Origin of the sequence: Thermotoga sp. Cell2 (assembly GCF_000789375.1) — a bacterium.
Lineage (GTDB): Bacteria > Thermotogota > Thermotogae > Thermotogales > Thermotogaceae > Thermotoga > Thermotoga petrophila.
In genome coordinates this window covers 1263143-1489698 of the sequence record NZ_CP003409.1, presented here as the reverse complement: position 1 = coordinate 1489698, position 226556 = coordinate 1263143, and the positions used below count along the sequence as shown (strand labels likewise).

Sequence of the window (226556 nt, the reverse complement as noted above, 5' to 3'; positions counted from 1 at the left end):
TTCGGCGCGGCCGTGATGAGAATAAAGAGAGACGGGGGGTACTCCCTCGTCACACACAGCAGGGCGGATCTGGCTCTTCAGGATACCTACTGGGGAACCTTCATAGCCGTGCTCGAGAGTGTGAGAAAGACGCTCAGCGTTGGTGCGGAACCCCTCGCTATAACGAACTGCGTGAACTACGGGGATCCCGATGTTGATCCGGTGGGACTTTCGGCCATGATGACCGCTCTCAAGAACGCTTGCGAATTCTCCGGTGTTCCCGTTGCATCGGGAAACGCTTCTCTCTACAACACGTACCAGGGAAAACCCATTCCACCCACCCTGGTTGTGGGAATGTTGGGGAAGGTGAACCCGCAGAAAGTGGCAAAACCGAAGCCTTCGAAGGTGTTCGCGGTGGGATGGAACGACTTCGAACTCGAAAGGGAAAAAGAACTCTGGAGAGCCATAAGAAAACTCTCAGAAGAAGGTGCTTTCATCCTCTCTTCGTCACAGCTTCTGACGAGAACTCACGTGGAGACTTTCAGAGAGTACGGCTTGAAGATCGAAGTGAAACTGCCAGAAGTGAGGCCGGCGCATCAGATGGTGCTCGTCTTCTCTGAGAGAACTCCCGTAGTCGATGTTCCTGTGAAGGAGATCGGAACGCTCTCGAGGTGATGATATGTGCGGAATCGCAGGAGTCTGGAATGTGAAAGATGCCTTTTCTGTCCTTCACGACGTGCTTCTCGGTCTTCAGCATAGAGGACAGGAAAGTGTGGGTGTTGTGGTAGACGGGTTCAAAACGATAAAAGGAAAAGGACTCGTAGACACCGTTCTCACCGAAGACAGGTGGGAAGACGCTGAAAAGGGTATTGGACACGTAAGGTACTCCACGGCAGGATCGCTCGAGGACATTCAGCCAATCGTGGCGTTCACGAGAAAGGGAAGGCTCGCGATCGCTCACAACGGAAACATACCCAACGGCGAAAAGTGGATAGAGATGCTCAAAGAAAAAGGAGCGGTTTTCCAGAGCTCGCTCGACTCGGAGGTCTTCCTTCATCTCATCTCGATGTCTGAAGGTGACCTGAAAGAGTCCATAGTGAAAGCGCTGAAGAAAGTCCCTCTTGCCTACTCACTTCTCATTCTACACGAAGAATTCCTCGCTGCGGCGAGAGACCCATACGGCGTCCGTCCCCTGTTCTATGGAAAATACGGTGATGGAATCGTTGTGGCATCGGAAGACGCAGCGCTGAAAGCGATAGGTGTGGAAGACATAGAAGAAGTTCCCTCTGGAACGGTCGTGTTCTTCTCGAACAAAGGCACAGAAACGGTGAGGTTCTCCAAAAAAGAAAAGCGGTTCTGCTCCTTCGAATTCATCTATTTCGCGAGGCCGGACAGTCACTTTCTCGATCAGAGTGTACACATAGCCCGTTACAGAATGGGTGAAGAACTCTACAGAGAAAACCCGATAGAAGCGGACGTGGTCGTTCCGGTGCTGGACTCCGGACTTTCCGGAGCGATGGGATTTTCTTCGGCTTCGGGTATACCTCTCGACATCGGTCTCATGAGGAACAGATATGTGGGAAGAAGTTTCATCATGCCGGTGGACAGGGAAAAGATCGTCAAGAAAAAACTCGTCCCCATAGAAGACGTTGTGAGTGGAAAGAGGGTTGTTGTAATCGATGATTCGATCGTCAGAGGAACAACCATGGGCATCATCGTGAAGATATTGAGAGAGGCGGGTGCGAAGGAAGTACACGTTGGCATACACTCTCCACCTGTACGTTTTCCCTGTTTCTACGGAATAGATACCGCCAGAAAGAAAGAGCTCGTCGCGGGAGAACGTGCCGTGGAAGAAGTGAAAAAAATAGTCAACGCAGACTCTCTCTTTTACCTTTCACTCGAAGGGTTGAAAAGAGCCATTGGGAGGAGTGAACTGTGTGTAGCGTGCTTCAGCGGGGAGTACCTCCACGAATAGTCGTTCTCGCTTCGGGAAACGGAAGCAATTTCGAAGCGATCGTGAACGCAGCGCGAAGCGGTGAATTGAGTGCGGAAATCCAGATGCTCCTTGTGGACAGAAACTGCTACGCAATAGAGCGAGCGAAAAGACTGCAGATCCCCTGGGAAAGGCTCGAGAAACCCTGGGCAGAGTCTCTGAAAAAAAGACTCGAAGAGTTGAATCCCGACCTCGTGGTCCTCGCCGGTTTCATGAGGATTCTTCCGGCGGAGATCGTCGAAAGGTGGAAGTGGAAGATCGTCAACATCCACCCTTCGCTTCTTCCCGCGTTCCCCGGGACCCACGCCATCGAGAAGGCCTACGAATACGGTGTGAAGGTCACAGGAATCACCATCCACTTCGTTGATGAGGGAGTCGACACCGGTCCCATCATCTTTCAGAAAGCAGTTGAAATAAAGAAAGACTGGTCTCTCGAAAGACTGGAAGAAGAGATCCATAAGATAGAACATCGGTATTATCCGCTCGTCATTCAAAAGGTACTGGAAGGAAAATGGAAGATCGAAGGAAGGAGGGTTATCCTTGAAGAGGATATTGGTTAGTCTCTACGAGAAAGAAAAATATCTGGATATTCTGAGAGAACTCCACGAAAAAGGCTGGGAGATCTGGGCGAGCTCCGGCACCGCCAAGTTTTTGAAATCAAACGGAATAGAAGCAAACGACGTGAGCACCATAACGGGTTTCGAGAATCTCCTCGGAGGGCTCGTGAAGACCCTCCACCCGGAGATATTCGCCGGCATCCTCGGACCGGAACCCAGATGGGATGTGGTCTTTGTGGACCTATATCCACCCCCAGACATCGACATAGGAGGAGTCGCTCTTCTTCGAGCAGCTGCCAAAAACTGGAAAAAGGTGAAACCCGCTTTCGACATGGAAACACTCAAACTCGCGATTGAGATAGACGACGAAGAGACGAGAAAGTACCTCGCTGGAATGACCTTTGCGTTCACCAGTGTGTACGATTCGATAAGGGCCAACCAGTTTGTCGAGGGTATTTCTCTCGCCTTCAAGAGGGAAGATCTTCAGCTGAGGTACGGAGAGAACCCTCACGAAAAAGCGTTTGTGTATGGAAAACCAGCTTTTGAGATTCTGCACGAAGGAAAGACAATCTCATTCAACAACATCTTAGACGCGGAAAACGCGTGGTTCATGGCGAAGAACCTGCCGAGGATGGGTGCGGTTGTGGTGAAACACCAATCTCCCTGTGGTGCTGCGATAGGAGAAGACAAAGTGGAAATCGTGAAGAAGGCCATCGAGGCGGACGACGAATCCAGTTTTGGAGGGATCCTGGCCGTGAACTTCGAAATGGACGAAGAAGTTGCGAAGTCATTGAAAAAGTACCTCGAGGTGATCGTGGCACCTTCCTTCACACAGGAAGCGATCGAGGTTCTCTCTAAGAAAAAAGTGCGTCTCTTGAAGCCTGGGGATTACGCTTCGTGGGCTGGAAAGATGGCATTCGGTTCTCTCGTCCTGAGTGAAAGAAAGTACCCCGAAGGGAATTTTGAACTGGTAGTTGGAGAGCCTCTCTCGGAAAAAGAGCTTGAGGATCTGGAATTCGCTTACCGTGTTGTGGAAGGAGCGAAATCCAACGCTGTTCTCATAGCAAAAGACGGTGTAACTGTGGGAATAGGGAGCGGGCAGCCTTCGAGAAAGAGAGCTGCCTGGATCGCCACCGTGATGGCAGGAGAAAAAGCGAAGGGAGCGGTTGCGGCTTCCGATGCGTTCTTCCCGTTCCCGGACTCGCTCGAAATACTCGCTCAGGCTGGTGTGAAAGCGGTGGTCGCTCCTCTCGGATCCATAAGAGACGAAGAAGTGATCGAAAAAGCCAGAGAACTTGGAATCACGTTCTACAAAGCTCCGAGCAGGGTTTTCAGGCACTGAGGGGTGAAAGCGGTGAGGGTACACATACTCGGTTCTGGAGGAAGGGAACACGCGATAGGATGGGCTTTCGCAAAGCAGGGGTACGAAGTCCACTTCTATCCGGGAAACGCCGGAACGAAGAGAGATGGAACGAACCATCCCTATGAAGGGGAAAAAACCTTGAAAGCCATTCCCGAAGAAGACATCGTGATACCGGGATCCGAGGAATTCCTGGTAGAAGGGGTCTCGAACTGGAGATCCAACGTCTTTGGCCCGGTGAAAGAGGTCGCAAGGCTCGAAGGATCCAAGGTCTATGCCAAAAGGTTCATGAAGAAGTACGGTATAAGAACCGCTCGTTTCGAAGTGGCAGAAACTCCAGAGGAATTGAGAGAGAAGATAAAAAAATTCTCTCCTCCTTACGTGATAAAGGCGGACGGGCTCGCTCGAGGAAAGGGTGTTCTGATCCTCGACTCTAAGGAAGAAACCATCGAAAAGGGATCGAAACTCATCATCGGAGAGCTCATAAAAGGTGTGAAAGGCCCTGTTGTGATAGATGAATTTCTCGCCGGGAACGAGCTTTCCGCCATGGCGGTTGTGAATGGAAGAAATTTCGTGATCCTTCCCTTCGTCAGAGATTACAAGAGACTGATGGACGGTGACAGGGGACCGAACACGGGAGGTATGGGCTCCTGGGGGCCTGTAGAAATCCCTTCCGATACGATCAAAAAGATCGAAGAGCTCTTCGATAAGACTCTGTGGGGAGTGGAGAAAGAAGGCTACGCGTACCGGGGGTTCCTCTACTTGGGTCTCATGCTCCACGATGGTGATCCCTACATACTCGAGTACAATGTGAGACTGGGCGATCCAGAAACAGAAGTGATAGTGACGTTGAATCCCGAAGGATTTGTCAACGCGGTTCTCGAGGGATACCGCGGTGGTAAAATGGAGCCGGTGGAACCGCGTGGATTCGCCGTGGACGTGGTTCTCGCAGCGAGGGGCTATCCCGACGCTCCCGAAAAGGGCAAAGAGATCACCCTTCCCGAAGAAGGTCTCATATTCTTCGCGGGAGTCGCGGAGAAAGATGGAAAACTTGTGACCAATGGCGGCCGTGTTCTTCACTGTATGGGAACAGGAGAAACGAAGGAAGAGGCACGAAGAAAGGCTTACGAACTCGCGGAAAAGGTCCACTTCGAAGGTAAGACCTACAGGAGGGATATCGCTTTATGAAATACACTTACAGAGAAGCAGGAGTCGATGTCGAGAGGGGAGAAAGCTTCGCAAAAACTATAAAAAGCGCTGTAAAACTTCCTGAATGGGTGATGAAAGAGCCCACGGGATACGCTTCCATACTCACGATCACAACTCCTCCCGTTGTTGTAACGGCCGATGGGATCGGCACCAAACTCATCCTTCACAGAAAGCATGGGACCTGGCGCTACGCGGCTGAGGACCTTGTGGGTATGAACTACAACGATCTGGTCTGCGTGGGAGCGAGGCCTGTGGCCTTTCTGGACTACCTTGGGGTCGAGAGAATCTCCGAAGAACACGAGTCGTTCATAAAAGAGCTCGTAAACGTCCTTGACAGCGTGGATGTGAAACTGGTGGGCGGTGAGACCGCTGAGATGCCCGATGTGTATCGTGGAGACTGGGACGCTGTGGGGTTCGCTGTCGGCGTTTTAGAAAAACGGATACCGGTTGATAAGATAAAAGAAGGGGATGTGATCGTTGGTATTCCGTCATCGGGGTTCCACTCGAACGGCTGGTCACTCATAAGAAGGATCATAAAGGAGGAATCCATAAAGATCGAGGAACTTCCCTTTGAACTCCTGAAAGGAACACGCATATACAGAGAAGTCATCGAGTTGTTCGACCTGGTGAAAGGGATCGCACACGTGACCGGCGGGGGAGTGGTGAGGGCGCTGAAGAGAGTCCTCGGAAAGCTTGGGGCGCACGTTTCTCTACCAAAGAGGGACTTCGTTGATTGGATATTGAAATATGTAGACTTCAACGAAGCGGTCAACACCTTCAACATGGGTGTTGGAATGTTTCTGATCGTGGAAAAACAAAAGGTGGACGAGGTTCTGGCCAGAGTGGATGGAACAGTCGTTGGGAAGGTATCCTCAGACTGGAGAATCGAGTACGGAGGTGAGGGGGGATAAGTGTGATCGAGAGTTTCGTTAAAGGATTCAGGGAGATAGTTCAAAATACAAAACTCGCTGTGATAAGCGTTATGGCTCTCGTTCTGGGGTTTGTGACGGAAGTGCTTTACATCTTTGCCGGAAAGTACGATTTTCTGAGCTTCGATTTCTTCGTCATAAAACTCTTTGAAGAGGTACTGCTCGCATTGTTGATGGGACTACTTCTGGTTCCAAGAAGAAGAGAAAATCTTCTCAGTCTTCTCGTGTTTTCAGCGTTTTACGGGTTGACTATAAGTGCTGGTTTTTCTTTGTTTGTCCTTCCCGGTTTTGTGGCCTTCATGTTTCTCTTCTTTGTTCCCCTGCTCTCCGCTAAAGACGAATCTCCTTCCAGCGTCCTGGAAAAGAACTACAGAATGGTGTTCAAAGGGGAAAAGACGGTGGACGTTTTCCTCGCTGCAGCCGTTGTGTTCATCGTCTGGTTCATACCGTACCTGGGTTCCATAATATCGAATCTCTTGAGAGTCGTTCTGGTCTACTCGATGTACCGGATAATGGAGGGATCCTATGAAAAGACTGAGAGTGACACTGGCTCAGCTTAATCCGACCCTTGGAGACTTCGAGGGAAATCTGAAGAAGGCAATAGAAGCCCTCAGAGTGGCGGAAGACCGGGGAAGTGATCTCCTTGTCTTCCCGGAGCTCTTTCTTCCCGGTTATCCTCCCGAAGACCTCATGCTCAGGCTCTCATTCCTCAGAGAGAACAGAAAATACCTCCAGAAGTTCGCTCAGCATACAAGAAATCTCGGTGTTACCGTCTTGATGGGCTTCATAGACAGCGACGAGGATGCGTACAACGCCGCCGCAGTTGTGAAAGACGGTGAGATCCTTGGAGTGTACAGGAAGATATCTCTGCCGAACTACGGGGTTTTCGATGAGAGAAGATACTTCAAACCCGGAGAGGAACTCCTCGTCGTGAAAATAGGCAACATCAAAGTGGGAGTTACCATCTGCGAAGACATTTGGAATCCAGTGGAACCGAGCGCCTCGCTTTCCTTGGGTGAGGGAGTTCATCTCATAGCGAATCTTTCGGCTTCTCCCTACCACGTGGGGAAACCTGTTCTGAGAAAGGACTATCTTTCCATGAAGGCTTACGACTATCACGTGGCCATGGCCTACTGCAACATGGTCGGGGGTCAGGACGAACTCGTCTTCGATGGAGGAAGCATGGTGGTTGACGCTTCAGGAGAGGTCATAAACTACGGAAAGCTCTTCGAAGAGGAGATCATCACGGTGGATCTGGATCTGGACGAGAACCTCAGAGTCTCACTGGTAGATCCTAGAAGAAGGTACATGAAGACTCAGAACTATCCGGTGAAAACCGTGGAAGCGGGAAATCTCCGGGAGAAATCCGGGCATTTTGAACCGGTGGTGAATCCTCTTCCTGTGAGAGAAGAAGAGATGTTCAGGGCTCTGATCACGGGTCTGAGAGACTACGTGAGGAAAAACGGTTTTGAAAAGGTCGTGATAGGGCTCAGTGGGGGAATGGACTCTTCCCTCGTCGCGGTCATAGCAACAGAAGCCCTGGGAAAAGAGAACGTGAAAGGTGTCCTCATGCCGTCCATGTACACCTCAAAAGAAAGTATCGAAGACGCGCAAACACTGGCAAAAAATCTGGGCATAGAGACTTTCATCATTCCCATCACGGATGTGTTTCACTCCTACCTCGAAACACTCAAAGGCGTTTTCGCTGGGCGAGAACCAGATATAACCGAAGAGAATCTTCAGGCGAGGATCAGAGGAAACTACCTCATGGCACTTTCCAACAAGTTCGGATGGCTCGTTCTCACAACGGGAAACAAAAGCGAGATGGCAACGGGATACGCGACTCTCTACGGAGACATGGCGGGAGGATTCGCCGTTATAAAGGATGTTTACAAGACAGACGTTTACAGAATAGGAAGATGGTACAACAGCTGGAGAGGAAAAGAGATCATTCCGGAAAACATCTTCGTGAAACCCCCAACGGCGGAGCTCAGGCCGGGCCAGACGGACCAGGAGAAACTACCACCGTACGAGGTGCTCGATGAAATACTGAGACTCTACATAGAAGAAGGGCTCGATCCAGAAGAAATCGCATCAAAAGGCTTCGACAGGAAGACCGTGCTCGACGTGACGGAAATGATACGAAAGAACGAATACAAGAGAAAACAGGCCGCTATCGGCGTGAAGATCTCCACGAGAGCTTTTGGGAAAGACTGGAGAATGCCGATCACGAACAGATTTAAAGAACCTCTTTGAGAACGTTCAGGATTTCCTCGGGTTTCACCAGAGCAACCGCACCCGCTTCAAGAAGCGCTTTACCGTCGTTCAAAGAGTGAACGACTCCATAGATTCTTTCTATGCCGGCGCTTTTTGCGGCTTCAACACCGCTCTTTGAGTCTTCGAAGACCACAACCTTCTCTGGGACCACATTCAACCTTTCCAGAACGAGAAGGTATATCTCTGGATCAGGCTTTCCGTTCTTCACCTGATCACCGAACACCATGACGTCGAAGTACTTTTCGAGATCGAGTCTTCTCAATCTCTCCAGCGCTTCTCGCTGTGGTGTGGAGGTTGCGAGCGCGAGTTTTATTCTTTTGCTCTTTACGAACTCGAGCGCCTCTCTTACACCCGGATTTTCCTTGAGAAGCTCAGAGAAAACGCGCTTTTTTTCTTCGTGGACCCTCTTTTTGAAGTTCTCCAGAGAATCTTTTATCTCCAGAGCTTCCATGAGGATGGGAAGACCTTCTCTTTCAGGAACTCCCATTATTCTCCTGTGGAGATCCTCCGTGTAAGGTTTTCCATAGCTTTCCGCGACTCTTCTGTAAGCTTCGAAGTAGAGAGGCTCTGTGTCCATGAGCACTCCATCCATGTCGAAAATCACCGCTTCCATTCCTTACTCCTCCTTTCTTTTAAAAGAATAACATGAGAAGTTTAACCTGTCTAAATCGGATCTTTGTGGTAGTATTAAATATGAAACCACGACCAGGGGGTTTCTAAATGGTATCCAGGAGAATATCAGAGATTCCCATATCGAAAACCATGGAACTCGACGCGAAGGCCAAAGCCCTCATAAAAAAGGGAGAAGACGTGATCAATCTAACGGCTGGTGAGCCGGATTTTCCCACACCGGAACCCGTCGTGGAAGAAGCGATGAGATTTCTCCAGAAAGGAGAAGTGAAATACACAGATCCTCGTGGTATCTACGAACTCAGAGAGGGTATAGCGAAAAGGATAGGCGAGAGATACAAAAAAGATATCTCACCGGATCAGGTCGTGGTGACGAATGGAGCGAAACAGGCTCTGTTCAATGCTTTCATGGCCCTTCTCGATCCCGGTGACGAAGTGATCGTGTTTTCTCCCGTCTGGGTCAGCTACATTCCTCAGATCATCCTTGCTGGTGGCACGGTGAACGTGGTTGAGACGTTCATGAGTAAAAATTTCCAGCCCAGTCTGGAAGAGGTGGAAGGGCTTCTTGTTGGGAAAACGAAAGCCGTTCTTATCAACTCGCCGAACAATCCCACTGGTGTGGTGTACAGAAGAGAGTTCCTTGAAGGACTTGTGAGACTTGCCAAGAAGAGGAATTTCTACATAATCAGCGACGAAGTCTACGATTCCCTTGTTTACACGGATGAATTCACATCGATACTCGATGTTTCTGAAGGATTCGACCGGATAGTTTACATAAACGGCTTCTCGAAGTCTCACTCCATGACCGGCTGGAGGGTGGGTTACCTGATATCGAGCGAAAAAGTAGCGACCGCTGTGTCGAAGATCCAGTCTCACACCACCTCCTGTATCAACACGGTAGCACAGTACGCCGCCTTGAAGGCTCTGGAAGTGGACAACTCTTACATGGTTCAGACCTTTAAAGAAAGAAAAAATTTCGTGGTGGAAAGATTGAAAAAGATGGGTGTTAAGTTCGTGGAACCAGAAGGTGCGTTCTACCTCTTTTTCAAAGTCCGGGGTGACGATGTGAAATTCTGTGAAAGGCTCCTCGAAGAAAAGAAGGTTGCACTCGTTCCAGGATCCGCTTTTCTGAAGCCTGGATTTGTGAGGCTTTCTTTTGCCACATCTATAGAAAGACTTACGGAGGCGCTGGATAGAATTGAAGACTTCCTCAATTCTCGTTGATTTCCTGAAGAGAAACTGGCACAAATACCTTCTCGGTGTTCTTTCACTCATCGCGGTGGACCTCCTTCAAGTCTACATTCCACGTGTCATCGGAAAGATCGTTGACATGCTGAACACAGAAACGATGAACTTCGATACACTCAAAATAATGTTGTTTTGGGTGATGGCCGCCGCGAGCGGGATGTTTATTGGAAGGTTCTTCTGGAGATTCTTCTTTGGTGGCACTGCAAGAAAGTTTTTCCTCGAGACATCGAACAAGATGTTCTCAAAGCTGCTCAGTCTCACTCCCGGTTTCTTCGATCGAATGAAAAGCGGTGAACTCATGGCAAGGTTCACCAACGATCTGAGCCTTCTGAGAAGAGTGCTCGGCCAGGGTGCGATACTCTTCTTCGATTCTTTCATCATGATCGTGATGGTCTTTTTCTTCATGATAGGTAACGTGGGTTGGAAGCTCTCCTGGATCAGCTTTGCGCCGCTTTTGCTTCTTGCCCCTGTTTCGATGAGCTTTGGACGACTCATACACAGAAAAGTATCGGAAGTTCAGAGATCCTTCTCGGAACTTTCCGGGTTCACCGAAGAAACGATTTCGAGTGTGCGCATTGTGAAGAGCTTCTCGGTGGAAGACGTCTCATTCAAGATATTTGAAAACAGGGCACTCAAAAACTACGAAGACACTCTCAGTGCAATCAAAGTCTCCAGCGTTTTCAGGCCCCTCATCAATCTTATCGCTTCGACCGCTTTTTTCCTCGCCCTTCTCTACGGTGGAAGAGCCGTTATAAACGGGAAGATCTCTCTCGGTGATTTCATAGCCTTCAATTCTTACCTTGGAATGCTCGTCTGGCCGATGATGGCCTACGGTTTCATGGTGGATCTGTTCCAGAGGGGAAGAGCGGCTATGAGACGTCTGGACACGATCTTCACCGCTCAACCCGAAGTTAAAGAACCCGAGAAGCCGATCAGGATAGATCACTTTGAAAGTTTTGAAGTGAGAAACCTGACCTACAGATACCCCGGAACAGAACGTGAAGTTCTGAAAAACGTCACCATGAAGATAAACAGGGGAGAAATGATAGGCATCGCCGGCAGTGTTGGAAGTGGAAAGTCCACGATAGCAAAGCTTCTCGTGAAGCTCTATCCGGTGGAAAGGGGAAAGATATTCATAAACGGTGTGGACATAAACGACGTTTCTTCGGAGAATATCAGATCCATCGTCACTCTGGTTCCGCAGGAAACGTTTCTGTTCTCAGACACGGTGAGAAACAACATAACGGTCGGTTTGGAAAACGTCGATGAGAAAAAGATCGAAGAAGTGACAAAACTTGCGGCCGTCTACGACGATATCATGAGCTTTCCAGAAAAATTCGACACGATCGTTGGGGAAAGAGGTGTGACGCTTTCGGGCGGTCAGAAACAGAGAATCACCATAGCCCGCGCTCTCATAAGAGATTTCGAAGTTTACATATTCGACGACTGTCTCTCGGCCGTTGACCCTGAAACCGAAGAGAGGATCATAGATTCGATCAGAAAAGGAATGAAAGGAAAAACGATCGTCGTCATAACACATCGATTGAAGGTGTTGAAAAACGCCGACAGGATATATGTCTTGCACGAGGGAAGAGTGATAGAAGAGGGCACTCACGAGGAATTGATGATCAGGGATGGCATGTACAGTAGAATGTACAGAAAACAGCTCATCGAGGAGGGATAGGTAAATGAGCGGAAGAAAGATAGGGGTTGTCACCGGTATATTCCAGTCCAGTCCGTACGAATTCTTCGTTCGAATGACCGCCGAAAAGCCAGGAGAAGCGTACAAGGTATTCGCTCAGATAGAGGATGTTGTGAAGGTTGAGTACCTCACGGGGTACGGCACCGTCGTCACGTACGGAATGATCGTTGATATACAGAACAGATGGGATGGAGATTTGAGAAACGGCTACGAAGAGGAAGTTGCACTCGAGAAGTTGAAACCTGCCTATCCGATATACATCGCGAAGGTGAAGGTGACAAGATCGTTTCTGAAAGAAGGAGACAAGCTCCTCGAAGACGCTCCGGAGATCCCTCCAAACATAGGCTCCCCCGTCTTTCTCGTCGGAGATGAGGAGATAGACATCGCCCTTGGATTCGATGAGTTGAAGAGAAAGAACGTTGCACTGCCAGTTGGCTTGCTGAAGAACGGAAGGCCGGCTTATCTCGATTTGAGATACATCCTGGGAGACAACGGAGCCCACATAAACGTCTCCGGACAGTCCGGTGTTGCGGCGAAAACGTCTTACACCACGTTCCTCGTCAAGTCGATGATAGAAACGTCCAGCAAAAACGATGGAGATTTGATGAGAGAGCTGAGAGAGGCGAGATACATCATCTTCAACGTGAAGGGAGAGAGTCTGCTGTTTCTCGATCGCATTTCGAAGGAGTGGTATTCAGAAAGGGAGAAATGGGATGAAATGTACAGGGTTCTCGGCATTGAACCAAAACCTTTTGAAAATGTCGCATTCTACGCTCCCAGCAGGGAGAAGGGAGCTTACATACCGGATGTCAACAAGAGATTGATCGGTGTGAACGTTTACGGCTGGGACGTGTTCGACATCGTCGAAATGAACCTTCTGGAACTCATGTTCGATCCAGATGAGATGACGAGAAACCAGAACTTTCAGCTCGCGGTCTGGTCCCTCCAGGAGCACCTTTCCCAGAGAATGGAAGAGATGTACCAGGAATTTCTGAAAGAGGGATACATCGTTGACAGAAAAAAACTGCCGTCAGAAGCACTGCGCGAAGTGGTGATGAAGAAAGGTGAAGTCGTGGATCTTCCACTTGATCTCGATAGTTTGATAAAAGATCTTGGAGAAGGTGGAAGGACAAGAGAGTATCTCCTGGGAGAACACGTCCAGAAGCAGACGATCGGGATGCTGATCAGGAGATTGAAAGCCGCTCAAAAGATGGACTTCGACAGACTCTGGGTGAAACCGCCTCTGAAAGTGGAACCGTGGCAGACCAACTATCGGATCGACTGGAACGTGCCGGGAAGGGTCACAGTCATCGACATTTCGAAGTTGAGAGAACGCGCACAGGCGTTCGTTGTAGGTGCGATTCTTTCCGAGGTAATGAGAGAAAAAGAAAGAAACAGCGGTTTCACCCAGCCCGTTTTCATTTTCCTGGACGAGCTGAACAAGTACGCACCAAGACACGGCGGAGGAGCCCTTGCGAACATCTTCAGAGATGTGGCGGAAAGAGGAAGATCTTTCAGAGTGATCCTCATTGGAGCCGAACAGACCGCTTCCGAAGTGGATTACAGGGTAATCACGCAAGCCGCTACGGTGGTTGTGGGCAGGCAGAAAGGAGCCGAACTCATAAAACCCGAATACTCGCATCTCACAGAGCACTACAAGAGAAAAGCAGCACTCTTGAGACAGGGAGAAGTGATCATAGATCAGCCGTTCTTGAACCTTCCTCTCACGGTGAAGTTTCCGCTTCCGGCCTGGTGCACGAGAGAAGGCGGGTGGCACAACCCGGAGGGGAAAACGTGGGAAGAAGAGGAGTTCATCATTTGAAGTGAACGATGAACTCTGATCCAACGAGCCACTGAGAGTTCACTTCCAGCCTGTAACCTATCGTGTCGCACAGGTGTTTCACTATGGAAAGTCCCAGGCCAGAACCGGGCGCCATCTTGAGTGCTTCTGAACCTCTGTAGAAGCGCTCGAATATCCTGCTCTTCTCCTCTTCTTTGATACCGATTCCCTGATCTTTCACACTCAGTCTTTCACCGGTGATAGAAATCTCCACCACAGAATCGGGATAAGAGTACTTCACGGCGTTTGAAACGAGGTTCTTCAAGATCGTGTGGAACACGAACCTGTCAGTTTCGATTGTTTCAACATCCACAAAAACGTTTACCTTGATCTTCTTTGACTCGATCTTTTCTCGAAGCTCTTCCAAGACCATGTGAACGACTTCTTCGACAGGAATGTGCTCCATCTTGAGTTCGTAAAGTCTCAGCTGTATCATGGTGAGCACCTTGAGCTGTCTGATGATCGTTTCCATTCTGTCCAAGGAGCGCTCAACTTTTCCGAGTATTTCGAGTTTTTCTGGATCGTTTTCTATGTCCTTCAGAAGAAAAACGTTTGCCTTTGACGCAGAAAGAGGTGTGAACAGCTCGTGGGAGACGGCCGTTACAAAATCGAGTTTTGCCTCGCTGAGAGTTCTCTCCTCGGTGAGATCGTTCACAAAGAGAAGACTCTTCTTCGGAAGGTAGCGGAGGGAGACGAACCTTTTCGAGTGGAGTTCAAAAAAATAGGCGTTTGTTTCAAGGGAGAAATTCTTTCTTTCTTGAACATCTCTGATGAATCTATCCATTTCCTTGCACGTGAAGATCGACATCAGATTCTTTCCCTTTTTGAAGCCGAGTTTCTCACCCGGTTTGTTCGCACCTTCCACTTCCAGGCCCTTCAGTATCACGATCGCTTCTCTGATATGATCGAGATCTTCAAGCTCTATCACCCTCATCACCCCGTGTTGAAAACTTGTATCCCAATCCCCTCACCGTTTTTATCCATCCCTTTCCTATCTTCGATCGAATGGCGCTGATGTGGACATCCACTACCCTGTCAGAGACGTAATCGTCTCCCCACACCCTGTTCAGGATCTCCTCTCTTGAAAAGACCTTGTTCGGGGTCGTGGCGAGGAGTTTCAAAAGCTCGAACTCTTTGGCTGTCATCTCAACGTTTTTTCCATCGTATCTGACTATGTAATCCTCTGGAAAGATCTCGAGTCTTCCAAATCTCAGTACCTTCTGTTCTTTCCCCATCCTTCTCAGAACCGCTTTCACACGTGCGAGAACTTCCCTTGGATTGAAAGGTTTTGTCACGTAATCATCCGCTCCGAGCTCTATTCCAAAGATGCGGTCCATGTCCCTGTCCCTTGCCGAGATGATGATGATGGCCATTTCCGGGTGAGAAACTTTCATCTCGGGAATTTCGTCCATCGCCACACCGTCGGGAAACATGAGATCGAGGAGAAGCACGTTGTACGTTCCTTCAGAGAGTTTTTTCTTGAGATCGAAAAGGGACTCTGCTTCGTCGCACTCGTATCCTTCGGTTTCCAGGTATCTCTTCAACACGCTCCTTATGTCTTCGTCGTCTTCAGCTATCAGCACCTTCACTCCCACTCTCAACACCCCTCAGGAATTCCTTCATGTTTTTTCCCGTTTCTATGTATATGACCTCCTCACAGAGGTTGTTGGCGTGATCTCCCACCCTCTCAAGGTCTCTTGCGATGAGTATGTAAACCAGCGCCAGCTCGGCCGAGATGTTTCCCTCCCTTATTCTTTCCACCACGATTCTTCTGATCTTCTTTTCCATCTCGTCTATCACATCGTCGAACTTCCAGAGCCTGAAAGCCAGATCCACATCTTCTTCAACGAAGGCCTTGAAAGCGTCCTGAACCACCTTCAGGGTGCTTCCGAACATGTCTTTGAGTTCCTTGAGCATTTCGAATTTGATCTTCTCTTCAGAGAGAAAGAGACACTTCTCAGCTATGTTGCAGGAGAGATCTCCTATCCTCTCCAGATCGTTTGAAAATTTCAAGATGGTGATGATGTACCTGAGCTGTTTCAGGATGGGGTTGTACCTCGCTATGATCTGGTAAGCTTTTTCTTCTATCTCCCTGTTCAGTTCGTCTATCATATCGTCCGACTCGAGGACCTTCCTGGCGAGCGTCTCATTCATCGTCTCGAGGCTCTCTATCGCGTCGTTCAAAGATTCAGAGACCAGAAAGAGCATCTTCGAGACATCAGACTTGAGAAGTGTGAGTTCCCTTTCGAAGTGAACGTGATCGACCATACTTTCCGCCTCCATCATCCGATTTTTCCTGTCAGGTACTCCTCGGTGAGCCTGTTCTTCGGTCTCTCCACGATCTCCCTCGTTGGTCCGTATTCGATGAGTTCTCCTCTGTACATGAACGCTATGTAGTCCGCTATTCTTATCGCCTGGCCGATGTTGTGTGTGACGATCACGATGGTGTAATTCTCAGAGAGTTCTTCCAGAAGCTTTTCTATCCTCTGAGTCGCTATGGGATCGAGGGCCGATGTCGGCTCATCGAGAAGAATCACCTCGGGTTCAACGGCGAGTGCTCTCGCTATGCAGAGCCTCTGCTGCTGACCGCCGGAGAGTCTCGTACCAGATTTGTTCAGTTCTGACTTCACCTCGTCCCATAGGGCTGCCTTTTTCAATGATTCCTCTACTATCCGGTCGAGAATGTGTTTGCTCTTCACCCCGTGTATCCTGGGGCCGAACGCGACGTTGTCGTAGATCGACATGGGAAAAGGTGTCGGTTTCTGGAAGACCATACCGACTCTCTTTCTGTACTCCGTCACGTCGAGCTGTGGATCGTAGATGTCCTGTCCCTTGAAGTATATCTTCCCTTCAACCCTGAATCCAGGCAGATGATCGTTCATCCTGTTGATGCTCCTCAGGAGAGTTGTTTTACCGCATCCGGAGGGACCTATTATGGCGGTTATCTGGTTTTTGAAGATCTTCATCGTCACGTTCTTGACGGCTATCTTCTCGCCGTAGTAAGCGCTGAAGTTTTCGATCTCAATGATGGGCTCCATTCTTTCTCCTCCTCAAAAAGAAAGCTGTTCCATATATCAAGGCAACCACTATCATCAGAAAAGCGGCCGTTCCCTTCGCCATCCACTGGGCCGACTCGCCGTACGCCGCTGTGATGTAGTATATGTGTGTTGGCAGGGTCATAACAGGAGAGAGAAGACTCTTCGGAAGCTGTGTTGAATAGAACACGGCTCCTGTGAGCAGAACAGGAGCGGTCTCTCCCAGAGCTCTTCCACCACCGACGAGAACCGCTGTTATGATTCCTTTCCTCGCAGCGGGGAGAAGAACTTTGAAGATCACCTCTTCTTTCGTCGCACCGAGTGCCAGCGCCGCTTCTCTTATCTCAACAGGTATGGCCTTCAGGGTTTCTCTCGTGGAAGAAGCGATAACGGGAAGTGTCATGAGAGAAAGAGTCAACGCGGCAGCGAGCATGGAAGTTCCAAACTGAAGGGCCACGCAGAAAAAGGCAAGTCCGAAGAGTCCGTAGACGACCGAAGGAATACCGCTCAGGGCGGTCAGAGAGATATCTATCCACTTCGCGATCACGTTGTTTCCGTACTCAGAGAGAAACACTCCGGTGAAGATCCCAAGAGGAATCGATATGAGAAACGTGAGCACCATGAGGTAGAAACTGCCAAGGATGGCGGGAAAGATCCCTCCCTCCGTCATACCGTTCTTCGGGTAATCCAGGAAAAAAGAAGGTGAAAAGTACTTCACCCCTCCAGCGAGAACCAGTACGAACATGATCACAACAACTGCGAAGGCAACGTAACTCACTGCTCTGAAAACGTACGAAGCGATCAGGTCTTTTCTCATCTTGTCTGCCTCCCCGATATGTACCTGGAGAGTCCTGTGAGAACAAGGGAGATCACAAGAAGTATAACCCCGGCCGCAAAGAGCACATGATAATGCATGCTTCCAACGGCCACCTCACCTATTTCGCTCGCAATCGCGGCTGTCAGAGGTTTCACCGGATCGAAGAAAGAACGCGGTATTATGGCGGCTCCTCCGCCAGCCATGAGGACGATCATCGTTTCACCGACAACTCTGTTCACGGTCAGGACGAAGGCGTTCAATATGCCGGGAAGCGCCGCTCTGGTGGTAACCTTGAAAACCGTGGTGAATCGAGTCGCTCCGAGTGCCAGGGCGCTCTCTTCAAGGGCCACATCGACAGAGTCGAGTGCTTCAAGGGAAAGAGAAACGGTGTAGGGAAGGGCCGTGAGAATGAGACCGATGGATGCGAGCAGAAAGTTCTCGGTGGACCACACATCGAAATTGAGCAGAATAGGAGCGATGTACAGAAGAACGAAGAGTCCTATGATTACAGAAGGTGTCCCGGCGAGGAATTCCACTGTGGTTCTTATGAGGTTTTTCTCGAAGTCTTTAGCGTAAGTGTGGAGGAAAAAGGCTATAAGGTAACCGAGGGGAAGTAACACGGCAGAAGAAAAAGCCGTTAGAAGCAGAGTTCCGGCTATCATAGCGAGCATACCGTATTCTGGGGGATCCGCCGTTGGATACCAGTAGATACTCGTGAAAAGCTCGCCCCCGATTTCCACGAGGGCGGGCCAGGCTTCCCTGATCAGAAAGAAAACCAGGAGAAAGAGGGCAAGAATGCCAGTACCCGAAAGAGCGACTATCACCAGTTTTCTGAGGAAATTCGCCAGGGTTCTGTTCAGCTTCGATCCCTCCTCACTGACCGTAAGCGGCTATGTAACCTGCCTTTTCAACCAGCTCCTGTCCTTTCTTCGAGAAGGCGAACATGATGTACTCGAAGACGAGGCTTCCCATCTCAGGAAATCCATTTGTCGCATCGACAAACATGAAGAGAGGTCTTGCTATCGGGTATTTTCCTTTCAGAATGTTTTCCTTCGTCGGGTAGATACCGTTCACCTTCAGGACTTTCACATCGTCTGTGACGTATCCCACACCAACATAAGCAATAGCGTACGGATTTTTGGAAACACTCTCTATCTCAAGCTGGGTACTTTCGACCATTCTCACGTAAGGAGCCATTCTCGCTCCACCGAGGACTTTGTTTTCAAACGTTTCGTAGGTACCAGAAGCGGTGTTTCTCGAGTAAACAACGATTCTCTGTTTCGGGAGATTTGGATTCACCTGTGACCAGTACTGGATCTCTCCTGTGTAGATCTTCTTCAAAGTTTCGATGGAGATGTCGTCGATGCCGAGGTCCTTGTTCACAATGATCGCTATTCCGTCGAAAGCGATGAGGAAAGGAATGAAGTATTTTCCTTCCTTGTTCATTCTCTCGATTTCAGAGGGTTTGAGCCATCTGCTCGAGTTGGCGATGTCGGTCGTTCCGTTGAAGAGCGCCGCGATTCCTGTGGAAGAGCCCGCACCTTCGAGAGTCACCTGAAGATCCGGGTGGAGCTTTTTGAACTCTTCGATCCAGAGCTGAGCGATGGGAAAGACTGTGTTGGAACCCTTGATGACGAGCGTTTCTGCCACAAGAAAAACCGAAACTAATGAAAGAAGAAGTACCACAAACCTTTTCATAAGAGACACCTCCACATCAGGATTTTACCACTTCTTAGTTTCCAGGTTTTCTTTGTGTGATTTCACATGGTTTGTTAAGAAATGTTAAGCCGACTCTTCGTTCTGAAAGAGAACGATTTTGTGAGACTATCGTTCTATAACAGAACGGAAAATAGAATTCTACGAAAAATCGTTCTTTTTGAGAACGTTTTGTGCTATAATTCGTTCCAGAGGAGGTGCATACTGTGTACGAGGAGATCATCGAAAAATTGGATCTCCAGATGAACAGAATGATCAGTTTTCTTTCAAAAAAGATGCGTCTCTTTTTCCAGGATCTGGAAAAGAGATTCACAAACAGGGCGATCCTTCTCTACGGACCACGAGGTGCGGGTAAGACCACTTTTCTCCTGTCGATGGCAAGAAAGCACGGTTTTCTTTATGTTTCAGGAGATGAAATTCTCCTTCTGGACGTTCCACTACACGATCTTTTTCAGGAGATAATGAAAAATTATCCGGGCATCATCATCGACGAAGTTCACCTTCTGAAAAACTGGAGTACCATCCTTAAGGTTCTTTACGATAGCTTTCCCGACAAGGTTATATGGACGAGTGACAGCAGTTCCGTTCTCCTGAGAAAGGGAATATCAGATCTTTCGAGAAGATTCGTTTTGATCAGAATGCCTCTGATGTCTTTTAGAGAATTCATCCACTTCGAAACTGGAAAAACTCTGAGGAAGCTGAGTTCTCCCTTTGAGGTCTCCATCGATTACGCCGCCGAGGCTTTAAAAGAAGTGGACCTGATGAGTCTCTTCAGAAAATATCGAGAGACTGGAACAAGACCGTTCTATGTGGAAGGTAACTTCAGAGAGAAGTTAATGAACATCCTGCAAAAGGCGATCTACTACGATGTACCACACTTTCTTGGTACAGTAACAGAAAATCACCTTGGGGTCATGAAGGCAATCGTCGGCCACCTCCTCCATTCAAAGATACCGACGATAAACGTTGAATCCATGTGCAGAGAATGGGGTGTTGGAAAACAAAAGTTTTATCAGTTACTACAAACAATGGAAGAAATAGAGCTTGTGAACATCGTGCGGAAAAAAAGGGTAGAAAAACCCTTTTCAAAAGGGGAAAAGATCTTCTTATCTGATCCTGCCATGTACTACGCTTTCGAGGGAGAAATTGGAAATTTCAGAGAGGCTTTCGTTGTCTTCGCATTGAAAGAGATCGGGAAAATATACGCTGTGAAAAACGAAGAAGAAGGAGATTACGTTTTCGAAGGAATAAAGATAGAAGTTGGTGGAAAGAGCAAGAAAAAGAAATCGAGTGACTTCGTGATAAGGGACGATGTCGATCTTCCCGTTAGAAATGTGATCCCGATGTGGATGCTGGGGATGTTGTGGTGACTCTCAGAAGGTGGTATAATATGAACAGAAAGTGAGAAAAATCACAAACCTCCTGAGGTGGAGGGGAAAATCCTGACACCGGGGGAGGGGATGGATGGAAGTATACCCCTCTCCCGGCACGTGGAGAGGGGGTTTTCGTTTTGGAGAAGAGATTCTACATACTCACTATCGTCGTGGAAGACAGAGAAAGGGCTTACAGGCATGTGAACGAGCTTCTTCACAACTTCTCTGAAGACATACTCCTCAGGGTTGGATACCCCGTCAAAGAAGAGAACATGGCGATCATATTCCTCGTTTTGAAGACAGACAACGACACGATGGGGGCCCTCTCCGGAAAACTCGGCCAGATTCCCGGGGTCCGTGTGAAGACGGTCCCACTGAAGAGGTGATGTGCATGTACGTGTTCACAAGAGAGCGTGTGGAGAGCAAATCCTTCATACCAGAAGAAAAGATCTTCGAACTTCTAGAAAAGACAAAAAAATCCCGATCCTGCAAGAGTCAGGGAGATCATCCAGAAATCACTGGATAAGAACAGACTAGAGCCAGAAGAGACCGCAACACTTTTGAACGTGGAAGATCCTCAACTTCTTCAGGAGATATTCGAGGCGGCCCGCACTCTGAAAGAGAGAATCTACGGAAACAGAATCGTTCTTTTTGCACCACTCTACATAGGAAACGATTGTATAAACGACTGTGTTTACTGCGGTTTCAGAGTTTCCAACAAAGTGGTGGAAAGAAGAACGCTCACAGAAGAGCAGTTGAAAGAAGAAGTCAAAGCGCTCGTTTCCCAGGGACACAAAAGGCTCATAGTGGTCTACGGAGAGCATCCAAAGTACTCTCCGGAGTTCATTGCAAGAACGATCGACATCGTGTACAACACGAAGTACGGCAACGGTGAGATCAGAAGGGTGAACGTCAACGCTGCACCCCAGACGATAGAGGGCTACAGGATCATAAAGTCCGTGGGAATCGGTACTTTCCAGATCTTTCAGGAAACGTACCACAGAGAAACTTACCTGAAGCTTCACCCAAGAGGCCCGAAATCGAACTACAACTGGAGGCTCTACGGTCTGGACAGGGCGATGATGGCGGGAATCGACGACGTTGGAATAGGAGCGCTCTTCGGCCTCTACGACTGGAAGTTCGAAGTGATGGGTCTCCTTTACCACACGATACACCTCGAAGAGAGATTCGGCGTAGGACCGCACACCATCTCCTTCCCGAGGATAAAACCCGCGATAAACACACCATATTCGCAGAAACCGGAACACGTCGTGAGCGATGAAGACTTCAAGAAGCTCGTCGCCATCATAAGGCTTTCTGTTCCGTACACGGGAATGATTCTCACCGCGAGAGAACCCGCAAAACTCAGAGACGAGGTGATAAAGCTTGGTGTCTCACAGATAGACGCCGGCTCCAGAATAGGAATCGGGGCTTACTCTCACAAGGAAGACGACGAAGACAGAAAGAGACAGTTCACGCTCGAAGACCCAAGGCCCCTCGATCAGGTGATGAGAAGCCTTCTGAAAGAAGGTTTTGTACCGTCATTCTGCACCGCGTGCTACAGGGCTGGTAGAACGGGAGAGCACTTCATGGAGTTTGCGATTCCCGGTTTCGTGAAGAACTTCTGCACACCGAACGCCCTGTTCACACTACAGGAGTACCTCTGCGACTACGCGACCGAGGAGACGAGAAAAGTGGGAGAAGAGGTCATCGAAAGAGAACTCCAGAAGATGAATCCAAAGATCAGAGAGAGAGTGAGAGAGGGACTCGAAAAGATAAAGTGCGGTGAGAGGGATGTCAGATTTTAAAAGAATCCTCGAAGAGATCGCGGAAAAATACGACTGCAAGATCTGGATCTCAGAGAAGATAGGAAAGAGATGGTCCTTTTACAGAGATCTCAAAGCGGGAAGGGAAAAGTTCCTTCCCGCCGAGCTTCTCGTCGAAAACGAAAGGTTCGGAGTCTTCGCAGAAGATTTCCCGAAGGACAAAAGAGACGAAGTGATCCCTCTTTTGAAGAAAATTCTGGATGAACTGGAGTGATGAGTCATGACCGGTAGAGAAGTTCTGGAAAAGCTCGAAAGAAGAGAATTCACAAGGGAAGTCCTGAAAGAGGCGCTTTCCATAAACGACAGGACGTTCAACGAGGCTCTCTTCAAACTCGCGGACGAAATCAGAAGAAAGTACGTGGGCGATGAGGTGCACATCAGGGCCATCATAGAGTTCTCGAACGTGTGCAGAAAGAACTGTCTCTACTGCGGTCTCAGACGCGACAACAAGAATTTGAAAAGATACCGAATGACTCCGGAAGAGATCGTCGAACGGGCAAGACTCGCCGTTCAGTTTGGTGCAAAAACGATCGTCCTTCAATCCGGTGAAGACCCCTATTACATGCCGGATGTGATATCGGATATCGTGAGGGAAATAAAGAAGATGGGAGTTGCCGTCACCCTGAGCCTTGGAGAGTGGCCAAGAGAGTACTATGAAAAGTGGAAAGAAGCGGGAGCGGACAGGTATCTTTTGAGGCATGAGACGGCGAATCCCGTTCTTCACAGAAAGCTCAGACCCGACACATCTTTCGAGAACAGACTGAATTGTCTTCTCACACTGAAAGAACTCGGCTATGAGACGGGAGCGGGCTCTATGGTGGGACTTCCTGGACAGACGATAGACGATCTGGTCGACGATCTTCTGTTTCTGAAGGAACACGATTTCGACATGGTGGGAATAGGCCCGTTCATTCCACATCCTGACACACCACTCGCAAACGAGAAAAAAGGAGACTTCACCCTCACGCTGAAGATGGTGGCACTCACCAGGATCCTTCTTCCAGACTCGAACATCCCGGCGACCACCGCCATGGGAACGATCGTACCGGGAGGAAGAGAGATCACTCTCAGATGCGGTGCGAACGTCATCATGCCCAACTGGACCCCATCCCCTTACAGACAGCTTTACCAGCTCTATCCCGGAAAGATCTGTGTCTTTGAGAAAGACACCGCGTGTATTCCGTGTGTGATGAAGATGATAGAGCATCTTGGCAGGAAACCCGGAAGAGACTGGGGAGGCAGAAAAAGGGTCTTTGAAACAGTCTGAACATAAGGTAAAATATGATGCGGTATACAATCACAACAGGAGGCCTACTCATGAACATAGACGACATTCTGTTCTCCTACGGAGAAGAGGACATTCCTCTGAAAGCACTGTCGTTTCCCATCTTCGAAACGACGAATTTCTACTTCGACAGTTTCGATGAGATGTCAAAAGCCCTCAGAAACGGAGACTACGAGTTCGTCTACAAAAGAGGAAGCAATCCCACAACAAGACTGGTGGAAAAGAAACTCGCAGCGTTGGAAGAATGCGAAGATGCCCGCCTCGTTGCTTCCGGAATGAGTGCCATTTCACTCTCTATCCTTCATTTCCTCAACTCGGGAGATCACGTTGTGTGTGTGGACGAGGCCTACTCCTGGGCGAAGAAGTTCTTCAACTATCTTTCAAGGAAGTTCGATATAAAAGTCAGCTACGTTCCACCCGACGCGGATAGAATAGTCGAAGCCATCACGAAGAAGACAAAGCTCATCTACCTTGAAAGTCCCACGAGCATGAGGATGAAGGTGATCGACATAAGAAAGGTCACAGAAGTGGCAAGAAAACTCAAAATAAAAACCGTCATAGACAACACCTGGGCATCACCAATCTTCCAGAAACCAAAGCTTCTGGGAGTGGATGTGGTGGTCCACTCCGCGACGAAGTACATCTCGGGGCACGGAGACGTGATGGCGGGAGTGATAGCTGGAGACAGTGAAGATATGAAGAACATCTTCGTGGATGAATACAAAAACATCGGTCCAGTTCTCTCGCCCATAGAAGCCTGGCTCATTTTGAGAGGACTTAGAACTCTGGAACTTCGCATGAAGAAGCACTATGAGAACGCACTCGTGGTGTCAGATTTCCTCATGAATCATCCGAAAGTCCTCGAAGTGAACTATCCGATGAATCCAAGGTCTCCGCAGTACGAACTCGCTTCTTCTCAGATGAGTGGTGGCTCAGGGCTGATGAGTTTCAGGCTGAGAACAGACGATGTGGGGAAAGTCAAAGAGTTCGTCGAAAGTTTGAGAGTTTTCAGAATGGCTGTAAGCTGGGGAAGCCACGAGAACCTTGTTGTTCCAAGGGTGGCCTATGGTGACTGCCCGAAAGAAGACGTGAACCTGATAAGAATCCACGTGGGACTTGGGAATCCAGAAAAGCTCGTGGAAGATCTGGATCAAGCGCTTAAAAAGATTTAAAGCCCCCGTCCGGGGGCTTTTTGTCTCTGGAGAGGAGATTACCACCAGAAGGCCTCGATGGTTTTCTTGATATTAACAACAGTTTTCTGATTCTGATCTTGAGATACACCATTTCCGTAAGTTTCTCTAAGGCTTCCTACTACAAGCTCAGCTATACTTTCGTCTTTTACATCATACCCAATTGTGATCTCAATTTGAGTTTCATTATTGGTGACACTAGTAGTAAGCGTTTTCAAGTTAGGATCTGTCAAAAGATCGTCATCAACAAAACCTTTTTTTCCAGCTTATCTTTCCAATAAGAAAGATCTTTTCCATCAACGTCACTTGTCGCTGGTAGTGTTGCCATAAGATATTGTTCCAGTCCTTGCTCCAAATTCCTCAACTGCACTGCTATTTTCGTCGCCCTCGCCTTCCTCATCGCACCCGTTGCGGTCGGAACGAGCACCGCCATCAAAGTTGCGATGATAGCCATGACGAACAAAAGCTCAATTAACGTGAAACCTGCCCTTCTCTTCATGAAACCCACCTCCCAGGTTAAAATTTGTCAAATATAGATTTTACCCTCATGAATTATACAACCTGTTATTGGTTTGTGTCAAGTGTTAAGAAAGTGTTCAAAAAGTTATTTAATTCTATAGAAATATGTTCATTTTTTGATTAGACAGAAAATTTATTCGTCCTTGTGAATAATTCTAACACGTCTCTGATATAATTCTCAAGAGGAGGTGATCGGTTTGGACTTCAGAAGGCTCACAATAGAAGACTCCTTGAAACTCCCTGACGAAGAAAGGGAAAATCTCCCCCGTCTTTCCTTAGAGGCGATAAAGAAGTTCGACCCCCACGTGAAGGCCTTCATCTCCGTCAAAGAAGACGTCTCCGTGGAAAAGAATGGAAAGTTCTGGGGAATTCCCATCGCCATCAAGGACAACATCCTGACCCTCGGAATGAGAACGACCTGCGCCTCTAAAATCCTCGAGAACTACGAATCCGTCTTCGACGCCACCGTGGTGAAAAAGCTTAAAGAAGCGGGCTTTGTCATCGTTGGAAAAGCGAACCTCGACGAGTTCGCGATGGGATCCAGTACCGAAAGATCCGCTTTCTTCCCCACGAGAAACCCCTGGGATCTCGAGCGGGTTCCCGGCGGAAGCAGTGGAGGTTCTGCCGCCGCGGTCGCTTCGGGGATGGTCGTTGCAGCACTCGGAAGCGACACGGGAGGCTCTGTGAGACAGCCCGCTTCCCTGTGCGGTGTTGTTGGGTACAAGCCCACCTACGGACTCGTCTCCAGATACGGCCTTGTGGCGTTCGCAAGTTCCCTCGACCAGATAGGTCCCATCACGAAGACGGTGAGAGATGCTGCCATTCTCATGGAAATCATCTCCGGAAAAGATGAAAACGACGCGACAACAATGGACAGAAAAGTGGATTTCCTTTCGGAGATCGAAAACGGCGTCGCAGGTATGAGATTCGCCGTTCCAAAGGAGATCTACGAACACAAGATAGAAGACGGTGTGGCAGAGAGATTCGAAGAGTCCCTCAAACTCCTCGAGAAACTCGGTGCGAAGGTGGAAAAGGTCAGCATCCCGCACATGAAATATTCCGTCGCCGTCTATTACGTCATCGCTCCCGCTGAAGCGAGTTCCAACCTCGCCAGGTTCGACGGTGTCAAGTACGGTCTCAGGGTAAAGGAAAAAGGCCTCAGAGAAATGTACATGAAGACCAGAAATGTCGGGTTCGGTGAGGAAGTCAGAAGAAGGATCATGATCGGAACCTTCACCCTCAGCGCTGCCTACTACGAAGCCTACTTCAACAAGGCCATGAAAGTGAGAAGAAAGATCTCCGATGAACTCAACGAGGTGCTCTCGCAGTACGACGCGATCCTCACCCCCACTTCCCCAGTGACGGCTTTCAAGATCGGAGAGATAAAGGATCCTCTCACCTACTACCTCATGGACATCTTCACGATACCCGCAAACCTCGCGGGACTTCCCGCGATCAGTGTGCCGTTTGGATTCTCAAACAACCTCCCCGTTGGTGTTCAGGTAATTGGCAGAAGGTTCGCGGACGGGAAAGTTTTCAGAATAGCGAGAGCCATAGAGAAGAACTCCCCCTACAACGAAAACGGCATGTTCCCGCTCCCGGAGGTGAAAGCATGAGATACAGACCCGTCATAGGTCTTGAGATACACGTTCAGCTTTCAACAAAGACCAAAGCGTTCTGCTCCTGCCCGGCGGATGTCTTCGAACTTCCGCCGAACACGGCGATCTGTCCCGTCTGCACCGGCCAGCCGGGAGCCCTTCCCGTTCCCAGCGAAGAAATGATCAGGTTCGCTGTGAAGACCGCACTCGCGCTGAACTGCAAGATTCACAAATACTCCAGATTCGACAGAAAGAACTACTTCTACCCGGACCTTCCCAAGGGATACCAGATCAGTCAGTACTTCTACCCGATCGCAACGGAGGGTTTCCTGGAGATAGACGGAGACGAAGGAAAAAAGAAAGTCAGAATCAGAAGGCTCCACCTCGAGGAAGACGCGGGAAAGCTCGTTCACGAAGGAGACTCCATCACCCGCGCGAGCTACTCTCTGGTCGACATGAACAGATGCGGTGTTCCCCTAATTGAGATCGTTACAGAGCCCGATATTTCTTCCCCAAGAGAGGCTCGTGTTTTCATGGAGAAGTTGAGATCCATCGTGAGGTACCTCGGCGTGAGCACAGGAGACATGGAAAAGGGAGCGCTCAGATGCGATGCGAACATCTCCGTCGTTGACACAGAAACGGGAAGACAGAGCAACAGAGTGGAAGTGAAGAACATGAACTCCTTCAGGTTCGTCGAGAAGGCTTTAGAGTACGAGTTCGAGCGAATCGTGAAGGCGATGGAGAGAGGAGAAGACGTGGAAAGAGAGACGAGAGGCTGGGACATGACCACGAAGACCACCGTTTCCATGAGAGGAAAAGAAGAAGAAAGCGACTACAGGTACTTCCCGGAACCGGACATACCGCCCGTTGTTCTCTCTGACGAGTATCTCGAAGAGGTGAAAAAGGAACTCCCAGAACTTCCAGACGAGAAGGCGAAGCGCTTCATGAGAGAGTACGATCTTCCGGAGTACGACGCAAAGGTGCTCACCTCGAGTAAAGAACTCGCCGAGTTCTTCGAAGAGTGTGTGAAGGTGGTGAACAGGCCGAAGGATCTCAGCAATTGGATCATGACAGAAGTTTTGAGAGAACTCAATGAAAGAAACATAGAAATCACAGAGTCAAAACTGACCCCTCAGCACTTCGCTGATCTCTTCAAATTGATGGACGAAGGAAAGATCTCCATAAAGATCGCAAAGGAGATATTCCCTGAGGTCTTCGAAACAGGAAAGATGCCCTCTCAGATCGTGGAGGAAAAAGGTTTAGTTCAGATCAGCGACGAAAAACTCATCGAGGAACTGGTGAAAAAGGCAATGGAACAGAACCCAAAGGCCGTTCAGGATTACAAATCAGGCAAAAAGAAAGCGGCAGGTTTCTTCGTGGGATACGTGATGAGAGAGACGAAAGGAAAAGCGAATCCGGAACTCACGAACAGGATCATTCAAAAACTCCTCGAGGGGGAGTGATATTTTGAAAAAGTTCCTTCCTCTTCTTTTTATTTTTGTGGTGGGCGTAGTCGTTCTTCCCGCCTCTTTCACCTGGACGTCCGATGGATACCGCGTCAAATTCGGTGACACACTCTTTTTTGAAGTCTTCAACGACGGATGGGGTGTGGGAGTGAGTCTCTCGAAGAGTGCGACGAACTACCAGAAACTCGGTTTTCTCAAGGTGAAAACCTCAGAAGTCACTTTGAAGACGGGTCTTTCTTTTGGGAACGGCTGGAACGTTTTCTTCTGCGTTGATCAGAAAGATGTGATTCCGTTTCCCGGAAGCCTCTATTATGAGTTCTTCATCGGAAGATCGGGTGGGTACGCTATCCTGGAACAGGACTACATCGTGAAGATCGGTGGGTACAGACTATCCCTCGACAACTTCGCCTATATGTCCAGGGACACCGTCATGTTCCACAGCGGTCAATTCTCCATGGGAGGCACCTCTTTTGCGTACAGAGCTTTGAACAACACGGTTCTCTTTGGCATCTCAGATCCAGACAACGTTCTCTTTTTGGGAGCCGGACTGCTCAACTGGAAACTCGCCGGAGGAGCAGGATTCAACTTCACACCCATAAACGGTGTGGATGTCAAGCTTCTTGTTTCAGCCGCCGTAGATGAGGTCTCTTTTGGATTCATGACACGTGCAAAGAAGGGAAATACCGATCTCACCTTTGTTCTGAACACGAACGAGTTCTACTTCAGTGTGAAATTTTAAGAATCCGCACGATATTCTTCAATAAACGGGGATATTTCTCGATATCCCCGTTTTTTTGTTCGAAACAGGGCTTGTAATTTTTTGTAAACTTGACTATAATTCTGGTCAGGGAGTGATGAAATGGATCTGAGCAGGGTTTCTTTTTACAGTCTTGCGGACGCGAAAGCGCGGTTCTCCCAGGTTGTCGAAGAAGCGAAAACGAAAGACGTGGTCGTGACAAAGAACGGTGTGCCCGCGGTTGCTGTCATTGACTACGAGAAATACAGAAAACTCATGGAATTCATGGATGAGATCCTCGATACTTATCTGCTGGACATCGGGAACGTGGAGAAGTATCTCGAGCTCAAAAAGTATTTTGAATTCAACGATTCACAGGAGGTGTGAGAATGGCTCAGGTTGTCCTTGAAAACGTCACCAAGGTCTACGAAAACAAAGTCGTCGCTGTGAAAAACGCGAATCTCGTCGTCGAAGACAAGGAGTTCGTGGTTCTCCTTGGACCATCCGGCTGTGGAAAAACGACCACTCTGAGAATGATCGCAGGACTGGAGGAGATCACAGATGGAAAGATCTACATCGACGGCAAAGTTGTGAACGACGTCGAACCAAAAGACAGGGACATCGCCATGGTGTTCCAAAATTATGCTCTGTACCCGCACATGACCGTCTACGAAAACATGGCCTTCGGTTTGAAGCTGAGAAAGTATCCAAAGGACGAAATCGACAGAAGAGTACGTGAAGCTGCGAAGATCCTCGGAATAGAAAACCTGCTCGACAGAAAACCGAGACAGCTCTCAGGTGGTCAGAGGCAGAGGGTTGCCGTTGGAAGAGCCATCGTGAGAAATCCGAAGGTTTTCCTCTTCGACGAACCGCTCTCCAACCTCGACGCGAAACTCAGGGTACAGATGAGAAGCGAACTCAAGAAGCTCCACCACAGACTCCAGGCAACGATCATCTACGTGACACACGACCAGGTGGAAGCGATGACGATGGCTGACAAGATCGTCGTCATGAAGGACGGAGAGATTCAGCAGATAGGAACCCCACACGAAATATACAACTCTCCAGCGAACGTCTTCGTTGCCGGATTCATTGGTAGTCCTCCAATGAACTTCATCAACGCGAGAGTCGTGAGAGGAGAAGGCGGTCTCTGGATCCAGGCATCTGGCTTCAAAGTGAAGGTGCCGAAGGAATTCGAAGACAAACTCGCAAACTACATCGACAAGGAGATCATCTTCGGTATCAGACCTGAAGACATCTACGACAAGCTCTTCGCACTGGCACCAACTCCAGAGAACACGATCACAGGTGTTGTGGATGTGGTCGAACCTCTCGGAAGTGAAACCATTCTCCACGTGAAAGTCGGAGATGACTTGATTGTGGCATCCGTCAACCCGAGGACTCAGGCAAAAGAAGAACAGAAAATCGATCTGGTACTCGACATGACGAGAATGCACGCCTTCGATAAAGAAACGGAGAAGGCTATTATCTGAGGGGGCCGGCCCCCTCACTTTTTTACTTTGAACTCGATCACGTCCCCATCCTCGAGCAGTTCAGTGAACATGGCTCTCCTTCCGTTTTTGAGAAGCTCGTAGTCCTTGAGCCCGTCCAGCTTCAAATCCTTGAGAAGGTCTATCACCATGGGTTTGAAGTCTTTCAGTTCCACTCTTTCTTCGTCTATCCTGTGGAGGATTTTCAAAGGGATTTTCTTCAATTCGCCGTTGAACGTGACGGTGATGTGGGGAACTTCAAGTGCTTCCTCCAGTGTTTTCCTTCCCTTTTCAACGAGGTCGATCTCTTCTCCGAGCGGAACTTCTTTATCGTCTTTCAAAGGAACTCCCCCTTTGAGAAGATCAAAATTCACGAGGGAGATCCATTTCTCTTCGCCGTTCACCACGATCCTTGTCTTTCCGTAGGAGATCTTTGACTTTATCTCGGAGACCTTTATCTTTTCCGGAAAGCTTATCACATCTCCTTCTTCTACGGCCGCATCGGGTGGTACTGGCGTTCCGTTCTTCACGATCTCCGGGAAGATCTCCTCCACTTCTCCATCGGGAAGTTTCACTTTCACAGGTTTCACAAGGTCCTTTATTCTCAGTGGAGTTTTCTCCTCTTCGGTTTGAATATCTATCCTGTCACCGTGCTTCACTCTGGAGGAGAGATTCGCCTCTTCGCCGTTCACGAGAATCTTCACGGAGGTTCTTCTCTTTGGCCTCAAGAGAGTTTTTCCGTTTAGTTCAAAGGAAATCATCTCTCCACCTACGAGCGAGGAGAACCTGTATCCCGCCTGTATGAGCACCTGCATGACCGAGTACCTGCCCACTCCTCCCATGAGCTTCACAGGAACCCCGTTCACGAAGACCTGAGAGAAAACGGATCCCCTGTTTCTCATGGCACTGTAAGCGATTCCCACAGGAGTAATGTACTCGCTTCCTTTGACCTTTCCGGTGAGATCCTCAACAAGACCGGTGCTTTCTACACTCTTCAGAGATACCCTGTCAAGAGGAAGATCCATCTTCCTGGCAAGACTTTCCACAAAACCCGGTACCTTCGCGCCGCCGCCGACCACCATCACAACAGAGGGGGCTCCACCGTTCAGCTCTGTCACGACCGTTGAGATCTCCGTTGTGATCTGATCCACCACAGGCTTTATCGCTTCGGAGACCTCCTGAGCGTTCAACTCGATTTCTCTGTCCAGTATATTCTTCACCTTCACTCTTTCTTCCGAAAAAACGGTTCTCTTCACGTGTTCCGCCGTCTGAAAGTCGAGCAGAAATTTCTTTCCTATGGCTTCCGTTATCTCGTCACCCGCCATGGGAATCATTCCGTAGGCCACCACCGTTCCTTCCTTCGAGATGGCTATGTCGCTCGTTCCCGCGCCCACATCGACGAGAGCTATGTTCAGATACCTGAGATCCTCCGGGACGGTCAGATCCATCGCCGCTATCGGCTCCAGCGTCACGTGAACCGGAGTGAGTCCCACAGTCTCCAGAACCCTCATCAGGGAATCCACAACGTGAACGGGAAGGAAAGCAGAGACCACCTTAACATAAGCCTTCCCGCCTCTGTGTCCCTCAAGCTTTTTCATCCACATTCCGTCGAGTCTGTACTCGACGACGGAGTATCCCACACAGAAGAAGTCCTCTTCCACACTTTCCTGCGCTTTAGTCACCGCTTCTATTTCAAGCTTCATAACGTCTTCGCGGGTGATGTGTCCGGTCTTGGAAAAATCCAGCTCCGCCTCACCTACTTGAGTTTTCAGGAACCTTCCCGCGAGGGCCACAGCCACCTCTTTCAGTTCGATTTCGTTCCTCGACTCGAGTCTTTCTTTCACCTCTTTCACCGTTTCCGCCACTCCGAGCACATCGTGAACCTGACCGTCGAACATCGTGCGTGTTTTGTGTTCTATCAGTTCAGAATCCACGATTCTGATCGTACCTTTCTCCTCGACGACGATCAAACCCGCTATCTTTCTGGTACCCACATCGAGAGCGAAGATCACACTTTCACCTCCACCACCGTGACACCCGTTCCCCCCTCAGAAGGTGTTCCGAATCTGAAAGAAACCACTCTTTTGTCCTTTCTCAGTATTTCCCATACTCCAGATGCGAGCTTTCCGGTGCCCTTTCCGTGTATTATGTATCCCTTGCTGATGCCGTTCATCATCAGGTCATCGATGAACTTCTTCACAACCGGCTCCGCTTCTTCAACCGTCATACCCCTTATGTCTATTTCCGTTCTGAAGCTCGAAGGCCTGTAAGAGACCGCTGAAGATTCTTCCTTCTCCTCCTTTTTAACCTTTTTCAGTTTCGAAACGGGCACCTTCAATCTGAGAAAGCCAAAGTCAACAAGGGCGGTGCCACTTTTCACCTCAACGACCTTCCCCACAGAGGTTCCACCTTCCATTTTCACGTGATCTCCGGGTTTTATTTCTTCTTCGGTCGCTTCTTCGATTCTCTTTTGCTCCAGATCTTTCTTCTCTTTCTCTATCGTCTTCACCGCTTCTCTCATCTCGTCAACGCTGCCAGTTTTTGCCACGTGTATCGCCTGATCGAGTTCCTTCTTGACCTTTCTGATGTAATCGTTGAGCTCCCTCAGCTCTTTGTCGAACTCTTCTATCTTCATCCTCCTCAGCTTTTTGTAATCTTCCTCGTACTTCTCCCTCAGTTTCATGTACTCTTCGCGTTCTTTCTGGAGTTTTCTCTTCTCCTCTTCAAGAAGCGAGATCTTCTCGTGGAGAGACCTTATGAGTCCCTCGAGTTCCATCTCCTCCCGAGAGAGTCTCGATCTGGCGTTTTCGATTATACGTTTGTCGAGTCCCAACTTTTCTGCTATCTGGAAAGCGTGAGAACCTCCTGGAACTCCAACCAGAACCCTGTAAGTTGGTGAGAGGGTTTCCGGATCGAACTCCATGGAGGCGTTCAAGAGCAGAGGATGGTTCATGGCGAAGACCTTCACAGGTGTGAGGTGTGTGGTTACAAAGATCGTTGCTCCTTTTTCCAGAAGATCCTCTATTATCGCGACGGCAAGGGCGGCTCCTTCCACCGGATCCGTCCCCGAGCCCAGCTCGTCGAGGATGACCAGTGAATCGCTGTCTGCATTCTTCACGATCTCCACGATCTTCTTCATGTGCGACGAGAAGGTGCTGAGGCTCTGTTCTATGCTCTGCTCCTCACCGATGTCCGCCATGATCTTTGGAAAGACCTTCAGCTCCGTTCCTTCATCACAGGGGAGAGGGAAGCCACTCATCATGAGGGCGGTAAAAAGACCAACGGTTTTCACAGTCACGGTCTTTCCGCCCATGTTTGGACCCGTTATGATGAAACCTCTTTTGTTGGGTGGAAGCTCAAGATTTATTGGAACGACTCTCTCCTTTGGTATCAACGGATGTCTTGCGTTGACAAGTCTTATCCGCGAAGAAGGTTTCACGACGGTTCTGTTGAACTCTCTTGCGAACTTCACCCTCGCGTAGAGGGAGTCGAAACGCGCTATGAGTTCCACGTTCCTCTCAAGGTCGTTGAGCCTGGAAAGGAGTATGTTCGTCAGCTGTCTCAGGATCCTGCTGATCTCCAGCCTTTCCTCCTCTTCTAAAAGACGCACTTTGTTGTTCAGTTCGACGAACTCGTCGGGCTCCAGAAAGACGGTGGCACCGGAAGAGGAGAGATGGTGAACGATTCCCCTCACTGCGTTCCTCATGGAAGCCTTCACGGGGAAGAGATACCTTCCATCCCTGTAAACGTACATCTGTTCCTGAAGGATCTGAGAGTGCGTCCTGACGAAATCATCGGCCTTTCTCTTTATCTCGCTGGAAAGACGCTTCTTTTCCGTTCTGATCTCCCTCAATCTGGGACTCGCACGGTCCGAGATCTCTCCATCCTGTTCTATGCACCTGTTCACCTCTTCCACGAAATCTCTGAAGGAGCTGAGTCTGGAGAAGGTCTCTTTGAGCCTGCTGTATTCACGCTTTTCGAAGTCCTTCTTCAGGATGTCACAGCCTTCGAGAAACACGGAAACGCGAAGAAGTTCCCATGGTTCCAAGGCTGAACCGGACTTCACCCTCTCCACTTCCTGAGAGATATCGTTCAATCCCTTTATGGGAGGCTCTCCCCACCTGGCAAAATAGTTCAGAAGCTCCTCCACGAGTTCGAGCTCGTCCCACGGATTCACCGTCGGTTTGAGAGTGTCCAGATGTTTTCTTCCCAGGTCAGAGAGCGCGTATTTCTTTACTATCTCCACAACTTTTGGAAAATCGAGTGATTCGAGATAATCCACTCTTCACCACCCCAGTCTCACGAACAGAGGAAATCTGATGCTCGAGTCCTTCAGCGTTATTGAATAACCAAATCCCCATTTTACTCCTTCATGCTTTTTCCAGAAAAAATTGACGACGGCAAGATAGGGTTTTAAAGAAAAGCCTACCCTTGTCTCAAGGGTAAACATGAAATCCCCCAGATCCAGATTCCTCACAGCACCGACGAAGAAACAGATGGAGGAAAAGCCCCAGAGTTCCACTCCCGCTGTGAACTCTCCAGTGTCCATGCCCACGGACGACACGGTTTCTCTTTCCGAAAAATCGTAGGAAAAGCTCACAAAGACGTCTCCCATCATCTGAACGGAGACGATCACAAGCAGAGCGAGAATGATTTTTTTCATGTTTTCCACCCCGAAACGATTATACTATGATGGGGAGGTGAAGAGATTGCTCTTTCTCGGAGTGGATGTGGGGGGAACGAAAACACAGGCCGTCCTCAGCGATGAACAGGGAAACGTTCTGGCTGTTCACAGAGGAAAAGGAGCGAACTATCAGGTCGTTGGAAAGGAAAGCGCTGTCAGGAATCTCAAAGATGTGATCGAAGGTATCCTGAACAAGGCAGGAAAGACCAGAGAAGAGATCGATTTTGCCTTCTTCGGATACGCGGGAGCGGACTTCGACTACGAGATGAAGATTGTGAGAGAAATACTGGAAAAGCTCGGTCTTGAAAAATTCGACTTCGACAACGACGGAAGGACCGCCCTGAGATCGGGGGTTTTCGACGACATTGGCATCATGGTGAGCTGCGGAACGGGCAGTATCTCGTACGCATCCGATGGAAAGAGGGTGAACAGAATAGGAGGGCTCTCTTTCTCCCTCGGTGAAAGACTTGGCTCTCACTACATCGCTTCCCTTGTGACATCCGCCGTTGTGAGGGCAAAAGACGGAAGGGACGACTGGACGGTTCTCGTTGACGAGGTTGAAAAAGAGATCGGGCCGGTCGAAACTCTTCTGAGGTACGATTACGAAGGTGGAGACACCAGCGAGATTGTTAAAAAGGTAAACCAGATCCTCTTCAGGTGTGCCGAAAGTGGAGATACTGTTTCTCTCAGAATATTCAACGACATCGTGACCGAAGTGAAAAAGATCGTCGACGCCCACAGAAAATCCCTCAACTTCACACCACCCATCAGGCTGATCCTGGAGGGAAGCTTCTTCAAGAACGCTCCTTCCCTTCTCATAAAGATGATAGAAAGTGCCGTCGGAAAGGAATACGAAGTCACAATCCCGGAGCACGATCCAGTGATCGGTGCGGTACTGTTTGCCATGGAGCGTTCTGGAATCGAGGTGACGGAAAAACTCTACAACAGGCTGGTGAAGAACTACCTGAAGGAGGTGAAGAGATGAGAATTGCGGTGATAGGTGGTGGAAGCAGTTACACCCCGGAGCTGGTGAAGGGACTTCTCGACATCTCCGAGGATGTTCGCATCGACGAGGTGATCTTCTACGACATCGACGAAGAAAAGCAGAAAATCGTCGTTGATTTTGTGAAAAGGCTCGTGAAGGACAGGTTCAGGGTACTGATCGCCGAGAGTTTCAAAGACGCGGTGATGGATGCAAAGTACGTGATCTTTCAATTCAGACCAGGAGGGTTGAAGGGAAGGGAAAAAGACGAGGGCATACCGCTGAAGTACGGCCTCATCGGACAGGAAACAACGGGGGGTGGGGGGATTTTCGGCGGCTTTGAGGGCGTTTCCCATAATAGAAGAGTACGTTGATACCGTGAGAAAAACATCGAACGCGACCATCGTAAACTTCACCAACCCATCCGGCCACATCACGGAGTTCGTGAGAAACTACCTCGAATACGAAAAATTCATAGGCCTTTGCAACGTTCCCATAAACTTCATCCGGGAGATCGCAGAGATCTTCTCAGCAGAGCTCGAAGACGTGTTCCTGAAGTACTACGGCCTCAACCATCTGAGCTTCATAGAGAAGGTCTTTGTAAAAGGTGAAGACGTGACGGAAAAGGTCTTCGAGAACCTGAAGCTGAGGCTCTCCAACATACCAGACGAAGATTTCCCGGCGTGGTTTTACGACTCGGTGAGGATCATCGTGAATCCTTACCTGAGATATTATTTGATGGAGAAAAAGATGTTCAAAAAGATCTCCTCGCACGAGCTCAGAGCAAGGGAAGTGATGAAGATAGAGAAAGAACTCTTCGAGAAGTACAGAACCGCTACCGAGATACCGGAAGAACTCACAAAGCGCGGTGGCAGCATGTATTCCACTGCGGCGGCTCACCTGATAAGAGACCTCGAAACCGATGAAGGGAAGATACACATAGTGAACACGAGGAACAACGGATCGATCGAAAATCTCCCCAACGATTATGTTCTCGAGATTCCATGCTACGTGAGGTCTGGCAGGGCACTTTCGATCTCTCAGGGAAAGGGAGATCTCTTTGCCCTCTCGTTCATCCATGCTGTGAAAATGTACGAGCGCCTTACGATAGAAGCGTATCTGAAGAGATCGAAAAAACTCGCCCTGAAGGCTTTGCTCTCCCATCCCCTCGGACCCGATGTGGAGGACGCAAAAGACCTTCTCGAAGAGATACTGGAGGCGAACAGAGAATACGTGAAACTGGAGTAAAAAAACAAAGGAGGGGGAAATTCCCCCTCCTGTTTTTGGTCGGCCAACGTATATTATACCACATGTTACTCCGATTTGTCAAGTAGGTATTTTCATCTTCTGTCCGTTCAAGTGTTATTATACTCCTTCCTCAACTTCTTTGCAAGGTCCACCATGTTTTTCAAAGAGGGTACGACCTCTTCCCAGTTTCTTGTTTTAAGGCCACAGTCGGGGTTCACCCATATCAGTTCCTTCGGAAGTATCCTGAGGACTCTTTCTATTATACTCTTCATTTCATCAACGGAGGGAACAGCGGGAGAGTGAATGTCCCAGACACCAACACCAATCTGTTTCTTCCAGCCCTTGAAGTTTTCAAAGGCTGAGATGATCTCTCCCTTGCTCCTTGAAGCCTCGATGCTTATCACATCGAACTCCAGCCTGTGGATGTACTCTATTATCTCGTTGAAATCAGAGTAACACATGTGGGCATGGATCTGCGTCTCAGCCTTTGCATTCGCAGCCAGATTGAAGGCGTTTATTGCCCACTCGAAGTACTCCGGCCATCTGCTCTTTTTGATGGGTGCCTTCTCTCTGAACGCAGGTTCATCGATCTGGATGATCTTTATTCCGGCTTTTTCCAGGTCTTTCACCTCCTCGTTTATTGCAAGGGCGATCTGGTAGGCGATCTCCTCTTCTGGAATGTCTTCCCTGTAGTAACTCCAGCCCATGATGGTGATGGGACCTGTGAGCATTCCCTTGACGGGTTTTTCTGTCAGAGACTGTGCGTAGGTGATTTCTTTCAACGTCATGGGCCCTGTCCTTGAAACCGTGCCGTATATGATGGGTGGGCGGTAGCATCTTGAACCGTAAGAAAGAACCCAGCCGTTCTGTGTGGTGGCGATTCCGTTCAGTCTCTCCGCGAAGAACTCCACCATATCGCTTCTTTCGAACTCACCGTGTACCAGAACATCGAGCCCTATCTCTTCCTGGATCCTTACTACCTTTTTTATCTGTTCTTTTATGAAGGACTCGTATTCTTCTTCCGAGATTTCTCCCCTTCTGTACCTTGCCCTCATCTTTCTCACATCGCTGGTCTGAGGGAAAGATCCGATTGTTGTGGTCGGAAAAAGAGGAAGTTTCAGTTCTTCTCTTTGAATCCTGTCACGCTCCTGATACTCCTTCTCCCTTCTGAAAGAGTCAGGTGTGAGCTGTTTTATCTTTTTAGAAACTGATTCATCGACGGCGAAGTCTTCGAAACTAACCTCTGGAAGATTTACTTTTTTCCCTTCAAAGAACTCTTTCAGTACTTTCAGCTCTTCAAGTTTTTCCTTTGCGAAGGCAAGTTTTTCCCTCAGACCATCAGGAAGGCTGTTTTCCCATTGCGCAGTTATGGGAAGGTGAAATAGCGGACAGGAGTTCGAGATGGCACTCGCACCGAGTTTGTCCACAAGTTCTGCCACTTTCTTGAGATTTGCTCTCCAGGGCTGACGGCCGTTTATGACACCGGCTATGAGAGTCTTGTCCGATGGAAAACCGTGTTTTTCGAAGTTTCTGAGATTTTCTGTGTTTGAAACAAAATCCAGGTGAAGGCCCTTCACAGGAAGGGACACATAAGACTCGTAGTCAGAGACGCTATCGTAATAGGTAAAAATCGTCAAAGGAAACCCTGAAAACTCGCTGTACACATCTTTTATCAAATTCCAGTGGTCTTTCTGAAGATCACACACGAAGACAGGCTCGTCCACGAGGATTTCTCCACAACCGTTTTCTACGAGTTCTTCAAAAACTTTCCTGTAAACAGGAACGAGCCTGGTGAAAAGTTTTTCCATTTCACCGGGTTCTCTGATCCACATCCCGTCTTTTTTGGAAAGATAGAGGAAGGTGAACGGTCCCAGTATTCTTGGTGCGGTTTCAATTCCCATCGACCTGAAAAAGAGAAAATCTTCAAGAGGTATATTTTCAAGGAGTTCAAAGTTTCCACTCTCTATCTCGGGAACAAGGTAGTGGTAGTTCGTGTTGAAGTACTTTGTCATCTCAAGGGCTTTTCTTCCACGTGCCATCTCAAAATAAGTCGAAAGGCCCTCATACTTTCCAAACCGCTCCGGAATTGCCCCCACCATTATGGCTGTGTCGAGAACGAAATCGTAGTAGGAAAGTTCGTTCGAAGGAACAACGTCCACGTTCGTTCTGTAGTTCTCCACCATGTACATCCTGAGTTCGCTCATCTCTTCTTTGAACTGGTTTTCTGTGATCTTCCCCTTCCAGAAATCTTCCAGTGCTTTCTTGAACTCTCTTTTCTCACCTATCTTTGGAAAGCCGAACGCGTACACCTTCAATTTCTTTCACCTCCATTTGTTGTATGATTTGGAATCATAATACCACATGTTGTGTGTAACGTGGTTAACGACAGGAAAATTTGAACCGACATTTCCGAGGGAAAGGCCAGGTCATCTCAGATCATGATGTGTGATATACTATCAGAAAAATCATTGAAGGAGGGAACAATATGGTTGTGAAATCTTCTGAACTCACCCCTGAAAAGATATCGAACATGCGCGGCGGAAAGGGTGAGGTGGAGATGACACACCTTCTTTCCAAAGAAACCATGAGGAACAGGGCAAGACTCTTCGCAAAAATGAAACTTCCACCGGGGTCTTCTGTGAGACTGCACAGGCACGATGGAGAGTTCGAGATATACTACATCCTCTCCGGAGAAGGCATCTTCCACGACAACGGAAAGGACGTTCCCATAAAGGCAGGAGACGTGTGTTTCACAGATTCTGGAGAGTCACATTCCATAGAGAACACAGGAGAGAAAGACCTTGAGTTTCTGGCGATAATCGTTTTGCTCTGATTAACTTTTTCGCCCCGCGATCACCACAAAAGCCCCTTCGCCGTATCCTTTTAAGACAGGCTCAACATCGGTGAGTTTTGAGGGATGGTTGAAGAGTGTCTGAACCACTTTGAAGTCCCCAAAACCCACCATTTTCATTAGGTGCACTATCTCTTCAGTGGAGAAGAATCTTGCACGTTTGTAGAAGAGGCTCTTTTCCTTCTTTTCTTCGTACTCTCTTCCCAGAAAACTTTCTCTGCCCACAATACCAACGATAATGTGTCCTCCTTTTCTGATCACTCTTTTTGCTTCCTGCAAAGCCCTCAGTGGATCATCCACAAAGCAAATCGTGGTGACCATCAGTGCAAAGTCGAAGCTTTCATCCTTCAGTGGCAGATTTTCCGCTGTTCCTTCTATCACCAGTATTCCCCTTCTTCTTGCTATCTTTCCCATGCGTTTTGAAGGTTCCACCCCGATCTTTATCTTCAAAGGAACAGCGAACCTTCCTGTACCAACTCCTATCTCCACTCCCCTTCCCTCTGGAAGAAGGGCCTTCACCGCTTTGAGTTCAGAAAGATAGGCGAATTTATGCTTTAAGAACCACTCCTCGTACTCGTTCACGAAGTGTTCAAAGACATCCCACATGCTTTTTCACCGTCCTTCCTGATAAAATAAAGTCCACGGGAGGTGACACCTTTGTTCGAAGAGTACACCTCTTTTGTTTTCAAAAACAGAAAGAAGATCTTCGCGGTGGTGCTGGTACTGAACATTTTAGCACTCTTTGGGCTTTTCAGACTTCACTTCACAACTGAGTTTTCCATTCTGATGCCTCAGAAATCCCGTCAGAAAGAGATATACGAGAAGATGAACGGCGTCTTCAAAACAGGAGAACAGCTTGTGGTGATGGTGAAGACGAACGTCGATCCCCTGAGCAGAGAGGGAATAGATGAGATCTTTGAAATAAAGGAAAAACTCTCCTCCGTTGAAGGTGTAAAGACTGTCATACCACCCATTCCGGAGAAGTTTCCCGCTGGCTTCAGACTGGTGGAGACAAAGAACATGTCCGAAGAGCAGTACAGAGACTTTCTGAGCTATGTTGAAAACATGAAAGACTTCCTCAACGTGAGGAAAATGGAAGATGGATACTACTCCCTATTCATGATACTTCCCAGAAACAGTGTAAATCCCAATGAAATCGAAAGTACTCTTTCAGGATATGAACATTACCTCTCTGGAACACAGTATCTGGAAGACCAGATATTTCGCTATCTTCTGTTCATGATATTCACACTTCCCCCACTCGCCGTTGTTCTTCTTCTGAACGTCTTCAGAGTACAACTTGGAAGGTTCAGATACGCCATTTTATCTTTGATACCGGCGGGATTCGCCGCCCTCTGGACGCTTGGCTACGTGATGGGATGGATGGGCCAGAACCTTTCCATCATCACGGTTCTGGTTCCCATATTCACCATCGTCATGGGAAGTGCCGATGGGCTTCACTTCGTTTCGCACTTTTTGGAACGAAAGAAAGATGGAGAGAGTACGTTCAACGCCATCAAAGATACTCTCGAGAGTGTTGGAAGGGCGATGATCCTCACCACACTCACCACGATGGCAGGATTTCTCTCTTTTCTCACTTTGAACTCTCAGTCCATGAAACAGATGGGAGTGCTCGCGTCGATCGGTATAGGGCTCGCCGGTGTCTCCACTTGGATCGTCCTCCCCGTGATCCTCTCGAGGGTAGAGAAGGTAGAACCGAAAAACAAAGAAAGCGGAGTGTTTCGCGTCTTTCAGAAACTTTCGAAACGCGCCTTGGTTGTCACAACCGTCTCTGTTCTCATCTTTCTTCCCGGTCTGTTTTTCCTGAAAGCCGATCTCAACATCCTGAAACTCTACAAGAGCTACACACGGGTGAGAAAGAATGTGAAGAAGATCGAGGAAGTCTTCGGGAGGGCGCTTCCTGTGTACGTTCTTTTCGAGTCGGAAAACCTGTTTGATCCTTCCTTCGCACAGAAGGTTCTGTCCATGGAGGAAGATCTGAAGAAAGAAGGTTTCGATGCCTTTTCGATGTACGACATCATCTCGAAGTTGAACGAACGCCTCTTCAAAGAAAAAGGATATCCGAAGATTCTCGCGAGAGCCCTGATACTGAAAAGACTCCTTCCAGACGAGTACACAGAAAATCTCGTCTCCGGAAACACGGGAAGGGCTTTTATCTTTCTGAACGACCTGGACAGAGAAATCTTGGTGAAGGTAGAAAACGTGGTAGAGAAACACGGTTTTCAGGTCACCGGCATTCCTTACATCATAAAGGAGATGAACGATTCGATAGTACCTCAGCAACTACTTTCTGTGTTTCTGGCTATCAGCATGGTTTTTCTCCTGCTCGTGCTGTTTCAAAGAAGTTTTCTTTATCCTGCGAAAGCGATCGTTCCCGTTGGTATCTCTCTTGTGTCGCTCTTTGGTTTCATGGGGCTTTCCGGGATCCCACTCAATCTGATCACCGCGAACATGGCTGGAATAGTGATAGGTGTGGGAATAGACTACGCTATACACGTGACGGAACTGTTCAGGTACTACGGTGACATGGAAAAGACTGTCAGGATAGCGTCCACTCCCGTTCTTGCCAACGCGTTCGGACTCTCTATAGGACTTTCCGCATTGATACTCTCTCCTTTCACCTTCCACACCTATCTTGTTGCGATCATGTGGGTGACCATGACGGTGAGTTCTTTCATGAGCCTTGTGATTCTTCCAAAACTCCTGGAGGCGAAAAAATGAGGAAAGATGAATACAGAGCCACACTTCTTGAGCCGAATGTGTGGCATATCGCAGATTACAGGGGAGACAGCATGTACCTTGTAGTGGGAGAAGAGAAAGCCCTCCTCATAGACACTGGTATGGGAGAAGGTGACCTGAAAGGTTTCATAAGATCCATTACAGAAAAACCTGTCGAAGTTGTCCTCACCCACGCCCACTGGGATCATATCATGCAGGCAAATCAATTTGAGAAGGTGTACCTCAACCACAGGGATTTCCAGATCATAGAACTGTTCAAAATAAACGTGAATTATGAAAACTTTCTGAACGTGAAAGAAGGTGACAGGTTCGATCTCGGTGGAAGAACGCTCGAGGTGATAGAAGTTCCGGGACACACGCCCGGCTCGATCGTTCTCCTCGATAGAGAAAACAGGCTGCTTTTCAGCGGGGATTCGGTGGGGGCAGGACACACCTGGATGCACCTTCCTGGGTGTCTCCCTTTAAGGGAATACCTGAAGAGTCTCAAGAAACTGAAAGAAACTGACAGCTTCGAAAAGATCTACCACGGGCATCTCACAGGAACTCAGCTGAAACCCTTCGGCCCGGATTATCTGGACGATCTGATAAAGGCCGTCGAAGGTGTGATAGATGGTTCTCTGAGAGGTGAACCCTACCTTTACGGGAATTTCAAGGGACTTTACGTAACGTGCGGTTCTGCAGTACTGGTGTACGATCCGGAGAACATCTGAACAATTCTCATTGATCTTTTTTTCTCTCCACCAGATATTCGATAAGTAATCCAACGCCAACTCCTATAAGGAATGCAGTAGCAAAGTAAAACACAGAGTATCTGAAAAGAATAAAACCAATTCCAAGGCCTATCAGGGTCGTTCCACCTGTTATACTATTTTTTTCATAAACATCCTCCTTTTTTAGTCAGTGTTCTTATTATACTCTCAAAATCCTCCGGCATCCACTCGACGTTTGATTCTTTTTTAGCGGCTTTCTTTGCCAGACTGTCAGCCTCGTCGTTGCAGAAGTTCCCGGAGTGGCTTTTTATCTTTTCGAATACCACCTTCAGTCCCATCTGACAGAATTTTCGATAGTAGTGTCTGTACACCTTCGTTACCAGCTTGTTTGTCCTGTACTCCTCCGTTGCCCACTTTTCCAGACCTTCAAGGTCGTACCTGAGAACGAGTTTTCTCGCTCCCTTTTTGAGAGCGTAATCCATCGCAAAGAGTGCCGCCATAATTTCACCGGTGATGTTTCTTGAGTCTTTGAACTCCTCGATGTTCGTCCAGAAGTAGTATTCTTCCTTTTTTCCTCTATAGCACAAAACAATTCCAGATCCGCACACCTCATCGTAACTTCCATCGACGTAGGCGATCATCGTCTCTGTGTCCAGTTCTGGACAGATGCACTCGTTCTTTCCTTCCATATAGGCTTTCGCGTCTTCCAGTCTTTCAAAACTTTTGTACTCGGCTCCCGGGAAACCTTTTACCTGTTCTTCCGCCTCTTTCCAGGTTTTGTAGATCCCGGGAACTCTTCCTTTTCTTACAGCGTAGTATTTTTTTGCCAACTTCATCACCTCTCAAACCCATTTATACCATGTCCATTTAAAATCGATACAATTTGGAGAAATTAAGGTCCTGGATGTATAATAGACCCAGTCGTTGAAGGGGGGATTTTCCGTGGAAAAAAGAGTTCTGGGGAAAACAGGTGAAAAGCTCTCTGTGGTCGGATTCGGCGGAATCGTTGTGATGAACGAGTCCGTGGAATCTGCAAAAAAGATAGTTGCCAGAGCGATCGAGAGGGGCATAAACTACTTCGACGTTGCTCCTTCCTACGGAGACGCCGAGGAAAAACTTGGCCCAGCGCTGAAGCCTTACAGAGACCAGGTGTTTCTGGCCTGTAAAACGATGGAGAGAACAAAAGAAGGTGCCTGGAAAGAATTGAACGAATCTCTGAAGAGACTCCAGACGGATCACTTTGACCTTTATCAGTTCCATGCTGTGACCACGCTCGATGAGGTGGAGGCCATCTTTTCACCGAATGGAGCTATAGAGGCCTTTTTGAAGGCAAAAGAAGAAGGACTGATAAGGTACATCGGTTTTTCTGCTCACAGTGAGGAAGCTGCACTTTCGATGCTGGAAAGGTTCGATTTCGATACGGTACTTTTTCCACTGAACTGGGCAAGCTGGCTGGGAAAAGGATTTGGCAAAAGACTTTACAGCAAAGCCCGGGAGAAAAACATGGGAATTCTGGCAATAAAGGCTCTGGCAAAAAGACGTCTGGAGGAAGGAGAAGAAAAACGCTGGGAAAAATGCTGGTATCATCCTGTGGATGATTTCGAAGAAGCATCCATGGCACTTCGCTTCACACTATCACTGCCCGTCACCGCAGCTGTGAGTCCAAGTCACCAGGAATTTCTCTGGTGGATGTGTCAAATCGTTGAAAATCAGGGAACAAAAATCAGCGAAGAAGAACTGCAGATACTGAAAGAAAAAGCACAGAAACTGACACCCGTTTTCCCACTCGATCACTCTTGAGTCATCCAGTGTAATATCCTCACCAGTCTTCTTCTTGCCCTGCCGTCCTCTTCACACCAGAAGGCAACAAACAGGGGCTGAACCTTGAGAGAGTGCCTCTTTGCAAACTCTCTCACCACATCCGGCTTCCTTAGCCTGATCCCAAACCTCACTCCATCGTACCTTCCGCAGTTCCTCAGAAATCTATCAAGGAATTTTCTGTCAGGCTCTTTCATCTCGATGTATTTCAAAGTGAATCTTTCTAGTTTCTTTCTTTTCATCTATTGCGCTATCTATTTCTGAGAGAGCCTCCTCATAAAGCTTTTCATGACGGTATTTCAGAAATCTTATGTAATGTTTCCAGGATGCATCATGGCATGTTTTGAAGCAGTATGTAACAAGTGGTCGTGAGAAAAGAAATCCATGCTGAAATGGTGCTTTCAAAAGTTGATGACTTTTCAATCCTTTCCCTCCAAAACTATTATTTTTACGCTATTTTATCACACTGCTGTGTAACGTTAGGAGTGAAATTGCACAAAACATGAAATCTCAATGAAAATCCTTTATCGCAGAACGCTTTAAAAAGGGCTTTTCAAAACCAGGAAGATTTGAAAGGTCACAAAAGATCTGTTCTAATGAGGAAGGGGGATGAAAATCGTGAGAAGGATCATTCTCACAATAGTTATTCTGCTCTCTCTCCTATACACGCTTGTGTTTCCCAGTCCTTCTGATGATTATCAAACGACAGTGAGGAAAAAAACTGTTGTTCACACCCTCCTGCTAGAGAAGTCACACTCGGAAGATTTAACGGCTGGAAATCAAATTTTACGGTTTAATAAAAGCCTCGCGAGGCTTCTAATATCGAATGAAAGGGGGGACAAAGGATGAATGTACTTAAGCGAATCGCGAACCATTCTATTCCTTTAGGTGGATGCACTAACAGAAGTCAAAGATGTGCAGTAGTAACTCCTTAGACTGAGGTTAGAAATTTTTAAAGAAGGCGGCCGCCTTCTCTATTAGGAATATCTAGGAATATTTGATTATTAAGTACTCTACAAAAATGGGGTGGTTGTATGTCAGGGTACAAATTCTCGGATTTTCTCATTAAAGTACAAGAAAAGAACCGGATCCTTCTTTATAACGTGTTGTTAAGAAGTTATGCGGAAACCAATGTGGATGAGCTGAGAAGATTACAAGCTGCACTCAACGGTGCTAATGAGGAGTTTCTCTTGTCAACTTTTGTAGATAGAGGTATTGTATTGGAGAATCATATTAATGAGTATGCATTGTTCAAGTATATTTCGAATAAAATCAAGTATGACCGCTCTGTTTTATCAATAACAGATGTCATAACATTGAACTGTAATTTAAACTGCATTTATTGTATGCAGCAAGGTATCAAACCACATAATAAAGAAAGAAATGGTTCACTTTCTCCTCAAGATAGAGTAAATTTATGGCTAGCCTTGATGGATCTGTTTGACACGAAGACCATTGCTGTGACATTTTTTGGTGGAGAGCCTTCTCTCTATCCTGAAAAGTTGAGTGAAATTATTAGAATTGCTGAAAAAGAGCAAGTGCCGATCAAGCAGTACAATATAATAACAAATGGTGTGAGTTTTTCTAATCATATGTTTGAAGTACTAAGTAATTCCAAATTCAGGTTTATTCAAATAACCATAGATGGGCCAAAAAACATTCATGATAAAAGAAGGATCTCGCAAAACTACGACGGGACTTGGGAAGTAATAATAGATAACATAAACAAATTACTTAATAAAACAAATTTAACAATAGTTATCCATACTGTTTTAGACAGAATGAATTCAGAGGAAAAATACGGTATGATGATAGATGAGCTCATAGACATCTTCGGTAAAAATACGATAAAAGAGAGATTTTTGTTCAACATTGGATTACTAAGTCATCCAAATAGTTCTTGTGCCTATACGATCGAGAATATACCTGATATTGCAGAGTATGCAAATATTTATGTAAATACTATAAAAGTTGCTCTAGAACGGGACATTTTCCTATTGGATTTTCTCAACATCTGGCCATGTACCTACCATAAGGAAACAGATCTAGTTGTTGCTCCTAACGGAGATTTGTACAATTGTATTTCGGGAGTGGGAAGAGAGGAGTTTAGGATATGTTCCTACAGTGAATTTCTTAATTCTCCAATAGACTTTTTGAGGCGTTACTCTCAATTCATGGAAAACGATAATACTGACAACGAGTGTAAGGACTGTATCTATTTACCTATATGTAATGGTGGCTGTAGGTTTAACGCCTACATTTTGAAAACAAAGAAAGATTGCTGGAAAGTTTTTCATCAAAATTCTTATCCAGAACTTTTGAGATTATTTTCAAAGTTCCGTGAAAGGGTGAAGTTGGTATGAGAAAAGTCGTAGAAGTGTCCGGTGTCAGGAAATCCTTCGGAGAACTTCGAGTTCTCGATAAAGTTGATTTTTACGCAGAAGAGGGAGACTTCAAGGTAATCGTCGGCGAGAACGGTTCGGGAAAAAGCACACTGCTGAAAATCATGATAGGTCTCTTGCTTCCTGACGATGGGGAAGTGAAGGTTCTCGGCGTTGATGTGAAAAAGCACTGGAAGAAACTATCTGCGAGAATAGGGGTGGTTCTTGCAAACGAGAGAAGTCTGTACTGGAAACTCACTGCCTGGGAAAACCTCGATATCTTTGGGGGTGTATACGGCGTACCGAAAAAAGTCAGAAGAGAACGAATGGAAGAGCTTCTCAAAAGATTCGGTCTGTTCGAATACAAAGACAAACCCGTCGAAGAGTTTTCAACGGGCATGAGGAAAAAGTTGATGATTTGTAAAGCGCTAATTCACGATCCAGAGGTACTGTTCATCGACGAGATACTCAACGGTCTGGATCCACCGTCGGTGCGTGAAATGGTCGGTTTTTTGGATGAACGGAACAGGAGGGGATTGACTATCGTAATGATAAGTCATGTACTTCACGTTCTTCCCGAGAATGCCTGCGTTGTTCTTCTTAGAAACGGTCGTGTACAGATGGAAGTGAGATACAAGGATATCCGCAGCGAAAGAAGCGAAGTATATGAGGTGTTCGAAAACCTCATCAGGGGGCGAAATATGGATGAGGAAGATACTCCATCTGGTTCTGAAGGAGATGAAGATAAGGCTTAAATACAGGTTCGTGTGGGTGAACATGGCTCTGACACCATTTTTCATCATAGGACCTTATGTGTTTTCTTCCAGAATCGCTGATGTGAACTCGCTTGCAGAGAACGTGTTGATAGGAGCCCTGCTCTGGTACTGGCTGAACCAGTACTTCTTTGGGGTGGGAGACGGATTCACAGAAGAAAGAGAAGAAGGTGCCCTCATCTCCGTGGTACTTGCTCCAATCAGTCTTTTGGCTTTTTTGTTCTCAAAAGCCGCTGACACATTCTTAATGAACCTGTACATAACATTCTTCACATTGCTTTTCTTCTACCTTTCCGGTATAAAGCTTGAGATCCATCTTTACTTTCTTCTTTTGCTGGCGGTGAGCGGTGTTTACATAACATTCTTTTCGATATTTTTCGCAGCGTTGTCGTTGTGGAAGAAGAGAATCAGAAGCATAAATTCCACTGCCCAATTCTTTTTTGGCGTCCTCTCAGGGATGGTCAATCCTGTTGAGAATTTCCCTTCTTACGTTCGACTCATCTCGTACATGATACCGCTCACCTACCTCATCTCCATAGGAAGAAGCATAATAAAAACGGAAACATGAGTGGCTTTGTTCCCCAACTCCTGATACTGACAGGTTTGAGTTTTGCCTATCTGATCCTCGGAGTATGGTTGCTTAAAAAGGCAGAAAACGAGATTCGAAAAAAAGGAGAATGGGAATCATGGTGAGAAGTCTGTATCTTGCAAAAGCCAGTTTCCTGAGTGCGAAAAGATACAGAATAGACTGGTATGGAGCTTTCCTCACACCCCTTCTGACGATAATGCCCGTTGTCCTGCTCTATTACTTTGGCACAGAATCAGGCCTTGTACGGTTTTTCTACGGTGCGACGAACACGAAGAACATCATCGGATACCTCCTGCTAGGGGCAGCTTACTGGAACTACGTTGAGGTACTCTGGGGATCTGTCTTTGCTTTGAGGTACTACATGAGAATAGGACAGCTGGAAGAACTGTTCATCATGCCCGTGAGTTCCATAGGGTACATCCTCTCGTGGTCGGTTTTTGGTCTTGTGAAAGTTACCGTGGAGTCTGTTCCGATAATCGTCCTGGCAGTGCTGCTGAATCTGATGACCTTCAACCTGGTTGAGTTTGCCCTTGCAGCGGGTGTTGTTATTCTTTCCATAATCGCTTCTTTCGGTCTTGTCTTTCTGTTTTTTGGCATCACGTTGAGATTCAAAGAAGGGGACGAACTGGTGAGTTTGCTTGGTAATGCCGCTCCTCTGATTGGTGGTATGTTTTTTCCTGTGAATGTTCTTCCAAAAGTGCTGGAATATCTTGCATATGCTTTTCCATTTACGTGGGGGTTGGACCTCACACGCTATTTTCTCATGAAAACAAACACATTGCTTGACTTGAAAAAAGAATTCATCATCTTGATTGTTTTATCTTTACTGTACTTAGCTTTTGGCACCATTTCTTTTAAGGTACTTCAAACCAAAGGAAGGAAAAATGGGTTGCAGGGTTTTTGATGATTCTTTCACGTCCCATTGCTATATTGTTCAACAGTGGATAAGTAGCAATCACCGTGGGAATTTATCAAATGAAAATAGGTCTCGTGCAAGCGGGTGGTTTGGTGGCAGTGTTGGTGGTCGCAATCTTTCTGGAAAAGAGTGCCAGAGGCTGCTACTTTGCAAAAATTTCTGCATTATCAGAATCCGCTGATATTGATTGAAGCGGGGGAATTAGATGGAAGCCGCCGTGGTTGTGGCTTATTCTTATTTTGTCTTGAAGTTGGAGTTTGCCATTTCGAATCCCGTGATGTTTGCCTGTTCGTTTCTGATACTGGTCCTTTCCTTCATTTCCACCTCTTTCGTTTTTGCAACGCTTTTGACACTCTCAAAGAACGCCTTTTCATGGATGTCAACGATCCAGTATCCGGTGTATTTCATCTCGGGAATGCTCTTTCCGATAGACATTCTTCCAAAATGGATTCGAGTGATTTCCAGTTTCCTTCCCATAAGCTGGTCAGTTACGCTGATGAGAGATTCCTTTGAAGTTGGCAGTGCTGGAAAGGATTTGATTTTCAACGCACTTTTACTCACGCTTTTTTACTTTCTTTTAGGACATGTTCTTTTCAAAAAGATAGAAAGAAAAAGCAGAGCGGAAGGGGAGCTGGTTTGAGAAGTGAGGCTGCTCAGACATTTTTGGATTTCGTACAAAGGGGTTTCCCTGTGGCTGAACTGGAAAGCCTATGCCGCTGAAAAGATCATCAATCCGATTTTTCGGCTGCTCTTTTACTCAACACTTCTTGCATATGGATATAAAACGCTGCACGATGCGAGAGCTTTCATAATAGCAAATATCATGGCTCTGTCTTCAATAAGCGTTTTTAAAGGGCTCGGTATAATATTTTTTCTCCGAGCGAGATCAGGGATCGTTGATTTTCTTCGTTGTTTCGCCTTCATCGAAATTCAAAGTAATGCTAAAAAAGATGCCTTTTCACATAATCGATGCACTGGCCACGGTGATTCTGGGACTGGCTGTTTCATTTTGCTTTTTAAAACTTGATCCCTCCATTACTGCGAGCCTTTTTGCCCATATGACGATAGGTGTACTGGCTCTGAGCAGTTTCGGAATGACGGTGGCAGCTCTTGGACTGCTGACGAGAGATATCAACATGCTTCTTGGTGTTGCAGAGATGATGGTTTTCATCTTAAGCGTGCAAGTTTTCCTGTAGAAAGACTGCCCGTGTTTTTCAGATGGCTTTCACAGCTTTTGCCGCTTTCGCGTTCGGTCGAAAGCATAATATACGCTCTGCAAGGATTTAAAATGAAGGCCTGGATTTCAAGTGCCTGGGAAGCATCAGTAGGTCTTGCATACCTCGTTTTGGCCTATTTCACACTGCGGCTGATTGAATTTGCAGCAAGAAAGTACGGAAACATCGATATGTATTAGCGAACATTGGTGCTGGGAAGGCCTTCCTGAAAAGTCTTCCAGAACATCAGGGAGGGAAAGTCATGAATCTCAGGAGTATCCAGAAAATTCTTCGCTTTTACTCTCTGATTCGAAAGCGTTTTCTGGTGCTCATAGTTATAGGTGGCTTTCTTGCAACGTCTTCGGTCGTGTTCGATTTCTTCATCCCTCTTCTTGTGAGAGATGTCATCGATGGGCTGGCCGGACTGGAACTGAGGTTAAACACGATCTACCTTCTTGGATTTCTCTATGCACTGTCTTTCGTTCTTACGTACGCTGGAGACCAGATCTACCTGAAAGCAAAGTACAGAGCCGTAGCAGATCTGTCCAGTCGCATTTTCAGCCAGTCGTTTTTCTTTCCCTGGCAAAAGCTAAAACAACAGGGCTCTGCCTACTATGCCACTCTGATAAACCATCAACTCAACGACGCATTTTTCCTGCTGGATTACGGATTTTTTCAGAACGTTCTGGTGATAATACGTAGTGTATTCATACTGGCAACCGTCTTCGTATGGAACAAAGCCTTTTTTGGCCTGTTTGTGGCAAACGCTGTGATAGTCGGTATTTATCTGAACATCATCGGCAGAGTAACCGAACGGCCGTACGCACAGATGTATGAAATTCTACGTCGTGTAACAGGTTTCATCACCGAGACGTTTGAAAACATCCACGAAGTACTTGCCGGAGAAGCTCAAAAGAAACGTCAGAAAGAGTGCGAGACGATGTATCAGCAGGTGGCAGACACCGTTTTGAAGGCAGAACTTCCCCGCTCAAGATTCGACAAACTGATGGTGAACCTGCCGGAGTATTTCACACGGCTCTTCATTCTCACCTACGGAGCATACCTTGTGATAGACGGAAAGATGACCGTGGGAACGATATGGGCACTGTGGACATACTTTTCTTTTGTGACGGCACCTCTGTACATGTTCAGAGAACTGGCACGTGTCATAACACGAGTGTCGGCGAACCTCGATGCTGTACTTGACTACTTCGATGAGGTAAAACGTGCTGAAGAGACCTTCAAAAAACGTGAAATAAAACCCGTTCCCGGAAGTCCTGTTTATGAACTGATAGACGTTACTTTTGGCTTCGAGCCAGGAAAACCCATTTTAAAGCAGGTCAGTTTCACGATTCAACCCCGTGAAATTGCTGCCATAGTGGGACTTTCCGGAGAAGGAAAGTCCACTCTGCTGAACATACTGCTTGGCCTGGAACAGAACTACGAAGGTGTGGTGAAACTCTTTGGAAACGATCTGAAGCAGGTAATGCCCTCGGCTGTTTTCGAACATGTTGCTTTTTATTCTCAGAACGTCGGTATATTCAACGACACTCTGGAAAACAACATAGTTCTTGGAAGAGAGTACGATGAGAAAAAACTCGAAAGAATCATAAAAGAACTTGGAATAGAACATCTGAGAGGAAGAAAACTTGGAGAAGGAGGAAGTTTCGTCTCAGGAGGAGAAAAACAGAGGATACAACTTGCCAGACTCTTCTATGCAGACAAACCAGTTGTTGTTCTGGATGAACCTCTCACAAACCTGGACACGATAACAGAAAAATTCTTACTGGAGAAATTGATTGAATTTTTGAAAGAAAAACAGCCATCATGATATCGCACAAACCGAATATCATAAGGGTTGCGAGTAAGATAATCTTCCTTGAAAACGGAAAAGTTTCGTCTGTCGGAGGGTTCGAAGAGTTGATGCAAAACAACACAACGTTCAGAAGGATAATAGAAACGTACGTGAATGAATCGAAAAGGATCGCTGATAAAGATGTCTGAAATCAATCTACAACAACCTTCCAATCCAGGGGGGATGGGGGTTGTTCAATGCTGATTCCATGGTACGCAACTACATCTTGTGAACCGGTACGGTTATGAAGTGTTTTCCTCTATAGGAGAGACGTACGTGACTCCCTCGTTGTCTGACAACCTCATATTCTAGATCTTCTAACTTATCAAACGATCCGCAGATACATCCCTCGGTAGTTTCATACCGCAATCGTCACATCCTTCACAAAGCGAGCATGTACGTACTTAGGAGCACCCTCATCGAAATGGCATTTGACCGCATCTTTTATCATCTCAAGGAGCTCTTCCCAGGTATCTCCCTGCGTGAATATCGAATACCTCTCAGTTTTTTCGATGTATCCTCCGTCCTCCGATTCCACGGCGATGAAGACTATCTCCTTTTGCGTCTCCATCTTCCCAATCTCCCTGAGGAGATCACAGATTCTCAAGTACTTTCTTGAATTCCTCCACTGATATACCCGCTTCACGGATGATTTTTCTTATTAAGTGACTTGGGCAAGTCTCTTGCATGAAATGGGATGGTCGTATACTTTCCATTGCTGTGCCTGTAGAACACATGACTTCCTTTTTGGCGAACACGTTGAAATCCAAGTTTCAGTAAAACCTTTTCCATAGTTTTTGGATCAACTATTGGAAGATAACTCAAGTTTCCACCTCTATCATCTCAAGAGCCACGAATTCCTGGAGATTTATTTCATCTCCTGCTTCCTCCAATACGAGTTCAAGCACCTCTTTTAAATTCCTTCTCACTTCTTCTAAGGAACTACCTACAGTATGTACACCTGGAACATCTGGAACCATTCCAACATATTGCTTTTTTTCAGGATCGTATTCAATGATAGCTGTGAAAATTTTACGCATGTTTTTCACCTCTCATTTTTCCACCATGACAAATGATATGGCAATTTCGATTAAATTATACAGGAGAAAGAGATCCTAAGACTGGAACTCCGGGTTCAATTTTGGAATGATGATATCAGCTCTTGGCCTCGTAACAAGAGACACCAACATGCTTCTTGGTATCGCTGAAATGCTCGTTTTCATGATGAGTGGTGCAAATTTTCCTGTAGAGAGACTACCAGTAATTTTCAGATGGGTATCACTAATTCTTCCACTTTCTCACTCGGTTAAAAGCATAAGGTATACTCTATCAGGATTTTACGCGAAAGCATGAATTGAAAGCAGTTGGGAAGCATTAATAGGCCTGGTTTATCTTGTTCTGGCTTATTTCACTTTGAGAGTGCTGGAATTTGTAGCAAGAAAACACGGAGGTGTCGATGTTTACTAAAACATCGTTCTGTGATAATTCTCTTTCACTGGATTCCAGCAAAAGTGAAAGTATTTTTCATGCTGTCGCGGTGTGATTAACCATCACTTGTAAAATTATAACCTATAGGTTATAATGACTGAAGGGGTGTACATGGGGAAAGGGCGGTGTTCATGAAAAAAGAGGTTGTAGCATCGAACGAGTTTCCCAAAGAATTTAAAGAATTAATAGAAAGATACGTACCAAAGCAAAGAAGAAGTAAATTGAAACTGAAATACGCGAATTTAATAAACATTTTGTCTAATGAAGGTGAAAGAGCAATAACACAACCTTACTTTGAGAAACTCAGAGGAACTGGTGATGTGGATTTATACTCTCTTAGGTTAGAGAAGAAAAATCCAAATATACGGATTATTTTTCTTTCTGGAAAAGTTATGTGATTCTTCTGTGCGCTTTTTTGGAAAAAGAGAAAGGCGATTACGATAAAGCAATAAACAGTGCGAAGAGAAGGTTCAAAAATATTGTGGAACATCTATAGGGAGGTGGGCAGAGGTGAAAAACTTCAAGAAATATTCTGATGTTTTTGAATTATTTGAAGAAATAGGCTTTCACTATTCTGAAGAAGAGAAAGTTTTTTGTCGAAGCCATGTCTCAAATAGGAGGACAGTTGATGGCCTATAGAAAGAAGTACAACCTAACGCAAAAGGAACTGGCAGAAAAACTTGGTATTTCACAGTCCATGGTTTCAAAAATTGAAACAGGAGAAAAAAACGTGTCTGTTAAAGTACTGGCGAAAATAGTTGCCGCTCTCGGTGGTAAACTCAAGATATCCCTGGGAATACTACCAGAAGAGGAAAATAAACCACCAAAATACAAATTCGGGATTTCTGAAGAAATGAGCATGCCTTTTGAAACGAAGAGGAGTGTTGCAGCGTGATGAAACAACAAAAGCGTATTTCTCCTTCAAAAAGTTTTTTCAGAATGGTGAATTATTTCATTGAAGAAGCAAAATTTCAACTGAAAGAAGTAGAGGGTGATCTCATAGATTATCAACTCGAACTCGAGCCAGAATTTGGAAAAATAGTTCATCAAAAAGATTATTTTTCTAGGAGCATCGTTTTAGGTGTTTACATAAGAGGAAGGCAAGGAAATGTACAGGTTCACGATATGTATGTAAGAATAAAAGGTAAATTCGAAGCCAATATTGAAGAAAGCAGCGAAGATTTGTTTGACAAACTTTGTAAATACAATGGTTTAATGAACCTACTCATTATAGTTCGATCTTTCGTAGCCACAACAACTGCTCAAATGGGGATTCATCCTGTGCTCATTCCTATGATAGACTTAACAAAGGTTGAGGTAAATTAGTTTTTGATTGACAGATCTTCAACTGTACAAGCCACTCTTCTTTAGAAGAATGGTAAGCGGTCAGTGGAGACAGGATTCACAGATTCCATAAAGAGTTAGGGCATCGTGTTCAATTTAGAAACATGTATTTCAAAATTCTTTCCAGTCTTCTTCTCACTCTTCCATCCTCTTCACACCAGAAGGCAGCAAACAGGGGTTGAACCTTGAGAGAGTACTTTTTTGCAAATTCTCTCACCATCTCCGGGCCTTTCAATCTCATTCCAAACCTCACACCATCGTACCTTCCGTAGTTCCTCAGAAATCTATCAAGGAGCTTTCTGTCTGACTCTTTCATCTCGATGTATCTCAGAACAAATCTTTCCAGTCTCTTTCTTTTCATCCTTGCAAGGGCTCTCTTCACTGCTTCTTTTCTTCCTTCAACGAAAGGATGAGCCTTCACCATTGAAACAACAAATTCCATGGTCCGGTGATCTTTTGCCATGAAATCAGCGAACGACTCAATATCTTCAAGGAGTGTATATGCCTTTTTGAGCTTTTCTTTCCTTGAAAGGAACTCTCTATCAAGAAGAGCCATGTAGGTGGTAAGAAAAAGGATTTGTCTCTGATGAAAGGGGAGCTCTTTAAGCTTTTCTGACGACTCCCTGTATTTTCTTTCAATCTCCATCTTTATCCACTCGTTCCAGACAGGAAAAGGTGCCCCTGTATCAACACCAGATGTCAACAGTTTTCTTATCGTATCTGCACGAATCATTTTTGTTTTCCCTTTCAATATATCTGAGATACCTTTGGAGCTGAGAGTTTTTCCTTTCCAAGCGACCTTTTCAACATATCTTCTCAACTGACTTGTGTTCGGATAAGTTGATCCTGTGTAGTCCAACACAAATTTCTTCGCTTTTTTGAGTAGAGACAGATAATCTTCTGGTACGGGAAGCGAAACGATGATATGTGCAGTGCTGTGGATAGACGGTGAATCCATGTCTTTTTCCACAACAAACAGAGTATCCAGGGCTCCAAAGAGATTTCCTGGTTCCTCTCTGTAGTATCCTAGCCAGAAAACGGCTCCTTGAGAAAGAGCATGGGCAAGTTTTGGATGTTTTTCCCTGATATCCCATGCAAGATCGTTCAGGGAGGAAACAATACAGGTTGGGTGAGGAACCTCCCTGGATAGTCTGTAGGCCTGTATGTAATCGTGTACCGCCTCAGAGAGTCTTCCAGAATCTGCTTCCCTTCTTGCCAGGGAAAGATATAAAAAGGAAAGTGTGGATTTTCTGTAATCGTTTTTCCACACCCTCACCTTCCGTAGTGGCTTTATTCCGCTTGCTTCAAAGTTTATTAAAGTAACGATCACAGTATCTCTTATTGATTTTGACATCTTGGGAAGGTTTCTTTTCAGGTACCTGTACAGATTCATATCTACTTTGCCTGTATATTTTAAAAATGCCAGTTTGTTCGCCAAAAGAAAATATTTCGCTGCTTCGGATTTGCAGCTTTTCAAAATTTTATCTGTTTTCTGAATCGCTTCTTTGAAGTTTCCTTTCCAAGCGAGTTTCAGTATACAGAGAACCTCTCTGCACTCTTTTGGAAGGTTTTCTTCGAGTAGCATGTAATTCACTGCTGGAAGAGAAAAAGCACCGTACTTGAATGTCTCTTTCAGGCCTTCTATACTTTTCATCTTTACTCCCTCTGTTATAGTTATACCTCAAAAAACCAAATTGTTTCAAAGCCCATGAAATCTGGTGCTGAAAATGTGCTTTTAAAGAGGATTTTGGAACAGCCAAAACTTGAAAACCATATAAGGTTTGATAAAGTGATGACAGGTGATCAGAATGCGAAGGGTTTTGATGATAATCTTTTTGATACTCGTTCTCCTGTCTACAATCATTTTCGCTGACAAAGTGAAGACAGATAACGAAACGCATTCCTGGAAAAGTGAGATTACGGAACAGGTTCAGGTTGCACCCAAAAGTGCAGCTACTTGTGAGGTTACTTTCAAAGGTTCAACTGCTGAAAATCAGAGTTTTTAACCCTTGTTCTGCTGTACGTAAAAAATCATTTTTATTTAAGTTCACAGAAATTTTGCGATCTAAAAAACAGCCCTGTAAGTTCTTTTCAAATCATTGAAGAATTTTCTTTAAAACTTGAAAACCATATAGGGTGTTTTAGCATCTGTGCGGGGGGTGAGAAATATTGGCACCGTGCAGATGTGGGAAAGTTCCTGAGTTGTTGAGGAGGATTTTGATTCTGATGGCAAGACAGACGCAGGGAACGAAATGCAAACTTTTTGAGAGAGTGTATATAATATCTTTTAATATACTTTTTAGGAGAAGCGAAAAAGACCGATGGCTCAAGTGAGAGGTAAAGGATGAAAATTTGTACAAAGGGCAAGAAATGGTTCATTTTGGGGGATGAAACATGAGAACTTCTCTTCTTTATAAGATCAAGGAAGAAGAAAGAATACTTCCTTCCAAAAATTTAAAAGGCAATGAAATCATCTTCATTCTGGCTTTTCCTGACATATACAAGTACGGTTTGCCGAATCTAGGAATCCAGACCCTGTATAAAGAGCTGTATCTTAGAGATGATGTTGCTGTTGATAGGTATTACACAGACGAAGATCAGCCTTTCTCTTTCGAATACGGTTTCAAACTAAAAGATAGTGATTTCATAGGTATTAGTTTTCAATACGAAGGAATCGTGTTAAATGCTTTCAAAATATTGAAAGCAGGTTCTATACCATTGATCAATCTTCTCAGAGAAGAGAACGATCCCATTATAATAGGTGGAGGACCTGTAGCTAATTATAATCCACTGCCGTTATCTCTAGTTTGTGATGTCATAGTCTTAGGAGAGGCAGAAGAGGCTATTCATAAAATCATAGATTCATACAAAGTTTATCGAAATGTAAAAAGAAAGCGTATGAAATTCCTGCAGGCTGTCTCTCAAATAGAAGGGATTTACGTGCCTTGTATTCACGGTTTTTTCCAAACGGGTATGGTGAAACAAACCAGTCCTGTTGATATAAACGAACATCCAGCACATAGTATATTCGTTACTAAAAATACCGTTTATGAGGAAAGAGTTTTTTCTATAGAAGTGAGACGAGGATGTACCCAAAGATGCAGATTTTGTTATATGGGGCATAGGTTAAAACCACCTAGAACTTTAAGATGGGAAACATTCAAGAAAATAGTTGATCTAGCAATTGATCAGTGCAATGTGGAAATAATTAAACTCTTCTATGAAGGACTAGAAACTAGGATTGTAGAGCATTATCTTGAATACATCATTAAAAAAGGAGGGAGAGTGAGGATCGGTTCTCAGAGATTAGAAAAATTGTCGAAGCGGATAATAGAGATTGCTGCAATTTCCGGCCAAAGAAAGATAACTGTAGCACCAGAAACGAGCGGAAGATTACGCAAAGTAATAGGTAAACACGAAATAAAGGATGAGGAAATATTGGAAGTGGTTAGGATCTCTTCCCTCTATGGCATACCAGATTTCGGTCTTTACTTTATCTTAGCCATACCTGGCGAGACATTTGAGGATTTAGATAAGATAGCAGATCTTATAATGAAGGTTCGGCATCAAATGAACAAACTAAAGAATACTGATGGGCGCTTGGAAATAGGTATAAATCCTTTATATCCTAAACCTTTCACTCCTTTCCAGTATGTGAAACTTCCGTCGCTTAAGAATATTGAGGACAGATTTCTTTACATTGTAGAGAAAGTTAAAAAAGAAGGATTTCCTGTGGTTATATCAAATGATGTTGTTGACGAAAAAGTGGAAAAAAGACAAAAAGATGAAAATGAAAATGAGTCGCTTGTAAAATTTGAAACAACGGTGTTTCATCCAATTTCTTTACTCCAACCAATGATTTCAAGGGGAGGATTAGAAATAGCTTTCTTGCTACACTATTTGCATAGCAAACGCTTCAATACTGTCAGTGATCTTGAGAATCTCCTGAATGAGTTTGGTATAAATGCAGCTTGGTACTTTGAGGAATATATTGATAAATACTGTCCTTGGAAGATCCAGAAAACTTTAATATCAGAAGATTATCTATTAAAAGAATATTTTAAGGCTTTGAACTTTATATCAACAGATGAGGAATGTAAGTTAAATTGTTCTCAATGCTTTAATCGATGTATTGATATATCGACGACCAACTATCAGGGGGGAATGTCGAATGCTTGAGATTGTGGCCTTCAGAGGGGATGAATATGGTCTTTCAGCCAGGATACTGGCTGATTTTCTCGATGAATTCAGAATCCATGAAATGTCCCCCGATAACTTCAACGGGAAAGAAGAGATAGAAAATGACTTCATAATCGTGTGCAATCCAAAACTGCTGACGGAAAATTTCCTGAGGCAGGCGTATGAATACTCCAGAGACAGGGGCATTTACTTTGGAGTCATATCTGCCCTCTCCATCGATCTGCTGAGAGAAAAACTCGCAAATTACCAGGAACAGATCTCACTTGATCCCCAGCAGTATCTTATAATCTTGAGGAAGGAAAACAAAAGTATAAAACACAGACTCAACGCGGAAGTTTTCACGCGGTACGAAAGCACGGTGGACAACTTCGACAGAGTGAAGCACAAAAAGCTCTGTTTGAGCATGGTGATAGATGGAAACAGAAGGCATCTGCATCTGAGTGACGGAAAGATCTGCGGAATCAACAGAGACATCCCTCTGGAAGAGATTTACAGATACTTCCCGGACTGTCAGAACTGCGAATATGAGAGGGTTTATGCTCAGGATGTTCAGGCTGAGTGTATCTTCATGGACTCGTGCTCAAGCACTCTCATTTCCACCTCAGAGAAGGGAGAGTACATAAACGTTGGAATGAACTTTTTGAAGAACGCAAAGGTCCTCATCAGCTCTTACAGGCCAAAACAAGGCTATAACAGTGAGGCTCTTCTTTTCCATCATCTCATCTCTCACGGATTCGAGGCAGGAGAAGTGCTCTACATTCTGAACACGAACTCCTACAACCACTGCTCGGACTACCTTCCGTACATACTCTACGGCTTTCCAAACGCAAAGGTGACCATTCCAGAAAAACTGGAAGTGGACAGGCTGAGAATGGGGAAAAGCGAGATCGTTTTAGAAATCGACAGAATTGCTGGGATGAGGCTTTTAGAGATTCATGCAGGAGAGGATATTCTCAATGAAGTATTGAAAAGGCAGTTCTATGTGTTTTCCAGCGACGAGATAAGGAAGGACGTGTTCTACTCGGTGATACCCTATCCGCTCAAAAACAGTATCAAACTCTTTTTGTATTCATGGGAAGAAGTGAATGGGCCGTTGAGAATTGTTTTCGGAGTGGGGAAAAGGCTAAGAGAAGATGTGTATTCAAAAAGATATTTCAACATGAGAAAACTGGAACTTCTGGGATTCAGGCACAAGAAGATTCAGAATCAGGTTCACGATTACTTCTCGAAGATAAACGAGCAAACGGAGGTTCTGGACGAAGCAAACAGAAACCTGAAAAACTTCGATTTGCACAGATTGAGTAAGAATCTGTCAGCAGTGGAGGAGAGAATCTACAACCTTCTGGCCGATCATCTTCTTTCACAGAATCCGAAGTTTTTCATAGAGGTGTACGGCGAAAACATGACGGTCAGATGTGCAGAAGAAGACCTTCACAAAACCATCAGGTGTCCGTACTGTGGTAATTACCTGTCAATAAAAGAGAGCGAAAACACTCTCGTACCCATGAAAAGATACTCTGGATTTTGCAGCAACTGTCACAACGTTTTCGACACCGAGAGCGTTCATCCCCCGAAGTATCCTGAGATAGTCCTTGTTCACGAGCAACCCGACAGAAAGATCTTCTACGTGAAAGTCTGGAATGAAAATGCCCACACCACGAACAACCTGGTGTGTTTCAACCTGTGGTGTGAGAACAGAAGTGAAATGGAAAACATTTATTTGAGCAGAGATTTTCAGGTCTTCACGCTTGAGCCTGGTGGGGAGGAAAAGTTCGAAGTCGAGGTGGCCCTGAAAAGGACAGATCAGAGAATCAACAAGACCTACTGTCTCTACGTATACTGGTTTGAAGACTTCAATCTCAGTGTCAGCACCTACACCTTCAGACTGAAGAACGTGTAGAGGAGGTGAAAGGAGTTGAACAGAAACCTCCTTCTTTTCGCCTCCGGTTCGTTCGTTTCGCTGATCGGCACCAGGATCTATCAAGTTGCACTGGCATGGTGGCTCTACTCGAAAACCGGCTCGAGCGAATACGTGGGCCTCTTCATGATATCCTCTTTTCTTCCCGCCATAATAGTGAGTCCCTTCGCTGGAACGGTGGTGGACAGGCACAGCAGAAGAAACATGATGGTTGTGATGGATATTCTCAGGGGAGTTCTGTTCATGTATCTGTTTCTCATGGAATATTTCTCAGAGTTAACGATGGCGCTTCTTCTGATCGTCACCGTTCTTGTCTCCGTGTTCGATTCTTTCTTCAATCCAGCAGTTGATTCCCTGCTTCCCGATCTGGTCAGAAAAGAAAACCTGGTCAGGGCGAATTCACTCTACAGGTTGCTGAAGAACCTCTCAAAAATACTTGGACCTGCCCTTGGAAGCCTCCTTCTGAAGGTAGTGGGACTTGCAGGAGTGATTCTCATAAATTCTCTGTCCTTTTTGATTTCAGGAATCTTTGAGATGTTCATAAAGGTTGAAGAAAAGCATCTGAAGAAAGTGTCGAAGGAAAGAAATATGTGGCAGGACATAAAATCTGCTCTTTTGTACATAAGATCGGTGAGGTTCATCCTGGTGACGATACTGGTCATTGCCATCATGAACTTCTTCACAGGTTCAATGCACGTTCTGCTACCTGAACACGTCTCGAAACTGGGAAAGAGCGAGTGGGTCTATGGAACGTTGATGAGTATGCTGTCGTTTGGGGGACTGATAGTCACATTTCTGATGGCAACGATAAGAACAAGAGCCAGCGTGAAAACCCTGGGTTTGAATCTGGTGGGGTACGGGCTGGCTGTTTTCGTGTTTGCCATGACGGGTAACCATTGGCTTATGTTTGCCATGTATTTCCTCATTGGAATCTTTCAAACCCTTTTCAACATAAACGTTATCACACTGCTTCAACTGGCAATACCGGAGGAAATGAGGGGAAAGATCTTTTCCCTGATCTCAGCCGTATCTTTCTCGCTACTGCCCGTTTCCTATGGTTTCTTTGGATTTCTCTCCAGTTACGTTGCAACGGCGCACATCTTCATAACCACTTCCATGGCGCTCATCGCAGGAGGCGTGCTGATTTCTCTTCAGAGGTTTGAGGGGTGAGCGGTTGAAATATCAAGAAGATCTGTTTACCAGCATCAATGAGTGTAATCAAAGGACCGTGATACCAAACACTCCTAATAATAAAATAACGAAAAGGAGCATTACTACTCCTTTTCTTTGGTTGTGAGTGATTTTGCTTTATCTTGTTTGACAAAGTAAATGCGTGTAGGAACTGAATAATATCTCGTCACTCTTTCAGTATCATCTCCCACCAAACTTCTTTGATTCAAAGGTAAGCCACAAAGGCTCACCTCACTGCCAACCAAGCTTCACAACCCAAAAATCAGCGCTTCCATGATTTCCAGTCACATCTCCATCGTTTGATTTGGTAAATCCAGCCACTATGTATCCTCCATCTGTTGTCTGCTGAACTGACCAAGCACTATCCGAACCAGATCCGCCCAGTGCTTTTTGCCACTGCATGTTCCCATTGCCGTCAAGCTTTACTACCCAAGCATCGAGTGATCCATGATTTCCTCGGATAACCCCATCGGTTGAATAGGTTCCTCCAGCCACTATGTAACCTCCATCGGTTGTTTGTTGAACTGAAGTGGCCCAGTCATTTCCGGATCCGCCAAGGGTTTTCTGCCATTCTATGTTTCCATCTTTGTCAAGCTTTACTATCCAAGCGTCAAGCGAGCCATGATTTCCACTAACATCTCCATCATTAGACCAGGTAAATCCAGCTACTATATACCCACCATCGGGTGTTTGTTGAACTGAAAAAGCCCAATCCCAATTGGATCCACCGAGAGTTTTCTGCCATTCTATGTTTCCATCTTTATCAAGCTTTACTATCCAAAAGTCACCGTTTTCATGATTCCCTTTGACATCTCCATCGTTTGACTCGGTATATCCAGCCACTATATACCCACCATCGGGTGTTTGTTGAATTGAAAAAGCATAATCATCACTGGATCCACCAAGAATTTTCTGCCAAATAATTTCTGGCGCAGTTTCAGCTATGCAAATTAAAGAAACAGTAACAAGCATTATACCAAAGAACACAGTGATAAACATCTTGCTCATAAAAACACCCCCCTTACACCATTTAAGTGAACTCTGTCGATTTCTCCAGGCTTTCTGAAAACCTCATTTACTATTTAATTGGTGGTATTGTATCACAAAGCCCCTGATATGCAAAATCTTCTCACTTCAAACCTTAAAGCAAAGAATTCTTTAAAAGCTTCTTTTCCCTTCTGCCTCAACAAAAAAATAATATTTCACCAGTACAGGATATGAGCTTTGCCCTTTTCTGATACACCCTGGCTATTATGACCTCACCTCCTTCCACTAGTTATAGTCCGTTTCTTTGTGTTTCAACTCTGGAACAATTTGGTGAGGACCCATAAAAACAAAAAGCCCGGCCATTTCGACCGGGCTTCCCTATTCATTCAACGTACAGCAAGATAGAACGGTCTATTCTTCTTCGTTCCACTAGTGGTAAAAAGAGACGAACAAGTTCTTCTTCTGTCTCACTGTCGATGGGAACACGGTTTACAACACGAAACGTCATAATCCAGGCTCTGAGGCCTTCTTCTCCGTCTTCTAAAATGCCGTAGAAAGGAGAGTCCGTTCCAGGTATGTGCCCTCTGATGGTCGTACCAAGCCCTGTAAGCTTTTCAAACGTTCCTTCTTTTGCCACAAAAGTGTACTCTCTGCCGTCTGTACCCTTCACAGTTTTTCTGATCACCACAATCACCTCCTCATTCGACCGTTCTGAGATCACTCTCGTTTTTTCCAATTCCAAAACTATGGTATCATTAAGAAAAAACAAACAACGGACGATGGGGGGGCGCCGCAAGAAGTGTCTTCAATGTGGTTTGCAGTTCTTTCATCGAATGAGGTGAGGAGAAAACCCGTTGGAGTTAGGCGACTCGGGAGAGACCTGGTGTTCTGGAGGGACAGCTTGGGAAAAGTCTACGCCCTGGAAGACTTCTGCGTGCACCGGAGGGCTAGGCTCTCAGCGGGGAAGGTTATAAACGATAGAATCCAGTGCCCCTTTCACGGGTTTGAGTACGACGGTAACGGCAGGGTGAGGCTTATACCGGCCCTCGGGAAGAACTACAAAGTTCCTGATAGATTTAGGGTTAATTCATACCCGGTTTACGAAAAAATAACATAATATGGCTCTGGTTCGGAGAAGGAGAGCCAGAGAAGGAGCCAAAGTTCTTCGATGATATAGATGAGGACTTCGCTTATGCGGAGTTCAGGGAGCTCTGGAACGTCCCGTTCCTGAGGGCGGTTGAGAACCAGCTCGACGTCATGCACCTACCTTTCGTCCACAGAACCACCATAGGCCGGGGAAACAGGACCCTGGTCCACGGCCCCGTCGTCAAGTGGATAGACGAAGACAGTTTCATTTTTTACGTGTTCAACGAGGTCGATAGGGGGCAGAGGGTCAAAAGACCCGAGGAACTCAGCGGGGAGGAGTCGAGGGTTTACCTTGAGTTCATATTTCCCAACCTCTGGCAGAACCACATAAGTGAAGGTACGAGAGTGGTAGCCTTTTTTGTTCCCGTGGACAGGCAGAAAACCATGATATACCTCCGCTTTTACGTGAAAATGACGGGATTGAAACCCGTTGATTCCATCATAGCCCGTTTAAGCATGCCCTTAAACAGGATAATCCTCCACCAGGATAGGAGAGTTGTGGAGACCCAGGAGAGGGACATAAGGAAAGATGTCCTCGTCCAGGGTGACCTGCCCATAATGGAGTTTCGCAAAAGGCTTTATAAGGAAAAGAAACTGATTGATTTCCTGTTTGGTGGAGGTCAGTGAGATGTCCGGAGTGAAAACCTATGACCCGACTTCATGGAGACCAAAGCACCTTGACCTCCTGCTTTCAGCTGTAATAGCCTTCTCTCTCCCTGCTGTGGCGGGATGGCTCTATGATCTGAGCGGGGTCCTCATTCCCATGCTTATCTACTACTCCCTCGCCTGGGGCCTTGTGAAGCTGAGAAGAGGCGTTGTAGGCTATGGAACACCCTTCCCGAAAAAGCCTCCCAAGTGGTTCTATGTGAACGTCCTTGTAATACTCACGGCCCTATTCTTTGCCTACCAGGCACGGATTAGAGTTGAGGAAGTTGACCGGTTTGGTGTTCTCCTTACGGCACTTTTGTGGGCTCCGGTGAATGCTTCGACCGAACAGATACTCTGGCTCTACCTGTTTGATTCATGGGACCTGTACCCTGAAAAACCCAGGCTCAGATATCGCCTTGCAGGCCTGGTGTTCTTCGCCGCCTTCGTGGGGCTAATACACACGATGTTCTGGACAAAGTTCCTCCATGTAGCAAGTCCCGAGGGATTCTTTGGGGTGGCGTTTGTGCTGATGACGACCATTTCAGGGTTCATCCACATAGTGGTATGGCGTCAGTCCGGAAACATGGTTTTCACGTTCATACCACACTTTCTTCTGAACCTCGGCCCGCTCTTCTGGACGGGCTATAGCATAGTACCATACCTGTGGAGGTGAGAACCTGCGTCTCTGGTCGCTCCACCCAAAATACCTTGACGCCAAAGGGCTCGTGGCACTCTGGAGGGAAAGTTTACTGGCTAAAAAAGTGCTCGAAGGAAAGACCAGGGGGTACAGAAACCACCCGCAGCTTGAACGTTTTAAAAACCATTCAGAGCCGTTAAAGGCCATAAACGCCTACCTCTTTGAGGTATGGAGGGAAGCGGAAAGGAGGGGCTACCGCTTTGACATCAGGAAGATAGAGGTAGTGGAACTCAAGGAAAAGATCCCGGTCACGAAGGGCCAACTTGAATATGAGTTTCACCACCTCCTCAAGAAACTTCAGAAAAGAGATCCAGAGCGATATGAAACATTGAAAAGCGAAAAGGATATCCACGCCAGTCCTGTGTTTCTGATCATCGAGGGAAAAGTAGAACACTGGGAAAAAGGAGTCTTCCCTTGAATGGATACGAACCTTTTCTGGTTTACCCCGTTCTCATGCCTTCGTTTTCTTTCACTGGATACAGTCATATCCTTTTCTATCCACGAACACTTAAGGCAAGAACCCATAAAAACAAAATAACCCGGCCAAAACGGCCGGGCTGTTCATATCGATCTGGTAGCGGGGGTGGGATTTGAACCCACGACCTTTGGGTTATGAGCCCAACGAGCTGCCAGACTGCTCCACCCCGCACCGTCTAATCCCGTTTTTATAATATAGCATCACCCCGTTAGGTTGTCAAGAGGGAGAAACTCTTGAAAGGTTTCCCCAATGTATGATAAAATAATCAACGAACGAGCGGGTGTAGCTCAGCTGGTAGAGCACCAGCTTCCCAAGCTGGGGGTCGCGGGTTCGAATCCCGTCGCCCGCTCCACAACCCGGCACATGCCGGGGTATGTTTTTGTGGTATAATCATCCTTGACCCCAGTCTGGGGAAGAACCTGGGCTGGCGGAGACTGATAAAATGGAGGTGTTCGGTGGTGTCTCTCGACCCTGAAAAGAAAACGAAATCATCAAGGAATTCCAGATCCACGAGAACGACACAGGATCCGTTGAGGTGCAGATCGCTCTTCTCACTGCGAGGATCAAACATTTGACAGAGCACCTGAGAAAGCATCCAAAGGATTTCCACTCCAGAAGAGGACTCATGAAGATGATCGGAAGAAGAAGAAAAATGTTGAAGTACCTGAGACACAAGAAACCGGAAGTTTATCGAGAACTCATCGCCAAGTTAGGAATCAGGAAATAAAATTCTAAGGAGGGGGAAGCGGGCTTGTTGCCCGCTTCCTGATTTAAATTGATTGGGTAGAGGTGATAGGAATATGAAGGAATGGCGACGTAACATCCTTGGAAGAGAACTCGTAGTTCAGTACGGAAAAGTAGCGAAACAATCGAGTGGTTCAGCCCTGGTGAGGTTTGGTGACACAGTTGTTCTGGCAACCGCAAACATTTCAGACAAAGCAGTGGAAGGAATCGACTTTGTACCTCTCACCGTTGAGTTCCAGGAAAGGTTCTACGCTGCCGGAAAGATCCCCGGTGGTTTCATAAAGAGGGAAGGCAGACCCAGCGAATCCGCTATTCTCTCAGCCCGCCTCATCGACAGACCGATAAGGCCTCTCTTTCCAAAAAAACTCAGAAACGAGGTCCAGGTTATCGTGACCGTGCTTTCGGTGGATCCGAACGTTCCACCGGACGTTGTGGGAATCTTTGCCGCGTCCCTCGCATTGAACGTTTCAAAGATACCGTTTGAAGGTATAGTGGCGGGTATTAGGGTTGGTTACAGAGACGGACAGTTCATAGCCTTACCCAGTGAGGAAGACATAGAAAAGGGTCTGATGGATATCACCGTTGCTGGAACAAAAGACGCTGTCACCATGGTCGAAGGTGAAGCAAAAGAAGTAACAGAAGAAGATATGGTGAAGGCCTTGAGATTCGCCCACTCCGTCATAAAAGAACTAGTCGATTTCCAGGAAGAGATTCTCTCAGAGTTCAACGTGGAGAAAATCCCCGTTGTCGAGCCCACACCACCTGAAGGCCTCGTTGAGGCTTTCAAAGATCTTCTAAACAAAGAAGAACTGGAAAGAAGAATCCTCGTAAAGGTGAAGAAGGAAAGAGAAGTGGCTCTCAAAGAGTACGAAGAACAGCTTCTGAATCAGATTGCAGAAAAATTGTCCGTAACCGATTTGAAAGGAATCAAACCCTTTGTCTCGGAACTCTATGAAGATGCCGTCAAAAAAACAATGAGGAGATTGATAGTGGAGAAGGGTATCAGAGCGGACGGGAGAAAACCGACCGAGATCAGACCCATCTCCTGCGAGGTTGGATTGTTCCCGAGAACACATGGCTCTGCTCTTTTCACCAGAGGGGAAACACAGAGTCTCGGTATCGTTACTCTCGGCGCTCCCATGGACGTTCAGATCATAGACACACTCCTCGAAGAAGGCGTTAAGAGGTTCATGCTGCACTACAACTTTCCTCCGTTCTGTACAGGAGAGGTGAAGCCGCTCAGAGGTCCCAGCAGAAGGGAAATCGGGCATGGACATCTGGCAGAAAGAGCTCTGAAGAACATGCTTCCACCCGAAGAAGAGTTCCCCTACACCATAAGAGTGGTTTCTGAGATCCTGGAGTCCAACGGTTCTTCCTCAATGGCCACGGTGTGTTCAGGATCCCTGGCGCTGATGGATGCTGGAGTTCCTATCAAGAAACACGTTGCAGGAATAGCGATGGGGCTCATTCTTGAAGAAGACGCCGAGATCATACTCACAGACATCATTGGAATGGAAGACCACTACGGTGATATGGACTTCAAAGTGGCTGGAACAAGAGACGGAATCACCGCCTTTCAGATGGACTGTAAGGTCTCAGGTGTCTCAGATGAACTCCTCATGAAAGCGCTCATGCAGGCAAGGGAAGCGAGAATGTACATTCTCGACAGGATGTATGAAACCATCTCTGCTCCAAGACCGCATCTGTCCAAGTATGCACCGATCATAAAGGTAACCAAGGTCGATCCAGAAAAAGTGGCGGATGTCATAGGACCTGGAGGCAGAGTGATAAAGAAGATCATAAAAGACTTCGATGTGAAGGTGGAGATCGACGACGAAACAGGCCTCGTCAAGGTCGTTGGAAGTTCTGAAGAAAACGTTGACAAGGCCATCGAACTCATAAGGGAAATAGCCAAAGAAATAGAAGTGGGAGAAGTTCTGGAAGGAAAGGTCACAAGGATAGAACCTTACGGACTGTTCATAGAGGTGAGACCAGGTAAGATAGGCCTCCTTCATCAGAGCAAAGTAGGAGAAGATATGAGGCAGTTCTTGAAAAAGGTGAAAGTCGGTGATACCATAAAGGTACAGGTGATCAACATAGATGACCTCGGAAGACTGCAGTTCAAACGTGTCACAGAGGGGGAAAACACTCAGCATGGAAAGACACACAATAAACGAAATTGAGATTTTCACCATACCTTTTGACAAGGCGCGGACGATCTCCTGCGCCTTTTTAATTAAAAAGGGATCCGCTCACGAGCCAGAAGAACTTGCGGGGATCTCCCATTTCATAGAACACATGGCTTTCAGGGGAACAAAAAGCTACGATCACTTTTCTCTCAAGTACACCGTAGAAGTGGTTGGAGGAACTCTCAATGCCTTCACCGATAAACTCGCCACCGCTTATTATGCAAAAGTTCCGGAGTTTCACTTCGGAAAAACGCTGAACGTGTTGAAAGAGATAACTTTTTATCCCATTTTCTCTCCCGAAGACACCGAGATAGAGAGAAAGATCATTCTTGAAGAGTACAAGATGTCCCAGGATGATCCAACCAGTAAACTCTTCGATACTCTGGTGGAAACTGTCTGGCCCGGGCCCTACGGAAGGCCCATCATTGGAAGGAAGGAAACTATTGAGAAGATCTCGTCGGAAGATCTCAGAGAGTATCACAGGAAAAACTACAATCTTCCGGATACCAAAATCATCCTCGCTGGAAAAGTAAACGATGACTACCTTTCTCTTCTGGAAAAAGAATTGAGCGAATTAGAAAGGAACAAGCCAGGAGATCCTCTTCCACCTCCACCTTCGTTCGAACACACGGAACCCAGATACATCGTGAGGAACGACCTGGAGCAGGTACACATTGCCATGGCAAGACCCATTTGTGGAAGAATCAGTGAAGATATATACCCGCTTTATGCTCTCAACACCGCACTGGGAAGTGGAATGAGCTCCATTCTGTTCCACGAAATAAGGGAGAAAGAGGGCTTCGTTTACGATGTGTTCTCCCAGATCTACGCGCTGAAGGAAACAGGAATCATCATCGTGTACGCGGCTCTTTCTCCTGAAAAGATAGATGAGTTCTTCTCAAAGATGAAAGACGTTCTCTCCAATGAATCTCTTTTCATGAAGAATTTCGAATACGGAAAGATGAGATACCTTGGAAAGCTCGATATGGTCACAGACAATCCAGCCGGCATGATGAGTTTCGTGATCGATGATCTCTCTAATGACTCTCTGGAGACCATAGAGGAAAGGGTCGAGAGAATAAAGAACGTTTCGAAAGAAGACTACAGAAGGGCCTACGAGAGATTTATTGCGGGTAACTGGAGCGTGTTCGGGATAGGACCCGAGTCCGGGAAGATTATTGAAAAACACGAGATGATCGTTTGAGGAGGGATTGGATGAAAGAAGCCCTGACCTTTGACGATGTGCTGCTTGTTCCACAGTACAGCGAAGTCCTTCCAAAAGACGTGAAAATAGACACCAGGCTCACAAGACAGATACGAATAAATATACCACTTGTGAGTGCCGCCATGGACACAGTGACCGAAGCGGCTCTGGCAAAGGCTCTCGCAAGGGAAGGCGGCATTGGAATCATTCACAAAAATCTCACTCCCGATGAACAGGCGCGCCAGGTATCGATCGTAAAGAAGACCGAAAACGGCATCATATACGATCCTATCACCGTAACCCCGGATATGACGGTGAAAGAAGCAATTGATCTCATGGCAGAGTACAAAATAGGTGGACTTCCCGTTGTGGACGAAGAGGGAAGGCTTGTTGGCCTGCTCACAAACAGAGATGTCAGGTTCGAAAAGAACCTTTCAAAGAAGATAAAAGATCTGATGACACCAAGAGAAAAGCTCATCGTGGCCCCTCCAGACATCTCCCTTGAAAAAGCAAAAGAAATTCTCCACCAGCACAGAATAGAGAAACTTCCCCTCGTCTCAAAAGACAACAAGCTCGTTGGATTGATCACCATCAAGGACATAATGAGTGTGATAGAACATCCCAACGCGGCGAGGGACGAAAAGGGAAGGCTTCTCGTGGGCGCAGCGGTTGGAACGAGTCCTGAAACCATGGAAAGGGTGGAAAAGCTCGTAAAAGCGGGTGTGGATGTGATCGTCATAGATACCGCTCACGGTCACTCCAGAAGAGTGATAGAGACCCTCGAGATGATAAAAGCGGACTACCCGGATCTACCAGTTGTAGCCGGGAATGTGGCGACCCCGGAAGGAACGGAGGCACTCATAAAGGCGGGAGCGGACGCTGTGAAAGTAGGTGTGGGTCCCGGATCGATCTGTACAACGAGAGTGGTAGCTGGTGTCGGCGTTCCTCAGCTCACGGCCGTTATGGAATGTTCTGAAGTTGCAAGAAAGTACGACGTTCCCATCATAGCAGACGGAGGAATCAGATACTCTGGAGACATTGTGAAAGCACTTGCAGCCGGTGCCGAGAGTGTCATGGTCGGAAGTATCTTTGCCGGTACCGAAGAGGCACCGGGAGAAACGATACTGTATCAGGGTAGAAAGTACAAGGCCTATAGAGGTATGGGAAGCCTTGGTGCCATGAGGTCTGGAAGTGCGGACAGATACGGTCAGGAAGGGGAAAACAAGTTCGTCCCCGAAGGAATAGAGGGTATGGTGCCGTACAAAGGAACCGTAAAAGACGTGGTGCATCAGCTTGTGGGCGGACTCAGATCCGGTATGGGATACGTTGGTGCCAGAACAATAAAAGAACTCCAGGAAAAGGCAGTCTTCGTGAAAATCACTCCAGCTGGAGTGAAAGAAAGCCATCCACACGACATCATCATAACGAAAGAATCTCCGAACTACTGGGTCCAGGCTTAAGAGAGTTTCTTTATGATTTCGTACTCTTTCATCGCTTCTTCGTGCATACCGATTTCTTCATAAAGACGGGCGAGCTTCAATCGGAGCTTCACATTTTCCGGCTGTTTCTGGAGCAGCTTCAAATAAATCGAAGCTGCTCTTTTTTTCATGCCGATTCTCCTGTAAAAAGACGCTCTGAATCGAGCAGAAAGAAACGGTAGAGCAAGAAAAACCAGGAAAAACGGGTAATATCTACCTCTTTTCTCTTCAGACACCTTCGACTTTTTTGAAACAGCGGCCAGTTTTTCTCTGAGCTTTTCCTTGGGAATGGTGAGCTGTTCGTACTCGTCGAGGATCTCCTCCACGTTCCCAGAGGCGTCCACCTTTGCAGAGATGGAAAAGTATTTCTTTATCTGTTCTTCGAGTTCGTCTGTTTCACTGTATCCCAAGTGGTGTGCCACTTCAAAAAGTCTCAGAATATAGGAGTAACTCTCCTCTTTCAGAGGTATCTCCTTTGCTTTTCTCACAAGATGGTAGGCTATTTCTTCGGCATTTTCCACTTTCGAGAGAGCCTCCACCACCTCAAATGAGAACACGAAAGGATCTTCAAGAAACCTGTTCACAAGATCTTCGGCGAACTTCTCGGGGTTTTCTATTTTCAAACTGATGCCGAGCTTCCAGAAAAATGGTGAAGAGAGAAATTCCTCCACGTCTTGCAGTTTCTCAGCAAAACTCTTCAGCTCTGGAAAGATTTCTTCCAGCAGGGGAACCTCTTCCTCGGAGAACATTTCTTCTGTGTCTCTTAGTTTTTCAAGGAGACCATGAAAGTCTTCTGAGATGATTTCCCGAGAGAGGGAGGGGTGTTTTTCAACGAGCTTTTTTTTGGCAAAGAGAAACTCTCCAACATTTTCTAATTCTGGATCAGAGGGGTGCTTTTTCATGTAGTCGAGAAAAAGATCTATGGCATTGTCCAGATTCGTCTTCGAAAGGCTTTTTATTTCCTCAAGGGATAGCGCCATCGTTAGAAGAGAAGGTATCAGTAGAAGAAGAATGAAGATAATTCTCAAAACTCTCACCCCGCCTCAAAAAGAGGCCTGAGAAATTTCCTCCAGAAGACTTTGAAAAACAGAGCAAGCGGCACTCCCACAAAAGACCCGAACAATCCGAAGAGTTTCCCAAAGAACAGGATGGACAAAATTATGTAAACAGGATTCAGCTTTTCGAGGCCTTTCATCAGCTGAATGAAGACAACGAAGGCAACGGCATGTATGAGGATCGCAAAGAGAGCTATGAGAAGAACACCTTTCACACCGAGAGTGAGAGAAAAAAGAAGTACAGGGATGTATTCCAGGACCACTCCAACGATTGGAATGAAGTTGGTCACAAAAGCCCAGAGGCTTATGATGGCGCTGTACTTCAAGTTGAAAGCTTCGAAAACAACCCAGTAAGAGAGTCCTATTATCACAGCATTTATGAAGATGACCCTTATGTACCTTCCCATACTCGCGTACACATCACGGAAAAACTCTCTCGCTTCCGCTCTTGCACTCTTTGGATAGATGAGGACAAAGAAGCTGGCTATTTCGCGAATATAGAACAGGGTGTAGCCGAGTCCGAAAAGCGTGAAAACAATTATCGTCGTAACAGAGACAAAATTCGTTGTCACGAGCGAAAAGACATAGTTCAGGAAATCTGTGAGCTTTGGTTCAAGAAAATTCATGATTTTATCGAACACCGGCATCAATTCAGGAGATTTTATGTAGTCTTTCCATATCTTGCTTTCAAAAACTTTTGCCATGAATTCGATGAAACTCCCAAACTCGTTGAAAACAGGAGGAATGATCATGTAAAGCGAATAAACCATCACGAAAAAGAAGAGAAGAAGTGCTGCTACCCTGGAGAAGTACTTTCCAAATTTCAGCTTCTCCAGGAAACGAATGACCGGATCCAAAAGGAGCGTGAAGAACACCATCAACACAATCACTGCAAAGACATCCGGGAAAATCTTGAATACGAGAAATGAAATCAATATGTACAGTGTCGTGAAGAAAAAAGCTTTGTCCTCTAAGATCTTCCTGAACTCCTTCAACTTATTTCCCTCCGAGTTTTTCGAGACTCCACTCGACTATCGTTTTGAAAAACTCTTTCTGGTGCTCTGGATCTTCAAAAAGTTCATGGTATCCTCCAGGAAAGCTCACCAGTTTTTTCTCTGTGTTCAGCGCTTCGAAAAACTTCTTGCTTCCTTCAAAAGACACCACCCTGTCATCAGTTCCGTGAAGAATGAGAACAGGAACCTTTATCCTTTCAGCGTCTTTGAGAACCTTTTTCATATGGGAGAGCATATCTGAAGCGAGCTTGAAAGAGTTCCTGTCGTGAACGAGGGGATCTCTTATGTACGCTTCCACCGCTTCTCTGTTCCTGGAAAGATCGCTCGGGTTTATCCCGTTGCTCATCGTGAGGAATGGAACAAAAAAGGACAGAAACCTCACCATGAATTCAAGGACCGGAGAATGGGTATCTGGAAGCAGGATAGCGGGGGCCGACACCACCAACCCTTTCTGGTTCTCTGGCTGAAAAATCTGAGTGAATCTGATAGCTATCAATCCACCGAGACTGTGACCAAAGAGCACGAACCTTTCCAGATCTTTCGTGATCTCGTTCAATATTTTAAAAACGTCATCAAAACGAAGGTGCCCTCTTTTTCCAGGAGACTTGCCGTGACCCGGTAAATCGAAAGTGATCACCTGAACACCCTCTGAAACGAATTCTCTCACAAGTCTCCTGTATCTCCCGGAGTGTTCACCGAGACCGTGTACGATCACAACTGTACCTTTCCAGTCTTCTCCGTGTTTCTGGATGTTCATTCTCATCCCCCCAGAGATCTTTCTATTCTTCTCAAAAAGATCTCCTTTCCAAGAAGAGGAATAATGTTGACGAGTTCAGGACCTTCTTCTCTACCAGTCAGAACTCTTCTCAACGTCATATAGAATTCTTTGGGCTTTACACCGTGTTGTTTCAGTACTTTCTTGAAGACAGGTGTGATTTCTTCCATGGTCCACCGAACGTTCTGGAGCTCTTCTTTGAGCTGTGAAAACACTCCTTTCATGTCTTCCGGTATTTCAACGGGTGCTGGATCTTCAAAGAAGAAGCGGGACTCTTCAGGAAATTCTGAAAGCACCTCCACTCTCTCTTTTGTGATCTCCAGTACCTTTTTAAAGTACTCCTCGTCGATTATTTTTATCCCGGCTTTCTCAAAGAACGGCTTTGCCAGTTCTGCGAGCTTCTCAATCGGCACGTTTCTCAAATAGTAACCGTTCATCCATTTCAACTTCTGTGGGTCGAAAATTGCAGGGTTCGGGCTGAGCCTGTCCAGAGAAAACGAAGAAATCAATTCTTCGAGAGTGAGGAGTTCTTTACCATCTGGGTGAGACCATCCAAGAAGTGCCAGATAGTTGACAAGCGCCTCCGGGAGATATCCCATGTCTCTGAACGCTTCCACAGAAGTGGCTCCATGTCTCTTGCTCAGTTTTTTTCCATCGGGTCCCAGTATGGTGGAAACGTGCGCAAAAACGGGGGGAGCCTTTTCAAACGATTCGTAGAGAGCGAGCTGTCTCAGTGTATTTGAGAGATGGTCGTCTCCACGGATAACATGTGTTATCTCCATGAGCATGTCATCCACCACGCAGGCAAAATTGTAGGTGGGAAGACCGTTGCTTCTCATTATCACAAAATCCCCAATTGCTCCCGTCTTGAACACAACTTCACCTTTCACCACATCGTTCAACACATAGTCTTTTCTGGGCATCTTGAAAAACACAGCCGGCCTCAAACCCTTTTCTTCGTATTCCCTTCTTCTCTCGGGAGTATCAAACTTTTCGAACATCTCCTGGGAGTAGTGTGGTGCCTTTCCTTCAGAGAGGAGTTTCTCCCTCATCTCTTCGATCTCTTCAGGGTAAGCGTAAACGTAATAGGCCTTCCCCTCCTTTACAAGCCTTTCAGCGTGTTCTCTGTATATCTCCACTCTCTCGCTCTGCCTGTATGGACCGTGGTCTCCTCCCACGTCCGGTCCTTCATCCCACAGAAGACCAAGCCACTTGAGAGATTCCATGAGCTTCTCTTCGTACTCCCTCTCAGATCTCTCCAAATCGGTGTCTTCTATTCTGAGGATGAACTTTCCTTTTTCTTTCCGTGCGAAAAGAAAGTTGAACAGAGCGGTTCGAGCTCCTCCAACGTGGAGAAAGCCAGTGGGGCTCGGTGCGAATCTCACCCTTACCAATTCGGAACACCTCCCAGTGTGTATTCGCTGTTAAGGATCTTCTTCAGTACTTCCTCGGGTGAATGTGGCACTCCAGATATGTCGATGTACCTTCTTCCTATATCAGAGGGAAAATGGGCGTCCGATGTCACTATCACCCTGAGATTCTTTTTCTGGGCATTTTCTTCTCCTTCTTTACTCACCACTTCAGCAACAGGAACCTCGAGATCTGGAAAGAAACCGAGCTGGTAGAGAACACCGAATCTCTTCTCAACATGCGCGTAAACCGGTATCCCTCCAAATGATCGAATCAGCTCTACAGCCTGAGACAGTGTGAGATCTGAAGGAAAACCGAGCGGAACGTCTTCGTAGCCCGTGTAATTCCCCTTTTCGTCTACAAAGAGCTGATAGCCCATTTTCTCATGATCGTGTTTCACCGATGGAAGATGTTCATAAACGATCTTCGTGACTTTCAATGCGCTTTCGATATCGGAAAAAAAGCCGAGCACGTGAACATCTTCCACTGTCTGTATCTCTATTCCAGGGACAACGAGTTTCTTCATTTTCAGAAAAGCAGGAACGTTTTTTTGCGCTGTTGTGATCAACTATGCCGAGAATCTGTACATCTCCCGATGCCCTCTCCACAACGGGCGGTATCATGAGCAGATCTGCGCACGGTGACAAACACGTGTGCACATGTAAATCCGCCTTCATCTCAACCCCAGCTCGTACACCTTCCCAGAAACTATGAAGGAGTTCTCCTGGGATTTGAGGAGCACCACTCCGTTCTCCTCTGCCTTCTTCACAGTGTCCTTTTCGTATTCGTGACCGTCACAGAGAACGATCCCCTTTATTCCGACAACCGTGGCAACCGCTATTATGTTGACGTGAGACTGAACTGTGATCCAAAGCGTTGAAGGCTGGGCTTTCCCCAGCACTTCACTCAAAAGGTCACAGGTGAAACCGTGTTCCACTTCCGTGTTCAGATCACCGCACACATGTTCAAGCCCCAGTTTTTCCACTATCTCCCCTATCCTCACCTCTATCCCTCCTGAAGAACACCATCTCAACGATTACACCCTTTCCCACTTCTGAGATGATGACCATTTTATCGGAGTACCTTTTCATGTTTGGAAGCCCCATCCCTGCACCAAAGCCGAGCTCTCTGATGTGGTCTGGAGCCGTTGAATAGCCTTCTCTCATCGCGAGTTCCAGATTTTCTATCCCTTTTCCTCTGTCTTCTACCCTCACCGTGATTTTCTCATTGTCGATGAAGCAGTATATGTACCCATCGGATTCGCTGTGGATGACAACGTTTGCTTCCGCTTCGTAAGTAGCTATTGCAATTCTTCTTGCCAGTTCTTCATCCACTCCTCGCTCTAAGAGAAACCTCTTCAATTTGGAAGCCCCTATCCCGATCATGTTCACATCGAAGTAATCTATGTGGAAAACAAAATCCGCTTTTCCTTTTTCCAGGACCTCTCCCGTGATCAGTGAGGTTCCTTTTTCCAAGACTTCTTCCATCCTTTTGTCGTGCAGATACATGATGCCGAGTTTTGCCAGAAGAAAATAGATGATGTCGTGCTTTGTCACGATCCCCACAAGTTTTCCCTCATCGTCGACAACGGGAAATCTCCCATAACCGTATTTCTCAAAGGTCTTGACGGCGTCCTGGAGGGTGTCTGTTTCTTTCAGACATACCACGTTCTTCGTCATGCGCTTTTCAACACTGTCTTTTATGTAACTTCCCTCGAGGGCCTTTATGATGTCTTCCAGACTGACGATTCCCACCACCCGTTTTTTGTCATCCACTACGGGCACACCTGAGATCCTCTTTATCCTCATAATCTCTTTCACGTGAAGAAGTGTCTTGTCCGGTGTTACGTATATAACGTCCGGATTCATGAATTCGGAAACTCTGACATCCTGGAAGATGGCTTGCAATCTGTCTATGATGGAAACGCTCATTCTATCGCTCTCCTGACGGGCTTCAAACCGTTCATGTAAAGTCTGCCACAAGTTTCGAACATGGAAAGATTCGTTGCAAGAACGGTGATGTTGCATTCTTTCGCAAAATTGACTATAGTCTCAGGAATATCTCTTTTTCTGACGAAGAGAACAGCGGGTATCCCCACCACCATGGCGGTTCGCACGGCCTGTGGAGAGTGAAGTCCTGTGATCAGAAGAACGTTCGGCTCAGCAAACGCGAGAACATCACTCATGAGATCTGTGGCAACGGCTCTTTCTATGTTCAGATCTTTGTTTCCACAAAGGATCTCTCCTTCTACGATTCTGGCGATCTCTTCTATTGTCACGCAAACACCTCCTAAGAGACCTTCCTGAGAATTCTAAGAGGTTTTCTGTCTTTTCTTCTGAAACGAAACAGAGAATAATAGGCGAAAACGCTTCCCAGCGCAAGTACGAAGGTTACCCAATCTTTCAGCCTAAAAAGGTATCCAGTTATCACAGTCACCGCGAATATCACAAGCGGAAGAAAATAAACGAGTGTTGATACCTTCAAAGGATCGTACTCGGGTATGTCTACCACAACCTCATCACCGGGCTTCAAATCTTCTCCACACCAGTCTATCTCGAGTTTTATCTCGTTGTCGGAAAGACAGATGTTCTTTGCCGGGCAACTCCCACAAGCGCTCGTTCTAGCTTTTGCCACCACCACTTTCCCGTCTTTCACTTCTCGAACATACATTTTTTCTACGATGGTATCACCCCTTCACAACACCAAGAGGAATCATCCTGGCTACTTTTCTCGAAATACCTATCTCATGAACGATCTGCACCACTCTGTCCACGTCTTTGTAAACTTCAGGAGCTTCTTCAACCAGAGTCTTTTTACTCTTGCTCATGACGACAATATTTTTTTCTGCCAGTTCATCGAGAACTTCCCTGTAATCCAGCTTCTTCAGGGCAGCGGACCTTCCAAGGACTCTCCCCGCTCCGTGTGCGGTGGAACCGAAGGTCTTTTCTTCGGCTTTCTTTGTTCCTACCAGAAGATAGGAAGCAGTCCCCATGTCACCCGGTATGATGACGGGCTGTCCCACTTCTCTGTAGATCGAAGGAACCTTTTCGCTTCCGGGACCAAGAGAACGTGTGGCACCCTTTCTGTGGACGACCAGTTTTCTTCTTTTTCCGTCAACTTCGTACTCTTCCACTTTTGCGATGTTGTGAGCAACGTCGTAGATGAGATCAACACGTGTGTCTCTCCCGAACACTTTCCAGAAAGCTTTTCTAACGAGATGCCCGAGGATCTCCCTGTTCGCGAACGCGTAGTTCGCTGCACAATTCATGGCAGAATAATAGGCCTGTCCAAGTGGATGTTCGAACGGAGCGTTTATAAGCTGTTTGTCGGGTAGATTTTTGTTGTGTTCCTTCAGATTATCCCTCATGAGCCTTATGTAGTCGGTTGCAACCTGATGTCCGAATCCTCTGCTTCCGGAGTGAATCATCACCGTGATGGTACCGATCTCCAGACCGAAAAATTCAGCGAGTTCTTCGTCGTATATTTCCTGAACCATTTGAACCTCCACGAAGTGGTTTCCCGCACCGAGAGTTCCGAGCTCGTCACTTCCTCTCTCGAACGCTTCCTCCGATACGTACGAGGGATCCGCTGGATGTATCTTTCCACCGTCTTCGATTCTTTCCAGATCTTCCTCAAGACCGTACCCTGACTTGACAGCCCACTCCGCACCTTCAACGAGAACTTTCCTGAGCCCCTTCTTGCCGAGAACGATGTCTCCCGTTGAACCAACACCCGCGGGAACGAATTCGTATATAGCTTCGACGAGAGGTCTTATTCTATCTTTCACATCTTCGTAGGTGAGATCTGTCTTCATCAGGCGCACTCCACAGTTTATATCGAAACCCACACCACCCGGCGAAATGATTCCTTCTTTCACATCGAAAGCGGCGACTCCTCCTATTGGAAAGCCGTAACCCCAGTGTATGTCCGGCATGGCGAGGGCGTATTTCACAATGCCGGGAAGCGTGGCCACGTTCATGAGCTGTTTCATCGCTTCTCTGAACTGAGGATCGTTCACACTCTCGGCGTCCGTGAATATGATCGCGTCAACCTTCATATCTCCCTCTTTTGGAATTTTCCAGATGTATTTATCGAGTCTTTCTATCTTCATAATTTATCCCTCCCACTTTTAGTTTATCATTAAATAGTGGAGGATAGATTATGAGTGAGGTTCGATTCGCTGTCGATGCCTCGCTGGTACCGCTTGCAAAAAAGTTGAGAACCCTCGGGGTGGATGTGAAGGTTTGCTACTCTGAAGAACCCGGGAAAGTCCTTCTGATATGCAGGAAAGAGGGTAGAATTCTTCTCACAAAGAAATGTTCTCTTATAAAATTTTTCGAAAAATATGGGCAGAAAGTCTTCTATATCAAAGATGAAAAAGATTTGAAAAGGGTGATAGAACATTTTAAACTGAAACCAGAACGTGCAAGGTGCCCGTACTGTAACAGAGAACTCTTGCCGACTCCACGTGAGGAAGTGATTGAAAAGGTGCCTCTGTACGTTTTTCTGAACGCAGAGAAATTCTCCAGATGTCCCAGCTGCGGAAGAATCTTTTGGAGAGGATCTCATTTAGACTGGGTGAAGGAAGTGATACCAGATGGTTCCGGAGAGACTGAAACAGATAAAGGGAATAAGGATTCTGGAAAGCGAGGATGAAATCCCTCAGGAAGGTTTCACCTGCAGATTTGGAAAGCATACAGTTGTGGCAAATGATGAAGAGTCTTTCGAAATCGTCAGACTCTACAAAAGGCTCACCGTTTATGAGCTGTTGCTCTCTCTTGTGGATTCAATATGTGTTCACCCGAAAGAGGAAGCTCTCAGGTTTTCCCTCAAAAAAGTCAGAGAATTTCTGGATGCGGAAGAAGTCTATCTGATAGAGGGCGATGCTTCTTATTCTTCGAAGGGAGAGAAACTCTCCATCGATGAGATAAAAAAGAAACATCCAGGGGCGAGTGTGAGAGAGTGGAGGAACAAACTGCATCTTGTTGTGGTTCGCGAAGGCGCATTCGATGAAGAAGAAGAGGTACTCTGTACGAAACTTTTAGAATTCATCGGAAACGTATCAGAAAAACTCTGGAGGCTTAAAGAAGAAGTCCAGAAATTGAAAAAGTCGTACGAAGAACAGCTGAAAGTTTCAGAGATACAGAAAGAACACATAAAGAAAATGAGAATAATTTATTACGTCAGCCAGGCCATGAGATCTGTTTATGATCCGAACAACCTTTACCGTGTGATTTTGCTCAGCCTTGTTTCAGAGAGAGGATTCAATTTCGACCGTGCTGTTCTTCTCAAAAAAGATGAAGGTACAGGCTCTCTGATGGTCGTTTCCGCGGTGGGTGGCGATACACTTCAGGAACACGAAGAACTCAAGAGATACCTCAGAAAAAGAACCTTGAGATACACAGATCTGGTACAGTTTTTAAGGGAGGAGGCGCTCACATTCTCGTTTGAAACGAAGTTCAATGAAAAAATAAGGGGAAAGAGATTTTACTACAGAGAACATCCGATATTCGAAAGGGTGGTTTTGAGAAAGAGTATAGTGAGGACTTCGAGAGAAACTCTCGAAAAAATCAGGTACGAAATAGAAGATGTTATAAGTATCCTTGAAAACGATGAGTTCATAGTCTTTCCACTTGTTGGGCGATGGGACACTCTCGGTGTTGTGGTGGTGGACAACAAATTCAGCAAAAAGGAAGTCACCGATCTGGATCTGGACGTGCTCAAACTTTTCTCTGAAAGTGCAGGTCTTGCTCTGGAGAACGCGTACAATTATGAAAGTTTGAGAGAGAAAACACTGGATCTTCAACGTCAAAACGAACTTGTGGAACACCTCAGGAACTTCAGTGAAAGCATTCTGGAGAGCTTAGAAACAGCCATCATAACGCTGAGCAAAGAAGGACGTGTAACCGAATGGAACAAAAAGGCCGAACAACTGTTTGGTCTGAAGAAAGAAAACGTACTCGGAAGAAGGCTCAAAGATCTCCCCGACTTTGAAGAGATCGGATCAGTCGCAGAAAGCGTTTTTGAAAACAAAGAACCCGTGTTTCTCAACTTCTACAAATTCGGAGAAAATTATTTCAACATAAGATTCTCCCCTTTCAGAAATGCCAAAACACAGTTGCTCGAGGGAGTCATCATCACGATCGACGATGTCACAGAACTGTACAAATACGAAGAGGAAAGAAAAAGAAGAGAAAGACTTTCCATACTGGGAGAGATGACTGCAAGAGTCGCTCACGAGATAAGGAATCCAATAACGATAATAGGCGGTTTCATAATGCGCATGAAGAAACATCTTGACGATCCAGAGACGCTGAAGAAATACATCAACATAATAACGAACGAACTATCCAGGCTTGAAACGATTGTCAAGGAAATCCTGGAATACAGCAAAGAACGGCAGGTGCTGGAATTCACCGAATTCAATCTGAACGAACTCATAAGAGAGGTCTACGTTCTATTCGAGGAAAAGATCAGAAAGATGAACATAGATTTTTGCTTTGAAACGGACAACGAAGACCTCAGAGTTGAAGCCGATAGAACGAGGATAAAACAGGTACTGATAAACCTTGTTCAAAATGCAATAGAAGCGACAGGGGAAAATGGTAAGATAAAGATAACGTCGGAAGATATGTACACCAAGGTGAGAGTGAGTGTCTGGAACTCGGGTCCCCCCCATACCGGAGGAGCTGAAAGAAAAGATATTCTCACCGTTCTTCACCACAAAGACTCAGGGAACAGGTTTAGGACTTTCAATCTGCAGAAAGATCATAGAGGATGAACACGGAGGAAAAATATGGACGGAAAACAGAGAAAACGGGGTTGTTTTCATCTTTGAAATTCCAAAGACACCAGAAAAGAGGTGAGAGAATGAAAAGGATACTGGTTGTCGATGATGAGCCGAACATAAGGGAACTTCTGAAAGAGGAACTTCAGGAAGAGGGTTACGAAATTGACACGGCAGAAAACGGGGAGGAAGCCTTGAAGAAATTCTTCTCTGGAAACTACGACCTGGTGATTCTCGACATAGAGATGCCCGGCATCAGTGGACTGGAGGTAGCCGGTGAGATCAGAAAGAAAAAGAAAGACGCAAAGATCATTCTGCTCACGGCCTATTCTCATTATAGAGCCGATCTTTCATCGTGGGCAGCGGATGAATACGTTGTGAAGTCGTTCAACTTCGACGAATTGAAAGAGAAAGTGAAGAAGCTACTTTCGTGACGCAGGAGGTGTAAAGAGTTGATGGACTACAAAAACACGCTGAACTTGCCAAAAACTTCATTTCCGATGAAGGCAAACTTGGTGAACAAAGAAAAAGTGTTTCTCGAAGAATGGGAAAAGATGGATCTTTACAACTACGTACTCGAACAGAGAAAAGGAAAACCCCTTTTTGTTCTGCACGATGGGCCTCCGTACGCAAACGGCCACATCCACATCGGAACGGCTCTGAACAAGATTCTGAAGGACATCGTCGTCAAATACAAAACGATGAGAGGATACAGGGCACCGTACGTTCCTGGCTGGGACACCCACGGTCTTCCCATAGAACACAGGGTGTCTCAGGAACTGGGTGAAAAGATAAAAGAAATGTCACCCGCGGAGATCAGAAAGAAGTGTGAGGAATTCGCTCTCAGATTCGTTGATATACAGAGAGAAGAATTTAAAAGACTCGGTGTTCGGGGAGACTGGGAAAATCCATACATCACGCTGAAGCCAGACTACGAGGTGAAAATACTGGATGTTTTCAAAACCCTTGTAGAGGAGGGAAACGTTTACAGATCGTTGAAACCCATCTACTGGTGTCCGAGATGCAGAACTGCCCTCGCGGAAGCGGAAATCGAATACCACGATCATAAATCTCCTTCCATATACGTGAAGTTCAGATCCAAAGAAGATCCGAATTTCTTCATCGTGATATGGACCACAACACCCTGGACACTACCGGCAAACGTTGGTATCGCTCTGCACCCGGATTACGAATACTCGGTGGTGAAGGTCGGAGAAGAGAAATGGGTCATCGCAACGGATCTTCTCGATGCTTTTTCGAAGGAGACTGGAATCGACTGTTCCAATGTCGTCGAGAAAATAAAAGGAAAAGATCTGGAAGGAAAAGAGTTCGTTCATCCCATCTTCGATGACAAAACCTCCAGAGTCATTCTTGCCGATTACGTATCTCTCGAAACAGGAACGGGCTGTGTCCACATAGCCCCCGGTCACGGTGAAGAAGACTACATCTACGGTCATGTGCAATACGGTCTTCCCATCGTCTCTCCCGTTGATGAGGAGGGACGTTTCACGGAAGAAGCGGGAAAATACAAGGGAATGTTCATAGAAGATGCCAACGAGGTGATCATAGAGGATCTAAAGAAAAAAGGAATCCTGGTTCACGCGTCAAGTATCACACACTCCTACCCACACTGCTGGCGCTGTAAGGGGCCTGTGATCTTCAGAGCAACCGAGCAGTGGTTCATTTCTGTGGATCACAACAACCTCAGGCAGAAAGTGCTGGAAGAAATAGACAAGGTGAAGTGGATACCGGAATGGGGCCGGAACAGAATCAGATCCATGGTGGAGGAAAGGCCCGACTGGTGTATCTCAAGACAGCGTGTCTGGGGAACTCCCATACCAGCGGTGAAATGTAAAGAATGCGGAGAAGTGGTACTCGATCCGAAGGTAATAGAACACTTCATGAAAATCGTTGAAAAAGAAGGTACAAACGCCTGGTTTGAAAAAGAGGTGGAAGAACTCATCCCCGAAGATTTCGTGTGTCCAAAATGCGGCAAGCGATCTTTCGAAAAAATGCTGGATACACTCGACGTATGGATAGATTCTGGTGCCTCCTTCGAATACATAACCACGAAGAGAGAAGATCACCCGTTCCCCCTCGACATGTACCTTGAAGGTAGCGATCAGCACAGGGGATGGTTCCATTCTTCCATCTTCCTTGCCGTCGCAAAGAGGGGGTCCGCACCTTACAAAGAAGTGCTAACACACGGATTCATAAAGGACGAACAAGGAAGAAAGATGAGCAAGTCCCTCGGAAACGTAGTGGATCCCATGGAAGTGGTGGAAAAATACGGTGCTGAGATTCTGAGACTGTGGCTTGCGAGCAGCGACTACTTCAACGACATAAAGATATCCATGAGGATCGTCGAACAACAAACGGAAGTTTACAGGAAGATAAGAAACACGTTCCGATTCCTCCTTGGAAATCTAGAGGGCTTTGATCCTGAACTTGACAGAGTTCCTCATGAAAAACTCTTAACGATCGACAGATGGGCTCTTGGACGACTGCAGGAGATCATAAAACGCGCCACCGAATATTACGACAGCTACGAATTCTCGAAGGTTTACAATCTCGTGGTGAAGTACTGCACAACAGAACTCAGCTCCCTCTACCTGGACGTCGTAAAGGACAGACTCTACGTGGAAGCGAAGGATTCAATATACAGAAGATCGGCGCAGACGGTGATGCACGAAATTCTCATTGCCCTGATGAAGATCCTGGCACCCATCATGACTTTCACGATGGAAGAGGTTTACTCCCACCTTCATGAAAAGGACAGAAAATACAAGACGGTTCAGGCGGAATACTGGCCAGAGTACAAAGAAGAGTTCATCGATAGAGAGCTCATGGAAGATTTCGAAAAACTCCTCTCCATAAGAGAAGACGTGTTGAAGGCCCTCGAGGAGAAGAGACAGCAAGATGTGATCGGTCACTCTCTCGACGCTGAGGTCGTACTTGTACCCAAAAATGACACCATCAAAGCGCTTCTGGAAAAATACAGAGACGTACTCGAAGAACTCTTCATAGTATCGAAGGTATCCCTTTCGGACGCTTCGGGAGAATTGAAAGGAGAACTGGTAGAAGTGACCGTCAAACGCGCAGAGGGTGAAAAATGTCAGAGGTGCTGGAAATACACAACGGAGATCTCTGCTTCTGAAGATTTTCCGGGGGTTTGTCCAAGGTGTCTGACAGTTTTGAAAGGAGAGAGGAAGTGACAGCGTGGAAGACATGAAAGTTTCTTTTCTGAAGATCATCACAGAAGCGTACGGTTTGAGGGCAACCGACGTGCACATTTCGGTGGGTTGCCCTCCTTATTACCGTATAGATGGGGACCTTGTACCTCAGGAAAAGTACGGAAAACTCACAAAAGAGACCATAATGAACGCCCTGAAAGATCTGTTCGCTGAGATCGGACAGCCGTTCCCACCTAAAACGAAAGAAGTGGATTTTTCCTTCACCGTGGCAGAAGCGATAAGGGTGAGGGGAAACCTCTATTACGAGAGAAAAAACCCCGCTCTCGCTTTCAGGTTGATACCAAAAAAGATCAGAACTTTCCAGGAACTGGGACTACCAGAGATCTTGAAAACATTCGTTGAGAGAAAGTACGGCTTGATATTGGTGGCTGGTCCCACAGGAAGCGGAAAATCCACCACACTCGCCGCCATGATAGATCACATCAACGAAAATTTCCCATACCACATAATAACGATAGAAGACCCGATAGAATACGTTTTCACAAACAAGAAATCCGTGATTCACCAGAGAGAACTCGGTTCAGACACGGACTCTTTCTACAACGGACTGAAGTACGCTCTGAGGCAGGACCCGGATGTGATCCTCGTGGGAGAAATGAGAGACCTTGAAACAATGGCTCTCGCTCTCACCGCGGCGGAAACAGGACATCTTGTCCTTGCCACGGTTCACACGAACTCTGCAGCTTCCGCACCCGAGAGAATCATAGATGTTTTCCCGGCACATCAGCAAAGACAGATCGCTCTTCAGCTTGCGAACACCTTGATCGCCGTGATTTATCAGAGGCTTGTCCCGAAGGCCAACGGAATAGGTTTTACTCCGATCCTGGAGATCATGGTGGGAACTCCTGCCGTGAGGAACCTGATAAGAGAGAACAAGATCCACCAGCTCGAATCTCTGATACAGGCTGGTGCAAGGCACGGAATGGTTCTCTTCGATGACGCACTCGTGAAAGCGGCACTCAAAGGTGATATATCCTTAGAATCCGCTCTGCAGTTTGCCAGGAACCATGAGGAGGTGGCTCGAAGATTAGGAATGAAGCCCTCGTAGAGAAGATCTCCTCGATAGTGAAAGAAAAGAAAAAAGAGATCGAAAAGCTCCTCGCCAGGCCAGATCTGACTCCCGAACAGATGAAGAACTACGGGATAGAATACGCAAAGATAGAAGAAATAGAGAACATCGCAAACAGAATAAAAGAAACTCAGGAGTTCATCGAACTCTTGAGAGAAGAAGGAGAAAATGAACTGGAGATAGAAAAGTACGAGAAAGAACTCGATCAGCTCTATCAAGAACTTCTCTTGCTTCTTTCTTCAGAAGTGGGTGATAAAGCAATCGTAGAAATCAGACCCGGCGCAGGTGGAGAAGAAGCCGCTCTCTTCGCACGGGATCTGTTCAGAATGTACACCAGGTACGCAGAAAGAAAAGGCTGGAACCTCGAAGTCGCTGAAATCCACGAAACAGATCTCGGTGGAATAAGGGAAGTGGTCTTCTTCGTAAAAGGAAAGAACGCTTACGGTATACTGAAGTACGAAAGCGGTGTTCATCGAGTACAGAGAATTCCTGTCACGGAGTCTGGAGGGAGGATCCATACGTCCACCGCTACCGTTGCCGTTCTTCCAGAGATTGAAGAAAAGGATATAGAAATCAGGCCGGAAGACTTGAAGATAGAAACTTTCAGGGCATCGGGACACGGTGGACAGTACGTCAACAAGACCGAATCCGCTGTAAGGATCACACATATTCCAACGGGAATAGTGGTGTCGTGTCAGAACGAAAGATCTCAGTATCAGAACAGGCAAACCGCTTTGAGGATCCTCAGGGCAAGACTCTATCAGTTACAGAAAGAACAAAAAGAAAGGGAAATCTCACAGAAGAGAAAATCGCAGATAGGAACCGGTGAGAGAAGTGAAAAAATCAGAACTTACAACTTCCCCCAGAACAGAGTTACGGATCACAGAATAAACTACACCTCTTACAGACTGCAGGAGATCCTCGATGGAGACCTGGACGAAATCATATCGAAGCTCATAGAACACGACATAGAAAACAACCTCGAGGAAGTTTTAGGAATCGGAGCCTCAGTCGAAGAAAAGTAATAGTGGAGGTGTGAAGATGTTCAACTCGAACTTCTACACGCTAAAACAGGCGATGGACGTTGCTCTTTTGAGACAGAACGTTCACTCACTGAACATAGCGAACGTGAGCACACCCGGTTACAAGAGAAAATACGTGGCATTCGAGGAACTCTTGAAGGAATCAGAAATGAAACTGAAGCTTTCGAAGACAAACGAAAAGCACCTCATCGGTTCAAAGAGTGTCGTAGAACCACGTGTTCTTGTGGACAACACAACCACCATGAGAAACGATGGAAACAACGTTGATATCGATTACGAGATGGTCCAGCTTGTGAAGAACGGACTCAGGTATCAGGTGCTCTCCAGGCTCATGCCGATGAACATAGATAGGTACAATGCCGTACTGAGGGGTGTCAGATGATGAGCGAATTCGAGATCATGAACATCAGCGCAACTGGAATGTCCGCTCAGAGACTCAGAGTCGAGATCGTCTCAACAAACATAGCGAACGCTGAAACCACCAGAACTGAAACAGGAGAACCTTACAGGAGGAAGGTACCTGTGTTCGCCGAGTATCTGAGAAGAACACCAAATGGTAAAATAGAAAGCGCTGGGGTGAAAGTTGTAAAAATAGAGGAAGACCCTTCACCGTTCAGACTCGTGTACGATCCCGCACACCCTGACGCGGATGAGAACGGATACGTGAGGATGCCCAACGTGAATATCGTTAGAGAAATGGTGGATCTAATAAACGCGCAGAGAGCATACGATGCGAACGTGGCGGCTTTCAATGTGACAAAGGCTATGGTGAACAGCGCCCTTCAGATAGGAAGGGGGTAATGAGCGATGGTTGACAGGATAGAGGGGCTCGGCCCTTTGAGCCAGAGTGGAAAGACTCAAAAGAAAAATGAAAACAACTTTTCAGAAGCGCTGAAAGAAGCCCTGGAAAAGGTAAACGACATACAGAAGAAAGCCGAGAAGGCAGCGGATGATTTCGCCCAGGGCAGGATAAGCAACATACACGAGGTTATAATAGAAGCCGAGAAGGCTTCCATAGCGTTGAGGCTCACCGTCGAAGTAAGAAACAGAATCGTGGAAGCTTACAGAGACATCATGAGGATGCAAATCTGACGGCGACCTTCTCGCCGTCTTTTATTTTTTTCAGATCTTCCAGCCCTTCCACGATCTTTCCTATCACGTTTACAGCGCTCGCTGGTCGAATTTTGTCATCGCTCATGGGAGTTTTCCCAAAGAACAGACACAGCGCTTTTCCCCGAGGCCAGTATCCAACGTCCCCTACCTCAACCACTTCCCTTGGGTTTTCCATCTTCTGAACGTTCACAGGAGTTGAGAAGTATATCTCCTCGCCCCAAGTGTTCACGACACTTTCGAATGGAATTTTTTCCTTCAACAATTTGACGACCTCGTATTCCTCATTGAGATCTATCACACATTTTCCACTTTCAAAGAGGAGTTCAACTCTCATGTTCGCTCCCTCCTCAAAGAAGAAGGGCACCTTTTTGGAGGTGCCCGGGTGGTGCCGGGGATCGGACTCGAACCGACACGGGGTTGTGAACCCCAGCGGATTTTAAGTCCGCTGCGTCTGCCAATTCCGCCACCCCGGCTCCTCTTTTTATTATACCACATCGTCAGAAAGATTATTTCAACCTTACAAAAATCAAAACTTATTCATAACAACCGCACGTGTGTTATAATCAATTAGGAAAACATAAGAGGAGGGAACGAAATGCTCAGAATTGTCGATCTGCACGCGAAGCTGAGAGACGAAGACAAGGAAATATTGAAGGGTGTGAATCTGGAGATAGAAAAGGGAGAAGTCCACGTTCTCATGGGTCCAAACGGTAGCGGAAAATCGACCCTCGCGAACGTCATCATGGGAAATCCCAGATACATTGTGACGGAAGGAGACATCGTTTTTGAAGGAAATTCCATAAAGGATCTGCCCCCAAATGAGAGAGCAAAACTCGGTATAATGATGACTTTTCAGAATCCATACGAAGTTGAGGGAGTGAAGCTTTCTCAGTTTCTCATCACAGCTCATAGGAGGATTCACGGAGAGGATAAAAACTATCTGGAGTTGAGGAAAGAACTCGAGGAAACCGCTGAAAAACTCGGTTTAGACAAGGATTTCCTAGAAAGGTACCTGAACGTCGGATTTTCCGGTGGAGAAAAGAAAAGGTCCGAGATCCTTCAGAGTCTCTTCCTTCGACCGAAACTGCTCATCCTCGATGAGATAGACTCGGGTCTCGATGTCGATGCGTTGAGATTGATCGCAAATCTGATAGCTAGACTGAACGAAGAGGGAGTGACACTTCTCATCATCACGCACTACAAAAGACTCCTCGATCACTTGAAGAGAATAGATAAGGTTCACGTTTACGTAGATGGACGTATAGTCACAAGCGGCGGTCCGGAACTGGCAGACGAAATAGAAGAGAAGGGCTACTCCCTGGAGGGTGTGAGATGATGGAAAGACTGATAATTGACGATTCACGATTCAATTTCGTGCCGAAGGTGAAGACCGCCTACAAAGCACCTCCCGGTCTTGACGAGAAGCTGATAATGGAAATATCACGCGCAAAAGATGAACCGGAGTGGATGTTAAAGCACAGGTTAGAATCACTGAAAGTGTTCAACGAGTGGCACAATCCCAGATTCGGTGTGGACATATCCGGCCTCGACCTCGGAAAGATAGTCTCCTACATAAAACCCGACGCGAAGAAGAGCACCTCCTGGGAAGAAGTTCCAGAAGAGGTGAAAGAGGCTTTCGATAAACTCGGGATACCGGAAGCGGAAAGAAAGTACCTCGCGGGTGTGGGAGCTCAGCTCGACTCGGAGATTGTCTATCAGAACATGAAGAAAGAGCTTGAAAAGATGGGCGTTATCTTCCTCGATATGGAAAGCGCTGTGAGGGAGTACCCCGATCTTGTGAAGAAATACTTCATGAAACTCGTCCCCATCACCGATCACAAGTTCGCTGCTCTTCATGGAGCCATATGGAGCGGTGGAACCTTCTTGTACGTCCCGGCGGGTGTGAAAATTCCCATGCCGCTTCAGGCGTATTTTCTGATGAGCAATCCCGGTATGGGGCAGTTCGAGCACACCATCATAGTCGCTGAAGAAGGCAGTGAAGTTACCTTCATAGAGGGTTGTTCTGCTCCAAGGTACAACATCATCAACCTTCACGCTGGAATGGTCGAAATATACGTCAAAAAAGGCGCAAAGGTCAAGTACCTCACCATTCAGAACTGGAGCAAGAACACGTACAACCTCAACACGAAGAGATCGATAGTCGACGAAGAAGGGTCGATGACCTGGGTTTCGGGCTCACTGGGAAGTCAGAAGACAATGTTGTATCCAATGACCATACTCAAGGGAAAAGGAGCAAGGGCAGAGAGCATGTCCATCACTTACGCGGGACCGGGACAGCACATGGACACCGGTTCCAAGGTTGTTCACCTCGCTCCATACACGAGTTCGATCGTCAGCGCAAAGAGCATTTCTCTCGGTGGAGGCTGGGCTTTCTACAGGGGCCTTTTGAAAATCACAAAGGAAGCCGTGAAGAGCAAGGCCTCCGTCGAATGTGCAGCTTTGATGCTCGACAACCGATCGAAGAGTGATACCGTTCCGATCATAGAAGTGGAAACAGACAGGGCAGACGTCGGGCACGAAGCGAGGATTGGAAGGATAGGGGAAGACCAGATTTTCTACCTCATGAGCAGGGGGCTCTCTGAACAGGAAGCAAAGGCGATGATAGTGAAAGGATTCGTTGAACCCGTGGTGAAAGAGCTTCCATTCGAATACGCTGTCGAGTTGAACAAGTTACTCGAACTGGAAATAGAGAAGAGCATAGGGTGAGGTGTTCATTATGGAAAAGACTCTGGTGATAGAACATGACGGTGAAAAAGCGGTCGTTTGGGAAACTCCTCAGATTTTTTCCGAAAACGATTACGACTACGAAGTGCTTGAAAAGGCCCTGGAGAACACCGGTGGCCCTCTGAAAGAGTGGAGAAAGAAGAAGTACCAGGAGTACAAAGAATGGGGATTTCCGAGATGGAAAAGGTGTAATCTCGATGGTATGTCTCTTCCAGAATTGTCTTTCAAGTGGATAGACCTCGATGTTGATATCTCGCTCCTTGAAAGGCTGGACTTCGAAGGTGCCCACAGAAAATTCGTCCTTCTTGGAGATACGTTCTTTACGGATTTCAGAGTATACGGCGATGGAAAACACGTGATGAGATTCGACGGAGACGGGATCGAAAACGTACTCGTGGTCGTCGAAAAAGAGGCGGAGATCTACAAACTCTCCAGCACGGATCGATTCAGAAATACGGTGATGAGGATCCTGGTGAAAAAGAACGCATCGCTGAAGTTCTTCAATCTGGACTTTTTTGGGAATTTTTCTTTCGACAACGTGTTCATCGTCCTCGAAGAAGGTGCGAGACTCGTGTTGAGGGATTTCAAAGCGTTCGGTTACAGAAAAACCGGGCATATCCTTGTGAAATTGAACAAATCGAGCAAAGCCGATATGAAATCGTTCTTCTACCAGAATGGATCAGGAATAACCGATTTGCTCTACCTCATGAGATTTGAGAGAGAAGACGCCGAAGGAAAGCTGAAGGGAAACGGTGTGGTGGATGGCGCTGGAAAGATCGTTTTCCGTGGAATCCTGGATGTGAAAAGAGGTTCTAAGAACATCGTTGCAGAAGAAACAGAACACACACTCATTCTCTCACCAAACGCTCGAATGGATGCCATTCCGAGTCTCTGGGTGGACGAGAACGATGTCACCGCTTCACACTCTGCGAGTTCTTCCTCTCTCGACGAGGACGAACTCTTCTATCTGATGACCAGAGGCGTTGACGAGATAGAAGCCAAGAAGCTGATCGTGCGAGGGGTGTTCAACGAACTGCTCGACGAACTGGACGAGTCGTTGAAAGGAGAGGTAGAAAATGTTGTCAACAGGATTGTATGAGGACTTTCCCACTTTGAAGATGAAGATTAACGGAAAAAGGATCGTTTATCTGGACAGCGCGGCCACCACACTGAAGCCAAAACAGGTTGTGAAAAAGCTGGAGGAATTCTACTACAACAGCTATGCGAACGTTCACAGAGCAGTTCATACTCTCGCCGTGCGTGCCACCACCGAACTCGAGGAAACCAGGGAGGAATTTGCAGAGTTCCTGGGTGTTTTTCCGCAGGAGATAATCTTCACTTCGGGCACCACCATGGCCATAAATCTCGTTGTGATGTCCCTTCTGAGGAGCGGCATATTGAAAAAGGACGATCTGGTTCTGGTTTCCCTTCTGGAACACCACGCGAACTTTGTACCCTGGCTAAGACTTTCGAAACTCCATGGGTACAGGATCGACTTCATCAAGCCCTCGGGAAGATTCGGAACACTCGAGATGGATGACCTGTTGAAACACAGAGACAAAAACCCGAAAGTCGTTGCCATAACAGGCCTTTCCAACGTGACCGGTCAAAGAATACCCGTTGAAGAGCTGAGAAACGTCTTTCCTAATTCCATCATTCTCCTGGATGGTGCTCAACTGATACCTCATGAACCGGTGAAACCGAAGGAGATAGGAGTAGATTTTCTTGCCTTTTCACTCCACAAGATGCTCGGTCCCACCGGTGTGGGTGTGCTTTACGGAAAGAGAGAGCTGATGGAACAGATGGAACCGTTTCTCTACGGCGGAGAGATGATCGACAGAGTGTCCCTCGAAGACGTCACATTCAACGAATTACCTTACAAGTTCGAAGCGGGAACTCCAAACATAGCGGATATAGTCGCATCCAGGGAAGCCCTGAGGTATTTGAAAGAAACGGGTTTCGATTCAGTTCATGAAAAGATAGAACAGCTCACTCAGATGGCCTTGAAAGAGATGATGAAAATCGGCGGAGTAGAAATCTACGGCCCACTCGACGAAAGACAGCACGGGATAGTCTCGTTCAACGTAAAGGGAATACACCCGCACGATGTGGCTCACATTCTCGATCAGGAGTTTGGAATAGCCGTAAGGAGTGGGCACCACTGCGCACAGCCTCTGATGAGTATTTTGAAAGAACAGTCGCAAATCGATTTTCCAAACTCCACCTGCAGAGCCAGTTTTTACATCTACAACACGGAAGAAGATGTTAAAATTCTCGTTGAAGGTGTGAAAAAAGTAAAGGAGTGGTTTTCAAGATGATGTACTCGGAAGCCATCCTGGACTACGCGAATTCCAAAAAATTCAGAGGAAAACTGGACGATGCCACCGTTATCGAAGAGGGAAAGAACATCTCTTGTGGCGACGAAATCACACTCTACTTGAAGGTGGAAGACGGTGTTGTGAAAGATGCCAAATTCGAGGGAATGGGATGTGTTATCAGTCAGGCTTCGGCTTCTCTGATGCTGGAGAGGATCGTCGGAGAAAGGGTAGAAGAAATATTCTCCCTCATCGAAGAGGCAGAAAAAATGAGCCGGGGTGAAAACTTCGATGAGGGAAAGTTGAAGAACGTAACACTCATGTCAGACATAAAGAACTACCCCGCAAGGGTGAAGTGTTTCATTCTTGCCTGGAAAACCCTGAAAGAGGCGCTCAAAAAGATTTCACGGCCTTGAGAAAATCTATGAGGTATCCCTTCAAGTACGATGATACCTTCCCTATGAGTTCAAGGGTGTAACGTTTCAAAAGAACGAGGTCTCCTCTCCGATCCGCCTCTCTGAATTCTTCAACAGAGACAACGGTGAAGCTTTCCAGATCACCCGTTCTTTCTTTCAGTTTTTCTCCAAAGACCTTCTTTATCTCTCTGTGGACTTTTGGAAAGTGCGATAAAGCGAGTTTTCTCACTTCCTGAACGAGGTGCCACTCGGACTTCAAAAATACAGGTGTAGCTTCTTCGATCGTTTTTATCGTTTCTTCATCTCCGGAATAGATGAGATACGCTAAATAATCATCGTACACGTAATGGGCGTTCATCAACATCTTCATGATGGATCTGTCGAAGAGTGCCTGAAAGATTTCTCCCACCTCACCAGGAGTGTTGTGATAGGGCTGTGATAGATCTTCGATGTAGTGAAGAGCCCTGGCGAGGAACCTGTAGCCCCAGTATCTGTCTCCCTTTCTAAAGGCTTCTTTTGCCATATCGTGGAAGTAGTAAAAACTCTTGTCCGCTTCGAAGAACTCGAGGCCAAGGATTCGATACTTCATGTGACGCACACCCTGACTGTTTCCTATGAGGAACTGATACGGTGACAGATCGAGGCCCTGGTCCATTCCCCAATCCGGCTCTGAAGAGTACACGGTCAGGATCTGCCAGGCAGGAACCTTTCCGTCTTCAGGAGGGGGATTTGGAGGTAAAATCGCTCCTTCCCAGGCAGATATCGTGTCTTGACCACACACATCTTCAAGAATGAGTTTTGAGAGATTGTAAACTCTGTTTTCCTGGTAGTTGTACGGTGTGATGGTGACCATCTCATCTGGTACAATATCTTTCACGATATAGTAGGTCAAACCTTCGTGACCGCTCCAGGAGAAAACAAGGGCGGAAACGACTATCAGAAAGACGATTGAAAGTTTTCTCAACCCGATCACCTCCAATCAAAGTCTAACACAAAGAGGTGCATAGAAGTATGAAACTCTATCTCATAAGACACGGCGAAACCATCTGGAACGAAAAGGGTCTGTGGCAGGGAATCACGGATGTTCCTCTCAACGAAAAAGGAAGAGAACAGGCAAAAAAGCTGGCAAACAGCCTGGAAAGAGTCGATGCCATTTACTCGAGTCCCCTCAAAAGAAGCCTCGAGACAGCAGAAGAGATCGCCAGACGCTTTGAAAAAGAAATCATCGTCGAAGAGGATCTGAGAGAATGCGAAATATCACTCTGGAACGGTCTCACAGTGGAAGAAGCCATCAGGGAGTATCCTGTGGAGTTCAAGAAGTGGTCATCGGATCCAAATTTTGGAATGGAAGGTTTAGAATCCATGAGAAATGTACAGGATCGCGTGGTGAAGGCTATCATGAAGATCGTCTCACAGGAGAAGTTGAACGGCTCGGAGATCGTGGTCATCGTATCACACTCTCTGTCTCTGAGGGCTTTCATCTGCTGGGTCCTTGGACTTCCTCTTTACCTTCACAGGAATTTCAAGCTGGACAACGCGTCCCTCAGTGTGGTGGAAATAGAGAGCAAACCGAGGCTTGTTTTGTTGAACGATACGTGTCACCTTAAGGAATCTTGAACACCCTCGCATATGTGGTATTATATTCTATGTGGATGGCGGCGTAGCCAAGCGGTCAAAGGCGGGGGTCTGCAAAATCCCTATTCGTGGGTTCGAATCCCACCGCCGCCTCCAGAGAGCCAGGCTACACGGCCTGGCTTTTTATATTGGAAGAAGGGAGGTATTGATGATGAAAAAGGTGCTTCTTGCTCTGCTGGTAGTTCTGTCGATCTCGATCTTCGCGAAGGCCACCCTTTACATCTACAACTGGGCCGATTACATTCCTGAAGACGTGATCAGAGCATTCGAAGAGAAATACGATTGCCGTGTGGTGTATGACAACTACGCTTCAAACGAAGAGATGTACGCCAAATTCAAAGCCGGTGGTGGAAAAGGCTACGATCTGATATTCCCTTCCGGTGACTATGTCTCGATAATGAAAAAAGAAGGAATGCTCCAGAAACTCGATCTTTCGAGGATACCGAACTTCAAATATCTAGATAAAGACATTCTCACAAAGACCACTTACGATCCCAACCATGAGTACAGCGTTCCTTACATGATGGGGTCTACTGTCGTCATCGTGAACAAAAAATACGTGAAAGAGTACGAGAAGTCCTGGTCCATCTTCGATAGAGAAGACCTCAGGGGAAGAATGACTCTCCTCGATGACATGAGGGAAGTCCTCGGCGCTGCCTTGAAGTATCTCGGATACTCCGTCAACACGAAGAACCCGAAAGAACTGGAAGAAGCGAAACAGGTTGTTCTCAGGTGGAAGAAGAACATAGCCAAATTCGACGCCTCCTCGTACGCCGATGGTATCGTTTCCGGCGAGTACTGGGTGGTGCACGGATACGCAGAAGACGTCTATCAAAGAATACCCGAAGGAGAGGAAGAATACTTCGACTTCTTCATACCAAAAGAAGGCGGTACGTTGTGGATCGACAACATGGTGATCCCCAAAGGGGCAAAGAACGTGGACCTCGCCTACAAGTTCATCAACTTCATTCTCGAGCCAGAAAACGCAGCGAAGATAGCGGATTATCTCGGTCTTCCCTCACCGAACGTGGAAGCCAGAAAGTACATGCAGACAGAACCCATTTACACCATAGAAGATCTCAAAAACTGTGAATTCATAGAAGACGTGGGAGAAGCCCTCGAACTTTACAACAAAATATGGCTCGAGATCATCATGTGACGGAGTGAGTGAAGTTGATCGGAGGAGAAGTTTCAATAAAGAACGTCAGCAAATTTTTCGATGACTTCCAGGTTTTGAAGAACGTCTCCCTGGATATAAAGAAAGGAGAGTTTTTTTCCATACTCGGCCCATCGGGTTGTGGGAAAACAACGCTCCTTCGCGTGATAGCGGGCTTCGAGGGTGTGGAAAGTGGAGATGTTCTCCTGGATGGAAAGTCGATACTGAATTTGCCTCCAAACAAAAGGCCCGTGAACATCATATTTCAGAACTACGCTCTGTTTCCTCATCTCACAGTTTTTGAAAACATCGCGTTCCCCTTGAAACTCAAAAAACTATCCGAGAACGAAATAAACCAGAGAGTGAACGAACTGCTTTCGCTCATAAGAATGGAAGAACATGCTCAGAAAATGCCTTCCCAACTGTCTGGTGGTCAGAAGCAGAGAGTGGCGATAGCGAGGGCCCTCGCCAACGAGCCGAGGGTCCTCCTTCTCGATGAACCGCTGAGCGCTCTCGACGCGAAACTGAGACAGGAACTCCTTGTCGAGCTCGACAACCTTCACGACAGAGTCGGTATCACCTTCATTTACGTAACACACGATCAGGCTGAAGCGATCAGTGTTTCAGACAGAGTCGCTCTCATGAACGAAGGAGAAATCGTTCAGGTTGGAACTCCCTACGAGGTGTATGAGAGCCCGGTCAACGTCTTTGCGGCGACTTTCATCGGAGAAACGAACCTCATGAAAGCCGAGGTTGTTGAAGTGGAAGATGAATATTACGTCGTAGAAAGTCCAGGAATCGGCCAGTTCAGGTGTTACAGAGACAAGGAGGCGAAAAAGGGTGATGTATTGCTCATCACCCTGAGGCCCGAAAAGATCAGAATTTCGAAGAGGGAATTTCAGTCCGGTAAAATTTTCAACGTGTTTCACGGAATCGTAGAAGAAGAAATATACATGGGACACCAGACGAAGTACTTCGTTCGACTCGACGAAGGCTACATAATGAAAGTTTACAAACAGCACGCAAGGTACATACTCGATGAGCCGATCATAAAATGGGAAGATGAAGTGTTCATTACGTGGAATCCAGATGACAGCTTCATTGTAGAGGTGCTTGAAGAATGAAGTACGTGTACTTTCTGTGGTTGCTCTTTCTTTTCATTCTTCCCATCTCAATAGTTTTTGTTTATAGCTTTCTGGAGCCACAGATCTACGGTGGGATCAAGTGGAGCTTTTCCCTCGAAGCGTATAGCTATCTTCCCAGGTACCTGGCGCTCATCTGGAGATCCGTCTGGATCGCCGGTGTTGCGACGTTCATTACCCTCGCTGTGGCGGTTCCTGTTGCCTTCTACATAGCCAGAAGCAAGCTTAAAAACTTTCTTTTACTTTTGACGGTTATACCCTTTTGGACCAACTCTCTCATCAGAATTTACGCTTGGAAGATAGTTCTTGGCAACAACGGACTCATAAATCAGTTTCTCGGCCTGTTCGGCATTGGTCCCGTTCAATTTCTCTACAACTCTTTCGCTGTCATACTGGTGATAGTCTATACCTACCTTCCTTTCGCTATACTTCCTCTTTATGCCGCCATGGAAAAGGTGGAAGACAGTATCCTTGAAGTGTCCTTGGATCTTGGAGCCAGCAGGATGTACACGTTCACCAGGGTCCTTCTTCCCAACGTCAGAGCGGGCCTTCTCACAGCTTTCGTTTTCGTATTCATTCCCGCCCTTGGATCCTACGCCATACCGGATCTCGTCGGTGGCGTGAACTCCAAGATGATAGGAAACGAGATCGTAAGGCAACTTCTGACCGTCAGAAACTGGCCCGTCGCGTCCGCGATGTCCAACATTCTCACCCTGATAGCTCTCCTGAGTATCATCTTTGTGATGAAAAGGGGAGAGAGACGTTGAAACCAGGAAGATTCATAAAAACCATCGTGATCCTGACAATGGTGTTCTTCTATTTGCCGCTTTTCATAGTGGTGTTGATGTCCTTCAATTCGGCGAAATCTCCTGTCTGGAGCGGCTTCACACTCAAGTGGTACCTGGAGCTGTTCACGCGGGAATATTCGGTCTGGCATGCGTTCAGAAATTCGCTCATCGTGGCCATCGTCTCCAGCACGGTATCAACGGCGATTGGAACCTTAACGGCGATAGAACTCTTTTGGAGAAAGAGCAGGTTAGAAAACTCTATCTGGTTTCTCACGTATCTTCCATTCGTGGTACCCGACGTGATCATCGGTATATCCCTGCTTTTACTTTTCTCGATGTTCAAGGTTCAGCTGGGACTCTTCACCATAACACTCGCACACATAACGTTTTCGATTCCGTACACTATGATGATCGTTCACTCCAGACTTCAGGATTTCGACAGGAGCATCATAGAGGCAGCTTACGACCTTGGAAGCACGGACTTCCAGGTGTTTTACAGAGTGATTATCCCAAATCTCGTTCCCGGCATAGTTGCTGCCTTCCTTCTTGCCTTCACACTCTCCATAGACGATTTTGTGATCACCTTCTTCGTGGCTGGCCCAGGATCGACCACCCTTCCGATTCAAATCTACTCCATGATAAGGTTCGGCATCTCACCTACAGTAAACGCCATTTCCACCTTCATGATCGCCGGGACTATCCTGATCGGTTTTGTGCTCAGGAAATTCGTGAGGTACATCTTCTGATAGAATTGTGGTAAGGGGAGGGATAAGATGATAGATATAAAGCTCATCAGACAAAATCCCGATCTCGTGAAAGAAGCCCTCAGAAAACGAGGAGAGGATCCTGCTACAATCGATGAGATTTTGAAGATCGATGCCGACTGGCGCACTACCATCACGAAAACAAACGAGCTGAGATCCAGAAGAAACGAAATTTCCAAAAATGTGGCAAGGTTGAAAAAAGAAGGGAAAAACACAGAGGCAGAGGCACTCATCGAAGAAGGGAAAAGATTAGGAGAAGAGATAAAAGCGTTAGAAGAAAAAGAAAAAGAACTTCAGAAGCAGTTGAACGACCTCCTTTTGATGGTCCCGAACATCCCACATGAGAGCGTTCCCGTTGGAGAAGACGAATCCCAGAACGTTGAAGTGAGAAGGTGGGGAGAGCCGAGAGAATTCGATTTCACCCCGCTCGCTCACTGGGATCTTGGACCTGCGTGGGGGCTCATGGATTTCGACAGGGCGACCAAACTCAGCGGTTCCAGATTCACCGTCATGTATGGAAAACTCGCAAGACTCGAGAGAGCTCTGATAAACTTCATGCTTGACGTTCATACAAAGGAACACGGTTACACGGAAGTGTGGGTCCCACATCTGGTGAAAAGGGAAACCATCACTATAACCGGACAGCTTCCCAAATTCGAAGAAGAGCTTTACCTCGCTGAGAGGGATGACCTGTTCCTCATTCCGACGGCTGAGGTTCCCCTCGCAGCGCTTCACAGTGGAGAGATCCTCGAAGAGAAAGAACTACCGAAGAAATACGTCGCTTACACTCCCTGTTACCGTAGAGAAGCGGGAAGTTACGGGAAAGATGTGAGGGGGATGATCAGACAGCATCAATTCGACAAGGTCGAGCTCGTCTGGGTGACCACACCGGAAAGATCTTTCGAAGATCTTGAACAGCTTGTGAAAGACGCCGAAACCATTCTTCAAAAACTGGAGCTCCCATACAGAGTCGTTTCGCTCTGTACGGGAGATCTCGGGTTCACCTCCGCAAAAACCTACGATATAGAAGTGTGGCTTCCTTCCTACAACGCATACAAAGAGATATCTTCCTGCAGTAACGTGACGGACTTTCAGGCAAGAAGAGGAAACATGAGATACAGAAGGAGATCGGATGGAAAGCTCGAATACGTTCACACGTTGAACGGATCGGGCATTGCCGTTGGAAGGGCACTCGTTGCGATACTGGAAAACTACCAGCAACCAGACGGCAGTGTGAGAGTGCCGGAGGTGCTCGTTCCCTACACAGGGTTCGAGGTGATACCGTAGTGCCTCACCTCTTCTACGGAACGGCTCAAAACGGTGAGGTGATATTCGACGAAAGGGAAACACACCACATGAGGGTCGTGCGCTTAAAAGAAGGAGATGTGATCGAAGCAACAGATGGAAAAGGCTTTTCATACACGTGCATTCTTGAAAGCTTGAAGAAAAAAGTAGCTACAGCCAGGATCGTAAAGGCAGAAGAGAAAGAAAAAAAATCTGCTGAGAAATTGAGCGTTGTTGTTCCGATCGGCAGGTGGGAAAGAACACGTTTTCTCATAGAAAAGTGTGTTGAACTCGGGGTGGATGAGATCTTTTTCCACAAGTTCGAAAGATCCCAGCACGAGATCAGCCTGGATAAGACAAAAATTGTTGTTAGAGAATCAGCAAAGCAGTGCAGAAGATATCTTTTTCCAAAGGTGAGTTTCCTGGAGAAACTGGAACTCAGCGGAAACGTGATAACACTGGATCTGGATGCCTCTCAAAACCTGCTCGACGTGAACTTAGAAGGCTCGATAACGGTGGTGGTCGGCCCCGAGGGAGGGTTCTCTGAGAAAGAAAGAGAACTGCTGAGGTCTTCCACAACCGTTGTTAGTCTTGGGAAGAAAATCCTCAGATTCGAAACAGCTGCAATATTGACCGTTGGATACATCGCTTTAAAAAAACAAAAAATCTGAACGGAGGTGTTCACACATGAAGAAAGGCGAAAAGATCCTCTCTTTTGTCAAACAGGAAAAAGAATTGATAGAAGACTACAGGAAAAGCCTTCATGATGTCAAAAGAAGTGACGAAGTGGGAGATGTTTTTATCGAGTTCGCTCTCAAGTTCCTTGAAAAGGTCCTGGAGGATTTCAAGCCTGAAGAATACACCGAAGATATCGCTTTCGAACCAGAGAAAGAGAGCTACACTCTGAGCGAGCGCCTGAAGGAAAGGATAGGGGAGGATCTTCTCAAGAAGAGCGATCTTCCTGCTATTCTTCAGCGATTCTGTGAGATGGCAGCGCACAGGTGGAAACAGCTCAAAGCCGACGAGGAAAAGACAGATTTCTTCAAAAGACCCGGCCACGAGATTAGGAGAGATTGAATGAAGAGTGAAAGAATACTGGTCGTGAAAACGGAAGACTTTTTAAAAGAGTTCGGTGAATTCGAAGGATTCATGAGAGTGAACTTCGAGAACTTCTTGAACTTCCTGGACCAGTACGGATTTTTCCGGGAAAGAGAGGAAGCAGAATACGATGAAACGACAAAACAGGTGATACCTTACGTAGTTATAATGGATGGCGACAGAGTCCTCATCACAAAAAGAACAACGAAACAGTCCGAGAAGAGGCTCCACAATCTTTACTCTCTCGGAATAGGCGGTCATGTGAGAGAAGAGGACGGAGCAACACAACGGGAAGCGTTTTTGAAAGGGCTCGAACGCGAAGTAAACGAGGAAGTGGATGTCTCGCTAAGAGAACTGGAATTTCTCGGACTCATAAATTCGTCAACAACCGAAGTGAGCAGAGTACACCTTGGTGCTCTATTTCTCGGCAAGGGAGAGTTTTTCTCTGTAAAAGAAAAAGATCTGTTCGAATGGGAACTCATAAAGCTCGAAGAACTGGAGAAGTTCTCAGGAGTGATGGAAGGTTGGTCGAAAATATCGGCAGCGGTTCTGCTGAACTTGTTTCGTACGCAAAACTGAATCTCTACCTGGATGTGCTTGGAAAAAGATCCGATGAATACCACGAAATAGTGGGATTGTTTCAAACGATTTCTCTTCACGACACACTCACTGTAGAAATCTGTGATGGAGGTTTCTACCTGGAAAGCAACGTAGCTCTGCCCTCGGACAACACGATCAAAAGAGCCTGGGAGATGTTCAGGAAAAACACAGGAGAAGAATTCGGCCTCAAAGTCACGTTGAAAAAGAAGGTCCCAGTAGGCTCTGGCCTTGGAGGAGGGAGTTCCAACGCTGCAGCGATTCTCAGATATCTCGGTGAAGTTTTCAAAATACCTTTTGAGGACCTTCTGAATATAGCAGCTCAGGTAGGAAGCGATGTACCCTTTTTTCTTTACGGAGGAACCGCTCTTGTGAGAGGAAGAGGAGAAATCGTGGAGAAACTCGAGGATATCGAAGGATACTCTGTTGATTTGTTCTTCCCGGGCATTCACTCTTCAACGAAAGAAATGTATCTGTCTCTCACACCAGAGATGTACAGAAAAGGACCCGGCAGGGTAGAGGAACTACACAGGGCTTATCTTGAAAGGGATTACGAAAAGATAAGGAAACTCTCCTACAACGTGTTTGAGAAGGTGTTCTTAGAGAAACACCCGGAGGTAATGTATGGACTGAGAAACTTTGGCGATGGTTCCATAGTGAAAATGATGACGGGAAGCGGAAGTGCCTTTTTCGCTCTCTACCCTCTAGACGAAGGAAATTACCCGTTTGTGGGAGGTGTTTAAGTTGGATCTCAAACGCTTCATAAGAGATATACCTGATTTCCCGCAGAAAGGCATCGTATTTCGCGACATAACACCTCTTTTGAGAAATCAAGAAGCCTTCAAAGAAGCGATCGACAGAATGTGCGAACTCGTTTCTGACAGGGATTTCGATCTCGTGGTGGCTCCCGAAGCGAGGGGGTTCATCCTCGGAGCTACCATGGCGTACAAACTGGGAAAGGGTTTCGTTCCGGTGAGAAAACCGGGGAAACTCCCGTATAAAACCGTGTACGAAGAGTATCAGCTGGAGTACGGCACTGAACGGCTCCATATACACGAGGACGCTGTAGAGAAAGGCCAGAGAGTGCTCATAGTGGACGATGTGCTCGCAACGGGAGGAACAGCAGAAGCGCTCATAAGACTGGTTAAAAAACTCGGTGGGGAAGTGGTTTCTCTCGCTTTCCTTGTTGAGCTTTCATACCTGGAACCAAGAAAGAGACTGGAAGGTTACGATGTTAAAACTCTGATAGTCTACTGAGGGGTGAAAGTATGAGTTTAAAATTCGACTTTTCCAATTTGTTTGAACCGAACATCTCCGGTGGTTTGACAGATGAGGACGTAAAAAGCGTAGAGGAGAAAGTTACAAGTGCAGTTCGAAACTTCGTAGAAAACACTCCCGATTTTGCAAAGCTGGACAGAAGCTGGATCGATTCTGTTAAATCTCTCGAGGACTGGATAATAAACTTCGATACGGTCGTTGTGCTGGGAATTGGAGGTTCTGGACTTGGAAACCTGGCTCTTCACTACTCCCTCAGGCCTTTGAACTGGAATGAGATGACCAGAGAGGAAAGAAACGGGTACGCCAGAGTGTTTGTGGTGGACAACGTGGATCCAGATCTCATGAGCTCTGTTCTGGACAGAATCGATCCCAAAACAACTCTTTTCAACGTGATATCGAAATCCGGTTCCACCGCTGAAGTAATGGCGACCTATTCGATAGCGCGTGGAATCCTCGAAGCTTATGGACTCGATCCAAGAGAACACATACTCATTACAACAAACCCGGAAAAAGGCTTTTTGAGAAAACTCGTGAAAGAAGAAGGTTTCAGAAGTCTCGAAGTGCCTCCTGGAGTGGGAGGAAGGTTCAGCGTTCTCACACCTGTTGGCCTCCTCTCAGCCATGGCGGAAGGCATAGACATAGACGAACTGCACGAAGGTGCAAAGGATGCCTTCGAGAAGAGCATGAAAGAGAACATCCTTGAAAACCCAGCGGCAATGATAGCACTCACACACTACCTCTACTTGAACAAAGGAAAGTCCATTTCTGTGATGATGGCGTATTCGAACAGAATGATCTATCTTATGGACTGGTACAGACAGCTCTGGGCGGAAAGTCTTGGAAAAAGGTACAATCTCAAGGGAGAAGAGGTTTTCACCGGCCAAACTCCCGTGAAAGCGCTGGGTGCAACCGATCAGCACTCACAGATACAGCTTTACAACGAAGGGCCGAACGACAAGGTAATAACCTTCCTGAGAGTTGAAAACTTCGACAGAGAAATAGTGATCCCGGAAACCGGAAGAGCTGAACTCAGCTATCTTGCAAGGAAGAATCTCTCCGAACTCCTCCTCGCAGAGCAGACAGGAACAGAAGAAGCACTGCGAGAAAACAACAGACCGAACATGAGAGTGACGTTTGACAGACTCACACCGTACAACGTAGGTCAGTTCTTCGCTTACTACGAGGCAGCAACCGCCTTCATGGGTTATCTTCTTGAGATCAATCCGTTCGATCAGCCCGGTGTGGAGCTCGGGAAGAAGATCACGTTCGCTCTCATGGGAAGAGAAGGTTACACTTACGAAATAAAGGAAAGGTCGAAGAAGGTGATTGTAGAATGAAAATCTTCGAGGAAGTGATGCGTGAAGGAGAGAAGGTTTTCTTCATAGAGGGCGGTCCTCTCGGTGAAGAGGGAACGTACATCATCGTTTCGGACGATCCAACCGTTGAGGAGAGGATCGCAAAAGTCATCGAGGAACTGAACACAACGAGTGTCATCTTTCTTGCCGAAGATGAATATGAAAGGTTCAAGAACGAACTGGAGAAAAAGGCAAAGAGAATATGGTGATCGGTGTTACAGGAAAGATAGGAACGGGAAAGTCTACCGTCTGTGAGATTCTAAAGAACAAATACGGAGCCCACGTTGTGAACGTGGATAGAATAGGTCATGAAGTGCTCGAAGAAGTGAAGGAAAAGCTCGTCGAGCTTTTTGGAGGATCTGTCCTGGAAGACAGGAAAGTAAACCGAAAAAAACTCGCCGACATCGTCTTTAAATCACAGGAGAACTTGAAGAAGCTCGAATCAATCGTCCATCCCTTGATGAAAAAGAAGGTACAGGAAATAATAAACAAAACGAGCGGCCTCGTAGTAATAGAGGCCGCTCTTCTGAAAAGAATGGGACTGGATCAGCTGTGCGATCACGTCATCACAGTAGTCGCAAGCAGAGAGACGATTCTGAAGAGAAACAGAGAAGCCGACAGACGTTTGAAGTTTCAGGAAGACATCGTTCCACAGGGAATAGTGATAGCGAACAACTCCACTCTCGAAGATCTCGAAAAGAAGGTAGAGGAAGTGATGAAACTCGTATGGGAGAAACAAGAATAACAGGGGGAAAATACAGGGGAAGGAAGTTAAAGACAGGAGATTTCTTCAGACCCACCATGTCTTCCGTGAGGAGCGCCCTGTTCAACATGATAGACGTCGAGGGAAAGAGCTTTCTCGAACTCTTCTGCGGAAGCTGTGTGGTGAGCTGTGAGGCTCTGAGCAGGGGAGCAGAAAGAGTGGTATGCGTCGACAGGTCAAAGCGTGCCCTCAGTATATGCAGAAAGAATCTCGAATCGCTCAACGAAACGGCCACGATCATCCACAGTGACACAGTGGACTTTCTTCAAAACACCGTTGAAAAGTTCGACGTTGTCTTTCTCGATCCTCCGTACAACGATGTGGAGATCGTAAACAAAACACTTTCTTTGCTTCCGAAGGTCATGGAAGAAGACAGTTTGGCTGTTCTGGAGAAGAGTAAAAGAATCGAGCTGGATTTTTCAAACTTTGAAGTCGTCAAAAGAAAAGATTACGGTGAGACCGAACTTGTTTTTCTGAAGGTGAAACGATGAAACTGAGGCCATGGGAATTCTACGACAGAATAGCAAGAGCGTACGACAGTATGTACGAAACACCGAAGTGGAAGCTCTATCACAGACTGATCGGATCTTTCTTAGAGGAATATTTGAAAAACCCCTGCAGAGTTCTCGATCTCGGTGGAGGAACCGGAAAGTGGAGTCTGTTCTTGCAGGAAAGAGGTTTCGAAGTAGTTCTCGTCGATCCATCGAAAGAGATGCTGGAGGTTGCGAGGGAAAAGGGTGTCAAAAACGTCGTTGAAGCCAGGGCGGAAGATCTCCCCTTTCCTTCAGGTGCCTTTGAAGCAGTTCTCGCTCTCGGCGACGTTCTGAGCTACGTTGAAAACAAGGATAAAGCGTTTTCAGAGATAAGAAGAGTGCTTGTACCCGATGGATTGTTGATAGCAACCGTGGACAACTTTTACACTTTTCTTCAGCAGATGATCGAAAAGGACGCGTGGGATCAAATAACACACTTTTTGAAAACACAAACCACAAGTGTGGGAACCACACTCTTTTCTTTCAATTCTTACGCCTTCAAACCAGAAGATTTGGATTCTCTGGAAGGATTTGAGACGGTAGATATCCGCGGAATCGGTGTGATGGAATACTCGGACGAACAGATCAGTGAAAGGAAAGAAACCATCTTCCAGCTGGAACGGGAACTTTCAAAGGACAGAAACATCATCTGGAAGGCCGGTCATATATTCTTCGTTCTGAAAAAGAAAAGAGGAGCCTGAAGGCTCCTCTGTGGTGGGTGCGGCAGGGATTGAACCTGCGACCTCTTCCTCGTCAAGGAAGCGCTCTCCCACTGAGCTACGCACCCATTCCGTTTAATTATGATACTACAAGCATCTGACTATGTCAACCATCCAGTTCGATGCCGTTCAACATTTAACAGAAAAATTTCCGATGAGGATACTTGAAAAGGGTGAAAACCTGTGCTATTATATATGTCGGAGTTGCCGAGGTGGTGGAACTGGCAGACACGCATGGTTGAGGGCCATGTGGGCTTCGGCCCGTGCGGGTTCAAGTCCCGCCCTCGGCACCACAAAATCAGCCGGAGGATCTTTCCTCCGGTTTTTTGTTAACCTCCCCAGTCCAAGAAGGATCCCCAGAATTATGAACAGATAATAATTGAAGAATCTCCAGACGAGCATGGATACCATCGCATCAGTCTTTTCGATTATGTTCGAGTATACAACGTAGTAAGCCAGTTCCGTTGCACCGCTAGCACCGGGTGTAGGAGCAAAATACACAATCAGGCTGAGAGCAAGCTGGATACTGACCACCTGGAACAGAGAAACATTCACATTACGATTGACAGCTTTCATCGCAAAATAAGTACTCGTGTGTATTAGCACGACCATCAAACCCGACAGAATCGCTACCGCTAAAAACTTCAGTTTGGAAGCTTTCCAGAACTCCCTGGTGGCCGAAACGTATCCAAGTATTCTTTCCTCCACGAGTCTTTTTAAATCGTCTTCAGATTTTCTGGAGAAAAACGTGAAGATCTTCAAAACAAGTCGTGACATGAAGAATCTTCGCAGAAAACCCTTACTGAAGGACAGGAGGATTATGAAAACGTAGAAAAGCAAAGCCAGAACTATTCCTGCAAAGAAAAAGTCACCGAGGATACCGAGTTCTTCGAAGGTATCAAAATAGACCATGAAGAAGGCAAAACCGGAGATGACGGAAAATGAGAAAGAAGAGAAAAACCTCACCGCTATCGCAGATGCCGATTTTTCAAAGGGAATTCCAGCCTTTGTGAGATGATAGATCTGGAAAGGCTGCCCTCCCGCAGCGAAAGGTGTTACTGCCCCCACATAGAATCCCCAAAGAGAGTTGGCCACACAGGTTCCGAAAGGAACATCTTTCAGAAGTATCTTGGTTCTGAAGGCGTCCACTAAAACAATACCTGAAAAGTTCAGTGAAAGAACCATCAAGAAGAGTGGTTCTACGTTCTTCAACTCCTTCCACGCATCACCGCTGCCCCAAAAGGAAACCATGAGAGCCGTGGCACCGAGGCCTATGATCAGAGCTAAGAGTAGATTCCTCTTCATAATCATCTCCTTCCAGTGTCTTTATTAGAAATATTAACACACCACGTGGTAAGATTTTTCTGGGAGGTGATGCTACATGTTCAATCTGGAAGAGTACACGGAAAAGGCGCAGAAAGTGATGATGAGCATTCAGGATATAATGACCCGATACAGACAAAATCAGCTTTCCAGTGAGCACATACTGCTTGCGATATTGGAAGAAGGAAACAACGTTGGTGTGGAGCTTCTGAAGGAGCTGAACGTGGACATAAACAGGCTCAAAGATGAGGTGGAGGTGTTCATTGGGAAATACGGAGTTAGAGTTCCTGAAGGAGCATCTGTTTCTCAGATTTTCATAACTCCGGACGCGAGGCACGTCATTGAAAAAGCGCGAGAAGAAGCGAGAAGAATGGGAGATTCAAAAATAGGAACCGAGCACCTTATTTTGGGAATGGTCCTGTCACCCGATTCCACGGCGTTCCGAATTCTCTCGAGATATGGTGTGACACCTGAGAGAGTCTATGAAGCAATAAGGAAGATCAGATCAACGGGTAAAACAGATGAGGCAGAGAACGTGGAAGCGCTCGCTCGCTTCACAATGGATCTCACACAGCTAGCCCGCGAAAAAAAGCTCATGCCTGTAGTAGATCGTGAAAAGGAAATCAGAAGGGTGATACAGATACTGTCCAGAAGAACAAAGAACAACCCGGTCCTCATAGGAGACCCGGGAGTGGGAAAGACAGCTGTCGTCGAGGGGCTCGCCCAGAGAATAGTTGAAGGGAAAGTTCCTCTGTTTTTGAGAAACGTCAGAGTCTTAAAACTCGACATGGGCAGACTGGTGGCAGGGACCCGTTTCAGAGGAGATTTTGAAGAAAGACTGAAACGCCTCCTCGATGAATTGAAGAGAAAAAAAGGAGAAGTAATACTCTTCATCGACGAGGTTCACACGGTGGTAGGAGCGGGAGCAGCCGAAGGTGCTCTCGATGCCGCGAACATAATGAAACCAGAACTCACAACGGGAGAGATTCAGATAATAGGAGCAACCACCGTTGAGGAGTACAGAAAATACATAGAAAAAGACAGGGCGCTTGAGAGAAGATTCCAGCCGGTCATAGTGGAAGAGCCGACGGTCGAGCAGACGATTGAAATATTGAAAGGGTTAAGAAAGGTCTTTGAAGAACATCATCACGTGAAGATAACGGATGACGCTCTGGAGACTGCGGCGAAACTCTCCGCGCGATACATAACAAACAGATTCCTCCCGGACAAGGCCGTTGATCTGATAGACGAAGCGGCCGCTTATGTTCGCCTTGAATCCTCGTACCCTTCAGAAGAACTCCTGAAACTCGAAGAAGAGATCAAAAACCTTGAAGAAAAAATAAACGACGCCGTTGTGAAGGGAGAATACGAAGAAGCGGCAAAGCTGAAGGTCGAACTCCAGAGATTGAAAAACGAATACGAAGAAAAAGGAAAAACAAGAAAAGGTGGAACCGGTTGTCGATGAGAACGTTGTGGCAAGGATCGTGGAACAGTGGACCGGCATTCCCGTGTCTCGAATCATGGAATCCGAAAGAGAGAAACTCCTGAAACTCGAAGAATTCATACACCAGCGCCTGGTGAATCAGGAGGAAGCCGTGAAGATAGTGGCGCGGACCATAAGACGCGCAAGGGTTGGTATCAAAAATCCGAGAAGGCCCATCGGTGTCTTTCTGTTCCTCGGACCAACGGGCGTGGGAAAGACAGAACTCGCCAGAACTCTCGCAGATGTGCTCTTCGGCAGTGAAGACGCCATGATCAGGCTCGACATGAGTGAGTACATGGAGAAACACTCCGTTGCCAGACTCATAGGGGCACCTCCGGGTTACGTGGGTTACGAAGAGGGAGGACAGCTCACCGAGGCTGTGAGAAAAAGGCCCTACAGTGTGATTCTCCTCGATGAGATAGAAAAGGCACATCCAGACGTATTCAACATCCTGCTTCAGGTGTTCGAAGACGGGCGATTGACCGATGGAAAAGGAAACACTGTGGACTTCAGAAACACCATCATCATCATGACGAGCAACATAGGAAGCGAGAAGATCCTCGAAATGTCGGAAAACGGTGTGAGAATTGAGATAGAAAGAGAACTTCGAAACACCTTCAAACCCGAGTTCCTGAACAGAATAGACGCCATAGTTTACTTCAAACCGCTCACGATGGAAGAGGTGAAGAAGATAGTGGAAATCATGGTGAGACAGCTCCAGGAAATACTGAAAGAGAAGAACATCTCCATCGAGCTCACAGAAAGGGCGAAAGATTACCTGGCAGAGGCGGGTTACGTGCCGTCTCTCGGCGCAAGACCACTCCGAAGAATCATAGAACTCGAACTCGAGTCGATGATAGCGGATAAAATACTGGAGGGAGAGATAAAAGAGGGAGACAGGGTTCTGGTCGACGCGGACGAATACGGTCTGAAGATAGAGAGGAGGTGACGATCCGTGGAGGAAAAGAAAGAAAAACTCTCCATGAAGGATCTCATACTCCTCTTCTTCAGCACCATAAGTGCTCGATGCTGGGCACGGCTCGGCCTCACAGAAGACGAATACGGAGATTTCTATCAAGATCTCGAAGAAGCACGACTTGGAATAGACACGCTCGACGCGATATTCAACAGGATAAAGGACCTCGTGGATGAGGAAGTTCGCCGAGAAATGGAGGGAGTTCTCTCCACCCTGAAGCTCAACTACTTCCATCAGTATCAAAAAAGCAAGAAGAAGGAGACAGAAAACGCATGAACGTAGCGATTCTCCTTGCAGCGGGAAAAGGTGAAAGAATGTCTGAAAACGTTCCAAAACAGTTCCTCGAGATAGAGGGAAGGATGCTTTTCGAGTATCCGCTTTCCACGTTTTTGAAAAGTGAAGCGATAGATGGTGTTGTAATAGTGACACGAAGAGAGTGGTTCGAAGTTGTAGAGAAAAGAGTGTTCCACGAAAAAGTACTCGGAATTGTCGAGGGTGGAGATACACGAAGCCAGAGTGTGAGAAGCGCCCTCGAATTTCTTGAAAAGTTCTCTCCCTCTTACGTTCTCGTACACGACTCAGCACGACCGTTTCTGAGAAAGAAACACGTGTCTGAGGTTCTCAGAAGAGCCCGCGAAACGGGAGCGGCAACCCTCGCGTTGAAGAATTCCGATGCGCTCGTAAGAGTTGAGAACGACAGAATGGAATACATCCCAAGAAAAGGAGTGTACAGAATTCTTACACCGCAGGCTTTTTCTTACGAGATTTTGAAAAAGGCCCATGAAAACGGTGGCGAATGGGCAGACGACACGGAACCCGTTCAAAAGCTCGGAGTGAAAATAGCTTTGGTCGAAGGAGATCCTCTGTGTTTCAAAGTGACGTTTAAAGAAGATCTGGAACTGGCGAGAATCATCGCCAGAGAATGGGAGAGGATACCATGATTTATTACGGCACGATGTTCGATCACAAGGTGAGATTTTCGATCGTTCGAATGAGAGAAGTGGTGGAAGAGGCTCGAAACAGGCACAGCCTTTCATACCTCGCCACGGTGGTTCTGGGAAGAGCCCTCATCGGTGCAGCTCTTGTGACACCATGGCTCGCCGAAAAAGAAAGGTGGACGCTGGACATAGAGGGAAACGGACCGATAAGGAGAGTCGTTGCACAGTCGACCAGTGAATTCACTGTCAGGGGATATGTGGCAAATCCCAAGGTGGAACTGCCCTTAAATGAAAAGGGAAAGTTTGATGTTGCCGGTGCTATCGGTCAGGGTGTTCTCAGGGTAGTAAGAGATCTTGGGTTGAAAACCCCCTTTGTCTCTCAGTTACCTTTGGTGAGCGGTGAGATCGCCGAAGATCTGGCTTATTATTTCGCGGTTTCTGAACAGATACCATCCGCTTTTTCCATCGGTGTTCTTGTGGACTCAGGCGGTGTGAAGATCGCGGGAGGATTCGCCGTTCAAATCATCGATCGCACCCTTGAACAGGAGAAGGTGGAATTGATCGAAAGGAACATAAAGAATCTTCCGTACATAACCGAGCTTTTCCAAAAAGCAGAACCTCTGGACGTTCTGGAAAGAATATTCGGTGAGAAGGTAGGATTCGTCGAAACAGCGGAAATAAGGTACAAATGTGATTGCAACAGGGAAAAAGCCAAAAACGCCCTTCTCGTTCTGGACAAAAAAGAACTGGAGGACATGCGAAAAGAAGGGAAAGGAGAGGTCGTCTGTAAGTGGTGCAACACAAAATACGTTTTCTCCGAGGAGGAATTAGAAGAACTCCTCAAGTTCAAGGTAGATAACTCTGGTTCCTGAAAAATTGGAGATCTTCAGGAACCTTTCTGTGATCTCAAGAAATATCCTTTCGGTGTCCATCCGTGCGAGGGCACTTCTCAGTTTCTTCGAAGGAAACACCACAACAAAATCTCTTCCAGATTCCACGAAGAGTTCTGCAGTGTAGCTGAGATTCTTTCGCTTCACCTGAACCTTCAGGCTTTCTCCCCTTCTTGAGATCGTAGCGTAGTCTCCTCTTGAAAGCACTGCGGCTTTTCTCACAAGCTTTGCGAGAACCTGTCTCCTTGCATCTATTCGTTCTGCGGTCTTTTCTTTCAGCAAAGCCCTCAGTTTTTTGATCTCCTCTTCGCCCACTTCGTCACCGCAGACTTCCATCACGAAGTGAGGGTACTTCACCACGAGTTTTCCAGATTTCTCATAGAAGTCCAGAGTCTGAACATCCAGCCTTTGAAGAGCCTTGAAAATGTGCCTCACCGTGACGTATGGAATTTTCGTAGAAAAGGGCTTCTTTGGAATAGTAGAAATCTGTGCAAGGGTCATAATGCCCGCTGACGCTCCAAACATCAAAACATCCTTTTCTTCAAAAAGAAGAATCAGGAATTCTCCTTCGTCAAGATTGGAGCTGGCAAAATTCAACGCTCCTTCGAATTCACGCTTGGTAAGGGTGCAGAGAAATTCCTCTTCGCCATCTCCTGGAGGAATTTCTCCCGTTTTGCACCGAACGTCCAGAACTTCATTTCCCGCTTTCAGAACGAGCCGTTCCTGAAGGACGGTGATTCGAACATCACTGACCTTAACGTCACTCAAAAAATACTTCACCAGATCCAATGAAACGATCCTGCTGTCTTCGAATCGAGGTATCTCCCCCAGAAATATCTCCACTTTGGCGCAGTTGTCACTCGCACTCACCCAGAGTCCATCTCTGTAAAAGAAACTGAGGAATCTCGCAGTTGGTTCGGTCGTTCCAACCAGTTTATCGAGCAGATAAACCCACTCTTTGAGTTCACGAGCATCAACGACCAGTTCCACAGAGTTTCACCTCAGAAACTCTTCGAGACGTTCCAGAACATCTTTTATCCTCTCCGGATGTCTTCCACCCGCCTGGGCAAAATTCTTTCGGCCTCCTCCGCTTCCACCGAGTTCCTTCGCTATGTTTCGTGCTATAGAGGAGGCATCGTACCTGTCAAGAAGATTCTCAGAAACCTTCACGACGAGGAAAACCTTGTTTTCGAACTTACTGAAGAGAATAACAATGCCTTCCCCTTCCTTTTTCAAAACGTTATCTGCTATTCCTCCGAGGTGTTTTGCCTCGACACCTTCGAAGACACCGTGAAAGACCTTTACACCATCCTCCAGCTGTTTCATGGTTATCATTTTTTCGGAAATCCTTCCCTGAGAGAGTTTCTTTTCGAGTTCCTTCACCTTCTCTCTCAAGCTCAGGACCCTGTCCGTGAGCTCGTCTTCCCTTGCCCCGAGGATTTCTTTCAGCTGATCGATCAGTTTCTTCTGGTTTCTCAGAAGTTCCAGAGCGCTGAAGCCGGTGACCGCTTCGATTCTTCGCACACCTGACGAAACGGATTCCTCCGAGATGATCTTGAACAAACCTATCTGCCCTGTGTTTTTCACATGCGTTCCGCCACAGAGTTCTTTACTCACACCGGGAACCTCGACGACCCTGACCACATCTCCGTATTTTTCCGTGAAAAGCGCAACAACTCCGGACTTTACCGCTTCTTCGTAGCTCGTGTATCTCACCTCGACCGGAATCGCTTCCATGATCCATTCGTTCACCAGATCCTCCACCTGTTCTATTTCTGAGCTCGAAAGACCTTTGAAATGTGTGAAATCGAATCTCAATCTGTCAGGTGCAACTAAGGACCCAGCCTGCCTCACGTGGTCTCCCAGAACCTTTTTCAAAGCCGCGTGAAGCAGATGAGTTGCCGTGTGATTTCTCATTGTAGACTCTCTTCTCTTCTTATCCACTCTGAGAACCACTTTCTGGCCTCTTCTTAGAGTACCATCCAGTATCTTTATTCTTTGGACGATCACACCTTCTGAAGCTTCAAAGACGTATTCCACAAGTGCTTTTCCATCTCTCCATTCCACCATCCCCGTGTCGGATACCTGCCCACCCTTCTCCGCGTAGAACGGAGTTCTTGAAAAAACCACCTCAACTGTGCCTTCTGACGCTTCTTCCACCGTTTCGTCGTCCCTGGCTATGAGAACGACCTCGCCCTCATCTTCGAGTTTTTCGTACCCAGTGAATTCGATTCGGAAATCTTTGGGGAGTTTTTCAAGGTACTCGTACCTTCTGGCAAATTCCACATCGCCCATAGCAGCTCTTGACTTTCGCTGTTGTTCTTCCATGTATTTGTTGAACTCTTGCACATCGACTTCCACACCTTTCTCCTTTGCGATTTCAAGGGTGAGCTCCAGTGGAAGTCCGTATGTATCGTAGAGTCTGAACGCGTCTTCGGAATCTATTTTTCCCTTCTTCTCGACGATCTCGTCAAAGACTTTCATTCCCTGCTCGAGAGTCTTTAGAAATCTGTTTTCTTCCGCGGAAAGAACTTCTTTCACCATACCTTCACCACGAACGATCTCCGGGTAAACTTTTCCCATCTTCTCCACCACGGCATCAACGATCCTGTAGAGGAACGGTTCACTCATACCGAGGAGTATTCCATGCCTCATCGCACGCCTTATGATTCTTCTGAGAACGTACCCTCTTCCCTCGTTGGAAGGGAAAACACCTTCACTGATCAAGAAGGTGATGGCCCTTATGTGATCGGCTATGACCCTGATGGAAACATCTTTTTCTTCATCTGTTTTGTAGCCAACACCCGTCAATTCCTCTATGCGGTTTATTATCGGCTGGAACAGATCCGTGTCGAAATTACTGTAAACTCCCTGCATCATCGCACAGAACCTTTCAAGACCAGCTCCCGTATCTATGTTCTTTCTTGGAAGAGGATGGAGCTTTCCTTCTTCGTCCTGGTAATACTCGGTGAAAACAAGGTTCCATATCTCCACGAATCGCCCTTCAGAATTGGCAGGAGTACATTCCTCGCCCTCAGGACAGCCTTTCGAGTACCCTGTATCGTAAAAGATCTCCGTGTCGGGACCGCACGGCCCCGTTGGCCCAGCCGGCCCCCAGAAATTGTCTTCTTTTCCCATTCTCAAAATTTTCTTCTCGGGAAGACCTATCTTTTCGTTCCAGATTCTGAATGCCTCTTCGTCTTCCTCGTAAACGGAGACCCACAGTTTTTCTTCAGGAACCCCAAGCACCTGGGTGAGGAACTCCCAGGCCCACTCTATGGCTTCTTCTTTGAAGTAGTCTCCAAAGGAGAAATTACCGAGCATTTCAAAGAACGTATGGTGCCTTGGAGTCTTTCCCACATTCTCTATATCAACGGTTCTCAAACACTTCTGACAGGTAGCCACCCTCGTGTAAACGGGCTCGACTTTGCCCCAGAAAATGGGCTTGAAAGGGACCATACCGGCCACGGTGAAGAGAAGCTGAGGATCGTCCGGTATGAGAGAAGCACTCGGTAGTATCTTGTGCCCCTTTTTTTCGAAGAATTTCAAAAAAGCTTCTCTGATCTCTTCGGAAGTCATGTATCTCATCGCACCACTCCTTCTAAGATTTTGAACACGATGTAGCTGACAGGAGCAACAAAGAGCAGTCCATCTATTCTGTCGAGCATCCCTCCGTGACCCGGAAGGGTTTTTCCTGAATCCTTAACACCGTAGTGTCTCTTCAGGGCCGATTCAAAAATATCACCGAAGGTGTCCATAACCGCGACCGTTGCGGCGAAAGGAAGGAACGTTCCGAAACCTATCACGTTCACAGAGAGCAGATCGTTCACAACGAGTCGATACAAAAAGGTGTAGATGACAACACCCAGGAATCCTCCTATCACTCCCTCAAGGCTCTTTCTTGGACTGTATCGAGGAGAGATCCTCGTTCTTCCAAATTTCAAACCCGTGAAGTATGCAAAGGAATCGAACACCCAGGTGGAGGTGAGAACGAGAAGAGCGTTCGCGGCACCAAAATCCCGATAAATCGGAAGAAAGAAACTGAGGAAGAAGGTAACGTAAATGAGAGCGATCGAAAAAGCAGCGACTGTCTTGAACACCTGCGAAGGAGCTTTGTCAGTTATCAGAGAGAAAACCACTCCAGTTATGAAGAGGATCGACAGCGGCTGCGTGGGTTCCTCAAAAACAAGACCGTAGAGAACGGGATACAGAGCGAGGAGTATCACATAGAAAAATCGTGCATCACGTTCTTTCATTTCAAGTGTGATGAGTTCATAGCCAGCCAGAATGACGATTGCAGAAACGAGTCCTATCAAACTCTCGTAACTCACGAAGCACAGAACAACGAAAGGTGCTACGACACTCGCGGTTATGACTCTGGTTTTCAAATCATCCATTGCTCAAACCTCCGAATCGTCTTTCCCTTTTTGAATAACTCTCTATAGCCCTCAGAAAATCCCTCTTCGTGAAATCTGGCCACAGTTTTTTGAAGAAATAAAGCTCGGAATACGCGGACTGCCAGAGAAGGAAATTACTGAGTCTCATCTCACCTGAGGTTCTTATTATCAAATCCGGATCTGGAACGTCTGGTAGATACAGATACTGACGAAAGGTCTCCTCAGTGAGCTCTAATTTCTTCCCCCGAGACACATCCTTTAAAATAGATTCTACCGCGTCGAGGATCTCCCTTCTACCTCCGTAGTTGAACGCGATAATGAGCGTCATCCGGTCGAATTCTTTAGTTTTTCCTCCACTTCCTGCCACTTCTTAAGCACTTTCTCCGAAAGACCTTCTTTTCTTCCAAGGATTCTGACTCTGACTCTTTCTTTTCTGAGGAGTTCCATCTCACGGTCTATCATCTGAACGAAAAGATCCATGAGAAACTCCACTTCTTCCTTCGGTCTTTTCCAGTTCTCTGTGGAGAAGGAAAAAGCTGTGAGATACTTTATCCCCAGTTCTAAAGACCATTTCACGGTGTTGTGGAGCACCTCTGCACCTCGCTGGTGCCCTTTTATTCTAGGAAGACCTCGCTTTTTCGCCCATCTGCCGTTTCCATCCATTATGATCGCAACGTGCTGTGGTATCCTCAAAATTCCATGATCTCCTCTTTTTTGATTTCGAACACCTCGTCCAGCTTTTCGATGAACTCGTCTGTTAGCTTCTGTATTTCGTTTTCCAGCCTTTTGGCATCATCTTCTGGAATGAGACCCTCTTTCTGATCTTCTTTTATCTTCTTCAGAATCTCTCTTCTGATGTTTCTGATGGCGATCTTCCCTTCCTCGACGATCTCCTTAGCCTTTTTAACCCACTTTTCCCTCTGCTCGGTGGTTGGAGAAGGAAAGACAAGCCTGATCACGTTTCCATCGTTTATGGGGTTTAAACCAAGATCGGACGCGTTTATTGCTTTTTCTATGAGGGAAAGAACACTTTTATCCCAGGGTTTTATAACGAGGGTTCTTTCTTCAGAAACAGAGATCGTGGCGAGCTGATTCACAGGAGTTGGAACACCATAGTAATCTACCTTGATCTCCTCAAGAATGGCTGGAGAGGGCTTCCCTGTTCTCATCTTTCTCAGTTCATCCTCAATTTTTTCCAGTGTTCTCTTCATCTTTTCCTTCGCTTCTTTTATGATTGGATTAACCATGCCTTTCCCCTCCCTGTTGAAATTTGTGTTTACACCATCGATGGCCATTGTATAATATTCCCAACACCTCTCAAGATTATAGCAAACAGATTTTTTTGGTTTCTTGTTCCTTTTGATAAATATGCTTCATCCGTCTGTAAAAATTCTGGTAGTATAATTAGTTAAAAAAATAACAAGCACCATCATCCTGGAAAGGGGGAGTTCCATGGGAAAGTTTCTTAAGAAACACTACATAATGGCACCTGGACCAACACCAGTCCCAAACGATATTTTAACAGAAGGAGCGAAGGAAACAATACACCACAGGACACCTCAGTTTGTTTCCATAATGGAAGAGACCCTCGAAAGCGCAAAGTACGTCTTTCAGACAAAAAACAACGTGTACGCCTTTGCTTCCACGGGAACTGGAGCCATGGAAGCAGCGGTGGTAAATCTTGTGAGTCCCGGAGACAAGGTGATCGTGGTTGTGGCTGGAAAGTTCGGTGAAAGATGGAAAGAGCTCTGTCAAGCCTACGGTGCTGATATCGTAGAAATCGCCCTCGAATGGGGAGACGCGGTCACACCTGAACAGATCGAAGAGGCTCTCAACAAAAACCCAGATGCGAAGGTCATTTTCACCACCTACAGTGAGACATCAACGGGTACAGTCATAGACCTCGAAGGAATTGCCAGAGTCACGAAGGAAAAAGACGTTGTTCTTGTAACAGACGCTGTCAGCGCTCTTGGAGCAGAACCACTGAAGATGGATGAATGGGGTGTGGACGTCGTTGTCACAGGTTCACAGAAGGGTTTGATGTTACCTCCAGGACTGGCGCTCATCTCTCTCAACGACAAAGCGTGGGAGCTCGTGGAAAAATCCAGATCTCCAAGGTACTACTTTGATCTGAGGGCCTACAGAAAATCTTATCCCGACAATCCTTACACCCCCGCAGTAAACATGATATACATGTTGAGAAAGGCTCTTCAGATGATAAAAGAAGAAGGCATAGAGAACGTGTGGGAAAGGCACAGAATACTTGGAGACGCGACAAGAGCGGCGATAAAAGCACTTGGACTGGAACTCCTTTCGAAAAGACCTGGGAACGTTGTAACAGCTGTGAAAGTGCCTGAGGGCATCGATGGAAAACAGATTCCCAAGATCATGAGAGACAAGTACGGTGTGAGCATTGCCGGCGGACAGGGGAAACTCAAAGGAAAGATATTCAGGATAGCACACCTTGGTTACATGTCACCCTTCGACACCATAACTGCCATTTCCGCTCTTGAATTCACCTTGAAAGAACTCGGTTATGAGTTCGAACTCGGAGCCGGTGTTAAGGCAGCCGAAGCTGTCTTCGCTAAAGAATTCATTGGGGAGTGATGGAGATGGCGAGATACAGAGTGCACGTGAACGATCCTCTCGATAAAGAGGCAACGCAGCTTCTTATGAGCAAAGATGAACTCGAAGTCACATCGGAACACCTGGAAAAAGACGAATTGATGAAGATCATACCGGAAGTCGATGTTCTTGTCGTCAGAAGCGCCACTAAAGTCACAGCCGACATCATAGAGGCCGGGAAAAATCTGAAGATCATCGCAAGGGCAGGTATCGGGCTGGACAACATAGATGTTCAAAAAGCCAAGGAAAAAGGAATAAAAGTGCTCAACACTCCAGGTGCCAGCGCTCCATCCGTGGCAGAACTTGCGATGGGCTTGATGCTCGCCTGCGCTCGCCACATAGCAAGAGCCACCATATCTCTCAAAGAAGGAAAATGGGAAAAGAAAGCACTCAATGGAAAGGAACTTCTTGGAAAAACACTGGGACTCATTGGATTTGGAAACATCGGACAGGAAGTGGCAAAAAGAGCCCTTGCCTTTGGAATGAAAATCATCGCTTACGATCCCGCAAAACCCGAAACGGATCTACCCATTGAATACGTGGATCTGGACACTCTTTTCAAAGAAAGCGACTTCATTTCTCTGCATGTGCCTCTCACAGAATCAACCAGGCATATCATAAACAGAGAGAGTATCGCGAAGATGAAAGACGGTGTCATCATAGTAAACACAGCTCGTGGGGGAACAATCGATGAAGAAGCCCTGTACGAAGCCCTTGTGAGTGGAAAAGTTTACGCTGCAGGGCTCGACGTCTTCGAAGTGGAACCACCAACTGATGAAATCAGAAAGAAACTTCTGAGTCTGGACAACGTCGTCGCCACACCCCACATAGGTGCCTCTACAGATGAAGCTCAGAATAGAGTTGGAATAGAACTTGTGGAGAAGATTTTCAAAGAACTGGGAATTTGAAGCCGGGGGTTGTCTCCCGGCTTTTTTTCTTCTTTACGGATCTGAACATTATTCTCACGTTCAAAGCAAGGAATTCGTAAGTGAAAAGTAAAACGCAAAAGAGAAGAACGAAAAAATCCCGTACTCTCTCCATGTTTTCCCCCTCCAAGTTAATAGATCCTTTTCTCCGTCTTCAGGTTCAAACCGATTGACATATCCATGCATATTATTTTATAATCCCAGAGGATATATCTATCGATATATCTTTTGACTCTATGGAGGTGTCAGAGATGGAAGACATTATCGTCGTGGAAAATCTGGTGAAAAAGTTCGGAGATTTCGAAGCGGTCAAAGGAGTCAGCTTTTCAGTGAAGAAAGGAGAAGTTTTCGCTTTTCTTGGCCCAAACGGAGCGGGAAAAACCACCACCATTCACATGCTCACCACGCTTCTAAAACCGACGAGTGGAAAGGCATGGGTTGCCGGTCATGACGTGCTGAAAGAACCTCGAGAAGTTAGAAGAAAAATCGGTATAGTCTTTCAGGATCAATCACTGGACAGAGAGCTCACCGCGTATGAAAACATGTACATACACGGAAAAATATACGGCTACGGTGGAGAAAAACTCAAAAAGAGAATCCTTGAACTTCTCGAGTTCGTGGAACTTCTGGAGTTCAAAGACAAACCGGTCAAAACGTTCAGTGGTGGCATGGCAAGAAGACTCGAAATAGCTCGCTCCTTAATACATGAACCGGAGGTTCTCTTTCTTGACGAACCCACCATTGGTCTCGATCCACACACAAGAGCGCATATGTGGGAATACATCTCGAAAATGAAAAAAGAACACAACATGACAATCTTTCTCACCACCCATTACATGGACGAGGCAGAACAGCTTGCTGACAGAGTGGCGATCATAGATCACGGGAAAATCATAGCACTCGGAACTCCAACCGAGTTGAAGCGAATGGTTGGAAAAGAGATTATCTACGTGAGATTCTCTGAAGCCGTTGAATGTCTCGAAGGCGAATTCATAGAGTCGTGTAAAAAACTCCCCGATGGAAGGCTGGAGCTGAACGTGGAAGATTCTGGAAGGGCGATACCGAAGATCTTTGAGCTGGCACAGCAGAAGGGTTTGAAAATAGAAGAAATCACCTACCACAAACCCACGCTCAACGACGTTTTCCTCCATCTCACGGGAAGAGAGCTCAGAGAAGAAGGCCCAGAAAACTCTTTCAAAACCATGGCAAGAATGAGAATGAGGATGAGGAGGTAATAGCATGGCAGCCTTTGTGACGATGATCTACAGGCAGTTCATGAGATTCTTGAGGTCACGCTCGAGAGTCATTGGAATGATAATAAACCCTCTGATATGGATCATCTTCTTCGGACTGGGATGGAGCAAAGTTTTCGATAATCCCTGGGCGAAAATGATGTTTGGTGGAGTGGATTACCTGACTTACCTTGCACCTGGTATCTTCGCCATGACAGTTTTCAACATGAGTTTTATCAGCGGTGTGAGTTTGATCTGGGACAAACAGTTTGGCTTCTTCAAAGAGGTTCTGGTGGCTCCCTCTTCACGAAGACTCAGCATCACAGGTAGAATCGTTGGAGATGCGATCGTTACCGTTTTACAGGGACTTATAATTCTCGTCTTCAACTACTTCCTCGCAGAAAGTCTGAAAATATCCGGACTACTTCCCGCTCTTGCCGTTGGATTTCTCATGTCAGTTACCATTGCAAGCTTTGGTATTGCGCTTGCTTTGAAGATGGAAAGCACTGAGGGATTCCAGATGATCATGATGGCTCTGATGATGCCTCTGGTCTTTCTGAGCGGTGCAATGTATCCCATCGATTCCATGCCAAACTGGATGAAGGCTCTTGCCTACATAAATCCCCTCACCTACGCGGTGGACGCCTCGAGAGGGTACTTAGTGGGAGAAAAAGTGATGAAGTTCTCCTTCGGCCTCGATTGGGGAATTCTCTCGATCTTGATGCTGGTAGGGCTCATCCTCGCAATGGAAAGCTTCGAAAGAGCAAGGATAAGTTGAGATATCAACAGCAAAAACGAAGGCAGGGGGTTTCCCTGCCTTTTTGTTTTTTTATGGAGCTTCATTGAATATGAAATGCTAACAGAAACAACGATTTCGGAAAAGAAGAAGTTTTTTTGTGCTTCTAAGGATGTATTGAAACGATGTACCACGATTGGTATGTCTCCGGCGTCGGAATGTTTCCATACCTCTAAGGAATTATTGAAACCGCTGCGGCTTTCTACCATACACGGCTGCGAAGTAGGTTTCCATACCTCTAAGGAATTATTGAAACGAGAGATAAGAAAGAAGTGGTATCAGAACAGCTCGAGGTTTCCATACCTCTAAGGAATTATTGAAACGACATATCGGTTGTTGAAAAGGAAGGTGAGAAATATTGTTTCCATACCTCTAAGGAATTATTGAAACGCGGTATAGCGTCGGTACTAGACATAACGTATTCCGGTTTCCATACCTCTAAGGAATTATTGAAACCCGTTGAGTTCAAGAGAAATTATACCACAAACACACTCTGAAAGCAAGATGTTTTTTGACCTTCCATATCCTCCCTTTCCATAAACCATTCTAACACACAAGAGAGCACCTTCAAGTACTGTTTGGAAAAATGGAATAATTGCATAGTCAAACAAGAAAAGAACACAAGCAAAAAACAGAAGATAAATTATATCAACCTACGTCGGGGCATTTTGAGGTGTTTTTGGTGAAAATCGATTAGTTCCATGTTTCACAAATAGATGAAAGAAGGTATTCCTCAGTGTGTTAGAAGTTAACTACTAATTTCTCGAATTCAAAGCACTTACACGTCATCGATTACCACAAATTCTCTTCATATTGTCTCTTCATATCATCCATTATTCCCTTTTTAACGCATAGCTTCCGGTACCAGAAAGGCGCATGAAATTTTTCGTTACCGGTAATTGCATACTCTGTATCGTTCTTCCAATGCCAAGTACACACATCACCCACTTTGTGAATGATTGGAACTAACCTGGTTTGTATGCATAAAACAAAGATAGACTTTGCTTTCAAAGTGTTGTCTAACATCATAACCATATGTTCTCGAGTTCAAAGACTTCGAATTTCACTTGGTTCGATTTGACAGTAAGAACGTTGTAAACTTTCTCTGGATGGATCCTAAAGGAAAAAGCTATGGAGTCGTTGAAGAAAATTTCTACAGAGCATGAATCCAAGAAAGCTCGTATTCTATTTGTAGCTTCATCTTCGACTGTCGCCTTTCTAACTTCTCCACCTGAAACACCAGATCTCGTTGTATCCACGATTAATTCGTCTCGACTCTTTGTTATCACCACTTCTTCAGATTCATTTCCCATTCGAAGTTCGATTTCTCCGCCGAATTCACACACAATTTCATAACTGTTATCCCCGACATCCAGCGAAAATGTTCCGGACTTTGCCGTTTCGAAAACCTTCCTCTTTCTGAGAGCCAAGAGTTCATCTACCGGTTTCACCTTCAACTCGTTGTTTTCTACATACAGCTCTCTTGGAAGACTCATAACACCGTTCCATCCTTCTCGTTTTGTCGGGTAAAGCCCTGTTCTCAACCAGCTTTGAAGCCATCCGATAACTACAACTCTGTCTGTTCCAAAGAAGGTTTGAGCAGCGTAGAAGTCCGTTCCGTGATCGAGAAGCCCCCGCTTTTCGACATTCAGTTTTCCTTCCTTTAACTCTCCCATGGAAAACAGAACGCTGTTTGTACTCGTTATCGAGTATATGAGGATATCTTTCTCTCCAATTCTCACAAGATCGGGACACTCTATTTCTTTTGTGGTTCCATCTTCAAAGATCACACCCTCGTACTTCCAGTGAAAAAGGTCATCTGAGGTATAGAGAAGCACTCTTCCAATCTTCTCATCTTTACCAGATCCCAGTACCATTCGCCACTTACCGTTGCTTCTGTTCACCTTCGGGTCTCTGAAGGCGTGCGTCCCTTCCTCTGGGGGTTTAGATATAACCGGGTTTCCATCGTACTTTACGAAATCCAATCCGTTTTCACTCATGGCTACACACTGGGTTTCTTTTTCTCCTTTGTTGTGTGCCGGATCGCGGTAGTAGGTGTACACGAGAAACATTTTCCCATCTTTCTCAACGGCACTTCCAGAGAACACTCCGTGTGTTTCATCGTCGGGATAGAGGGCAACGGGAAGGTGTTTCCAGTGAACGAGATCGTCGCTCACCGCGTGGCCCCAGCAGATGTTTCCCCATTCAGGTTTTCTGGGGTTGTACTGATAGAACATATGGTATTTTCCTTTCCAGAAAATCAAACCGTTCGGGTCGTTCATCCAGCCTGTTATCGGGAAAAAGTGATAATTCGGTTTGAACATATCACTTCCCTCCTATTTCTTCTACCACCTCGTTAACAACTTTCAAGACTTCATCGTGGATCAACCCGTTCGAGAAGATGAAATTCTTCGAGAAAGCGTTCGCTTCTTTTCCGGAGAAGTCCGTGACCATTCCTCCCGCTTCTTTAACGATTATCAGACCGGCTGCTATATCCCAGGGATTTATCCTCCAGGCGACGAAAAAGTCAACCCTTCCTGCACCAACGTAAGCGGCGTTCAGCGCAGCACTTCCAAGGATCCGAATCCTTCTGGTCCTCTTTTCCATCCTCTCGATGAATTTCCCGGTGAAATCCACGTAGCTACCAGTGGAACCAACACACTCTTCGAGGCTGGCGTTCTCAGACACTCTGATTCTCTCACCGTTGAAGAAGGCACCGCTTCCTTCCTCAGCGTAGAGTGTTTCGTTGAGAGCAGGGGCATGGACGACTCCCATCTTGACTTCTCCGTTTTCAACGTAAGCCAGAGAGATGGAAAAGTTCGGAAGGCCGTGAACGAAGTTTATCGTCCCATCTATCGGGTCTATTATCCAGAGTCTGTCTCCTTTTTCGAATATTCCTTCTTCGGCCATGATGTTTTCGTCAGGGAAGAATTTTCTTATCTCATCGACTATCATTCTCTGGGCTTCTCTGTCTATCTCTGTGACTATGTCCTTGAAACCGGTTTTTTTCTCGACGTTATCTACCCTCCCCCAGTGTATCATGAGGAGGTGTCCTACCTTTCTCAAAAGCTTTATAGAAAAGTCCAGTCTGTCCAATTCGATCCCTCCCTTTAAAAAAATTAACGGCTCCCTTGAGGGAGCCTGCTGGTGGGTGCGGCAGGATTCGAACCTGCGACCTCTTCCTCGTGAGGGAAGCGCTCTCCCCCTGAGCTACGCACCCATCCGTTTATGGATTTTACAACAAAATCTTCATCATGTCAAAATACCCTTTATGATCATTTCGGTCGCTTCTTCTTCTGTGAGGCCTTTGGCCATGAGTGTTTCAAGCTGTTTCGCGTTCACCCTTCCTATGGAAGCCTCGTGGGTTAGTTCAGAAGAATCGTTCTTTACAACCAGCACGGGAAGAGCTCTCACATCCACTCCATCTCCCTTTGCGATTTCAAGACACTCCACGTGGCCTCTCGTGTGCGGCGCGTTTCCGTAAACTTCGTTCACCACAGAAACTTTCGCTCTGTCGATTGCAACTGCGTTCGTTTTGGCAAGACCTCTCGCCCCCATTCCGTTCAGCCTCAAGATCTCCTTCACTTCCACATCGTCGTCTTCGATGGCCTTTACTTTCGTGTAGAGTTCTCCAACGGCATCTTTCTCAAGTGAAGCATCCATGAAGACCCTCAGCGTTCCTATTCTTGTTTTCACGAGAGTGAAGGTGTTTCGGTAAACCGCTCCTTCTCCAACTCTTGCTATCGATCTGGTGATCAGATTTATGGAGCCCGTTTCACTGTGCATGTGCTCGTCATGGTACTCCATCCATGCTCCTTCTTCCAGTTCCACATTCATCAAGGCGTCGTGTGTGAAGTCTTCGGTCCACGGAAAAACGCAGTGTGCCACAAAGATCGCTTTCGCGTTTTTCTCGAGCCTTATATTGAACACAACGCGCTGGAGTCCTTTCTTTTCCAGGTACCCCGTACACACGTGGACGGGATACTCCACCACCACACCTTCTTTTATTCTCATGTCCACCTGAACACCGTTCTCTATCCTGTGGGGAGTGAGTTCTACTCCCTCCACACCGTTGAGTCCTATGACCTTGTCACCGCTTATTATGATGGAGGCTATCCTCCTGTCGAGGAACTTCGAAACGTCTCCCCCTGCCTTTTCGTAGGCTTTTGCAAGTGTTTCGAATTCTTTTCTGTAGTCTTTTACGATCATACGATCATCTCCCCTGATGGTTCATTCGGATGATCACATCTGTCACAGCTGTTTTTGTAGAACTGCACGATCTCAGATGGGTTTCCTTCTTTCAAGATGGAGCCGTGACAAATGAGAAAGGCGTAGTCGCTCTCCAGGGCAATTTCTTCTCTGTGAGTGACTAAGATCACAGAGCCACCCGCATTCACGAGTTCCGAGAGAACCTTCTCTATCATCTCAAGGCTCATAATATCTATCCCGGAGTCTGGCTCATCGAGGATAGTGTATCTAGGTTTCATAAGAAGAATACTCGCCAGTTCTACCCTCTTTCTCTCTCCACCGCTCAGCTTTTCATCGACGTTTCTTTCCAAGTAGAGTGCTGAGTTCAGACCAACGAGTTCCAGGACCCTTTCGAGCTCCTCTTTCGATACTTTCCTTCTTCCACCGAGAGTCAAATAGTCTCTGATCTTGATTCCTGTGAATCGAGCGGGTTCCTGCCACATCAAAGTGATCCCTCTTTTGGCTCTCTCTGTTACGGAAAGATCGGTGATGTCCTCGCCGTCGAGGAGTATCTTTCCCCTGGTGGGTCTGTAGCCCTCAAGCCCCATGATCAAATAGGCGAGAGTGCTTTTTCCCGCACCGTTGGTTCCCAGTATGGAGTAAACCCTTTGTTTTTCGAAGCGAGCGTTTATTCCCTTCAGGATAGCCTTTCCCTCTACCTCGTACCACACATCGATGAGCTCCAGCACATTCATCACCTCAAATTGAGTCTAACACGAAATCACCTGTTGAGCACCAAAAGTTCCACGAATTTCCCAGTAGTGTAAACATACGACAGGATCGAGATAACTACAAGAGCAGGAAGATACATTCCAAAGAGAGAAAAAACGAATACAACGAACAACCTAACATCCCTGGAAGCAAAACCGGATAGTTTTCCGACGAGAGCCGGGTGGGTACCAAACACCTTCCCAACACTGTGAAGGTAACTCACCATGAGAGAACCGCTGACGGCAAGAACCGACCAGAAGAGTAAAGAAAGAGAGGGACCATCTTTCAAGTAACCGTAAAGAGACAGCCCAAGAACGGCCAGTATATCCACGAACCTGTCCAACATCGTATCGAAAAAAGCTCCCCAGTTTGAAGACACATTTCTTGCGCGTGCGAGCTCCCCATCCACTCCGTCCAGAACAGAAGAAACCTGAACAAGAATTCCTGCGATCCATGGAACTTTGAGAAGATAAAACGGAAACGCGAGAACACCAACAAGAAAGCTGATGAAAGACATCTGATTGGGTGTTATCTGCCAGTTTTTCTCGAGAATGAGATTTGTGATCCTTGAGGAAAATCTCCTGTTTGTCAGAGAAGAAATCCACCCATCGGTGGATTTTCTCAGCATGCCACTCCCTCCTTTATTTTTTCATCAACTCATAAACCTTTTCATTCAAATCCTCGGGAGAGTCTATTTCTGTCCACAGAGCATTTCCAAAATCGAACACTTTAACGAGCATTCCTGTGTCAACTGCCTTCTGCAGCACATGATACAGAGAAATTTCCTCAGTCCATGAAAAACTCTCCTTGAGGCTGTAAACCTTTTTCGTCATCACAAAAACACCCGTGTCGAAATAGTTGTACTCATCGATTCTCTTTCCGATTTTAACAATCCGATCTTCATTTACTAATACTTTACTCGCCTCTTCAGGGTCTATCAGGTCACTTCTCTTACTCACACCGAGTTTTATATGGAATTCATCCTCACTGAAAGCACTTTTCAGTGCCTCAGGTGGAAAGAGAGAATCACCACACGAGAGGAAAAATTTTTCGCTCTCCACGTAAGGTTCACTCAGGAAGAAAGAATACGCGTTGCCGAGTTCCACCTTTTTGTTCTCAACGACAATCCCCTCGACACCCAGATCATTCAGAACCTTCTCTCCGAGATCTCTATAGCCCTCTGAGACGACAAGAACGAATCTTTCAACACCGTTTTTCATCAGGGAGATCATCGGATATTTTACGAGCTCACAACCGTCGAACCTGTAAAAGACCTTCGGAACATCTCCGGTAACCGATCTGAGTCTTTTTCCAGCTCCGGAAGCCAGCACAACGGCCTCTCTCACAGAACCACCTCCACGAAAAGAAATGAGGGGCTCAAGCCCCTCACAGCCACTTCGGTTTCAATCCCGCCCAGATTCTCATCTTCTCGTAAGCGATGATTCTTGGGATGTTCTTTTCTTCCGCCGGTCCCGGGTTTTTCATGTAGAAGGCGTTCACTGGGTAGACCGTTCCGAACTCCTTCCTGTCGAGTGCGATCTTTCCGAGTCTCACAAGGTCAACAAGGAGACCTCCAAGAGCCGGGCTGTCGTTTATTCTTCCGTTTATCATGAGCTCATCTGTAGCACCGTTGAAACTCATGTACTCGATGTGAATGGCTATGAACTTTTTATCTCCAAGTGGTTCAAGATACCCTGTAGGTTTTATGTAATGCGGTGCATCGTAACCGAGAATGTCCTTCACTATACTGGACTTGGTGAATTCTTTACTCTTGTTCTTTCCATCGTCTGTGAGCGCTAGAAAGTCCATGTTTCCTCCTATGTTGAACTGCGCAACATCTTTGACGTACCTGTTTCTCTGGGCAAGATGGCTGAGAACGTCCGCTGTGAACGGTGTGGCACCGGTAGCACCGTCGTCTCCGAAAACGACGAGGTTGTTCTCTTTCGCGAGCTCAACGAAAGCCGGGTCGTTCGCTATGAAGGTCGGAATAACGTTCACAAAAGCCGCCCCTCCACGCTTGTTCGCGTACAGAGCCGCCGCGTAAGCGTACACCTGAGTTGCAGTGAGTCTCTCTTTGTCGTTGTTTTCGATAGCTTTCAGAAGATCTTCTTTGTTCCCGAAGGGTATGAAAGCCTCCGCGGTACAGGTGTTCACGATCACATCGGGATCGAGTTCTGTCCATTCCTTGACAAGAGTGTCAACCGCTTCCTTCAGAGTCATGCTGTCTTCGAGACCTTCAGCTTCGATGGGGAGGTTCCTCACGCTTCCAAGGTGTACTCCTTTGCGAATCTCAGGATCACTCGTCAGCGAGTCAACATCGTTCCAGTACTGCTTCACCACTTCGCTCAGTTTCTTTCCAATCTTCGCTCTGTCCACGTCGTAGCTTCCCACAATCTTGATGTCTTTAAAGTCGATGGGAAGTTCCCTTGCAAGGGGCACTCCGTAAGGTTCTATTTCCCCTTTCCTGAGCTTTTCAAGTCCAGCAACAAATGTACTGGCAACGTAGCCCTGTCCGAGGATCAGGACCTTGACCATGCGTTTCACCTCCTTAACTTTTATTCGCGGATTTTATCTGGAAGAAAAACATTGTATGGAGGGATTAGATTAAAAGCCAAGTCTATTATATCACGTTTTTACAGTCATATATTTCAAATGCTTTACCAATAGTTTTCTTTTTAGTGAATCAGTTTGTTTACAAAACTTGTGAAGTAGGTAACAACATATATCACTCCCTTGACTTCTCCTGAAAAATAGTGAAAAATATAACGTGAAAAGGTTCACGATTTGAAAGGAACGATGGACATGATTGTGAGAGTATGTATGGGGAGTTCTTGTCATTTGAAGGGATCTTACGAGGTTGTCAGGAGATTTCAAGAGCTTCAAAAGAAATACAACTTCAAGCTGTACGGTTCATTGTGTTTCGGAAACTGCTCTCAGGGAGTCTGCGTTGAAATCGATGGACAACTGTTCAGCAGAGTAACTCCTGAAAATGCTGAGGAAATTCTAAAGAGGGTGCTTCAAAATGGCTGAACTCATATTCTCGAGAGAAACGGATTGCAGATACTGCTACAAGTGCTTGAGAAACTGTCCTGTTAAAGCCATATCTTTCAAATCGGGAAAATCAACAGTTTTAGAAGAAGAATGTGTTTTTTGCGGGTTATGTTTAGATATCTGTCCTCAGAATGCAAGAAGCTATCGGAAAGACGTTGGAAGATTTCTGAGTTTGTCCAGACCGTTTCTTGTTTCCATAGCACCGTCGTTTTTCGCTTACTTTGAAAATCCTCTGAGAGTTATCGGTATTTTGAAAGAGATGGGTGCTGTGGTTGTTCAGGAAACAGCCGTGGGTGCGGAGATCGTTTCCAGAAGGTACGAAGAGGTCTTTGAAAAACACCCTGGTCCCCTCATAACAACTGCCTGTCCCGTGGTTGTTAATCTCGCTGAGAAACATTTTCCTAATGTTTTGAAATATTTTGCACCTGTTGATTCTCCTCTGATGGCGCACGCGAAGTTTTTGAAGACACGATACGGTGACTTCCCAATTGTGTTTGTTGGACCATGCATAGCAAAGAAATCCGAAAGCGACCTCGTTGACGTTGCACTCACCTTCGAAGAACTCGAGGAGATCCTCGAAGAAAGAGAAGGAAAAGAAGCTCTTCCGGACGGTCCGTATCCAGACAGGGCTCGGTTTTATCCGACAACGGACGGTATAGGCTACACCGTTTCTGTCCCATGGGAAAAAAAGCTCGTGGTTGAAGGTATCGAAAACCTGATGAGAGTCTTTTCCAGGATAGATGAATACAAAAGTGTTTTCATAGAGGCTTCCGCATGCTACGGCAGCTGTTTGAACGGACCTGTGATGAAGAAAAAAAGCAACGGAAAAGAAAGGCTTCTTGAATGGCAGAAGAAACTCCCAAAAGAACCGAAGGTGAATCACCTCAAGATCGATACCTTCAGGAGCTACAGAAACAAGTCCAGGAACGTGGAAGTTCCAGAAGAGGAAATAAAAAAGGTTCTCGTGTCCATAGGAAAAGACGATCCGTCCAAAGAGTTGAACTGCGGTGCGTGTGGATACGATTCGTGCCGTGAAAAAGCCAGGGCCGTGGTCCTTGGAAAAGCGGAAAAGGAGATGTGCTTTGTGTACCTGCTTGATCTGGTCAAATCTTCCAGTTACAGAGTCGTTGAAGAATCTCCAAACGCTGTATTCGTTTTGAAAGACGAAAAAGTGATCTACAGAAACAGGGTAGCTGGGGAACTGATCCAGAAGGATCCTGGGATCCTGGAATGTGCGAAGGGCTCTGTGGGAGAAACTCTCAACATCGAAGGGAAGAGATTCTTCTTTGTGAAGGAATTTTCTCTCGAGGATGGAGAAGAAGTCATCATGCTAGTGGATATTACGCAGGAAAAACTGAAAGACGAAGAGCTCGACAAGGTAAAAAAGGAAACACTCAGAAAGGTCGAAGAAATGCTGAACAAACAAATGAGAATCGCTCAAGAAATTGCTGGGATACTCGGTGAATCCATCGCGGAAACCAAGAGCAGTTTCATGGAGCTGAAGAGGTTCATGGAGGGAGAAAATGCTGACCTGTGATGTCTTTTTTGCCTCGAAGAACAAAAAAGGCGAAGAGGTGTGTGGAGACTCGATAAAAGTCAAGAGAGAAAGTGAAAAAATAGTGGTCAGCATTTCCGACGGACTGGGAAGCGGGATAAAAGCGAGTATTCTCTCAACTCTCACATCAACCATAGCCTCCACGATGCTGATAAAAGGTCTTCCTGTAGCAGATGTGTTCAGAACGATCCTCGCGACACTCCCCATTTGCAGAGTAAGAAAAATCAGCTACTCCAATTTGTGCTCCGTGGTGTGCGACTTCAAAAACAATACCTGCACCGTCGTCGAATACGAGTTTCCGGTTGTGATGCTGTTCAAAGGAGAAAGAAGGGTCTTTCCTGAGAAGCTGGAACTCGAGATAGAAGGAAAAAAAGTGTTCGTATGGCAGTTTCAACCTGAAGCTGGAACTCTACTCTTTCTGGCAACGGATGGACTCTCTCAGGCGGGAATGGGAACGGATCTTTTTCCACTGGGTTTCGGTGTGGAAAACATAGAAAAAGAGATGAAGCATCTTCTGAAAAACCACGTTTCTCCCGAAAACATCGTCAGGCACTTTGTAAAGCTCGCAGAAAAACTGGACCAAGAAGTGAGAGGGGATGATACACTCGTTGCTTGCTTGAATTTCCGAGAAAAACGCATTCTGAATCTGTTCGTCGGACCACCTGAGGACAGAAAAAAAGACGAAGAGTACGTGAAGGCGTTTCTCAGCCTTCCTGGGAAAAAGATCGTTTGCGGAGGAACAACAGGTCAGATCTTTGAAAGGGTTACAGGAAAGAAAGTTGAGATCGATCTGTACACCCTCTCGGAAAACTCTCCGCCTGTTGGATACATGGAAGGGATCGATCTCATGACGGAAGGAATCGTCACCCTGACTCAGGTGTTCAGATACCTCGAAGGGCAATCGGACGAACTGGGGTACGGTGCAAAATTCATCGTCAAAAGTCTTCTGGAGGCCGATGAAATCAACTTCTTCGTTGGAAGGGCAATAAACCCGGCTCATCAGAATCCTCTGTTCAGCCACGATATCTCTTTGAAGTTCAGACTGGTCAAGGATATCGCTCAGATCCTTCGAGAAAGGGGAAAAATAGTGAACGTTCAATACTGTTAGGAGGTGTTGGCGTTGGAAAGACACTTCGAAAAGGTCGAAGAAATTTTGAAGAAATACGGTTACAAGAGAGAGAATCTGATAAAGATCCTCCTCGAGATCCAGGAGATCTACAGGTACCTTCCGGAGGATGTGATCAACTACGTGAGCACCGCTATGGGAATTCCTCCCGCAAAGATCTACGGAGTGGCGACTTTTTACGCTCAGTTCTCTCTGAAACCAAAAGGAAAGTACGCGATCATGGTGTGCGATGGGACTGCCTGTCACATGGCAGGATCTCCAGAAGTACTCAAAGCAATCGAAGAAGAAACGGGTCTCACTCCTGGAAACGTCACGGAAGATCTCATGTTCAGTCTCGATCAGGTTGGATGCCTCGGAGCCTGCGCGCTCGCACCGGTCATGGTGATAAACGGTGAGGTCTATGGAAACCTCACGGCCGATAAGGTGAAAGAAATCCTGAGAAAAATAAAAGAGAAAGAGAGGGAGAGCGCCAATGTTTAAGAACGCGAAAGAGTTCGTCCAGTACGCAAACAAACTGAAAACCCTGAGAGAGAAAAAACTGAACGGTGTCTCTATATACGTCTGCGTCGGAACTGGTTGTACTGCGAAAGGTGCTCTCAAAGTTTACAGCGCTTTCGAAGAAGAGCTCAAAAAGAGAAACCTCCTCGGACAGGTCACGCTGGAAAAGATCGATGATGACAAAGTCACGTTGAACAGAACAGGGTGCTGTGGAAGGTGTTCTTCCGGTCCCCTCGTGAAGATCATGCCCTACAGGTTCTTCTATTCAAATGTTGTACCCGAAGATGTCCCGGAGATCGTGGACAGAACCGTCCTCAAGGGTGAGCCCATAGAAAGACTCTTTCTGACGGATCCCCTCACGGGAGAAAAGGTTCCCAGAATAGAGGACACCACGCTTTTCAAAAACCAGGATTTCTACATCATGGAAGCCATAGGTGAGTCCGAGTGTGACAGTATAGAAGACTACATCGCACGGGGTGGATACGAGTCTCTCGTCAAAGCCCTCACTTCAATGACACCGGAAGAAATCATAGAAACGGTGAAGGCATCCGGTCTCAGAGGAAGAGGTGGAGGAGGATTTCCAACAGGTCCCAAATGGGAATTCACCAGAAAAGCGCAGGGTGATATAAAATTCGTCGTCTGCAACGGTGACGAAGGAGATCCCGGAGCGTTCATGAACAGAACCCTCCTCGAGAGAGACCCCCATCTCGTTCTCGAGGGAATGATAATAGCGGGTTACGCGGTTGGTGCGCAGAAAGGCTACGCTTACATAAGGGCTGAGTATCCGTTCGCAGTCAAAATGTTCAAAAAAGCCATAGAAGATGCCAGAAAACTCGGTCTTCTTGGGGAAAACATACTCGGTACTGGATTCTCTTTCGACCTCGAGGTGAAGGAAGGTGCCGGCGCGTTCGTCTGCGGTGAAGAAACAGCACTGCTCGCTTCCATAGAAGGGAAAAGAGGTATGCCCAGACCAAAGCCACCGTTCCCGGCTCAATCCGGTCTCTGGGGTAAACCCACCCTCATAAACAACGTGGAAACATACGCGAACATACCAAGAATACTCAGAGACGGTGTGGAAAACTACAGAAAACGCGGAACGGAAAACTCACCGGGAACCAAGATGTTCTCCGTTGCCGGTCCCCTCAAAGCCACCGGTATCATCGAAGTTGAATTCGGCACCACCTTGAGAGATATCATCTACAACATATGTGGAGGATTCGTTGAAGGAGAAGAGTTCAAAGCGGTTCAGATTGGAGGACCGTCCGGAGCGTGTCTTTCCGAAGATTTCATCGACATGCCCCTCGATTACGACACACTGAAGAAAGCTGATGCGATGGTAGGATCCGGTGGAATAGTCGTGATTACAAAGAAAACGTGTATGGTAGAGGTTGCAAGGTTCTTCCTCGATTTCACCAAGAGGGAATCCTGTGGAAAGTGCGTGCCGTGCAGGGAAGGCACCATGCAGGCGTACAACATATTGGAAAAGTTCACCCACGGAAAAGCTACATACGAGGATCTCAAAGCTCTCGAACACCTCTCAAAAACAATAAAGACCGCTTCTCTCTGTGGGCTCGGAAAGACCGCTCCCAACCCCATTCTCAGTACCCTGAAGCTCTTCAGAGAGGAGTACATTGCACACATCGAAGGAGAATGTCCAAGCGGAATGTGTACGGCGTTCAAGAAATACGTCATCAACCCGGATATCTGTAAAGGCTGTGGACTCTGTGCCAGATCCTGTCCACAGAACGCCATAACCGGAGAAAGAGGAAAACCGTACACGATAAATCAGGAGAAGTGTGTCAAGTGCGGTCTCTGTGCGAGTAAATGTCCGTTCAAAGCCATAGAGCTTGTCTGAGGAGGGAAGAAAAATGAAAATTTACGTTGATGGAAAAGAAGTTATCATAAATGACAACGAGCGTAACCTCCTTGAAGCGCTGAAGAACGTGGGGATAGAGATTCCGAATCTGTGTTATCTTTCGGAGGCTTCTATATATGGAGCCTGTAGAATGTGTCTTGTGGAGATCGACGGTCAGATCACCACTTCCTGTACCCTGAAACCTTACGAAGGTATGAAGGTAAAAACGAACACCCCCGAAATATACGAAATGAGAAGGAACATCCTCGAACTCATCCTTGCAACTCACAACAGAGACTGTACCACCTGCGATAGAAACGGAAGCTGTAAACTTCAGAAGTACGCTGAAGACTTCGGCATAAGAAAGATCAGATTCGAAGCTCTCAAGAAAGAACACGTCAGGGACGAATCCGCTCCGGTAGTGAGAGATACATCCAAGTGTATCCTCTGCGGTGACTGTGTTCGCGTGTGTGAAGAGATCCAGGGAGTCGGTGTTATCGAGTTCGCCAAGCGCGGTTTTGAAAGCGTCGTGACGACCGCTTTTAATACTCCCCTCATAGAGACAGAGTGTGTGCTCTGCGGACAGTGTGTAGCATACTGTCCAACGGGAGCTCTGAGCATCAGAAACGATATAGACAAGTTGATTGAAGCTCTTGAAAGCGACAAGATCGTGATAGGAATGATCGCACCCGCGGTGAGAGCTGCGATTCAGGAAGAGTTTGGAATAGACGAAGACGTCGCAATGGCGGAAAAACTCGTCTCTTTCCTGAAAACGATAGGCTTCGATAGAGTTTTCGATGTGTCGTTCGGAGCAGATCTTGTCGCCTACGAAGAAGCCCACGAGTTCTACGAAAGACTCAAAAAAGGAGAAAGACTTCCACAGTTCACCTCATGCTGTCCTGCGTGGGTGAAGCACGCTGAGCACACCTATCCTCAGTACCTTCAGAATCTCTCGAGCGTGAAATCACCTCAACAGGCACTTGGCACGGTGATAAAGAAGATCTACGCAAGAAAACTCGGTGTTCCTGAAGAAAAGATCTTCCTCGTTTCGTTCATGCCGTGTACCGCTAAAAAGTTCGAAGCAGAAAGAGAAGAACACAAAGGAATCGTTGACATTGTCCTCACAACAAGAGAACTTGCTCAACTCATCAAGATGAGCAGAATAGACATAAACAGAATAGAACCCCAGCCGTTCGACAGACCTTACGGAGTGTCTTCGCAGGCGGGTCTCGGTTTTGGAAAAGCCGGTGGGGTCTTCTCCTGTGTTCTTTCTGTGTTGAACGAGGAAATCGGCATAGAAAAAGTCGACGTGAAATCTCCAGAAGATGGCATCAGGGTAGCGGAAGTTACACTCAAAGATGGTACGTCTTTCAAAGGAGCCGTCATATACGGTCTTGGTAAGGTGAAGAAGTTCCTCGAAGAAAGAAAAGACGTGGAGATTATCGAAGTAATGGCCTGTAACTACGGATGTGTGGGTGGAGGAGGACAGCCTTACCCGAACGATTCCAGAATCAGAGAACACAGGGCAAAAGTGCTAAGAGACACCATGGGAATAAAATCTCTCCTCACACCCGTGGAAAACCTCTTCCTCATGAAACTCTACGAAGAAGATCTGAAAGACGAACACACAAGACATGAGATTCTCCACACCACCTACCGACCGAGGAGAAGATACCCGGAAAAAGATGTGGAAATACTTCCCGTTCCAAACGGTGAAAAGAGAACGGTGAAAGTCTGTCTTGGAACCTCCTGTTACACGAAAGGATCTTACGAAATACTGAAAAAGCTCGTTGATTACGTCAAAGAGAACGATAGGGAAGGAAAAATAGAAGTGCTGGGAACGTTCTGTGTGGAAAACTGCGGGGCTTCTCCGAACGTGATCGTGGATGATAAAATCATAGGTGGTGCCACTTTTGAGAAGGTGCTGGAGGAGCTTTCGAAAAATGGCTGAGATGATACATCTTCCAAGATCTACCTTTGAAAGGTTGAAGATGTACCGAAAAGTTCTGGAAGCGACAAAAAAACCTTACATCTCCTCTGATGAGATCGCAAGATTCCTCGAAATAAACCCGGACCTCGTGAGGAAAGACTTTTCCTATCTCAAATGTCAGGGAAAGCCCAGGGTCGGCTACGATGTGGAAGAACTCAGAAAAGAACTCGACGATCTCTTCGGAGTGAACAACACCACTAACATGATCATCGTTGGAGCAAATGACCTCGCAAGGGCTTTGTTGAGCCTGGACTTTTCGAAAGCCGGTGTGAAAGTCGTAGCCGTGTTCGATACAGAGAAGGAAAACGTGGGAAAGTTCATAGGAGAATTCGCTGTCAGAGAACTGGACGTTCTGGAAAGAGTCATCAGAAGGTTCGATGCGGAGATAGCCGCACTGTGCGTGTCAAAGGACAGAGCGCAGGCTACAGCCAGATTTCTCATCGAAAAGGGAATAAAAGCCGTATGGAACTTCACGGGAGTTCATCTCGACCTTCCAGAAGGTGCCATAGTCGTGGACGAAGACCTAACTCAGTCTCTTCTCACAATAAAACATCTTCTGAAGAAGTGAAAAACGTCTCGAAAAGAAAAAAAGGGGCGTTCAGCCCCTTTTTTCATTATGTTATAATTCCAGTGCTAAGTTAATTTTCAAAAACATTTCAACAAGGAGGTTTCAGACATGAGAAGTATCGCCTCTAAAGTTCTGGTAATCGGCGTGGTGGTTGTTCTGGCGTTTTTTGTGACACAGTACGTTCTTTTGAACACGACCGTTTTCAACTCGATCATGGAAAGGAAAAAGAAGAAGTAAAACATCTGGTTGAATCCGTGTACGGTATTCTGGAGAGAGCCTACGAAATGGAGCAAAAAGGAGAGCTCACAAGAGAACAGGCGCAGGAACTGGCAAAATCACTGATAGGAAAGATCAGGTACGACGACAACAACTACTTCTGGATCAACGACACCCATCCCAGGATGGTGTTTCATCCAATCAAACCAGAATTGAACGGTCAGGATCTGAGCAACTACAAGGACCCGAACGGTGTGTACCTGTTCAACGAAATGGTGAAAGTAGCGAAAGAAAAAGGAGAAGGGTTCGTCTCTTATTCTTGGCCCAAAGCAGGAAGCGACAAACCAGAACCCAAGGTCTCTTACGTGAAACTCTTCGAACCCTGGGGATGGATCGTCGGAACTGGAATATACGTGGATGATGTGAAAGTAGCAGTTGGAAATCTCATATTTGAAGATGTGATAGTAATTCTAGTAATAGGAATCGCAGTGATAATAGCGGTCTTCTTCTATGGAAGAGTGCTTTCGAGAAAGACAAAAGCCGTTTTGGTTGCCCTCGAGAAGATATCGAGTGGAGATCTGTCTGTCTCCGTTGATATAAAATCGAAGGATGAGTTCGGTCTCATAGCACAGAAATTAAACGAAACCGTTGGAAATCTCAGAAAGATGGTTCAGGAGATCGATAAATCTCAAGACGAGGTGGAGAGAGTTTCTGAGGAGCTTTTTGCCCTCTCCCAGCAGCTTCGCAGTGCCCTTGAAGAGATAGCGAGAGCTTCTGAGACGATCAGCAAAGAGGTTCAGAACGCTTCCGCGTCCATAGAGGAAGTCACATCAGGTTCCGAAGAGGTTTCTGCCAACTCTCAGAATATCTCTAAACTCATCCAGGAGATCTCAGAAAACGCGGACAACATAGCAGATTTCGCGAGGAACGGTCAGAGGGTCCTCGAAGAGGCGGTCAAAAAGGTGGAAGACGTCTCAGAGAATTCCAGAGAAACAGCCGATGTCGTTTCGAGTGTGACGGAGAGCGCAAGAAACATCGAGGAGATCGTAAGAACCATCCAGAGTATCGCAGAGCAGACGAACCTCCTAGCACTGAACGCGGCTATAGAGGCAGCAAGAGCAGGAGAAGCGGGAAGAGGATTTGCGGTGGTTGCCGATGAGATCAGAAAACTCGCTGAAGAGAGTCAGAAAGCCACAGAAGAGATCAGCCAGATACTCGAAAACATCAGAGAAGGTGTTGAAAGAACCAACGAGATGTCGAAGAAAAATGTGGAGATCACGAAAGATGCCAGGAGACTGGTCGAAGAATCCTACGAAAGCTTCAACCAGATCGTGACCAGAATAGAAGACCTCGCCGCGAGAATCGAAGGAATCGCTGCGAGCGCACAAGAACTCAGCGCAGCCTCCGAAGAGATGAGCAGTGCGCTCGATGCGGTTGCAAAAACAACCACAACGGTAGCAGACGAAGTGGAAGAAGTGTCCAAAAACATAACAGAACAGGAGAAAGCAGCAAAGAGAATAGCAGACATCGGAACAGAACTGAAGAGACTCTCCGATGAATTGAAAGAAGACGTGGAAAGATTTAAAATTTAACAGAAAATAACAACCTCCACGGTAAGATGAAACTACATTGTGATTTTTGTGACTATATTGACATAAAACAAAAGGTTTGTTATAATTCACATCGGAACATAACAAAAAGTAAATTATTGGGGTTTAGAGAAAAAGAGACCCCCCAGTGTGTATCCGTTAATGGATACTGCTGGGGGGTTAAATATTTACATAAATGTCCGTGTACTTGGCCGAATTTCTTGGTACAATGCTTCTCATTATCTTAGGAGATGGTGTGGTAGCAAACGTAGTATTAAAGAAATCAAAGGGACACAACTCTGGCTGGATTGTGATCACTACAGGTTGGGGTCTAGCTGTTGCTATGTCGGTTTACCTAGTTGGAAGAATCAGCGGTGCTCACATTAATCCTGCTGTAACCATCGGATTAGCGTTCATTGGTCAATTTCCATGGTCAAAAGTTCCTGGTTATATCTTCTCGCAAATTCTTGGTGCTTTCGTTGGTGCAATATTAGTATACCTCACGTATCTCCCTCACTGGAAAGAGACAGATGATTCTGATGCAAAATTAGGCGTTTTCTGTACAGGACCTGCTATCAGAAAATATGGAGCAAACCTTTTGACAGAAATCATTGGAACAATGGTGCTACTCATGGGTGTTCTCGGAATCGGAGCCAACAAACTTGCAGATGGTTTGAATCCACTGTTAGTGGGTTTCCTTGTGTGGAGTATTGGACTTTCACTAGGTGGTCCAACAGGTTATGCAATAAATCCTGCCAGAGACTTTGGACCACGATTGGCACACGCTATCCTTCCTATCCCTGGAAAAAGAGACTCGGATTGGAGTTACTCGTGGGTCCCAATAATAGGTCCTATAATTGGAGGCATTCTTGGTGCCAGCCTTTATAACTGGTTATTCTGATACTAATCTTATCGCAAAAGGAGGGGGTCTTCATGAAATATGTTCTCTCTCTTGATCAAGGTACAACGAGCTCCAGAGCGATCGTTTTCGATGAAAAAGGAAACGTGGTATCGAAAGTCAACAAAGAATTCAGACAGATCTATCCAAAACCGGGGTGGGTAGAGCATGATCCCATGGAAATTTGGGAATCACAGATCGAAGTGGCAAAGAAGGCCATCGAAGAGGCAGGGATAAAACCACAAGACATCGCTGCCATAGGTATCACAAATCAGAGGGAAACCACCATCGTCTGGGACAAAAACACCGGGAAACCTGTCTACAACGCCATAGTCTGGCAGTGCAGAAGAACCGCCCCCATCTGTGATGAGCTGAAGGAAAAAGGATACTCAGAGTTCATTCGAGAAAGAACAGGCCTTGTCATTGATGCGTACTTTTCTGGAACAAAAATCAAGTGGATTCTAGACAACGTCGAAGGTGTGAGAGAAAAGGCAGAGAAAGGAGAAGTACTCTTTGGAACAGTTGACACCTGGCTCATATGGAATCTCACAGGTGGAAGGGTTCACGTCACGGACTATTCGAACGCTTCCAGAACTATGATCTTCAACATCCACAAACTCGACTGGGACGATGAAATACTGGAACTTCTAAACATACCGAGGGCGATGCTTCCACAGGTGATGCCGTCGAGTCACGTGTACGGTTACACAGCAAAGGATATCTTCGGAGTGGAAATACCTATAGCTGGAGACGCAGGGGATCAACAGGCGGCACTGTTTGGGCAAGCCTGCTTCCAGCCAGGCATGTTGAAAAACACTTACGGAACAGGATGTTTCCTCCTCATGAACACCGGAGAGAAAGCATTTGAATCAAAATCCGGTCTTCTCACAACCATCGCGTGGGGAATAAACGGGAAGGTTTACTATGCCCTTGAAGGCAGCATATTTATTACTGGCGCCGCTGTGCAATGGCTAAGGGATGGTCTGAGGATCATCTCAAACGCCGCAGAAACCGAAGAACTCGCCACAAAAGTGCCAGACAACGGAGGGGTGTTCTTCGTTCCCGCGTTCGTCGGACTCGGTGCTCCCTACTGGGACATGTACGCTCGAGGCTTGATCATAGGCATAACCAGAGGTACCACCAGAGAGCATATAGTGAGGGCCGTTCTTGAGTCGATCGCCTATCAGACAAGAGATGTGGTAGAAGTCATGGAAAAAGACAGCGATATAAAGGTGGAAACCCTCCGGGTCGATGGTGGAGCCGTTGTGAACAACTTTCTGATGCAGTTTCAGGCTGATATCCTTGGAATCCCTGTGGAAAGACCTGTTGTGAACGAAACAACAGCCCTTGGAGCTGCTTACCTTGCAGGACTCGCGGTTGGGTACTGGAAAGATCAAGAAGAGATAGCTTCTCTCTGGCAACTCGACAGAAGATTTGAACCCTCTATGAATTCCGAGGAAAGAGAGAGGCTGTATTCAAAATGGAAAGAGGCAGTGTCGAGATCCCTTGGATGGGAAAAACGATGAACTTGTATCCTGTAATTCCAGCTGTCAGGGCAGAAAAGGATATTGAAGAAGCCTTAGAATCACCTTCTGAAGTGATATTTTTGTTAACAGGAACTGTGATGAACATCGAAGAAATAGTCTACAAACTCAAGAACGGAAAAAAAGAAGTTTTCGTTCACGTGGATCTCGTAAAGGGGCTTTCATTAGACAGGTGTTCACTTGAATTTTTAAGAGAAATTGTAGGTGTCGACGGTATAATTTCTACACACATTCATCTTTTGAAAATAGCCAGAAAACTGGGTATGAGAATTATTCAAAGAGTATTCTTGGTAGATTCCGGTGCTTTAGAAAGTGGATTGGCTCAGGCAGAAGACTTAGAGCCAGATTTTCTAGAAATTCTTCCCGGTATAGTTCCAGAGTTCATCAAGGAGATAACGAAACGGTATTCTGGAGACATAATAGCGGGAGGGTTGATAAGGAAAAAGAGCAGGTTTTTGCTGCTTTAGAAGCAGGAGCAAAAGCAATATCAACGAGTTGCAAAGATCTATGGAAGATAATATAATTCTTGAAGGAGAGAGAAAAGAGAGAGCCATATCCCACGAGAGTGGGGTATGGCTCTTTTTGTTTAAGGAGGTGCAAACGATGAAGGCTGTCGTCATAGGTGGCGGAGTGTTTGGTTCTCTGATAGCGCGAGAGTTAACGAAGTACGACCTAGAAGTGACCCTCATAGAGAGAAATCTGGGCGTGGGCTGGGGTGTGACAAAGGCGAATTCCGCTGTCGTTCACGCTGGTTACGACGATCCACCTGAAAGCGTTCGTGCACAGTTTTGCGCGTCAGGCAATGCAATGTACGAAGACCTCTCGAAAGAGCTGGATTTTGATTTCAAAAGAATTGGATCTTTCGTAGTGGCGTTCAACGATGAGGAATTGAAAGAACTCGAACGTCTCCTAAAACAGGGCGAAGAAAACGGCGTTCCAGGTTTGACCATCCTGGAAAGAGACGAAGTTCTTTCCATGGAGCCGAATCTGAACCCAGAGGTCAAATATGCCCTCTACGCTCCCACTGCTGGCATCACAGAACCATGGATGGTTGCCATAGCAGCCGTGGAAAACGCCGTCCAGAACGGATTGAAACTCGTTCTTGGAGAAAGCGTCGTTGGCTTTGAGAAAGTCAACGGTCGAGTGAAGAAAGTTCACACCAGCAAAGGTGAATACGAAGCGGATATCGTGATAAACTGCGCTGGGCTCCACGCAGACGAGATAGCAAAGTTGGCCGGTGCAGAGTACGTTCCCCTGCATCCGAGAAAAGGCGAATACATTCTCCTTGATAAGAAACTTCAGGGTCTGGTCAAAAGGGTCATATTCCCCACACCCACTAAGGTCTCGAAAGGGATACTCGTTCTTCCCACAGTCGATGGTGGAATCCTTCTGGGACCAACTGCCGAGGACCTTCCCGAAGAGATGAAGGACAGACCCATAACCACCAGAGAAGGTCTCGAAAAAGTTCGAGAATTCACAAAAAAACTCGTACCTTCCCTCGATTTCTCCCTCGTGGTGAAAACCTTCTCAGGGCTGAGACCGGAAAGTCCACAAAAAGACTTCTTCATAAAAGTGAGCGAGACGGTGAAGAACTTCGTGAACGTTATGGCAACAAGATCTCCTGGTCTCACAGCAGCGCCGGCGGTGGCAAAGTACGTTGTTGAAGAGTTGATCCAGGAAAAAATGAGAATTCCTCTTGAGAAGAAAAAAGACTTCAAACCAGAAAGAAAGAGAATCGTTCACTATTCGGAACTTCCTCTTGAAGAGTGGAGAAGGGAAATAGAAAGAGATCCACGTGCGGGAAGACTCGTTTGCTTCTGCAACGAAGTGACAGAGAAAGAAATAGTAGAAGCCATAAGAAGAGGAGCAAGGACACTCGACGGTGTGAAGTTCAGAACAAGAGCGATGTTCGGGAGATGTCAGGGGGGCTTCTGCATGGCTCGAATTCTCAAGATTCTGGAGAGAGAACTCGGTGTGGATATGTCGGAAATAAAGATGAAATCGGAGAACAGCTGGGTTGTTAACGGGAAGGTGAGAAAATGAGGGTCGATGTGATGGTGATAGGAGCCGGAGCTGCCGGAATGGCGGCGGCGTTGAAAGCAAAAGAAGAAGGGGCAGAAGTTCTCCTCGTCGAGAGAGACGAAAGAACCGGAGGAATATTGAACCAGTGTATACACAACGGTTTTGGTCTTCACTATTTCAGGCAGGAACTCACAGGACCGGAGTACGCTGAAAGATTCCAGGAAAAGATGGAAAAGATTGGAATAAGAGCGCTGACGAACGCTTATGTGAAACGTGTTGAGGACAGAAGGGTGATCCTCGTCACTGAACAAGGCATAGAGGAAGTAGAAGTGGGAGCGCTCGTCTACGCGACAGGTGCCAGGGAAAGACCTTTTGGTAGTCTCATGATCCCGGGAGACAGGCCCTCCGGTATCTTCACAGCCGGTGTTGCCCAGAGACTCATCAACATAGAAAACAGACTCCCCGGAAAACGTGCCCTCATACTGGGCTCCGGAGATATAGGTCTCATCATGGCAAGAAGGCTCACCCTCGAGGGAATGGAAGTCGTCGGTGTTGTGGAGCGTCTGCCGTACGCGGGAGGCCTCCTCAGGAACGTGATACAGTGTCTTGAGGACTACAACATACCTCTGTTCCTCTCCAGCACAGTCGTTGAGGTGAGAGGAAGAGAAAGATTGGAAGAAGTCGTGGTCGCAAAACTGGATGAACAGTTCAGACCCATTCCGGGAACGGAGAGAGTGTTCAAAGTGGACACGCTGGTTTTGTCCGTTGGACTCATTCCTCAGGTGGAATTGATAGAAAACCTGGTGGTGAAAAATCCGACCTCCAGAGGTGTGGGAGTTTCAAATATAGGCCAGACCTCTAGAGACTGGATCTTTTCCGCTGGAAACTGTACAGTGATCTTCGATCTGGTGGATTACGTGAGCTACGAGGGTGAGACGGCGGGACGGTACGCCGCAAAGTTCGTGAAAGGCGAGATCCCGCAAGAAAAGATTCCCGTGAAACCCGGAAAAAACGTGATGGTGGTTCATCCGATCTGGTACACCCCTGAAGAACCTCTCACTCTCTACCTGAGAGTGAAGAAACCCATGGAGAAGGGAAGACTTGTAGTTGGAAGGTTCGCAAGGGAATTCGAGGATCTCGTGCCAAGTGAGATGCTGAGGGTGAAAATTTCCGACAGGGATCTTGAAGGGCTCGATGAAATCGTGGTGTCCGTCGAGGAGGTGAATTGAAATGTTCAAAAATGTCGTTTGCGTTCAGTGCCCGATCGGGTGTAAAATTAAGGTGGAGCTAACTGAAGACGGGCACATAAAATCCATCACAGGAAACAGGTGCCCACGAGGTGTTGAATACGCAAAGGATGAGATAAAAGATCCAAAAAGAGTCGTTCCAACGAGCATCAGAGTATTGAACGGAGAGCTTCCACTTGCATCCGTCAAGACGGACAAACCGATTCCGAAGAGATTCATACCGGAACTCATGAAGATAGTCAGAGAAATCAAAGTGGAAGCTCCCGTGAAAGCCGGTGATGTTGTTCTAAGAGATCTTTTTGGAACAGGAGCGAATCTTGTTGTAACAAGAACGGTGAGGAGGTTAGAAGATGGATCCAAAGAAATTCAAAAAGATAGCGCTGGTGGGAGCAACGGTTAATCCAAGAAAGTACGGAAATGTGATACTTAAAGATCTGGTCTCCAAGGGATTCGAGGTTTTACCGGTGAATCCCAAGTACGACGAGATAGAAGGTTTCAGAGTTTACAAAAGCGTGGAGGAACTTCCTGAAGATATCGACGTGATAGTCTTCGTTGTACCACCCGAAGTTGCACTTGAAGAAACAAAGAAGGCGTACAACGCGGGTTTCAGAAGATTCTGGTATCAACCGGGAGCGTTCTCAGAAGAGATCAAAAGATTCCTCGACTCTTTGAAAGACGTAGAATATTCCGCTGAAAAGTGTATCATGGTAGAAACTTCATCTTCCAGAGGGTTCTTGAACTTGTAGAGATCGCTGAAACGTGTTTGAGGATTTCACGAGCTTCTCCTTCCGTTTCAACGAGCCCGGCGGCGATCACTGTCCTGCCGGGTATTTTTCTAGCTACCTTCGGAGCAACCGCTCCTGGAAGGACTTCCACCACATCTACCCCGAGCGTTTCTATCTGTTCGATACCTCTTTCGACCGCTTTCGAGTCGAGAGCGAAGAATCTGAGGACAGTGGGAATCCCGTTCTTCTTTGCAACGACGTAATTTCTTGGCTTTATCGTGATGATACCATCGGCACCGGCCTTTTTCACAAAAAGAACCGCTTCTTCTCCCTCTCCTAGTCCGTTCACAAAATCCATATCAACAAAAACGGTTTTTCCCCTGTCTTTGAGAATCTTCAGATGAAACTTCAGATTCAAAATGTCGCTCTTCAAAAGAAAAACCACATCGGGTTCTATTTCTCCCATGGAATCCATGTCCCACAGCGCAGCTATTATCCCCTTGAACATTCGAGTGCTCTCCTCCATTTTTCATAGAGTTCCACGATTTCCTCAACGGTGAGCTGTTCCGCTCTTCTTGACAGATCCACTCCCTCGAAGATAGAAAGAAACGGTTTCAGATTATTTTTGAGCGTTTTTCTTTTTTTTGCGAATATCATCGAGACGAATTTTTTGAATTTTTCGAAATCCAGATCCACAGGTTTTCTCTTCAAATCTACAACTGTGGAATCAACCTCAGGGTTCGGAACAAAACAGGATCTTGAAACATCGAAGAGCTTTTTCACCTCGTAAAACGTCTGAACCACAACCGAAAGGTATCCGTACGTTTTCTTTCCGGGTTTTGCCAGGATCCTTTCACCAACTTCCTTCTGAACCATGACGATGGCTCTTTTGAATTTCCATTCTATGATCTTTTCCATGAGGAGACCTGTTATGCTGTAGGGGATGTTGGACACACAAATTGCACCTTCAGGAACGTCTTTCGCTTTCAGGAAATCTTCGAACCTCAATTCCACATTGGGATACTTCGAAAGCCTTTCTCGAAGAATCGGAGCAAGGCTCTCATCGATTTCGTAGGCGATGACCCTCGCACCGGTCTTAGCGAGTTCTTCCGTGAGAGTTCCTGCTCCGGCTCCTATCTCCACCACCACATCCTCTGGAGTCAGATCAGCCGCTTTCACGATGCGCTTCGCTATTCTATCGTCTGAAAGAAAGACCTGCCCCAGGTGTTTTTTCAATCTTACACCGTACTTTTTCAGATAATCAGACGTCTTCAAATCACGTCCCTCGCCATCACCCTGAAGTTTATCTCCGGAAAGATTGCATCCGTCCACTCGTAGTATCTTAGCATCTCTTCGTCTATTCTTCCAGAAACGAGTTGATCGTAGAGGTTTAGAAATCTTTTTATGTGAAGCTTCGTTCTGTTTTCCGCGTATTGAACACTCGTTCTTGTGGTCATAATGAAAGCCCAGTCGCTCGATTGTGCGAGAAATAGCTCTCTCAGCATCTGATTCAAAACCCTTTCCACGAGTGGATCGGAACTGTTGTAGCACTTTTTCGAAAGATCTATCATTCTTTCGATCATCTCGTGGAGATGCCTGTAGATCCAGTCGTTCGTTCCGTTGAGCCACGTTTCGTAGTATCCTCCGGCCCCCCAGCTCGAGTCGGCGGGTGTGGCGATCTGAACCTCTTCGAGAGTGTCTATAACTTCGGATGCGGTGACAAGCTTCAGGTCTTTTGATTCATTCACCAGTTCAAAGAACCTCTTCAAGAAGAACACACCCTCGAACCACCAGTGACCGAAGAGCTCAGCGTCGAATGGAGCAACGATGACTGGTTCGACACCCATTATATCCATCAATCTTCTTGCCTGATTTTCCTTTTTGTGAAGGAAGTCCCTCGCGTGTTCTTCCACCGCTTCCATGGCCAGATCTATATCGTAATATTCTTTCTGCGAAGCGTCCAAGCTTTTCGAAGTTATTCTGTGGTATTTTATTCCGGTGTTTATTCTGACTCCAGATGGGTCTATGTAATCTTTTATGTACTCCATTTCTCTGTCGAAACCTATATCTCTGTAGAATTCCCTGTACCTTGGATCACCAGGATACCCAACGGCTGCACTCCAGACCTGTTCGCTTGACTCTGGATCTCGTGCGAAGGCGAAAACACCACTTGGCGTCATGATGGGTCTGTAGACACCGTATCTGGGTTGCTCATCGGCGAACCAGAAGGCATGAGAATCCACAAAGAAATATTCAACATTGTTCTGGGCAAGGTACAGATCCAGTCCCTGATAGTATCCACATTCTGCAAGCCAAATACCCCTTGGGTGTTTCTTCATGTGCTTTTCGTAGTTCTTCACACCAACTGTGATCTGAGCATTCACCACTTCAGGGTACATCTGATAGAGCGGCAAAAACGCGTGTGTGGCGTTGCAGGTTACTATCTCCAGCTTCCCGGTCTCCTGGTGTTTTCTGAATCCCTCCAGAATGTTTCCATTGTAAGAGCGAAACACGTTCAGAATTTTTTCGAAGTGTTCGCGGTAGAATTTAGCCATCTTATGCTTCAGCGGGTGTTCCTTTTTTGTTCTCTCCACTTCCTTGTCTGCGAGTTCGATCAGCTTTTCCATGTGTCTTTCGTACTTCTCCTGAAGGTCTCTGGAGGAGAACATCTCCATCAGCGGAGGAGTGATCGACATGGTCAACCTGAAATCCTCCATTTCATCGAACATCATTAAAAGCGGTATGTAAGTCTCTGTTATGGCCTCAAAAAGCCATCTTTCTTCCAAAAAATGATCGTATTCAGGATGGTGAACGTATGGAAGGTGTGCGTGCAGAAATATCAGTATTTTTCCTCTCATGAGATTACCTCCCGCTCCTGAAAATTTCCCACATTATTCCTTGGGCCATCATACCCTGTCCAGAAGGAAATCCGGGTGAGGTAACACCTCTTATCTTTTCCACAGGCTTTATAAGGCTTCCCTCGGACAGCACCACCGTTCGCTTTTTGTTTTTCAAGTCGTACCATCTTTCCCTGGAAGAAGTCGAAGGAGAAGCGGCGGGGGTTCTAATGACGTTGGACCTCAACACCGAAACGAACTTTCCTTCATCGTCAAAATAGCCCATTTCCGAAAGATAATCTGCCCTCGGCATAGGAACGTTGAAATAGAAGTTCCCCGCGTCGAGTGTGAGTTCATCGAGTCTGTGTTCAAACGTTCTGTGCGCGTTGGTTCCATTGAACATGATGAAAGTCACATCGTAGAGTCTGATCACTGCCTTTCCTTCTCTGGCTTTTTGTTTCATCAGCTCTCTTGTTCTTTGATCGAAGTCCCAGTAAGCGAAAACCACATAGGGATTAACCGGCATGAGAACAAGCTTATTTTTATCGTAAGTCTTGGGAAGATTTAGATCTTTCTCTTCTCTCCTTTGAACGGTCGCTGAAACACCCGAGGAAGAATCTGTCGTCGAAAAAGCGGATTCCATATGCTCTTTGATGAGTTTTATAACCTCTTTCTTCTTCATGGCCTTTTTCACTCTCAAACCCAAGCTTTTGGCGAATCTTTTGAGCTCCTGAATACTTGGATTTGAGTCAAGCCACTTCAGTATCTCTTCTCCTTTCATGATTTCGCCCCCCAGTTAATTTTCATTTTAAAAAATTATAACACAGATGGATTGTGTTGTAAACATGAGATTTTCAGAGATTCAAAGAGATATTTGCGAATAATTATTGGTAATCACTGCTCATAAAAGAAAACGACCAATTACAACTATCAAATTATGAATGAAAAAGTTTGAGGTAGAATACTATAGAGGTGGGGTTATGGAAGTTTTGAGTTTTTTGAAAGAATTGAACACAGAGGGATCCCAGGAAGTTCTGGAAAAGTTGTTAAAATTTCTCAAAGAGAACTCTGAAAGGCTTAACTCCAGGGAAGTATCGAAAGAGATAGGTATTTTCTGTGAAGAGAAACCCATGGCCGTTCTCGAGAAACTGGCTTTTTTTCTGGAAAATCATTCCCTGAAAGAACTGGAGAAATTCGAAAGGGCTGTGGAGAAATCTTTCATTCGAACTATAGAGTACGCGTCAAATTTTTTCAAAAATAAAAAAATTCTCACGCTGAGCAACAGCAAAACACTGCTGGAGGTGTTTCGTAAAGCTAGGCCTCCTATGGTTTTTGTCCTCGAGTCACACCCAGGTGGAGAGGGGAAAATGCTGGTAGAATCTTTGAGGAAGATACACCTTCGCGCTGAACCTGTGGAAGATCTGCTGGCCTACAGGATTCTCAGAATGGTTGACGTCTGTTTGACGGGAGCCGACTACGTGGACGAATCGGGAAATGTTTTAAACAAAGTGGGAACCACCACCCTGGCCATTCTGAGCAGAGAGTTGAGGAAACCGTTCTTCGTTGTGGCGGATCCCTTCAAATTCGGTTCGAAGAAGCTGAAAGATACAAATCTTTTTGAAGTGGTACCGTCTGAGTTGATAACGGCGATAATAACCGACCCTGAGGGAGGGACATTATGCTGAGAACTCACACGTGTGGAGAGCTGAAAGCAACAGACGAGGGAAAAAAAGTGAAGCTGTGCGGATGGGTGGACAGGATCAGAGATCTCGGTGGTGTGAGATTCATCGACCTGAGAGACAGATACGGTGAGACTCAAATCGTGTGCGATGTGAACAGTGAAGCTTACAGCGTTGTAGACGAACTCACAAGAGAATCCGTCGTTCTGGTTGAGGGAACCGTGAGAAAAAGGCCAGAAGGGACGGAAAATCCGAACATCGAAACAGGAGAAATAGAAGTCGTCGCCGAAAGAATAGAAATACTGTCTCTTGCCGATCCGCTTCCTTTTTATCCTGGTGAAGCACCAAAGGAGGAAATGAGACTCAAGTACAGATACATAGATCTTCGTTCCGAGAGAATGAAGAGAAATATCATTTTGAGATACAAAATATCGAAAATCATCAGAGATTACTTCGATGAACTCGGTTTCCTTGAAATAGAAACTCCCTTTCTCACAAGAAGCACTCCGGAGGGGGCGAGGGATTTCCTCGTACCTTCGAGACTCAGACCCGGAAAGTTCTACGCGCTGCCTCAATCTCCTCAGCTCTTCAAGCAGATTCTGATGATCTCCGGCTTCGATAGATACTTCCAGATAGTCAGGTGTTTCAGGGACGAAGACCTCAGAGCAGATAGACAGCCGGAGTTCACCCAAGTTGACGTAGAGATGTCCTTTGTTGATGTGGAAGATGTAATGAATGTGAGCGAAGGAATGGTTTCAAGAGTGTTCAGAGAATCTTCAGGCATCGATCTCAAGGTTCCCTTCGACAGAATCCCGTACGACGAGGCGATGGAAAAGTATGGAACGGACAAGCCAGACAGAAGATACGGAATGGAACTTCGAGATTTTGGATACGCTTTTGAGACCACGGAGTTCAAGGTGATAAGGAACGTCCTCGATGAAGGAGGAAGCGTGAAAGGATTCATCGTTCCCGGATTCGCTTCGGAGATGAGCAGAAAGAAAGGCGAAGAACTCATGGAAAGAATGAAAGAACTCGGTCTCGGCGGACTCATCTGGTTCAAATTGGACGGTGGAATCACGTCACCACACCTGAAACACCTCGAAAAAGAATTCAGAAAGATCGCAGAGACGGAAAATATGAACGAAGGAGACGTCTGTCTCATAGCAGCCCACACTGATAGAAACCTCCTCAACGAAGCCCTTGGAACGCTGAGGCTGGAAATCGGAAAAGAGCATTTCTCACACCTTGCAAAAGGATTCGACGTACTCTGGGTAGTTGATTTTCCATACTTCGAGTGGAGCGAGGAAGAAGAAAGATTTGTGGCGCGTCACCACCCCTTCACAATGCCCGTTTTGGAAACCTTAGGTGATGATTACACAAAGGTCCGGGCGAAAGCCTACGATCTCGTCATCAACGGTTACGAAGTCGGTGGAGGAAGCATCAGGATTCACAGAAGAGATATTCAGGAGAAAATCTTCGAACTTCTTGGGTTGAGTGAAGAGGAAGCACAGAAAAAATTCGGCTTCTTCCTCGAAGCGTTCAGGTACGGTGTTCCGCCGCACGGAGGAATAGCTTTCGGACTGGATCGACTGGTGAGCATCATAGCCGGTGAGAGTTCTATAAGAGAAGTGATAGCGTTTCCAAAAACAGGAAACGGTGTGTGCCTCTTGACGGGAGCTCCTGCTGAAGTTGATGAAAGGCAACTCAGAGAACTCAGAATTAGAATAGAGGAGGGATAACATGAACAACCTCAAACTCGATATCGTTGAACAGGATGACAAAGCCATCGTGAGAGTGCAGGGGGACATAGACGCTTACAATTCTTCGGAGCTGAAGGAACAGCTTAGAAACTTCATCTCGACCACCAGCAAGAAGAAGATCGTCCTCGATCTTTCGTCTGTCTCCTACATGGACAGCGCGGGTCTTGGAACACTCGTTGTGATTTTGAAGGACGCGAAAATCAACGGAAAGGAGTTCATCCTCAGCTCACTGAAAGAAAGCATATCGAGAATACTAAAACTCACCCATCTCGATAAGATCTTCAAAATCACCGATACAGTGGAGGAGGCGTGAAATGGGGTTCCAGATAGCAATAGACGGCCCCGCAGCGTCTGGAAAGTCCACAATAGCGAAGCTTCTTGCTGAGAAGCTTGGTTTTGATCACCTGAACACGGGAGCAACGTACCGTGCCGTTGCAGTTTATCTGCACGAAAAAGGGCTCAGTCCCTCTTCCGCTGAAGAGGAGATCGAGAACGCGCTGAAAAATCTGAAGATAGACTATGTGAACGGAAGAGTTTACATCAACGGGAAGGATTACACAGAAAAGATTCAAAGTCCAGAGGCGGGGGTTCTTGCTTCAAATTTTGCCAGGCTTGAAGTTGTGAGAAGGCACCTGGTAAGAATCCAGCGAGAGATATGTGACGACAAAAACATCGTGGTCGAGGGAAGGGATATAGGAACGGTTGTGCTTCCAAACGCTCACCTGAAGATATTTCTCACAGCGTCTCTGGAAGCGCGCGTAGAGAGAAAGTTGAAAGAGTACCAGAAAAGAGGTCTAAAGGTCACAAAAGAAGAAGTTGAAAGAGAGCTCATCTCGAGGGATGAGCAGGATTCCAAACGGAACGTAGCCCCATTGAAACCAGCGGAAGATGCTGTGATCATAGACACAACCAGTATGAGTGTGGAAGAAGTGCTCGACAGGATCCTAAAACTGGTCAGGGAGAGGATGAACACTTGAAAATAGTAGTGGCAAAGAATATCGGTTTTTGTTTTGGAGTGGAAAGAGCGATAAGAACCGTGGAAGAGTTACTCAATGAAGGAAAGAAAGTGGTAACAGATGGTGAGATAGTCCACAACAAACAGGTGATGGAGCAGTTGACAAAGAAAGGATTGAAAGTGTCTTCGGAGATGACAGATGGAGAGGTGTTCGTTGTAAGGGCTCACGGTATCCCGAAAGATAGACTCGAAGAACTGAAAAAGATCTTTCCAGAGGTCGTCGATCTCACCTGTCCCATAGTTTCTCAACTGTTCAAGACCGCTCAAAGATATGCCAAAGAGAGGAAAGTCATCGTTTTTGGAAAAGAAGACCACCCGGAAATGGTGGCACTGAGAGGATACGCTCCTGCCATCGTCACGAAAGTTCCATTCAAGCTCGAAGAAAAAAAGGTGGTCTTTCTCTCTCAGACCACTTCTTCACTCGAAGAATATAAAGAGTTCGTTGCAGCGATGATCAGAATGAACGAATTCGAAGAAGCCGTTTTCCTCAACACCATATGTCCTGTTACTGTGAACCGAGAAAGAGAAGTGGAGGAGCTTTCGAAGATCTGTGATCTTTCCATAGTGGTCGGAGGAAAGCACAGTTCCAACACCGGGAAACTCTTCAGAATCGCTTCAAAACACTCAAAGACGATCTGGATAGAATCACCTGACGAATTACCAGCGGACGTAGTAAAATATGGTACGGTGTGTGTGTTCAGCGGTACTTCTACACCCAATTCTCTGATAGAAAACGTTGTCAGAAAACTGAAAGAGATGGAGGGGAAGAGAGATGGAACCATTTGAATTCAACGATGAAATCCTCAGCCAATACGAGCCTGAGGAGTTCAGAAGGGGACAGATTGTAAAAGGTGTGGTTATCGGCAAGGAAGACGATGGAGTGGTGGTGGATTTCGGGGGAAAAAGCGAGGGATTCGTACCGGTGAACGAACTGATCAAATCCTTAGATGAGTACAAGGTGGGCGAAAATCTCACCCTTCAAATACTGAATCTGAACTACGAAGAGAGATCTATTCTCTCGGAGAGGAGACCAGTTCTTCGAAAAACGCTTGAAGAGTTGAGAAAAGATTACGAAGAAAAGAAACCTGTGAAAGCCCGCGTCGTCTCGCAGACAAAAGGAGGATACAACGTTCTATTGAAAGGAGTAGTCTCTGCCTTTCTTCCAGGATCACACTCCCTCCTCAGAAGGAACGATCCTATACCTGAAAAAGAAATAGAAGTCATCATTCTGGAAATGGTACAGACGAAACGGGGACCAAGAATCGTTGTTTCGCGAAGAGCTCTCCAGGATAAGAAGATCGAGGAGTTCTTCTCAGAGAAGAAAGTGGGAGACATCGTAGAAGGTACCGTGAAAGGGATCAGTAACGCAGGTGTCGAAGTTGAAATTTCAGAGGGAGTGAGGGGGTTCATTCCCAGGAGCGAACTCAGCTACGACACCAGAATATCTCCTGAAGACATAGTGAAACCTGGCCAGAACATAACAGCGAAGATTATCGAACTGGACAAGGAGAAAAAGAACGTCATCCTCAGTTTGAAGAGGCTCATGCCCGATCCGTGGGAAAAAGTGGAAGAGAAGTACCCGGTTGGAAAAGTGGTGAATGGAGAAGTGATTTCGATTCATCCGTTCGGATTTTTTGTGAGACTGGAGCCCGGCGTGGAAGGACTTGTGCCAAGGTCTGAAGTCTTCTGGGGGAACACAAGAAAAAGTCTTGAAGAAGTGGTGAGTGCAGGAGATCTGGTGAAGGTTGAAGTTATCAATGTAGACAAAGAAAACAGAAAACTCACTTTGAGCTACAAAAAGGCAAAGGGAGATCCGTGGGAAAACATCGAAGACAGGTACAATGTCAACAACGTGGTGACGGGAAAGGTGACAGGAATCATAAAACAGGGAGCTTTTGTCGAGTTAGAAGAAGGAGTCGAAGGATTCGTTCCAGTCTCTGAAATTTCATGGAAAAGAATTGATGAACCTGGAGAAATTCTAAAGATCGGTGAAAAGGTGAAAGTGAAGATCTTGAAGATAGACAAAGAGAACAGAAAGATCACTCTCAGCATAAAAAGAACCCAGGAAAATCCATGGGAACGTGCACTCAAAGAGTTGGAAACAGACTCCATTGTGAGTGGAACCATAAAGAAGATCGTGAACTCGGGAGTGGTAGTGGAAGTCGAAGAGTACGATTTGGAGGGGTTCGTGCCGAACAACCATCTTCTCAGCGAGCCTGAAACGGGAAAGGTTTTAAACCTCGTTGTTCTCAGAATAGACCCCGACGAGGTGTTAGGCGGAAGAATGATACTGAGCGAAAAGCGGTATGAAGAGAGAAAGAACATAGAGGAGTACAAAAAAATGGTGGAGAAGGAGAGTTCTCAGAAATCCATTGGAGACCTTCTCAAAAAGAACGGAGAGTGAAATATGGCGACGGTTCTGATAGTTGGTAAGCCAAACGTTGGAAAGTCTACTCTGTTCAACAAACTGGTGAGGAAGAAAAAGGCTATTGTCGAAGACGAAGAAGGGGTCACCCGTGACCCCGTTCAAGATATTGTAGAGTGGTACGGGAAAACCTTTAAACTCGTGGACACCTGTGGAGTCTTCGACAATCCACAGGACATCATTTCCCAAAAGATGAAGGAAATTACCCTGAACATGATCAGAGAAGCTGATCTCGTTCTGTTTGTTGTCGATGGAAAAAGAGGAATCACAAAAGAAGATGAATCGCTTGCCGATTTTCTCAGGAAATCCAACGTTGATACCATCCTTGTAGCGAACAAAGCGGAAAATCTCAGAGAGTTCGAAAGAGAAGTGAAGCCGGAGCTTTACAGTTTGGGGTTTGGAGAACCAATACCCGTTTCCGCAGAGCACAACATAAATCTCGATACTCTCCTGGAGACGATCATCAAAAAACTCGAAGAAAAAGGGCTGGATTTAGAATCAAAGCCCGAAATCACCGACGCAATAAAAGTTGCCATCGTTGGTCGTCCAAATGTGGGAAAATCCACACTCTTCAACGCTATATTGAACAAAGAGCGAGCTCTGGTGTCACCAATACCTGGAACAACGAGGGATCCCGTTGACGAGGAAGTGTTTATAGATGGAAAAAAATACGTATTCGTTGACACAGCCGGCTTGAGAAGAAGATCCAGGGTCGAACCCAGGACTGTTGAAAAATACAGCAACTACAGGGTTGTGGACAGCATAGAAAAAGCGGACGTTGTTGTGATAGTTCTCGATGCGACTCAAGGTATCACAAGACAGGACCAGAGAATAGCCGGCCTTGTTGAGAGACGAGGAAGAGCCAGCGTCGTTGTTTTCAACAAATGGGACCTCGTGGAACACCGCGAAAAAAGACACGACGAATTCACCAAATTATTCAGAGAGAAGCTCTATTTCATCGATTACAGTCCGCTTATTTTTACCTCCGCTGACAAAGGCTGGAACGTAGACAGAGTGATAGACGCTATCAATTTAGCGTACGCTTCCTACACAACGAAAGTACCGTCCAGTGCCATTAATTCGGCTCTTCAGAAGGTGCTCGCATTCACGAATCTCCCCCGTGGTCTCAAGATCTTTTTCGGTCTTCAGGTGGACATAAAACCACCAACTTTCCTTTTCTTTGTGAACAGTATAGAGAAGATAAAAAACCCACAAAAGGTTTTTCTCAGAAAACTGATCAGGGACTACGTCTTTCCGTTCGAGGGATCTCCTATATTCTTGAAGTTCAAGAGGAGCAGGTGATATCGTGTACTGGTGGTTTTTCCCGGTTCTCGGTTACTTCATAGGCTCGATCCCCTTCAGTTACTTGATCCCGAAGTGGCTGAAGGGTATCGATGTAAGAAAAGTGGGGAGTGGCAACGTCGGAGCGACGAATGCTATAAGAACCACAGGTCCTCTTGTTGGAGGGATTTGCCTTCTTCTGGATGCTTTGAAGGGATTTTTCCCTGTGTTCATTGCCGCTACTTTCTCAGGAGATCCGAAGATTGTATCACTCACGGCGATCGCGACTGTCCTCGGACACGACTTTTCGATCTTCATGAAGTTCAAAGGCGGAAAAGGAGTCGCTTCCACTCTTGGAATCATTTTCTGTCTTTCGTGGCCTACAGGACTTGTGTTCACACTGATCTGGCTTGTCATCGTAATACTCACCAAATACGCTTCGCTTGGATCTCTTGTAGCTCTTTACGTTTCTGCTCTTCTGGGATATCTGCTCAAGGGCTACGATACGGGAATGTTGATTCTCATTCTCGCGGTTCTTTCCACTCTCAGACACTCCGAAAACATCCAGCGTCTCCTGAACGGTACGGAAAGGAAGGTAAACCTTTTCAAGAGGTGAAAACGTGAAAAAAACGATATTGCTTTTGTTTCTGCTAACCTTTTCTGCTCTTTTCTCTCAAAGCGTTAGAGAGATGTTCTCAGAAGCGATCATAGACTGGGCAAAGGGAGATATATCTTCCGCACAGCAGAAGATAGAGGAGATCTTCTACAAACCCATCCCCGCTGAGAATCTCGCAGAGTTTTGGTATTTGAGAGCAAAATTGATGATAGAAACAGGAAGAGTGAGAGAGGCTTACGAGGATCTGAAAAACCTGCTTGTTATCGTACCGGATCAACCAGAGGTGCTCTCGCTGGTTCACAATCTGGAATTCATACTGCAGGGTAAAGAATCTGATTCTTTCAACATGAAAACGTTAAAAACACTCCAAGGTTTTAAAGATGGAATAGAATATTTTCTCACACCCACAGATGTGGCAGTTTTCGGTGAGAGTATATACATCGTCGATCCGGTCAACAACCGTCTTATCGAAAGCGATGGTTTCAATTTCAATGTTAAAACCTTATCTTTCCAACCGGAGCAGGTGTTCACCAATAGGGACGGAAACGTCTTCTTGATCTCAAGAGACGGAAGGGTTTTCAAGAATGAAAAGGAAATAGGGAAGTTTCTCAATCCGATAGGAGCAGGTGTTTTGAATTCTGGAGAGTTTACCCTGGCAGATGTGGATAAAATCGTTTTGATTTCAGAAAACGGTTTGAAGAGAGAAATACCAATCGATGGGAAACCCCTGATCGTCGACGCGGAGGTGTACTGCAGGCAGGTTGTCGTCCTTGACACGTGGAGCAATTCTCTCATCGTGATCAACGTGGATACGGAATCACAGAAAAACATTCCCCTTCCTGTTCCGACGCGTTCCTTTGAAATCTTTTACGATGGTTCTTATCTCCTCTTAGATCAGTCTGGAAATCTTTTCCATTTCGATGGAAAAAAACTTCAAACAGTGGGTCAAATTCCCCAGTATGTGAACATAGAGTACGAATATCCATACCTGTTTGGAATGAACTGGGACAAGAATTCGATTGAGATCTCTCTTCTCAAGTCCTCGGAACCTATCTTTGTTCACATCGATTCCTTTGAATTGACTGTCGATAAAATGTTCCTGTACGTGAGGGTGGAGAATGCCTTTGGACGTGATATCGATCTGGTTCAGCTCTTCTCAGATCTTTTCGAAGCGCGTGGAAGAGTACCGTTCGAGGTTTCACACGAGCTGAGAGAATACACAGTATACATAAGCGATGAGGAGTTTCTCTCTAAGAAAGTCTACCAGATAAACGATCGAAGGGGATACTGCGTTGTGGTGCCCCCGGATATTACCTTCTCAAACGAACAGCTCGCCGTTTTGAAACTCAAAAATGTCAAGCTCTACACCTCTCCTGAAGCGAGCGCAGCTCTGAAAGATTTTTGCTACAAATCAGGAGGAGGCATCGGTGAACCATATTTTCTCAAGCACAACCTCTGGGTCTTCAGCTTTTCTTATGTGAAGCCTATAACGGAAGAGATCATTCCTATTTCCGTTTCTTTCAAAACACTCGACATGAACTATTCGGATACCATATACGTCACAAAGAAGGTGATAGAACTTGGTCTCCAGTGACTTTGAAGAAGCATACCGTGAACTCGAAGAAGGAAAGCTGGAGAGTGCCCTGGAAAAATTTTTGAAAATAGCCGAAAAAGAACAATCAGTAGAAGTCTGGGTCAACATAGGAAACATCTACAGAAGAATGAATCTTCTGGCAAAGGCTATTGAGAGCTACAAAAGAGCACTGGAAATAGATCAAAAAAATCCGGTCGTTCTCTTCAATCTGGGAAGCGCATACTATCAGATGGGGAAATTCTTCGAGGCTCTGAAACTGCTGGAAAAGGCCGAGGAACAGGGATTGACAGATCCCAGAGTGAAGATAGTGAAAGCCCTGTGTAAGATAAAGCTCAACCTTCCAGACCCCATGGAAGGACTCGATGAAGATCAGAAGAGGATTGTAAAAGACCTGATGAAAAATGGTTGAGATTCTTCTGCTGCCGAACGAAAGATTTTCGAATATAGAAGGATACATTTTCTATCCTTCGAGAGATGTTTTGCCTCTCGAAGATGTTGTTTTGTCACCCGAGATAAAAGGAAAAAGAATAGAAATCCTGTGGAGGCTTCTAAACGGAGAGAACATCAAGATAGCCACTACCCTGAAAGCGCTCACCGAAAAGGTGTTCTCACCCGATTTTCTGAGAGAAAACTCCCTGATGATAACAAGATCCACAAAGCTCACATTGTCCCCAGAAAGACTCGTCGAAATGGGATATGAACGTGTTTTCACTGTTCAGAACGTGGGAGAATTTGCCATTCGCGGAGATATAATCGACATTTACTCTCCAGGGAACGACTTTCCTGTGAGGATAGAGCTGTTCGGGGACGAAATCGAAGAAATCCGTTTCTTCAAGGTAGACACCCAGCGTTCATTTCAGAGTGCTGACAAGACTCTGATACTTCCTTTTGTTGATTTATACGGTGAAAGCACCTTGCTTGATTTCGTAAAAACGGATGTTCGCTTCATCTGCGAAGATCTTCAAAAGGTTCTGGATGAATACAGAAAGTTCAGGAAAGAAATGAGGGACCTTTTGAAGGAACGCTACAACGACTTCTTCGATGAAAGAGTAGTCGAAGTGGTACTCAAAAACGTTGAAAAAGCTTCCGTATCGTTATCAACACGTATTGAGAAGAAAGAATCGCTGCCCATTCTGGATGTCGATGAGATCGAAGAGGGTGGACTCGTAGTTCACAGAGAACACGGAATAGCGATTTTCGAAGGGGTTGTTCGGCTCAAGGGAGTTCTCGGAGAGAGGGATTATTTGAAGTTGAAATATGAAGACGCAGTTTTGTACGTTCCCATCGAGAAGATCGACAGAGTTCATAAATACATAGGTGATCCTTCGCAGGTCAAACTCGACCGGATGAACCGCGGAAAATGGAAACAAACACTGAAGAAAGTGAGAGAAGACATCGAGAAAAAGATCAGAGAACTCGTTGAACTTTACATGAAAAGACAGGAGGCCCAGGGTCTTTCTCTTCCAGGTGACCCAGAACTGGAAGAAAAATTCGCGGAATCTTTTCCATACATTGAAACCCCCGATCAGCAACAGAGTATAGAGGAAGTGATGAGTGATCTTGCCTCTGAAAAACCAATGGACAGACTCCTGTGCGGAGATGCGGGTGTTGGAAAAACAGAAGTGGCTCTGCGAGCTGCGTTCCGTGCAGTTGTATCTGGTAAACAGGTAGCGGTGCTTGTACCAACCACCGTTCTGGCAAGACAACACTACGAGAACTCCAAAGAGAGAATGGAAACGTTCGGTGTAAAAGTAGAACTCCTGGACAGTTCAAGAACAGCGAGAGAAAAGAAGGAGATCATCGAAAAGCTGAAGAAGGGAGAAATAGACATCATCATAGGCACGCATTCTTTGCTGAATGAAAGAATCGAATTCTCCGATCTTGGTCTTGTCATCATCGACGAAGAACAAAAGTTTGGAGTTGAGCAAAAAGAAAGGTTCAAGAAACTGAGACTCTCGGTGAACGTGCTAACCCTGAGTGCTACACCTATTCCACGCACCCTCCACATGGCCCTCTCTGGAATGAAAGATTTTTCTGTGATAAATTCTCCTCCCCCTGGAAGAAAACCAGTATACGTTTATGTCGCAGAGTACAGCGATGATCTCGTCAAGGGAGCGGTGATCAGGGAGATAAACAGGGGAGGTCAGGTGATCTACGTTCACAACCGCGTGGAAGAACTACCGGAAGTTTTCGAAAAACTGAAAAGGATGTTCCCAGAGCTGGAAATAGCAGTCGCCCACGGAAAGATGTCTAGAAGAGCTATGGAGAGAATTGTCCACGAGTTCTACCGTGGGAACATCGATGTTCTTCTGTGTACCACAATTATCGAGAATGGTGTTGATATACCGAACGCCAACACACTCATAGTGGACGACGCACACAGATACGGCCTTTCACAGCTTTATCAGCTCAGAGGAAGGGTGGGTAGAAGCGACCGAAGGGCCTTTGCGTACTTTCTGTATCCGAAAGGTACTCCAAGAAGCGCTCTTGAAAGACTGAAGGTGCTAAAATCCTACACAGGCTTTGGAAGCGGTCTTCAAATAGCGTTGAAAGATATGGAACTGAGAGGTGTGGGAGATGTCCTCGGTTTGGAACAGCATGGAAATGTTGTGTCCGTTGGTTTGAAACTGTACAACGAAATCTTGAAAGAGACCATCACGAGATTCAAAGAAAGACGAATCGAAAAGAAACACTCTGTGAACGTTGAAATAGAAAATCCCCCGGGCAGATTTTTCATACCGGAAGATTACGTGCAGAATCCTGTAGAGAGGTTGAGACTTTACAGAAGACTCGCATCCTCTCTTGATGAGGAAGATCTCGAGGAAATACTGGAGGAAATGAGGGATAGATTCGGAGAACCACCCGAAGAAGTGAAGTTACTCGTTGATTACTTCAGATTGAGGATCAGAGCTTCGAAGCTGGGAGTAAAGAAGATCAGATTCGATCACTCAATGGTGGAAATCTTTCCAAACAGAGACTCGCCGTTTTTGAATCATCCGAGATACAATAGACGGTCGGGAAGTGTTGTTCTCTACACCAGGGAGAATCCGGTGGAGTTTCTCATGGACTTACTGAAAAAATGAAAGGGTGAGCAGGGCTCACCCTTCGTTTTCATCCATCAGAGAGAGCAGTGATTTCAGATACTTGCTCCTCGATGGATGTCTCAACTTCCGCAGTGCTTTGACTTCTATCTGCCTGATCCTTTCTCTTGTGACATTGAAATACTGGCCAACTTCTTCAAGCGTTTTTGGTTCTCCATCGAGCAAGCCGTACCTCATTCTCAGAACCATCGCTTCTCTCGGGCTCAGAGTTTTCAAGACTTTCTCGAGCTCTTCCCTCATGAGCATCCTCATGGCCTCTTTCTTTGGAGAGGCTATGGAATCGTCAGCCACAAAGTCTTCGATGGAAGAATCTTCATCTTCACCTATAGGAGATTCCAGGGATATGGTTTCCTTCGCTGCTTCGAGTATTTCCTTTATCTTTTCTGGGGGTTTGCCCATCATCTTTGCGAGTTCTTCTATGGATGGTTCTTCACCGTGTTTCTGATAGTACTCTCTTCTCAACCTGTTCAGTTTGTTTATAGTTTCCACCATGTGGACAGGTATCCTGATGGTCCTTGCCTGATCCGCTATCGCTCTTGCGATTGCCTGTCTGATCCACCAGGTAGCGTACGTACTGAATTTGTAACCCTTCCTCCAGTCGAACTTCTCTACCGCCTTCAGAAGTCCTATGTTTCCTTCCTGTATGAGGTCCTGGAAAGAAAGACCGCGTCCCATGTAGCGCTTAGCTATACTGACAACAAGCCTCAGATTCGATGTTATTAGTTTCTCTTTGGCCTTTTTATCGCCCATCTGTGCTCGTCTTGCGAGTTCACGTTCTTGAGCTGGTGTTAGAAGTGGTATTTTTCCTATCTCTTTGAGATACATCTTGATGGAATCCCTTACGTTGCTCGAATCGTGTATCTCAGGGGATTCTCTCTCCAAAAGTTCTTCTAGTTCCTGTTCGTCACCGGGAACACTCATTTCTTCTTCCTCAGATTCACTTTCCACAATGTTTATTCCATGTTTTTCCAGTTCTTCATGTATTCTCTCTATCAGATTCGTATCAAAGTCTTCGAAGTCTGGAGGAAAAGCTTTATCTATATCCTCATATGTTATGTAACCTTTCTTTTTTCCTAAACTGATGAGTTTTTTTATACGTTTTTCTACCTGAGGAGGAAGCGTTTCTTTCTGTTCCTGTGTCTGCTCCTGCGTCTGCTCCTGGTGCTGTTCCTGAAGAACCTGCTGTTCTTCGTTCATTGTGACTTTTTCCTTCTTCGCCATACCGATCACCTCCTCTTTATTTTTCTGAGGAGATCCAACTTCATAGAGAGAAGAAGACGCCTTTCCTCATCGTTTGAAACCTTTTTTATCATCTCATCTATTTCTGCAATACGTCTCTCTATCCGCCGGATTTTCAACTTTTCGGAGAGGTCAGCGAGAAATTTCTCGGGATCCTTTGGAGGAGGAATGCTTTCTATCGTTTCAAAAACCCAATCTTTCAACTCTTTTGGAAAGTTTTCTATAGCTTCGCTTAAATCTTCATCGGATGAAACCCTCTTGAAAAATTCTTTCGCGTTTTCATCTTCCAGTACCTCTAAGTCCAGCTCCAGAATCTTTCCCCTCAAATCTTCGTAGTTCAAAAACAGGTAAGCAAGTCCTCTTCCCTCATCGTAAACCTTTGACGACCTGGATCCATGAACAAGCATAGTGTTAGACTTTTCACTCTCAAAAAAGTTCAAAATCTGGTTTTCTGGTATCTGGAGAGAAGCCGAAGCTTCCTTCACGAGATTTTCTACATGTTTCAAATATCCTTTCTTTCTCATCCTCTGGACCCAACCTTTGAGGAAAGAAAGGTAGGATCTCACACCCGCGGGGCTGTTTTTGTCAAAGAAGACTTCACCAGCAGTCACCAGGAAATATTCGAACGAACGTGAGTTTTTCAGCATCTTTTTCAGCGAACCTTCCCCTTCCTTCTGAAAGAGTTCATCCGGATCTTTGTAAGGAGAGGGGGTTGCTACAAGCACATTGAATTCGTATTCAAGGAGGTCTTCGAGGGATTTGAGAGTGGCTCTGAAGCCTGCTCTGTCATTATCGAAACACAGTATGACATTTTTCGAATACGCCGAAAGCTTCAGAATTGCTTCCCTTGAAAGACTCGCCCCAAGAACAGCGACCGCCGTTGGTATTCCATCCCTTCTGAATGCGAGCGCGTCGAAGTAGCCTTCAGTGATGACGAAAAAGCCGACCTCTTTTGCCACTTTTTTCGCCTCATCGAAGAGAAAAAGGATTTTCTTCTTCGAAAAATACCTGGTCTCTGGAGAGTTCAAATACTTTGGTTCTTCGTTGCCGAGAGCACGCCCACCAAAAGCCACAATATGTCCACTGTCGTTCTTTATTGGAACAACGATTCTTCCTTCGAATCTATCAACGAATCGATCACCCTTTTTCAGCGCGATACCGTATCTGACAAGTTCTTCCGGTATTATGTTCATGCCTTCTGCAACTTCTATAGAGATGCTGGATCTCTTAGGAACGTACCCAAAGCCAAACTTTGCTATATCTTCTTCAGAAAAGCCTCTGCTTTTTAAATAGTCTTTTGCCTCTTTCGATTTCTCCAGCTCTTTGACGTACCTTTTCCACGTTTCTTCGTACAAACAAATGTATTTTCCGTATTCAGAAGTCCCTTCTGTTCTGTAGAGAGAAAGATCAATCCCAGCTCTCTTGGCAAGTCTTTCCAGCGCTTCCTGGAAACTGATCCCTTCCATTTCCTGAAGAAATTTGATGACATCCCCGCTCGCACCACAGCCGAAACAATGGTATATCTTCAAACCCGGATGAACGTAAAAAGAAGGATTGGTTTCTGAATGAAAGGGACAGAGAGCCCTGTAGGAAGAACCTACCCGGGTGAGATTCACATACTCTGAAATGACTTCTACGATGTCAACTTTTTCCTTTATTTCCTCGATGACCTCTCGAGGAATCACACTCTCACTCCTCGGTTGGTAAACTACCACACCTTACATAAGGTGCGCTTCCCGCTTCAACCCGTGATGGCTCGTAGACCCATTTTGGGTTCCGCCAGAGCACGGTCCACGGGCATGAATTCGAACGGCCCCCCTACTGATGGCATCAAGCCATACCTGGCCAAATTCTTCGCAAGGTGTGATCAAAATGTTTAGCCAGTTTTTTCTTGTTCTTTCGTGGGGTAGATACAAAATTTGTAGGTTTTGAGCATCCTTATCCTTCCTTTGAGATTGCTCCCTAAGAACCTCAAAGCAGAAAAGTTTATCTTTGATTTGCGGGAACTCTTTCTTGATGAGTTTAGACGAGGCACTTTTGCGTTATGGTGCTTTCTTTGCACTTTGTTCGATAAACAGAAAAAGAGAGGTCCGGGAGAACCGGACCCCGCGATTGTCTGCTGCCAGCAAAATCATCTCTTGGAGAACTGAGGAGCTCTTCTTGCCTTTTTCAAGCCGTACTTCTTTCTTTCCACTTCTCTTGGATCCCTTGTGAGCATCTTGTATTTCTTGAGAACAGGCCTCAGATTCTGGTCGTACTGAAGGAGGGCTCTGGCGATGCCAAGCCTCACGGCACCGGACTGGCCAGACAAACCTCCACCGTTAACCCTTATGACAAGATCGAATTTGCCAAGTGTGTTGGTTACTTCGAGAGGCTCTATCGCATGTTTTGTCCACGCAGGATTTTTGAAATAGTCATTCAGACTTTCGTATTCTTTTCCATTGACCTTCACTTTTCCTTCTCCCGGTCTCAGGTAAACTCTTGCAACAGCAGTCTTTCTTCTTCCCGTTCCGTAGTATCCTATCACTTCAGACATCCTTCTCCCTCCTCATTTTTTCACAGTTCAATAGGCTCAGGTTTCTGTGCCTGATGTGGATGTTCGGGCGACGCGTAAACTTTGAGTCTCTTGAGCATTTTTCGGCTCTGCCTGTTCTTCGGAAGCATCCTTTTGACAGCGAGCCATATGAGTCTTTCGGGATGTTTTTCCAGCATCTGCCTTGCTGTCAGAGACTTCAGACCTCCGGGATAACCAGAATGCCAGTAATAAACCTTCTGATCGAGCTTCTTTCCAGTAAGAACCACCTTGTCAGCGTTCACAACGATGACGTAATCCCCCGTGTCAACGTGCGGAGTGTAATTGGGCTTGTGTTTCCCCATCAGTATCTTCGCTATGCGTGTCGCGAGTCTTCCGAGAACTTTCCCGGAAGCATCCACCACGTACCATTTTCTTTCAACCTCTTCGGGTTTTATCGTAGTTGTCTTCTGAACAGGAAAGTACCTAGCCATTGTTGCTCCTCCCTTCCACTGTTTCCAGTTTAAAGATACTGGACACTTTCTTGTAAACAAAGAACGTCACAAACGAGTCGATTCCAAATTTCACCAGATTGAAAGCCAGTATGAACGGGAAAAATTTCAGATAAAGTTCGAACGGAGCCTTGAAGTAAAGCGGCACGATGAGAGCATTCAACCCCAGAGCGAACGCTGTGGTGAAAAGTGTAGCGACAATCATGCCTTTTATTGCCGTTGCTCTGCTCTTGTTTCTGTGATAAATGAGGCCAGCTATTCCCACAAAGGACATTCCCAGCACAGCGTTCATCGCGATTCCCACAGGATCACCGGACTTCATAAGGAAGAAGAGAATGTCCTTCACCAGGACGACAAACATGCCGACCCCGGGCCCCAGCAAGAAACTCACTATGAGCGCCGGTATTTCACTGGGATCGTACTTCAGGAAACTCGCTTGTGGAAATATCGGAAACTCCAAAAACATCACCAGAGTTGCAAGAGCTGAGAAAATCCCCACGAAGGAGATTTTCTTTATGCTGCTCACTCTTTCACTCCTCATAAACGCTCACATACTTTTTGTTGTTTTTCGTTTCAAACTTCACCCTGCCATCCTTCAGTGCGAACAGAGTGAAATCTCTTCCCATACCAACGTTTTTTCCGGGGTAAAATCTTGTTCCTCTCTGTCTCACGAGGATGTTTCCTGCTTTGACAATCTGACCATCTCCCACTTTGACTCCCAGATATTTTGGAAGACTGTCTCTACCGTTCTTCGCAACACCACCACTCTTTTTATGAGCCATTGTCGATCACCTCCACTCTGATCTGAGAAGGAAACTTCTGTTCGAGTTCTTTCAAAGACCTCACCATGGCTGCTAGTACTTTCACTTCGCAGTTTTCGAGTTCTTCAAATTTCACTTTCAGATAACCGGATTCCTTCTCTATTTTCGCTTTTTTCTCGGCTTTCAGAAAGTTCGCCACGTGCTGCGTCAAAAGACTAACTGAAGCGCACAGTGTTTTGTCTGGTGCATGACCTGTTACTTCAAAAAAAGAATTAGTCACAGTCACTTTTATCATAGTTCAATCTTTTCAATTTTGATGGCGGTGTACCACTGTCTGTGACCTTTTTCCACCTTACTGTTCTTTCTGGGTCTGTACTTCACAGTCTTCACTTTTCTAGCCTTTGCGTGTTCCAGAACCTTCCCTACAACCTTAGCTCCTTCAACATAAGGTTTTCCGACGAGCACCTCTCCGTCCTTCCTGACGAACACCACTCTGTCGAAAACGATCTCGTCACCCGGGGAGTAGTCTTTCTGCCTTTCAGTGTAGAGAATCTTTCCTTCTTCGACCCTGTACTGCCTGCCAGCCGTTTCTACGATGGCGTACAACACCTTCACCTCCCAATCACATGGTATACAAGTGCTGGGGTACGTACCCTTGAGGGATTTGAAACGCACCCCACGCACCAGCGAAGAGTATTTTACTACTCTTTCTTTTCGGATATTTTAAAAAAGAATTACTCTCCGCCTTCCTTAGGTATCAAACAGAGAAACTCCACTTCGGAGTCTGTATCGTTCCTGAAGCCGTGTATTTCATTGGGTTCAACGAAGATGTAAAAACCCTCTTCCACCGCTTCCTCGCCTTGCTCCTTCAAAACTGTGAGCTTTCCCTTCAAAACGAAAATCTCGTGCTCCCATGGATGAGAGTGTCTGTCGATGAGACCGCCAGGTTCCACCGTGAAAAGTCTCATGACAAAGTTTGGAGCGTCTTTCAAGCCTATGAGGACTCTTTTACGAACTCCTCGTACCTTATCGGTTGAAATTTCCTGGGGAGTGACATCATATGCTTTCTTTAATATCATGTTTTCTTCTCCCCTCTCGCCTCGTTCCAGAATACTCTATCACAACTCTTCTGTAAGGTTCTACACCGACTGAGTAGCTTATCACACCTCTGTGTTTTCTCACAAGTTTGTGAACAATTTTCCTCTCAAAAGAAAACATGGGATCCAGTACTACTTTGGTCTTCTCGGAAATAGCCTTTTTGACAGCCTCTTCCACTATTTTCTCAAGAGATTTCTTCCGCTTTTCCCTGTAATCTCCCATATCCAGAATCACGTTCAGCTTCGTATCACTCAATCTGTTGAGGAAGATCATCGCTATATGCTGAAGTGCTCCCATGGTTTTTCCGTGTTTACCTATGAGCCTTCCTACGTTTTCACTCTCCACGTCAACAAAGAAACTCCTTCCAGAAGATTTCACAGTTATTTTGACTTCTGAATCTACCACCTGCAAAATCTCAGTTAAAAATTCTTTCAATTTTCTTTCAAAGTAAGCTTTGGTGATCTGCACCTCGACAACCGCTTCTTTTGAAAAGAGGCCGAATATTCCATGAAATCCTTTTTCCAACACGTTGGCCGTGTACTCTCCTTCTCCGAGACCGTATTTTTTGACCACTTTTTCAACCGCTTCCTCCACTGTAGGAGCCCTTTCCACAATTTTCTTCATCTAATCCCCCCTCATGCCTTTTTCGGAAGACCGAGAAGTTCTCTCGTTGTGAGACCTTTTATCTTGTAGCGTTTGTAGGTATAGTAAGTCACCGCAAGTTGAATCAGAGTGTTAGTTGCATAGTACAGAAACAGTCCGCTTGGAAGTCCCACGAACAGGAACGGGAAGATCACCGACATGATGATACCCTGCCAGGCCGTTCTCGCATCCTGGCTTGTGAGAAGCGTTGTGTAGTAACTCGCCACTATGGTGATTATCAGAAACAGCCAGTTGTTGGAAAAACCACCCGCGGAGAGATCCTTCCAGATGAGAAAATTTCCGCTGTAGGCAAATTCTTCGACGTAGTATCTGATGACCGACCACAGAAGCATGAAGATAGGTAGCTGTATGAGGAGCATGAGACAGCCGCTAGCCGGATTCACTCCCGCTTCTCTGTAGAGCTTCAGGAGAGCTTCCTGCTGTTTCGTCGGGTCCTTGTACTTCTTCTTGATGGCTTCTATCTGCGGCTGTAACTTTCTCATGTTTATGAGAGATTTCGTTTGAGCGTGGTAGAGCGGATAGAGTATCAACCTCACGATAAGAGTAAAGAGCACAATCGCCCATCCAAAATTCTTCGTGAGATCTTTCAGCCACCAGAAGAACCAGACCAGACCGTAAAACACAGGATCGTACCACTTGTTGAATCCCGGTATCTTCACAAGAGCTTTTATGAGAACATCGTAATCCTCTGGAAAGGCTTTCTTTATTAGAGTTCTCTTGTTCGGTCCCATGAAAACGATGAAACGCTTTTGTCCGTTTATCTTCAGAGTACCTTCAAAGAGGAGACCTTCGTCATGCTTTAAAAGTACGAGTGTTCGCGTTCCGGGATTGAAGGACGCGAAGTAATTTTCCAGGTATCTATCCGTGGAGGTATCGACAGATACTCTGGGTACCGTCACTTCAACGGGTTTTGAGCTTTCTATATCAACAAAGAAGGTATAATTCTCGTCGTTCTTTATCGTGAAAATCTTCTTCACGTAGCCGTAGTTGTATACGATACTTACCTCGTCGGAGAAACCCTCGGATACTTTTCCCACACCGGTTACTATCGGTTCTTCTATCACTGTCAGAGGTGTTCCCTCATCGAGTACATCGAAGCCATCATTTCCATAGGTGAAAACGTGCTTTCGACCATCGACAAGGGTGTAAAAGTCTTTGAGTATGCCCTTTTCCAGATCGAAGTGATACTCCTCGAACCTGGTGAGAACAACTATTTCTTTCTCGGAGCGAACAACCTTGATCGGTTCCACAGCAAACAAAAAGATTGGAAGTATGGCGAGCAGTATTGCTACAACTTTTCTCAAGACCATCGCCTCCTTGGTTTGAATGAAAATTCCTCGGGAACAGGATCGTAACCACCTTTTGATAGGGGATTGCATCGGAGAATACGCCTGAGGCCCAGGAAGGTCCCCTTCAAGAGCCCATGTTTCTCCAGGGCCTGTATGAAGTAATTCGAACAGGTTGGAGTGAACCTGCAGGTTGGAGGTTTGAGAGGTGAAATGTATCTCTGATAAAACCTTATAAGCATTATAAGCAGTTTTTTCATCCTTCTATCCTCTTCAAGAGATTCAAAAGCTTTTCACGTATGGTCCAGAAATCCACTCGTTCGAATTCTTCTGACAGTTTTTTTCTGGGAATCACTACTATGTCAAAACCCTTTGGAATTACACCTTTGTTCCTTCTGAAGATCTCCCTTACCCATCTTTTCAGTTTGTTTCTTCTGGTCGCCTTTCCGAACTTTCTCTTCACAACTATTCCCAATCTGGAATAATCAAGCCCATTTTTCCTGAAAAGAACCACAAAGTACTCGTTTTGAAGACTTTCTCCCTCTTTGAATATTAACAGGAAATCTCTCCTGAGCCTCAGGCGTTCTCTGCGGGTGAAACTTTCTGTCATACAGTCAGTCTCCAGCGTCCTTTCCTTCTCCTGTTCTTGAGAACTCTTCTTCCACCCGGTGTTCTCTTGCGCGCCAGAAATCCGTGTGTTCTCTTTCTCTTTCTTCTTGAAGGCTGGTACGTTCTTTTCATCCTGCTTGACCTCCTCCTCAACAGTGTCTATTCTCTCAATTAGTATATCATACTCACGAGCGTTTGAGTTTTACCGCAATCTCTCCCGCGAGTTTCACGTTTTCTTCGAGAAGAGCAAGATTCGCCTTCAGAGTTCTTCCGTTTGTCATCTCCACGAGCTTTTTGAGAAGAAAAGGAGTCACTTCTTTTCCTTCAACCTCCAGCTCGATCTTTTCAAGAAGACGTTCTATTTCATCGTGCGGTACTTCGTACTCCTCCGGCACGGGATTCAGCACCATGAGGGTTTTCTCAAGTTCTATTTCTTTCATGGTTTCGTAGATCTTCAGGACTTCCTCTACATTTTCTACCCTTGGAACCCTTCGGCCGCTTTTCCTCGAGAAAAACAATGGGAACTCGTCCGTTCTGAAACCAACCAGAGGAATCTCTAAAGTTTCAAGCATCTCGAAAGTTGCTTCCACATCGAGAATAGACTTTATCCCGCTGGATACGAGAATAGCGCGTGAAGAAGACATCTCGGTGAGATCCTGAGAAACGTCCACACGTCCGGGATGAACGCCCCCAGTTCCTCCGGTTACAACGACCTCTATTCCGATTCGTCTGGAGAGAAAGATGGTGGCACTCACAGTAGTCGCAGCGTTTTTTCCCTCAGCCACCACAATGGGAATTTCTCGAGTGCCTACCTTATCGGCGCCTTCTCTCATCATCGCCTCGAGTTCTTCTTCACTCATGCCAGCGACGATCTTTCCCTTCAGGATGCCTATAACCGCAAGCTGGAACCCTTTTTCTCTAGATATCTCTTTCGCCCTTCTGAACAACTCTATGGCTTCCTTTCTGGGCAGTCCATGAACAAACACTGTGGTTTCCATTCCTACAACGGGCTTTCCTTTTTCTATCCTACTTTCTATGATCACAGGAACACCTCCTAATACTCGATTCCCTTCCTTGCTACAACTCCCTTCTGGTAGTAATGTTTTACCTCTTTCATTTCTGTGACAAGATCGGCCTTCTCTATCAACCACTCAGGAGCGTATCTTCCCGTTATCACGAGCTCCACATTTTCTGGCTTGACGTTCAGAAGATCTTCTATCTCCTCCTTTGAGAAAAGTCCAAGATGCATGGCCACACAGAGTTCGTCCAGTACAACCACATCGTATTTTTCAGAGACGAGCCTTTCTTTCGCATCGGCAAGACCGCCTTTTGCCTTTTTTATCTGTTCTTCCGAAGGATTTCCCACGATGAACTCAGGTGTTCCATACTGAACGATTTCAAAGTTTGGGAGGAATTCGCTTATTTTGAGCTCAGAAGTTTCTCTTCCCTTCAGAAACTGTCCAAAGAACACCTTCAAGCCTGCACACGCTGCTCTTGTTGCGAGTCCGAGCGCTGCCGTTGTCTTTCCTTTTCCGTTGCCCGTGTAAACGTGGATGTATCCCTTCAACTTGCATCCCTCCTTACTCGTATGTTAGCATGAAAAAGGGTGAGAAAATATGATTATCAGAGATGTAGAACTGGTTAAAATAGCCAGAACTCCAGGTGACTATCCTCCTCCCTTGAAAGGTGAGGTCGCTTTCGTTGGAAGATCGAACGTGGGTAAATCTTCTCTTCTCAATGCGCTGTTCAACAGAAAGGTCGCTTTTGTGAGCAAAACTCCCGGAAAGACGAGATCGATAAATTTCTATCTTGTCAACTCAAAATACTACTTCGTGGATCTTCCGGGGTATGGGTACGCGAAAGTTTCCAAGAAAGAACGAATGCTCTGGAAGCGACTCGTGGAGGACTACTTCAAAAACAGATGGTCACTTCAGATGGTCTTTCTCCTTGTGGATGGAAGGATCCCACCTCAGGACAGCGACTTCATGATGATAGAGTGGATGAAAAGCCTGAACATTCCGTTCACCATCGTTCTCACCAAGATGGATAAAGTGAAGATGTCAGAGAGGGCAAAAAAGCTTGAAGAACACCAGAAGGAGTTCTCAAGGTACGGAGAGTACACGATTATACCAACTTCCTCAGTTACCGGAGAAGGAATAAGTGAACTTCTGGATTTGATATCAACACTACTGAAAGAAAATTGATAAAATATGTTGTGAGGGCAGGGGGGATAAAAGTTTGAGCGGAGAGACACGAGATGTGGTCAGCGAAGATCCGGTAACGAGCGAAGCTCTGAGATAAAGCAGTGAAAGGGGGGGAAGCCATGAGAAAGCTCATGAAAATAGTCCTCGTCCTCGGGAGTCTGCTCGGAGCACTGATGGCAGTTGTTGGGGCTAATCAAATCTGGTAATTGATATAATCGCTATATTGACAATTGCTAGTTACACCCCTGCCCTCGTGGTTCTCCGCTTTCTTGATCCTGAAAGGAGTGACGACCCTTGATCAGAAGAAAAAATGAAAATTCAGAAAAATCATTTCTAATTTATTCTTTATCCATACTCGCATTCTATTTCTTTCTGATCTTTGTGTTCAGCGATTATACAGACAATTGGCATGGTTTTGGTTTCGTTTTGATACTTTTTCTCACCAGTGTATTCTTCGATATTGCTAGAACAAAAACTTTTGAGTTTACAGGTGGAAAAGTGGAAACTTCTGCTGTTTTCATTGTAAACATCTTCACGGCAGCGCTTTTGAATCCACTGGAGGCTTCCCTTGTGGCAGCATCATCGGCTATTACTTTTAAGATAATAAAACTCTTCTTCGGAGAACGTTATCCTGTCAGTCGTTATATTTTCAATTTCTCTCAGCTGGCTGTGACCACTTACGTAACAAGCTTCCTCTTCCACCGGCTATCTGGAACAAACACCTTTCAGAACATCCTCGCTATTCTGTTGAGTACTGTTGTCTACTTTCTCATCAACAACATCTTCGTGTTTTTTGGAGTTTACATCCTCACCAAAGGTGATATCCGTGAGACCGCTTCTAAGGTTCTATACGGTCCTGTCACGAGCATGGCTCTCATGATACCGGTCATAGCCGTCATCTACATTCTCTATCAGTACATCGGATTCATAGCCATCCCCGTATCTCTTGCAGCCGTTCTTTCTATTCAGGTAGGAAACTACTACAGATACAAGTACTACGAAGCAAAACTGGAACACCTGAAACTCCTTACAAAGAGTCTTGAAGAAAAAGATGAATACACCCGCGGTCACAGCGAAAGAGTGGCAGAACTCGCAAAGAAAATGGCCAAAAGACTTGGATTTTCACCGAAGATGGTTGAGAGAATCTACAACGCCGCTTTCCTGCACGACATAGGAAAAATAGGGATTCCGGACCACATTCTGAAGAAACCCACCATCCTTTCAAAAGAAGAAATGTCGATAGTGAAGAACCACCCCATCATGGGCGAAGACATACTGAGGGAAGTTGACATATTCAACAACAGAGAAAGCAAATGGGTTAGACACCACCATGAAAGATGGGACGGAAAAGGATACCCCGATGGTCTGAGAGGAGAAGAGATCCCTCTGCCTTCCAGGATAATATCCGTTGCCGATGTGTACGAAGCGCTCACAAGTGATCGACCCTACAGAAAAGCACTCAGTCACGAAGAGGCAAAGGAAATCATGATGAAAAACATGAAGGGAACCGTTCTCGATCCCAGACTCGTCGATCTGCTCTTTGAGATCCTCGAAAAAGAAAAGGAGGAAGAAAAATCATGATGATAGATGTTTTTCTCATAGCTTTGCTTCTTTCGACTCTGACGGGAAACATCAAAAACGTTTTGAAATACAACTACAGAGGGCTCTATCTATTTGCCATTCCTTTCGTGCTTCAGCTTCTTCCATGGAAGGAAATTCTCGTTCCCCTATCGTTTGTGATGCTCTTTCTTTTCTTTATCTGGAACAGAGATATTCCCGGTTTCAAACTGATGGCAGCCGGTGCCATTCTGAACGGCTTCACCATGAGCGTCAACGGTGGAAAGATGCCGGTATGGGAGCCCACCCTTAAACTTCTCAATTTGGATCTCGATTTCAAACACATCGCATTCACTGAATTTTCCTGGAAAACTCTCTTAGCAGACTACATACCCGTTTATCTTCCGTGGGGAAGAAAGTTCGTTATAAGTGTGGGAGACATACTTGTGTTCATCGGTGTTTTCATCTTTTTCGTTCTAAAACCTCGATTCCAAACCCAACCGTCCCGGGCCCCACATGAGTCGTGATCACCTTTCCCATCGGTGATATGATTTCGTCGACAACCTCGTAACTTCTTCTGAGAGCGTTCAAAAGCTCCACGACTCCGGCCTCGTTGTCGGCGTGAACACCTATCACTCTCAACTTCGAGCCTTCAGGAGTATCCTCACGTAGTTTTTCTATGAGGGCTTCTATCGCCTTTTTGTCTCCTCTGACCTTTCTGTAAGGGATGAGTTCTCCGTTCTCTATGTGAAGACACACCCTTATCTTGAGAAGATTTCCCACGAATCCCTGGAACTTCGACACCCTTCCTCCCTTGACAAGGTAGTCGAAATCTGAAACATAGAAGATCGCTTTGAAGTCTTTGTTCTTCATTCTCTCATCGAGTTTTTTCAGTACTTCCTCGATGGTGGCACCATTTTCGAGCATTTCACGAGCCACACGAGCTGGAAGGGGTATCGCACCCGAAGCAAGAAGGGTATCCACAACGTAAACGGGTATGTCCACTTCCTTGGATGCGAGAACGGCGGAATTGTAAGTTCCGGAAAGCTTCGACGATAAAGTGAGAACCAGAACAGCATCGTAACCCTCTTCTTTGTACTTCAGATATCTCTTCTTGAAATCCTCCACACTCGGTTGGGAAGTTTTTGGCACACTGCCTGCCTCTCTTATTCTCTTGTAAAAGTTCATTATCTCTTCCGGCTTTCTTTCGTCAGGCTCGGATCTTCCGTCTTCCCACACCACGTACAGTGGAATGCTGTCCATATCGTATTTTTCCATCCAGGAAAAAGGAACATCGGCTGTGCTGTCAACGAGAATCTTTACCTTCATCAGTTCACCCCCCTATCCTCTCCTTTATTATGGAAGCCGCTCCGAGGATTCCGGCGTCTTCGACGAGAGGGCTCGCCACTATTTCGTAGGTTCCCACAAAGGATGGCATGATGTAATCCACCACTTTCTCTCTCAGGGGACCAAACAGAATCTCTCCCGCTCTTGAAATTCCTCCACCTATGATCACTATCTCCGGGTTGAATATGTGTATGTAGCCCGCTACGGCTCGTGCCAGGGCATCCACCACCCTGTCTCTTATCATCAGAGCGAATCTGTCTCCCTGTCTTGCGGCGTCAAAAAGGTGCTTGGCGTCTGCCTTTTCGGGTGAACCCGCGAGTTTGTAAACCAGAGAGTCGTGATATTTCTTGTAGCCTTCTCTGAGAAATCTCCTTATCGCCGTTGCGGATGACACAGCTTCAAGACAACCCCTTGTACCGCAGTTGCACATGGGGCCATTGGGTTCGACGACAACATGCCCGAGTTCCGCTCCTATTCCATCCCTTCCCGTGAGGAGGTGTCCGTGAGTGACAACTCCTCCGCCAATGCCAGTTCCAAGTGTCAGAGCCACTATGTGATCGTATCCTCTTCCGGCTCCGAACCACTTCTCTCCAAGGACAAACGCGTTCGCATCGTTTTCAAGAAAAACTTTCTTCCCAGTTCTCTTTGCCAGCTCATCAGTTAGTGGAACGTTGTGCCAGTCCGGAAAATTAGGGGAGAATCTGACAATCCCATTCTCTCTATCTATCGAACCTGGAGATCCAATGCCAACGTAAGGCGTTTCTTCTCCATCAGCCACCTCCAGAATCGCTTCGGCGATTCTTCTTATCACATCTTCTTTTCCGTTCTCTACGAGAGTATCCCGAGTTACTTTCTTCAGTATTTTTCCATCTTCACTCACGAGTCCTACCGAGAAGGTAGTTCCTCCAAGATCAACTCCTATGAGCTTCAACTTCGGCACCTCCTGCTCAGTATCTTGCTTTTTCCTTGTCTATCAATTTCAGAAATTCTTCGTTTGAAGAAGTTTCGGAAAGTTTGTTCAGTATGAGCGTCAAACCTTCTTCTTCCGTCATTGCAGAGAGCATCCTTCGTAAGAGCCAAACCTTCTTGAGAGTCTCTTCATCGAGCAACAGCTCTTCCCTTCTTGTTCCGGAAAGCAAAAGATTTATGGCTGGGAAGATTCTCTTGTTCGCCAGCTGTCTTGAGAGAACCAGCTCCATGTTACCTGTTCCTTTGAATTCCTCGAATATGACCTCGTCCATCTTCGAACCCGTTTCCACAAGAGCGGTAGCGATGATCGTGAGGCTTCCACCTTCACGGGTGTTTCTCGCCGCTCCAAAGAATCTCTTGGGTTTGTAAAGGGCGGCTGGATCCACACCTCCCGTTAGAAGTTTTCCGCTGGGAGGAACTACTATGTTGTACACTCGAGCAAGTCTTGTCAGACTGTCAAGGAGTATAACAACATCGTAATTGAATTCCACCAGTCTCTTTGCCATTTCCAGGGTGAGCTCGGCGACCTTTACCTGTTTGTCTGGGGGCATGTCAAAGGGAGCCGCTATGACGATTGCATTCGTTGACTCTTTTATATCCGTAACCTCTTCCGGTCTTTCATCGATCAGTAAGATTATTCTTATGGTATCCGGGTGGTTTTCAGCGATACCGTTCGCTATTTCTTTGAGGATAGTCGTTTTACCGGCTTTTGGAGGTGCCACGATCATTCCTCTTTGTCCCTTCCCAATAGGAGCGAAAAGATCTATTAATCTGGTGGAATATATCTTTGGGTTGGTTTCAAGGATGAAGCGTTCTCTGGGGTAATCCGGAGTCAAGTTGTCAAAGTTTACTCTGTCGTTGACCGCTTCGACTGGTCGATAATTTATCGCTTCGATTTTTATCATGGCGAAGTACTTTTCGCCTTCTTTCGGTTTCCTTATAACCCCGGAAATTATATCTCCCGTGTTCAGGTTGAATTTCCTTATCTGAGAAGGGGATATGTATATATCATCGTTGCTTGGAAGAAGGTTGTCCTCGAGCCTTCTCAAAAAACCAAAACCTTCAGGATGAATTTCCAGTACACCTTCACCGAAAAAATAACCGGTGGATTCGGTTTGGGCTTTCAAAATGGCAAAAATCAAGTCTCTTTTTCGTATAGAAGTGTATCGAGGAATACCCAGGGATTTTGCTATCTCGTAGAGCTGTTTTATGTTCATGGATTCCAGCTCTGATATGCTAATGCCTTTCTGTTCCTCTGTCAATTTTTCACCTCCTACTGATGGAAGGCAACAAGGGAGGGAAAGAAAAAGGAGGCATCAGCCTTCCTGACTGGATGCCTCCACAAGCTGAACGAGCGACATCTCAGCGGCATCTCCTCTTCTGAAACCTATCCTCAGAACCCTCACATAGCCTCCGTGTCTCCCAACGTAGTTCTTCGCTATTTCATCCACAAGTTTGTTTGTCAATCGTCTGTCTCCAAGCACAGCGTTTATCTGCCTCCTCAGATGAACGCTTTTGGCTTTATCATCAGTTGTGGCGGCTTCTATGGCCTTGCTGACAAGTTTATCCATTAATATCTTCAGAGCTTTTGCTTTTGCTGTTGTGGTAACTATCGAACCGTGTTCAACGATTTCTCTTGAAAGGTTTCTCAAGAGACTTTTTCTGTGGCTACCATATCTTCCAAGTCTGTGCCTCTTCACTCTATGTCTCATCTTTCATTCCCCCTTCCTGAGCTCAAGACCGAATTTTTCTTTCAATTTCTCCTTGACCTCATCGAGAGATTTCTGACCAAAATTCTTTATCTTCAAAAGCTCTTCCTCTGTTTTGCTGAGAAGATCTCCGATCGTTTCTATTTTAGCTCTCTTCAAACAGTTGAGAGATCTGACCGAAAGCTCGAGTTCATCTATCTTTCTGTTGTAAACATCCAGATTCTCCCTGTTTTCTTCTTCATGATCAACGGCGGGAATTTCTGCTTCTTCTTCCTCGGATGTGATGATGTATTCCTCGGAGATCTTCAGTTCAGGCAGACCCTCCGTCACGATTTTGAAATGATTTATCAGGATGTCCGCAGCCTTTCTGAGGGCCTCTTCAGGTCTTATCGATTTCTTCGTCCAGATTTCAAGAATGAGCTTGTCGTAATCCGTCCTCTTTCCAACACGAACGTTTTCCGTCAGAAAGTTCACTTTGATCACAGGGCTGAAAACTCCATCTATTGGAATCCATCCCACGTCAGGTCTTTCTTCCCTCTCAGACACGGGAACGAATCCCTTTCCCACTTCTGCGTAGACTTCGAAGAAAAGATCTGCTTTAGAATTCAAGGTGGCGATGTGTAGATCCGGATTCGCCACTTCGATACCAGCCGGTGTCTTTATATCACCCGCGACAAGTTCGCCCGGTCCCTTCTTTTCTACCTCCATCTTTATTGTACCTTTCACAGTCACGTTGACCCGAAACTGAACTTTCTTCAAGTTCAGGATTATATCCAGTATGTCTTCTTTTACTCCTTCAATGTAATCGTATTCATGGTACTTTTCTGGCTTTATGAATCTCACTCCAATGATTGCGAGAGAAGGTATGGAGGAGAGAAGAACTCTCCTCAATGCGTTTCCTATCGTGATGGCATATCCTCTTTCAAGCGGAGAAAGCGAAAATCTTGCATAATAATAGTCCTTTTCCTCTCGTTCTTCCTCCACCTTTAATTTTTTCGGTATCACAAACTCTATCATTCACATCACCTCGAGTAGAATTCGATAACTGTCTGAAGATCGACTGGAAGATCGGTAACTTCCTCAAGGCTCGGATATCTCAGGAAAGTGCCTCTGTAGTTGTCGTAGTCGACTTCTATCCAGGGTACAACGCTTCTTTCTTTGTTGGCTTCTACAGCCTTTTTGATCACTTCGAGGTCTCTGCTTTTTTCTCTCAATTCAACTACATCGTTCGGCTTCAGAAGATAACTCGGTATATTCACTTTCTTTCCATTCACGAGGAAATGTCCGTGATTAACCAGCTGTCTTGCCTGTCTTCTGTTTATAGCGAATCCCATTCTGTACACGACGTTGTCCAGTCTGGCTTCAAGTATCTGGATCAAGTTCTCTCGAGTGTCTCCTGCCTTCTGCATAGCTTTTTCCACGTACCTTTCGAACTGTCTTTCAAGTATGCCGTAGATTCTTTTGACGGTTTGCTTTGCTCTGAGCTGTATACCGTACTGCGTGAGCTTGGCTCTTCTCTGACCGTGCTGACCCGGTGCGTAAGGTCTTCTGTCAAAAGCACACTTATCGGTGTAACACCTTTCTCCTTTAAGATAGAGTTTCATTCCCTCTCTTCTGCAAAGCTTGCAAAGAGGTCCTGTATATCTCGCCATTTCGTTCCCTCCTCACACTCTTCTTCTCTTCTTGGGTCTGCAGCCGTTGAACGGAATAGGAGTAACATCCTTTATCTGGTTGATTTCAAGACCGGCGCCCTGAAGCGTTCTTATCGCAGGTTCTCTTCCCGGGCCAGGTCCCTTCACAAGAATATCGACTTTTTTGATGCCCATTCTGAGAGCTTCTCTTGCCACTTTATCGGCTGCCAGCTGAGCAGCGTAGGGTGTTCCCTTCCTTGTTCCCTCGAATCCCACCGTTCCTCCGCTGGCCCAGGTGAGTGTATTTCCATCTTTGTCAGTGAGAGTAATTATGGTGTTGTTGAAAGTGGATTTTATATGCACCACTCCGTAATCGAAGCCAACTTTCTTCTGTTTCCTTGAAGAGCTGCCTCTCTTTCTTGCCATTCAATTCCCTCCTTTACATTATGAAGACTTCTTTTTGGTCTTTATTCTGCTCGGTCTGGGTCCTTTTCTTGTCCTTGCGTTTGATCGGGTCTTTTGACCTCTAACGGGGAGCCCAAGTTTGTGTCTGATACCTCTGTAACACCCTATCTCTATGAGTCGTCTGATGTTTCTTTCAACCTCGCTTCTGAGTTCTCCTTCTACCTTGAAATGATCCTGGATGTACTTGGTGATCTTGCTGATCTCCTCATCGGTGAGGTCTCCCACTCTCTTTTCCGGATCTATACCAGTGTTTTTCAAAATTTCAAAGGATCTGCTCCTTCCAATTCCATAGATGTAGGTCAGCGCCACCCAGACCTTTTTGTTGTTTGGAAGCTCAACACCTACGATACGAGCCATTCATTTCCCTCCTCCTTAACCTTGCTTCTGATTGTGTTTTGGATTAACCTTACAGATAACATAGACTCTCTTCTTCCTTCTGATTATTTTGCAGTGTTCACATCTCTTCTTCACAGAAGCCTGAACCTTCATTCTCCTCACTCCTTTCGTTACTCTGGTTTTTTTCTATAAACGATTCGCCCTCGAGTGAGATCGTACACAGAGAGTTCAACAATAACCCGATCTCCAGGAACCAGTCTTATAAAATTTTTCCTCATCCTGCCAGAAACGTGGGCGAGCACTTTGTGCCCATTGTCTAATTCTACTCTAAACATAGCGTTAGGTAAAGCCTCTATTATGGTCCCTTCCATCCGGATGACATCTTCCTTTCCCATTTCATCCCTCCTTGGTCAATATCTCCACCCCATTTTCTGTTATCAGAATCGTGTGTTCAAAATGAGCGCATCTGGAACCGTCCACTGTAACGGCTGTCCATCCGTCTTCTTTCACAACAACTCTCCAATCTCCTTCACTCACCATGGGTTCTATGGCCAGTGTCATACCCTTTCTTAATATCACACCCGTTCCGGGTGTTCCGTAATTTGGAATTTGAGGATCTTCGTGGAGTTCTCTCCCCACTCCATGACCCACATAATCCCTGATCACGTTGAAACCTGCCGATTCAACTGTTTCTTGAATGCAGTGCGAAACATCTCCAAGTCTGATGCCGGGTTTTATCATTTTTATAGCTTTTTCCAGTGCCTCTCTTGTTACTCTCACCAGCTCTTTTCCTCTTTCATCGGTTTCTCCAACTATGTATGTAACGGCCGCATCACCGTAAAGTCCCTGATACACCGCTCCAACATCCACAGAGACTATGTCTCCTTCTTTGAAAACCTTCTCCTTGAGGGGAAGACCGTGCACCACTTCCTCATTCACGGAAACACACGTTGCGTACTTGTAACCACCGTATCCCTTGAAAGCCGGCTTGACTCTGAGTTTTTTGAAGATCTCCAGAACAAGAACTTCAACGTCCCATGCGGTTTTCCCCGGAACGATCACTCTTTCAACTTCCCTCAAAGCTACTGCGACCGCTTTTCCGGCTTTTTTCATCTTCTCGATCTCAGAGGGTGTCTTTATTCTTATCATTTATCACTCCACCCTACTATCTTTAACACTTCAGCAATCACGTTGTCTATTCCTATGGTACCATCCACTCGTTTGAGAATGCCCTTTTTATCGTAGTAATCAATCACCGGCTGTGTCTTTTCGAGATAAACCTTGTACCTGTGTCTCACTGTTTCCTCTTTGTCGTCTTCTCTCTGAACGAGCTTCACTTTACAATCATCGCACAGTTCATCCTCTTTTGGAGGAAGTGAAATCAAATTGTAAATTCTTCCACATTTTGGACAGATCCTTCTGGCTGTGAGCCTCTGAACAACCACTTCTTCAGGAACTTCAAAGAGTACAGCAGCCGTGAGCTCTTTGTTTTGAGTTTTCAAAAAGTCGTCGAGGAATTCTGCCTGAGCAACAGTTCTTGGATAACCATCCAGTATGAATCCTCTTTCACAATCTTTTTCTGAGAGTCTTCTTTTCACAACCTCGTTCACGAGTTCATCCGGAACGAGTTCTCCTCTTTCCATGATCTCTTTTATCTTCTTCCCAAGTTCGTCGTTCTCTTTCTTTACAATGTCCCTGAAGATGTCACCAGTGGATATATGTGGAATACCTGTTATTTCCTGTAATCTCTTTGCGTAGGTTCCTTTTCCCGCACCCGGAGGTCCCAGAAAGACGAGGTACGCCATCATCTTCTCCCCCTTATTCTACCCTTTTTGATGAATCCTTCGTAGTGTCTCATCACCATATGGGTTTCCATCTGTTGAATGATGTCAAGAGCGACTCCCACAGCGATCAAAGCGGAAGTGCCTCCAATCCAGACGTTCACCTTTATGGCTCCCTGTATCAGGTAGGGAAGAAGGGCTATAACTACGAGGAAGACCCCTCCGATAAACGTCACTCTGTTCAGAACTCTGTGGAGGTACTGCTCCGTTGATCTTCCAGGTCTCAAACCGGGAATGTAACCCCCATACTTCTGGATGTTTTCGGAAATCTCTCTAGGATCGAATATCACAACGCTGTAAAAGTAAGTGAAGAAGAAAACCAGCAATCCATAGATGAGAAGGTAGAGAAATCCTCCTGCTCTGAAGAGACTTTTAAGAGTCTCGTTGTTCGTTATTGAAGCGATCGCAGAGGGTATTGAAACTATGGCACTCGCAAAGATGATGGGGATCACACCACCCTGGTTCACCTTTATAGGAAGATACGTGCTGGCTCCTCCATACACTCTCCTTCCCGTAACCCTTCTTGCGTACTGGATAGTAACCCTTCTTTCCGCCTGCTGAACGAGTATGATCCCGAATATCGTGATGAGAGCAACAGCTATGAGAAAGATCCATTCCAGGAGATTCAGACCGCCGAGATACGCCTGTCTGATGTAGCTTGGGTACCTTGCCACTATTCCTGCGAAGATCAGGATCGAGATACCGTTTCCTATACCCTTTTCTGTGATCCTTTCACCGAGCCAGAGCAGAAACATGGTTCCCGCAAGCATGGACATGGTGGAGAGAACGGTGAACTGAAGCACATTAACACCGGGAGCTATCATGTCCGGGTTCGATCTTGCAAGGGAAAAGGAAACAAAGAAAGCCTGAAAACCACCTATCAAGAGTGTGAGACGCCTTGTGTATTTCGCAAACTTCCTTCTTCCCTCTTCACCCTCTCTGAGCATCTCCTTGAGTGAAGGCATAACGGATGCCAGAAGCTGAAGGATGATCGATGCGGTTATGTAGGGAGTGACACTCATGGTGAAAACAGAGAACTGACTGAGAGCTCCTCCAGTGAACACATCGTAGAAGCTCAGAATTCCAGCGACACCAGCGGTTTCCGCTATTCTTCTGAAGATTTCCCCCCACGCTTCCAGATTCAATCCAGGAACGGGGATGTAAATCCCCATCCTGAAAACGATCAAAGCAAGGAGTGTGAAAATAATCCTGTCACGAAGCTCTGGTATTTTAAAAGCGTTTTTAAAAGCTTGCCACATTTCATATCACCTCAGCCTTACCACCAGCACTTTCTATCTTTTCTACAGCGCTCTTACTGAAAGCGTGTGCTTTGACTACCAGTGGCTTGGTGAGTTCTCCGTCTCCGAGGATCTTTATCCCATCTTTCAGATCTTTTATGATCTTTCTTTCGATGAGTTTTTCAGGAGTTACTTCTTCGTTGGCTTCGAACCTTTCTTCGAGAACTTTGACATTAACAACCGCATAAACCTTTTTGTTTATGTTGTTGAATCCTCTCTTGGGGAGTCTTCTGTGCAGAGGCGTCTGTCCACCCTCAAACCAGATGTGAACCTTTCCGCTTCCTCTGGCTTTCTGTCCTTTGTGTCCCCTTCCACTGGTTTTTCCGTGCCCAGATCCGGGACCCCTACCGACTCTTTTCCTCTTTTTCATTGCCCCGGGAGTTGGCCTCAGATCTTCAAGCCTCATGCGTTGCTACCCCCTTCCTCAATCTCCTCTACTTCCACCAGATGCCTCACCTTTCTGATCATACCTCTGATCTGTGGTAGGTCATCCTTTACGACTATCTGGTTGAGCTTCCTGAGTCCAAGCCTCTTCACCGTATCCTTTTGATCCCAGGAATAACCGATGGGACTCTTGACCAGTTTTATCTTCAGCTTCTTAGGCATTGTCCTCCCTCCTCACACCTTTGAACACTTCTTCGACTGAGATATCCCTGAGTTTTGCAACTTTTCTTGGATCCAGGAGATTCTTCAGACCGTTCATTGTTGCAAGAGCGAGGTTCAAAGGATTGGTGGACCCGAGCGATTTTGTGAGTATGTTCTGAATACCCGCGAGTTCAACAACTGCTCGGACAGTACCACCTGCGATGATACCTGTACCTGGCGCTGCTGGTCTCAGAAGCACTTTGGAAGCGTCCTGTCTTCCTATGATTTCGTGCGGTATGGTTCCGTTGATTACAGGAACCTCTATGATATTTCTCTTTGCAGCAGATATGGCCTTTCTGATCGCTTCAGGAACCTCTCTTGCCTTTCCTATTCCCAGTCCCACTTTACCGTTTTTGTTTCCAACTATTGCAACAACTCTGAAGCTCAGATTCTTACCACCCTTTGTGACTTTGGAGGTTCTCCTTATTTCTATTATCTTCTCTTCGAATTCTTCATACTGTATTTCTTTCATAACTCCCTGTGTTTCCACAGTACCACCCTCCTTCAGAATTCGAGTCCAGCTTCTCTGGCACCATCCGCCAGTGCCTTAACCCTACCGTGGTACTTGTATCCGCCTCTATCGAACACGACCTTCTTTATTCCCTTTTCGAGAGCCCTTTTTCCTATGAGAAGCCCTACTTCTTTGGCTGCCTCTACGTTCCACGTTTTCTGAAGCTTTTCCCTCAGCTCGGGGTCGAGAGTAGAAGCGGAAACAAGAGTGTGGCCTATAGTGTCATCTATGATCTGTGCGTATATGTGTTTATTGCTTCTGAAAACACAGAGCCTTGGTCTTTCGGGAGTTCCAAACACCTTTTTCCTAACTCTTCTGTGCCTTCTGAGTCGCTGCTCTTTTTTTGACTCCTTCTTTATCATTTCAGCTACCCCCTTTATGCTTTCTTACCTTCTTTCTGTCTCACCACTTCACCAACATACCTGATTCCCTTTCCGGTGTAGACATTTGGTGGTCTGAACGCTCTGATCTCAGCGGCAACCTGTCCAACCCTCTGTTTATCGATGCCAGAAACAACTATCCTGTTCGGTGCAGGAACTTCAATTTTCACATCAGAGGGTATCTCGTAAACAACGGGATGAGCGTAACCAAGGTTCATCACTACTGTATTCCCCTGAAGCTGAGCCCTGTAACCGATTCCTACGATTTCCAGCTCTTTCTTGTAGCCTTCTGTTACACCAACAACCATATTTCTGATGAGGGACCAGTAAGTTCCCTGGAACATCTTTATCTTTCTCCAGTCAGATTTTCTTATAATCTGATTCTCGTTGGGTCTTACCCAGACTTCATTACCTTCAACTTCTATTTTCACGTAAGGGAGAAATTCCTGACTGAGTTCTCCCTTGGGTCCCTTCACCTTAACAACGTTGTCTTTTATTTCAACCGTAACACCCTGTGGTAAGACTATGGGCTTTTTCGCGAGTCGAGACATTCAAAACACCTCCTCACCAGACGTAAGCGATTACTTCTCCGCCGACTCCAAGCTGACGAGCTTCTTTATCTGTTAGAACGCCCTTCGAAGTAGTGAGTATGGCTATTCCAAGACCGTTTTTCACTTTTGGAATATGATCCTTGTCAACGTAAATTCTCCTACCTGAGTGAGACACTCTGACGATACCGTGAATGACTCTTTCTCTGTTCTTCCTTCCGCCTTTGTATTTGAGGTAAACCCTCAGTATTCCCTGCTTTCCATCCTCGATGTATTTGTAGTCCGCTATGAATCCTTCTCTTTTCAGGATCTCGCAGATCTTCTTCTTGAGGTTAGAAGCAGGTATATCCGTATATTCTTTGAAAACCATATTGGCATTTCTGATTCTTGTTAGCATGTCGGCAATTGGATCGCTCCACACAGTACCATCCCTCCCTTACCAGCTTGCCTTCCGAACTCCGGGGAGCTTTCCTTCCAGAGCAAGCTTCCTGAAACAAACCCTGCAGAGTCCGAATTCTCTGTACACCGCTCTCGGGCGTCCACAGATGTGGCACCTTGTGTACTCACGAACCTTGTACTTCTTCGGTTTCTTCCATCTTTCTATCATCGCCTTCTTGGCCATTCATCTCACCTCCGTTATCCTCTCTTGAAAGGCATGCCAAAGAGCTCAAGAAGCCTTCTGGCTTCCTGATCTGTCTTTGCAGTTGTGACGATGGTGATGTCCATTCCTTGTATTCTTCTGACTTCATCCGGACTCAGTTCAGGGAAAACCAGCTGTTCTGAAAGACCAAAGGAGTAATTCCCTCTTCCGTCAAAGGAATTGGGATCGAGTCCCCTGAAGTCCCTCACCTTGGGCAGCACGATGTTTATGAGTTTGTAGAGAAAATTGTACATCCTTGCTCCTCTGAGGGTTACTTTCAAACCTATCGGCATTCCCTTCCTTATCTTGAAGTTGGAAATACTCTTCCTCGCCCTTGTAACGATTGGTTTCTGCCCTGTAATTTTTGCGAGCTCGTTCGCGTGTCGTTCTATGAGGTCGTAGTTTCTGGAACCTTCGCCAATTCCCATGTTTATAACGATTTTGACCAACTTTGGAACCTGATGGATGTTTTTGTAGTTGAACTCTTTCATCAAAGCGGGTACTATTTCCTTTTCGTACTGATCTTTCAGAGGAACGTATTCATATCTCATACCGATTCCTCCCTCAATCTTTGTCAATGATCTCACCACACTTCTTGCAGTATCTTACCTTTTTTCCATCTTCGGTGAACCTGTAGCCAACCCTTGTTCTCTTATCACAAGCAGGACAGACAACCATGACTTTGGATGCGTAAATTGGCGCTTCTCTCTCTATGATTCCACCCTCACGAAGCTGGGGAATAGGTCTCTGGTGCCTTTTCACCATGTTCACATTTTCAACGATGACTTTGTTTTCCTTTGGAATCACTCTGAGTACTTTTCCCCTTTTTCCCTTGTCTTTTCCAGAAATTACTTCGACGAGATCACCCTTTTTTATCCTCATCTCCGTATCACCTCACCAAACTTCTGGTGCGAGGGATACTATTTTCATGAAACCTTTTTCTCTGAGTTCCCTCGCAACCGGTCCAAAGATTCTGGTACCTCTGGGAGCGTTGAACTTGTCAATGAGAACAGCCGCGTTGTCATCGAATCTGATGTAAGTACCATCACTCCTTCTGATTTCCTTCTTTGTTCTCACGATAACTGCTCTGACCACGTCTCCCTTTTTCACATCAGAATTTGGGATGGCTTCTCTGACTGAACACACGACTATATCTCCAACCGTTCCGTACTTTTTATGAAACCCACCGATAACCCTTATAACTCTGAGCTTTTTGGCACCGGAGTTATCAGCCACATTGAGGTAGGTCTCTTGCTGTATCATGATTCAACCCCTCCCTTGCCCTCGACTGCTTCTATTTCTTCCTGAATGTCCTCTTCTTCTTTCAGTACTCTTTCGGGTTCAAACCTTTGAATGATCCTGACGACTCTCCATCTCTTAGTTTTGCTGAGAGGCCTTGTCTCTTCTATTTCAACAACATCTCCTATTTTACATTCGTTCCTTTCATCGTGTGCGTGATATTTTTTCGTCCTTTTCACGTATTTTTTGTAAATCGGGTGCTGAACGAGCTTTTCCACGGCAACAACTACTGTCTTGTCCATTTTATCGCTCACAACTATTCCAGTCAAACGTTTCCTGGGCATATTTTCACCTCCTTATGCCTAACTCCCTCTCTCTAAGAATGGTCTTTATTCTTGCGATGTCTCTTTTAGTGAGCTTTATGAGAGAAGTATTCTTCAGCTGTCCCATTGCAAGTTGGAATCTGAGTTCCATGAGCTGTCTCTTCTTTTCTTCGAGAAGATTCTTCAATTCTTCATCTGTGTAATTCCTGAGTTCGGAAGCCTTCATACTGCCTCACCCCCAATATGGTGACGGGGAACTACCTTAGTAGCTATGGGAAGTTTACTCGCAGCGTACCTGAGAGCTTCATGGGCTGTTTCCTCATCGACTCCCGCCACTTCAAAGAGAATCTTCCCGGGTTTCACAACGGCGACCCATCCTTCAACGTTACCCTTACCTTTTCCCATCCTGGATTCAGGTGGTTTTTTCGTGTAAGGTTTGTCAGGGAATATTCTTATCCAGATCTTTCCGGATCTTTTCATAGCCCTCAGCATGGCAATTCGGCAAGCTTCTATCTGCTGGGCTGTGATCCAAGCTGGTTCGAGTGCTTTGAGACCCCATTCACCGAACTGAACAAATGTTCCTCTCTTGGCTTTTCCTTTCATTCTTCCTCTTTGTTGTTTTCTGTATTTGACCCTTCTTGGCATCAACATGGCAATTACCTCCCTTAGATATCAGCATCTCCTTTGTAGATCCACACTTTGATGCCGATAGTACCGTACTTGGTCCACGCAGTGGCCGTTCCATAATCTATGATCGCCTTCAATTTCTGAAGAGGCAGTCTTCCTCTGAGGTACCATTCTCTTCTGGCGATCTCAGCTCCACCGAGCCTTCCAGCGACCATCACTTTTATTCCCTGTGCACCCTTTCTCATGGCGTTCATTATTGCTCTCTTCATTGCCACTTTGTAAGATGCCCTCTTTTCTATACGGGAAGCTATAGACTCGGCAACAAGCTGTGCATCGAGTTCGGGCGTTTTTATCTCTTCAATATTAATAACAACCCTTCTGTTGAACTTCCTCTCCAGCTCCTCTCTCAAACTCGTTATCTCCGCACCTTTCCTTCCTATGATGATTCCAGGTCTTGCTGTTTTCACGGTTATGTTGATCCTTTCAGCGTCAGGTCTTTCTACGTATATCTCGCTAATCCCAGCATGGTAATACCTGTTCTTTATGAACTTTCTTATCTCTTCATCCTCGAGGAGCCACTCTTTGTAATTCTTTTCGTTGAACCATTTTGCTTGCCAGTCGGCACTCAGACCCAACCTGAAGCCGCGGGGATGCACTTTCTGACCCACCGTATCACCTCACTCTTCGGATGATATCTTCTTTTCTAATTCTTCAAGAGCTTTCCTGTATTCATCTTCTTTACTCCGATCCCTCACCACAATTGTGATGTGGGACATTCTTTTCTGAATGATATCCGCCCTTCCTCTTCCTCTGGGCCAGATTCTTTTCATCCTTGGACCGTCGTTAACGTAGCACTCAGAAACGTAAAGATTCTCGACACTCAACCCAAAGTTATTTTCGGCATTCGCGACAGCCGACTTCAATACCTTTTCCATTATTCTTGCGGCCTTCTTCGGTGAAAAAGCAAGAATCTGGAAAGCTTCTTCGACGGATTTCCCTCTTATTGTGTTTGCTATGGCTCTGGCTTTTCTTGGAGAGATCCTTATGTATCTTGCCACAGCCTTAGCTTCAATCTTCGGAAGAGAAGACGGGAGCTCTTTTCTCTTTTTATGAAAAATTGAACGCTTCAAACTGCTTCTGGGTACCTGGAGCTTCATTCTTTCCCTCCTCACTTCTTCAATTCACCTTTTTTCGCTTTTTTGTCGGCATGACCTCCAAACCTTCTGGTTGGTGCAAATTCTCCAAGTCTGTGTCCGATCATGTTTTCAGTAATGTACACCGGTATGTGTTTCATACCATTGTAAACTGCGATCGTGTGCCCTACCATTTCAGGAATGATCATAGAGGCTCTGCTCCATGTTTTGATAACTTTCTTTTCACCAGTTTCGTTGAGTTTTCTGATCTTTTCGAGTAATTTTTTATCTACATAGGGTCCTTTCTTACTGGAACGACCCATTCAATTCACCTCCTTACGCTTCATTCCTTCTCCTGACGATGAATTTGTCAGAAGGTCTCTTTCCACGTCTCGTCTTGTAGCCCTTGGTTGGCAGGCCCCATGGACTCGTTGGATGGTGACCTTTACCTCTTCCTTCACCACCACCGTGCGGGTGATCCACCGGATTCATGGCAACTCCTCTGACATGCGGTCTTCTACCGAGCCATCTCACTCTTCCAGCCTTTCCGTGGACTTCGTTCTTGTGATCTTCGTTGCCCACAACACCGACGGTGGCGTAGCATTTGATGTGTACCTTTCTCAGTTCTCCAGAAGGCATTCTGAGCAGAGCGTAATTCCCTTCCTTCGCCATGATCTGACAGTATGTACCAGCTGCTCTTGCGATCTGACCACCCTTGCCCGGTGTGAACTCCACGTTGTGGACAAGGGTACCGACGGGTATCTTCTCAAGAGGAAGTGCGTTTCCTGGCCTTATTTCCGCATCGGGTCCGCTCATGAGAGTGTCTCCCACGTTCACACCTTTGGGTGCCAGAATATATCTTTTCTCTCCATCAGCGTAAAGGAGAAGCGCTATTCTGGCTGATCTGTTGGGATCGTATTCAATGGCCAGCACTTTCGCAGGAATTCCAGCTTTGTCGTATCTCTTGAAATCTATTATTCTGTATCTTCTCTTGTGCCCGCCACCTCTGTGCCTTACAGTAACTCTTCCGTGATGATTCCTTCCACCTGTTTTCTTGAGAGGTGCGAGCAACGACTTTTCAGGTTCTGTCTTTGTGATATCCGAAAAATCGGAGATAACCATAAAACGCCTTCCCGGGGTAACCGGTTTGAATCTTTTGAGTCCCATGACTTCACCCCTCTCAGTGTTCGCCTTCCAGTTCTTTGATTGTGTAACCTTCCTTCAAAGTTACAACAGCCTTTTTCCAGCTGCGGGTCTTTCCTTCAAAGATACCCCTTCTTTTCGGCTTGGGCTTCATGTTGAGAATGTTCACCTTTTCTACTTTGACATTGAAGAGCTTTTCAACAGCCTCTTTTACCAGGTTCTTGTTTGCAAGTGGATTGACCTCGAATACGTATTTCCTCTGTTCGCGGAGGATAAGAGCCTTTTCTGTGATGATGGGTCTGATTAGAACATCATTCAGTGAGAGCTTTTCCTGCTTCATTTCCGAGCACCTCCTCTATCTTGGAAACCATGTCCTGGGTGAGCACAAGGTAATCGTACTTGAGCATGTCAAAAACATTGAGTCCATCTATTCTTACTGCCTTCTCACCATTTTTGCTGTTGTTCGGATTGTCCGCAATTATTACCTTCACGTTGGGAAGGTTCTTTCCAGAGAGTTTCACATTCATGTATCCTTCATCTTTCCATGGAAGGACGATCAGTGTTTTCTTGTCGGAAAGCTGAAGGTTCTGGAGGATTTCCTTCAGAAATTTCGTCTTCGGCCTTTCGAGTTTCAGATCATCGAGTACGAAGAGTTTGTTTTCTCTGTACTTCACAGAGAGAGCAGATCGCAGAGCGAGCTTCTTCATTTTCTTGTTGAGCTTTTTGCTCCAGTCTCTCGGTTTAGGTCCGTGTGCAATTCCTCCATGCCTCCAGATGGGGGATCTTATGGAACCGTGTCTTGCTCTTCCGGTGTGTTTCTGCGGCCAGGGTTTTCTGCCACCACCGGAGACTTCTCCTCTTGTTTTCGTAGAGGCAGTTCCAGCTCTCCTGTTGGAGAGCTGCATATCCACGTATCTCCACATCACGTCGTAGTTGGGATCGATGTTGAAAACGAAATCACTGATTTCCAGGGTCCCTACTTTTTCTCCCTTCACATTCAACAGATCCACCTGAGCCATCTTTTATTCCTCCTCCACTGTTACTTTTTCGGGGCCTTGGCGCTCCTGATCAAAACGAGCCCGCCCCTCGCTCCAGGGACTCCACCTTTGACCACTAAAAGGTCGTTTTCAGGATCGATATCCACAACTTGAAGATTTCTGACAGTTGCCCTCTCGTTTCCATATCTTCCGGGCATTTTCTTACCTTTCCATATCTTGGCAGGTTCCGTGTGCTGACCAACAGAACCGAGTTCTCTATGGAATTTGGAACCGTGGCTCTTCGGTCCACCGCTGAATCCCCATCTTTTCATCGCACCAGCGAATCCTCTTCCTTTTGTCCAGCCAGTAACGTCCACGTACTCACCTTTTTCAAACACGTCAACCTTTATTACCTGTCCGGGTTCGTACTCGTCGGGATTTTCTACTCTGAACTCTCTGAGTATTTTCATCGGTTCCACACCGAATTTTTTGAAGTGTCCTGCGAGAGGTTTGTTGACCTTCTTAGCCTTCTCGAATCCAAGCTGCACAGCGTTGTATCCGTCTTTCTCAACGGTTTTTTTCTGGACAACCACACAGGGCCCCGCCTTTATGACTGTAACGGGAACGGAATCATTTCCAACGAATACTCTCGTCATACCGATTTTTCTTCCAATTATCATCTTCATCAAAGACACCTCCAGGGATTACAGTTTGATCTCAACGTCGACACCTGCTGGGAGGTTTATCCTCATCAAAGCATCGATGGTCTTTGGAGATGGGTCTATGATATCTATTAGCCTTTTGTGTACTCTCTTTTCAAAGTGTTCTCTGGAGTCCTTGTGTTTCATGGGAGATCTCAGGACACAATAGAGTGTCCGCTCCGTTGGCAAGGGAATGGGACCGGACACTTTGGAATTCGTGGATTTAGCGGCTTCAGCGATCTTTTTCGCCGATTCGTCGAGTAACTCGTGATCGTAGGCTTTGAGTTTTATCCTTATCTTCTGTCCAGGCATATTCTAAGCACCCTCCCTCTTTTCTCAAAAAGGAGGGGGAAGCGTCCCCCTCACTCGATGACTTCTGTGACCACACCAGCTCCAACTGTTCTTCCACCTTCTCTTACAGCGAATCTCTGTCCCTTTTCAATAGCGACAGGGTAGATGAGTTCTATTTCCATTTCGACGTGGTCTCCAGGCATAACCATTTCGACACCTTCAGGAAGTCCTACGATTTCCCCTGTAACGTCAGCGGTTCTTATGTAGAACTGGGGTTTGTAACCTTTTGTGAACGGTGTATGTCTTCCTCCCTCTTCCTTCTTCAGGACGTAAACCTGAGCCTTGAATCTCTTGTGTGGTTTGATGCTTCCAGGAGCTGCGAGAACCTGTCCTCTCTCAACTTCGTCCTTGTCGATTCCTCTGAGCAGACATCCAACGTTGTCTCCTGCGATTCCTTCATCGAGTTCCTTTCTGAACATTTCCACGCTTGTAACAACGGTTTTCCTGATTTCGTAGCTGAGACCTATGATCTCAACTTCATCACCGGGTTTGATTCTTCCTCTTTCGATCCTTCCTGTAACAACCGTTCCTCTTCCTGTGATTGAGAACACGTCCTCAATAGGCATGAGGAACGGCTTATCAACTTCTCTCTGAGGCTCAGGAATGTAGTTGTCCATAGCGTCGAGGAGCTCCTGGATAGGTTTGTAAGCTTCGTGATTCGGATCGTTAGGAGCTTCGACGGCTTTCAGAGCAGAACCTCTTATGACTGGCACTTCGTCTCCAGGGTAACCGTACTGGCTCAGAAGGTCTCTCACTTCCATCTCGACGAGGTCGATGAGTTCAGGATCGTCAACCATGTCCGTCTTGTTTATGAAGACGATCATGTAGGGAACCTCAACCTGCCTTGCAAGAAGCACGTGTTCCCTTGTCTGAGGCATGGGACCATCGGTTGCAGCGACAACAAGGATGGCTCCGTCCATCTGAGCCGCTCCGGTGATCATGTTCTTGATGTAGTCCGCGTGACCAGGACAGTCAATGTGAGCGTAGTGCCTCTTTTCGGTCTGATACTCAACGTGTGTGATGTTGATGGTGATTCCTCTTGCCTTTTCCTCAGGAGCCTTGTCGATCTGGTCGTAAGGAACATACTGGGCAAGTCCCTTGAGAGAAAGGTACTTTGTTATAGCGGCTGTCAGTGTGGACTTTCCGTGGTCGATATGTCCAATCGTTCCAACGTTAACATGCGGTTTTGTTCTTACAAATTTTTCCTTCGCCATGTTCTCCCTCCTTAAACAACCTTGATGATTTTCTCGGCGATTTTCTCCGGAACTTCCTGGTAGTGCGAGAACTGCATGATGTAGCTCGCTCTACCCTGACTGAGCGATCTCAACACTGTGGCATATCCAAAAGTTTCAGAAAGCGGGATCTTCGCTACAACGATTTTCAAATGTCCTCTTGTTTCGAGAGATTCAATCTTAGCCCTTCTGGAATTGAGATCGGAAATGATGTTGCCCATGTATTCCTCCGGTGTAGTGATCTCAAGCTTCATGATAGGTTCAAGAAGAACCGGTTGCGCTTTTTTCATGGCCTCTTTGAATGCCATCGAAGCAGCTATCTTGAACGCCATTTCTGAGGAGTCAACTTCGTGGTAAGATCCGTCAAGCACAACTGCTCTCACTCTCACAACGGGATATCCCGCAAGAGGCCCAGACATCATAGCCTCCTTGATACCTGCTTCGATAGCGGGCATGAATTCCTTCGGTATCACACCACCGACCGTCTTGTCAATGAATTCGAAGTTCTTTCCTTCCTCTTCGGGTATGGGTTCTATTCTGAGAATCACATGACCGTACTGACCTCTACCACCGGTCTGTCTAATGTATTTTCCTTCGGCTTCAGCAGGCCTCTTGATGGTTTCCCTGTAAGCCACCTGAGGCTGTCCGACTCTCACGTTGACGCCGAACTCTCTCTTCAACCTGTCCACAACTATTTCAAGATGGAGTTCACCCATTCCTGAAATGATGGTTTCTCCCGTTTCTTTGTCAACCCTCACCTGAAGAGAGGGGTCTTCTTCAGAGAGAGCAAGCAGTGCCTTCACGAGTTTTTCCTCATCGGCTTTCGTGGCCGGTTCAATAGCAAGAGAAATAACAGGTTCTGGGAAGTCGATCTTTTCGAGGATTACAGGCTCTTTTTCGTCGCAGAGTGTATCTCCAGTCTGAGAAACTTTGAGGCCGACCCCTGCCGCTATATCACCGGGTCTGACGTAGTCAACTTCCTCTCTCTTGTCTGCGTGCATGAAGACGATCCTCGATATTCTCTCCCTCTGGCCCTTTGTGGAGTTGTAAACGTAACTTCCTTTCTCCAGCCTTCCAGAGTACACTCTGAAGTACACGAGCTTTCCTATGTATGGATCCACCTGCACTTTGAAGACCAGAGCTGTAAAAGGTTCGTTCTCATCGGGTTTTCTGTAGACAATCTCTCCGTCGGAAACCCTCCAGCCCTTCACCGGCGGAAGATCAAGGGGCGACGGCAGATAGTCTATCACCGCGTCCAGAAGCGGTTGTATTCCTTTGTTGGCTTTCGCCGCTCCACAGAGAACGGGAACTGCCCTGTTTTCTATGGTTGCTTTTCTCAAGATTCTCTTTATTTCTTCTTCGGAAATCTCTTCACCTTCGAGGTATTTTTCAAGAATTTCTTCGTCCAGCTCTGCAACTTTTTCAAGCATCTCTTCCCTTCTCATTTCCGCTTCTTCTCTGAGTTCTTCTGGGATCTCTCTCTCCTCGTACACCGATCCGTCTTCGCTAACCCAGTAGATCGCCTTCATTTTTATGAGGTCAATCACACCCTGGAAGTCTTTCTCACTACCGATCGGCATCTGTACTGGAATGGGATTTGCTTTGAGTTTTGTTACAAGAGTTTCGACGGCCATGTAGAAATCTGCTCCCACTTTGTCCATCTTGTTCATGAAAGCGATCCTCGGGACATTGTACTTGTCAGCCTGTCTCCAGACGGTTTCTGACTGAGGCTCGACTCCCGCCGTGGCATCGAAAACAGCTATTGCTCCATCGAGAACGCGGAGCGCCCTTTCAACCTCGGCCGTAAAGTCAACGTGTCCGGGTGTATCAATTATGTTGATTCGATAGCCCTTCCAGAAACACGTTGTGGCAGCAGACTGTATCGTAATGCCTCTTTCCTTTTCCTGAGGCATCCAGTCAGTGGTTGTGTTTCCTTCATCGACGTCTCCCAAAAAGTGTTTCCTTCCCGTGTAATAGAGAATTCTCTCTGTTGTCGTAGTTTTTCCGGCGTCGATATGGGCCATTATACCGATATTTCTAAGCTTATCCAGGTCAACATACCTCGCTTCCACATTTTCCATACTTATCACCACCTGTAATGAGCAAATGCCCTGTTGGCTTCCGCCATTCTGTGAGTGTCTTCCTTCTTCTTAATGGCCGTACCTGTGTTGTTGTATGCTGCTATGATCTCCTCGGCCAGCTTCTCTTTCATTGGCCTTCCTTTTCTGGCTCTTGCAGCTTCAACTATCCATCTGAGAGCAAGAGAGGTCCTCCTCGGTTCCTGAACTTCGATGGGAACCTGGTAAGTTGCACCACCAACCCTTCGCGGTCTTACTTCAAGAACAGGCTTCACATTTTCTACAGCCTGCCTGAAAACTTCAAGAGGATCTTTCTTTGTCTTTTCTCTGATGATATCGAAAGCACCGTAGACGATCTTCTGAGCGGTTGTTTTTTTGCCATCCCACATCACTTTATTTATCAACTTTGCAACAAGCACATCTCCGTACACCGGATCAGGTGGTACCTGTCTTATTTCAGCTCTCCTTCTACGCACCCACAGTCACCTCACTTCTTCTGATCCTTGGGTCTTTTCGCACCGTACTTACTTCTGGACTGTCTTCTTCCCTCGACGCCTGCAGCGTCCAGAGCCCCTCTGATGATCTTGTACCTGACACCAGGTAGGTCCTTGACCCTACCACCTCTGACGAGCACAACAGAGTGTTCCTGCAGGTTGTGACCAATTCCAGGAATATACGCAGTGACTTCTATTCCATTTGAAAGCCTCACCCTTGCGATCTTTCTGAGAGCGGAGTTCGGTTTTTTCGGTGTCATCGTAGAAACTTTTATACACACACCCCTCTTTTGAGGGTTTCCCTGAAGAGCAGGAGCTTTTGACTTTTTCTTCTTCGGTTTCCTGCCGTACCTGATTAATTGATTGATCGTTGGCATCTTCATCCTCCCTTCCGTTTTACTCCAAGCCGAAGTTTAATTTTACTCTTCAATTTGTATATTGTCAACAAAGAAAGCAAGCACCTCTCATCAATTTATCATAAGTAGTTTAAAACTTCATTTAAAGTGACGTGAATTTTGAAAGAACAATCCTTATGATTTCCTCCGGGTTGTCCATCTCCAGAACCAGTTTTTCGAATGGGCACATACTTTTGCCATTTCTTGCGAGGACAAAAGGTATCTTTTTATCGTAGCTGAAAGACTGTCCGTATCCATTCAGTAATTTTAAAGCCGGCTCACTTATAATTTTTGCGTGGATGTGGTCGGGTCTCATTTTCAACAGAAAAGAAACTGCAGCCTTTCCAACCATCTTGTCGATCACCAGACTTCCTTCCAGATTATCGAAGCTTCGGTAGAGTTCTATCACTGGTTTTAGACCACTGCCTTTGCTTTCGAAGATCGTCCGACCGTTATAAACCAGCAAACTCAGCTTCTTCTCCTCAAAGATTTTCAAAGCTGTCTTCAAAAGAGTTTCCTCCATTTCACCACGCTCCTCGTAGTATAATTTCCTTAGAAAGTATACCAGTGTGGAGGTGAAACCCACGGTTGCAGTTAGAAGAATAAGAATTCCAGAAGATGTGGCCGTTTTGGAGATATTCGGACAGTACGACAAGCGCGCGAGGTATCTGAAAAAACTCTTCAACGTGGAATTCGCGGTGAGAGACAGTGAGATTCTTATAAAAGGCATGGATGAGAAAAGTGTCGATGCAGCCCATCGGGTGCTCGATGAGATCATATCCATAACACGGGACGGTCACCTTCTGGACTGGACTGAGTTCGAGTATCTCGTGGAGAGAGTTTCGAACTCAGAAAGTGTGAAAGAAGTGTTCTCAAACGACAGCAGAGGATTGATCATCGGCAAGAAAGTGAAGCCGAAGACACTCGGCCAGAAGAAGTATCTGGAAGCAGTCGAAAAGAACGACGTGGTGTTCGTGATAGGTCCAGCCGGTACAGGAAAAACGTACCTGGCAGTGGCCGTTGCTTTAGACTATCTGAAAATGGGAAAGGTGAACAGAATCATCCTCACAAGACCAGCCGTTGAAGCCGGAGAGAAGCTTGGATACTTGCCGGGAGATCTGTCTGAAAAAGTGGAACCTTATCTCAGACCTCTTTACGACGCCATCATAGATATCACATCCCCGGACAAATTCAACAGCTACCGTGAAAGAGGCATCATAGAGATCGTACCGCTCGCTTACATGAGAGGAAGGACTTTGAATAACTCCTTTATCATTCTGGACGAAGCCCAGAACACCACATACCAGCAGATGAAGATGTTCCTCACCAGACTCGGATTCAATTCCAAGGCGGTCATAACGGGAGACATCACCCAGGTGGATATCGAGAAAGAAAAGTCCGGTCTCATAGAGTGTCAGAAAATTTTAGAAGGAATCTCTGGTATAGAATTCGTGTATCTGAACGAAAGCGATGTTGTGAGGCATCCTCTCGTGAAGAAGATCATAAAGGCCTACGAAGAGTACGAAAGGTCGAGGAAGCCATGAATCGAAAGCGTTTCCTCCTGGTAACGATTACAGTGATTCTTTCTCTGATGCTGGTGCACGTTCGTACAGGAATCCGACCTTTGAATTTCACCTTTGAGGCACTGGTCGCCCTCGTTGTCTGGTTCGCTCTGGTGGAGATGAGCACCAGATATTACAGAAAGTACTGGCTCAGTGAAGTGTTCACCTATACTCATCTGGCTCTGATCCTGCTCGGAGCTTCTTTCATTGGATTTTCTTTCCCGGAGATAGGCCCTTTCGTGACACCTGTATACATACCGGTTGCCCTCATAGAACTCGTGTTCTTTTCCCCAGAAATAGCCATAACAAGTGGATTTTTGATGGCTTTGCTTGCTCTGTATCGATGGAGTTACGATATCTTTCTTCTTCTGCCGTTCATTTCAACAACCTTTGTTGCGGCAGTGACTCTCTCCAAAGCGAACAGAAGACTGGATGTGGTGAAATCTTCTGCCCTCACATCTCTTGCTCTTATGGGAACATCTCTGTTCATGAAGTTTGGACTGAAAATCGAGTACACGCCGTACGACCTGGTAGCTGCTATTTTGAATCCGATCTTTTCAGGTATTCTGGTTCTTGGAATACTGCCTTACGTGGAATACACAAGTCGCCTTTACTCGAATCTTGGGCTCGTAGAGTTTGGAAATCTGAACCATCCGTTGCTCAAGATGCTTTCCATTAAAGCTCCAGGAACTTATTATCACAGTGTGATCGTCGCAAACTTAGCAGAAACTGCAGCGGAGAAAATAGGCGCAAACCCCATTCTGGCAAGAATAGGAGCTTACTATCACGATATAGGGAAGATGAAACGCCCTCACTTCTTCACTGAAAACATTAGAGACGGTAAAAATCCCCACGAAGACATAACCCCCTCTCTCAGCCACCTCGTTTTGAACGAGCACGTGAAGTACGGTGTGGAACTTGCAAGAAAATACCGACTCCCCCTCCTCGTTGAATTCATAATTCCCCAGCATCACGGTACAAGATCGCAGAAGTATTTCTACTACAAGGCGAAACAACAGTTTGAGGACATTCCCGAAGAGGAATTCCGCTATCCGGGCCCCAAGCCACAGTTCAGAGAAGCAGCCATTATCATGCTCGCCGACTCCGTGGAAGCCGCTTCAAGAAGCTTGAAATCACCCTCTGTTTCTCAGATCAAGGAATGTGTCGAAGATGTCATATCTTCCATATTCTTTGAGAGGCAACTCGATGAGTCAGGCATCACTCTGAGTGAGCTCGAAGAGATTTCCGACGCGTTCCTTCAGGTTCTCGTGAACCTGTTCAGTTCCAGAATTGAATACCCCGAGGAAGAAAAAATTCAGAAGGTGGTAAAGATAAATGATAAGAATACTGGGTGAAGGTAAAGGATCGAAACTTCTCGAAAATTTGAAAGAAAAACTCGAAGAAATCGTAAAGAAAGAGATAGGAGACGTACATGTAAACGTGATTCTTGTGAGTGAAGATGAAATTAAGGAGCTCAACCAGCAGTTTCGAGGTCAGGATCTTCCCACAGACGTGCTCACCTTTCCCCTCATGGAAGAAGACGTCTATGGAGAAATTTACGTTTGTCCTCTGATCGTAGAAGAAAATGCGAGGGAGTTCAACAACACCTTCGAAAAGGAATTGCTGGAAGTGGTGATCCACGGGATACTTCACCTTGCAGGATACGATCACGAGTTCGAAGACAGAAACTCCAAAGAGATGTTCGAAAAACAGAAAAAATACGTTGAGGAGGTATGGGGTGAATGGAGATCAAACCCTTCAGAGGATTCAGACCCAGGGAAGAGATAGCCGAAAAATTCGTGGCCAAACCCTACGATGTGGTTTCCTTTCTTGAAGCCAAAGAAACGATAAAGAAAAACCCACTCAGCTTTCTCAGAGTAACTCGCGTTGAAGCAGAAACACACGAAATAGAGATGGATCCTACACCCGAAGACATGGAGAAAGCCAGGATAAATCTTGAAAAGTTCATAGAGGATGGCATCCTTATTCAAGAAGAAAAAGAAGCGTTCTACATTTACCGTCAGAGGATGGGCGACCACACACAAACAGGAATAGTAGCGCTCTTTCCTGTGGAGGAGTACAAAAAGGGTAGAATAAAGAAACACGAGCTTACCCGAAAAAAGAAAGAAGAGGAAAGAGTTCAACACATTCTGAAAACACGTGCACACACAGGACAGGTCTTTCTTTTCTACAGAGCCTTTGAAGAATTCGATAGAAAACTCTCCGAAATTGCTGATTCTCAGGAGCCTGTCTATAGAATACGCGATGATCTCGATGTCATCCATGAGTTTTTCGTTGTCAAGAATGAAAACGAAGTGAATGAAATAAAGAAGCTCTTTGAGAGAGTGGAGGAACTCTACATAGCGGATGGTCACCACAGGGCAGCGGCTGCAGCCAGGGTCAGCGACATACTGGACGAGAAGATAGGAAAAGGACCTCACAATTACTTCATGGCCACAGCGTTCCCCCACAACCAGCTCAGAATATTCGACTACAACAGAGTGGTGAAATCTCAACTCACGCCAGAGGAATTACTCGAAAAACTCCAGGAAAAATTCGAAACGTACAGATCCTACAAGGTACCTGCAAGACCATCCAGAGAACACGAAATAACCATGTACGTGGGCAACAGAAAATGGTACGTCCTGATTCCAAAAAGAGTGCCGGAGGAAATCGTTGAGAGCCTCGATGTGAACATTCTTCAGCGTGAGGTTCTGGAACCCATCTTCGGTATTTCCAATCCTCGCGAAGATGAGAGAATAGACTTCGTTGGTGGAATAAAGGGCCTGTGCGAACTGGAAAGAATGGTGGACAAGGGAGAGTTCGATGTGGCCTTCGCGATGTATCCGGTGAACATAGAAACGCTTATGAAAGTCTCAGATGAAGGAAAGATCATGCCGCCGAAGTCAACATGGTTTGAACCAAAACTTCTGAGTGGTCTGGTGGTGCACATGTTCGGATGAGGAGGTGATACGGTGTTCTTCTTTTTCGACCCAACGTTCATCATACTGATTCCCGGTATTATTCTGGCTTTCTGGGCGCAGATGCGAGTTCAGGCTGCTTACAACAAGTACTCACAGGTAAGGTCCTCCCTTGGACTCACTGGATATGAACTCGCAAAAAGACTCCTTGAGAACGCGGGAATCTACAACGTGAAAATAGAGGTCGTTTCTGGTTTTCTGTCTGACCATTACGATCCCTACCGGAAGGTTCTCAGGCTCTCTCCACAGAATTTCAAAGGTGTTTCCGTCGCTTCACTCGGAGTTGTGGCACACGAAGTGGGGCACGCTCTTCAAGACGCAGAAAAATATCCGATGCTCGCACTGAGGAATTTGATGGTACCAGCGGCCATCACGGGTTCTCAGCTTGCTTGGATTATTCTCATTCTTGGTTTCTTCCTCCAGGCACCGTTTCTGATAAGACTGGGAATTCTTCTGTTCTCTCTGGTGGTGCTTTTTACCCTCATCACGCTTCCTGTTGAGTTCGACGCCAGCAGGCGCGCCGTGAAACTCCTTGAAACAACGATGCTGATGCCGGAGTACGAGCTCAAGGGAGTAAAAGAGGTACTCGGTGCCGCTGCTCTCACTTACGTCGCGTCTTCACTGATGGCGTTCCTCCAGCTCCTCAGAATGATAGTAATCGCTGGTCTGTTCGGTGATAGAAGATGAGAACGAACGTTAGACTGCTCGCCTACAGACTTCTGAGGAAGTACGAGAAGGAAAAATTCATATCGAGAGAGGACGTGGACAGCGTCCTCTCTTTTTTGGACGACAGAGACAGAAGATTTTTCAAAGAGCTCGTGTGGGGAGTTGTGAGGAAAGAAGAACTTCTGGACTGGTACATAAACCAGCTTTTGAAGAAAAAGGACGTTCCACCTGCTGTCAGGGTTGCGTTGAGGATGGGGGCTTATCAGCTCCTCTTCATGGACGGTGTTCCGGATTACGCAGCAGTCAGCGAAACAGTAAAACTGGTGAAGAACGAAAACTTCAAAAAACTGGTGAACGCCGTGCTGAGGAGATTGAGGACCGTCCCCGAACCAAAAGAACTTCACCTCGTCTACTCACATCCAGAGTGGATCGTGAACTACTGGAGATCATTTCTTCCCGAAGAAGCGGTCCTGAGAATAATGAAGTGGAATCAGGAACCTCTCCCTGTCATGCTCCGTGTGAATTCGCTCGCAGCCACTAAGGAGGAAGTCATCAAAATCCTTGCTGAAGAGGGTACGGAGGCAGTCCCGGGAAAACACGCTCCGTTTTCCCTGATTGTGAGGAAACTCGGCGTTCCAATGAACGACTCCAGGGTGATAAACGATGGGCTCGCGAGTGTTCAGGGAGAGTCTTCACAGCTTGTACCTTTCTTCATGGAGCTGAGACCCGGACTGAGAGTACTGGATACCTGCGCGGCACCGGGTGGTAAGACTACCGCCATCGCCGAATTGATGAAGGATCAGGGGAAGATACTGGCCGTTGATATAAGCAGAGAGAAAATCCAGCTCGTCGAAAAACACGCGAAACGTCTGAAACTCTCTTCGATAGAGACAAAGATCGCCGATGCGGAACGACTCACAGAGTACGTCCAGGATACATTTGATAGGGTCCTGGTGGATGCTCCCTGTACCTCGCTGGGCACGGCAAGAAACCATCCGGAAGTTCTGAGGAGAGTGAACAAAGAGGATTTCGAGAAGTTCTCGGAGATTCAGCTGAGGATGGTACAGCAGGCCTGGCAGCTTCTGGAAAAGGGAGGAATTCTCCTCTACAGCACATGTACCGTGACAAAAGAAGAAAACACTGAAGTGGTGAAAAGATTCGTCTACGAACAGAAAGACGCAGAAGTGATCGATATCAGAGACAAGATGAAAGAATTCGAAGTGGAAGGAATCTGGGATGGTTACGGCTTTCTGATGCTTCCAGACGAGACGATAACTCCCTTCTACATCTCCGTTCTCAGAAAGATGGGATGAATGGAGAAGTCTCGCTCCCCACAGCGCTGTTCCACCGATGGGAAGAACATCGAGTAGAAGTTCGTCGCCTTCACGTCAAGATCGATCTGTTCAAGAAAGAGTTGTTTATCAACTGGTAGGTCTGTTTTCTCCAGTACTTTCCTGTAAAGAGACATGTTTGTCACGATCGGAATTTTTGCCTTCTTTCTCATGAGAGAAAGGATCTCTCTTCCCTTCTCTGTGAAGCCGAGGATTCTGATGTACTGAGGCCCTTTTGTGTTGCTTTTTTCAACGAATTCTTTGTTCACTTCGAACACCGAAAGGAGAGCGAGCCTTCTTATTCGAGAAAAGGTGAAGCGTTTGGCTTTTACACACTCCAGAAAATCCCGGTAAGACCCTGTTTGTCTGGCACAGACGTGAAATCTCTTTTCGAGTCCCTCAGAAAAACCGTGGATCTTCTCGAAGAAATCCATGTCTTTCAGTCTGAAAAACGAAAGGAGAAAATCTCCCATGTTCTCGAGGAAAACGGGTCCCCGCCCTTCGTTTATCTCCCTCATGAGAATTTCAAAAGAATCTTCTGGAAGAGAATCTCTCACCTCTTCCCATCTTTTTTCCCTCATAAGATTTCTTATCGCCGTTGCGCTGGAGAATCGCCCCCTGAAACTGGTATCTTTTTCTTCCGCTCCTACCCTTTTTATTGTGTGGAATCTGATGTTCGAGCCTATCTCCAGAGCGGAATGAATGTACTCCATCCCTAAGATATCGTTCGACTTTTCGAGTTTCAATACCTCTTCCTCATTCCAACCCTTCATGGAGAAATACCTCATCAGAGCGTACTTTCTGGCATTGGGAAAAGAGTATCCTTTTTTCAACTCTTCATGCAAAAACTTCCGGTACTCATCGGGTTGCTCGTAAAGGATCCGTGCCGCTCTTTGAAGAAATTCGATATCGTTCGATTCACTTCCAAAGACCACATCTGTGACAACACCCGTTGCGTCCAGCACGCTCACTGCACCGAAAGCAAAACCCCCGGCATCCTGCGTGGCAAAAACAACGGGCAATTCCAGAACAACATCTACCCCCATTCTGAGAGCGATCTCTGCCCGTGCGAATTTATCTATAACGGCTGGCTCGCCTCTCTGGCAGAAATTACCGCTCATCACAGCGATTGTGTAGTCCGGTTCCAAGAGTTCTTTAGCCGAAGTCAGATGATAGAGGTGTCCGTTGTGGAATGGATTGTACTCTACGACAACGCCGAGAACCTTCAGTCTTCATCCCTCCTGATGATCGTGAGGAAATAGGCAAGAGAGACCATTGTGAAGAGAAGAAAAATGAGATAAGCGAGAGCGATCTTTGAAAAAATCCCCCTGAGGACGTACAGTCCATAAATCTCGCTCACAAAAGAGACGGAAAGAACAACAAAACCAAATACAACGAACCACTTGATCCCGGAAGAGGTGTAGAAGTTGAGGAGAACACCTGAGCCGAGTATTGGCAGAAAACATGCCAGAAGAACATTCGCAATATTTTCCGGGAGTTTTATCCCTGCGAATCCCTCGATGTAAGGTGCCAGAAAGTACAACCCTGCCCAGACAACCAGACCCAGAATTCCTATGATCACGAGAAGGAGAGAAAAAAGTTGCGCAAGGTACCTCAATCTTTCACCTTCTTCAAACACTCCTCACAGACACCTTTTATCACCAGTTCGATTTTTTCTCTTTTGCCTTTTATCTCTCCAAGTTTCAGCTCCCTTATTTCTACGTCTTCAATCTTTCCGCACTCTCTGCAAATGAAGTGCCCATGCGGCTCCGGATTGAAATCGAAGATCGTTTTCTGACCATCGCTGAAGGCATAAATAACACCAAGATCCACCAAAAGATAAAGAACACTGTAGAGAGTAGCTATGGAAAGCGAAGGAATTTTCTTCGAAAGGACGGCAAAAATCTCTTTTGCCTCAAAATGCCCTTCTTTCATCTCGGATACGAATTTTATGATCTCCATCCTCTGAGTCGTGAGTTTTACCTTTTTCGATTTCAAGCGTTCAATTATCTCATCTGTGGTCATAATATTCACTCTCCTCAAATGACCATAGCAAGCTCAGCCAAAAGATCCGCCGCCATGGGTATATACCTGTCATTCGGTAAAAAACGCGGGTGGTGAAGCCCGAAACGTTCTCCTTCTCCCACGCCAAACCAGAATGAGAGAGAAGGAAACACCTGCGAGAAATATCCAAAGTCCTCTCCGGTCCACTTCATATCGCATTCAACGAAAGAAAACCCTAACCTCTGACAGGTTGCTCTTAGAGTTTCAAAGAGGTTTTGATTCACCCTCACTTCAGGATAGACACTGCCTCTTTCAACAGCAAAACCAACCCCTGTTTCTTCTTTCAGTTCTCCAAGTTGTTTTACCATGTCGGATATCACTTCTTCTGTTATCCTCAGCGCTTCTGATCTTATCGTTCCTTCCAATTTTATCTCATCTGGAACGATGTTCCTCGCCCGTCCCCCCGAGATTTTGCCAACCCCCACAAGAGCGTTCCATTTTTTGTTGTAGAGCCAGCCGAGAAAAGAAACCGCTGTCTTCAGAGCGTCCTTTCCCTTCTCAGCGAACGCCACGTGTGCCGGGACACCTTTAAAGTATACATCGAATTCCGTGGCAGAGGCAAAAAGCACTCCGGGTCGGGATGCCACAGTTCCAGCATCGTACTCGTCAGTCACGTGGAATCCAACAGCGGCTTTTATTTCGTACCTATATCTGAGAAAGTCCACAACTTTTTTCGCTCCACCACCCGTCTCTTCGGCAGGTTGAAAGACAAAGAGAAAGTTCTTTTTCACGTTCCTGAGTCTCTTCATAGCACCGTAGAGTGCGCTCATGTGAAAGTCGTGTCCGCACGCGTGCATATACTCATTCCGCGACGCAAACTCCCAGCCCGTTTCTTCTTTTATGGGTAGAGCATCCATATCGGCTCTCAGAACAACGTACGGATCTTCCGTTTCTTTCTTCTCTATCACAAGTCCTGTTCCGGCCACTTCTATGATCTTATCGTATCCGATCTCAATCACTGCTCTTCTGAGCGTTTCTTTTGTATTGTATTCCTTGAAAGAAAGCTCCGGATTCATATGGAGAATGTGCCTCAGCTCGATTTCGTTCATTCACATCACCACGTCTTTGAAGATGTCCATCTCCGTTTCCCTTCTTCTTATCAGAGAAATTCTTCCGTTTTCCCCGACGAGTACCTCAGCTGGACGTGTGGTTGAGTTGTAGTTGTTCGACATAGTGTAGCCGTAAGCTCCCGCGTTTTCCACAGCGATGATGTCACCCGGTTCGACCTCTGGAAGCTCCCGGTCGTACGCGATCACGTCACCGCTCTCGCACAGTGGGCCAACCACATCTGCCCTCATCTCTTTACCCTGTTTTCCGAGCACAAAGATCCTGTGATACGCAGAGTAAAGCGCCGGTCTTATGAGGGCATTCATCCCACCATCGACTACGACGAACGCCTTGTTATGTCTTCTTTTGACGAGCACCACTCTGAGGAGCAGATACCCAGAAGGTGCTACGATGTACCTTCCTATTTCGATGATGACTCTTTTGAATCTCTTCAAGGCAGGAACAACCTTTTCTCTGTAGCTGGACAGGTCGAGTTCCTCTCCGCTGTAGTTTATTCCCCAGCCGCCGCCGATGTTGATCTCTTCGAATCCATACCTTTCAGAAGCCCGAACAACTTTATTGAAGGCTTCCACAAAGGGTTCAACCCGGGTTATCTGGGATCCTATGTGAACATGGAGACCCCTTATGTTCATTGAGCCGAATCTTTCCATGAACGAATCCAGATCTTCCAGTGGTATTCCGAACTTGTGCTTTTTCAAGCCGGTGGAGATGTGAGGGTGTGTCTTCGCGTCGACTTCCGGATTCACTCTGATGAAATACTCTACTCCCTCTGGGTTTAATTCTTTCCAGATCTCCATCTCCTCGAACGAATCCACGTTGATGATCCTCACATCTTCTCTCAAAAAGTATTCCATTTGATCCCTGCTCTTTCCGTTGCCGTTCCATACAATGGAACGGGAAGGAACTCCTGCCAGTTTAGCCGCGAGGAGTTCCCCCTTTGTCACCACGTCCATGCCGAAACCCTCTTCTCTTAGAATCCTCAAAAGAACAGGATTGTTGTTCGCCTTCACGGCAAACGTTGGAAGGAGATTCACTCCCTCGAAGACCTCTTTTACAAGACGTGACCTTTTTCGCAGTGTTTCCTCGAAGTACACGTAGGTGGGTGTCCCATGAATCTCTGCCACTTTCCTCAAGATGTCCATTTCTTCACCTCACAGTTCGAATTCTTCGATCACCGATTTCAGTGCCTTTTCAGCTTTCTCTTCAGGAACAAGACAGGAGATCTTTATCTCCGACGTTGTGACGAGCTCTGGTGTGACTCCCGCCCTTTCCAGCGCTTCAAAGAACCTGGCGGCCACACCTGGGCTTGTTCTCATTCCCACTCCAACTATGGAGAGTTTGGCAAAACCTCCTTCGTAGGTGGATTTCCACCCTTCCACGTCCCTGAGAGCCTCTTTGAGCGCTTCGTCCAGATCTTCTTTGTGGTCTTCGAGAATCGTGAAGGAGAGGAAAACCTTTCCGTTCGAAGGAACGAGGGAGATCATGTCCACGTTCAGGGCCCTTTTTCCAACTTCCTCGAATATGGCCGTGATGTACTTCACATCCTTTGGAAGGAAAGATATGGAAACTTTTATTTGACCATGAGAAATTGTCGCTCCTGTTACAACGGGTTCTTCCAGCCACTCCGGAAGTCTTTCTACCACCATGGTTCCCTCCTCTTCGGTGAAAGAAGATGCACAATAGATGGGTATTCCATACTTCTTTGCTATTTCCACGGATCTTGAGTGAAGAACTTTCGCACCGAGAGCGGTAAGCTCGAGAGCTTCGTCGTAGGTGATGTAAGCGAGCTTTTTGGCTCTCGGATGGACACGCGGATCGCAGGTGTATATCCCGTCCACATCGCTGTAGATTTCACACGGCACTCTGAGTTTTGCTGCAAGCGCCACGGCAGATGTATCCGAACCGCCCCTACCGAGTGTGGTCAGATCGCCGTGTTCGTTCACACCCTGAAAGCCCGTTACGACGAGAACGTCGTAATCTTTCAGGTTTTCTCGGATCACACTGTCGTCTATATCCACGATACGAGCGCTCGTGTGATGCGGAGTGGTTTTTATTTTCACCTGGAACGCGTTCAAAGATTTGGCCTTTACTCCGAAATCTTTCAGGGCCATCGAAAGGAGCGCAGCGGAAACCTGTTCTCCCGTTGCAAGAAGCATATCGAGTTCCCTCGAATCCGGTCTTGGAGAGATCTCCTTTGCGAGTTTTATGAGGTTGTCCGTTGTCTTTCCCATAGCAGAGACAACGACCACAACTTTGTACCCTTCATCTACTTTTTTCTTGATTCTCTGTGCGACGTTCTTTATTCTCTCTGGTGTGGCAACGGAGCTTCCTCCGTATTTTTGAACCACCACGTTCATTTCCCAGACCTCCATTCATTCGAGATTTCTGAGCTCATCAACTATTTTTGTTTTCTCCTTCGTTTTCTCGTCTATTTGTTTTATCACACGCGCAGGAACACCAGCCACGACTGTGTAAGGTGGAACATCCTTCGTTACAACCGCACCGGCCGCGACGACCGCACCCTTTCCAACCGTCACCCCTTCAAGGATCACTGCGTTCGCCCCTACAAGCACTTCGTCCTCTATGACAACGGGTTTGGCGCTCGGAGGCTCTATAACACCCGCTATCACCGCACCGGCACCTATGTGGCACTTCTTTCCTATGATCGCCCTTCCACCAACGACCGCGTTCATGTCTATCATCGTTCCTTCACCGATCACCGCACCGACGTTTATAACGGCTCCCATCATGATCACAGCGCCTTCTCCTATTTCCACCATGTCCCTTATGATCGCACCCGGTTCTATTCTGGCTTTGTACTTCGTGAGATCCGCCAGAGGAAGCGCGGAGTTCCTCGCTTTTACTTCGAGATGGTAGTCTTCTATTTTTTCTCTGTGCTCTTCGAGAAGCTTTTTGAAGTCTTCGTACTCTCCAAAGAGAATTCCGAACCTTTCATCACCGAAGAATTTGAAACTGGAGAAATCTATGCCTGCTAAATCGCCTTTTATGTAAGCGACTATGGGAGTTTTCTTTTTGGCTTTGGCTATCATTTCTATGATTTCTCTTGCGTCCAACTCACTCACCTCCAAAGATCACTTCTTCGAAACTGTACATACCGGGATCTTTTCCCACAAGAAACTCCGCCGCTTTCAGGGCTCCTATGGCGAAAACAGTCCTCGAAATCGCCCTGTGCTTTATCTCGATCGTCTCACCTATGTTTCCAAAAACGACCACGTGATCTCCCGGAACACCACCCACTCTCAGTGAGTGAATGGGAACACTCTTTCCCAGTGCGCTCTCCAGAAGAATCGCGGTTCCGGAAGGTGCGTCCTTTTTGAAGCGGTGGTGCGTCTCCACGATCTCAACATCCCAATCTTCGAGGACTTTGACGAGTTCCGAGAGGAACCTCTTCAGAACGTTTATGCCAATGGAGAAGTTGTAAGCCTGAACAACGGGTACTTCTTTCGAAAGCTCCCTCAACATCTGGAGATGTTCTTCTTTCAGGGCAGTTGTTCCCAGAACGAGGCCAGCCCTGTATTTTTTACACAGCTCCACCGTTTTCGGAAGCGCTTCAGGTGAAGAAAAGTCTACCACGACATCTGGAGAACCCAGCTCCTCGACACCGTTCACATCCACCTTCAAAACGAGTTCATGCCCTTTCTCCGAGAAGACCTTCTGGATCTCCTGGCCCATCCTTCCGGAATAACCGACTATTCCGTACTTCATAGCAATCCACTCTCCTTGAGAACGTTTCTGAGAAGTTCCACCGTCTTTTCACTGGCAGGTACAAGCGGTAGTCTCAGCTCGTTCTCGATGAATCCCATGAGATTCAAAGCGGCTTTAACTGGTATCGGATTCGTTTCCGCAAACAGCGCCTTCATGAGAGGTCTGAGTTTTCTGTGAACCTCCCTCGATTTTTCGAGGTTTCCGCTGAAGTACTCTGCGCAGAGTTCTACCATCTGTTTCGGTGCCACGTTCGACACAACAGAGATGACGCCGTCTCCACCCGCGCAGAGGAGATAGAACGTTCTATCATCGTTGCCGGACCACACCATGAAATCGCTTCTTGCCTGTTTTGTCAGTGATACCGTCCTGTCTATCTGGTCTATATCCGGGTTCGCCTCTTTTATTCCCACCACGTTCTTGAGGTCCGCAGCGATCCTTGCAGCAGTTTCCGGGAGAACGTTCACACCGGTTCTTCCGGGCACGTTGTAAACAACGATCCCGAGATCCGTTCTCTCAGAGATGTACTTGTAGTGCTGATAGAGTCCTTCCTGTGTGGGCTTGTTGTAATACGGGGTGACCACAAGAACTCCGTTTGCTCCGAGTTTTTCCGCCTGCTTGACGAGTTTCAGCGTTTTTTCGGTGGAATTCGTTCCCGCTCCCACGATCACAGGGATTTTCCCATCGACGATCTCGAGAGTTCTGGAAACGAGCTTTTCTCTCTCGTCTTCGTTGACGGTTGGTGATTCACCTGTCGTTCCAAGGACGATCAGCGCGTTGACGCCGTTTTCGAGCTGATACCTGACAAGCCTCTCGTAAGACTCAAGATCAAGCTCACCATTTTTGAATGGTGTAACGATAGCAGTTCCTACTCCTCTGAACATCTTTTCACATCCCCCCTGAGAAAGATTTCTCCGTTTTCTTCTTTCAGAAAGAGCGTACCTCCTGGTACCTGGATCTTCACCTCTTTTGCCCCTGTTTTATCTCGATACACGGCGAAAACAGACGTAACACCCGTTCCACAGGCTTTTGTTTCCCTTTCCACTCCTCTTTCGTATGTTCTCACCTTGAGGCGGTCGGGAAGTACCTCGTAGAAATCCACGTTCGCGCCTGTTTTGTACCTGAGATCTCTTCCGAGTTTTTCCACATCCAGTTCGTCGATTCCTTTCACTTCCATAACGAAATGAGGAACGCCCACAACGACGAAATATCCTTCGTAATCATCCACCTTCATCTCTTTCTTTTCTGAAACACCCGGCATCCTCACCCAGATACTGTCGTCAACGATTACCTTTATTTCTCCAGCTCTGGAAAGGAAAGTGAATTCTTTTTCTTTGATCCAGCCCCTGTCTATGAGGTACTGAGAAAAGGCCCTTGCGCCGTTCCCACAGAAGGCCGCCATACTCCCATCGCGGTTGTAGTAGTCCATGAAGTATTTCCCATCGACCAGCTCCACGAATATGACTCCATCCAGATCGCCCACGTTTTCCCTGACAAAATCTGGTTTTTTCTCTTCGGGTATCCTCTTTTGCGTGTTGTCAACTATGAGGAAGGTGTTCCCATTGGCCGAATAGCACACACTATCACACCTTTCCGTTCATCTCAGCGTGCTTCAGAAGAATTCTAACGGCGTTGGTCGCAGCCCCCACACGGATGTTGTCCGCTACGTTCCAGAAAAGAATGGATCTTTCGTCGGCCGCTCTGAGTCGGCAAACGTAAGTTTCGTTCTTTCCTGCGACATCCACCGGTGTTATGAGATCGTCCGTCACCACCACGTCTTCTCCAGAAGCTATGACTTCTCTTACCTTTTCGAGAGACTCGTAGGGTTTCTTGAATCTCACCATGATCGCTTCAGAGTGTCCGTACAGAACGGGCACCCTCACCGTTGTTGGATACACCCTTATCGAGTAGTCGTTCAGAATTTTTCTTGTTTCATTCACCATCTTCATCTCTTCCTGAGAGAAAAGATTTTCCTGTATATCACCTATGAGAGGAATGACGTTTCTGTGAATGGGTTTTGGGAAGACCTTCATCACGTTTTCTCCTCTTTCTTGAGCGAGGAGTTCTTCTATCCCCTTATGACCAGCGCCGGAGACGGACTGATACGTCGACACAAAGATCTCTTCTATTCCGTAAACTTCGTGGAGTTTGTAGATGGAAAGGATCATCTGGATCGTTGAACAGTTCGGATTTGCTATTATTCCTGTGTATCCCTTGAGAAGGTGAGCGTTTACCTCCGGAACCACAAGGGGTATTTCCTTCTCCATTCTGAAAGCAGAAGAGTTATCTATCACGGTCACTCCGTTTTCGGCTGCGATGGGAGCGAACTTTCTGGAAACACTGGCACCCGCGGAAAACAGGAGGTAGTCACACTTCCATTTCATCGATTCTTCCGTGAGAAGCTCGACCTTGAATTTCTCACCTTTGAATTCAATTTCTTTACCCACAGATCTTTCCGAAGCGAAGAGCCTGAGCTCCGTGACGGGAACGTTGAATTCTTCGAGTACTTTTACCATCGTTCTTCCAACTTCTCCCGTGGCACCAACAACTCCTACTTTCACCTTCATCCCTCCTTGAATTAATAAAAAAAGCGTCTCTTCGCTCCCCGAAGAGACGCCAAATCAGGTCTGAAATCTTTTTCTGATTCCAGACCCGATCGGCTCTCCACGGAGAGACCTCCGTGACAGTGGTATGGGTATTCCCCATACCCCCAGGCATGCAGAGCGGGAGGAACTCTGCACCCTTCGGCGCCCTCGCCTTTCAGCCGTCCCCGATTCCTCCCCTGATGGGACAGCCTACTCATCTCGGGCGCGCCTCCGTCGGGTCAATGACTATTTTAGCTTAATTGTATCAGTATTTCAAACCGAAGACAATTAAGGAAAGGTTAACTTTGAAGTGACAATCGATAAGGGATTTGAAGTTAGACAAAAATTTATTTATCAAAATTGATTATGTTTTATGCATACAAACCAGGTTAGTTCCAATCATTCACAAAGTGGGTGATGTGTGTATCTGGCACTGGAAGAACGATACAGAGTATGCAATTACCGGTAACGAAAAATTTCATGCGCCTTTCTGGTACCGGAAGCTATGCGTTAAAAAAGGAATAATGGATGATATGAAGAGACAATATGAAGAGAATTTGTGGTAATCGATGACGTGTAAGTGCTTTGAATTCGAGAAATTAGTAGTTAACTTCTAACACACTGAGGAATACCTTCTTTCATCTATTTGTGAAACATGGAACTAATCGATTTTTACCAGAAACACCCCAAAATGCCCCGACGTAGGTTGATATAATTTATCTTCTGTTTTTTGCTTGTGTTCTTTCGTTGTTTGACTATGCAATTATTCCATTTTTCCAAACAGTACTTGAAGGTGCTCTCTTGTGTGTTAGAATGGTTTATGGAAAGGAAGGATATGGAAGGTCAAAAAACATCTTGCTTTCAGAGTGTGTTTGTGGTATAATTTCTCTTGAACTCAACGGGTTTCAATAGTTCCTTAGAGGTATGGAAACTGGTGTCACGAAGATTTCGTGGCTATACATGGTGGGGGCACAGTTTCAATAGTTCCTTAGAGGTATGGAAACTGATTATTTCGTACGGTTCTCCTACCCAGACTTCAAGTTTCAATAGTTCCTTAGAGGTATGGAAACTAGTTGAAAAGTTGAAACACACGAAGAACACGCTGAGTTTCAATAGTTCCTTAGAGGTATGGAAACGGATTCGATCTAAGTGCAGAAATTGGCAAATGGCACAGTTTCAATAGTTCCTTAGAGGTATGGAAACACGCGCCGTTCTGTGGGGTCTACCAACTGCCTGTTCGTTTCAATACTTCCTTATGAGGTATGGAAACGCTTCCCCCTGTAGTCGTGGCCCACGATATTGAATCAGTTTCAATGCATCTTCAGAGGTACAAGAACAAAAATCCGATAAAAAGAGAAAAGCAGGGATTAATACCCCTGTTTTTTTATTTTTGGGTGTATTTAGTTCTATTTGCGAATTTTCAGATTTTGAATGTAAACATTTTCATAATAAGATGTTTTCTGGAGGTGATAATGGTGGTACTGATGACAAAACCGGGAACATCGGATTTTGTATGGAATGGCATTCCCCTTTCCATGGAGCTGAATCTGTGGAACATAAAGGAATACTCCGGTTCTGTAGCTATGAAATTCGACGGTGAAAAGATAACTTTCGACGCGGACATTCAGAATCTTTCTCCGAAAGAACCGGAAAGGTATATTCTCGGTTATCCCGAGTTTTATTACGGTTACAAACCATGGGAAAATCACACAGCAGAAGGTTCGAAACTTCCAGTACCTGTTTCCTCTATGAAATCATTTTCCGTCGAAGTTTCTTTCGATATTCACCACGAACCGTCTCTGCCTTTGAACTTTGCCATGGAAACATGGCTCACAAGAGAAAAGTACCAGACGGAAGCGTCGATCGGCGATGTTGAAATCATGGTCTGGTTCTATTTCAACAATCTCACACCCGGAGGCGAAAAGATAGAAGAGTTCACGATCCCGTTCGTGCTGAACGGAGAGAGTGTCGAAGGCACCTGGGAACTGTGGCACGCGGAGTGGGGATGGGACTACCTCGCTTTCCGCTTGAAGGATCCCGTGAAGAAGGGAAGGGTGAAGTTCGATGTAAGGCATTTTCTCGATGCCGCCGGAAAAGCTCTTTCGAGTTCTGCTCGAGTGAAAGATTTTGAAGATCTTTACTTCACTGTCTGGGAAATCGGAACAGAGTTTGGAAGTCCGGAGACAAAAAGTGCGCAGTTCGGGTGGAAGTTTGAAAATTTCTCTATTGATCTGGAGGTGAGAGAATGAGGTGGGCAGTTCTCCTGATGGTGGTGTTTTCCGCTCTGCTCTTTTCCTCTGAAGTGGTTCTCACGAGCGTTGGTGCAACAGACATTTCTTTCAACGGATTTCCAGTCACCATGGAGCTCAACTTCTGGAACGTAAAATCCTATGAAGGAGAAACGTGGCTCAAATTCGATGGAGAAAAGGTTGAGTTCTATGCGGATTTGTACAACATCGTTCTTCAGAATCCAGACAGCTGGGTGCATGGATATCCGGAGATCTACTACGGTTACAAGCCCTGGGCGGGGCACAACAGCGGCGTGGAATTTCTTCCTGTGAGGGTGAAAGATCTTCCGGATTTCTACGTGACTCTTGATTACTCGATCTGGTACGAAAACAACCTGCCTATCAACCTTGCTATGGAGACATGGATCACGAAAAGTCCCGACCAGACTTCTGTTTCTTCGGGTGACGCGGAGATCATGGTTTGGTTCTACAACAACGTTCTGATGCCCGGTGGTCAGAAAGTGGATGAGTTCACCACAACAGTCGAGATAAACGGCGTGAAGCAGGAAACAAAGTGGGATGTTTACTTTGCACCGTGGGGATGGGATTACCTTGCCTTCAGACTGACAACACCGATGAAAGAAGGAAAGGTAAAAATCAACGTGAAGGACTTCGTTCAGAAAGCCGCGGAAGTTGTCAAAAAGCACTCAACGAGAATAGACAATTTCGAAGAGCTGTATTTCTGCGTCTGGGAGATCGGAACGGAGTTTGGAGATCCGAACACAACAACGGCGAAATTCGGCTGGACTTTCAGGGACTTCTCCGTCGAAGTTGTAAAATAAAGCACAGAATCACCAACGAGAAAGGCGGGGGGCTTCCCTGCCTTTTTCTTTTGGCAAATTTATACACAAGGCAATGTGTGAAAATCAGAACAATGAGGTGATTCTATGAAAGTAAGTGACATTCTGACGGTGGCCATCAGGCTGGAAGAGGAAGGCGAAAGATTCTACAGGGAACTATCAGAACATTTTAATGGAGAGATAAAGAAGACTTTCCTTGAGCTTGCCGATCAGGAAAGGGCTCACGCGGAAATCTTTAGAAAGATATCAGATCAGGAAAACTGGGATGAGGTGGATTCTTATCTCGCGGGATACGCTTTCTATGAAGTTTTTCCTGACACGAGTGAAATTTTAAGGAGAAAGGATCTAACCTTGAAAGAGGTTCTGGATATAGCCATATCTGTTGAAAAAGACAGCATAATTCTCTACTATGAACTCAAAGGAGGTGATTCTCATGAGAGTGCTCCTCATAAATCCCTACAGCGGTGGGTACTACTACAGACTAGGTGCCGTCTATCCTCCCCTTGGTCTCATGTACATCAGTTCCTCCCTCAAGAGAAAAGGACACAGCGTGGCTCTGATAGACATGAACGTGGAGAAATTCGATCTGGAAAGGTTCAATTTCAGAGATTACGATGTGGTGGGGATATCTGCCGATACTGTGCGGTTTCCCGTTGTGGAAAGGATCGCAGAGAAGGCTAAAGCGCAGAACGTAACGGTGGTGATGGGAGGCCCCCACACGACAGCCTGCTACCATGAGATCCTTCAGAAGGGACTCTGCGATTACGTCGTGCTCGGAGAAGGAGAAAGAGCCTTTTCAGATCTTGTAGAGAGCATAGCGAGCAGTGAAAAATATCCTCTCATACCCGGTGTTGCCTACATGAAGGATGGAGAAGTAATAGCTTTGCCTTCTCGATTTTTGGAGAATCTGGACGATCTGCCGTTCCCCGATAGAGAGAAAGTCCATCTTTATAGAACGAAATTCGCGGGTGAGAGAGCGACGAGTCTGATCACCTCAAGGGGCTGTCCTTTCAACTGCGAGTTCTGCAGTGCTTCTCAGTTCATAGGAAGGAGAATCAGGTGGAGAAGTATCGAAAACGTGATAGATGAGCTGAAAATCTTGAAAAAGTTGGGATACGGATCTGTCATCTTCTTCGATGACAACTTCACGATAAATCCAAAAAGAGTCGTGAATCTGTGTGAGGAAATGATGAGGAAAGACCTTCGTTTCAAGTGGTGGGCGTTTTCGAGGGCTGATGAACTTCTGGGACGAGAAGATATGGTGGAAGCGATGTCGAAGGCCGGTTGTAGAATGCTTTTCATAGGTTTCGAGAGTGCGAACGATGAGGTGCTCGAGGAATACGGAAAGAATTTGAAATCAGATATAGCTTTCGACGTGATGAATCTTTTGAAGAAGTACAAGATAGACGTGTTTGCAAGTTTTGTAATTGGAGCGCTGAAAGACACGAGGAAAACCATAGAGAAAACAGTGAAATTAGCCAAAAAATTGAAGGCCTCCATCGTTCAGTTTTCCATTCTTACACCGTATCCCGGCACCGTCCTTTTCGAAAAACTAAAACACCTGATCTTTGAAAAAGACTGGAGAAAATTCGACGGGACGCACCTGGTTTTCAAGCATCCGAATTTTTCACCAAAGGAGCTGAGGAGACTCTTTATAAAGGCCTACTACGCCGTTTACACGTCACCGAGGCTGATATTCAGACGGGGCATACCGTTCCTTGTACGTCTGCTTTCTCATAGAGAAGCCTACTCTCTCTGAGGAAGGCTGGAAATTTTCTTTCCACCGAGACTCTTCATAACCATGTCGGCCAGAGGGCTCTGCTCTGCGGCGTGTTTCGAATACTCCTGAAGGAGCATTTCTTTGAACCACTTCTCGGCAGTTGTTTCAGGTACGAGATCGTACTTCGGAATCGACTCGTACATCTCCTTGAAGATTCTGTAGAAGAGATCACTCACGAATTCAATGCTCGCGTCCCGCAGATTCTTTATATTAGAAGAAACTCCGTAGACGAACACGCTTTTCACCTCACATGATTATGAGTTCTCCTGTAATGTATCCCGATTCGTAGATCACCTGCAGAATGGCTATGATGTCCTGAGGAGTGGCACCCGCTGCTTTGAGAGCGCTGACGAGATTGGAGATTGTGGCATCTTTATCTCCTATTTTTCCCCCGGTCACACTTATCGTGAAGTTTCCGTAGGAGATCACAAAGTCAGATAGTTTCACATCCCCTCCGAACAGAACGGTTCCTGTTCTTTCGTTCACCACAATTCTTGCCGGAACGTCTGGCTGAACTTCTATCTCTTCAACAAGCGAAAGAAACGTGATGAGGTCATCCTGGAACGCGTTGGGAACGGTCAATTTGATGGCGGATGGATCGATGGCCTTTGCGAGATCCATCTCGAACTTCTCGTTTATCGCCCTCGCCACCCTGGCTGCGGTGGTGATGTCCGGCTGTCTCAGAAGGATCGTCACACTGTCTCCATCGAGCATGTCGGATGGAATGTCCCTTTCCACGATGGCACCCTCTGGAAGATAGCCAACCACTCTGTACCTCTTTTGGAGATTGGAAGAGAGCTTTACGTCTTCTCCTCCGATGATCACGGAACCCTGCGCTACGGCGTACACCTTTCCATCGGCACCGTAGAGAGGTGTCTGGAGGAGATATCCACCTGCAAGTGATTTCGCATCGGCTATGGAAGCGACTACACAGTCTATTCTCATACCTTCTTTGGCAAAAGGAGGAATGTCTGCGAGGACCATCACAAGTGCTGTGTTCTTGGACTTCAGGTCGTTTTCCGAAACCTGAACACCGAACTTTTTCATCATTTCGAGAAGAAGAGGAGAGTTCACGTTACCGGAATCTCCCGTTCCGTTGAGACCAACAACGAGTCCTATTCCAAAGAGCTGGTTGTCACGGGCACCTCTAAAGAACGCTATGTCTTTTATCCTTGTGGTCACAGAGAACGAAAAGGTTATCGTCAGAACTATGACCAGCAAAACGGCCAATCTCTTCTTCATGTTCATCACCTCATGTGAAGAGTCCTGCTAAGAACGCGAGTATCTTGTCGAAGAAACTCTCTTTTCCGGGTTCCTCGCTGAAAACGAGTTTCCCGTTCACCCATATCTCGGAATCTGCAAGCTTGGAGGAATCCACCTCGTTTCCTATCTCTATGTCGTCTGGCCTCACTTTTCCTTTCACGATGATTTCCTGATAGTCCTTGTCCACCTTTATCGTTTTTCTTCCCTCCACCACGAGGTTACCGTAGGGATCGATGTCGACGACCACTGCCGAGATCTTCGCCACGACGGAAGACTGCACCTTTCCACCGCGCTGTCTCTCAGGAGAGTTGTTGTTTATAGGAATGAAGTTGTTGAGGTTGACACCTGCGGCTGCGTTCACAACGTTTCCCAAGATGTTCAAAAGGGTTTTCTGGATCTCGAGACTTTCCCTCTCCGAAGACACGTTGTTGCTTTCCCGGATCACGATGGTGAGGATGTCTCCAACCTTCGAGGCTTTCTGTATGGAAAGGAGATTTTTGTACTCGGATTCGCCCGCAGAGTTCCAAATTGAGAAGGGGAAAATGCTTGTTACGAAAACGATCAACAGCACGATTGATATCTTTTTCACTCTACCACCTCCAGAATTCTCAATACAGGTCCTCTCTCAACTCTTCCAAAGACGTATTTTCTGCTCTCTACGTTCATCGCCCTCACCGTTTCACCGAGATAGCCGTTTTCCAAAACCTCAACGAACGTTGTTACCTTTATGCTGCCCATGTCCACGTAAGCTGGAACCACCTGGCCTTTCACCACGTCGGGGGGATCTTTCACCATGTCCGCAGTCAGAACGGTTCCCTCTTTCAGGTATCTTCTGGATATCTTTCCGACCACCTCTGAAACGTCGAAGAACGGCTCTCCATAGATCTCGAACACGTTTTTCTTTTCCAGTCTCACGTCTTCTTCCTTTATCACATCGCCCACATTTATATTTCTCTTCAGAACCACCACATTCCTTTCTTTGCGTAGCAACATGTTGAGGGTCACGTATGTTTCCGGAAACCTCAGAAAGACGCTGAAGAGATTTTTCGAGATTTTCGTTACTCTGATCGTTTGAGGTTCAAATTTCTCCGGCAGAGTTCCAAAGGTCTTCACCACGAAGGCTTCGAAGTCTTCTGTTTCCGCTTTCTTTCCTATCTCTTCGAAAACAGTGTTTTTGAGACTGCTGGATCCTTCCACAGTTATTCTCACGCTTTCTGGACCTGTGAAATCGTACTCTGGAAATTTTGTTCTGAGGAGATCTCTGGTCACGAGATATTCGAGCCCGGGCAGGAGAATCATCAGGCTCTTTTCAGATTCTACCTTTTCGATTGTGATGTCATCTAAGAAAAGAACTCCTGGCGAAGCCAGGAGCGTTTCCTTCAACGTCAGAGTTTCAGAGAAGAGGAAGGAGGAGATGAGCACCATCAGAACCAAAAGGACCTTCATAACTCATCATCTCTTCACGTTCGTGGCTGTTCTGAGCATCTCATCGGCTGTCTGTATAACTCGAGAATTGAATTCGTAGGCCCTCTGTGCTGTGATCATGTCCACCATTTCCCGCACCACATCAACGTTGGACTTCTCCAGAAAGCCTTGCTTTATAGCACCGAAGCCGTCCTGTCCTGGAACACCCTCGATGGGGTCTCCAGAGGCTGGAGTTGCGATATAGAGGTTGTCTCCTATGGATTTCAAACCAGATGGGTTCACGAATCTCACAAGGGTGATCGTTCCAAGTTCCTGTATCGTACCATCCTGGAGTTCGGCGGAGACGATTCCATCGGGAGAAACGTTTATCGAGACGGCGTTCTCAGGTATGGTGATTTCCGGTACCAGAAGAAGTCCGTTGGAAGTGACTATTCTTCCTTCGCTGTCAATCTTGAAGCTTCCGTCTCTTGTGTAAGCGATTCTACCGTCCTGAAGCTGGATCTGGAAAAATCCGTCTCCGGCTATCGCAAGATCAAGCGCGTTTCCCGTTTGCTCGAAGTTACCCAAGGTGAAGATGCGCGTCGTCGCTGCCGTTCTCACCCCGTGACCCACGTAGAGTCCTGTTGGAAGGGATGACGTCGCGGCGGTTGGAGTTCCAGCGTTCTTCACGTACTGATAGAGAAGATCCTGGAACTCTGCCCTCACTTTTTTGTAGCCTGTTGTGTCCACATTGGCAAGGTTGTTCGCTATGGTATCAAGTTTGAACTGCTGTGCTGACATCCCCGTTGCCGCAGAGTAAAGCGATATCATCATTGCTCAACACCTCCGGTTCATTTCAGACTGGCGAGTGAATTGATCAGCTTTCCGTTTAGTTCGTCGTTCACTGTCACAGCTCTCTGCGATAACTCGTAGTGTCTCATCGCTGAGATCATATCCACCATGGCTTTCAGGGCATCCACATTTGATTTTTCTACGTATCCCTGCATAATCCTAAAGTTCTCCGAAGGTGATGGGTTTTCACCTGTGAAGAGTGTGTTTCCAAATTTTTCTGGGTTTTCCAGATTGTACACACCGATCCTGGTGACAATGTTTCCATATGCGTCTCTCACGTAGCCCTCTTCGTCCACGGTGAAATCATCGAAGAATCTGACTCTTTCACCGTTTTCATCGAGGAGATAGCCTCCGTAATTCGTAACGATGTATCCCTCGCTGTTCACAGTGAATTCCCCGTTTCTTGTGTAGTACTCTCCGCCGTTGAATTCTATTCTGAAGAATCCTTCTCCATTTATCGCGAGGTGGTAAGGAACGTCTGTTTTCTCAACGGGACCCTGGGAGAGATCTGTTCTGACCTCGTCGAGAACGGTAGCGTACTCCAGAGGACCGATCGGCACTTTTTTCGTTCTGCTCTCCACCGGATCTGGTTCTTGCCTGAACACCTCTCGTCTCAGGTAGGCCCTGAAGGCTTCCCGGTCCTGTTTGTAGCCTGCAGTGTCAACGTTTGCCAGATCGTTGGCGATTCTATCGAGTTTGGCCATATCTACAAGCATTCCCATCGCGGCGTTGTATATGCCCCTCGTCATAACATCACCTCGAATAGGTTTCACACACGGTTTTCAGGAGTTTCTCATCTTCGAGGAGAATCCCCGTTCCTCTTGCGACGCAGGTTATGGGGTCGTCTGCCACAATCGTCTTCACGTGTATTTCATCGTATATAGTTCTGTCCAGCCCTCTGAGCAGTGCACCACCGCCGGTCAGACGAATGCCGTTGTTTATGATATCGGCAGAGAGTTCTGGTGGTGTTCTTTCCAAGACGTTCTTGAGCTTTGTAAGAAGCGCAAAAATGATGGGTTCGATCGCTTCTCTCACGTCTTCCGAGCTCACGCGGTCTGTTCTCGGAAGACCCGTCACCACATCTCTTCCCTTTATTTCTATTTCGTAGTTTTCGAAAGCGGGATGTGTTTTTCCTATTCTTTTCTTGATCTCTTCAGCGGTGGATTCTCCGATAATGAGACCGTATTTTTTCCTTATGAACTTCACGATGGCTTCGTCCATCGCGTCTCCAGCCATTCTCACGGACTCTCCCACCACCGTGCCGCCGAGACTGATGACCGCTATATCCGTGGTTCCTCCTCCGATATCCACCACCATGTTTCCCTCTGAAGCCATCACATCTATTCCGGCACCTATCGCAGCTGCGATCGGCTCGGAAACGATGTGAACCCTTCTGGCACCAGCGTTCAAACCGGCTTCGAACACCGCTCTCTTTTCTACCTCTGTTATTTTCGTGGGAACACCTATGATGAGAGAAGGTTTCACGAAGCTGAACCTTCCTATGATTTTCTTCAGAAAGTTTCTTATTATCGCTTCGATCATTCTGTAGTCCGCTATCACACCGTCTTTCATGGGTCTTATCGCTTTGAGGCCTTCTGGAGTTTTACCGAGCATCTTCTTCGC

General features: G+C 46.4%; 248 protein-coding genes, 7 tRNA genes, 9 pseudogenes, 2 CRISPR repeat arrays and 1 riboswitch (2 of these 267 running past the window's edge). Of the genes and pseudogenes, 133 read left to right on the top strand and 131 right to left on the bottom strand.

Annotated features, from left to right (window positions below):
• The 8 genes in view from purL to CELL2_RS07705 are tightly spaced (at most 12 nt apart) and all read left to right on the top strand, a layout consistent with a single transcriptional unit that may run on beyond the window.
• Positions 1-654: the end of a phosphoribosylformylglycinamidine synthase subunit PurL gene (gene purL, locus CELL2_RS07740; RefSeq protein WP_128080980.1), read on the top strand. 1158 nt of this gene lie to the left of the window's left edge; the window shows 654 of its 1812 coding nt (coding positions 1159-1812); its start codon lies off the left edge, out of view; its stop codon occupies positions 652-654.
• 4 nt (positions 655-658) lie between these two features.
• Complete coding sequence (gene purF / locus CELL2_RS07735; protein ID WP_004080018.1) at positions 659-1954, top strand: amidophosphoribosyltransferase; 1296 nt, start codon at positions 659-661, stop codon at positions 1952-1954.
• Positions 1915-2532 carry a phosphoribosylglycinamide formyltransferase gene (gene purN / locus CELL2_RS07730; protein ID WP_012311197.1) on the top strand — a complete coding sequence of 206 codons (618 nt, stop codon included), beginning with the start codon at positions 1915-1917 and terminating at the stop codon, positions 2530-2532. The genes purF and purN overlap by 40 nt, the downstream gene beginning before the upstream one ends.
• On the top strand, positions 2513-3871 hold the full coding sequence (locus CELL2_RS07725) for a bifunctional phosphoribosylaminoimidazolecarboxamide formyltransferase/inosine monophosphate cyclohydrolase (RefSeq protein WP_004080014.1): 1359 nt from the start codon (positions 2513-2515) through the stop codon (positions 3869-3871). Before purN ends, CELL2_RS07725 begins: the two co-directional genes overlap by 20 nt.
• A 12-nt stretch (positions 3872-3883) precedes the next feature.
• A complete protein-coding gene (gene purD / locus CELL2_RS07720) occupies positions 3884-5077 on the top strand; it encodes a phosphoribosylamine--glycine ligase (RefSeq protein WP_004080013.1) in 1194 nt (397 codons plus the stop codon).
• A complete protein-coding gene (gene purM, locus CELL2_RS07715) occupies positions 5074-6009 on the top strand; it encodes a phosphoribosylformylglycinamidine cyclo-ligase (RefSeq protein ID WP_004080012.1) in 936 nt (311 codons plus the stop codon). The genes purD and purM overlap by 4 nt, the downstream gene beginning before the upstream one ends.
• 2 nt (positions 6010-6011) lie before the next feature.
• Positions 6012-6587 (top strand): hypothetical protein, encoded by a 576-nt coding sequence (locus tag CELL2_RS07710; RefSeq protein WP_038034358.1) that lies wholly within the window; start codon positions 6012-6014, stop codon positions 6585-6587.
• Entirely contained in the window at positions 6553-8283 is a 1731-nt protein-coding gene (locus CELL2_RS07705; RefSeq protein ID WP_004080010.1) for an NAD+ synthase, read from the top strand. Before CELL2_RS07710 ends, CELL2_RS07705 begins: the two co-directional genes overlap by 35 nt.
• Here CELL2_RS07705 and CELL2_RS07700 read toward each other — a convergent pair.
• Positions 8267-8917, bottom strand: a complete 651-nt coding sequence (locus CELL2_RS07700) for an HAD family phosphatase (protein WP_004080009.1) — start codon at positions 8915-8917, stop codon at positions 8267-8269. The two genes, CELL2_RS07705 and CELL2_RS07700, sit on opposite strands and share 17 nt — an antisense overlap.
• A gap of 107 nt (positions 8918-9024) precedes the next feature.
• On the opposite strand from CELL2_RS07700, the gene aspC reads away from it, so the two are divergent.
• From aspC to CELL2_RS07685, 3 genes are read left to right on the top strand one after another with little or no spacing between them, the layout of a single operon-like run.
• Positions 9025-10158, top strand: coding sequence for an aspartate aminotransferase (gene aspC / locus CELL2_RS07695; protein WP_011943945.1), 1134 nt, complete (start codon positions 9025-9027; stop codon positions 10156-10158).
• Complete coding sequence (locus tag CELL2_RS07690) at positions 10133-11866, top strand: ABC transporter ATP-binding protein (RefSeq protein ID WP_012311194.1); 1734 nt, start codon at positions 10133-10135, stop codon at positions 11864-11866. Before aspC ends, CELL2_RS07690 begins: the two co-directional genes overlap by 26 nt.
• A 4-nt stretch (positions 11867-11870) precedes the next feature.
• Positions 11871-13706: an ATP-binding protein gene (locus CELL2_RS07685; RefSeq protein WP_011943943.1), complete on the top strand. Its 1836-nt coding sequence runs from the start codon at positions 11871-11873 to the stop codon at positions 13704-13706.
• Here CELL2_RS07685 and CELL2_RS07680 read toward each other — a convergent pair.
• Genes CELL2_RS07680 through CELL2_RS07650 form a run of 7 tightly spaced genes read right to left on the bottom strand, consistent with a single transcriptional unit; the run spans position 13699 to position 19274 of the window.
• Positions 13699-14658 (bottom strand): HAMP domain-containing sensor histidine kinase, encoded by a 960-nt coding sequence (locus CELL2_RS07680; RefSeq protein WP_004080004.1) that lies wholly within the window; start codon positions 14656-14658, stop codon positions 13699-13701. The genes CELL2_RS07685 and CELL2_RS07680 overlap by 8 nt on opposite strands.
• Entirely contained in the window at positions 14639-15319 is a 681-nt protein-coding gene (locus tag CELL2_RS07675) for a response regulator transcription factor (protein WP_004080003.1), read from the bottom strand. Before CELL2_RS07675 ends, CELL2_RS07680 begins: the two co-directional genes overlap by 20 nt.
• Positions 15294-15992, bottom strand: coding sequence for a phosphate signaling complex protein PhoU (gene phoU / locus CELL2_RS07670; protein WP_004080001.1), 699 nt, complete (start codon positions 15990-15992; stop codon positions 15294-15296). The genes CELL2_RS07675 and phoU overlap by 26 nt, the downstream gene beginning before the upstream one ends.
• Positions 15993-16006: 14 nt before the next feature.
• Positions 16007-16762, bottom strand: coding sequence for a phosphate ABC transporter ATP-binding protein PstB (gene pstB, locus CELL2_RS07665; RefSeq protein ID WP_004079999.1), 756 nt, complete (start codon positions 16760-16762; stop codon positions 16007-16009).
• Positions 16746-17576, bottom strand: a complete 831-nt coding sequence (gene pstA / locus CELL2_RS07660; protein WP_004079997.1) for a phosphate ABC transporter permease PstA — start codon at positions 17574-17576, stop codon at positions 16746-16748. Before pstA ends, pstB begins: the two co-directional genes overlap by 17 nt.
• Entirely contained in the window at positions 17573-18400 is an 828-nt protein-coding gene (locus CELL2_RS07655; protein ID WP_004079995.1) for a PstC family ABC transporter permease, read from the bottom strand. Before CELL2_RS07655 ends, pstA begins: the two co-directional genes overlap by 4 nt.
• 49 nt (positions 18401-18449) lie before the next feature.
• Positions 18450-19274: a phosphate ABC transporter substrate-binding protein PstS gene (locus CELL2_RS07650; protein ID WP_011943941.1), complete on the bottom strand. Its 825-nt coding sequence runs from the start codon at positions 19272-19274 to the stop codon at positions 18450-18452.
• Positions 19275-19498: 224 nt separating this feature from the next.
• Between CELL2_RS07650 and CELL2_RS07645 the strand changes: the two genes are divergently transcribed.
• From CELL2_RS07645 to aar, 6 genes and pseudogenes are all read left to right on the top strand, one after another.
• Positions 19499-20662 (top strand): ATP-binding protein, encoded by a 1164-nt coding sequence (locus tag CELL2_RS07645; RefSeq protein ID WP_004079989.1) that lies wholly within the window; start codon positions 19499-19501, stop codon positions 20660-20662.
• 140 nt (positions 20663-20802) lie between these two features.
• Positions 20803-21051, top strand: a complete 249-nt coding sequence (locus CELL2_RS07640; RefSeq protein ID WP_038034365.1) for a TM1266 family iron-only hydrogenase system putative regulator — start codon at positions 20803-20805, stop codon at positions 21049-21051.
• Positions 21052-21056: 5 nt separating this feature from the next.
• A pseudogene (hydG, locus tag CELL2_RS07635) lies at positions 21057-22473 on the top strand ([FeFe] hydrogenase H-cluster radical SAM maturase HydG).
• Positions 22460-22705 carry a hypothetical protein gene (locus CELL2_RS07630; protein ID WP_029683003.1) on the top strand — a complete coding sequence of 82 codons (246 nt, stop codon included), beginning with the start codon at positions 22460-22462 and terminating at the stop codon, positions 22703-22705. Before hydG ends, CELL2_RS07630 begins: the two are co-directional and overlap by 14 nt.
• 6 nt (positions 22706-22711) lie before the next feature.
• Complete coding sequence (gene hydE / locus CELL2_RS07625) at positions 22712-23758, top strand: [FeFe] hydrogenase H-cluster radical SAM maturase HydE (RefSeq protein WP_029683001.1); 1047 nt, start codon at positions 22712-22714, stop codon at positions 23756-23758.
• A 50-nt stretch (positions 23759-23808) separates the two neighbouring features.
• Positions 23809-24948, top strand: a complete 1140-nt coding sequence (gene aar, locus CELL2_RS07620; RefSeq protein ID WP_038034370.1) for a bifunctional L-alanine/L-glutamate racemase — start codon at positions 23809-23811, stop codon at positions 24946-24948.
• A gap of 247 nt (positions 24949-25195) precedes the next feature.
• On the opposite strand, the gene CELL2_RS09675 is transcribed toward aar, so the two are convergent.
• Positions 25196-25465, bottom strand: coding sequence for a type II secretion system protein (locus CELL2_RS09675; RefSeq protein WP_241208649.1), 270 nt, complete (start codon positions 25463-25465; stop codon positions 25196-25198).
• Between the two features lie 217 nt (positions 25466-25682).
• Here CELL2_RS09675 and gatA point away from each other — a divergent pair, with 217 nt between their 5' ends.
• The 5 genes from gatA (at position 25683) to CELL2_RS07590 (ending at position 30778) form a co-directional block, all read left to right on the top strand.
• Positions 25683-27101 carry an Asp-tRNA(Asn)/Glu-tRNA(Gln) amidotransferase subunit GatA gene (gene gatA / locus CELL2_RS07610; RefSeq protein WP_038034375.1) on the top strand — a complete coding sequence of 473 codons (1419 nt, stop codon included), beginning with the start codon at positions 25683-25685 and terminating at the stop codon, positions 27099-27101.
• The gene (gene gatB, locus CELL2_RS07605) at positions 27098-28546 is read left to right on the top strand and encodes an Asp-tRNA(Asn)/Glu-tRNA(Gln) amidotransferase subunit GatB (RefSeq protein ID WP_029682998.1); all 1449 of its coding nucleotides are present in this window, start codon (positions 27098-27100) and stop codon (positions 28544-28546) included. The genes gatA and gatB overlap by 4 nt, the downstream gene beginning before the upstream one ends.
• Positions 28547-28550: 4 nt before the next feature.
• Complete coding sequence (locus CELL2_RS07600; protein ID WP_011943932.1) at positions 28551-29288, top strand: hypothetical protein; 738 nt, start codon at positions 28551-28553, stop codon at positions 29286-29288.
• A 120-nt stretch (positions 29289-29408) separates the two neighbouring features.
• Positions 29409-29672: a type II toxin-antitoxin system Phd/YefM family antitoxin gene (locus CELL2_RS07595; protein WP_011943931.1), complete on the top strand. Its 264-nt coding sequence runs from the start codon at positions 29409-29411 to the stop codon at positions 29670-29672.
• A gap of 2 nt (positions 29673-29674) precedes the next feature.
• Positions 29675-30778: an ABC transporter ATP-binding protein gene (locus tag CELL2_RS07590; protein ID WP_011943930.1), complete on the top strand. Its 1104-nt coding sequence runs from the start codon at positions 29675-29677 to the stop codon at positions 30776-30778.
• 14 nt (positions 30779-30792) lie between these two features.
• Here the strand turns inward: CELL2_RS07590 and CELL2_RS07585 are convergent, their stop codons facing one another.
• Genes CELL2_RS07585 through CELL2_RS07575 form a run of 3 tightly spaced genes read right to left on the bottom strand, consistent with a single transcriptional unit; the run spans position 30793 to position 35438 of the window.
• Positions 30793-32787 (bottom strand): cell division protein FtsA, encoded by a 1995-nt coding sequence (locus CELL2_RS07585; protein ID WP_029682997.1) that lies wholly within the window; start codon positions 32785-32787, stop codon positions 30793-30795.
• Positions 32784-35057, bottom strand: coding sequence for an endonuclease MutS2 (mutS2, locus tag CELL2_RS07580; protein ID WP_038034377.1), 2274 nt, complete (start codon positions 35055-35057; stop codon positions 32784-32786). The genes CELL2_RS07585 and mutS2 overlap by 4 nt, the downstream gene beginning before the upstream one ends.
• A 3-nt stretch (positions 35058-35060) precedes the next feature.
• Positions 35061-35438 carry a hypothetical protein gene (locus CELL2_RS07575; protein WP_011943927.1) on the bottom strand — a complete coding sequence of 126 codons (378 nt, stop codon included), beginning with the start codon at positions 35436-35438 and terminating at the stop codon, positions 35061-35063.
• A gap of 46 nt (positions 35439-35484) precedes the next feature.
• On the opposite strand from CELL2_RS07575, the gene CELL2_RS07570 reads away from it, so the two are divergent.
• Positions 35485-36444: an N-acetylglucosamine kinase gene (locus CELL2_RS07570; protein ID WP_038034379.1), complete on the top strand. Its 960-nt coding sequence runs from the start codon at positions 35485-35487 to the stop codon at positions 36442-36444.
• A pseudogene (gene bglT / locus CELL2_RS07565) lies at positions 36441-37689 on the top strand (6-phospho-beta-glucosidase BglT). The gene CELL2_RS07570 and the pseudogene bglT overlap by 4 nt, the downstream one beginning before the upstream one ends.
• 107 nt (positions 37690-37796) lie before the next feature.
• On the opposite strand, the gene metE reads toward bglT, so the two are convergent.
• Positions 37797-39998 (bottom strand): 5-methyltetrahydropteroyltriglutamate--homocysteine S-methyltransferase, encoded by a 2202-nt coding sequence (gene metE, locus CELL2_RS07560; RefSeq protein WP_235231233.1) that lies wholly within the window; start codon positions 39996-39998, stop codon positions 37797-37799.
• A 176-nt stretch (positions 39999-40174) separates the two neighbouring features.
• Between metE and CELL2_RS07555 the strand changes: the two genes are divergently transcribed.
• Positions 40175-40522, top strand: coding sequence for a cupin domain-containing protein (locus CELL2_RS07555; RefSeq protein WP_011943923.1), 348 nt, complete (start codon positions 40175-40177; stop codon positions 40520-40522).
• Here CELL2_RS07555 and CELL2_RS07550 read toward each other — a convergent pair whose 3' ends face one another.
• On the bottom strand, positions 40523-41146 hold the full coding sequence (locus tag CELL2_RS07550) for a class I SAM-dependent methyltransferase (protein WP_008195328.1): 624 nt from the start codon (positions 41144-41146) through the stop codon (positions 40523-40525).
• A gap of 51 nt (positions 41147-41197) precedes the next feature.
• Between CELL2_RS07550 and CELL2_RS07545 the strand changes: the two genes are divergently transcribed.
• Entirely contained in the window at positions 41198-43282 is a 2085-nt protein-coding gene (locus tag CELL2_RS07545; RefSeq protein ID WP_038034384.1) for an RND family transporter, read from the top strand.
• Positions 43279-44010 carry an MBL fold metallo-hydrolase gene (locus CELL2_RS07540; protein WP_038034386.1) on the top strand — a complete coding sequence of 244 codons (732 nt, stop codon included), beginning with the start codon at positions 43279-43281 and terminating at the stop codon, positions 44008-44010. Before CELL2_RS07545 ends, CELL2_RS07540 begins: the two co-directional genes overlap by 4 nt.
• A 164-nt stretch (positions 44011-44174) precedes the next feature.
• On the opposite strand, the gene CELL2_RS07535 is transcribed toward CELL2_RS07540, so the two are convergent.
• Positions 44175-44840, bottom strand: coding sequence for a viroplasmin family protein (locus CELL2_RS07535; RefSeq protein WP_038034387.1), 666 nt, complete (start codon positions 44838-44840; stop codon positions 44175-44177).
• A gap of 112 nt (positions 44841-44952) precedes the next feature.
• On the opposite strand from CELL2_RS07535, the gene CELL2_RS07530 reads away from it, so the two are divergent.
• Entirely contained in the window at positions 44953-45810 is an 858-nt protein-coding gene (locus CELL2_RS07530) for an aldo/keto reductase (RefSeq protein ID WP_004079927.1), read from the top strand.
• Here CELL2_RS07530 and CELL2_RS07525 read toward each other — a convergent pair.
• Positions 45801-46070, bottom strand: a pseudogene (locus CELL2_RS07525) (hypothetical protein); the annotation flags it as partial. The gene CELL2_RS07530 and the pseudogene CELL2_RS07525 sit on opposite strands and share 10 nt — an antisense overlap.
• A 367-nt stretch (positions 46071-46437) precedes the next feature.
• On the opposite strand from CELL2_RS07525, the gene CELL2_RS07520 reads away from it, so the two are divergent.
• The 9 genes from CELL2_RS07520 to CELL2_RS09665 all read left to right on the top strand — a co-directional run bounded on the left by CELL2_RS07520 (position 46438) and on the right by CELL2_RS09665 (position 53705).
• A complete protein-coding gene (locus CELL2_RS07520) occupies positions 46438-46677 on the top strand; it encodes a hypothetical protein (protein ID WP_004079921.1) in 240 nt (79 codons plus the stop codon).
• Between the two features lie 185 nt (positions 46678-46862).
• Positions 46863-48191 (top strand): radical SAM/SPASM domain-containing protein, encoded by a 1329-nt coding sequence (locus tag CELL2_RS07515; protein WP_004079919.1) that lies wholly within the window; start codon positions 46863-46865, stop codon positions 48189-48191.
• Complete coding sequence (locus CELL2_RS07510; protein WP_004079917.1) at positions 48188-48964, top strand: ABC transporter ATP-binding protein; 777 nt, start codon at positions 48188-48190, stop codon at positions 48962-48964. The genes CELL2_RS07515 and CELL2_RS07510 overlap by 4 nt, the downstream gene beginning before the upstream one ends.
• Positions 48915-49550 carry an ABC transporter permease gene (locus CELL2_RS07505; protein ID WP_241208648.1) on the top strand — a complete coding sequence of 212 codons (636 nt, stop codon included), beginning with the start codon at positions 48915-48917 and terminating at the stop codon, positions 49548-49550. Before CELL2_RS07510 ends, CELL2_RS07505 begins: the two co-directional genes overlap by 50 nt.
• A 118-nt stretch (positions 49551-49668) precedes the next feature.
• Positions 49669-50475 carry an ABC transporter permease gene (locus CELL2_RS07500; RefSeq protein WP_004079915.1) on the top strand — a complete coding sequence of 269 codons (807 nt, stop codon included), beginning with the start codon at positions 49669-49671 and terminating at the stop codon, positions 50473-50475.
• 217 nt (positions 50476-50692) lie between these two features.
• On the top strand, positions 50693-51127 hold the full coding sequence (locus CELL2_RS07495) for an ABC transporter permease (protein WP_004079914.1): 435 nt from the start codon (positions 50693-50695) through the stop codon (positions 51125-51127).
• Between the two features lie 256 nt (positions 51128-51383).
• Positions 51384-51683: a hypothetical protein gene (locus CELL2_RS09670; RefSeq protein ID WP_004079911.1), complete on the top strand. Its 300-nt coding sequence runs from the start codon at positions 51384-51386 to the stop codon at positions 51681-51683.
• A gap of 280 nt (positions 51684-51963) precedes the next feature.
• Positions 51964-53532: an ABC transporter ATP-binding protein gene (locus CELL2_RS07485; RefSeq protein ID WP_241208647.1), complete on the top strand. Its 1569-nt coding sequence runs from the start codon at positions 51964-51966 to the stop codon at positions 53530-53532.
• Positions 53529-53705 carry a hypothetical protein gene (locus tag CELL2_RS09665; protein ID WP_241208646.1) on the top strand — a complete coding sequence of 59 codons (177 nt, stop codon included), beginning with the start codon at positions 53529-53531 and terminating at the stop codon, positions 53703-53705. Before CELL2_RS07485 ends, CELL2_RS09665 begins: the two co-directional genes overlap by 4 nt.
• Before the next feature lie 70 nt (positions 53706-53775).
• On the opposite strand, the gene CELL2_RS09915 is transcribed toward CELL2_RS09665, so the two are convergent.
• From CELL2_RS09915 to CELL2_RS07470, 4 genes are all read right to left on the bottom strand, one after another.
• The gene (locus CELL2_RS09915; protein ID WP_081434644.1) at positions 53776-53925 is read right to left on the bottom strand and encodes a type II toxin-antitoxin system HicA family toxin; all 150 of its coding nucleotides are present in this window, start codon (positions 53923-53925) and stop codon (positions 53776-53778) included.
• Positions 53915-54127 (bottom strand): type II toxin-antitoxin system HicB family antitoxin, encoded by a 213-nt coding sequence (locus CELL2_RS07480; protein ID WP_004079908.1) that lies wholly within the window; start codon positions 54125-54127, stop codon positions 53915-53917. The genes CELL2_RS09915 and CELL2_RS07480 overlap by 11 nt, the downstream gene beginning before the upstream one ends.
• Before the next feature lie 71 nt (positions 54128-54198).
• Positions 54199-54348 (bottom strand): type II toxin-antitoxin system HicA family toxin, encoded by a 150-nt coding sequence (locus CELL2_RS09660; RefSeq protein WP_227738448.1) that lies wholly within the window; start codon positions 54346-54348, stop codon positions 54199-54201.
• 29 nt (positions 54349-54377) lie between these two features.
• The gene (locus CELL2_RS07470) at positions 54378-54596 is read right to left on the bottom strand and encodes a type II toxin-antitoxin system HicB family antitoxin (protein WP_004079900.1); all 219 of its coding nucleotides are present in this window, start codon (positions 54594-54596) and stop codon (positions 54378-54380) included.
• Between the two features lie 106 nt (positions 54597-54702).
• Between CELL2_RS07470 and CELL2_RS09655 the strand changes: the two genes are divergently transcribed.
• The 5 genes from CELL2_RS09655 to CELL2_RS07455 all read left to right on the top strand — a co-directional run bounded on the left by CELL2_RS09655 (position 54703) and on the right by CELL2_RS07455 (position 56370).
• Positions 54703-54909 carry an ABC transporter permease gene (locus CELL2_RS09655; RefSeq protein ID WP_327147047.1) on the top strand — a complete coding sequence of 69 codons (207 nt, stop codon included), beginning with the start codon at positions 54703-54705 and terminating at the stop codon, positions 54907-54909.
• Positions 54910-55175: 266 nt separating this feature from the next.
• On the top strand, positions 55176-55442 hold the full coding sequence (locus CELL2_RS07465) for a hypothetical protein (protein ID WP_052132634.1): 267 nt from the start codon (positions 55176-55178) through the stop codon (positions 55440-55442).
• A 112-nt stretch (positions 55443-55554) separates the two neighbouring features.
• On the top strand, positions 55555-55683 hold the full coding sequence (locus tag CELL2_RS09815) for a hypothetical protein (RefSeq protein WP_256380505.1): 129 nt from the start codon (positions 55555-55557) through the stop codon (positions 55681-55683).
• Positions 55673-55939, top strand: coding sequence for a helix-turn-helix domain-containing protein (locus CELL2_RS07460; protein WP_241208645.1), 267 nt, complete (start codon positions 55673-55675; stop codon positions 55937-55939). Before CELL2_RS09815 ends, CELL2_RS07460 begins: the two co-directional genes overlap by 11 nt.
• Positions 55939-56370, top strand: coding sequence for a hypothetical protein (locus CELL2_RS07455; RefSeq protein WP_235231232.1), 432 nt, complete (start codon positions 55939-55941; stop codon positions 56368-56370). Before CELL2_RS07460 ends, CELL2_RS07455 begins: the two co-directional genes overlap by 1 nt.
• 109 nt (positions 56371-56479) lie before the next feature.
• Here CELL2_RS07455 and CELL2_RS07450 read toward each other — a convergent pair whose 3' ends face one another.
• Positions 56480-58042, bottom strand: coding sequence for a hypothetical protein (locus tag CELL2_RS07450; RefSeq protein WP_038034394.1), 1563 nt, complete (start codon positions 58040-58042; stop codon positions 56480-56482).
• Positions 58043-58782: 740 nt separating this feature from the next.
• Between CELL2_RS07450 and CELL2_RS07440 the strand changes: the two genes are divergently transcribed.
• The 3 genes from CELL2_RS07440 to CELL2_RS07430 are packed head-to-tail and all read left to right on the top strand — an operon-like array spanning position 58783 to position 63676.
• On the top strand, positions 58783-60567 hold the full coding sequence (locus tag CELL2_RS07440) for a radical SAM protein (protein WP_004081533.1): 1785 nt from the start codon (positions 58783-58785) through the stop codon (positions 60565-60567).
• Positions 60560-62488: a hypothetical protein gene (locus CELL2_RS07435; RefSeq protein ID WP_004081534.1), complete on the top strand. Its 1929-nt coding sequence runs from the start codon at positions 60560-60562 to the stop codon at positions 62486-62488. The genes CELL2_RS07440 and CELL2_RS07435 overlap by 8 nt, the downstream gene beginning before the upstream one ends.
• A 15-nt stretch (positions 62489-62503) precedes the next feature.
• Positions 62504-63676 (top strand): MFS transporter, encoded by a 1173-nt coding sequence (locus tag CELL2_RS07430; protein WP_004081535.1) that lies wholly within the window; start codon positions 62504-62506, stop codon positions 63674-63676.
• A 252-nt stretch (positions 63677-63928) separates the two neighbouring features.
• Here CELL2_RS07430 and CELL2_RS07425 read toward each other — a convergent pair whose 3' ends face one another.
• Positions 63929-64705: a hypothetical protein gene (locus CELL2_RS07425; protein WP_004081536.1), complete on the bottom strand. Its 777-nt coding sequence runs from the start codon at positions 64703-64705 to the stop codon at positions 63929-63931.
• Between the two features lie 361 nt (positions 64706-65066).
• Positions 65067-65369, bottom strand: a complete 303-nt coding sequence (locus CELL2_RS07420) for a hypothetical protein (RefSeq protein ID WP_011943902.1) — start codon at positions 65367-65369, stop codon at positions 65067-65069.
• A gap of 123 nt (positions 65370-65492) precedes the next feature.
• Here CELL2_RS07420 and CELL2_RS09910 point away from each other — a divergent pair.
• The 3 genes and pseudogenes from CELL2_RS09910 (at position 65493) to CELL2_RS07405 (ending at position 67593) form a co-directional block, all read left to right on the top strand.
• Positions 65493-66457: pseudogene (locus CELL2_RS09910) on the top strand (Rieske 2Fe-2S domain-containing protein).
• Between the two features lies 1 nt (position 66458).
• A complete protein-coding gene (locus CELL2_RS07410; protein WP_004081539.1) occupies positions 66459-67151 on the top strand; it encodes a hypothetical protein in 693 nt (230 codons plus the stop codon).
• Positions 67152-67155: 4 nt separating this feature from the next.
• The gene (locus CELL2_RS07405; RefSeq protein WP_012896509.1) at positions 67156-67593 is read left to right on the top strand and encodes a pyrimidine dimer DNA glycosylase/endonuclease V; all 438 of its coding nucleotides are present in this window, start codon (positions 67156-67158) and stop codon (positions 67591-67593) included.
• Positions 67594-67747: 154 nt separating this feature from the next.
• On the opposite strand, the gene CELL2_RS07400 is transcribed toward CELL2_RS07405, so the two are convergent.
• Positions 67748-67824: transfer RNA gene (locus tag CELL2_RS07400), tRNA-Met, on the bottom strand.
• Positions 67825-67929: 105 nt separating this feature from the next.
• Here CELL2_RS07400 and CELL2_RS07395 point away from each other — a divergent pair.
• The 5 genes from CELL2_RS07395 to guaB all read left to right on the top strand — a co-directional run bounded on the left by CELL2_RS07395 (position 67930) and on the right by guaB (position 73250).
• Positions 67930-68005 (top strand) — tRNA-Gly (locus CELL2_RS07395).
• Between the two features lie 135 nt (positions 68006-68140).
• On the top strand, positions 68141-68380 hold the full coding sequence (gene rpsO, locus CELL2_RS07390; RefSeq protein WP_039446233.1) for a 30S ribosomal protein S15: 240 nt from the start codon (positions 68141-68143) through the stop codon (positions 68378-68380).
• 73 nt (positions 68381-68453) lie between these two features.
• Positions 68454-70580 carry a polyribonucleotide nucleotidyltransferase gene (gene pnp / locus CELL2_RS07385; RefSeq protein ID WP_038034405.1) on the top strand — a complete coding sequence of 709 codons (2127 nt, stop codon included), beginning with the start codon at positions 68454-68456 and terminating at the stop codon, positions 70578-70580.
• Entirely contained in the window at positions 70552-71790 is a 1239-nt protein-coding gene (locus CELL2_RS07380) for a pitrilysin family protein (RefSeq protein WP_038034408.1), read from the top strand. Before pnp ends, CELL2_RS07380 begins: the two co-directional genes overlap by 29 nt.
• Before the next feature lie 11 nt (positions 71791-71801).
• On the top strand, positions 71802-73250 hold the full coding sequence (gene guaB / locus CELL2_RS07375) for an IMP dehydrogenase (protein WP_012311160.1): 1449 nt from the start codon (positions 71802-71804) through the stop codon (positions 73248-73250).
• On the opposite strand, the gene CELL2_RS07370 is transcribed toward guaB, so the two are convergent.
• The 10 genes from CELL2_RS07370 to CELL2_RS07325 all read right to left on the bottom strand — a co-directional run bounded on the left by CELL2_RS07370 (position 73247) and on the right by CELL2_RS07325 (position 81632).
• Positions 73247-74296: a lipopolysaccharide assembly protein LapB gene (locus CELL2_RS07370; RefSeq protein ID WP_038034473.1), complete on the bottom strand. Its 1050-nt coding sequence runs from the start codon at positions 74294-74296 to the stop codon at positions 73247-73249. The genes guaB and CELL2_RS07370 overlap by 4 nt on opposite strands.
• 5 nt (positions 74297-74301) lie before the next feature.
• Positions 74302-75318, bottom strand: coding sequence for an AI-2E family transporter (locus CELL2_RS07365; protein WP_039446232.1), 1017 nt, complete (start codon positions 75316-75318; stop codon positions 74302-74304).
• Position 75319: 1 nt separating this feature from the next.
• Positions 75320-76093, bottom strand: coding sequence for an alpha/beta hydrolase (locus CELL2_RS07360; RefSeq protein ID WP_038034411.1), 774 nt, complete (start codon positions 76091-76093; stop codon positions 75320-75322).
• Between the two features lie 2 nt (positions 76094-76095).
• Positions 76096-77505: a glutamate--tRNA ligase gene (gltX, locus tag CELL2_RS07355; protein ID WP_038034414.1), complete on the bottom strand. Its 1410-nt coding sequence runs from the start codon at positions 77503-77505 to the stop codon at positions 76096-76098.
• Positions 77499-78089, bottom strand: a complete 591-nt coding sequence (locus CELL2_RS07350) for a PHP-associated domain-containing protein (RefSeq protein WP_241208643.1) — start codon at positions 78087-78089, stop codon at positions 77499-77501. The genes gltX and CELL2_RS07350 overlap by 7 nt, the downstream gene beginning before the upstream one ends.
• 105 nt (positions 78090-78194) lie before the next feature.
• Positions 78195-78524, bottom strand: coding sequence for a DRTGG domain-containing protein (locus tag CELL2_RS07345; protein ID WP_012896502.1), 330 nt, complete (start codon positions 78522-78524; stop codon positions 78195-78197).
• On the bottom strand, positions 78487-79452 hold the full coding sequence (locus tag CELL2_RS07340) for a CBS domain-containing protein (protein ID WP_038034419.1): 966 nt from the start codon (positions 79450-79452) through the stop codon (positions 78487-78489). The genes CELL2_RS07345 and CELL2_RS07340 overlap by 38 nt, the downstream gene beginning before the upstream one ends.
• On the bottom strand, positions 79449-79799 hold the full coding sequence (locus CELL2_RS07335; RefSeq protein WP_004081551.1) for a DRTGG domain-containing protein: 351 nt from the start codon (positions 79797-79799) through the stop codon (positions 79449-79451). The genes CELL2_RS07340 and CELL2_RS07335 overlap by 4 nt, the downstream gene beginning before the upstream one ends.
• An 11-nt stretch (positions 79800-79810) precedes the next feature.
• Positions 79811-80191, bottom strand: a complete 381-nt coding sequence (locus CELL2_RS07330; RefSeq protein WP_038034420.1) for a SoxR reducing system RseC family protein — start codon at positions 80189-80191, stop codon at positions 79811-79813.
• Positions 80192-80207: 16 nt separating this feature from the next.
• The gene (locus tag CELL2_RS07325; RefSeq protein WP_038034422.1) at positions 80208-81632 is read right to left on the bottom strand and encodes an RtcB family protein; all 1425 of its coding nucleotides are present in this window, start codon (positions 81630-81632) and stop codon (positions 80208-80210) included.
• Positions 81633-81682: 50 nt separating this feature from the next.
• On the opposite strand from CELL2_RS07325, the gene CELL2_RS07320 reads away from it, so the two are divergent.
• Genes CELL2_RS07320 through fliE form a run of 10 tightly spaced genes read left to right on the top strand, consistent with a single transcriptional unit; the run spans position 81683 to position 90766 of the window.
• Positions 81683-82177, top strand: coding sequence for a Mut7-C RNAse domain-containing protein (locus tag CELL2_RS07320; protein ID WP_038034474.1), 495 nt, complete (start codon positions 81683-81685; stop codon positions 82175-82177).
• A complete protein-coding gene (locus tag CELL2_RS07315) occupies positions 82119-84302 on the top strand; it encodes a sensor histidine kinase (RefSeq protein WP_241208642.1) in 2184 nt (727 codons plus the stop codon). The genes CELL2_RS07320 and CELL2_RS07315 overlap by 59 nt, the downstream gene beginning before the upstream one ends.
• Positions 84223-84387 (top strand): ATP-binding protein, encoded by a 165-nt coding sequence (locus tag CELL2_RS09640; RefSeq protein ID WP_241208699.1) that lies wholly within the window; start codon positions 84223-84225, stop codon positions 84385-84387. The genes CELL2_RS07315 and CELL2_RS09640 overlap by 80 nt, the downstream gene beginning before the upstream one ends.
• Before the next feature lie 4 nt (positions 84388-84391).
• The gene (locus tag CELL2_RS07310; protein ID WP_011943890.1) at positions 84392-84742 is read left to right on the top strand and encodes a response regulator; all 351 of its coding nucleotides are present in this window, start codon (positions 84392-84394) and stop codon (positions 84740-84742) included.
• A 21-nt stretch (positions 84743-84763) separates the two neighbouring features.
• A complete protein-coding gene (gene ileS, locus CELL2_RS07305; RefSeq protein ID WP_038034475.1) occupies positions 84764-87523 on the top strand; it encodes an isoleucine--tRNA ligase in 2760 nt (919 codons plus the stop codon).
• Between the two features lie 4 nt (positions 87524-87527).
• Positions 87528-88610: a type IV pilus twitching motility protein PilT gene (locus CELL2_RS07300; RefSeq protein ID WP_012311152.1), complete on the top strand. Its 1083-nt coding sequence runs from the start codon at positions 87528-87530 to the stop codon at positions 88608-88610.
• A 17-nt stretch (positions 88611-88627) separates the two neighbouring features.
• Positions 88628-89656, top strand: coding sequence for a peptide chain release factor 1 (gene prfA, locus CELL2_RS07295; protein WP_012311151.1), 1029 nt, complete (start codon positions 88628-88630; stop codon positions 89654-89656).
• Positions 89657-89672: 16 nt separating this feature from the next.
• The gene (gene flgB / locus CELL2_RS07290) at positions 89673-90056 is read left to right on the top strand and encodes a flagellar basal body rod protein FlgB (RefSeq protein ID WP_038034424.1); all 384 of its coding nucleotides are present in this window, start codon (positions 89673-89675) and stop codon (positions 90054-90056) included.
• A complete protein-coding gene (gene flgC / locus CELL2_RS07285; RefSeq protein ID WP_011943887.1) occupies positions 90053-90475 on the top strand; it encodes a flagellar basal body rod protein FlgC in 423 nt (140 codons plus the stop codon). Before flgB ends, flgC begins: the two co-directional genes overlap by 4 nt.
• A 6-nt stretch (positions 90476-90481) precedes the next feature.
• Positions 90482-90766: a flagellar hook-basal body complex protein FliE gene (gene fliE, locus CELL2_RS07280; RefSeq protein ID WP_011943886.1), complete on the top strand. Its 285-nt coding sequence runs from the start codon at positions 90482-90484 to the stop codon at positions 90764-90766.
• Here the strand turns inward: fliE and CELL2_RS07275 are convergent.
• Positions 90747-91121 (bottom strand): cyclophilin-like fold protein, encoded by a 375-nt coding sequence (locus tag CELL2_RS07275; protein ID WP_038034479.1) that lies wholly within the window; start codon positions 91119-91121, stop codon positions 90747-90749. The genes fliE and CELL2_RS07275 overlap by 20 nt on opposite strands.
• Before the next feature lie 49 nt (positions 91122-91170).
• A tRNA-Leu gene (locus CELL2_RS07270) sits at positions 91171-91260 on the bottom strand.
• A gap of 122 nt (positions 91261-91382) precedes the next feature.
• Between CELL2_RS07270 and sufC the strand changes: the two genes are divergently transcribed.
• Genes sufC through sufU form a run of 5 tightly spaced genes read left to right on the top strand, consistent with a single transcriptional unit; the run spans position 91383 to position 96263 of the window.
• Positions 91383-92123, top strand: a complete 741-nt coding sequence (gene sufC / locus CELL2_RS07265) for a Fe-S cluster assembly ATPase SufC (RefSeq protein ID WP_008195195.1) — start codon at positions 91383-91385, stop codon at positions 92121-92123.
• Positions 92120-93514 (top strand): Fe-S cluster assembly protein SufB, encoded by a 1395-nt coding sequence (gene sufB, locus CELL2_RS07260; protein WP_004081565.1) that lies wholly within the window; start codon positions 92120-92122, stop codon positions 93512-93514. The genes sufC and sufB overlap by 4 nt, the downstream gene beginning before the upstream one ends.
• A 10-nt stretch (positions 93515-93524) precedes the next feature.
• Entirely contained in the window at positions 93525-94631 is a 1107-nt protein-coding gene (locus tag CELL2_RS07255) for a SufD family Fe-S cluster assembly protein (protein WP_038034427.1), read from the top strand.
• Positions 94609-95850 carry a cysteine desulfurase gene (locus tag CELL2_RS07250; RefSeq protein ID WP_012311146.1) on the top strand — a complete coding sequence of 414 codons (1242 nt, stop codon included), beginning with the start codon at positions 94609-94611 and terminating at the stop codon, positions 95848-95850. Before CELL2_RS07255 ends, CELL2_RS07250 begins: the two co-directional genes overlap by 23 nt.
• Positions 95847-96263, top strand: a complete 417-nt coding sequence (gene sufU / locus CELL2_RS07245) for a Fe-S cluster assembly sulfur transfer protein SufU (protein ID WP_011943881.1) — start codon at positions 95847-95849, stop codon at positions 96261-96263. Before CELL2_RS07250 ends, sufU begins: the two co-directional genes overlap by 4 nt.
• Here the strand turns inward: sufU and CELL2_RS07240 are convergent.
• Positions 96241-97227: a hypothetical protein gene (locus CELL2_RS07240; RefSeq protein ID WP_038034428.1), complete on the bottom strand. Its 987-nt coding sequence runs from the start codon at positions 97225-97227 to the stop codon at positions 96241-96243. The two genes, sufU and CELL2_RS07240, sit on opposite strands and share 23 nt — an antisense overlap.
• Before the next feature lie 47 nt (positions 97228-97274).
• On the opposite strand from CELL2_RS07240, the gene CELL2_RS07235 reads away from it, so the two are divergent.
• The 17 genes from CELL2_RS07235 to CELL2_RS07155 all read left to right on the top strand — a co-directional run bounded on the left by CELL2_RS07235 (position 97275) and on the right by CELL2_RS07155 (position 109357).
• Positions 97275-97880 (top strand): histidine phosphatase family protein, encoded by a 606-nt coding sequence (locus CELL2_RS07235; RefSeq protein WP_012896497.1) that lies wholly within the window; start codon positions 97275-97277, stop codon positions 97878-97880.
• 37 nt (positions 97881-97917) lie between these two features.
• Positions 97918-97994: transfer RNA gene (locus CELL2_RS07230), tRNA-Cys, on the top strand.
• Between the two features lie 52 nt (positions 97995-98046).
• Positions 98047-99057: an extracellular solute-binding protein gene (locus CELL2_RS07225; RefSeq protein WP_038034430.1), complete on the top strand. Its 1011-nt coding sequence runs from the start codon at positions 98047-98049 to the stop codon at positions 99055-99057.
• A gap of 14 nt (positions 99058-99071) precedes the next feature.
• Complete coding sequence (locus tag CELL2_RS07220; RefSeq protein WP_012896496.1) at positions 99072-100178, top strand: ABC transporter ATP-binding protein; 1107 nt, start codon at positions 99072-99074, stop codon at positions 100176-100178.
• Entirely contained in the window at positions 100175-100963 is a 789-nt protein-coding gene (locus CELL2_RS07215) for an ABC transporter permease (protein ID WP_011943876.1), read from the top strand. The genes CELL2_RS07220 and CELL2_RS07215 overlap by 4 nt, the downstream gene beginning before the upstream one ends.
• The gene (locus CELL2_RS07210; protein ID WP_011943875.1) at positions 100960-101730 is read left to right on the top strand and encodes an ABC transporter permease; all 771 of its coding nucleotides are present in this window, start codon (positions 100960-100962) and stop codon (positions 101728-101730) included. Before CELL2_RS07215 ends, CELL2_RS07210 begins: the two co-directional genes overlap by 4 nt.
• Positions 101731-101757: 27 nt before the next feature.
• Positions 101758-103035, top strand: a complete 1278-nt coding sequence (gene serS, locus CELL2_RS07205) for a serine--tRNA ligase (protein ID WP_011943874.1) — start codon at positions 101758-101760, stop codon at positions 103033-103035.
• Positions 103035-103703, top strand: a complete 669-nt coding sequence (locus CELL2_RS07200) for a 16S rRNA (uracil(1498)-N(3))-methyltransferase (RefSeq protein ID WP_011943873.1) — start codon at positions 103035-103037, stop codon at positions 103701-103703. The genes serS and CELL2_RS07200 overlap by 1 nt, the downstream gene beginning before the upstream one ends.
• A gap of 16 nt (positions 103704-103719) precedes the next feature.
• Positions 103720-104109, top strand: a complete 390-nt coding sequence (locus CELL2_RS07195) for a hypothetical protein (protein WP_038034432.1) — start codon at positions 103720-103722, stop codon at positions 104107-104109.
• Positions 104110-104709 carry an NUDIX domain-containing protein gene (locus CELL2_RS07190; protein WP_038034434.1) on the top strand — a complete coding sequence of 200 codons (600 nt, stop codon included), beginning with the start codon at positions 104110-104112 and terminating at the stop codon, positions 104707-104709.
• Entirely contained in the window at positions 104655-105470 is an 816-nt protein-coding gene (ispE, locus tag CELL2_RS07185) for a 4-(cytidine 5'-diphospho)-2-C-methyl-D-erythritol kinase (RefSeq protein WP_038034436.1), read from the top strand. The genes CELL2_RS07190 and ispE overlap by 55 nt, the downstream gene beginning before the upstream one ends.
• 1 nt (position 105471) lies before the next feature.
• Complete coding sequence (apt, locus tag CELL2_RS07180) at positions 105472-105984, top strand: adenine phosphoribosyltransferase (protein ID WP_038034439.1); 513 nt, start codon at positions 105472-105474, stop codon at positions 105982-105984.
• Positions 105985-105995: 11 nt separating this feature from the next.
• The gene (locus CELL2_RS07175; protein ID WP_038034444.1) at positions 105996-107342 is read left to right on the top strand and encodes a glucose-6-phosphate isomerase; all 1347 of its coding nucleotides are present in this window, start codon (positions 105996-105998) and stop codon (positions 107340-107342) included.
• On the top strand, positions 107339-107569 hold the full coding sequence (locus CELL2_RS07170; RefSeq protein WP_004081587.1) for a hypothetical protein: 231 nt from the start codon (positions 107339-107341) through the stop codon (positions 107567-107569). The genes CELL2_RS07175 and CELL2_RS07170 overlap by 4 nt, the downstream gene beginning before the upstream one ends.
• Complete coding sequence (gene coaE / locus CELL2_RS07165) at positions 107563-108105, top strand: dephospho-CoA kinase (RefSeq protein ID WP_038034447.1); 543 nt, start codon at positions 107563-107565, stop codon at positions 108103-108105. Before CELL2_RS07170 ends, coaE begins: the two co-directional genes overlap by 7 nt.
• Entirely contained in the window at positions 108087-108614 is a 528-nt protein-coding gene (rsmD, locus tag CELL2_RS07160) for a 16S rRNA (guanine(966)-N(2))-methyltransferase RsmD (protein ID WP_038034449.1), read from the top strand. The genes coaE and rsmD overlap by 19 nt, the downstream gene beginning before the upstream one ends.
• Positions 108611-109357: a class I SAM-dependent methyltransferase gene (locus CELL2_RS07155; protein ID WP_011943866.1), complete on the top strand. Its 747-nt coding sequence runs from the start codon at positions 108611-108613 to the stop codon at positions 109355-109357. The genes rsmD and CELL2_RS07155 overlap by 4 nt, the downstream gene beginning before the upstream one ends.
• 11 nt (positions 109358-109368) lie before the next feature.
• Here the strand turns inward: CELL2_RS07155 and CELL2_RS07150 are convergent.
• Positions 109369-109443, bottom strand: a tRNA-Val gene (locus tag CELL2_RS07150).
• 138 nt (positions 109444-109581) lie between these two features.
• On the opposite strand from CELL2_RS07150, the gene CELL2_RS07145 reads away from it, so the two are divergent.
• Positions 109582-109668: transfer RNA gene (locus tag CELL2_RS07145), tRNA-Leu, on the top strand.
• A 115-nt stretch (positions 109669-109783) separates the two neighbouring features.
• Here the strand turns inward: CELL2_RS07145 and CELL2_RS09905 are convergent.
• Positions 109784-110626, bottom strand: a pseudogene (locus CELL2_RS09905) (YbhN family protein); the annotation flags it as partial.
• A gap of 130 nt (positions 110627-110756) precedes the next feature.
• Between CELL2_RS09905 and CELL2_RS07130 the strand changes: the two are divergent.
• The 4 genes and pseudogenes from CELL2_RS07130 (at position 110757) to hslO (ending at position 114967) form a co-directional block, all read left to right on the top strand.
• A pseudogene (locus CELL2_RS07130) lies at positions 110757-113130 on the top strand (ATP-dependent Clp protease ATP-binding subunit).
• Between the two features lie 6 nt (positions 113131-113136).
• Positions 113137-113433 carry a DUF1844 domain-containing protein gene (locus tag CELL2_RS07125; protein WP_011943864.1) on the top strand — a complete coding sequence of 99 codons (297 nt, stop codon included), beginning with the start codon at positions 113137-113139 and terminating at the stop codon, positions 113431-113433.
• Entirely contained in the window at positions 113430-114098 is a 669-nt protein-coding gene (gene ispD, locus CELL2_RS07120; RefSeq protein WP_011943863.1) for a 2-C-methyl-D-erythritol 4-phosphate cytidylyltransferase, read from the top strand. The genes CELL2_RS07125 and ispD overlap by 4 nt, the downstream gene beginning before the upstream one ends.
• Complete coding sequence (hslO, locus tag CELL2_RS07115; protein WP_011943862.1) at positions 114095-114967, top strand: Hsp33 family molecular chaperone HslO; 873 nt, start codon at positions 114095-114097, stop codon at positions 114965-114967. The genes ispD and hslO overlap by 4 nt, the downstream gene beginning before the upstream one ends.
• On the opposite strand, the gene CELL2_RS07110 is transcribed toward hslO, so the two are convergent.
• From CELL2_RS07110 to frr, 5 genes and pseudogenes are all read right to left on the bottom strand, one after another.
• The gene (locus CELL2_RS07110) at positions 114923-115975 is read right to left on the bottom strand and encodes a hypothetical protein (protein WP_012311126.1); all 1053 of its coding nucleotides are present in this window, start codon (positions 115973-115975) and stop codon (positions 114923-114925) included. The two genes, hslO and CELL2_RS07110, sit on opposite strands and share 45 nt — an antisense overlap.
• A 6-nt stretch (positions 115976-115981) precedes the next feature.
• The gene (alaS, locus tag CELL2_RS07105) at positions 115982-118573 is read right to left on the bottom strand and encodes an alanine--tRNA ligase (RefSeq protein WP_038034455.1); all 2592 of its coding nucleotides are present in this window, start codon (positions 118571-118573) and stop codon (positions 115982-115984) included.
• On the bottom strand, positions 118570-119382 hold the full coding sequence (cdsA, locus tag CELL2_RS07100) for a phosphatidate cytidylyltransferase (RefSeq protein WP_038034457.1): 813 nt from the start codon (positions 119380-119382) through the stop codon (positions 118570-118572). Before cdsA ends, alaS begins: the two co-directional genes overlap by 4 nt.
• Positions 119375-120075 (bottom strand): annotated as a pseudogene (locus tag CELL2_RS07095) (isoprenyl transferase). The gene cdsA and the pseudogene CELL2_RS07095 overlap by 8 nt, the downstream one beginning before the upstream one ends.
• The gene (gene frr / locus CELL2_RS07090) at positions 120072-120629 is read right to left on the bottom strand and encodes a ribosome recycling factor (protein WP_038034460.1); all 558 of its coding nucleotides are present in this window, start codon (positions 120627-120629) and stop codon (positions 120072-120074) included. The pseudogene CELL2_RS07095 and the gene frr overlap by 4 nt, the downstream one beginning before the upstream one ends.
• A 205-nt stretch (positions 120630-120834) precedes the next feature.
• Here frr and CELL2_RS07085 point away from each other — a divergent pair, with 205 nt between their 5' ends.
• Positions 120835-121989 carry a serine-pyruvate aminotransferase gene (locus tag CELL2_RS07085; protein WP_038034462.1) on the top strand — a complete coding sequence of 385 codons (1155 nt, stop codon included), beginning with the start codon at positions 120835-120837 and terminating at the stop codon, positions 121987-121989.
• A 5-nt stretch (positions 121990-121994) separates the two neighbouring features.
• Entirely contained in the window at positions 121995-122915 is a 921-nt protein-coding gene (locus CELL2_RS07080) for a hydroxypyruvate reductase (protein WP_038034463.1), read from the top strand.
• On the opposite strand, the gene CELL2_RS09280 is transcribed toward CELL2_RS07080, so the two are convergent.
• Positions 122896-123048, bottom strand: a complete 153-nt coding sequence (locus tag CELL2_RS09280; RefSeq protein WP_128080970.1) for a hypothetical protein — start codon at positions 123046-123048, stop codon at positions 122896-122898. The two genes, CELL2_RS07080 and CELL2_RS09280, sit on opposite strands and share 20 nt — an antisense overlap.
• Positions 123049-123184: 136 nt before the next feature.
• Between CELL2_RS09280 and CELL2_RS07075 the strand changes: the two genes are divergently transcribed.
• On the top strand, positions 123185-124168 hold the full coding sequence (locus CELL2_RS07075; RefSeq protein WP_038034465.1) for an ATP-binding cassette domain-containing protein: 984 nt from the start codon (positions 123185-123187) through the stop codon (positions 124166-124168).
• A 4-nt stretch (positions 124169-124172) separates the two neighbouring features.
• A complete protein-coding gene (locus CELL2_RS07070) occupies positions 124173-124943 on the top strand; it encodes an ABC transporter permease (RefSeq protein WP_038034467.1) in 771 nt (256 codons plus the stop codon).
• A 112-nt stretch (positions 124944-125055) separates the two neighbouring features.
• Positions 125056-125417: direct repeats of the CRISPR family, unit length 30 nt; unit sequence GTTTCCATACCTCTAAGGAATTATTGAAAC.
• 569 nt (positions 125418-125986) lie between these two features.
• On the opposite strand, the gene CELL2_RS07060 is transcribed toward CELL2_RS07070, so the two are convergent.
• The 8 genes from CELL2_RS07060 to CELL2_RS07025 all read right to left on the bottom strand — a co-directional run bounded on the left by CELL2_RS07060 (position 125987) and on the right by CELL2_RS07025 (position 132455).
• On the bottom strand, positions 125987-127285 hold the full coding sequence (locus tag CELL2_RS07060) for a glycoside hydrolase family 32 protein (protein ID WP_038034493.1): 1299 nt from the start codon (positions 127283-127285) through the stop codon (positions 125987-125989).
• Position 127286: 1 nt separating this feature from the next.
• Entirely contained in the window at positions 127287-128057 is a 771-nt protein-coding gene (suhB, locus tag CELL2_RS07055) for a bifunctional fructose-1,6-bisphosphatase/inositol-1-monophosphatase (protein WP_039446229.1), read from the bottom strand.
• A 49-nt stretch (positions 128058-128106) separates the two neighbouring features.
• Positions 128107-128181: transfer RNA gene (locus CELL2_RS07050), tRNA-Val, on the bottom strand.
• Positions 128182-128213: 32 nt separating this feature from the next.
• Positions 128214-129170 (bottom strand): SufD family Fe-S cluster assembly protein, encoded by a 957-nt coding sequence (locus CELL2_RS07045; protein WP_012311055.1) that lies wholly within the window; start codon positions 129168-129170, stop codon positions 128214-128216.
• Positions 129167-129898, bottom strand: a complete 732-nt coding sequence (locus CELL2_RS07040; RefSeq protein WP_012311056.1) for an ABC transporter ATP-binding protein — start codon at positions 129896-129898, stop codon at positions 129167-129169. Before CELL2_RS07040 ends, CELL2_RS07045 begins: the two co-directional genes overlap by 4 nt.
• Positions 129899-129930: 32 nt before the next feature.
• Positions 129931-130548, bottom strand: a complete 618-nt coding sequence (locus CELL2_RS07035; protein WP_038034495.1) for a CDP-alcohol phosphatidyltransferase family protein — start codon at positions 130546-130548, stop codon at positions 129931-129933.
• A 13-nt stretch (positions 130549-130561) separates the two neighbouring features.
• Positions 130562-131266 (bottom strand): sugar phosphate nucleotidyltransferase, encoded by a 705-nt coding sequence (locus tag CELL2_RS07030; protein ID WP_241208641.1) that lies wholly within the window; start codon positions 131264-131266, stop codon positions 130562-130564.
• A 40-nt stretch (positions 131267-131306) separates the two neighbouring features.
• Positions 131307-132455 (bottom strand): inositol-3-phosphate synthase, encoded by a 1149-nt coding sequence (locus CELL2_RS07025; RefSeq protein WP_038034497.1) that lies wholly within the window; start codon positions 132453-132455, stop codon positions 131307-131309.
• Between the two features lie 267 nt (positions 132456-132722).
• Here CELL2_RS07025 and CELL2_RS07020 point away from each other — a divergent pair, with 267 nt between their 5' ends.
• From CELL2_RS07020 to CELL2_RS06950, 15 genes and pseudogenes are all read left to right on the top strand, one after another.
• On the top strand, positions 132723-132950 hold the full coding sequence (locus CELL2_RS07020; protein WP_012896473.1) for an NAD(P)H-dependent oxidoreductase subunit E: 228 nt from the start codon (positions 132723-132725) through the stop codon (positions 132948-132950).
• Entirely contained in the window at positions 132943-134508 is a 1566-nt protein-coding gene (locus tag CELL2_RS07015; protein ID WP_011943844.1) for a [Fe-Fe] hydrogenase large subunit C-terminal domain-containing protein, read from the top strand. Before CELL2_RS07020 ends, CELL2_RS07015 begins: the two co-directional genes overlap by 8 nt.
• The gene (locus CELL2_RS07010; RefSeq protein ID WP_029683704.1) at positions 134495-135634 is read left to right on the top strand and encodes a SpoIIE family protein phosphatase; all 1140 of its coding nucleotides are present in this window, start codon (positions 134495-134497) and stop codon (positions 135632-135634) included. Before CELL2_RS07015 ends, CELL2_RS07010 begins: the two co-directional genes overlap by 14 nt.
• A gap of 12 nt (positions 135635-135646) precedes the next feature.
• Positions 135647-136132 (top strand): NADH-quinone oxidoreductase subunit NuoE, encoded by a 486-nt coding sequence (nuoE, locus tag CELL2_RS07005; RefSeq protein WP_011943842.1) that lies wholly within the window; start codon positions 135647-135649, stop codon positions 136130-136132.
• Positions 136125-138005, top strand: a complete 1881-nt coding sequence (locus CELL2_RS07000) for an NADH-ubiquinone oxidoreductase-F iron-sulfur binding region domain-containing protein (RefSeq protein WP_038037342.1) — start codon at positions 136125-136127, stop codon at positions 138003-138005. The genes nuoE and CELL2_RS07000 overlap by 8 nt, the downstream gene beginning before the upstream one ends.
• A gap of 13 nt (positions 138006-138018) precedes the next feature.
• Positions 138019-139956, top strand: coding sequence for a [Fe-Fe] hydrogenase large subunit C-terminal domain-containing protein (locus CELL2_RS06995; protein WP_011943840.1), 1938 nt, complete (start codon positions 138019-138021; stop codon positions 139954-139956).
• Positions 139949-140563, top strand: coding sequence for a redox-sensing transcriptional repressor Rex (locus CELL2_RS06990; protein ID WP_011943839.1), 615 nt, complete (start codon positions 139949-139951; stop codon positions 140561-140563). Before CELL2_RS06995 ends, CELL2_RS06990 begins: the two co-directional genes overlap by 8 nt.
• 108 nt (positions 140564-140671) lie before the next feature.
• A pseudogene (locus tag CELL2_RS06985) lies at positions 140672-142371 on the top strand (methyl-accepting chemotaxis protein).
• 193 nt (positions 142372-142564) lie between these two features.
• On the top strand, positions 142565-143269 hold the full coding sequence (locus tag CELL2_RS06980; protein ID WP_038034503.1) for an MIP/aquaporin family protein: 705 nt from the start codon (positions 142565-142567) through the stop codon (positions 143267-143269).
• A gap of 32 nt (positions 143270-143301) precedes the next feature.
• A complete protein-coding gene (gene glpK / locus CELL2_RS06975) occupies positions 143302-144792 on the top strand; it encodes a glycerol kinase GlpK (RefSeq protein WP_012896469.1) in 1491 nt (496 codons plus the stop codon).
• Positions 144777-145277 (top strand): glycerol-3-phosphate responsive antiterminator, encoded by a 501-nt coding sequence (locus tag CELL2_RS06970; RefSeq protein WP_241208640.1) that lies wholly within the window; start codon positions 144777-144779, stop codon positions 145275-145277. The genes glpK and CELL2_RS06970 overlap by 16 nt, the downstream gene beginning before the upstream one ends.
• Before the next feature lie 136 nt (positions 145278-145413).
• Positions 145414-146853 (top strand): NAD(P)/FAD-dependent oxidoreductase, encoded by a 1440-nt coding sequence (locus CELL2_RS06965; protein ID WP_038034506.1) that lies wholly within the window; start codon positions 145414-145416, stop codon positions 146851-146853.
• A complete protein-coding gene (locus CELL2_RS06960; protein ID WP_029683701.1) occupies positions 146850-148061 on the top strand; it encodes an NAD(P)/FAD-dependent oxidoreductase in 1212 nt (403 codons plus the stop codon). Before CELL2_RS06965 ends, CELL2_RS06960 begins: the two co-directional genes overlap by 4 nt.
• Position 148062: 1 nt before the next feature.
• Positions 148063-148479, top strand: coding sequence for a DUF1667 domain-containing protein (locus tag CELL2_RS06955; protein ID WP_038034508.1), 417 nt, complete (start codon positions 148063-148065; stop codon positions 148477-148479).
• Positions 148430-148825, top strand: a complete 396-nt coding sequence (locus tag CELL2_RS06950) for a CoA-binding protein (protein WP_038034509.1) — start codon at positions 148430-148432, stop codon at positions 148823-148825. The genes CELL2_RS06955 and CELL2_RS06950 overlap by 50 nt, the downstream gene beginning before the upstream one ends.
• On the opposite strand, the gene CELL2_RS06945 is transcribed toward CELL2_RS06950, so the two are convergent.
• The 4 genes from CELL2_RS06945 to CELL2_RS06930 are packed head-to-tail and all read right to left on the bottom strand — an operon-like array spanning position 148782 to position 152422.
• Positions 148782-149312: a glycerol-3-phosphate responsive antiterminator gene (locus CELL2_RS06945; RefSeq protein ID WP_038034510.1), complete on the bottom strand. Its 531-nt coding sequence runs from the start codon at positions 149310-149312 to the stop codon at positions 148782-148784. The two genes, CELL2_RS06950 and CELL2_RS06945, sit on opposite strands and share 44 nt — an antisense overlap.
• Positions 149297-150079: a 16S rRNA (adenine(1518)-N(6)/adenine(1519)-N(6))-dimethyltransferase RsmA gene (gene rsmA, locus CELL2_RS06940; RefSeq protein WP_012896462.1), complete on the bottom strand. Its 783-nt coding sequence runs from the start codon at positions 150077-150079 to the stop codon at positions 149297-149299. The genes CELL2_RS06945 and rsmA overlap by 16 nt, the downstream gene beginning before the upstream one ends.
• Positions 150076-151662, bottom strand: a complete 1587-nt coding sequence (locus CELL2_RS06935) for a glycoside hydrolase family 57 protein (RefSeq protein ID WP_038034511.1) — start codon at positions 151660-151662, stop codon at positions 150076-150078. Before CELL2_RS06935 ends, rsmA begins: the two co-directional genes overlap by 4 nt.
• Positions 151663-151666: 4 nt before the next feature.
• A complete protein-coding gene (locus CELL2_RS06930) occupies positions 151667-152422 on the bottom strand; it encodes a DUF4912 domain-containing protein (RefSeq protein ID WP_012896460.1) in 756 nt (251 codons plus the stop codon).
• A 199-nt stretch (positions 152423-152621) separates the two neighbouring features.
• Here CELL2_RS06930 and CELL2_RS06925 point away from each other — a divergent pair, with 199 nt between their 5' ends.
• Genes CELL2_RS06925 through mfd form a run of 11 tightly spaced genes read left to right on the top strand, consistent with a single transcriptional unit; the run spans position 152622 to position 165094 of the window.
• Positions 152622-153326 (top strand): translation initiation factor eIF-2B, encoded by a 705-nt coding sequence (locus tag CELL2_RS06925; RefSeq protein ID WP_038034515.1) that lies wholly within the window; start codon positions 152622-152624, stop codon positions 153324-153326.
• Complete coding sequence (gene aspS, locus CELL2_RS06920) at positions 153320-155059, top strand: aspartate--tRNA ligase (protein ID WP_012896458.1); 1740 nt, start codon at positions 153320-153322, stop codon at positions 155057-155059. Before CELL2_RS06925 ends, aspS begins: the two co-directional genes overlap by 7 nt.
• Position 155060: 1 nt before the next feature.
• Complete coding sequence (locus CELL2_RS06915; protein WP_004081714.1) at positions 155061-155393, top strand: STAS domain-containing protein; 333 nt, start codon at positions 155061-155063, stop codon at positions 155391-155393.
• Position 155394: 1 nt separating this feature from the next.
• Positions 155395-156057 (top strand): (d)CMP kinase, encoded by a 663-nt coding sequence (cmk, locus tag CELL2_RS06910; protein ID WP_038034517.1) that lies wholly within the window; start codon positions 155395-155397, stop codon positions 156055-156057.
• Positions 156054-156881: a 4-hydroxy-3-methylbut-2-enyl diphosphate reductase gene (gene ispH / locus CELL2_RS06905; RefSeq protein ID WP_038034519.1), complete on the top strand. Its 828-nt coding sequence runs from the start codon at positions 156054-156056 to the stop codon at positions 156879-156881. Before cmk ends, ispH begins: the two co-directional genes overlap by 4 nt.
• The gene (locus CELL2_RS06900) at positions 156868-158499 is read left to right on the top strand and encodes a 30S ribosomal protein S1 (protein WP_012311080.1); all 1632 of its coding nucleotides are present in this window, start codon (positions 156868-156870) and stop codon (positions 158497-158499) included. The genes ispH and CELL2_RS06900 overlap by 14 nt, the downstream gene beginning before the upstream one ends.
• Before the next feature lie 3 nt (positions 158500-158502).
• On the top strand, positions 158503-159822 hold the full coding sequence (der, locus tag CELL2_RS06895) for a ribosome biogenesis GTPase Der (RefSeq protein ID WP_012311081.1): 1320 nt from the start codon (positions 158503-158505) through the stop codon (positions 159820-159822).
• 4 nt (positions 159823-159826) lie between these two features.
• Positions 159827-160417: a glycerol-3-phosphate 1-O-acyltransferase PlsY gene (plsY, locus tag CELL2_RS06890; RefSeq protein WP_012311082.1), complete on the top strand. Its 591-nt coding sequence runs from the start codon at positions 159827-159829 to the stop codon at positions 160415-160417.
• 4 nt (positions 160418-160421) lie between these two features.
• On the top strand, positions 160422-162011 hold the full coding sequence (locus tag CELL2_RS06885; RefSeq protein WP_012311083.1) for a hypothetical protein: 1590 nt from the start codon (positions 160422-160424) through the stop codon (positions 162009-162011).
• Positions 161998-162420 carry a tetratricopeptide repeat protein gene (locus CELL2_RS06880; protein ID WP_012311084.1) on the top strand — a complete coding sequence of 141 codons (423 nt, stop codon included), beginning with the start codon at positions 161998-162000 and terminating at the stop codon, positions 162418-162420. Before CELL2_RS06885 ends, CELL2_RS06880 begins: the two co-directional genes overlap by 14 nt.
• Entirely contained in the window at positions 162413-165094 is a 2682-nt protein-coding gene (gene mfd, locus CELL2_RS06875; protein WP_038034522.1) for a transcription-repair coupling factor, read from the top strand. Before CELL2_RS06880 ends, mfd begins: the two co-directional genes overlap by 8 nt.
• Positions 165095-165109: 15 nt before the next feature.
• Here mfd and rpoD read toward each other — a convergent pair whose 3' ends face one another.
• The 17 genes from rpoD to cobO all read right to left on the bottom strand — a co-directional run bounded on the left by rpoD (position 165110) and on the right by cobO (position 175359).
• The gene (gene rpoD, locus CELL2_RS06870; protein ID WP_038034525.1) at positions 165110-166333 is read right to left on the bottom strand and encodes an RNA polymerase sigma factor RpoD; all 1224 of its coding nucleotides are present in this window, start codon (positions 166331-166333) and stop codon (positions 165110-165112) included.
• A gap of 5 nt (positions 166334-166338) precedes the next feature.
• Positions 166339-168036, bottom strand: a complete 1698-nt coding sequence (gene dnaG, locus CELL2_RS06865) for a DNA primase (protein WP_012311086.1) — start codon at positions 168034-168036, stop codon at positions 166339-166341.
• 191 nt (positions 168037-168227) lie between these two features.
• Positions 168228-168287, bottom strand: a complete 60-nt coding sequence (locus tag CELL2_RS09900) for a helix-turn-helix domain-containing protein (protein ID WP_371180346.1) — start codon at positions 168285-168287, stop codon at positions 168228-168230.
• A 195-nt stretch (positions 168288-168482) separates the two neighbouring features.
• A complete protein-coding gene (gene rpsI / locus CELL2_RS06860) occupies positions 168483-168887 on the bottom strand; it encodes a 30S ribosomal protein S9 (protein ID WP_012896452.1) in 405 nt (134 codons plus the stop codon).
• Positions 168888-168907: 20 nt separating this feature from the next.
• Positions 168908-169357 (bottom strand): 50S ribosomal protein L13, encoded by a 450-nt coding sequence (rplM, locus tag CELL2_RS06855; protein WP_038034528.1) that lies wholly within the window; start codon positions 169355-169357, stop codon positions 168908-168910.
• The gene (locus tag CELL2_RS06850; protein ID WP_012896450.1) at positions 169350-169901 is read right to left on the bottom strand and encodes an ECF transporter S component; all 552 of its coding nucleotides are present in this window, start codon (positions 169899-169901) and stop codon (positions 169350-169352) included. The genes rplM and CELL2_RS06850 overlap by 8 nt, the downstream gene beginning before the upstream one ends.
• Positions 169902-169905: 4 nt before the next feature.
• The gene (gene rpmA / locus CELL2_RS06845) at positions 169906-170157 is read right to left on the bottom strand and encodes a 50S ribosomal protein L27 (RefSeq protein ID WP_004081742.1); all 252 of its coding nucleotides are present in this window, start codon (positions 170155-170157) and stop codon (positions 169906-169908) included.
• The gene (locus CELL2_RS06840) at positions 170147-170431 is read right to left on the bottom strand and encodes a ribosomal-processing cysteine protease Prp (RefSeq protein ID WP_008195077.1); all 285 of its coding nucleotides are present in this window, start codon (positions 170429-170431) and stop codon (positions 170147-170149) included. The genes rpmA and CELL2_RS06840 overlap by 11 nt, the downstream gene beginning before the upstream one ends.
• Positions 170428-170742: a 50S ribosomal protein L21 gene (gene rplU / locus CELL2_RS06835; protein WP_008195075.1), complete on the bottom strand. Its 315-nt coding sequence runs from the start codon at positions 170740-170742 to the stop codon at positions 170428-170430. The genes CELL2_RS06840 and rplU overlap by 4 nt, the downstream gene beginning before the upstream one ends.
• Before the next feature lie 128 nt (positions 170743-170870).
• Complete coding sequence (locus tag CELL2_RS06830; RefSeq protein WP_008195073.1) at positions 170871-171215, bottom strand: cupin domain-containing protein; 345 nt, start codon at positions 171213-171215, stop codon at positions 170871-170873.
• Positions 171193-171858, bottom strand: coding sequence for an RNA-binding cell elongation regulator Jag/EloR (jag, locus tag CELL2_RS06825; RefSeq protein ID WP_038034530.1), 666 nt, complete (start codon positions 171856-171858; stop codon positions 171193-171195). Before jag ends, CELL2_RS06830 begins: the two co-directional genes overlap by 23 nt.
• 11 nt (positions 171859-171869) lie before the next feature.
• Positions 171870-173207, bottom strand: a complete 1338-nt coding sequence (gene yidC, locus CELL2_RS06820; RefSeq protein WP_081501989.1) for a membrane protein insertase YidC — start codon at positions 173205-173207, stop codon at positions 171870-171872.
• A complete protein-coding gene (gene yidD / locus CELL2_RS06815; protein ID WP_004081754.1) occupies positions 173198-173443 on the bottom strand; it encodes a membrane protein insertion efficiency factor YidD in 246 nt (81 codons plus the stop codon). Before yidD ends, yidC begins: the two co-directional genes overlap by 10 nt.
• The gene (gene rnpA / locus CELL2_RS06810) at positions 173440-173793 is read right to left on the bottom strand and encodes a ribonuclease P protein component (RefSeq protein WP_008195067.1); all 354 of its coding nucleotides are present in this window, start codon (positions 173791-173793) and stop codon (positions 173440-173442) included. The genes yidD and rnpA overlap by 4 nt, the downstream gene beginning before the upstream one ends.
• Entirely contained in the window at positions 173790-173924 is a 135-nt protein-coding gene (rpmH, locus tag CELL2_RS06805; protein WP_004081758.1) for a 50S ribosomal protein L34, read from the bottom strand. The genes rnpA and rpmH overlap by 4 nt, the downstream gene beginning before the upstream one ends.
• 53 nt (positions 173925-173977) lie before the next feature.
• Positions 173978-174835 carry a pseudouridine-5'-phosphate glycosidase gene (gene psuG, locus CELL2_RS06800; RefSeq protein WP_038034532.1) on the bottom strand — a complete coding sequence of 286 codons (858 nt, stop codon included), beginning with the start codon at positions 174833-174835 and terminating at the stop codon, positions 173978-173980.
• A gap of 11 nt (positions 174836-174846) precedes the next feature.
• On the bottom strand, positions 174847-175359 hold the full coding sequence (cobO, locus tag CELL2_RS06795) for a cob(I)yrinic acid a,c-diamide adenosyltransferase (protein ID WP_008195060.1): 513 nt from the start codon (positions 175357-175359) through the stop codon (positions 174847-174849).
• 49 nt (positions 175360-175408) lie between these two features.
• On the opposite strand from cobO, the gene yihA reads away from it, so the two are divergent.
• The 3 genes from yihA to CELL2_RS06780 all read left to right on the top strand — a co-directional run bounded on the left by yihA (position 175409) and on the right by CELL2_RS06780 (position 178080).
• Entirely contained in the window at positions 175409-175996 is a 588-nt protein-coding gene (gene yihA / locus CELL2_RS06790; protein WP_038034533.1) for a ribosome biogenesis GTP-binding protein YihA/YsxC, read from the top strand.
• A gap of 294 nt (positions 175997-176290) precedes the next feature.
• Entirely contained in the window at positions 176291-177577 is a 1287-nt protein-coding gene (locus tag CELL2_RS06785) for an HD-GYP domain-containing protein (RefSeq protein ID WP_369699336.1), read from the top strand.
• The gene (locus CELL2_RS06780) at positions 177574-178080 is read left to right on the top strand and encodes a DUF5317 domain-containing protein (protein WP_038034534.1); all 507 of its coding nucleotides are present in this window, start codon (positions 177574-177576) and stop codon (positions 178078-178080) included. Before CELL2_RS06785 ends, CELL2_RS06780 begins: the two co-directional genes overlap by 4 nt.
• On the opposite strand, the gene CELL2_RS06775 is transcribed toward CELL2_RS06780, so the two are convergent.
• From CELL2_RS06775 to CELL2_RS06585, 39 genes are all read right to left on the bottom strand, one after another.
• Positions 178016-178882 (bottom strand): DegV family protein, encoded by an 867-nt coding sequence (locus CELL2_RS06775; RefSeq protein ID WP_008195052.1) that lies wholly within the window; start codon positions 178880-178882, stop codon positions 178016-178018. The two genes, CELL2_RS06780 and CELL2_RS06775, sit on opposite strands and share 65 nt — an antisense overlap.
• 4 nt (positions 178883-178886) lie before the next feature.
• Complete coding sequence (locus CELL2_RS06770) at positions 178887-179831, bottom strand: ROK family protein (RefSeq protein ID WP_011943805.1); 945 nt, start codon at positions 179829-179831, stop codon at positions 178887-178889.
• A 16-nt stretch (positions 179832-179847) separates the two neighbouring features.
• Positions 179848-181131, bottom strand: a complete 1284-nt coding sequence (rho, locus tag CELL2_RS06765) for a transcription termination factor Rho (RefSeq protein WP_039446228.1) — start codon at positions 181129-181131, stop codon at positions 179848-179850.
• Between the two features lie 54 nt (positions 181132-181185).
• Positions 181186-181581 (bottom strand): 50S ribosomal protein L17, encoded by a 396-nt coding sequence (gene rplQ, locus CELL2_RS06760; protein ID WP_011943803.1) that lies wholly within the window; start codon positions 181579-181581, stop codon positions 181186-181188.
• Positions 181582-181584: 3 nt separating this feature from the next.
• Entirely contained in the window at positions 181585-182595 is a 1011-nt protein-coding gene (locus CELL2_RS06755; protein WP_038034536.1) for a DNA-directed RNA polymerase subunit alpha, read from the bottom strand.
• 5 nt (positions 182596-182600) lie between these two features.
• Complete coding sequence (gene rpsD, locus CELL2_RS06750) at positions 182601-183230, bottom strand: 30S ribosomal protein S4 (RefSeq protein ID WP_011943801.1); 630 nt, start codon at positions 183228-183230, stop codon at positions 182601-182603.
• Between the two features lie 12 nt (positions 183231-183242).
• Positions 183243-183635, bottom strand: coding sequence for a 30S ribosomal protein S11 (gene rpsK / locus CELL2_RS06745; RefSeq protein ID WP_011943800.1), 393 nt, complete (start codon positions 183633-183635; stop codon positions 183243-183245).
• 18 nt (positions 183636-183653) lie between these two features.
• Positions 183654-184031 (bottom strand): 30S ribosomal protein S13, encoded by a 378-nt coding sequence (gene rpsM / locus CELL2_RS06740; RefSeq protein ID WP_004081785.1) that lies wholly within the window; start codon positions 184029-184031, stop codon positions 183654-183656.
• Positions 184032-184046: 15 nt separating this feature from the next.
• On the bottom strand, positions 184047-184163 hold the full coding sequence (gene rpmJ / locus CELL2_RS06735) for a 50S ribosomal protein L36 (protein ID WP_004081787.1): 117 nt from the start codon (positions 184161-184163) through the stop codon (positions 184047-184049).
• A gap of 17 nt (positions 184164-184180) precedes the next feature.
• Positions 184181-184405, bottom strand: a complete 225-nt coding sequence (gene infA / locus CELL2_RS06730; protein ID WP_004081789.1) for a translation initiation factor IF-1 — start codon at positions 184403-184405, stop codon at positions 184181-184183.
• A gap of 1 nt (position 184406) precedes the next feature.
• On the bottom strand, positions 184407-185159 hold the full coding sequence (gene map, locus CELL2_RS06725) for a type I methionyl aminopeptidase (protein WP_029683675.1): 753 nt from the start codon (positions 185157-185159) through the stop codon (positions 184407-184409).
• Positions 185156-185818, bottom strand: coding sequence for an adenylate kinase (locus tag CELL2_RS06720; protein ID WP_038034538.1), 663 nt, complete (start codon positions 185816-185818; stop codon positions 185156-185158). Before CELL2_RS06720 ends, map begins: the two co-directional genes overlap by 4 nt.
• Complete coding sequence (secY, locus tag CELL2_RS06715) at positions 185815-187110, bottom strand: preprotein translocase subunit SecY (RefSeq protein ID WP_038034541.1); 1296 nt, start codon at positions 187108-187110, stop codon at positions 185815-185817. Before secY ends, CELL2_RS06720 begins: the two co-directional genes overlap by 4 nt.
• Position 187111: 1 nt before the next feature.
• Positions 187112-187555: a 50S ribosomal protein L15 gene (gene rplO, locus CELL2_RS06710; RefSeq protein WP_011943796.1), complete on the bottom strand. Its 444-nt coding sequence runs from the start codon at positions 187553-187555 to the stop codon at positions 187112-187114.
• A complete protein-coding gene (rpmD, locus tag CELL2_RS06705) occupies positions 187552-187755 on the bottom strand; it encodes a 50S ribosomal protein L30 (RefSeq protein ID WP_011943795.1) in 204 nt (67 codons plus the stop codon). The genes rplO and rpmD overlap by 4 nt, the downstream gene beginning before the upstream one ends.
• On the bottom strand, positions 187748-188266 hold the full coding sequence (gene rpsE, locus CELL2_RS06700; RefSeq protein WP_038034562.1) for a 30S ribosomal protein S5: 519 nt from the start codon (positions 188264-188266) through the stop codon (positions 187748-187750). The genes rpmD and rpsE overlap by 8 nt, the downstream gene beginning before the upstream one ends.
• A 32-nt stretch (positions 188267-188298) precedes the next feature.
• Positions 188299-188667: a 50S ribosomal protein L18 gene (rplR, locus tag CELL2_RS06695; protein WP_004081803.1), complete on the bottom strand. Its 369-nt coding sequence runs from the start codon at positions 188665-188667 to the stop codon at positions 188299-188301.
• Positions 188668-188681: 14 nt separating this feature from the next.
• Positions 188682-189236 carry a 50S ribosomal protein L6 gene (rplF, locus tag CELL2_RS06690; protein WP_011943793.1) on the bottom strand — a complete coding sequence of 185 codons (555 nt, stop codon included), beginning with the start codon at positions 189234-189236 and terminating at the stop codon, positions 188682-188684.
• 13 nt (positions 189237-189249) lie between these two features.
• A complete protein-coding gene (rpsH, locus tag CELL2_RS06685; protein WP_008195021.1) occupies positions 189250-189654 on the bottom strand; it encodes a 30S ribosomal protein S8 in 405 nt (134 codons plus the stop codon).
• A 15-nt stretch (positions 189655-189669) separates the two neighbouring features.
• Complete coding sequence (locus CELL2_RS06680; RefSeq protein ID WP_008195018.1) at positions 189670-189855, bottom strand: type Z 30S ribosomal protein S14; 186 nt, start codon at positions 189853-189855, stop codon at positions 189670-189672.
• 14 nt (positions 189856-189869) lie between these two features.
• Entirely contained in the window at positions 189870-190424 is a 555-nt protein-coding gene (rplE, locus tag CELL2_RS06675; protein ID WP_008195012.1) for a 50S ribosomal protein L5, read from the bottom strand.
• 13 nt (positions 190425-190437) lie between these two features.
• Positions 190438-190755, bottom strand: coding sequence for a 50S ribosomal protein L24 (gene rplX, locus CELL2_RS06670; protein WP_011943791.1), 318 nt, complete (start codon positions 190753-190755; stop codon positions 190438-190440).
• Between the two features lie 12 nt (positions 190756-190767).
• The gene (gene rplN / locus CELL2_RS06665; RefSeq protein ID WP_011943790.1) at positions 190768-191136 is read right to left on the bottom strand and encodes a 50S ribosomal protein L14; all 369 of its coding nucleotides are present in this window, start codon (positions 191134-191136) and stop codon (positions 190768-190770) included.
• Positions 191133-191456, bottom strand: coding sequence for a 30S ribosomal protein S17 (gene rpsQ / locus CELL2_RS06660; RefSeq protein ID WP_008195006.1), 324 nt, complete (start codon positions 191454-191456; stop codon positions 191133-191135). Before rpsQ ends, rplN begins: the two co-directional genes overlap by 4 nt.
• Positions 191457-191460: 4 nt before the next feature.
• Positions 191461-191661: a 50S ribosomal protein L29 gene (rpmC, locus tag CELL2_RS06655; protein WP_004081820.1), complete on the bottom strand. Its 201-nt coding sequence runs from the start codon at positions 191659-191661 to the stop codon at positions 191461-191463.
• Complete coding sequence (gene rplP, locus CELL2_RS06650; RefSeq protein ID WP_039446227.1) at positions 191658-192086, bottom strand: 50S ribosomal protein L16; 429 nt, start codon at positions 192084-192086, stop codon at positions 191658-191660. The genes rpmC and rplP overlap by 4 nt, the downstream gene beginning before the upstream one ends.
• A 14-nt stretch (positions 192087-192100) precedes the next feature.
• Complete coding sequence (gene rpsC / locus CELL2_RS06645) at positions 192101-192730, bottom strand: 30S ribosomal protein S3 (protein ID WP_011943788.1); 630 nt, start codon at positions 192728-192730, stop codon at positions 192101-192103.
• Between the two features lie 9 nt (positions 192731-192739).
• Entirely contained in the window at positions 192740-193219 is a 480-nt protein-coding gene (gene rplV / locus CELL2_RS06640) for a 50S ribosomal protein L22 (RefSeq protein WP_039446226.1), read from the bottom strand.
• Positions 193220-193230: 11 nt separating this feature from the next.
• Entirely contained in the window at positions 193231-193518 is a 288-nt protein-coding gene (gene rpsS / locus CELL2_RS06635) for a 30S ribosomal protein S19 (protein ID WP_008194997.1), read from the bottom strand.
• 13 nt (positions 193519-193531) lie between these two features.
• The gene (gene rplB / locus CELL2_RS06630) at positions 193532-194362 is read right to left on the bottom strand and encodes a 50S ribosomal protein L2 (protein ID WP_008194995.1); all 831 of its coding nucleotides are present in this window, start codon (positions 194360-194362) and stop codon (positions 193532-193534) included.
• A gap of 13 nt (positions 194363-194375) precedes the next feature.
• Positions 194376-194678, bottom strand: a complete 303-nt coding sequence (rplW, locus tag CELL2_RS06625; RefSeq protein ID WP_011943786.1) for a 50S ribosomal protein L23 — start codon at positions 194676-194678, stop codon at positions 194376-194378.
• The gene (gene rplD, locus CELL2_RS06620) at positions 194650-195357 is read right to left on the bottom strand and encodes a 50S ribosomal protein L4 (RefSeq protein ID WP_011943785.1); all 708 of its coding nucleotides are present in this window, start codon (positions 195355-195357) and stop codon (positions 194650-194652) included. The genes rplW and rplD overlap by 29 nt, the downstream gene beginning before the upstream one ends.
• Before the next feature lie 20 nt (positions 195358-195377).
• On the bottom strand, positions 195378-196001 hold the full coding sequence (gene rplC / locus CELL2_RS06615; RefSeq protein ID WP_039446225.1) for a 50S ribosomal protein L3: 624 nt from the start codon (positions 195999-196001) through the stop codon (positions 195378-195380).
• An 18-nt stretch (positions 196002-196019) separates the two neighbouring features.
• A complete protein-coding gene (gene rpsJ / locus CELL2_RS06610) occupies positions 196020-196328 on the bottom strand; it encodes a 30S ribosomal protein S10 (protein WP_038034545.1) in 309 nt (102 codons plus the stop codon).
• A gap of 50 nt (positions 196329-196378) precedes the next feature.
• Complete coding sequence (gene tuf, locus CELL2_RS06605) at positions 196379-197581, bottom strand: elongation factor Tu (RefSeq protein WP_011943784.1); 1203 nt, start codon at positions 197579-197581, stop codon at positions 196379-196381.
• Positions 197582-197592: 11 nt separating this feature from the next.
• Positions 197593-199680, bottom strand: a complete 2088-nt coding sequence (gene fusA, locus CELL2_RS06600; RefSeq protein ID WP_039446224.1) for an elongation factor G — start codon at positions 199678-199680, stop codon at positions 197593-197595.
• Positions 199681-199685: 5 nt separating this feature from the next.
• Entirely contained in the window at positions 199686-200153 is a 468-nt protein-coding gene (gene rpsG / locus CELL2_RS06595; RefSeq protein ID WP_011943782.1) for a 30S ribosomal protein S7, read from the bottom strand.
• Between the two features lie 11 nt (positions 200154-200164).
• A complete protein-coding gene (gene rpsL / locus CELL2_RS06590) occupies positions 200165-200548 on the bottom strand; it encodes a 30S ribosomal protein S12 (RefSeq protein WP_004081846.1) in 384 nt (127 codons plus the stop codon).
• Between the two features lie 121 nt (positions 200549-200669).
• Positions 200670-201089, bottom strand: coding sequence for a DUF1893 domain-containing protein (locus CELL2_RS06585; protein ID WP_038034550.1), 420 nt, complete (start codon positions 201087-201089; stop codon positions 200670-200672).
• A 46-nt stretch (positions 201090-201135) separates the two neighbouring features.
• Between CELL2_RS06585 and CELL2_RS06580 the strand changes: the two genes are divergently transcribed.
• From CELL2_RS06580 to CELL2_RS06555, 6 genes are read left to right on the top strand one after another with little or no spacing between them, the layout of a single operon-like run.
• Positions 201136-202110, top strand: a complete 975-nt coding sequence (locus tag CELL2_RS06580) for a PhoH family protein (protein WP_038034553.1) — start codon at positions 201136-201138, stop codon at positions 202108-202110.
• Positions 202107-203483 (top strand): HD family phosphohydrolase, encoded by a 1377-nt coding sequence (locus CELL2_RS06575; protein ID WP_012311097.1) that lies wholly within the window; start codon positions 202107-202109, stop codon positions 203481-203483. The genes CELL2_RS06580 and CELL2_RS06575 overlap by 4 nt, the downstream gene beginning before the upstream one ends.
• Positions 203464-203916, top strand: a complete 453-nt coding sequence (ybeY, locus tag CELL2_RS06570; protein ID WP_012311098.1) for an rRNA maturation RNase YbeY — start codon at positions 203464-203466, stop codon at positions 203914-203916. The genes CELL2_RS06575 and ybeY overlap by 20 nt, the downstream gene beginning before the upstream one ends.
• On the top strand, positions 203871-205091 hold the full coding sequence (locus CELL2_RS06565; RefSeq protein ID WP_038034555.1) for a DUF1015 domain-containing protein: 1221 nt from the start codon (positions 203871-203873) through the stop codon (positions 205089-205091). The genes ybeY and CELL2_RS06565 overlap by 46 nt, the downstream gene beginning before the upstream one ends.
• Positions 205092-205103: 12 nt before the next feature.
• A complete protein-coding gene (locus CELL2_RS06560) occupies positions 205104-205796 on the top strand; it encodes a zinc metallopeptidase (protein WP_012311100.1) in 693 nt (230 codons plus the stop codon).
• Positions 205793-207088, top strand: a complete 1296-nt coding sequence (locus CELL2_RS06555) for a 16S rRNA (cytosine(967)-C(5))-methyltransferase (protein ID WP_038034557.1) — start codon at positions 205793-205795, stop codon at positions 207086-207088. The genes CELL2_RS06560 and CELL2_RS06555 overlap by 4 nt, the downstream gene beginning before the upstream one ends.
• Here the strand turns inward: CELL2_RS06555 and CELL2_RS06550 are convergent.
• Genes CELL2_RS06550 through CELL2_RS06500 form a run of 11 tightly spaced genes read right to left on the bottom strand, consistent with a single transcriptional unit; the run spans position 207058 to position 216522 of the window.
• On the bottom strand, positions 207058-208335 hold the full coding sequence (locus CELL2_RS06550) for a nucleotidyltransferase (RefSeq protein WP_038034559.1): 1278 nt from the start codon (positions 208333-208335) through the stop codon (positions 207058-207060). The two genes, CELL2_RS06555 and CELL2_RS06550, sit on opposite strands and share 31 nt — an antisense overlap.
• The gene (locus CELL2_RS06545) at positions 208332-208724 is read right to left on the bottom strand and encodes a hypothetical protein (protein ID WP_012896430.1); all 393 of its coding nucleotides are present in this window, start codon (positions 208722-208724) and stop codon (positions 208332-208334) included. The genes CELL2_RS06550 and CELL2_RS06545 overlap by 4 nt, the downstream gene beginning before the upstream one ends.
• A complete protein-coding gene (locus tag CELL2_RS06540; RefSeq protein ID WP_012311104.1) occupies positions 208721-209131 on the bottom strand; it encodes a Fur family transcriptional regulator in 411 nt (136 codons plus the stop codon). Before CELL2_RS06540 ends, CELL2_RS06545 begins: the two co-directional genes overlap by 4 nt.
• A gap of 14 nt (positions 209132-209145) precedes the next feature.
• On the bottom strand, positions 209146-210219 hold the full coding sequence (locus tag CELL2_RS06535; protein ID WP_012311105.1) for a M20 family metallopeptidase: 1074 nt from the start codon (positions 210217-210219) through the stop codon (positions 209146-209148).
• Positions 210220-211380: a diaminopimelate decarboxylase gene (gene lysA / locus CELL2_RS06530; RefSeq protein WP_012311106.1), complete on the bottom strand. Its 1161-nt coding sequence runs from the start codon at positions 211378-211380 to the stop codon at positions 210220-210222.
• A 9-nt stretch (positions 211381-211389) separates the two neighbouring features.
• The gene (locus CELL2_RS06525) at positions 211390-212595 is read right to left on the bottom strand and encodes an aspartate kinase (protein WP_012311107.1); all 1206 of its coding nucleotides are present in this window, start codon (positions 212593-212595) and stop codon (positions 211390-211392) included.
• Between the two features lie 15 nt (positions 212596-212610).
• Positions 212611-213312: a 2,3,4,5-tetrahydropyridine-2,6-dicarboxylate N-acetyltransferase gene (dapD, locus tag CELL2_RS06520; protein WP_004081875.1), complete on the bottom strand. Its 702-nt coding sequence runs from the start codon at positions 213310-213312 to the stop codon at positions 212611-212613.
• A 1-nt stretch (position 213313) separates the two neighbouring features.
• Positions 213314-213964 (bottom strand): 4-hydroxy-tetrahydrodipicolinate reductase, encoded by a 651-nt coding sequence (gene dapB, locus CELL2_RS06515; protein ID WP_012311108.1) that lies wholly within the window; start codon positions 213962-213964, stop codon positions 213314-213316.
• Entirely contained in the window at positions 213961-214845 is an 885-nt protein-coding gene (dapA, locus tag CELL2_RS06510) for a 4-hydroxy-tetrahydrodipicolinate synthase (RefSeq protein WP_012896425.1), read from the bottom strand. The genes dapB and dapA overlap by 4 nt, the downstream gene beginning before the upstream one ends.
• Positions 214830-215540: a diaminopimelate epimerase gene (gene dapF, locus CELL2_RS06505; RefSeq protein ID WP_011943765.1), complete on the bottom strand. Its 711-nt coding sequence runs from the start codon at positions 215538-215540 to the stop codon at positions 214830-214832. The genes dapA and dapF overlap by 16 nt, the downstream gene beginning before the upstream one ends.
• A 4-nt stretch (positions 215541-215544) precedes the next feature.
• Positions 215545-216522, bottom strand: coding sequence for an aspartate-semialdehyde dehydrogenase (locus tag CELL2_RS06500; protein ID WP_012311110.1), 978 nt, complete (start codon positions 216520-216522; stop codon positions 215545-215547).
• Positions 216523-216609: 87 nt separating this feature from the next.
• A riboswitch (Lysine riboswitch) is annotated at positions 216610-216788 on the bottom strand.
• 659 nt (positions 216789-217447) lie between these two features.
• A CRISPR array of direct repeats spans positions 217448-217816; the repeat unit is 30 nt; unit sequence GTTTCAATAGTTCCTTAGAGGTATGGAAAC.
• 202 nt (positions 217817-218018) lie between these two features.
• Here CELL2_RS06500 and CELL2_RS09155 point away from each other — a divergent pair.
• From CELL2_RS09155 to CELL2_RS06475, 4 genes and pseudogenes are all read left to right on the top strand, one after another.
• Positions 218019-218795 carry an endoglucanase gene (locus tag CELL2_RS09155; protein ID WP_081952600.1) on the top strand — a complete coding sequence of 259 codons (777 nt, stop codon included), beginning with the start codon at positions 218019-218021 and terminating at the stop codon, positions 218793-218795.
• Positions 218792-219616 carry an endoglucanase gene (locus tag CELL2_RS06480; protein WP_038034573.1) on the top strand — a complete coding sequence of 275 codons (825 nt, stop codon included), beginning with the start codon at positions 218792-218794 and terminating at the stop codon, positions 219614-219616. Before CELL2_RS09155 ends, CELL2_RS06480 begins: the two co-directional genes overlap by 4 nt.
• A gap of 105 nt (positions 219617-219721) precedes the next feature.
• A pseudogene (locus CELL2_RS09150) lies at positions 219722-220015 on the top strand (ferritin family protein); the annotation flags it as partial.
• Positions 220016-220067: 52 nt separating this feature from the next.
• Positions 220068-221393, top strand: a complete 1326-nt coding sequence (locus CELL2_RS06475; RefSeq protein ID WP_038034575.1) for a B12-binding domain-containing radical SAM protein — start codon at positions 220068-220070, stop codon at positions 221391-221393.
• On the opposite strand, the gene CELL2_RS06470 is transcribed toward CELL2_RS06475, so the two are convergent.
• The 7 genes in view from CELL2_RS06470 to CELL2_RS06440 are tightly spaced (at most 17 nt apart) and all read right to left on the bottom strand, a layout consistent with a single transcriptional unit that may run on beyond the window.
• Positions 221381-221650, bottom strand: coding sequence for a rod-binding protein (locus tag CELL2_RS06470; RefSeq protein WP_011943754.1), 270 nt, complete (start codon positions 221648-221650; stop codon positions 221381-221383). The genes CELL2_RS06475 and CELL2_RS06470 overlap by 13 nt on opposite strands.
• Before the next feature lie 10 nt (positions 221651-221660).
• Positions 221661-222656 (bottom strand): flagellar basal body P-ring protein FlgI, encoded by a 996-nt coding sequence (locus tag CELL2_RS06465; protein WP_011943753.1) that lies wholly within the window; start codon positions 222654-222656, stop codon positions 221661-221663.
• A 10-nt stretch (positions 222657-222666) separates the two neighbouring features.
• Entirely contained in the window at positions 222667-223266 is a 600-nt protein-coding gene (locus tag CELL2_RS06460) for a flagellar basal body L-ring protein FlgH (RefSeq protein WP_011943752.1), read from the bottom strand.
• Positions 223263-224123: a flagellar basal body P-ring formation chaperone FlgA gene (gene flgA, locus CELL2_RS06455; protein WP_038034576.1), complete on the bottom strand. Its 861-nt coding sequence runs from the start codon at positions 224121-224123 to the stop codon at positions 223263-223265. The genes CELL2_RS06460 and flgA overlap by 4 nt, the downstream gene beginning before the upstream one ends.
• A 6-nt stretch (positions 224124-224129) precedes the next feature.
• A complete protein-coding gene (gene flgG, locus CELL2_RS06450; RefSeq protein ID WP_012311011.1) occupies positions 224130-224915 on the bottom strand; it encodes a flagellar basal-body rod protein FlgG in 786 nt (261 codons plus the stop codon).
• Positions 224916-224932: 17 nt separating this feature from the next.
• The gene (gene flgF, locus CELL2_RS06445; protein ID WP_011943750.1) at positions 224933-225682 is read right to left on the bottom strand and encodes a flagellar basal-body rod protein FlgF; all 750 of its coding nucleotides are present in this window, start codon (positions 225680-225682) and stop codon (positions 224933-224935) included.
• 4 nt (positions 225683-225686) lie between these two features.
• Positions 225687-226556: the 3' portion of a rod shape-determining protein gene (locus CELL2_RS06440; protein ID WP_004081933.1), read on the bottom strand. It continues 141 nt past the right edge of the window; 870 of the gene's 1011 nt are visible here — the last part of the coding sequence; its start codon lies beyond the right edge, outside the window; the stop codon is at positions 225687-225689.

What these genes read in the sequence shown, in the direction of transcription:
- CELL2_RS07320 (WP_038034474.1), top strand. Translation starts at nt 81,683, where the DNA reads ATGAGTGAGGTTCGATTCGCTGTCGATGCCTCGCTGGTACCGCTTGCA.
- CELL2_RS06775 (WP_008195052.1), bottom strand. Translation starts at nt 178,882, where the DNA reads ATGAAGGTAAAGATTCTCGTTGACAGCACAGCCGATGTTCCTTTTTCC.
- CELL2_RS07590 (WP_011943930.1), top strand. Translation starts at nt 29,675, where the DNA reads ATGGCTCAGGTTGTCCTTGAAAACGTCACCAAGGTCTACGAAAACAAA.
- alaS (WP_038034455.1), bottom strand. Translation starts at nt 118,573, where the DNA reads ATGAGATACATGACTTCCGAAGAGATCAGAGAAGCTTTTTTGAAATTC.
- CELL2_RS07595 (WP_011943931.1), top strand. Translation starts at nt 29,409, where the DNA reads ATGGATCTGAGCAGGGTTTCTTTTTACAGTCTTGCGGACGCGAAAGCG.
- CELL2_RS07550 (WP_008195328.1), bottom strand. Translation starts at nt 41,146, where the DNA reads ATGTGGGATGTCTTTGAACACTTCGTGAACGAGTACGAGGAGTGGTTC.
- CELL2_RS07170 (WP_004081587.1), top strand. Translation starts at nt 107,339, where the DNA reads ATGAAAATCTTCGAGGAAGTGATGCGTGAAGGAGAGAAGGTTTTCTTC.
- CELL2_RS07325 (WP_038034422.1), bottom strand. Translation starts at nt 81,632, where the DNA reads ATGAAGATAGAAAGACTCGATAAATACATCTGGAAAATTCCAAAAGAG.
- CELL2_RS09665 (WP_241208646.1), top strand. Translation starts at nt 53,529, where the DNA reads ATGATATCGCACAAACCGAATATCATAAGGGTTGCGAGTAAGATAATC.
- CELL2_RS07480 (WP_004079908.1), bottom strand. Translation starts at nt 54,127, where the DNA reads ATGGAGACGCAAAAGGAGATAGTCTTCATCGCCGTGGAATCGGAGGAC.
- flgC (WP_011943887.1), top strand. Translation starts at nt 90,053, where the DNA reads ATGATGAGCGAATTCGAGATCATGAACATCAGCGCAACTGGAATGTCC.
- CELL2_RS07515 (WP_004079919.1), top strand. Translation starts at nt 46,863, where the DNA reads ATGTCAGGGTACAAATTCTCGGATTTTCTCATTAAAGTACAAGAAAAG.
- CELL2_RS07000 (WP_038037342.1), top strand. Translation starts at nt 136,125, where the DNA reads ATGTTTAAGAACGCGAAAGAGTTCGTCCAGTACGCAAACAAACTGAAA.
- CELL2_RS06950 (WP_038034509.1), top strand. Translation starts at nt 148,430, where the DNA reads ATGGATCCAAAGAAATTCAAAAAGATAGCGCTGGTGGGAGCAACGGTT.
- cdsA (WP_038034457.1), bottom strand. Translation starts at nt 119,382, where the DNA reads ATGGATGATTTGAAAACCAGAGTCATAACCGCGAGTGTCGTAGCACCT.
- rplQ (WP_011943803.1), bottom strand. Translation starts at nt 181,581, where the DNA reads ATGAGACATAGAGTGAAGAGGCACAGACTTGGAAGATATGGTAGCCAC.
- aar (WP_038034370.1), top strand. Translation starts at nt 23,809, where the DNA reads ATGAACATAGACGACATTCTGTTCTCCTACGGAGAAGAGGACATTCCT.
- CELL2_RS07035 (WP_038034495.1), bottom strand. Translation starts at nt 130,548, where the DNA reads ATGCTGAGAAAATCCACCGATGGGTGGATTTCTTCTCTGACAAACAGG.
- dapB (WP_012311108.1), bottom strand. Translation starts at nt 213,964, where the DNA reads ATGAAGTACGGAATAGTCGGTTATTCCGGAAGGATGGGCCAGGAGATC.
- glpK (WP_012896469.1), top strand. Translation starts at nt 143,302, where the DNA reads ATGAAATATGTTCTCTCTCTTGATCAAGGTACAACGAGCTCCAGAGCG.
- sufU (WP_011943881.1), top strand. Translation starts at nt 95,847, where the DNA reads ATGATGTACTCGGAAGCCATCCTGGACTACGCGAATTCCAAAAAATTC.
- frr (WP_038034460.1), bottom strand. Translation starts at nt 120,629, where the DNA reads ATGGTTAATCCAATCATAAAAGAAGCGAAGGAAAAGATGAAGAGAACA.
- CELL2_RS07075 (WP_038034465.1), top strand. Translation starts at nt 123,185, where the DNA reads ATGGAAGACATTATCGTCGTGGAAAATCTGGTGAAAAAGTTCGGAGAT.
- CELL2_RS07255 (WP_038034427.1), top strand. Translation starts at nt 93,525, where the DNA reads ATGGAAAAGACTCTGGTGATAGAACATGACGGTGAAAAAGCGGTCGTT.
- CELL2_RS07540 (WP_038034386.1), top strand. Translation starts at nt 43,279, where the DNA reads ATGAGGAAAGATGAATACAGAGCCACACTTCTTGAGCCGAATGTGTGG.
- CELL2_RS09660 (WP_227738448.1), bottom strand. Translation starts at nt 54,348, where the DNA reads ATGGAAAAGGTTTTACTGAAACTTGGATTTCAACGTGTTCGCCAAAAA.
- CELL2_RS06960 (WP_029683701.1), top strand. Translation starts at nt 146,850, where the DNA reads ATGAGGGTCGATGTGATGGTGATAGGAGCCGGAGCTGCCGGAATGGCG.
- rpsL (WP_004081846.1), bottom strand. Translation starts at nt 200,548, where the DNA reads ATGCCAACGATCAATCAATTAATCAGGTACGGCAGGAAACCGAAGAAG.
- CELL2_RS07460 (WP_241208645.1), top strand. Translation starts at nt 55,673, where the DNA reads ATGGCCTATAGAAAGAAGTACAACCTAACGCAAAAGGAACTGGCAGAA.
- lysA (WP_012311106.1), bottom strand. Translation starts at nt 211,380, where the DNA reads ATGGACATCTTGAGGAAAGTGGCAGAGATTCATGGGACACCCACCTAC.
- CELL2_RS07070 (WP_038034467.1), top strand. Translation starts at nt 124,173, where the DNA reads ATGGCAGCCTTTGTGACGATGATCTACAGGCAGTTCATGAGATTCTTG.
- serS (WP_011943874.1), top strand. Translation starts at nt 101,758, where the DNA reads ATGATAGATATAAAGCTCATCAGACAAAATCCCGATCTCGTGAAAGAA.
- rpmH (WP_004081758.1), bottom strand. Translation starts at nt 173,924, where the DNA reads ATGAAAAGAACGTACCAGCCTTCAAGAAGAAAGAGAAAGAGAACACAC.
- rplO (WP_011943796.1), bottom strand. Translation starts at nt 187,555, where the DNA reads ATGAGGCTTGAAGATCTGAGGCCAACTCCCGGGGCAATGAAAAAGAGG.
- der (WP_012311081.1), top strand. Translation starts at nt 158,503, where the DNA reads ATGGCGACGGTTCTGATAGTTGGTAAGCCAAACGTTGGAAAGTCTACT.
- CELL2_RS07175 (WP_038034444.1), top strand. Translation starts at nt 105,996, where the DNA reads ATGAGTTTAAAATTCGACTTTTCCAATTTGTTTGAACCGAACATCTCC.
- flgA (WP_038034576.1), bottom strand. Translation starts at nt 224,123, where the DNA reads ATGAAGGTCCTTTTGGTTCTGATGGTGCTCATCTCCTCCTTCCTCTTC.
- rplM (WP_038034528.1), bottom strand. Translation starts at nt 169,357, where the DNA reads ATGGCTAGGTACTTTCCTGTTCAGAAGACAACTACGATAAAACCCGAA.
- CELL2_RS07215 (WP_011943876.1), top strand. Translation starts at nt 100,175, where the DNA reads ATGAAGTACGTGTACTTTCTGTGGTTGCTCTTTCTTTTCATTCTTCCC.
- fusA (WP_039446224.1), bottom strand. Translation starts at nt 199,680, where the DNA reads ATGGAAAATGTGGAAGCGAGGTATGTTGACCTGGATAAGCTTAGAAAT.
- rplX (WP_011943791.1), bottom strand. Translation starts at nt 190,755, where the DNA reads ATGAGGATAAAAAAGGGTGATCTCGTCGAAGTAATTTCTGGAAAAGAC.
- CELL2_RS07195 (WP_038034432.1), top strand. Translation starts at nt 103,720, where the DNA reads ATGAAGAAAGGCGAAAAGATCCTCTCTTTTGTCAAACAGGAAAAAGAA.
- ileS (WP_038034475.1), top strand. Translation starts at nt 84,764, where the DNA reads ATGGACTACAAAAACACGCTGAACTTGCCAAAAACTTCATTTCCGATG.
- guaB (WP_012311160.1), top strand. Translation starts at nt 71,802, where the DNA reads ATGAAAGAAGCCCTGACCTTTGACGATGTGCTGCTTGTTCCACAGTAC.
- rpsK (WP_011943800.1), bottom strand. Translation starts at nt 183,635, where the DNA reads ATGGCAAGAAAGAGAGGCAGCTCTTCAAGGAAACAGAAGAAAGTTGGC.
- phoU (WP_004080001.1), bottom strand. Translation starts at nt 15,992, where the DNA reads ATGGTCGATCACGTTCACTTCGAAAGGGAACTCACACTTCTCAAGTCT.
- CELL2_RS06995 (WP_011943840.1), top strand. Translation starts at nt 138,019, where the DNA reads ATGAAAATTTACGTTGATGGAAAAGAAGTTATCATAAATGACAACGAG.
- secY (WP_038034541.1), bottom strand. Translation starts at nt 187,110, where the DNA reads ATGTGGCAAGCTTTTAAAAACGCTTTTAAAATACCAGAGCTTCGTGAC.
- mfd (WP_038034522.1), top strand. Translation starts at nt 162,413, where the DNA reads ATGGTTGAGATTCTTCTGCTGCCGAACGAAAGATTTTCGAATATAGAA.
- sufB (WP_004081565.1), top strand. Translation starts at nt 92,120, where the DNA reads ATGATGGAAAGACTGATAATTGACGATTCACGATTCAATTTCGTGCCG.
- rpsI (WP_012896452.1), bottom strand. Translation starts at nt 168,887, where the DNA reads ATGTCTGAAGTGATAGGATACTACGGAACGGGAAGAAGAAAGACTGCT.
- CELL2_RS06945 (WP_038034510.1), bottom strand. Translation starts at nt 149,312, where the DNA reads ATGTTCAAGGGGATAATAGCTGCGCTGTGGGACATGGATTCCATGGGA.
- CELL2_RS07275 (WP_038034479.1), bottom strand. Translation starts at nt 91,121, where the DNA reads ATGAGAGTTGAACTCCTCTTTGAAAGTGGAAAATGTGTGATAGATCTC.
- rpsJ (WP_038034545.1), bottom strand. Translation starts at nt 196,328, where the DNA reads ATGCCTGGACAGAAGATAAGGATAAAACTCAAAGCCTACGATCACGAG.
- flgB (WP_038034424.1), top strand. Translation starts at nt 89,673, where the DNA reads ATGTTCAACTCGAACTTCTACACGCTAAAACAGGCGATGGACGTTGCT.
- aspS (WP_012896458.1), top strand. Translation starts at nt 153,320, where the DNA reads ATGCTGAGAACTCACACGTGTGGAGAGCTGAAAGCAACAGACGAGGGA.
- tuf (WP_011943784.1), bottom strand. Translation starts at nt 197,581, where the DNA reads ATGGCGAAGGAAAAATTTGTAAGAACAAAACCGCATGTTAACGTTGGA.
- CELL2_RS07060 (WP_038034493.1), bottom strand. Translation starts at nt 127,285, where the DNA reads ATGTTCAAACCGAATTATCACTTTTTCCCGATAACAGGCTGGATGAAC.
- pstA (WP_004079997.1), bottom strand. Translation starts at nt 17,576, where the DNA reads ATGAGAAAAGACCTGATCGCTTCGTACGTTTTCAGAGCAGTGAGTTAC.
- CELL2_RS07630 (WP_029683003.1), top strand. Translation starts at nt 22,460, where the DNA reads ATGTCAGATTTTAAAAGAATCCTCGAAGAGATCGCGGAAAAATACGAC.
- infA (WP_004081789.1), bottom strand. Translation starts at nt 184,405, where the DNA reads ATGGGAAAGGAAGATGTCATCCGGATGGAAGGGACCATAATAGAGGCT.
- CELL2_RS07455 (WP_235231232.1), top strand. Translation starts at nt 55,939, where the DNA reads ATGAAACAACAAAAGCGTATTTCTCCTTCAAAAAGTTTTTTCAGAATG.
- CELL2_RS06830 (WP_008195073.1), bottom strand. Translation starts at nt 171,215, where the DNA reads ATGATATTAAAGAAAGCATATGATGTCACTCCCCAGGAAATTTCAACC.
- CELL2_RS07410 (WP_004081539.1), top strand. Translation starts at nt 66,459, where the DNA reads ATGTCCGGAGTGAAAACCTATGACCCGACTTCATGGAGACCAAAGCAC.
- cmk (WP_038034517.1), top strand. Translation starts at nt 155,395, where the DNA reads ATGGGGTTCCAGATAGCAATAGACGGCCCCGCAGCGTCTGGAAAGTCC.
- map (WP_029683675.1), bottom strand. Translation starts at nt 185,159, where the DNA reads ATGATAAGAATAAAGACACCCTCTGAGATCGAGAAGATGAAAAAAGCC.
- rnpA (WP_008195067.1), bottom strand. Translation starts at nt 173,793, where the DNA reads ATGACAGAAAGTTTCACCCGCAGAGAACGCCTGAGGCTCAGGAGAGAT.
- flgG (WP_012311011.1), bottom strand. Translation starts at nt 224,915, where the DNA reads ATGATGATATCGCTTTACTCTGCGGCAACGGGGATGTCAGCACAGCAG.
- purM (WP_004080012.1), top strand. Translation starts at nt 5,074, where the DNA reads ATGAAATACACTTACAGAGAAGCAGGAGTCGATGTCGAGAGGGGAGAA.
- CELL2_RS06475 (WP_038034575.1), top strand. Translation starts at nt 220,068, where the DNA reads ATGAGAGTGCTCCTCATAAATCCCTACAGCGGTGGGTACTACTACAGA.
- CELL2_RS07010 (WP_029683704.1), top strand. Translation starts at nt 134,495, where the DNA reads ATGCTGACCTGTGATGTCTTTTTTGCCTCGAAGAACAAAAAAGGCGAA.
- CELL2_RS06980 (WP_038034503.1), top strand. Translation starts at nt 142,565, where the DNA reads ATGTCCGTGTACTTGGCCGAATTTCTTGGTACAATGCTTCTCATTATC.
- CELL2_RS09675 (WP_241208649.1), bottom strand. Translation starts at nt 25,465, where the DNA reads ATGAAGAGAAGGGCAGGTTTCACGTTAATTGAGCTTTTGTTCGTCATG.
- CELL2_RS07440 (WP_004081533.1), top strand. Translation starts at nt 58,783, where the DNA reads ATGAGAACTTCTCTTCTTTATAAGATCAAGGAAGAAGAAAGAATACTT.
- CELL2_RS07425 (WP_004081536.1), bottom strand. Translation starts at nt 64,705, where the DNA reads ATGAGCAAGATGTTTATCACTGTGTTCTTTGGTATAATGCTTGTTACT.
- rplF (WP_011943793.1), bottom strand. Translation starts at nt 189,236, where the DNA reads ATGTCTCGACTCGCGAAAAAGCCCATAGTCTTACCACAGGGTGTTACG.
- rpmD (WP_011943795.1), bottom strand. Translation starts at nt 187,755, where the DNA reads ATGCCTAAGAAGCTGAAGATAAAACTGGTCAAGAGTCCCATCGGTTAT.
- CELL2_RS07450 (WP_038034394.1), bottom strand. Translation starts at nt 58,042, where the DNA reads ATGAAAAGTATAGAAGGCCTGAAAGAGACATTCAAGTACGGTGCTTTT.
- flgF (WP_011943750.1), bottom strand. Translation starts at nt 225,682, where the DNA reads ATGACGAGGGGCATATACAACGCCGCGATGGGAATGCTTGTAGATATG.
- yihA (WP_038034533.1), top strand. Translation starts at nt 175,409, where the DNA reads ATGATTATCAGAGATGTAGAACTGGTTAAAATAGCCAGAACTCCAGGT.
- yidC (WP_081501989.1), bottom strand. Translation starts at nt 173,207, where the DNA reads ATGGTCTTGAGAAAAGTTGTAGCAATACTGCTCGCCATACTTCCAATC.
- rplN (WP_011943790.1), bottom strand. Translation starts at nt 191,136, where the DNA reads ATGATACAGCAAGAGACCTACCTCAATGTGGCTGATAACTCCGGTGCC.
- CELL2_RS06965 (WP_038034506.1), top strand. Translation starts at nt 145,414, where the DNA reads ATGAAGGCTGTCGTCATAGGTGGCGGAGTGTTTGGTTCTCTGATAGCG.
- CELL2_RS07575 (WP_011943927.1), bottom strand. Translation starts at nt 35,438, where the DNA reads ATGAAAAAAATCATTCTCGCTCTGCTTGTGATCGTCTCCGTTCAGATG.
- CELL2_RS07340 (WP_038034419.1), bottom strand. Translation starts at nt 79,452, where the DNA reads ATGAGCGTTTCCATCATAGACAGATTGCAAGCCATCTTCCAGGATGTC.
- rplB (WP_008194995.1), bottom strand. Translation starts at nt 194,362, where the DNA reads ATGGGACTCAAAAGATTCAAACCGGTTACCCCGGGAAGGCGTTTTATG.
- CELL2_RS07045 (WP_012311055.1), bottom strand. Translation starts at nt 129,170, where the DNA reads ATGATCGTAAAAGACTACAGAAAAGAATTCGAAACACTTGCAAAAGCC.
- CELL2_RS07505 (WP_241208648.1), top strand. Translation starts at nt 48,915, where the DNA reads ATGAGGAAGATACTCCATCTGGTTCTGAAGGAGATGAAGATAAGGCTT.
- CELL2_RS06720 (WP_038034538.1), bottom strand. Translation starts at nt 185,818, where the DNA reads ATGATGGCGTACCTCGTCTTTCTGGGACCTCCGGGTGCGGGAAAAGGA.
- CELL2_RS07250 (WP_012311146.1), top strand. Translation starts at nt 94,609, where the DNA reads ATGTTGTCAACAGGATTGTATGAGGACTTTCCCACTTTGAAGATGAAG.
- jag (WP_038034530.1), bottom strand. Translation starts at nt 171,858, where the DNA reads ATGAAGAAAATTGTGGAAAGGGCTCCTACAGTGGAGGAAGCGGTTGAA.
- rpsS (WP_008194997.1), bottom strand. Translation starts at nt 193,518, where the DNA reads ATGGGTCGTTCCAGTAAGAAAGGACCCTATGTAGATAAAAAATTACTC.
- rplE (WP_008195012.1), bottom strand. Translation starts at nt 190,424, where the DNA reads ATGAGATATGAATACGTTCCTCTGAAAGATCAGTACGAAAAGGAAATA.
- CELL2_RS07020 (WP_012896473.1), top strand. Translation starts at nt 132,723, where the DNA reads ATGATTGTGAGAGTATGTATGGGGAGTTCTTGTCATTTGAAGGGATCT.
- gatB (WP_029682998.1), top strand. Translation starts at nt 27,098, where the DNA reads ATGAGATACAGACCCGTCATAGGTCTTGAGATACACGTTCAGCTTTCA.
- CELL2_RS06955 (WP_038034508.1), top strand. Translation starts at nt 148,063, where the DNA reads ATGTTCAAAAATGTCGTTTGCGTTCAGTGCCCGATCGGGTGTAAAATT.
- CELL2_RS07700 (WP_004080009.1), bottom strand. Translation starts at nt 8,917, where the DNA reads ATGGAAGCGGTGATTTTCGACATGGATGGAGTGCTCATGGACACAGAG.
- fliE (WP_011943886.1), top strand. Translation starts at nt 90,482, where the DNA reads ATGGTTGACAGGATAGAGGGGCTCGGCCCTTTGAGCCAGAGTGGAAAG.
- rpsQ (WP_008195006.1), bottom strand. Translation starts at nt 191,456, where the DNA reads ATGCCCAGGAAACGTTTGACTGGAATAGTTGTGAGCGATAAAATGGAC.
- CELL2_RS07015 (WP_011943844.1), top strand. Translation starts at nt 132,943, where the DNA reads ATGGCTGAACTCATATTCTCGAGAGAAACGGATTGCAGATACTGCTAC.
- CELL2_RS06680 (WP_008195018.1), bottom strand. Translation starts at nt 189,855, where the DNA reads ATGGCCAAGAAGGCGATGATAGAAAGATGGAAGAAACCGAAGAAGTAC.
- CELL2_RS07485 (WP_241208647.1), top strand. Translation starts at nt 51,964, where the DNA reads ATGAATCTCAGGAGTATCCAGAAAATTCTTCGCTTTTACTCTCTGATT.
- CELL2_RS07085 (WP_038034462.1), top strand. Translation starts at nt 120,835, where the DNA reads ATGGGAAAGTTTCTTAAGAAACACTACATAATGGCACCTGGACCAACA.
- ispD (WP_011943863.1), top strand. Translation starts at nt 113,430, where the DNA reads ATGAACGTAGCGATTCTCCTTGCAGCGGGAAAAGGTGAAAGAATGTCT.
- hslO (WP_011943862.1), top strand. Translation starts at nt 114,095, where the DNA reads ATGATTTATTACGGCACGATGTTCGATCACAAGGTGAGATTTTCGATC.
- CELL2_RS07330 (WP_038034420.1), bottom strand. Translation starts at nt 80,191, where the DNA reads ATGTATGTTCGAGAAGTGAAAGACGGGAAAGTGGTGGTGGCAAAAGCT.
- CELL2_RS07225 (WP_038034430.1), top strand. Translation starts at nt 98,047, where the DNA reads ATGATGAAAAAGGTGCTTCTTGCTCTGCTGGTAGTTCTGTCGATCTCG.
- CELL2_RS07555 (WP_011943923.1), top strand. Translation starts at nt 40,175, where the DNA reads ATGGTTGTGAAATCTTCTGAACTCACCCCTGAAAAGATATCGAACATG.
- CELL2_RS06565 (WP_038034555.1), top strand. Translation starts at nt 203,871, where the DNA reads ATGGAGATCAAACCCTTCAGAGGATTCAGACCCAGGGAAGAGATAGCC.
- rplR (WP_004081803.1), bottom strand. Translation starts at nt 188,667, where the DNA reads ATGATAAAGAAGGAGTCAAAAAAAGAGCAGCGACTCAGAAGGCACAGA.
- yidD (WP_004081754.1), bottom strand. Translation starts at nt 173,443, where the DNA reads ATGAAAAAACTGCTTATAATGCTTATAAGGTTTTATCAGAGATACATT.
- rpmC (WP_004081820.1), bottom strand. Translation starts at nt 191,661, where the DNA reads ATGAAGGCTTCCGAACTCAGGAATTACACAGATGAAGAATTGAAGAAT.
- sufC (WP_008195195.1), top strand. Translation starts at nt 91,383, where the DNA reads ATGCTCAGAATTGTCGATCTGCACGCGAAGCTGAGAGACGAAGACAAG.
- CELL2_RS07235 (WP_012896497.1), top strand. Translation starts at nt 97,275, where the DNA reads ATGAAACTCTATCTCATAAGACACGGCGAAACCATCTGGAACGAAAAG.
- CELL2_RS06930 (WP_012896460.1), bottom strand. Translation starts at nt 152,422, where the DNA reads ATGAAAGGAGAAGAGATACTGAAGTGGCTTGACTCAAATCCAAGTATT.
- CELL2_RS07650 (WP_011943941.1), bottom strand. Translation starts at nt 19,274, where the DNA reads ATGAAAAGGTTTGTGGTACTTCTTCTTTCATTAGTTTCGGTTTTTCTT.
- CELL2_RS07495 (WP_004079914.1), top strand. Translation starts at nt 50,693, where the DNA reads ATGGAAGCCGCCGTGGTTGTGGCTTATTCTTATTTTGTCTTGAAGTTG.
- dapA (WP_012896425.1), bottom strand. Translation starts at nt 214,845, where the DNA reads ATGTTCAGAGGAGTAGGAACTGCTATCGTTACACCATTCAAAAATGGT.
- CELL2_RS06525 (WP_012311107.1), bottom strand. Translation starts at nt 212,595, where the DNA reads ATGAACGTGGTGGTTCAAAAATACGGAGGAAGCTCCGTTGCCACACCA.
- rpsE (WP_038034562.1), bottom strand. Translation starts at nt 188,266, where the DNA reads ATGAAAGAAATACAGTATGAAGAATTCGAAGAGAAGATAATAGAAATA.
- pstB (WP_004079999.1), bottom strand. Translation starts at nt 16,762, where the DNA reads ATGGAGCCCATCATTGAGATCGAAAACTTCAGCGCTTACTACGGCGAG.
- CELL2_RS06935 (WP_038034511.1), bottom strand. Translation starts at nt 151,662, where the DNA reads ATGAGAGGAAAAATACTGATATTTCTGCACGCACACCTTCCATACGTT.
- rplC (WP_039446225.1), bottom strand. Translation starts at nt 196,001, where the DNA reads ATGAAGATGATAATTGGAAGAAAAATCGGTATGACGAGAGTATTCGTT.
- CELL2_RS06915 (WP_004081714.1), top strand. Translation starts at nt 155,061, where the DNA reads ATGAACAACCTCAAACTCGATATCGTTGAACAGGATGACAAAGCCATC.
- CELL2_RS06840 (WP_008195077.1), bottom strand. Translation starts at nt 170,431, where the DNA reads ATGATAAAAGTGACTGTGACTAATTCTTTTTTTGAAGTAACAGGTCAT.
- CELL2_RS06755 (WP_038034536.1), bottom strand. Translation starts at nt 182,595, where the DNA reads ATGATAGAGTTTGTGATACCGAAAAAATTAAAGGTGGAGGAAGAACGA.
- rpsM (WP_004081785.1), bottom strand. Translation starts at nt 184,031, where the DNA reads ATGGCTCGTATCGTAGGTGTTGAGCTTCCAAACAACAAAAAGGTCTGG.
- rsmD (WP_038034449.1), top strand. Translation starts at nt 108,087, where the DNA reads ATGGGAGAAACAAGAATAACAGGGGGAAAATACAGGGGAAGGAAGTTA.
- CELL2_RS06575 (WP_012311097.1), top strand. Translation starts at nt 202,107, where the DNA reads ATGAATCGAAAGCGTTTCCTCCTGGTAACGATTACAGTGATTCTTTCT.
- rpsD (WP_011943801.1), bottom strand. Translation starts at nt 183,230, where the DNA reads ATGGCGAGATATACAGGACCTCTTTGCAAGCTTTGCAGAAGAGAGGGA.
- pnp (WP_038034405.1), top strand. Translation starts at nt 68,454, where the DNA reads ATGAAGGAATGGCGACGTAACATCCTTGGAAGAGAACTCGTAGTTCAG.
- rplW (WP_011943786.1), bottom strand. Translation starts at nt 194,678, where the DNA reads ATGAAGCAGGAAAAGCTCTCACTGAATGATGTTCTAATCAGACCCATC.
- CELL2_RS07310 (WP_011943890.1), top strand. Translation starts at nt 84,392, where the DNA reads ATGAAAAGGATACTGGTTGTCGATGATGAGCCGAACATAAGGGAACTT.
- CELL2_RS06535 (WP_012311105.1), bottom strand. Translation starts at nt 210,219, where the DNA reads ATGAACGAAATCGAGCTGAGGCACATTCTCCATATGAATCCGGAGCTT.
- CELL2_RS07500 (WP_004079915.1), top strand. Translation starts at nt 49,669, where the DNA reads ATGGTGAGAAGTCTGTATCTTGCAAAAGCCAGTTTCCTGAGTGCGAAA.
- CELL2_RS07470 (WP_004079900.1), bottom strand. Translation starts at nt 54,596, where the DNA reads ATGCGTAAAATTTTCACAGCTATCATTGAATACGATCCTGAAAAAAAG.
- CELL2_RS07360 (WP_038034411.1), bottom strand. Translation starts at nt 76,093, where the DNA reads ATGAACATCCAGAAACACGGAGAAGACTGGAAAGGTACAGTTGTGATC.
- hydE (WP_029683001.1), top strand. Translation starts at nt 22,712, where the DNA reads ATGACCGGTAGAGAAGTTCTGGAAAAGCTCGAAAGAAGAGAATTCACA.
- CELL2_RS09655 (WP_327147047.1), top strand. Translation starts at nt 54,703, where the DNA reads ATGATGATATCAGCTCTTGGCCTCGTAACAAGAGACACCAACATGCTT.
- aspC (WP_011943945.1), top strand. Translation starts at nt 9,025, where the DNA reads ATGGTATCCAGGAGAATATCAGAGATTCCCATATCGAAAACCATGGAA.
- CELL2_RS07520 (WP_004079921.1), top strand. Translation starts at nt 46,438, where the DNA reads ATGAAAATCGTGAGAAGGATCATTCTCACAATAGTTATTCTGCTCTCT.
- CELL2_RS07380 (WP_038034408.1), top strand. Translation starts at nt 70,552, where the DNA reads ATGGAAAGACACACAATAAACGAAATTGAGATTTTCACCATACCTTTT.
- CELL2_RS07705 (WP_004080010.1), top strand. Translation starts at nt 6,553, where the DNA reads ATGAAAAGACTGAGAGTGACACTGGCTCAGCTTAATCCGACCCTTGGA.
- CELL2_RS07190 (WP_038034434.1), top strand. Translation starts at nt 104,110, where the DNA reads ATGAAGAGTGAAAGAATACTGGTCGTGAAAACGGAAGACTTTTTAAAA.
- rplP (WP_039446227.1), bottom strand. Translation starts at nt 192,086, where the DNA reads ATGTTGATGCCAAGAAGGGTCAAATACAGAAAACAACAAAGAGGAAGA.
- CELL2_RS07435 (WP_004081534.1), top strand. Translation starts at nt 60,560, where the DNA reads ATGCTTGAGATTGTGGCCTTCAGAGGGGATGAATATGGTCTTTCAGCC.
- CELL2_RS07080 (WP_038034463.1), top strand. Translation starts at nt 121,995, where the DNA reads ATGGCGAGATACAGAGTGCACGTGAACGATCCTCTCGATAAAGAGGCA.
- CELL2_RS07465 (WP_052132634.1), top strand. Translation starts at nt 55,176, where the DNA reads ATGAAAAAAGAGGTTGTAGCATCGAACGAGTTTCCCAAAGAATTTAAA.
- CELL2_RS06900 (WP_012311080.1), top strand. Translation starts at nt 156,868, where the DNA reads ATGGAACCATTTGAATTCAACGATGAAATCCTCAGCCAATACGAGCCT.
- CELL2_RS06555 (WP_038034557.1), top strand. Translation starts at nt 205,793, where the DNA reads ATGAGAACGAACGTTAGACTGCTCGCCTACAGACTTCTGAGGAAGTAC.
- CELL2_RS09280 (WP_128080970.1), bottom strand. Translation starts at nt 123,048, where the DNA reads ATGGAGAGAGTACGGGATTTTTTCGTTCTTCTCTTTTGCGTTTTACTT.
- CELL2_RS06480 (WP_038034573.1), top strand. Translation starts at nt 218,792, where the DNA reads ATGAGGTGGGCAGTTCTCCTGATGGTGGTGTTTTCCGCTCTGCTCTTT.
- rpmA (WP_004081742.1), bottom strand. Translation starts at nt 170,157, where the DNA reads ATGGCTCATAAAAAGAGTGGTGGTGTTGCGAAGAACGGTAGAGACAGT.
- rplV (WP_039446226.1), bottom strand. Translation starts at nt 193,219, where the DNA reads ATGAAGCTCCAGGTACCCAGAAGCAGTTTGAAGCGTTCAATTTTTCAT.
- CELL2_RS06465 (WP_011943753.1), bottom strand. Translation starts at nt 222,656, where the DNA reads ATGAAGAAGAGATTGGCCGTTTTGCTGGTCATAGTTCTGACGATAACC.
- ybeY (WP_012311098.1), top strand. Translation starts at nt 203,464, where the DNA reads ATGATAAGAATACTGGGTGAAGGTAAAGGATCGAAACTTCTCGAAAAT.
- CELL2_RS06970 (WP_241208640.1), top strand. Translation starts at nt 144,777, where the DNA reads ATGGGAAAAACGATGAACTTGTATCCTGTAATTCCAGCTGTCAGGGCA.
- CELL2_RS06780 (WP_038034534.1), top strand. Translation starts at nt 177,574, where the DNA reads ATGATGATAGATGTTTTTCTCATAGCTTTGCTTCTTTCGACTCTGACG.
- CELL2_RS06990 (WP_011943839.1), top strand. Translation starts at nt 139,949, where the DNA reads ATGGCTGAGATGATACATCTTCCAAGATCTACCTTTGAAAGGTTGAAG.
- CELL2_RS09155 (WP_081952600.1), top strand. Translation starts at nt 218,019, where the DNA reads ATGGTGGTACTGATGACAAAACCGGGAACATCGGATTTTGTATGGAAT.
- CELL2_RS07025 (WP_038034497.1), bottom strand. Translation starts at nt 132,455, where the DNA reads ATGGTCAAGGTCCTGATCCTCGGACAGGGCTACGTTGCCAGTACATTT.
- coaE (WP_038034447.1), top strand. Translation starts at nt 107,563, where the DNA reads ATGGTGATCGGTGTTACAGGAAAGATAGGAACGGGAAAGTCTACCGTC.
- CELL2_RS07680 (WP_004080004.1), bottom strand. Translation starts at nt 14,658, where the DNA reads ATGAGGGTGATAGAGCTTGAAGATCTCGATCATATCAGAGAAGCGATC.
- CELL2_RS07685 (WP_011943943.1), top strand. Translation starts at nt 11,871, where the DNA reads ATGAGCGGAAGAAAGATAGGGGTTGTCACCGGTATATTCCAGTCCAGT.
- purF (WP_004080018.1), top strand. Translation starts at nt 659, where the DNA reads ATGTGCGGAATCGCAGGAGTCTGGAATGTGAAAGATGCCTTTTCTGTC.
- rpoD (WP_038034525.1), bottom strand. Translation starts at nt 166,333, where the DNA reads ATGGCGAAGAAGGAAAAAGTCACAATGAACGAAGAACAGCAGGTTCTT.
- CELL2_RS06585 (WP_038034550.1), bottom strand. Translation starts at nt 201,089, where the DNA reads ATGGAGGAAACTCTTTTGAAGACAGCTTTGAAAATCTTTGAGGAGAAG.
- rplD (WP_011943785.1), bottom strand. Translation starts at nt 195,357, where the DNA reads ATGGCTCAGGTGGATCTGTTGAATGTGAAGGGAGAAAAAGTAGGGACC.
- CELL2_RS07315 (WP_241208642.1), top strand. Translation starts at nt 82,119, where the DNA reads ATGGTTCCGGAGAGACTGAAACAGATAAAGGGAATAAGGATTCTGGAA.
- CELL2_RS06925 (WP_038034515.1), top strand. Translation starts at nt 152,622, where the DNA reads ATGGAAGTTTTGAGTTTTTTGAAAGAATTGAACACAGAGGGATCCCAG.
- CELL2_RS06540 (WP_012311104.1), bottom strand. Translation starts at nt 209,131, where the DNA reads ATGACCACAGATGAGATAATTGAACGCTTGAAATCGAAAAAGGTAAAA.
- rpmJ (WP_004081787.1), bottom strand. Translation starts at nt 184,163, where the DNA reads ATGAAGGTTCAGGCTTCTGTGAAGAAGAGATGTGAACACTGCAAAATA.
- CELL2_RS07510 (WP_004079917.1), top strand. Translation starts at nt 48,188, where the DNA reads ATGAGAAAAGTCGTAGAAGTGTCCGGTGTCAGGAAATCCTTCGGAGAA.
- CELL2_RS07155 (WP_011943866.1), top strand. Translation starts at nt 108,611, where the DNA reads ATGAAACTGAGGCCATGGGAATTCTACGACAGAATAGCAAGAGCGTAC.